This is a genomic window from Pseudoxanthomonas japonensis, assembly GCF_043632995.1.
Classification (GTDB): domain Bacteria; phylum Pseudomonadota; class Gammaproteobacteria; order Xanthomonadales; family Xanthomonadaceae; genus Pseudoxanthomonas_A; species Pseudoxanthomonas_A japonensis.
Genome location: NZ_CP171632.1, coordinates 495,172 through 725,857, shown reverse-complemented (window position 1 = coordinate 725,857; position 230,686 = coordinate 495,172). Strand labels below are relative to the sequence as shown.

The window sequence follows — 230,686 nt, the reverse complement described above, 5'->3', positions numbered from 1 at the left end:
GCCGAGCCACCGGAACCGCCCGATCCGCCGGTGGCCCTGACCATCGCGCAGATCCAGGGTAGCGGGCTGCTGTCGCCGTATAACGGCAAGCGCGTGGTGACCGAAGGCATCGTCACCGCGATCAAGTTCAACAACGGCTTCTTCCTGCAGGCCGCCAACGATGACGGCGACCCGGCCACGTCCGACGCCGTGTTCGTGTTCACCAGCAGCGCACCGCCGGCCACCGCCGCCGTCGGCACCCGCGTGCGCGTGACCGGCACGGTCGAGGAATACACGCCCTCGTCCAACCCGCACCAGTTGGCGATCACCGAGATCGTCACCCCGACGGTCGAGGTGCTGGACACCGGCGTCGCCCTGCCTGCCGCGATCGAACTGACCGCCGCCGAGCTGGGCCCCGACGCCCTGCCCGGCACGCTGGAACGCTTCGAAGGCATGCGCGTCAGCGTGGCGCAGTCGGTGGTCATCGCGCCATCCGGTGGCAGCCTCAGCGAAGCCAATGCCACCGCCAGCAGCGACGGCGTGTTCCACGTCGCCCTGCCCGGCGTCGCGCGTCCGTTCCGCGAGCCCGGCATCGCCGTGATGGATGCCATCACCCTGCCCGCCGGCAAGAACCCGCCGCGCTTCGACACCAACCAGGAACGCCTGATGGTGCGCAGCCGTGGCCAGGTGGGCGCGGTGCCGCTGTCGGTCGACACCGGTGCCGAGGTCGCAGGCCTGATCGGCGTGCTCGACTACTTCGCCGGCACCTGGGCCGTGCTGCCCGACGTCGGTACGCCGCCGACCGTGACCGGCGGCCGCCTGCCGGAAGCCGTCAACGACGCCAGCTACGACGAAGTCACCATCGGCAGCTTCAACCTGCTGCGCCTGTTCGACGAGGTTAACGACAGCAACGGCGCCGTGACGCTGACGCCGGCCGCGCTGGACAAGCGCCTGTCCAAGGCGGCGCTGGCGATCTGCGACTACCTCAAGGCCCCGGACATCGTGGGTGCGGTGGAAGTGGAGAACCTGCGCGTGCTGCAGCTGCTGTCCGAGCGCATCGACGCCACCTGCGCCGCGCGTCCGGGCTATGTCCCGTACCTGCAGCCGGGCAACGACGTGGGCGGCATCAACGTCGGCTTCCTGGTGAGCGCTCGCCAGATCGCCGGCGGCACGGCCCGCGTCGAAGTGCTGGATGTCGCGCAGTTCGGCAAGGAAACCACCATCGCCAATCCGAACGGCACCACCAGCCTGCTCAACGACCGTCCGCCGCTGCGCCTGCGCGCCCGCGTGCACCAGGATGCGACGTCGAGCTATCCGCTGACGGTCATCGTCAACCACCTGCGTTCGCTCAACGACATCAACGACACCCTGCCCGGCAGCAGCGGCTGGGCCACCGGCGGCGAGCGCGTGCGGGTCAAGCGCGGCGCGCAGGCGGTCTACCTGGCGCAGCTGGTGCAGGAGATGCAGCAGGCGAACCCGGACGAGAAGATCGTGCTGGTCGGCGACTTCAACGCGTTCGAGTTCAACGACGGCTACGTCGACGTGCTCGGCATCATCAAGGGCGAAGCGGCACCGGAAGACCAGGTGCTGACGTACATGGCCAGCCCGCTGACCACGCCGCTGGTGGACGGTTCGCAGCTGATCGCCGACCCGGCGCAGCGCTACTCGTATTCGTTCGAGGGCAATGCGCAGACGCTGGACCACGTGCTGGTCAACGAGTCGCTGGTGATGGACGCCGCGCTGCGCGTGGACCATGCGCGCATCAACGCGGACTTCGGTACGGACAACTTCGGCGACGCATCGCTGGCGATCCGTTCGTCCGACCACGACCCGGTGCGCCTGACCATCCGCGTGCCCTCGTTCGCCCGCGCCGACCTGTCGGCCACGGTGTCGGCCGACCGCGCCACCGCCAACGTCGGCGAGACCGTGCGTTACACCGCCACGGTGCGCAATGCCGGCCCGGGTGCCGCTTCGCCGGCCGCGTTCGCTTTCGTGTTCTCGGCCGAACTGTCGCCGTCGCTGGCCACGCTGCCCGCGGGCTGGAGCTGCGCCGCCGCGGAAGTCACCGGCGGTACGACCCGCGTCGCCTGCACCGTGCCGTCGCTGGCCGTCGGCAGCGACGCGACGTTCGCCATCGACGCCATCGTCCCGGCCAGTGCCTCCGGTACCGCGCTGGGCCTGGGCGTGTCGGCCAACTCCACCGTGCTCGACCCGGCGAACGGCGACAACGTGGCCTCGGTCTCCGTGGCCATCGCCGCGCTGCCGACCCGCAAGGCCGACCTGTCGGTGAAGCTGGCCGGCGGTGCGCTGCCGCTGCTGCGCAACACCATCGCCACCGTGCTGGTACCGGTCCGCAATGCCGGTCCGGACACCGCCGAGCAGGTCAAGGTGGTGCTGTCCACGAATGTCGAGGCGCGCTACGCCGCGGTCGCCGCACCGAGCGGCTGGTCCTGCACGCGCGTGCAGGACACGATCGACGGGTCGAAGGCCGAGTGCACCCGTCGCGGCGCCATGGCCAAGGGCGTGCAGACGCTGGCCTTCGCGATGGTCGTGCCCGGCAAGCCGAAGCGCGGCACCTCGTTCGAGTTCGAAGCCACGGTGAGCAGCGACACGCCGGACCCGAACGCGGACAACAACCACGACAAGCTCGTCCAGCGCATCCGCTGAACTTTCGCGACATCGTGGGGTCGACAGGGGCGCGGGCAACCGCGCCCCTTGTCGTTCCGGAGGCGCCGTTCGCGCATGATGGGACGCACGACACGTCCAGCCCACCCGAGCGGCAGGCGGACTGACACCGAACGACATCCGGCAACCGCCTGTTTCCGCACCGTTTTCGCCCGGCGACGCACGCCATTCGCCCTCGTCTTGCTGCATTGCACGAAGGCTGCCGGACGCTCCGTCCCTAAAATTACATTTGAAACCAATTCCGCCGGCCGACGAGAACACCGTCCAGATGACCACCGCCGCAAGCTTCACCATCGAATACCTGCAGTACCTCGGGCCCGACGGCACCCTGGTGCGCGACGACCTTCCCGACGCCGGGCGCGACGTCGCCCGCCTGCGCGAGCTGTTCAAGCAGATGCTGTTCGTCCGCACCTTCGATACCAAGGCCATTGCGCTGCAGCGCACCGGCAAGCTGGGCACGTACGCCGCCTGCCTGGGCCATGAGGCCACCCACGTCGGCATCGGCGCCTCGATGCGCGCCGGCGACGTGTATGCCCCCAGCTATCGCGAGTACGGCGCCATGTTCATGCGTGGCGTGAAGCCGCGCGACGTGCTGATGTACTGGGGCGGCGACGAGCGCGGCAGCGACTACGACCGCAGCAGCGACGCCCGCAATGATTTCCCGTTCTGCGTGCCGATCTCCACCCAGTGCCTGCACGCTGCCGGCGCCGCGCTGTCGTTCAAGCTGCGCAAGCAGGACCACATCGCGGTGGCGACCTGCGGCGACGGTGGCTCGTCGAAGACCGACTTCTACGCCGCGCTGAACTCCGCCGGCGCCTACGAACTGCCGCTGGTGCTGGGCGTGATCAACAACGGCTGGGCCATTTCGGTGCCGCGCAGTGCGCAGACCGGTGCGCAGACGCTGGCGCAGAAGGGTCTGGCCGGCGGCTTGCACTGTCTGCAAGTCGATGGCAACGACCTGATCGCCGTGCTGGAAGGTATGCGCCGCGCCAGCGAGCGCGCCCGCAAGGGCCAGGGCGGCACGGTGATCGAATTCGTCACCTACCGACTGTCCGACCACACCACCGCCGACGACGCCCGCCGCTACCGCGACGACGCCGAAGTGAAAGCCGGCTGGGAACGCGAGCCGATGACACGCCTGCGCACCTGGCTGACCGCCCAGGGTGCGTGGAGCGAGGCCGACGAAGCCGCGTGGAAGGAGGAATGCGGCGCGCGCGTGGACGAAGAGGTCAACGCCTACCTCAACACGCCGGTGCAGCCGGTCGAAGCGATGTTCGACTACCTGTACGCCGATCCGCCGCCGGAACTGTTGCAGCAGCGCGCTGCAGCGATCGCCGCGGAGAACCGCCCATGAGCACCGTCATGAAGCCCGAGAACAAGCCTGTGGGAGCGACGTCAGTCGCGAAACCGGACACTGCGGCGACCCCGGCCGCGATCACCCTGATCGAAGCCATCACCCAGGCGCTGGCTTGGGAGATCGCGCACGACGATGCCGTGCTGGTGCTGGGCGAGGACGTCGGCGTGAACGGCGGCGTGTTCCGCGCCACCGCCGGCCTGCAGCAGAAGTTCGGTCCCGAGCGCGTGCTGGACACGCCGCTGGACGAGACCACCATCGCCGGCCTGACCATCGGCCTGGCCGCGCAGGGCATGAAGCCGGTCGCCGAAGCGCAGTTCGACGGCTTCGTCTACCCGATGGTCGACCACATCATCTGCCACGCCGCACGCCTCCGCACGCGTACGCGCGGCCGCCTGCACTGCCCGATGGTGCTGCGCGTGCCGTGGGGCGGCGGTATCCGCGCGCCGGAGCACCACAGCGAAGCCAACGAGGCCATCTTCACCAACGTGCCCGGCCTGCGCGTGGTGATGCCGTCCTCGCCGCAGCGCGCCTACGGTCTGCTGCTGGCGGCGATCCGCGACCCGGATCCGGTCATCTACATGGAACCGAAGCGCATCTACCGCCAGTACAAGGAAGTGGTCGCCGACGACGGCGAAGCGCTGCCGCTGGACGTGTGCTTCGTGCTGCGCGACGGCACCGACGTGACCCTGGTGACCTGGGGCGCGCAGGTGAAGGAAGCGCTGGAAGCCGCCGACAAGCTGGCCGGCGAAGGCATCAGCGCGGAAGTCATCGATGTCGCCACGCTGCGTCCGCTCGACTTCGACACCATCGCCGAATCCGTCGCCAAGACCGGCCGCTGCGTGATCGTGCACGAAGCGCCGCGCACCGCCGGCTTCGGCGCCGAGATCGCCGCGCGCCTGGCCGAGCACTCGATGTACGACCTGCTGGCACCGGTCGAGCGCGTCACCGGCTACGACACGCACATCCCGCTGTTCCGCCTGGAAATGAAGTACCTGCCCAGCGTCGACAAGATCGTCGCCGCGGCGAAGCGGGCGATGGCGGCGGGCTGATGCGGGCCCGCGCCCTCCGCGACTACCGCACGCAGTACACGAACCCCATCCGGTTCGCGCGCGGCGACGTGGTCGCGCTGGGCGCACGCGACACCGAGTGGCCGGCATTCGCCTGGACCACCACCGCCGACGGCAACGCCGGCTGGGCGCCGGTGGACTGGCTGCAGCCGAACGGCGACGGCCACGCCGTGGCCTTGCGCGACTATTCCGCGCAGGAACTGGACGTGCAGGCGAACGACACCGTCACGCTCGAGCACGAACTGGGCGACTGGTGGTGGTGCACGCACGCGGACGGCCGCAGTGGCTGGCTGCCGGCGCGCGACCTGCAACCGATCAACGAAACGACTTCCGAAGAGACATCCGAATGAGCGAGAGCAAGACCTTCCACCTTCCCGACCTGGGCGAAGGCCTCCCGGACGCCACCATCGTCGAGTGGTTCGTCAAGGAAGGCGACGTGATCCGGCTGGACGAACCGCTGGTATCGATGGAGACGGCGAAGGCCGTCGTCGAAGTGCCCTCGCCCGTTTCCGGCAAGGTGGTGAAGCTGGCCGGCGCGGCCGGCGACATCGTCGTGACCGGCAGCATGTTGGCGGTGTTCGAACCCGATGCCAGCCTGCCGCAGCGCGCGGAAGGCCAGGACACCGGCCATCACCACGGACCGCCTAAGCCGGCGGTGGGAGCGACGTCAGTCGCGAATCCGACATCCGATGCTCCCTCGATCGCGACTGACGTCGCTCCCACGGCTGCCGAGGCCGATGCCGGCACCGTCGTCGGCGCGATGCAGTCGTCCAACGCCGTGCATACCGAACAGGCCGTCGCCGTCGGCGGCGTCAAGGCGATGCCGGCCGTGCGCGCGATGGCGAAGAAACTGGGTGTGGACCTGTCGCGCGTCCGCGCGACCGGTGCCGACGGCGCGGTGACGATGCAGGACGTGAAGCAGGCGGCCGCAGACGGTTCTACTCTGCTCCCCGCTCCCACCGGGAGAGGGGTCGGGGGAGAGGGTGCGCAGCATGCGATTGCTCGTGCTCGCACCGAACCCTCATCCGCCCCCGTATCGAGTACGGGGCAGGCTCTTCGGGCACCTTCTCCCGAGGGGAGAAGGGAAGATCAGCGCACCACGCTGTCCGCCAGCGGCAAGCCGATGCGCACGCAGCCGCCGGGCGTGTCCGTCAGCGGCCAGCCGGAACAACTGAAGGGCGTGCGCCGGAACATGGCGCGGGTGATGGCCGAGGCCCACGCCAAGGTCGTGCCGACCACGCTGAGCGACGACGCCGACATCCATGCGTGGACGCCGGGCAACGACATGACCGGCCGCCTCGTCCGCGCCATCGTGCGTGCGTGCAAGACGGTACCGGCGATGAATGCCTGGTTCGACGGCGACAAGCTGACGCGTACGCTGCATCCCCAGGTGGATATCGGCATCGCGGTGGATACCGACGATGGCCTGTTCGTGCCGGCGCTGCGCAATGCCGACCTGCTGGACGCCGGCAGCGTGCGCGAGAGCATCAACCGCCTGCGCGTGCAGGTGGAAGACCGCAGCATCCCGCCGTCGGAACTGACCGGCTACACGATCTCGCTGTCCAACTTCGGCATGTTCGCCGGCCGCTACGCCACGCCCGTCGTGGTGCCGCCATGCGTCGCGATCGTCGCCGCGGGCCGCGCGCGCCACCAGGTCACGCCGGTCATGGGCGGCTTCGAATCGCACAAGGTCATCCCGCTGTCGGTGACGTTCGACCACCGCGCCTGCACGGGCGGCGAGGCCGCGCGTTTCCTCAAGGCCCTGATCGACGACCTCGCCCTGCCGGCATGACCTTCCGCCGGCTCACGCCGATGCTGCGTACGCCGGACCTGCCCGGCACGCTCGCGTTCTACCGCGACGTGCTGGGCTTCGAGCTGGCGTCGGGCGCACCGGAACACGGCTGGCTGGCATTGCGTCGCGACAGCGCCGAGCTGATGCTGTCTGCGCCCAACGACCACGAAGGCGACACCGCGCCGGCGTTCACCGGCTCGCTGTACCTGGAGGTCGCCGACGTCGATGCGCTGTGGGATGCCGTGCGCGACCACGCGCGCGTCTGCTACACGCCGGAGACCTTCGCCTACGGCATGCGCGAATTCGCGATCCACGACAACAACGGCTACCTGTTGCAGTTCGGCACCCCGGTCTGCGACGACGCCTGACCGCGAACGGTGGCAGGATGACGCCGTCGTCCTTCATCCGGAGTCCGCCATGACCCACCGCAGCCGTCTCGCCGGTTTCATCATCGACAGCCAGGTCGACGACCTGCCAGCCGCCTCCGCGTTCTGGAGCGCCGCCCTGGGGTTGAAGGTCACGGACCCCGATGACGGCGGCCTGGGGATCTACGACAAGTTCGAACCCGGCCCCGGCGGCCTGCACATCGAAGTGCAGAAGGTGAAGCACGAGGCCCGCGTGCACCTGGACATCGAGACCGACGACATCGAAGCCGAAGTCGTGCGCCTGGAAGCACTCGGCGCGAAGCGCGTGCAGCACGTGCGCAACCGCTGGTGGGTGATGGAAGCGCCGACAGGACACCGCTTCTGCGTGGTGCCGATGAACGAGGACAGTGGACGTGCGAGGCCGAACCGCTGGCCCTGACCGGCGTCAAGGCGTGGGCACGGCATCCTCTTTCCAGAATGCCAACAGGCGGGTCAAACCGGACGAGGCGGCGGACTCGTCCTCCAGCCACGGAATCTCACGGCGCCATTGCGCCTGGCTGAGCTGCTGCACCAGGGTCTGTGGGGCATGGGCGAACCCCATGTGCCAGCGCTGGAACACGCGCTTGTCCACGCGTCCCTGCTCGAGGATTTCGAGACGATGGTGCTGGCTGGCGCGCGCGATGCGCGCGTAGATCTGTTCGACATCGGCGCGCGTGCCTTCCAGGTACTGGAAGAAGCGCTGGCCGCCGTACAGCAGTGCGCCGGTCACCTCCGCCAGTTCGTTCGCAACGCGCGCATCCAGCAGCAGCTGGTCGAGATCGTCGGCGTCCATCGGACGCGTGGCCTGGCTCTGGTAGACCAGTACATGAAGAGGAGCCACAAGCGTTCCGGTGGTGCGAAAGGACGCGCAGCATAGCGCAGCGAATCACATGAACGGCGTGCGCCAGCGCCGCTATTTCCGTTCAGTCTCGCTGCGTTCGCGCACGGTCTTGAATTCTGAACCGTTCAGCCAACGCGGCCATGCGCGTCCATCCGCGATGTCGCGGCCCAGCGCGTACAGCAGCGCCACATCCTGCGCCTGACCGTCTGCCTCCCACGACGACGTCCACGCATCGCAGGGCTGGTGGTAGCACCTGGCGAAGTACGCATCGCGCAGCGACTTCCCGCGGGCCACGCCGCCGTCGATGCGGTCCAGTCCGGCGCCCACCGTGATCGCCGGCACGCCCGCGCGCGCGAAGGCGAAATGGTCGGCACGGTAGAAGAAGCCCGCTTCGAGGTTCGGATCAGGCGAATAGGTGCGCCCGTGTGCCTCCGCGACGCGCTTCAGGTCGCCCTCGAGCGAGACGCGGCCATTGCCCCATGAGGCGATGTCGCGGTTGGGACCATCGGGACTGAGCATTTCGATGTTCAGCACCGCGGCCGTCTTCTCCAGCGGCGCCAGCGGATTCGCGGCGTAATAGGTCGCGCCCTGCAGCCCCTTTTCCTCGGCGGTCAGCGCCATGAACAGCAGGGTGCGCTGCGGACGGGGACCGGCGGCGAACACGCGCGCCAGTTCGATCACCGCGGCGACGCCGGTCGCATTGTCGACGGCGCCGTGGCGGACCGCATCGCCCGAGGCATCCGGCTCACCGATGCCGAAGGCATCCCAGTGCGCTGAGTAGATGACCGTCTCGTCCGGCCGCTCCGCGCCCGCCAGGCGACCGATGACGTTGCGTGTCACCACCTGGTCCCGCTTTACCGCAAAGGACGCGGAAAGCGTGGCATCGCCGAGTGCGACCGGCGCGAACGCCGATGTCTGCGCACGGCGCTTCTCCACCTCGAAATCCAGCCCCGCGCGCTCGAACAGCGACACCGCCAGGTCGCGCTGCATCCAGCCGCGCAGCAGCGTGTGGTACGTCGCCGCATCGTCACGCGGAATGTCGAACACCGGCGACAAGCCGGACGCCCGCACCGTCGCCCAACCATAGGCGGCCGGGGCGGTTTCGTGGACGATCAGCACACCGGCCGCGCCCTGCCGCGCGAGCTCTTCGTACTTGTAGGTCCAGCGGCCGTAATAGGTCACCGCCCGGCCATCGAACGCGCCGGGCGAGTCCGTTTCGAAATCCGGATCGTTGACCAGCACCACAGCGACCTTGCCCTTCAGGTCCGCGCCCTTGTAGTCGTCCCAGCCGCGCTCGGGCGCCGTGATGCCGTAGCCGACGAACACCAGCGGCGCATCGACGATGCCGACGCGGTCAACAGGGTTCAGGCTCTGCAGGACGAGGTCGTCGCCGTTGGACAGCGCCTGGCTTGCGCCTCCGATCTTCAGCGTCGCGGTGACCGGACCCTCGACCTGCGCGCGTATCAGCGGCACGGCCTGCGTCCATCCACCCTGCTCGCCACCCGGTTGCACACCGGCCTTCTTCAGCTCATCGACCACATACGCGACGGTCTTCTCCTCGCCGGGCGTCGCCGGCGCGCGGCCTTCGAATTCAGCCGAGGCGAGCACGCGCACATGGCGCGACAGGTTGTCGGCGCTGATCCCGCCACCGGGAATGTCGGCGGCGAAGGCGGGCGTCAAGCCAAGCGACAGGAGCAGCAAGTGGAGGGAACGTTTCATGGGTATCGCGGCTTCGTTTGACGGGCGTGGCGAGTCTAAAGGATGGATGTGGGAGCGACGTCAGTCGCGATACAGCATCCGGACGGCTTGATCGCGACTGACGTCGCTCCACAGGTATCGATCCGGTACTGGCGTGCGCTTTCTACGGCCGTCCACGATCCAGCCACACGCCCAGTCCCTGCGCGTTGAGTTCGATGTCCATCTCGAGCAGGCGCAACACCTCCTCGTCCGCAAGCGGCACCTGCAGGCCATGCGCACGTTCGAGGTACAGCGCTGACAGGCCGGCGGCGATGCAGCGATGGCGATCCGCGCGCCCTTCGCAGGCTTCGGCGATCGCCACCATCGCGTCGATCTGTTCGTACAGCGCCTGCGCCAGGCGTGGCACGTCGCCGACGCGGCCATAGTGCGTCAGGTACATGCCCTCGGGTCCGTACGCGACCATCCGCGCGATGCTGGCTTTCAACGCCGCAGGCTCGAACTGCACCGGCGTACTGGTGGGCAGGATGAAGGCACCGGCCGGCCCGTCCAGTTCGCGGTAGGACAGGCCGAATGTGTCGCCGGTGAACCAGCAGCGGCTGCGCGCGTCCCAGATGCAATGGTGGTGGCGCGCATGGCCCGGCGTGTCGACGCACAGCAACGGACGCTCTGCGAGCATCATCGCCTCACCATCGGCGGCGATGCGCACGCGCTCTTTCGGCACCGGCTGGACGGTGCCATAGCTGCGCTGTATTTCCTCTTCGCCGTAGACCGCCGTGGCACCCTCGACCAGCCTGGCCGGATAGATGAGGTGCGGCGCGGCACGCGGATGCGCGATCACCGTGGCGTTGGGCAACTGCTGCAGGAGCAGGCCCGTGCCACCGGCGTGGTCCAGGTGCACATGGGTGACGATGACGAACTCGATGTCGGCAGGCGTCAGCCCCACCGCCCGGACTGCATCCAGCAGGCGCGGGACCGAATGGTTGGTGCCGCAGTCGATGAAGGCGCCGCGGCCCTCCTCGACGACCAGATAGGCGGCGTCGAAGTGGTCGCGATGGAACGCGGTGTCGATGGTGTGGATGCCATGCAGGCTCATCCGCGTACCTGTGTGGAGACGGTTGACCCGATTCTAGTCCCCGTATCGCGGGTGTACGACCCGCCTTTGGTGGAACGCTCCATCCGCGCGCGGCCTCAGCCGCGCGACAGCCACCAGCCGCGCAGCGGCACCGCCAGCGTCAGCACGAACAGGAACGCGCCATACGCCACCAGCGTGGCCAGCACCTGCTTCCAGATCGCGCCGGTGCCGACATCGGCGGCGCCCAGCGCATAGCCCCACTGCATGCCGACGAAGCTCAACACGAATGCCACCGCCAGCACCGCCAGATCGAAGCCTTTCCGGCGCGCAGTGCGCGGCTGGCGCGGGAACAGCCAGTACAGCGAGCCCAGCAGCATGAACCACGGCAGGAACAGGATCACCGCAAGATACGGCATGGCGTCAGGCCTCCGCCGCCCGCAACGCGGCCAGCGCCGCGAGCACGTCGGCGACCGGCACCTGCAGCACGATCTCCGGCGTTTCCATCGCGTCGGCCTGATCGGCCTGCTTCAGCACGCCGATCAGCCTGCCGGCATCCTTGGGCGAGTCGAAGCCGTTGCTCTGCAGCAGCACGTTGCCGTCCGCATCCGCCAGCTTGAAGTAGAACCGGCCATCGGTATCGCGGTACTGCTTGAATGCCGGCAGTGCGACTTTCGATGGCGCGACCTTCGCTTCCACCACCGGCATCTGCGACAGGTCGCGCAGGCCAACCGCATGGCGCAGTTCGGCCAGCAGCGGCGTCGCATAGCGTTCGCGCAGGCGACGCGCGCCATCGCGCAGGATCGCCTCGATGTCGGCGGGCTTCGCCATCAGCGCGTCGTACTTCTCGCGCAGCGGCGCGATTTCCGCATCGATGCGCTCGAACAGCTGCTGCTTCGCATCGCCCCAGCCGATGCCGCCGGCGAACTGCTGCGCGAACGCGCGCGTCTCCTCCGGGCTGGCGAAGGCCTGGTACAGCTGGAACAGCGCCGAGCCTTCCGTGTCTTTCGGCTCGCCCGGACCGCGTGAGTCGGTCAGGATGGAGAACACCAGCTTCTTCAGCTCGTCCCGCGGCACGAACAGCGGAATGGTGTTGTTGTAGCTCTTGCTCATCTTGCGGCCGTCGAGCCCGGGCAGCGTCGCCACGTTGTCGTCGATCAGCGCTTCCGGCAGGGTGAAGTACTCCTTGCCGTAGACGTGGTTGAAGCGCTGGCCAAAATCGCGCGCCATCTCGATGTGCTGGATCTGATCGCGTCCCACCGGCACCTGGTGCGCGTTGAAGATCAGGATGTCCGCGGCCATCAGCACCGGGTACATGAAGAGCCCCGCACTGACGCCCGCATCCGGGTCTTCGCCATCGGCATTGTTCTTGTCCACCGCCGCCTTGTACGCGTGCGCGCGGTTGAGGATGCCCTTGCCCGCCACGCAGGTCAGGAACCAGGTCAGCTCGGTGATCTCCGGCACGTCGCTCTGGCGGTAGAACCACACCTTGTCCGGCTCCAGGCCGCAGGCCAGCCAGGTCGCCGCGATTTCCAGCGTGGAGCGCTGCGTGCGCACCGGGTCCTGCGCCTTGATCAGGCTGTGCAGGTCGGCCAGGAAGTAGAAGCTCTCCGTGTCCGCGGCGCGGCTGGCGGCCACGGCCGGGCGCACGGCGCCGACGTAGTTGCCAAGGTGCGGCGTGCCCGAGGTGGTGATGCCGGTGAGGACGCGGGTGGTCATGTGCAGTGCGTGGGAATGCGGGAAAGCGGCCAGTTTACCGGCTGGGGCCGGCGCATGCCGGCGCCGGGGTGCGACACGACGTCGCAGCCAGCACGCTTGCCCATGGCTTAACCGGTGTGCGCTTCGCCACCACGGCCAACCCCACCGCATGCGGCCGGCCGTTCGCAGCAACGTCCCCACCTGGAGAACGGACATGCTGCACCGAATCCTCGCCTCCCTGGCCACCTTGGCCCTGCTTGCCTCCGCACCGGCCCACGCCGGCCCCCTGGTCGATGTCAGCGTGGTCGACCGCGACACTGGCGAATGGCTGGCACAGCATCCGCACCGGGGCGATCTCTGGGTCGCAGGCACGCCCGGCAACCGCTACAGCGTCCGCCTGACCAACACCACGGGCGAGCGCGTGCTGGTCGTGCTGTCGGTGGACGGGATCAACGCCATCACCGGCCAGACCGCCAACCCCTCGCAGGCCGGCTACGTGCTGGAGCCGTGGCAGACCACCGAAGTCACCGGCTGGCGCAAGTCGATGAGTGACGTGGCGCAGTTCGTCTTCACCGACCTCGGCGACAGCTACGCCGCGCGGACAGGCCGGCCGCGCAATGTTGGCGTGATCGGCATAGCCGCGTTCCGGGAAGCGCCCGCCTATCGCTATCCGCAGTACACGCCACCGACGATCGCGCGCGGATCGATGGAGAAGCGGGCGGAGGCCGAAGCCGCTGCACCAGCGGGTGCCTCCCGCGGCATCGCCGCCAACGACGCCGCCCAGCAGCAGAGCATCGGCACCGGTCATGGCGGTCGCGAGTGGGCGCCCACGTCGCGAACGGGTTTCGACCGCGCGACCCGCCAGCCGGAACAGGTGGGCGAGGTGCGCTACGACGAGTACCGCCGGCTGGTCGCTCTGGGCGTGGTCCCCCGCCGTCTTGGACCGACGCGTCGCGATGAACGCCCGCGCGCGTTCCCCAATGGCTTTGTTGCCGACCCGCCGCGCTACCGCTGAGCTTCGCGCATGAAAGAAGACGGGCCGCATCAGGCGGCCCGTCTCGATTTGCCTGTCAGGGTGAGTACGTGCGTCAGTGCTTGAACGTGCTGTCCGAACGCAGCGTGCGCTGGAACTCCTGGACTTCCGTGTTGGCACGGTCCCGGTCGTACCCGTAACGTTCCTGCAGCTTGCCGGTCAGGTACTCGGCATTGCCTTCCGCGACCTTGAAGTCGTCGTCGGTCAGGTCGCCCCACTTCGCCTGGATCTTGCCCTTCAGCTGTTTCCAGTTACCGGCGATGATGTCCTGATTCATGGTGTTGCCTCGCTTGATTGAGCGGCAGGGGGCGCCGCGGGGACAGCTTCGCAAGGCGCGCGTTTCCACACGATCAACCCTGCGTCAACAGGCCATTAGGAATGGCTGAACCATTCAGGGGCATGACGGTTCGTTCGCGGCCATGAACGCGTAAGAGTGACGCGTGCTTCCATTCATCCGGAGAAGAACAGCGCGTCAGGAGAGCATCGCAATACCTGCATGGGCGCCATGGAAATCGCGCCAAAAAAAACGGGCCGCATGGCGGCCCGTCGTGATCGCAGGAATCGGGGCGTTACTTGCCCGAAGAATCCTCGACCTTCTCGCCCACCTTCTGCACGTCCTTGCCGAACCCCTTGACGGTGTTGCAGCCGGACAGCACGGCGATGGAGAACAGGGACAACAGAATCAACGCAACCATACGCTTCATAAGCGACTCCTGTGGACGGTACTCACGGCCTGGGACGGCAGCGTCCGGGACGGACGACCCATGCTGCCCCACCCGCGCAGTCTGATTCAAGCACACTGGCTGCTGGCTGACCATCCGCAACCCGAAAACAAGGAAGGGCCGGTTTCCCGGCCCTTCCTCGCACATGCCCGACGGCCCAAGGCGACGTGACTCAGCAGCGGCCGTCCTTGCAGTCCTGGGCCTTGTCCTCGACCTTCTCGCCGACCTTCTGGACGTCCTTGCCGGCACCGGCCACGGTGTTGCAGCCGGACAGGACGGCCATCGAGAACATCGCCGTCAGCAGCAGCATCATTGCACGCTTCATGTGTCATCTCCTGGTGGATTGGGGTGCCGCCGCGGGGCGTCCCATGGCTGCGGCGGCGTGTGCGTGCACCTTCGTCGCGACCGCGTATAGGGCACGTGAAGCCCGGACGGCCGTGTTCAGTCGCAGTTTTCCCAGTCCACCGGCACTCAGTCGCGCATCAGCGTCGACTTGCCGAAGAGGCTTTCCACCAGGTCCACCGTCAGCTTGGCCGTGCGGTTGCGGCGGTCCAGCACCGGGTTCAACTCGACGATATCGAGCGACCCCATCAGACGCGTGTCGGCGATCATCTCCATCACCAGCTGCGCTTCGCGGTAGTTGGGGCCGCCCGGCACGGTGGTGCCGACCCCCGGCGCGATGCTGGGATCGAGGAAGTCCACATCGAAACTGACGTGCAGGTGGGTGTCGCCATCGACGCCCTCCAGCGCGGCCTCGATCGTGCGCTTCATGCCCACCTCGTCGATGTAGCGCATGTCGTACACATCGACCTGGTGGTCCTTGATCAGCTTCTTCTCTTCCGGATCGACCGAACGGATACCGATCTGCCGCACCATCGCCGGCGTGATCGCCGGGGCATCGCCGCCGAGCTTCGTCAGCGCCTCGGGGCCGATGCCGCACAGGCAGGCCACCGGCATGCCGTGGATGTTGCCCGACGGCGTGACCTCGCTGGTGTTGAAGTCCGAATGCGCGTCCAGCCACAGCACGCGCAGCTTCTTGCCGGCCTGGCGGCAATGGCGCGCCACGGCGGTGATCGACCCCATCGCCAGGCAGTGGTCGCCGCCCAGCATGATGGGCAGGCGCTGGCGTGCGAGTTCCGCCGCCGTGGCGTCCATCACGGCGCGATTCCAGGCCACCACCTCATCGAGGTGCCGATAACCTTCGACCGGACCCGTCCACGGATTGGCCGGACCCTGCACGTTGCCGGTATCGATCACGTCGATGCCCCGTGCCGCCAGCGCCTCGCCCAGGCCGGCGATGCGCAGCGCATCCGGCCCCATGCGGGCACCACGATGGCCTGCGCCGATGTCGGTGGGCACACCGATCAGGGAGACCGGGGGAAAGGCTCGACTCATGGGTACGTCCTGCGGAAAACAGGCGCACAGTCTAGTAGGTCGGCGATGACGGGCCTGTGGCATCGCAGCACGGACGCGCCGACGACGACAGCGAAGATGGTGCCGCTTATCCGAATCGAACGGATGACCTACCGCTTACAAGGCGGTTGCTCTACCAGCTGAGCTAAAGCGGCGCGGGCTGCGATTCTAGCGCAGCGCGGTGCATTCGAGGGGTTGGGGAGCGCCGCTGGACGCGGCGCGGGCCAGGGCGACGGCATCCACGCCTTCCGCCACGCCCGCATCCAGCCACCACAGGCCGGGACCGGCGCGTCCCACCGGCTGCAGTTCGGCGCCGAAGTCCGCGGCCTCCAGTTGTGCGAGTCGGCGTTCCGCGGCTTCACGGCTGCGATAACGTCCCAAGGCGATCCCGTTCGCCTGGTCGCCCTGCCGCACCACCAGGAAATCGTCGAAACCCGCCGCACCGATGCGCGCCGCGGTGGCCTGCGCCTCTTCAAGCGTGGCGGCCGGCGGAATGACCACCTGGTAGCCACTGGCGCTCGTGCCCGGGATTTCGCGAAGGCGTGCGCGCAACAGTCGTCCTGCGGTCGCCGCCTGCGCTTGCGTGGCCGCCGCTGCGCTGGTGTAGGGCCCCAGACTGAAACAGGCCGCGATGGAAGCCTCCGCAGCAGGCGCGGTCGTCGACGATGCGACCGGAGCCCCTGCCGGCGACAGGGGCTCGTCCACCAATTGCAGGCGGGCCACACCGGAAGGCAGGTCGGCGGGCGGCGCAGGCGGCACCACGGAGCGCGTCAGCCACCAGGCGGCGGCACCGAGGTTCAACACGACCAGCAGGACGATCATGGCGCGGATCAGCATGCCGTGATTCTAGCCGCGCTCACGCGTCCGAACCGAGCTGCGCCCACACGGCCAGTCCCTCGAGGACGAGGGAGGGCGCCAGCGCGGCACCTGGCAACCAGGGCATCAGGCCAGCGGCGCCACCACCATGCAGCAGCAACGCCGGCCGTTCGCCCAGCGTGTCCTCCGCCTGCAGCAGGCTGCGCTCGACGAGTCCCAGCGCGGCGCCGTCGCAGCCGGACGCCAGCGCGTCGAGCGTGTCGGTGGCGAACTCGACGTAGTGGCCACCCGTCGCAGGAAGTTGCCCGGCCGCGGCTTGCAGGGACTCGCGCATCAGCTGGGGCGACGGCGCGATGCGCCCGCCCCGATGCAGGCCCTGCGCATCCAGCAGGTCGACCGTCACCGCCGTGCCCACGCCCACGACCAGCCAGTTCCGCGCCGCGCGGCGACGCGCCGCCAGCAGCGCGAGGAAACGGTCCACCCCCAGGCGCGCGGGCTCGTCGTAGGCGATGCGCACGCCGGCCAGCGCAGGCTGCGTGCGCGGCAGGGAAATGGCGCCGACGCGCGTGGTCAGCCAATCGATCACGGCGGCCGTGCGCGCGGGCGATGCCACGCTGGCGACGACCGCCATCGAAGCCTTCCGCACCAGGGTCGCCGGCAGCACCGCGTCGAGCGACGAGATGAAGCCTTCGTCATACGCGACGGCCTGCACGTGGCCGAGCGTGCCGTCGGCATGCAGTGCCGCGCACTTCACACGCGAGTTCCCCAGGTCGAACACCCACTGCGTCATGTCGCCCTCACGCTGACTTCGCCCGCATGCACCTGCCGCACGCCCTGATCCATCCTCACCCGCAATGCACCGTCGTCGCCGATGCCATCGGCCACGCCCTGTTCGTCGCCCTGCGGACCATGCACGGTGATGGCGCGCCCTGCCAGCACATCCAGTGCGGCATAACGCGCGAGGAACGGCGGAAGGCCGTCGCGATCAAACTGCTCCAGCGCCGGCAGCAGCGCATCCAGCAACTGCGCCGCCAGTGCGTTGCGCGACGGTGCGCCATCGCCCAAACCGGCGAGATCGGTCCATGCCTGGTCGATGGTCATGGCGACGGGCGCCGGCATGCGCACGTTCACACCGATGCCGATCACCGCGCGCACCGGCCCACCGTGCTCGCCGCCGCCTTCCACCAGGATGCCGCCGAGCTTGCGGCCGTGCGCGAGCAGATCGTTGGGCCACTTCACGCCCACCGCGATATAGCCAGCCTGCCGCAGCGCTTCCGCCACTGCCACGCCGACCACCAGGCTGAGGCCGCCCAGGCGCGCGAGACCGCCGGAGAACTGCCGCGACAGCGACAGGTAGAGATTCGATGCGATCGGCGACGCCCATTGACGTCCACGCCGACCACGGCCACCGGTCTGCTGCTCGGCGAGCAGGACCTCGACGCCCCGTTCCGGCGCCTTGCGCCGGAGCAATTCACTGTTGGTGGAATCCAGCGACCACGCCACGTCGAGCGACGACAGCCCATCGATGGTCGCGGACGGCAGTTGCGCGCGGATACGGTCGGCGTCCAGCAGTTCGACCGGTTCGGCGAGTGCATAGCCGCGCCCGGCTTGGGCATCGATGCGCACGCCGCCGTCGCGCAGTGCTTCGATGCGCTTCCACATGGCGGCACGCGTCAGGCCGGCATCGCGCGCCAGCACATCGCCGGACACCGGGCCTTCAATCAAGCGCTGCAGCAGCTCGCGCTCGCCGGTCATGCGCGACGGCGCCAGATACGGACGCGTTCGAATCGCGACTCGGTGCCGTCGCGCAGGCGACGGACATTCACCCGATGGGTGAACAGCACCAGCAGCGCGGCGGCGATGGCGAACACCTGTGCCGCGCGATCGACCTGCATCCACCACGCCAGCGGCACCAAGCACGCGGTGGCGACGATCGACGCCAGGCCTACGTACCCCGTCGCCACCAGCACGCCTACCCATACCGCGAACAACGGCAGCAGCACCATCGGCCACAGCACCGCCATGCCACCCAGCAGCGTGCCGACGCCTTTGCCGCCGCGGAACCCGTGCCAGACCGGCCAGACATGGCCCATCGCCGCGATGAAGATCGCCAGGTATCCCAGCACACGCGGTGCCAACGGGCCATCCGACGGCGCGAAGCGCAGCGCCAACCACGCCGCCAGCGCACCCTTGCCGATATCGATCAGCACCACGCCGAGCGCGAACTTCGCGCCCTGGGTGCGGAAGGCATTGGTACCACCGGCATTGCCGCTGCCCTGCGTGCGGATGTCCACGCCGCGCAGGCGGCCCAGCATCAGGCTGCCCGACACGGAGCCGATCAGGTAGGCGAGCAGCAACAGCAGGCAGGAAGTCAGCATGGCACCATTATGGGCCACGCCCTCATCGGCTTAGGCATCTGGCGCCGGCTGCACCGCCACGATCAGTGCGCCCTGCCCTGCGTGTGCGCCGATGGCCGCGCCCGTTTCCACCAACCGGTCCTCGCTGATGTCCAGGCGCGCACGCAGCGCAGCCAGCACTCGCTCCGCCCCCGCACGCGCGTCGCAGTGCCCGACGATGAGGCGCCAGCGCTTACCTGCCGGAAGCTGGCGCACGACACGCTGCGCGAACGCTTCCGGCGCGCCGGCGCGGGTCAACAGGATGCCCGCAACCACCATGCGGCCGTCGATGCTCATCTTCGCCATCGGGGTCAGCGCGCTCAGGCGCGCGATCGGCGCCGCCCAGCGCGGGATGCGGCCACCGCGTACCGCATGGGAAATGTCGGGCGCGATGGCCCACATACGCGTGAGCGGGCGCAGGCGTTCCAGTTCGGCCACGACCTCGGCATCGTCCCGTCCTTCGGCCGCCAGTTCCGCCGCCCGCCATACCAGCAGGGCCTGGCCGCAGGCGGCGTTGATCGTGTCGAACACGCGCACGCGACGGCCGGGATCGCGCACCGCCGCATGCTCGCCGGACTGCAGCGTGCCCGATAGCGCGCGCGACAGGCCCACGTACAGCACGCGCGCATGGTGAGCGAGCGACAGCTCGAACTGACGGCGGAAATCGCCGGGCGGCGGCTGGCTGGTGCGCGGCAGCTGGCGCGACGACGCCATGCGCCGGTAGAACTCGCCGGTCGACAGGCCGATCTTGTCGAGGTAGTCGCGACCATCCAGGTCCACGCGCGCCGGCACCACGCCGATCGCGTAACGCTCGGCGATGTCGTCCGGCAGGTCGGCGGCGCTGTCGGTGACCACCACCAGCGGCTGCGGTGCGGCCGCCACCGCCTGCTGGCGGATCATGTCGTCGGCCTTCATGCCTTCGACACGCCCCTGCGCTGCGCAGGCATCGAACAACGCCTGCGGCGAACCCGTGTGGGCGTGCACGCGCAGCCGCGACGCACCGCCGGCAATGACGATGGAATCCGCGCCGATCGCTTCCAGCGCAACGCGCAGGCGGTTGCGGTCCAACCCATCGCCGAGCAGCAGGCATTCCGTGCACCACCGGCGGTCAGGATCGATCTCGTGGTCGTGGACGACGGAACCGCCCGCGTCGTTGGCGGCCATCGGTGCACCCGTCCGCATGCGCACGGCCCGCGGACCGCCTTCGACGAACTCGGCGATGCCCTCCAGCAGGTCGACGAACCCCTGCGCGCCAGCGTCCACCACGCCGGCCTTCTGCAGCAGCGCCATCTGCCGCGGTGTATCGGCCAGCGCGCGACGCGCCCGCACCAGTGCGCGGGTGAAGCCACTGCGCGTATCGGACTGCGCGCTGTCCGCTGCCGCATCCAGTTCGTCGGCGAATGCGGTGATGACGCTCAGGATGGTGCCCTCGACCGGCTGGGCCAGCGCCTGCCGCGCACTCTGCGCGCCCTGGCGCACGGCGGCGGCCAGCGAGCGCACGTCCAACTCGGGCAGCGGCCGCACGCGTTCGGCCACGCCGTGGAGGAACTGCGCCAGGATGGCGCCCGAATTGCCCCGCGCCCCGTCGATCGCGTCGTTGCCGACCCGGCTGAGCAGGTCACCGGCGTGCTGGCTGGGCCGGCTCAGCGCACCGTGGAGCACGCTGCCGAGGGTGGAGGCGAGGTTGTTGCCGGTATCCCCGTCAGCCACCGGGAACACGTTGATGCGGTTCAACCCGTCCCGGGCCGCGATGACCCGGCGGGCACCGGCGATCAGCGCCAGGCGCAGGGCGGGAGCGGTCAGCGGGCGGTCTGAGGCGGTCGGCATGGCGGGAGTCTGCCGCAAGCCGGGAACCGGCCCTGCTGCGACGCAGCAGCCCATCCGCGGTTTTCCTCGATCCGTCGCCGCGGACCGCCGTTTCGTCGCACGGAGCGGGCCGATCCGTGCCGGCCGGCGCCAATCCGGCTATAGTCGGCGGCGTCATCTGGCCGCTGTAACCGACCGACAGGAGTCCCTCCGATGCTTCGCGCCAGCCTTGCCCTGCTGCTCCTCGTTGCCTCGGCGGCCGTGTTCGCCCAGAACGGGCGCGGCATCGCCAACGGCACCAACGGGACCTGCCAGGACGTCGCCGACCGCGCGGTCGCCGAACGTCCGGCCGATGCCGTGCCGAATGCATCGGATGCACGCCGCGCGCGCGCCACCGCCGTGCGCAGCAAGTACGGCGCGCCTGCGTCGCTGACCTCGCCGGCCACCACCCGCGGCGGCGGCGACGACGACGACACCCCGCTGCCGCGCAGCCGCGGCTCGAAGTGGCACAGCTTCCTGCCCGGCATGTTCCGCTGACGCGGAGGGCGGCACCCGGTGATCGGACTGTTGCGCCGCCTGCGGCGCCCTTCCCCGTCGATTGAAGACAGCCTCTGGCAACGCGTGCGCAGCGCTACCCCATGGGTATCGGCGCTGGACGACGAGCGCTCGGAGCGCCTGCGCGCACTGACGGCGCGCTTCCTGCACCAGAAGACCATCACGCCGCTGGCCGGGCTGAGCCTGGACGACGCGCAGCGCGCGCAGCTGGCCGCGCTGTGCTGCCTGCCGCTGCTCGAATACGGCGAGGCCGGCCTGCGCGGCTGGTCGCAGCTGATCGTCTATCCCGATGCCTTCCGCGTGCAGCGCACGCACACCGACGCCGCGGGCGTTCTGCACGAATGGGAAGACGACCTGGCCGGCGAAGCCTGGGACCAGGGACCGCTGATCCTGTCGTGGGCCGACGTGCAGGCCGACATCGCAGAGCCCGATGCCGGCTTCTGCGTGGCCGTGCACGAGATGGCGCACAAGCTGGACGTGCTGGATGGCGAACTGGACGGCACGCCACCGTTGCCGGACGCATGGCATAGCCGCTGGGCGCGCGACTTCCAGCGCGCCTACGACGACTTCTGCATGCAGGTCGACCTCGGCCGCGAGACCGCCATCGACCCGTACGCGGCGGAAGCGCCCGAGGAATTCTTCGCCGTCGTCACCGAGTACCACTTCTCCGCGCCGGACGTACTGACCGAGGCCATGCCGGACGTGGCGGCGCATCTGGCGCGCTTCTACGGTCCTTCGCCGATGACCGGCACGGCCGCCTGAATCACAGCCCCGGCGGCAGCCGCACCTCGAAGCGCGCGCCGCCCAGTTCGTCCGATCGCCGTACCTGCAACTCGCCACGATAGTCGCGGATCAGGTCCTGCACGATGGACAGGCCGATGCCGTGCCCCTGCACGCGCTCGTCGCCGCGCACACCGCGCTGCAGGACCTTCGCGACATCGTCTTCGGCGATACCCGGTCCATCGTCGTCCACCGCCATGAACAGGCCCGCACGCCGCTGCGGCGCCGTCGCGCCGACCGTCACCGTCAGCAGCACGCGCGAGCGCGCCCACTTGAAGGCGTTCTCCAGCAGGTTGCCCATCAGTTCCTGCAGGTCGCCGGTCTCGCCGTGGAAACGTGCGCGCGGGTCGATCTCGAATTCGCAGATCACGCCCTTCGTGGCATACACCTTCTCCAGGCCGCGCACGATTTCCTCCGCGTGCGGCTCGATGGGCACGGCCGCGGAGAACAGCTTGTGTCCACTCGAGGCCGCACGCGCCAACTGGTAGGAGACCAGGTTGTTCATCCGCTTGAGCTGGACGTCCAGTTCGTCGCGCAACGCCTGCGGATCGCCACCGCCACTGTCCAGCTGCGTGCGCAGCACCGCGATGGGTGTCTTCAGGCTGTGCGCCAGGTCGGCCAGCGTATTGCGCTGCCGCTCCAGGTTCTCGCGTTCGCTCTCGATGAAGGCGTTGATGCTGTCGGTCAGCGGTTCGAGTTCGCGCGGATGGCTCTCGGTCATCCCCGACAGTTCGCCACGCTGCACACGACTGAGTTCGAAGATGACCCGCCGCAGCGGGCGCAGGCTCCAGCGCAGCACCAGCATCTGCAGCAGCAGCAGGATCACGCCGGCGCCGCCGAGGTAGACCCACAGCGACCCGCGGAACACGCGGATCTGCGCGCTCAACGCCTGCGCATCCTCGAAGATGTAGATGCTGTACGGGATCTCGGGATGCTGGTGCGTCGCCGGCCATGCGTACCCCACGCCGTAACGGTATGCCTCGCTCTCGCTGCCGTCGGCACGACGGATCGGCAGCGGCCCCTCGAACGATTCCTCCAGCGCACCGAGCATCCGCGGCACCGGCAGCTCGGGTCCCAGCGTGGAGTTGGATCCCCACGGCGGCACGCCCTGGAGCACCACCTGCGCGTACATTCCGCTGTCGGGCATGTCGAAGCGGGGATCGGGCGTGTTGTAGGGTGGAATCAGCGTGCCGTTGCGCCCGAACTCCACCTTGTCGGTGTAATACAGCGCGTAGCTCTTCAAGCGCTGGCGCAGGTTGTCCTCGGCGGTATCGACGAACGCGCGGTCCAGCGCATACCCGGCGAGAGCGAGGAAGGCGAGCAGCGCCAGGCTGGCGGCGAGCAGCTGGCGGGCACGCAACGAACGCGGCCGCCACCCGTCGAACCGGTCACGGCCGACGGGGGCGGATGGCGCGGCGCCGGAGGGTGGCGCAGGCATCAAGTGCAGGCGATGCCGGCGCGGGACATCAGCCTTCGCCGCTGCGCGGGATCGCGAAGCGGTAGCCGCGACCGCGTACGGTCTCGATCGGCTTCAGCTCGCCGTCCGGGTCCAGCTTCTTGCGCAGGCGGCCGATGAAGACTTCCAACACGTTGGAGTCGCGGTCGAAATCCTGCTGGTAGATGTGCTCGGTCAGGTCGGCCTTCGAGACCAGCTCGCCGGCATGCATCATCAGGTACTCGAGCACCTTGTACTCGTAGCTCGTCAGATCGACGTTGCTGCCGTTGACGCTCACGGTCTGTGCCGCCAGGTCCAGCGCGACCGGACCGCATTCCAGTGTCGGCTTGCTCCAGCCCGCCGCGCGGCGCAGCAGCGCGTTGACGCGCGCGAGCAGTTCTTCCACATGGAAGGGCTTGACCAGATAGTCGTCGGCGCCCTGCTTCAGGCCCTCGACCTTGTCCTGCCAGCTGCTGCGCGCGGTCAGGATCAGCACCGGGAACTTCTTGCCTTCGTCGCGCAGCGCCTTGATCAACTCCATGCCGGACATCTTCGGCAGGCCGAGGTCGATGATGCCGACATCGAACGGCACTTCGCGGCCCATGTAGAGGCCTTCCTCGCCGTCCTGGGCGGCGTCGACCGCAAAGCCTTCGCGCTTCAGGCGCGCTGCCAGGGTTTCACGCAGGGGGGCTTCGTCTTCGACCAGCAGGATACGCATGGACTCTCCTTGGTATTTCGCGTGGCGCGGAACCGGCCACGGACATGCTCGTGATGAGCGTGGATTCTACGTAAGACTACGGGCGCGAGGGGTTATCGCCGCGTGGAGGCGGCGCGATGTCGCGGCGCGGCCGGACGGGGGAATCGGCATCGCGGCGCGACGGCCCGGCGTCGTCCTGGGTCTGCGTGCGCACGCGACCACGGTCGTCGATGTACTTGACGCGCGTGACATCACGGCCGTCGTACTGCATGCGTTCGACACTCAGGACCTGGTTGCCGGCATCGCTGCGCACGCGGCGCACGGAGTCCGACATCGAGTTGCGGTGACCCCGGTCGTCGTTGCGCGGCATGCCGCGGTCACGCGACGGCGGCGCGTCCCCGCGATCCCGGTCGTCCTGTGCGTGCACCGCAGCAGTACCGGTCAGGGCAACGAGGACCGCCAAGGTGAGGGCGGCTAGGGTCGGGGCACGAAAACGCATAACGGAATCGTAACGGAACTGGGGTCGCGAAACTGAACGAAACCCGAAACCGCCTCAGTGGATGGGAAGCGCAGTCTTGGACCCGGGCGGTGAATCCGTTCTGAATTTATCCACAGGGTCGCTCTGCGCATTCAGCCAGCTGAATGATCAGAAAACCTCGGCAACACAACACCTTAGCGAGCCGCCGCCGGCTTCGATGGCGGTCAGCGCGACGCTGTGCACCGCAAAGCCGGACGCGGCCAGCGCCTCCACGGTGGCCGGCCGCAGCGCGTCGTGGGCGCGACGGCTCATCCACACCTTCCCTGACGCCAACGCGATGGCGTTGCCGGCGAACGCGGCCTGCTCCAGGCCGTTCAGGTTGACCACACCGCCGGGGTAGACCGCCTTCAGGGCAGGCACCAGACCGGGGGTCTGCAGCCCGCCGGCGTGAACCAGGACCGCGCGGCCGGCCAGCACCGCCAGCAGTACATTGGTGTGGTATTCGCCCGGGGCCAGATCGAACATCAGCGTGGCGCGCAGGCCGAACGCCTCGTGCATCCGTGCCGCGCCGGCCTCGTCGCAGCGCTCGGACAGGCCGCAGAAGCCGATGCCGCGCGCGCGGTCGATGACCAGTGCGCCGGTCAGCTCGCACGGGTGCGGCTGGCCGGAGAGATCCACCTCGGCATAACCCAGCGTGTCGCGGAAGAAGCCGCGGATATCCCTTCGCCCCGCTTCGCGCTGGCGTACCTCGTGGCGCATGCGGCCCACGATCAGCCGCGCTTCGCCGTCCACGCGCGCGGTGGCGAACACGTTGTTCGGAAACACCGCATCCGGCGTCGTCTCGTCGCCGGGGAAGCAGATCACCGGTACGTCCTGCGCCAATGCGCGATGCAGCGCATGGTGTTCGCGCAACGCCGCGCCGGTATCGAAGGCGCGGGCGTCCGCCATGTAGCGGTTGTCCTGTGCCGACTGCTCCGCGCGCATGAAGCCATCCGGCGACACCAGGAAGGCCGCGCGTGCGGTCGCCGGCCCGAAGTCCGCTGCCAGCGAACCCGCGAACGCGGTGAACGCGGCGATGTCGCGGGTGATCACGCTCAGGCCGCCGGGCGCAGTTCGCGCGTGGTCGCGGCCAGCGCCTGCTCCACCAGCGACCAGTCGGCCCCGGGACGGTGTGCGCCCTCGCTGAGGATCTGGCGGAAGGCACGCCCGCCCGGCTGCGCATGGAACAGGCCGAGCACATGGCGGGTCAGGTGCTTCAATGCCACGCCCTTCGCCAGTTGCGCCTCGACATACGGGCGCCACGCACGCAACAACTCAGCGCGCGAACGCAGCTCGCCGCCGAACAGCGCCACCTGCATCTCATGCAGCACGTAGGGCTCGTGGTAGGCCGCGCGACCGATCATCACGCCATCGCTGTGCTGCAGGTGCTCGTGCACCTGTGCGGTGGTGGTGATGCCGCCGTTGATCGCCACTGTCAGTGCGGGCCGCTCGCGCTTGAGCCGGTAGGCCCAGTCGTAGCGCAGCGGCGGAATCTCGCGGTTCTCCTTCGGCGACAGGCCCTGCAGCCACGCCTTGCGCGCATGCACGAAGAACGTGTTGCAGCCGGTCGCGGCGACGGTGTCGATGAAGGCGAGGAACAGGTCGTAGTCCTCCTGCTCGTCCACGCCGAGGCGGCACTTCACCGTCACCGGAATGCTGACGGCCTCGATCATCGCCGCCACGCACTCGGACACCAGCGCCGGCTCCTTCATCAGGCAGGCGCCGAAGCGACCGGCCTGCACGCGGTCGGACGGACAACCCACGTTGAGGTTCACCTCGTCGTAGCCCCAGTCCTGCGCGATGCGCGCGGCCTGCGCCAGGTGCGCCGGGTCGCTGCCGCCGAGCTGGACGGCAACGGGATGCTCCACGGTGTCAAAGCCCAGCAGCCGGTGGCGGTCGCCATGGATCACGGCCTGCGCGTGCACCATCTCGGTGTACAGGCGCGCGCTCGGCGCAAACAGGCGGTGGAACACGCGGCAATGCGTGTCCGTCCAGTCCATCATCGGGGCGACAGACAGGCGCAGGGTGTCGTTGGGAATGCGGGGGGACGTCATGGCGTCATTGTAGCGCGCGGCCCCATTCGGCCCCGCCCCGCAAGCGATGCCCGCGCCCTCATAGGTCGGGGTGAACGAAGTGAAGCCCAACCACGTACGCTTCGGGAATCCCGATGTTGGGCATCGCAGGCTCAGCCCAACCTATCTCGCTACGCAGGGAGTCGATAGCGCCGGCAACGGAATGCCGTCACCGACGCGCAAGCGCTACTCCCTATCGATGCCGTTGGCTTCCCAGCCTTCGCTGGTTAACTTGACGCCGTGTGACTGTTGCTTCGTACCCGCTCCATGGATTACTTACTTTACGTGGGGGAATGCCGCCTGAATCTCTTCAGAGCTCGCCCACTCTGCCAGATCGACGACGCGGTAGAGATATTTCACGCTGGCGCTCTGATAGTCACCCAACTTGATCGGGCCTTCCCACTTGACTACCTTCTCTAGCGCCTTGCGCCCGTAGCAAAGCGAACCTCGAGTGGCGCCTTTGTTCGCGGCATGAAGCTCGTTCCGGCCCACTCGCAGGTATCGCTCTCCCTCAGCGGTTAACTCATAGCGAGTGACACGTTCCACGCGTCCGGTTGCGCCGACTCCGAATGCTGTAACGGGCCTCTCGACGACATTAGAAGAGACGAGGCCCTGGGACTTCAACGCTTCCATCTCCCCAGCGGGGCCGGCTCCTCCAAAGGGATTGCCCATTCTCTTTTGCATGTCACTGAGCTCAAACGGCCAAGCTTGGCTGTTTAGACAGAGCTCGCCCCTCTTAGCCAAGTAGGCGTCTATCGCTTTCCCAAAGTTTTCCTTTGTGGGGTCGCTCGCGCTGTTGCAAGCCGTGAGAACACTCAATGAAAGCAGTGTCAGGTATCGAAATTTCACAAGTCCTCCCTGGACAACGTACGAAGTCCGTACGCGACATTCATAACATGCCTGCCGAGTTAGACATCTACTCACAATACCGAAAGCATAGGAATTGCAATGTGCAAATGTTACGCAAGCGCAAATGCTTGAGTCGGCAATGATTTGATCAGATGTCCACCCAATCCATCATGGGGACGACGGACAAGTATTGGGTGTTGTAGAAAATCGAGGCGGGTGGACGTGAGTTGGGCATTGCAGCGTGGTGTTCCCACCCTCCATCCAGTCATCAACAGATGGCCCTGATTGAGATCTAGCCTGACCGCTAGGCCGCCCTCACTCCCGTGCCACAAACCGCAACCCCACCCCCGGCTCCGTCGCGATGTACCTTGGCGCCGTCGCATCATCCTGCAGCTTCTGCCTCAGCTTGCCGACCAGGATGCGCAGGTAGTGCGTGTCGTCCTGGTGGCTCGGGCCCCACAGTTCGCGCAGCAGTTGCGGTTGCGTGACCACGCGTCCCGGGTGTTGCAGCAGCAGCGCGAGCAGGGCGAATTCCTTGCGGCTCAGCGCGACGGGTTCGCCGTCCAGCGTCACCTCGCGGCGGCCCAGGTCCACGTGCAGGTGGCCGTCGTCGAACAGCGGCATGGCCGCGTCGCTGGCGGCGATGCGCGTGCGCAGCAGGCCGCGGATGCGCGCCATCAGTTCCTGCACGCCGAACGGCTTGGTGACGTAGTCGTTGGCGCCGCCATCCAGCGCGGCCACCTTCTCGGTTTCACCGTCGCGCACGGTCAGCATGATCACCGGCACCTGCGACCACTGCCGCAGCTCGCGCAGCACGTCGTGGCCGTCCAGGTCGGGCAGGCCGATGTCCAGCACCACCACGTCGGCGCCGTGCGCGGCCAGTTCCGCCAGCCCGGCGCGGCCGCCGTCCGCCAGCGCGACGACATAGCCCTGCGCGCGCAGGCTGATGTCGAGGAAGCGCCGGATCTGCGGCTCGTCGTCGATCACCAGGATGCGCGCCGGTGGGGCGGACGCGGTGGGCGGTGGCGCGGTGTAGGTCAAGCGGGTGCCTGCGGGGTGGGCGTGAGCAGCGGCAGGGTAATCCGGATCACCGTGCCGCGCCCGTCCGGTCCCGGCAGCGCCTGCACGCTGCCGCCGTGCGCGCCCACCATGCCCTGGCAGATCGCCAGTCCCAGGCCGGTGCCGTGGCGACCACGGTCGCCGCGCTCCACGCTGTAGAACATGTCGAAGATGCGGCTGCGCTCGTCTTCCGGAATGCCCGGCCCGCAGTCGCGCACGTCGATGCGCAGCGCGCCGTCGACGAGCTTCGCCTCGACCTGTACGGGTTCATCGGGCGGCGAGAACTTGCCCGCGTTCTCCAGCACGTTGAACACCGCCTGCTCGATCAGCGCCGGATGCACCCACACCGGCGGCACGTCGGCCGCCACCGTGGTCTGCACGCGCACGTCCGGCTGGTAGCGCTGCAGCCGGGAGACCGCCGAACCGAGCAGTTCATCCACGCCGATCCAGTCGCGGTTGAGCGTCAGCCCGCTGTGGCCCAGGCGCGTCATGTCGAGCAGGTTCTGGATGTAGCGGTCCAGCCGCTCGCCTTCCTGCTGGATGGTGTCCAGCAGGCTGCGGCGGTCGTCCTCGCCCATCGCGTCCCAGTAACTGGCCAGGCTGCTGGCCGAACCGATCATCGACGCCAGCGGCGAGCGCAGGTCATGCGACACCGACGACAGCAGCGCCGAGCGCAGGCGCTCGGTTTCGCCACTGACACGCGCATCTTCCAGTTCGGCGACCAGGCGCGTGCGCACCACGGCCTGCGCGATGTCCTCGGCCATGGCTTCGGCCAGCCGCCGCTGCTCCGGCAGCAGCCGCGCGGACGCGTCGCCGAAGCGCAGTCCGATCACGCCCAGCGTGCCGCGGTCGCCCTGCAGCGGCAGGAACCAGCGCCCCGCGCCGGCCAGCGTGTCGGTATGGTGTCCGGTCGCCTGCCCATGCTGTTGTGCCCAATCGGCGGCGGCACGATCGAGGTCGGCAAGCTCGGCATCGGCGGGTTCCTCGCGCCCCTGCACGCGCAGCCACGCCTCGGCCGACAGCGCACGCGCCAGCGCCTTGCGGCCGGCGGCCAGCACCTGTCCCAGGTCGGCGGCCACGGCCAGTTCGCGACCCAATGCCTGCAACGCGGTCGCCTGCGTGTTGGCCGCACGCAGCGCCACCACCTGCATGCGCAGGCGCGAGGCCAGCCGTCCCGCCACCAGCGCCGCGATCAGGAACAGGAACACCGTGGTCACGCCCTGGCGCGCGCTGATGTTGAAGGTGAAGCGCGGCTCGATGAAGAAGAAGTTGTAGGCCAGGAAGCTCAACAGCGCGGCCACCACCGCGGCGGTCATGCGCGTGCGTGCGGCCACCAGCACCACCGCGACGATGAACACCATCGACACGTCCTCCAGCCCCATCCACCGCTCCGCCAGCCAGGCCACGCCGATCGACAGCAGCGAGGCGACGGCGGCGAAGGCGAGCTCGTGCCGCCGCAGCCAGGGCCCGATGCCTGCATCGCCACGGCGTGCACGCGCACGCGCCTCCGGCGTGCCGATGATGACCAGCTCGTAGTGCGCGCCGCGCTGCAGGATCTGCTGCGTCAGCGTGCGGTTGAACATGCGCGCCACCGGCCGCTCGCGCGTGCGCCCCAGCACCAGCGTCGACGCACCGCTCTGGGTGGCGTGGTCGAGCAGCGCGTCGGCGATGCGCGTGCCACGCAGCACCTCCGTATCGGCGCCCAGCCGCCGCGCCAGTGCGAAGGCCTGGTCGATCTCGCGCTGGCGCGCCTCGTCCACCGCGTCGGCCTGCACGGTCACCACGCTCCACGGCGCATCGCGGCGCTCGGCGATGCGGCGCGCGGCGCGCACCAGGTATTCGGAAGACCCCAACCCATCGACCGCCACCAGCACGCGCCGCCGCAGTGGCAGGCCGGGCAGGCCACGCGCGGCCTGGTCTTCGCGCAGGTCGCTGTCGACGCGGTCGGCGGCGGTCTGCATCGCCAGCTCGCGCAGCGCGATCAGGTTCGACGGCGAGAAGAACGCCTGCAGCGCCTGTGCCGCCTGCTCGGGCAGGTAGACCTTGCCCTGGTGCAGGCGCTCGATCAGCTCGCGCGGCGGCAGGTCGACCAGCACGATGTCGCGCAGGCGGTCGAACACGGCATCCGGCACGGTCTCGCTGACACGCACGCCGGTGATGCGGTGGACGACGTCGTTGAGGCTTTCCAGGTGCTGGATGTTGATGGTCGTGTGGACATCGATGCCGGCATCGAGCAGTTCGATCACGTCCTGCCAGCGCCGTTCGTGCCGGCTGCCCGGCGCGTTGCGATGGGCCAGTTCGTCGACCAGCGCGATCTGCGGGCGGCGCGCCAGCAGTGCGTCCAGGTCCATCTCGTCCAGCCAGCGCCCCTGGTAGGACACCCGGCGGCGCGGCAGGATCTCCAGCCCTTCGGTTTGCGCCGCGGTCTCGCCGCGGCCGTGCGTCTCGACGATGCCGACCACGACATCCCTGCCCTGCCGGCGCAGCTCGCGGGCGCGCGACAACATGGTGTAGGTCTTGCCCACGCCGGGCGCGGCGCCCAGGAAGATGGTCAGCCGCCCGCCCTGCTCGCGTTGCAGGTGGTCGATCAAGGCATCGGCCTGGCGGTCGCGGGGGTCGGTCATGGGGATATTCTGCCTGTTGTCATGTCACGTCGAGCGGGTGGGATGGCCCGCCATGACGGCGCTACCGCTGCGCAACGGGTGGGCGCCAAGACGGGAACGGCGTCGGCGAGGAAAATTGCCTCGACGGCATGGCAAAAAGCCTCGTGCGCGAAGCAACCAGCATCGACGGCGACCCTTTCTGGTTCGGCCGCAAGGCTTTTTGCCTTGTCGTCTCACCTGAACGCCTCGCACGCGCACCTTTCTGGTTTGACGTCGAAGCAAAAAGCCTTGTCATCTCAGCCCCAGCGTCACATTCGCGAGGCTTTTTGCCTTGTCGTCTCACCTGAAAGGTCTGCGCGCGAAGCTTTTTGCCTTGTCGCCTCACCTTTGAGCCTCGCTCGCGAGGAAATCTGCTTCGACAGCGCACCTTTCTGGTTCGGCATCAAGGCGTTCTGCTCCACCATCGGTCGCGGTCGTGCCGTGACACTCGATCCACCACGCGATCTCCGAGTCCGCGGCGCCGTCTGCCCCTCACCCGCCTTCGGTACCCTCGCCCCGCACGCGGGGCGAGGGGAACCGCGCTTCGACACTGCATGTTTGATTCCTTCTCCCCGCCTGCGGGGAGAAGGTGCCCGGAGAGCCTGCCCCGTACTTGAGACGGGTGCGGATGAGGGGGCGAGCGGAGCGAGAGTGCTTTCTGGTCATGAGTCGCTTCCACGTATGGACTGATCGCTTGCCAACACTCGACGCATCACGCACTACCGAATCAACACGGCGCCGTCTGCCCCTCACCCGCCTTCGGCACCCTCTCCGCGCACGCGGTGCGAGGGGAACCGCGCTTCGACACTGCATGTTTGATTCCTTCTCCCCGCCTGCGGGGAGAAGGTGCCCGGAGGGCGGATGAGGGGCGAGCGGAGTGAGAGTGCTTTCTGGTCATGAGTCGCTTCCACGCATGGACTGATCGCTTGCCAACACTCGACGCATCACGCACTACCGAATCAACACGGTGCCGTCGCCCCTCACCCGCCTTCGGCACCCTCTCCCCGCACGCGGGGCGAGGGGACGCCACTCTTGCCATCCAGTGCCAGATTCAGTTCCAGCACGTTGACCCGCGGTTCGCCGAACAGGCCGAACTGCTTGCCTTCCGAGTGTTCCGCGACGAGGCGCTCGATCACCGCCGCATCAACGCCGCGCGCACGCGCCACGCGGGCGATCTGGATGCGGATCGCCTCCGGTGACAAATGCGGATCGATACCGCCGCCGGACTGGGTGACCAGATCGCCCGGCACGTCGGCCGGCGCCACGCCCTCGCGTGCGGCGACAGCAGCGCGTGCCTCATCGATGCGCGCACGCAGGTCGGGATTCGTACGCGCCTGGTTGCTGCCGGCCAGCGCCATCACGTCGTAGCCGGCGGCGGACGGTCGCGATTGGAAGTAGCGATCATCGGCAAACGGCTGCGCGACCAGCGATGAGCCGATCACCCGGCCGTCGCGTTCGATCAGGCTGCCTTTCGCCTGCGCGGGGAACAGCAGGCCGCCGATGCCGGTCGCGGCCAGCGAGTACAGCAGGCCGAAGCCGAGCAGCGTGACCAGCGCGAGCATCAGCGACGCGCGCCAGACATTGGTGGATGAAGTCAAAACAGCATTCATGGGAACTCCTCAGGCGCCGGTGACGGCGGCCAACAACAGGTCGATGAGCTTGATGGCGGCGAACGGCAGCAGCACGCCGCCGACGCCGTAGACCAGCATGTTCCGGCGCAGCAGCGCGGTGGCGCCGGCCGGGCGGAAGCGCACGCCGCGCAACGCCAGCGGGATCAGCAGCGGGATGATGACGGCGTTGAAGATCAGCGCCGCGATCACCGCGTTGGTCGGGCTGGACAGCTGCATCACGTTGAGCGCGGCCATGGAAGGAATCGCCGCGGCGAACAATGCCGGCAGGATGGCGAAGTACTTCGACACGTCGTTGGCCAGCGAGAACGTGGTCAGCGCGCCACGCGTGATCAGCTGCTGCTTGCCGATCTCGACCACGTCCAGCAGCTTGGCCGGGTCGGAATCGAGGTCGACCATGTTGCCGGCCTCCTTCGCCGCCTGCGTGCCGGAGTTCATCGCCAGGCCCACGTCGGCCTGCGCCAGTGCGGGCGCGTCGTTGGTGCCGTCGCCGACCATCGCGACGAGGCGACCACCGGCCTGTTCCTGGCGGATGCGCGCCAGCTTGTCCTCGGGACGCGCCTCGGCGATGTAGTCGTCCACGCCAGCTTCGGCGGCGATGGCGGCGGCCGTCAACGGGTTGTCGCCGGTGATCATCACCGTGCGGATGCCCATCGCTCGCATGTGCGCGAACTTCTCCTTGATGCCGTGCTTGACCACGTCGGACAGTTCGACCACGCCGAGCACATGGCTGCCATCGCTGACGACCAGCGGGGTGGCGCCGTTGCGGGCGACCTGTTCGACGCGCGCCGTGAGCTCGGCCGGCGCGCTGCCACCCAGCGTCCTGACGTGCTGCACGATGGCGTCGGCCGCGCCCTTGCGGATGCCGCGCATGCTACCGCGACTGTCGTCGGGCAGGTCGACGCCGGACATGCGCGTCTGCGCGGTGAAGGCGATGAAGGTCGCGTGCTGCGGTTCCACCAGCACGGCGCCCTGCTCGCGCGCCAGCTTCACGATCGACTTGCCTTCCGGCGTGGGATCGGCCAGCGAGGCGAGCATCGCGGCGTCGCGCAGTTGCTCGCGGTCGATGCCGGCCAGCGGATGGAACAGCGTGGCCTGGCGGTCGCCATGGGTAATCGTGCCGGTCTTGTCGAGCAGCAGCACGTCGACGTCGCCGGCCACTTCCACCGCCTTGCCCGACTTGGCCAGCACGTTGGCGGCCAGCGCGCGGTTCATGCCGGCGATGCCGATGGCCGGCAGCAGGCCGCCGATGGTGGTGGGGATCAGGCAGACCAGCAGTGCGATCAGCAGCAGCGGATCGAGCTTCGCACCGACGAAGCCGGCGATGAAGGGCAGCGTGACGACCACGATCAAGAACGTCAGCGTCATCGTCAGCAGCAGCAGGCCCAGCGCGATCTCGTTCGGCGTCTTCTGCCGGTTGGCGCCTTCGACCAGCGCGATCATCCGGTCGAGGAAGCTGTGGCCGGGCTCGGCGGTGATCTTCACCACGATCTCGTCCGACAGCACCTGGGTGCCGCCGATCACGCCGCTGCGGTCGGTGCCGGCTTCGCGCAGCACCGGCGCGGATTCGCCGGTGACGGCGGATTCGTTGATCGTCGCCAGGCCCTTGACGATCTCGCCATCGGCAGGGACCTGCTCGCCTGCCGACACGATCACGTAGTCGCCGGGCTTGAGTTCGGCAGCGGGGATGCGCCGCTCGCTGCCGCCGAGCGGGGTATCGACGCGGCGCGCGACCAGGTCCTTGCGGGCGCGCCGCAGCGACGCCGCCTGGCCACGGCCACGCGCTTCGGCGACGGCCTCGGCGAAGTTGGCGAACAGCACGGTGACGAACAGCAGCGCGGTCACCGACCAGCCGATGCCCGGCGTGGCGGTGCCGGCAAGGGTCAGGCCGGCGGTCAGCAGCGTGCCCAGCCAGACCACGGCCATTACGGGATTCCTGAAGGCGTGGTGCGGAGCGAGTTTGGTGAAGGACGCGAGCACGGCGGCACGGAAGCCGGCGCTGTCGAGCAGCGCGGCCGGGCGGCGGTGGGAAACAAGCGTGGAATCGGTCATGGCGACAGTCCTCAGGACGCGATCAGCGCGAGGTGGTCGGCGACGGGGCCGAGCACCAGCACGGGCATGAACTGCAGCAGGGTCAGGATGACGACCACCGCGATCAGCGTCAGTGCGAAGGTGGGGGTTTCGATCTGCAGCGTGCCGACGCCGTCGGGTGCGACGCGCTTGCGGGCCAGCGACGCGGCGATGGCGAGCGGGATGATCAGCGCGGGATAGCGGCCGAGCAGCAGCATCAGCGTGGCGCTGAGGTTCCACCAGGTCGTGGCGTCGCCGAGGCCTTCGAAGCCGGAGCCGTTGTTGGCGAACGCCGAGGTGTACTCGTAGAACACCTGGCTGATGCCGTGGAAGCCCGGATTCGAATTGCCGGTAATCGATGGCACGGCCAGGGTGATCGCGGTGAACCCCAACAGCGCCAGCGGTTGCAGCAGCACCAGCACGGCAAGCAGTTTCACCTCGTGTGCTTCGATCTTGCGACCGAACAGTTCCGGGGTGCGACCGGTCATCAGGCCAGCGAGGAACACGCTGAGCAGCAGGTAGACGAGGAACTGCTGCAGACCGCAGCCGACGCCGCCCCAGATGGCGTTGACCAGCATGTTGCCGATCGTCACCAGGCCGGTCAGCGGCGCCAGCGAGTCGTGCATCGCGTTGACCGAGCCGTTCGAGGTCTGCGTGGTCAGTGCGCCCCACAACGCCGACGGCGCGGCGCCGAAGCGGACTTCCTTGCCCTCCATCAGCGCGATGTCGTTCGATGTGGCGGAATAGCGCTCCGACCACACGGCCGCGCCAGTCGAGATCGCCGACATGGTCAGCATGGTGCCGAACACGAGCGCGGTGAACTTCCGGCGCCCGGTGAAGCTGCCGACCATGAAGGCGATGCTGACGGGAATCAGGATGATGGCCAGCGTTTCAAGCACGTTGGAGAATGGCGTGGGGTTTTCCAGCGGCACGCTGCTGTTGGGGCCGTACCAGCCGCCGCCGTTGGTGCCGAGCTGCTTGACGGCGACCATCGGCGCGACCGGGCCCAGCGGGATCTTCTGCTCGGCCATCTCTGTGGTCTTGTCGATCGGCGTGGCGACCGGACCACCGTCGAGGGTGGCGGGCACGCCCTGGCTGGTCAGTGCCAGCGACCACACCAGGCACAGCGGCAGCAGGAAGCGCACAGCGGGACGGATGACGTCGGCCCAGTAGTTGCCGACATCGGCATCACCGTTGGCGGTTGTCGTTGCGGCGTTCTTCTCACGCCCGCCGAACAGGCCGCGCAAGGTGGCGGCGACCAGGGCCAGGCCCATCATCGGCGTGATCACCTGCAGGCCGACGATCGCACTGGCGTGCGCCAGGTACGACAGCTGCGCCTGGCCGGAGTAGTGCTGCTGGTTCGTGTTGGTGAGGAACGACACCATCGTGTGCAACGCCAGGTCCCAGCGCATGTTGGGGATGTCGTTCGGGTTGAGCGGCAGCCAGGCCTGGGCCATCAGGACCACCCACACGATCACGCCCAGCACCAGGTTGCTGAGCAGGAAAGCCTTGGCGTAGCCCTTCCAGCCCATGCCCTGCGCCGGATCGACGCCGAGCAGGCGGTAGACGGGGCGTTCGACCAGGCCGAACAGGCGGTCGCCGCGCATCGGGGCACCACGCATCACCGCAGCCAGGTAGCGGCCCAGTGGCCAGCCAAGCGCGATGGCGAGCGCGAAAACGAACAGGAACTCAGTCATGGAAGTCGTCCATCGGCGCACGTGCGCGCCGCGTGATCAGCAGGAACATCAGGCCGGCGCCGGCGAGCACGCCGGCGAGCGATAACGACAGGTGCAGGAGGTCGGTGAACATGGCGGCGCTCAGAACGAGGCTTGCAGGGCGGCTTCGACGCGCGAACCCGCCAGGCCCGGGAACAGCGCCTTGGCGCTGCTGTCCGTCGAGTGCGCGGTCAAGCGCAGTTCGAACGGTGCCTGGAACGCCCACACGGCGCCCAGTTGCGCATGCGCGTAGCTGTCGTCGTAGGCATCGTCGAGCCAGTAGTAACCGGCGGCGGCTTCCAGGCGGACCTGTTCGCTCAACGGCAGCTTCGCGCCGACCTGTGCGTAGGCACCGGCCTCTTCCGTGGCCAGCGCATCGTTGGAGTAACCCAGCTGCGCCCAGTAGTTCTGCTTCCAGGTCAGCGTGCCGATGGCCTCGGTCCAGTTGAGGTCGACGGTGGTGGACGGATAGCGGTAATGGGTCAGGTTGACGTCGAGCGCCCAGTCTTCGGCGAGGTTGCCGCTCCAGCCGACGGTGAAATCCAGCTCGCTGCTGGCCTTGGTCTCGGGCGCGAACTCGACGTTCGAACCCCAGATGGTTCCGTACAGGCCGTTCTCGGCCGCGGCCCTGAAGCCGGCCTGCACGGCCGGATCACCCTGCGTCTGCGTGGTGCCACGCCAGACGTAGTCGGTGGTGAGGGCACCGGACCCGTTGAAAGTGGCAGCGCTGGCCGACGAGGCTGCGGCCAGCAGCAGGCCGGCAGCCAGGGAGAAAACGATGAACGCAGGCCTGTGCCTGCGCGAAACGGAGGAGATGAAAGACATGAATGCGATCCGAGGCGGAGGAGTTCCGCCGACCGCGAAAGTCTGGTCCCGGGTCGCGTAAAGCCGCTATGCGCTGCGGCAGGCGCGCCATAAATTCGGCGTAAAACGCGCGGCCGGGTTCAACCCGAGGCGCGCGTCTTCCCGCTGCGGCCGAGCACATGGTCCGCGTCCTGGTCGAAGGTCGGCGCGGCGAACGGGGCCGGGCCCGGCGTGCGGCCGAAGGCGATCGGGCGCGTCACGCCGCGGTAGCTGCCGACGACGGGATGGGCGATCTCCGCCACCATGTCCTCCGCCAGCACCTGCGGATGTTCGAACATGTCCTCGACGCGACGTGCGGCCGCGCACGGGACTTCGTCACCGAAGTGCGCTTCCCATTCCGCCGCGGTGCGCGCCTGCAGCGCGTCGTGCAGCTGCGGGACGATCTCGGCCGCATGCGCGGCGCGCTTGCGCACGGTGTCGTAGCGCGGATCGTCGGCCAGCGCGTCCAGCCCGGTCAGCCGGCACAGCGCCTTCCAGAAGCGCGCGGTATTGGCGGAAAGATACAGATGGCCGTCGCGCGCCGGATGGATGCCGGTGACGCCACCGGAGCGCATGTCGCGGCCGATGTCGAGCGCCTCGCCTTCGGCCCAGATCATCCGCGCCGACTGCATGGTCAGCGCGCTGCGCAGCAGCGACACGCCGACGAACTGGCCCAGCCCGCTGCGCTCGCGTTCGTACAGCGCCGACGACACGCCGCCGGCGAGCAGCGCGGCGGCGTAGTAGTCCACCACCGAGCCGTAGATGATTTCAGGCGCGCCACCGCGCTTGCCCTGCAGCGTGCACATGCCGGTCATGGTCTGCAGCACCTGGTCGTAGCCGGCCTTGTCCTTCATCGGGCCGCTCTCGCCGTAGCCGGTCACCGCGCAGTAGATCAGGCGCGGGTTGATCACCGACAGGCGGTCGAAATCGATGCCAAGCCGCTTCGGCACGCTGGGACGGAAGTTGTGCACCATCACGTCGGCCTCGCGCACCAGGCGCAGCAGTGCCGCATGGTCGGCCGCCTGCTTCAGGTCCAGCACGATGCCCTGCTTGCTGCGGTTCACGCCGAGGAAGGCGCGGCTTTCCTGCTCCAGCGTGGACGGGTACTGGCGCAGGTTGTCGCCGTCGGGCGGCTCGACCTTGACCACGTCGGCGCCCTGGTCGGCCAGCAGCGTGCAGCCGTAGGGGCCGGCGATGTAGGCGCTCAGGTCGAGCACCTTGACGCCGCTGAGCGGCCCGGCCGGGCCATGGCGCCGGGGGGCGCGGAAGGGAGAGGCAGTGTCCATGGGGAAAGGCTCCTTCAACCGTCGCCTGCAGGCCGGCGGCCAGTCTGGTGCAGGCGGTGCAGCGGATACAGTCGGCCGCCGTAGTTTCTGCGGCCACAAATTCTTGCGAGCGCGCCAGTGATCATGATGCCGGCGGCAGCGACAGCCAGGTCAGGCGCCAGGCGCCGTCCACGCGACCGCCGGTGCGGTAGTAGGGCCAGAACAGCAGCGGCGGCCGGTAGCCGAGCTGCAGGGTGATACCCGGCCCTTCGCCGTCGTCGGCCACCGGCAACACCTGCAGCCAGTCGTCCTGCGGCCCGTCCGGCAGGCGGATCGTCTCTTCGGTCTTGAAGCCGTCGACCAGGTCGGTGGCGTAGACCAGCGGCCCGCGTGTCATGCCGACGTAGTGCAGGTCCAGCACCTGCTGGTGCACGGCGGAGCCGTCGGGCGCACGCGATTCCTGCACGTTGCGCAGTACCTGCCGGTGCAGCGTGGGGCGCAGCGGGAACAGCAGCTGCACCTGATCGCCGGCGCGCCAGTGGCGGCGGATCGCCGCGAACGTGCCCGGCACCAGCGGCACGCGCACCGCTTCGCCGTTGACGGCGACGGTGGCGCCCTCGGCCCAGGACGGGATGCGCAGGCGCAACTCGAAGGTCGCTTCGCGCTCTGGCTGCACTTCCAGCGAGATGTCGCCTTCGAACGGGTAGCCGGTGTGCTGGCGCAGTACCAGCGTGCCGGCCGCCGGATGCGCCAGGCGCACCTCGCCCGGCCCGTACAGCTGCACGCGGGCGACATCGCCCTGCACCGCATACGCGAGCGGCGGCAGTTCCTCCAGCGCCATCGCGCCGCTGGACTTGCAGCAGCGCCAGTAGGTGGTGTGCACGCGACGGCCGTTCGGGAACGAGTAGTAGCACCAGTCCTCGCCGTCGGGCGCGAATGCACCGAGCAGGTCGTTGTAGGCGGTGCGCTCGATCTCTTCGGCATAACGCGCTTCGCCGGTCAGGCGGAGCAGCTCGCGGTTGAACTGGATCCACGACAGCAGCGAACAGGTTTCGACATAGGCCAGCGGACTGAACGTGCCGCGCGCGTTGAACACCTCGCGCGAGCGGTGCGCCACCCCGCCCCAGGGACCGCCGCCGAGCGTCAGGTGGTACTGGTGGATGTTCTCCCACATCGCCTCGACGGCCCGGCGCAGCGCGGCGTCGCCGGTCGCGCGGCACAGCTTGACCACGCCGACCAGATTCCACAGCAGCTGGTAGGCCTTGCCGGTGGCGATCTCCGAGGCATCGGCACCGTCCTCGATGGCCGGCAGCAGGCGCAGCGCCGGATGCGCATTGGCCTGGGCGAATACCTGCTGCGCCAGAGCGAGGAAGCGCGGCTCGCCGGCTTCCTCGTACAACTCGAGTGAGGCATCCATCAGCACGGTGGCCGACATCCCGTGGTGGTTGCCGAGCGTGGTGATGTCGATGCCGTCCTGCAGCGTGCGCGCGCACAGGTCGGCGATGCGGGCGGCGGCCTGCGTGTAGCGCGCATCGTCGAGCGCGCGTGCCGTCTCGACGAAACCGAGGATCAGGTAGGCATGCACCCACATGTCCCAGGTGCGCAGCGCCGGTGCGCCGTCCCAGCTGGGCGGCTTGGGTGGCTGCGGCTGGGTGAAGCGGCGTTCGGGCGCATAGGTGCCGAGGTAGCCGTCGTCTTCCTGCACGGAGAGCAGGTAGTCGGCGACCTCGCGCAGGTGCGCACCGAGTACCGCATCGCCGCTGCGGGCATAGGCGCGGGCGGCGGCGGACAGCCACTTGCCGGCATGCTCGCCATACCAGTCGCCCTCGGTGTTCTGCGCGCGGTGCGCGGGCGAGAACAGCGCGATGGCCGGGCTCTCGGCGCCGGTGATGAAGTGCGACAGGCGGCCGCGGCGATTCGCGTCCAGCGCGTCGCCGAGCAGGCCTCCCAGGGTGACCTTCATGTCGCTCACGCCGCGTCCACCACGCAACGGAAGCCGATGCGGCCGGACCGGTCCTTGCCCGGCGCCATCAGCAGCAGCTTGCCGTGCTGGTCCAGGCGCTTGGCCTGCGGGAAGTACCAGTGCGAGGTGCGCGGCTCGTAATCGCTGCCACCGCGCACGATGGCGGCGCGGGTGTGTTCATCGTGGAATTCGTCCGTCCACTGCCAGACATGGCCGACCAGGTCCATCACGCCGAACGGACTGGCGCCGGCGGGATATGCGCCGACCTCGGCCGGCGGCGGCAGCACGCGGCCGCGGAACACCGGCGGCGCCGCCTCGTCGCGCCAGGCATCACCCCATGGGTACAGGCGTCCGTCGGTACCCTGCGCGGCGTACTGCCATTCCCACCCGTGCGGCAGGCGCTTGCCCGCCCACGCGGCATAGGCGCGCGCGTCCTCGATCGACACCCAGGTCACCGGACGGCTTTCCCAGCCTGGTTGCGGCGCGCCATCGCGCCAGTCGCGCAGGAAGTGCTGCGCATCCTGCGGGGCGTAGCTGGTGGCGTCGATGAAATCCTTGAACTGCGCGTTCGTCACCAGATGGCGATCGATGTGGAACGACGCGACCTGCATGCGGCGGCGATGATGGCGACGTGCGGTGGGTTCCCACGGGAACTGCACGTCCACGCCTTCCCACACCTGCCCTTCGATCTCGATGCCCTGCACCGCGAACAGGAATTCGCCAGCCGGAATCGTCACCATGCCAGCCGGCGCGGCGGCCTGCGGCGCGGTCGGCGCGATCGGTTGCAGCGTCTGCGGCAGCGCCGTCCATGTGGCGGACAGCGAGGCCAGCGGTGTCGCGGCTTCCTTCGCCATCAGCGCCAGGAAGTCCTCCAGCCCGGCTTCCTGCGCGCCGTCGCGCAGCGCCAGCAACGCACCGAAGCCGCGGCCTTCCAGCGTGGTCTCCAGGATCGCCTGGCCGTCGATGATGCGCGGCTGCAGCGGCGTGCCGTTCCACAGGTCGAGATAGCGCGTGCCATCGACGTGCGGTACGGCGAGCTGCTCACCTTCGATCGGGTATTCGTGACGGTTGACCAGCGTCCACAGCGTGCGGTCGTCAGCCGGGAAGCGGCTGGCGAAGATGCCCGCCTGCAGCGTGCGCTCGTACGGGCGCCAATCCAGGCTGACCGGCAGCGACGGAAAGCGGCGGTAGATCGCGGCGATGCGGCGCAGCGAGGCGGCGTCGCGCGCGGTCAGCTGGTTCCACAGGCCCCACACGTTCTCCCACGCGTTGTAGCCCACGCCGTTGAAGAAGATGTACTGCAGGTCGTGGTTGCGGTCGCGGCCCCAGCGGTTCTCGTAGTTGATCATGTGGCGCGGTTCCAGCCACTTGAACTTGGCCACCGGCGGCACGACCTCGTTCGGCGCCTTCTTGCCCCAGCTCTGCACGTTCCAGATCAGGTGCTCTTCGGCGCTGATCGTGGATTCCGGCTGCACCACCACCGGATGGCCGAGCGCATCGCAGGCGTCGAAGAACGCGCGCGGCACGCCGTTGTAGGTGTCGCCGTTGATGCCGTCGGCGCCGACCGCGACGACGATCTTCGCGATGGCCTGCCAGTCGGGCTCGCCCTCGTCGCGGGTGCCGTTGTCCCACGGCATGGTGGTGAGGAACACGCGCACGCCGCGGCGATGGAAATCGTCGACCGCGCCGCGCAGCGCGTCCAGCCCGCCCGGCAGGCTGCGGGCGAAGTCGAACTGGTTGCGGTCGTCCACGCCGATATTGGGATAGACGCACCATAGCAGCACGCTGTCGAGGCCACCGTAGCGCGCCTCCAGGTCGTCCAGATAGCGGTCGACCGTGTAGCGGCCGGCGACGGGATCGTAGAGATAACGATCCTCCACCATCACCTGCGCATGCACGAAGTTGCGCTGCGCCCACTGCAGCTCCGGACGACGGTAGTTGGCGTCGTCGTAGCCGATGCGGGTGAGATGCTCGCGGCGCCAGTCCTTCAGCTCCGCCACCCAGTCGTCGGCCGAGGCGTTGGCGTCGATCTTCCACTGGCCGATGTCGGCGAACGGCCAGCCCGGCGCCTTGCCCGGCGTGGGCAGGTAGCGCTGGGTGGTGACGTGGGAGAACTTGTACTCGGTCTTCACCGGCGCGCGGTCGTCGTCGTGCGCGGGACCGGGACCGGGACCGGGAACAGCATCGGGGGACGTGGGGATGGTCATGGGGGATATCGGATCAGGAACCGGAGAGGCCGCGGTACGCGGCGAGCGCCGCGCGGCGCGGTGTTTCGTCGGCCTGCCCGGCGAGCCAGGCATCGACCTCAGCACGCGTCGGCACGCTGGTCTGCGCACCCAGGCGCGTGCAGGCCAGCGCCGACGCGGCACTGGCGAAGCGTAGCGCGTCCGCCAGCGGGGCATGCTGCGCCAGCCGCGCGGCCAGCGCGCCGCAGAAGGTGTCGCCGGCCGCCGTGGTGTCGACGGCGTCCACCGGAAAGGCCGGCTGCAGGAACAGTTCGCCGCCACGCCGTGCGATGCAGCCGCGTGCACCCAGCGTGACCACCACGCAGGGCACCGGCAGGCGCGCGAGCTGTTCGGCCAGCGTACCGGGGCCGGCCAGCGTGGCGAGTTCGCCTTCGTTGACGACCAGCAGGTCGACGTCGTCCAGCAGGCCGGCCGGCAATGCTGTCGCGGGGGCGGCATTGAGCATGACGCGGACACCGGCCGCGCGCGCGACGTGCGCGAAGCTGGCGACCGTGTCCAGCGGGGTTTCCAGTTGCAGCAGCAGGTGGCTGACGCCGCGCAGCGACGGCAGGTGGTGCGGCCGCAGCGCGGCGTTGGCGCCGGGGGCGACGGTGATGGCGTTCTCGGCGTCATCGGACAGGCAGATGAAGGCCGTACCGCTGGCGACGTCCGCTGCGCGGATGACATGCCGCTCGACGCCGGCCTCGGCCAGCGCCTTGTCGAGCACGGCGGCATACGGGTCGTCGCCCAGCGCGAGCAGCATGCGTGTATAGGCGCCGCCCGCCCGCGCGCAGGCGACCGCCTGGTTGGCGCCCTTGCCGCCGGGAAACGTGGCGAAGTCGCGCCCCAGCACGGTTTCGCCGGGCGCAGGGACGTGCGACGCCCGCACGACGAAATCGAGGTTGGCCGAACCGGCCACCAGCACCGTGCCGGCCGCCTTCATGGCAATACCTCCGCATACACCTGGCGATAGAACGGTCCGGCCAGCTTGGGCAGCGCGGGTGCGCCGTCCACGGGCAGGTGCTGCGACATCAGCACGATGACGAGGTGACGTGCGGGATCGATGGTGAAGTAGGTCGACGCCGCGCCGGACCAGCCGAACTGTCCGACCGAACCGGGACGAGAGCTCTTCGCCGGATCGGTGACGACGTAGCCGCCCAGCCCGAAGCCTTCGCCCGGTTCCGGTGCGGGCACGGCAGGATCGAATGCCGCGAGCTGGTCGGTCATCATCAGGGCGACGGTGTCCTTCTTCAGAAGACGCGTGCCGTCCAGGTCGCCGCCATTGGCCAGCATGCGAGCGAAGCGCAGGTAATCGTCGGCGGTGGAGTACAGGCCGCCGGCACCGCTGGTGTAGGCGCGCAGTGCGATGCCGGGCGTACGCGCCGACGGTGTATCGGCCAGGACGCGACGACCGTCCGCATCGCGCGAGGTCAGCGCGATCACGCGGCCACGCTGCGTGGCCGGCACCTCGAAGCCGGTGTCGCGCATGCCGATCGGCGAGAAGACGCGGGTCTGCAGGAAGTAGTCGAACGATTGGCCACTGGCGACTTCGATGACGCGCGCCAGCACTTCGGTATTGACGCCGTCGTAGCGGAAGCGCGTACCGGGTTCGTCGGCCAGCGGCGCACGGGCGACGCGGTCGGCATAACCGGCGAGATCGGAGGCGTCTTCCGGTGCCTGCCGTTGCAGCAAGGCGGAAGCGACACGGATGTCGTCGCCACCGGTGGCGAAGCCGGCGGTATGCGTGAGCAGGTGCAGGATCGTCAACGGGCGCGTCACGGTTGCGAGCTGCGGGTCATCGACGTCGCCGCCGGTCACCCGTCGCAGCGACGCGAAGGCCGGCAGGTAGTACGCGACCGGATCGTCCAGCCGCAGCCTGCTCTCTTCCACCAGCATCAGCGCCGCCACGGAGGTGATCGGCTTGGTCATGGAGTAGATGCGGAAGATGGCGTCTTCGCGCAGCGGTCGGCGGCCCTGCAGGTCTGCATGACCCGACACACCGCGATAGACCACGGCATCGTGGTCGGCGACCACGGCAACCGCACCGAGATAGGCGTCATTACCGGTAGCATTCTGAAGCGATGCATCCAGCGCCGCACGCGGTAGCGAGTGGCCGGCCGTCGCACACGCGGCAAGCGAGAGCATCAGGACCATCCAGAACCCGCGCCGCCCTGGAGAGGGGACGGCGCGGGTGGACGCAGCGTGGGTGGAGAACGGCATCCGCACAGGGTGGATCAGAACGTGTACTCGTAGGTGACGGAGTACATGCGGCCACGGCCGGCGAAGTAGTTCTTGTAGAAGTCCACCTGCGACCAGCTGAGGATGTACTGCTTGTTGGTCAGGTTTTCGATGCCCAGGGTGACGCGACCGAAGTCCTCGAAGCGGTAGTTCGCGCTCAGGTCGAACAGGGTGTACCCGTGGGTGTGCTCTTCGAACTCGTAGAACTGGCCATCGAAGGCACGGGTATCGGAACCATAGAGATCACGATCCAGCAGCTTCGTCGCGTTCAGCGTAACGTCGCCCTGATCGTTGAACCGCCAGTTCAGCGACGCGCCGATCTTGTCGGGGTTGATGTCCGAAACACCGATCGGCTTGGTGAGTCCACCTGCCGGATAGCGGCCACGCAGATCGGAATTCCAGAACGCCGTCTTGCCGCGGATGCGCGAGTACAGGCCGGTCATCTTCCACTGGTCGTTGAAGCGCCATTCGCCGTTCAACTCGACGCCCTTGATCTCGGTGGGCGCACGGTTGAGCACAAAGTCGTTGGTCGCCGGATCCACCGCCAGCGAGGTACCGAACGGCGACCGCGAGTTGTAGTACGAACCGCCGAACGAACCGCGGTCGCCGCGCCAGCTGAAGCCCACCTCGCGATTGTCGACCACGATAGCCTGCAGATCACGGATGCGATCCACCGACTGACCGGGCACGTTGATGTTGCGCAGCGGGATGCCGATGTTCGGCAGGCTGAAACCTTCGCCGTAAGAGCCGAACACCGACCAGCCGCCGCCGATGCGCCAGACCGCGCCGATGTTCTTCAGATTCTCGGTGTACTCCACGCCGCCACCCTGCACGAACACGCTGTTGCGATAGGCGGTGGTGGTGTAGCTGTCGACGTGCAGCTCACCGTCTTCACGACGGAAGCCGCCGCTCACGGTGACCGGACCCAGGTCGTAGCTGAGCTGGACGTAAGGCGCGACGCTGGTGTATTCCATCGGCGGCACCCACAGCCGGTTGGTCAGCGCCAGCCGCTGCTCGGTCTCGTCGTAGACGTAGTCCACGCCGGCACGCAGTTCCAGCCCGTCGACGCCGAACAGGCTTGAACGCGACCACGACGGCCGGAAGCCCCACTTCTTACTGTAGATCTCCGACTGGTCGAAGATGCGCTCCGCCCCGACCGGCAGCGGCCATACCAGCTGGCGATCGTCGCCGTTTTCCGGCAGGTAGCGCATCGCCTGCTCCGCCCAATAGGCGTTGAGCACCAGGTTGCCGCCGAAGAAATCACCGTGCGTGTACAACCCGTTCAACTGCTGGAAGTCGTTGAACTCGGCCTTGCTGCCGAAGATATGGCCGCGCTCGGACGTGTTGGTCACCGGGTTGGCGCAGGTGCCGGGGCGGCAGCCCTCGACCTGAATATAGTCGCCGTTGCCCTCGATCTTGAAGTTGCTGTAGCTCAGCTGGACGCGCTGCACGCCATCCTCGCCGAAATTGATACCGCCCTTCACGAACAGGTTGCGCGCCACGGAGTCGGAGACCGAGCCACTCGTGTTCATGCCGACGCGGCGGCCGTCCGCGTCGTAGGACATGCCGCGATCGATCCTGGACAGCGCCACCACCAGATCCTGGTTGTCGCTCTTGAACCCGTAGTTCAGTCCCAGCTTCCAGCCTGCGCTGTCGTCCTTGAACTGGGTGGAGTAGCGGCTGATGAAGCGGAACTCGCTGCCTTCCTTCGTCGGCACCGTGGAGATGTAGTTGATGATGCCGCCGGCGGCACCGATGCCCTCGGAAGCCGACGGACCATTGATGACTTCTATCCGGTCTACAACGCCCATATCGGTGAAGGTCGCATTGCGGCCGCCTTCGCGCAGCGGCGAGCCCTGCGGCACGCCATCGAACAGACGCAACGCGATGCGGCCACGCAGGGTTTCGCCCGTATTGCTCATCGCCTGCGAGGATTCGGCATAGCCGGGCACGGTACGCGCCAGTACCGCCGTCGCGTCCTCGGTTATCGCGAGCGTGTGCCGCAGTTCTTCCTTCGAAACCAGGGTGATGGCGCCGGGAATCTTGTCGATCGACTTGGGTGCCCGGACGCCGGTGACGATCACCTGATCCAGGTCGACAGCATCCTTCGCGCGCTCCTGTTCGGAGGCCGCATCCTGCGGCAACGGGGTGTTCTGTTGGGCTTGGACGCTGGCGCTGACGGCGGCGGCCAGCAGGAAAACGCCGAACGCGGCGGGTACCTGTTTCATGGTCTGTTCTCGGAATGCTTCGGTGGACGGCGAGCGCGCGTGCGCGTCGGCGCGTGGCTGGTAGGTGTACGAGAAAGGCCGCGATGGCGGCCGGCGTGCCCAGCGTTCCTCCCAGACGCTCGAACCCGACGATGGTCAAAGCGTAGGTCGACGTCCGTCACGGAAGAATCGTCCGCGGATATGTTCACAGGCTAGTTTTTGTAGCGTGCACTGCAACATGGCGACGCTCAGGCGTGGCCGGTGGCGGCACGGCTCTCCTGCAGCAGCACGGTGACCAGGCGGATGCGTACCGACGAACGCGACCACACCATGCCGATCCGCCGCGGTTCGCTGGGCAGCGGCAGCGGGATGCGCACCAGGTCCAGGCCTTCCGGCCACGGCCGCGCCCAGTCCGGCACCAGCGACACGCCGAGCCCGCGGTCCACCATCACCGCGATGGCATTGAGGCCGTTCAGTTCGAACCGCTCGCGCGGCACGATGCCAGCGGCCCGCAGGTAGTCGTCCGCCACGCGCCCGCCCCACTGGTTGCGGTCGTAGCGGATCAGCGGCTCGGTGCGCAACAGCTCGTGCGGATCGCGGCCCGCCATTCTCGCCGGCGCGATCATCACCAGCGGTTCCTCGCGCAGCAGCTGCCAGTCGCAGGTCTTGGGCAGGTTGTACGGCGCCTGCAGCACCAGCGCGGCGTCGAGTTCCCCGGCTTCCACCGCGCGGTAGAGCTCGGCCGAATACCCGGGCCGGATGAACACGTTGATCTGCGGAAACTTGTCGACCATGCGCGCCAGGATGTCCGGCAGCATGCCGGCCAGCGCGGTCGGACAGGCGCCGAGGCGGAGTTCGCCCGAGACCTCGCTGTCGTTGGCGATGCTGCGCATGTCGGCGACGTCGCGCAGCAGGTCGCGTGCGCGCTGCAGGATGCGCGATCCTTCTTCGGTCAGGCTGACGGTGCGGCCCGCGCGCGCGATCAGCGGCGCACCGAGCTCGCGCTCCAGCGTGCGGATCTGCTGCGCCACCGCGGCCGGCGTGATGTTGAGCACGCGTGCGGCCGCGGCCATCGAGCCGCGGTCGGCCACCACCACGAAGGTATTCAGGAACTGGGTGTCCACGCGCCTCCCCCTTTCCGCGTCAGGCTACACGAGCCCGCACGCGGCAGCGACGGGACCTATGGCGCATGCGCGATCACTCGGCACCCGTCACCGCGTCCTGGCGGTGGATGGTCAGGCCGCGCAACGAGCGCGCGGGCGGCGGGAACAGCCAACTCGCCGCGTAGCCGACGACGATGCAGATCAGGATGGAGATGGCCAAGTAGAAGTACGGGTGCACCAGGTCCATCGACCAGATCAGCAGGGTCAGCACGATGCTGGCGCCGATGCCGATGGCCACGCCCTGCGAATTCGCCCGGCGGGTGAACATGCCCAGCGTGTAGGCACCGGCGAATCCGCCACCCAGCAGACCCGCCAGTTCGATGGAGACGTCGAACAGGGAGTGGATGTCGTAGCGCGACAGGAGCAGCGCGATGCCGATGCCCACCAGCCCGACGACGACGCCCATCACTTCGGCGAAGAACACGCTCTTCTTCGGCGTGGGGTTCTTCGCCAGCTTCTCGTAGAAGTCGACCGACACCAGGGTCGACACGCTGTTGATGATGCTGGACAGGGTGGACATCGCCGCCGCGAAGATGCCGGCGATGATCAGGCCGGTGACGCCCATCGGCAGTTCGGCCGCGATGAACAGCGGGAACGTGGCGTCGATGGGCAGCAGCGGGTTCATGCGCTCGGGGTGCGACTGGTAGTACACGTACAGCGCAGTGCCGATGGCGTAGAAGAAGAAACCGCCGGGGATCATGATCGCAGCGAAGGTCCAGATGGAGCGACCCGCCTCCTTGTCGGACTTGGTCGACAGGACGCGCTGCATCAGCACCTGGTCCTTGGGAAACGTCAGGACGACGTCGAATACCACCAGGAAGATGAAGCCCCACACCGTCGCCTTGGTCAGATCGAAGCTGAAGTCGAACAGCTGCGTCTTGTTCTCCGCCATGGCGACGTCGAGGAACTCCGGCACGCCGCCGTTGAGGTGGTAGACGATGAAGCCGATGGCGAAGATCGCACCGCCGAACATCACGAAGACCTGCACGAAGTCGGTCCAGATGACTGCCTTCATGCCGCCGAGCGTGGTGTAGAGGATGGTGAACACGCCCATGATCAGGATGCTCCACACCACGTCCAGGCCGGTGATGGTGGCGATGGCGAGCGCGGGCAGGAACAGGATCACGCTCATGCGGCTGCCGATCTGCATGGCGATGCACAGCGCGCTGGCGAGCATGCGGATGACCGGATGGAAGCGCGTTTCCAGGTACGAGAACACCGACATCAGGTCCAGCCGGCGCAGCAGCGGCACGATCCAGATGGCGACGAAGACGAGCCCCAGCACCGCGATCAGGTTGTTGGTCAGGTATTGCCAGTTGGTCTCGAACGCCTTGGCCGGAATGGCGATGAAGCTGATCGAACTGGTGTTGGTCGCATACAGACTGACGCCTGCGGCCCAGAACGGAATGCTGCGCCCACCGACGAAGAAGTCGGCCGTCGAGGCGCGCTTCTCCTGCAGGTAGAAGTACAGACCGATGCCGACCATCGCGGCCAGGTAGACCACGATCACCAGCCAGTCGAGCCATTTCAGCAGATACGTGCGTGCGGTCAGCTCGACCGTGCCGAGCGAAGCCTCTTGCGCGTTCCAGCCGGCGAATCCGGTGCCCCAGGCGGTCAAGGTCGTCGGCACGCCCTGTTCGGGACCGGGCAGGTCGGCCCATGCGCGCGTGATGGTATGGAACGTCGCCAGGCGTGATGCGCCGTCTGCGGACTGCAGCACGTAGAGCACGTGGGCCTGGCCCGTCGCGCGTACCGCTTCAGGCGCGAGCACGTTGCCCGGCACTGCGTCCAGGTGCTGCCAGCCGGCATCCGCGGACCAGCGCCAGAGCGCATCACGCGACGGCGCCGGCGTGGTGACGATCAGTTCGCCGCGTTGCGCAACCAGCGTGCCCGCCGCGGCGCCGCCCGGCCAGGGCGCCATCGGTTCCCAGGCGGACGTGGCCTGCGCCACGGCGCGACGCAGGAGGTGCGGTTGCCCGGCCGCATCGAGGCCCGCCACGTAGAGCGTGCCAGCGTGTTCGGCGAGACGGACGCCATGCAGGGTGACCGGCAACGCCGGCAGCGCGCGCAGCGAAAGGCGTTCGCCGGCCAGGTCGGCGGCTTCCAGCACCTGCGCACCACCGTCCGTCGCGATCGGAAGTCGGTACAGGCGATCGATGGACGCGTTCTGCCAGCCGTCGCGCGCCGTTGCGCCCTCGGGCAACACCACGGTCTGCCAGCGCTTCGCGGTCGGCGACCAGGCCAGGACCGCCGTGTCCGAGAACGCCAGCAGCCGCCCGTTCGCCGTACGCAGCGCCGTCACGGACAACGGCGGCGCCGGCAAGGTCGCCTGCTGCAGGCCCGCCAGGCTCTCCGCCCGCGCCGATGCCGGCAACAGGACGAACAGCAGGGCCAGCAGCGATACGCAGCGGAGAAGCGACGACCATCCAGAAAACACCGGCACCCTGGGCCGTGTACGGGACGTCATGCCTGCTCCTGCCCCGCCACGGCGATCACCGCGCGGGCACGCGCCAGGAACGGGGCATCCACCATGCGGCCACCGACGGCGTAAACGCCGTCGCGGGCGGCGTCGACCACCTGTCGCGCCGCATCGATCTCTTCCCGCGTCGGCGCGAAGGCCGCGTTCGCCCACGCCACCTGGCGCGGATGCACGCAACTCTTGCCGACGAAGCCCAGTGTGCGGGCGGACGCGGCTTCGGAAAGGAAGCCCGCCTCGTCGTCCAGACCCGGGAACGCCCCATCGCAAGCGAACACGCCGGCCTCCGCGGCCGCCATGCGCAACGCGTACTGCGCGGCATGCACGTTGCGAAGATCGGCGCGCCGGATGCCGTGCGGCTCGAACAGGTCGCCAAGTCCCAGTTGCAGACCGCGCACGCGCCGGTGTGCGCCGGCGATCGACAGCGCGTTGCGCAGCGCACGCGGGGTTTCGATGTTGATCAGCAGGCCGGCGCCACCGCGCACGCCGAGGCGGGCCTCGATGGCTTCGATCTCGGCCACGGCCTGTTTCAGCTGTTCGGCCGACTCGATCTTGGGCAGGTTGACCAGGTCGACATCGAGCGGAAGCACGGCGCGGAGGTCGTCTTCCCATGCCGCGGAATGCCAGGCGTTGGTGCGCACGATCGCCTGCTTGCCGGCCTTGCGGTGCGGGGCATCGCGCAGGAAGCCCGCCACCTGTGTGCGCGCCTCCGGCTTCGCGGCGTCGGCGACCGCATCCTCCAGATCGAAGGACACCGCATCGGCCTCGCCCGCCATCGCCTTGGCGAACAGTGCGGGGCGGTCTCCGGGCACGAACAGCTTGCTACGCATGGACGGCGCTCATCATGGGGCGCAGTCTGCGGGATTCGCGTGCACGGCAAAGCCCCGGCCGGCATCTTCAAACGATAGTTTTTGCTGCGTTCCGGCATGCCGCAACGCAACAACCGCCTGTTTCCCGATGCGTGCTCAGCGCTTCACGTCCAGGCTTTTCTCGCCCAGGAATGCCTGCACGTCCGCCGCGCCGACCAGGTTGAAATCGCCCGGCAAGGAATGCTTGAGGCAGGCCGCAGCGACGCCGAAGTGGAGCGCGTCCGCGCTCTCCATGCCGACGAGGCCGCCATGCAGCACGCCCGCCGCGAACGCATCGCCGGTGCCGATGCGGTCGACGATCGGCGAGACCTCGTAAGCCGGCGTGGTGTGCACCGAGCCGTCACGGAGCGCGGTGATGCCCGACAGCGCGTGATGGTCGACGCTGCGCTGCACCCGCACCGTGGCCGCCATCTGCTGCAGATGCGGGAAGGCCGTGAACGCCGCTGCCGCGCCGGCAGCGAAGCGCTCCTGCGGCGTCGCCTGCGGGAAGTCCAGGCCAAGCACGACCTGCAGGTCGCGGTGGCTGGCGAACAGGAGGTCGGCTTCGGACATCAGTCCCCGCAGGATCGCCGGCGCGTCGCCTCCCCAGGCTTCCCACAGCTTCGGCCGGAAGTTGCCGTCGAAGGACACCTTGACCCCCGCCGCCCGCGCCGCCTTCACCGCCAGCAGCACGCCATCCGCCGCCTGCTGGCCGAGCGCCGGCGTCACCCCGGAGACATGCAGCCAGTCGGCGCCGGCGAGCAGGGCCGGCCAGTCGTGCGTGCCACCCCCGGCGCGTGCGAACGCGGAGTCCGCACGGTCGTAGAGCACTTCGCTGGGTCGCTGGATGGCACCCGGCGTCAGGAAGTAGAGGCCCATGCGCCCCGGCGCCTGCTGCACCGCGCGCGTATCGACGCGATGCCGGCGCAGTTCGCCCATGGCGGCTTCGCCCAATGCGTTGTCCGCGACCAGTCCCACCATGCGCGCGTCATGGCCGAAGCGCGCCAGCGAAACGGCGACGTTGGCTTCCGCACCACCGACATGCACGTCGAGCAGCGGCGATTGCAACAGCATCTGGCGACCGGGCGCGCCGAGGCGCAGCAGCAGCTCACCGAAACAGACGATCTTTCCCATCTCCCCTCTCCTCCCGTGGCATGGATGCAGCGCGCCCCGCGCGTCGTTCCGGCTTGTCCATGGGACAAAGACTAACCGGCTCGACTGACAGTTGTTGTTGCAGCGCACACTCTGTTAGCGTTGTTTTTGACCAGCGGTGTCATTTTACCAGCTGGCAGGATTCGGAAGGGAATAAACAGCAGTTTTTGCCAACAAAACAGTCGCGGTACGCGGCCATGGTCCCTTGAGGAGGGGAGAACATGCCAGTTAGTCATCAGAACCGGAAGACACCGGTTACCTTGCTTGCCGTCTCGATCGGCCTGGCGCTGCAGATGGGGGCAGCGGCGCATGCCCAGGAGGCGACACCAGCCGGGGAAGGGGCCGCGCAGGAAGCCGTGGACACCACCCTCGACACGATCAGCGTGACGGGCTACCGCGCCAGCCTGGAGAAGGCACTGGATATCAAGCGCGGCGAAGCCGGCGTGGTGGACGCCATCGTCGCCGAAGACATCGCCGACTTTCCGGACATGAACCTGGCGGAGTCGCTGCAACGCATCCCCGGCGTGTCGATCACCCGGGACGGCGGCGAAGGCCGCAACATTTCCGTCCGCGGCCTGGGTCCGCAGTTCACGCGCGTGCGCATCAACGGCATCGAGGCGCTGGCGACCGGCGGCGGCACCGATACCGCTGGCGGCGTCAACCGCGGCCGCGGTTTCGACTTCAACACCTTCGCATCGGAACTCTTCAGCCAACTGGTGGTACGCAAGACCTCGTCGGCGGACGTCGAGGAAGGCTCGCTGGGTGCGACGGTCGACCTGCGCACCGCGCGTCCGTTCGACTATGACGGCTTCACCATGGTGGTCGGTGGCCAGGCCAGCTACAACGACCTGCTGAAGGAAACCGATCCGCGCGGCACGTTCCTGATCAGCAACACCTTCGCGGACAACACCATCGGCGCCCTGCTGTCGGTCGCCTACACCGACCGCAAGGTGATCGAGGAAGGCTCGGACTCCGTCCGCTGGTGGACGGCGCAGAGCGGCACCAACTTCTTCAACCCCAGCTCGCCCTATACCGCGGCGCTCAGCCCCAACGTCTTCCATCCGCGCATTCCGCGCTACAACGTCTACCTGCACGACCAGGAGCGCGTCGGCGTCACCGGGTCGCTGCAGTTCAAGCCGAACGACGCTACCGAGCTCAGCTTCGACGCCCTGTATGCCCGCTTCGACGCCAACCGCTACCAGGACAACATCAACGCCGTGTCGTTCAGCCGCACCAACGCGGCAGGCAAGCAGAACACGATCGTCCGCGACGGCGAGATCGACGCCAACGGCAACCTGGTGTACGGCCTGTTCGACAACGTCGATATCCGCTCCGAGGGCCGCTACGACGAGCAGACCACCGAGTTCAAACAGTGGGGCGCCGAACTGAGGCACCGCTTCAGCGACTCGCTGTCGATGCACGCCCTGCTGGGCGGCGTGAAGTCGACCTACGAGAATCCCATCCAGACCACCGTCATCATGGACAAATTCGATGTCGACGGTTACTCGTGGGATTACCGCGGCAACAGCCGCCTGCCGGTCTTCAACTACGGCAACATGGACCCGCTGGACCCGAACGGCTGGACGCTGGCGGAAATCCGCCTGCGCCCGCAATCGACCACCAACGAGTACGATGCGCAGCAGGTCGACCTGACCTGGATCGCGTCCTCCTACTTCACGCTGAAGGGTGGCGTCCATCACAAGGACTACACCTTCGAATCCAGGGAGTGGCGCCGCAGCAGTGAAACCGTCGTTCCCGCGATGACCAGCGCCACCCTGGCCGGCCTGCTACGCCAGTTCGGCACCTACGGCATCGGCGCAGGCGGCGTGAACCGCTGGCTGGTACCGGATGTCAACGCTTTCCAGCAAGCGCTGGGTATCCATGACGGTACCGGGATATACCAGGTCTACGACAACCTGTCCTCGCTGGCAGCCAACAACCGCACCGTGAACGAAAAGAGCCTGGGCTACTACGTACAGGGCGATTTCAACTTCGACATCGGCCCGGTTCCTGTACGCGGCAACGTCGGTGTCCGCCGCGTGGATACCAAGCTCACGAGCGACGGCTGGTCCTTCCGCGGTGCAGTACCGGTGGCGACGCAGGTGGTCCATGAGTACGCCGACACCCTGCCGTCGTTCAACCTGGCAGCTGAGATTACACCCGACTTCGTGGTCCGCCTGTCTGGCGCTGAAGTCATGACGCGCCCGAATCTCGGCTTCCTTAACCCGGGCGCCACCGTCAGTGCATCGGGCGGCGCCTTCACGGTCACCACGGGCAATCCGAAACTCGAGCCCTTCCGCGCCAAGACGCTGGACTTGAACCTCGAATGGTATTTCACCAACGAGGCGCTGCTGTCGCTGGGCGTGTTCTACAAGGACATCGACAGCTACATCCAGAATTCGCGCGAGACCCGTCCGTACAGCACGTCGGGTCTGCCCAACGAACTGTTGAACGGCACGATCGCCACGCCGGAGGACATCTTCACCTTCAATCAGCCGCTCAATACGCCAGGTGGCGAGCTGCAGGGCTACGAACTCAGCTACCAGCAGCCCTTCACGTTCCTGCCGGGCTTCTGGAAGGACTTCGGCGTGCAGCTGAACTACACCTATGTCGACTCCGACATCCAGTATCTCAGCGCCGCCGGCGTACCGACGGTGAAGGGGCCGATGGTGGGCCTGTCGAAGAACGCCTGGAACGCGACGCTGTACTACGACAACAGCAAGTTCGCCGCCCGCGTGTCGGCGGCTTACCGCGACGAGTTCGTCAATACCATCCCGGGTCGCGAGGGCAGCGACGTGGAGGCGACATCCGAGTTCACCACGGTCGACGCTTCCCTGTCGTATAACGTTACCGACAAGCTGACGATCTCGCTGGAAGGCCTGAACCTGACCGACGAGTGGACCGACATGTGGATGGATACGGCCGGCGACCGCTCGATCGCCTACACGCATACCGGTCGCCAGTACATGCTGGGTTTCCGTTACAAGTTCTGATCGTTTGACGTTGAGCACCTCCCTGCGAGGTGCGCCCGAAGCCCGGCCGCCTCTCCCGGCCGGGCTTTTTTGTGTCCGCTGAGCGTCGCCACGCCGCAATGCGTCATTACGGATGCGGCGTATCCAGCGCGCTGGATGCCCTTCCGCGACGACCGACTGCAACGCGTACCAGGACAGAACCGCCACGACGGGGAAGGCAGGCGCCGGGCACGATGTTTCGATGTCCCGATGTCGTGCGAGTGGGACAGGCATCCCACGCAGACGCTCGAAGGACTGAACTCGGCGGATGAACTCAACGAGCCGTGCGTGGACTCTGCAGACGGCGACCGGGCGATGTATCACCGCACCGTTCGCCAATGCTGCCTGGGCATGCGGCCCAACTTCCGACCGCCGTGCTGCGTGATGGGCCGGGGACCGGTCGGTCGAACCACGTGCACGTGTTCCGATGGAGGTTCCCGCGGCAGCGGGCACACGGTGCATCCGCCGCGCACGATCGCGACCAACGAAAAGGCCCGCCTGATGGCGGGCCTTTTGCGACAAGCGTTCCGCGCGAACGTGCGCTTCGGTGATCCCTCAGCGCAACGGCTCTCCGCGGGGATAGCTGCCGGAAGCCGGCTCCATCGTATCGAGGTTCCAGTCGGTCTCGACAAACGGCTTGCGTGCTTCCTTGTACTGCGGATAGCCGCCGACCTGCTCCTGGCTGTCGATGATCTCGCCGCGGCCTTCGATGACGTCGGCGACGATGCGGCGGTCGATCAGGTCGCGGTTCCAGGGCGTGGCACCCACGGTTTCGATTACCGCATCCTGCACCTTGGCCGACGGCAGCAGCGTTACGCCGAACGGCAGTGCCGGTGCTGTCCTGACGCGATTGAGCGTCACCGGCGCGGTGGTGTAGCTGCCGGTCTCCTGGATGCTCCTGGCGCCCGTGCGGTCGACGATCAGGTTGTCCTGCGCGTACAGGTCGAGATCGCCCGAGCCGCCGATCATCATGAAGGCCAGCGGCTCGGTCGACCTGCCTGCGCGCATCACGTTGCCGCGCACCACCATCTCGCCCTTCGAGTACGGGTGGCCCAGCCATTCCTCCGCGATCAGGTTGTAGTGGATCGCACGCTGCCCCGGGTTGTAGATCAGGTTGTTGATCACCTGCCCGCGCGCGCCACCCTTGAACAGCGGGCTGCGCTCGTAGTTGTGCGCATAGAGATTGCCGACGATCAGGACCTCGTTGACGTGGTCGTGGATCAGCGAGCCCTTGGAATGCTCGCCCTTGGGATGGGTGGAATGGGCCAATCCTTCGCTGACGATGTTGTTGCTGTAGGTGATCCGGCGCGAGGCATTGGCCATCCACTCGGCTTCGGTCTCGCCATGGAAGCGGGTGCTGGACGCGCTGAGGTTCTCGTCCGTCGCCCAGGTGAGCGAGCAGTGGTCGACGATGACGTCGTGCGCGCCGCGCACCGTCGTGATGGCGTCGATGTCGCCGGAACGCTTCGGCATGCCGCCGTCGCCCGGCCGGATGCGGATATGCCGGATCACCACGTCATGCGTGGCGATGATCAGGCCGCCCTTGATGATCGTGACGCCGGGATGCGGGGCGGTCTGCCCGGCGATGGTCAGGAACGGCTCGGTGATACGCAGCTCCTTCATGCCCAGGTCGATCACACCGCCCACTTCGAATACGACGATGCGGGGACTCGTGCCGGACACGGCTTCCTTGAAGGAACCCGGGCCATCGGCCGCCAGGCTGGTGACGCGGACGATCTTGCCTCCCCGGCCGCCAGGCGTGTGCGCGGCGGCGCCCTGCGCACCGGGAAACGCCAGCGGACGCGTATCGGCGGCCAGTACCGTGGCCGTGGTGAGCGCGATCAGCAGGGCGGCGGTCGCACGGGCGATCCAACGGACCCGCGTCGACGCGGATGAACGGACATGAAGCATTGGCTCCTCCCAGGAGTAGTCGACGCATCGTGGCATCGGGATGGATTTTGCGGCAGTGCACATTGTCAATGACACCGGTTTACCATATACAGGCCATCCACCTGCACTGTCACTCGGCAGTGCAACAAATCGCAGCGGGAGAACCCACTTGAGCAACGACCGCAAAGCCGACGCCGACGCGCCCACGCTGGCCGCCATCGCGGACGGTTTCGTAGGCGCGCGCCGCCAAGGCCGCGCTTTGCCGGGGTTCCCCGGCGACATTCCCGACGACCTCGTCACCGCTTATCGCGTGCAGGACATGGCCATCGCTCGATGGCCGGACCGGGTGGTGGGCTGGAAGGTCGGTTTCATTGCGCCCGAGCGGCGCGATGTGTCCGGCGATGAGCGGCTGCTCGGCCCGATCTTCGCGCGGCAGCTGCAGATGGCCACCGGTAGCCAGTCCGTCTTCGAAGTCTTCGGCGGTGGCTTTGGCGCCGTGGAGGCCGAGTACGTCCTGCGCGTCGACGAGGACGTCCCGGGCGACAAGACGGAGTGGACGCCGGAAGAGGCGGCCGCCGTGCCGTCGACGCTGTTCGTGGGCATGGAGGTGGCCAGCAGTCCGTTGGCCACGATCAACCAGCTGGGCCCGCGGGTGGTCGTGTCGGACTTCGGCAACAACAACGGGTTGGTGATGGGAGCGGAGATCCCGGCATGGACCGAACGCAGCGATGCCTCGCTCACGTGCACGACCTGGATCGACGGACGCCAGGTCGGCCAGGGCGGCGCGACGACGCTGCCCGGCGGACTGCGCGCGGCATTCGCATTCGCGCTGGCGCGCTCGGCACGCCGCGGCAGGCCGCTCAAGGCCGGCGACCTGATCGCCACCGGCAATGCGACCGGCATCCACGACATCCTGCCCGGCCAGCAGGCACGCATCGATTTCGACGGACATGGCAGCATCGAATGCCTGGCCACCGCGGCGACGCCGAAGGACGAGGGAGATTGGCGCGCATGATGAACCGTCGTCGTTTCCTCGGCACCGGCCTGGGCGCCGCGGCCATGCTGCCGCTGTTGGGTAGCCGTGTGCTGGCCGACGAAGGCCGGCACGTGCTCACCGCGACCGACGTGCACGTGAAGGATTACCCGACCGTCGAAGCCGTGAAGTGGATCGGCGACACGCTGATGCGCGAGACCGGTGGCCGGGTGACGCTGCGCCAGTACCACTCCGGCCAGTTGGGACGCGAGTCCGAAGCCATCGACATGGCGCGCTTCGGCGCCATCGACATGACCCGCGTGTATGCCGGCGCACTGAACAATGCGTTTCCGCTGACCCAGGCGCTGTGCCTGCCCTACGTTTTCGACTCCGTTCCCCACATGCGTCGCGCGATGGACGAAGGCGTGGGCAAGGCGGTGCTGGAAGGCTTCGCGCGGCGCGGCCTGGTCGGGCTTGCCATCTACGATTCCGGCGCACGCTGCTTCTACAACACCAAGCACGCGATCCGGGTGCCGGCGGACCTGCACGGCCTGAAGATCCGCGTACCGGTCTCCGACATCTTCATCCGCATGCTGCGCCTGTTCGGCGCCAATCCCACGCCGCTGTCGCTGGGCGAAGTGTTCTCCGGACTGGAGACGCGCATGATCGACGGTGCCGAGAACAATATCCGCAGCTTCCATTCCAGCCGGCACTTCGAAGCGGCTCACTACTGGTCGCAGACCAACCATTCGTATGCGCCGGATGTGCTGCTGGTGTCGCAGCGCACGCTGGACGGCCTGCAGGCACGAGACCGCGAACTGCTGATCGAAACCGCGAGGCAATCGGTCGGTGTGATGCGCACGCTGTGGGACGCCTCTGAAGCCAAGGCACGGGAAGCCGTGTTCGCTGCGGGGGTGAAACACAACGAGGCGGATCTCGCCGCATTCGCGCACGCCTCGCAGCCGCTGCTGTCCGAGTACCGCAAAGACCCCGCGATCGACGCGCTGTATCGCCGCATCCGCGACCTGGCCTGAGAACCGACGATGTCCGAAGAAACCACACCGTCCCCCGCCACGCCGCTGCAACGCGGCATGGACCTGTTGTCCAACGCCGCCATCGGGATCGCCGTCGTCGCGCTGCTGGGCCTGGTGGCCGTGCAGGGCTGGCAGGTGATCGCCCGCTACGTGATCAACGACTCGCCGAGCTGGACCGAGCCGGTGACCGTGCTGCTGCTGACCACCGCCATGAGCCTGGGCGCGGCGTCCGGCGTGCACACCCACCGGCACTTCGGCTTCTTCCTGCTGGCCGACGCCGCGGGTCCGCGCCTGAAGAGACTGCTGCATGCCCTGTCACCCCTGGTGATCGCCGCCATCGGCGCGGTGATGGCCTATTGGGGCGCGGTGCTGTTGCTGGACGGCCTGGACATCCGCATCGCCGGCGCGCCCATGCCGCAGAGCATCGGCTACCTGCCGCTGTCGATCGGCGGCGTGCTGATGGTGGTGTTCGCCGTGTACCGACTGCTCCTGGTGCTGCGCGCGCCGCTGACCGACGAGGCCCGCTGACCCATGGCGATCACCCTGCTCTTCTCCCTCTTCGCGATCCTGCTGCTGGTCGGCGTGCCCGTCGCGTATGCGCTGGCCGCCGCGTCGCTGGCGACCCTGCTCTACCTCGATCTGCCCAGCATCGTGCTGGTCCAGCAGATCTCGTCGGGTACCGGCTCGGCGTCGCTGATCGCCATCCCGCTCTTCATCTTCGCCGGCGAGATCATGCTGCGCGGCGGCATCTCCGAGCGACTGATCAGCCTGGCGGCCTCGCTGGTAGGCCGGCTGCGTGGCGGCCTGGGCCAGGTCAGCATCCTGTCGTCGCTGTTTTTCGGCGGCGTGTCGGGCTCTGCCATCGCCGACGTCTCGGCCGTGGGCGGCACGATGATCCCGCAGATGGTCAAGCGGGGCTACGACCGCGATTTCGCCGTCAACGTCAGCATCACCGCGGCGCTGGTGGCGTTGCTGGTGCCGCCTTCCCACAACCTGATCCTGTTCTCGGCAGCGGCCGGCGGTGGCCTGTCCATCGCCGACCTGTTCGCCGCCGGCATCACGCCCGCGTTGTTGATGACGGCCGTCCTGATGGCCACGGGCTGGGCAGTGGCGCGCAAGCGCGGTTATGGCACCGAGCCTTTCCCGGGCATGCGTGCGGTGATGCTGCGGCTGGTGGCCGCGCTGCCGGGGCTGGGCCTGGTCGGCCTGATCTTCTTCGGCATCCGGGCCGGCATCTTTACCGCCGTCGAGAGCGCCGCGATCGCCGTGGTGTACGCGCTGCTGGTGACCAGCGTGCTCTACCGGCAATTGTCACTGAAGGAATTTTTCGCCACGGTGACGCACGCGGCACGCACGACGGGCGTGATCCTGTTCGTGATCGCCACTGCCGCGGTGTTCGGCTGGCTGCTGGCCTATCTGCAGGTGCCGGCGGCGGCGGTCGATGCGTTGCAGTCCATCGCGCACAGCAAATACACGGTGCTGCTGCTGATCGTGCTGGTGCTGCTGTTGCTGGGTACCTTCATGGACCTGGCGCCGATGATCCTGATCTGCACGCCGATCTTCCTGCCGGTGGCGCGCGCCTACGGCATCGACCCGATCCACTTCGGCCTGGTGCTGGTACTGACCGGCGGCCTGGGACTGGTGACGCCGCCGGTGGGCTCGGTGCTGTTCATCGGCACGGCGATCGGCAAGATCACCATCGCGCAGAGCATGCGCACGATCTGGCCGTTCTGGCTGGCAGGCCTGGCGGTGTTGCTGGTGGTGACGCTGTTCCCCGAGTTGTCGCTGTGGCTGCCGAAGGCGCTGAAGGGATGAGGGGCGCCATAATCGCCGCTACCGCACGCTGGACGCACCCCAGCCGCTAGAATCCCCCGACAGACGAACGGACCCGCCCTGCCCCATGCCCGCGCGCAAGAAGCCCGAATCCCCCGCTGCCCTGCCCACCGGTGGCAAGGCGGCGACCATCAACGACATCGCACGGCTGTCCGGCGTTTCCAAGAAGACCGTCTCGCGCATCATCAACCACTCGCCGCTGGTCCGGAAGGGCACCCGCGAGAAGGTCGAGGCGTTGATGCGCGAGGTCGGTTACTCGCCCGACCCGATGGCGCGCGGCCTGGCGTTCCGCCGCTCGTTCCTGATCGGCATGGTCTACGACAATCCGACCGCCCAGTACATCGTGAACATGCAGTACGGCGCGCTGGACGCGCTGCGCGATTCGGGCTTCGAACTGGTCGTGCATCCGTGCGACAGCCGCAGCCCCGGCTATATCGACGGCGTGCGTCGCTTCGTGCAGCAGCAGAAACTGCATGGCGTGATGCTGGTGCCGCGCGCCTCGGAAGACCAGGCGCTGGCCGACATGCTCGCCGAGATCGGCTGCCGCTACACCCGCATCGCCTCGGTGTCGATGGACACGCCCGCGCGCATGGTCGTCACGCACGACCGCGACGGCGCCGCCGAAGCGGCGGAATACCTGCTCTCGCTGGGCCATACCGATATCGCGCTGATCACCGGTCCCGCGGCATACAGATCGTCGATCGAACGTACCGATGGTTTCGTGCAGGCGCTCGCCAAGCGCGGGCTGGAGCTGCCGAAGTCGCGCATCATCGAAGCCGGCTACACCTTCGAGTCCGGCGTGGTCGCTGCCGAAAAGCTGCTGTCCGGCAAGCACCGGCCCACCGCCATCTTCACCGGCAACGACGAAATGGCCGCGGGCGTCTACAAGGTCGCCATGCGCGCCGGCATCAGCATTCCGCGCCAGTTGTCGGTGGTCGGTTTCGACGACAGCCCGCTCGCCTCACGCCTGTGGCCCTCGCTGACCTCGGTCCGCCGCAATACCCGCGATACCGGCCGCACCGCCGCCGCGATGCTGATCCAGCCGGAAGGCACGCCGATGCTGGCCGCCGCCAGCATCCGTCCGCATCTGGTCATCCGCGACTCCTCGCAGCCCCCCGAGTAAGCCCGCTCCGTCGTGCTGCATGACCGCACCGCTGCCGCACCGCAAAATGACACCGGTTACCAAAGCCTTTAGACTCCCTTCCCACGACCTTCCCCGATGCCCTGTCCAAGGGCGTCCGCACCAAACGGAGCCACGCCCATGTTCTGCAAGACCTACCACGCCACCCACCCGGACATGATGGACGGCGCCAGCAACGACCAACTGCGTGACCGCTACCTGATCGGCAACCTGTTCGTCGCGGAGACGGTGCAGCTGAACTACTCGCACAACGAGCGCTTCGTGATCGGCGGTGCCGCACCGGTGTCGAAGAAGATCGACCTGCCGCGCCAGACAGAGCCTGCGTCGGCCGCCGGCAAGCCGTTCCTGGAGCGTCGCGAACTGGGCGTGATCAACGTCGGCGGCGGCGCGGGCAAGGTCACCGTCGACGGCACGACCTACGCGCTGGGTCCGAAGGATGGCCTGTACGTGGCGATGGGCAGCGCCGACGTGGCGTTCGAGTCCGACGACGCCGGCAACCCCGCCAAGTTCTACCTGACGTCGACGCCGGCGCATGCGCGCTTCGAGACCAAGCAGCTATCGATCAAGGACGCCGTGGCCTTGGAGCGCGGCGCGCTGGAAACCAGCAACGAGCGCACGATCTACCAGTTCATCGTGCCGGCCACCTGCCAGTCCTCGCAGTTGCTGCTGGGCCTGACCGTGCTGAAGACCGGCAGCGTGTGGAACACCATGCCGCCCCACCTGCACGACCGTCGCAGCGAGGTCTACTTCTACTTCGACCTGGCCGAGAACGACCGCGTCTACCACTTCATGGGCGAACCGGAAGCGCAGCGCCACATCGTCGTTCAGAACGACGAAGCCGTGGTCTCGCCGCCGTGGTCGATCCACATGGGCTCGGGCACCAGCAACTACGCCTTCATCTGGGCGATGGGCGGCGAGAACCTGGACTACACCGACATGCACGTGCTGGACATCTGCCAGCTGAAGTAATCCCGGTCATGTAGAGCCGGGCTTGCTCGGCTTCGCGTGTCGCCGGAACACGCAACCAAGAGCGGCGGAGCAAGCTCCGCTCTACCCGAAGCCGATGTACCCAGCGCAGCGGAGCGAGCTCCGCTCTACCAGCAGCGCACCACACCGAGGGAATCCACGATGGCAAGCAATCCGTTCAGTCTTGAAGGCAAGATCGCGCTGGTCACCGGCGCCAACACCGGCCTGGGCCAGGGCATCGCCGTGGCACTGGCCGAAGCGGGTGCCGATATCGCGGCGGCCGGCATCGTGGAAGCCGCCGAGACCGGCGAAAAAGTGCGTGCGCTTGGTCGCCGATTCCTCAACCTGGAAGCGAACCTGATCAGCATCGATCCGGTCGAGCGGTTGGTGAAGGAAACCGTCGACGGCCTGGGCGGACTGGACATCCTGGTCAACAACGCCGGTCTGATCCGCCGCGCCGATGCGGTGGACTTCAGCGAGAAGGACTGGGACGACGTGATGAACGTCAACATCAAATCCGCGTTCTTCATGTCGCAGGCGGCTGGCCGCCACTTCATCGCGCAGGGCAGCGGCAAGATCATCAACATCGCGTCGATGCTGTCGTTCCAGGGCGGCATCCGCGTGCCGTCGTACACCGCGTCCAAGAGCGGCATCGCCGGCATCACCCGCCTGCTGGCCAACGAGTGGGGCGCCAAGGGCATCAACATCAACGCCATCGCACCCGGCTACATGGCCACCGACAACACCGCGCAACTGCGTGCGGACGAAGACCGCAACAAGGCGATCCTGGACCGCATCCCGGCCGGGCGCTGGGGCGAGCCGTCGGACCTGGGTGGCACGGCCGTGTTCCTGTCCTCGCGCGCGTCCGACTACGTCAACGGCGCCGTCATTCCGGTCGACGGTGGGTGGCTGGCGCGCTGACGCAACGGAATCCGCATGGGGTGTTGTGGGAGCGACGTCAGTCGCGAAACAGGCATCCCGGTACGTCATCGCGAATGACATCGCTCCCACACACGCCATGGAGAAGATCGCCGATGTTGCGCCTGTTCGCCCTCGTCGCTCTTCTCGGCTGTTGCCTGCCGGCAATCGCCGCACCCCCGCGCCAGGTCTTCATCGCGGGTGATTCCACCGCCAGCCACTACGGCCCGGAACGTGCGCCGCGCGAGGGCTGGGGCCAGCAGCTGCAGGGCTTCCTCGACGAGGATGCCTATGTCGTCCGCAACCATGCGCAGAGCGGGCGGAGCTCTCGAAGCTTCGTCGTCGAGGGCTGGTTCGACGGCATGGCGAAGGCGATGCGCCGCGGCGACGTGCTGCTGATCCAGTTCGGGCACAACGACGAGAAGATCGAAGACCCCACCCGGTACAACGAGCCGCAACGCGCGTTTCCCGAGTGGCTGCTGCGCTATGTATCGCTGGCGCGCGACAAGGGCGCCACGCCGATCCTGGTGACGCCGGTGGCGCGCCGCAAATTCGACCGCGGTCAGCTGCTCGATACGCACGGCCTGTACGCGCAGGCGGTGCGCGACCTTGCGCAGCGCGAGCAGGTGGGGCTGATCGACCTGACCGCCCTGAGCATGGACTGGCTGCGCGCCGCCGGCGACGAGGCGAGCAAGGCGTACTTCATGCATGTCCCGGCACAGGACCAGCAGGACGACACCCATTTCCAGCAACGCGGCGCGGTGATGGCCGCGTGCCTGGTCGTCGCGGGCTGGAAGCGGATCGATCCCTCGCTCGCCGCGCATGTGACGCGCGATACCGACTGCGGCGCGCCGGACACCGCGCTTGCCGATCGCAAGGCACAGGCGAACCCATCGCTCATCGTGCACGAACGGGACATCGCCATCGACCAACCCGGCCCGCATGGCGGCGCAGGCGCTACCACGGCCTACCCGTTCTTCAGGGATGCGCCGGCCCTGGGCTTCGAATTCCGCAAACGGGTGCTGCACAAGGGCGCCGGTATCGGCCTGCACCAGCATCACAAGGACGAGATCTATTACGTCCTCAGTGGCCGCGGCATCTACGAACTGGACGGCAAGGCGCAGGAGGTGCGAGCTGGCGATGCGATGCTGACCCGCCCCGGCAGTACGCACGCGATCCGGCAGGACGGCGACGACGACCTGGTGCTGCTGATCATGTACGGGAAGAAGCAGGAGTGAGTGGACAGGAGTGAGGAGTGAGTGAGAGCAGGCTTCCGCTCACTCCTCACTCCTGTCCGCTCACTTCTCGGCCACCGGCGCCGGACGACCCCAGCGCCGGTAGGTCGCCTCGAGCGCGCTGCGCAGTCGACGGTACTGCGCACTGCCCGGCTCCGCCTGCAGGCGGCCCGCCACGGCCTTCCAGCCACCCTCATGGTCGCGCGACCACTCGCGCACGACGGCGCGACAGGGTTGGCCCACGATCTGCGCCAGCGCGCAGGCCATGAAGATGTCGCCGGCCGTCCAGTCGGGTTGCTGCTGCATCGCTTCCACGTAGGCACGCGGCACGGCGTAGTAGCGCCCCATCTCGTCCGCGAACGCCGCGGGGTAGCGACTCGCGTACTCGTTGATGTCGGCGAGATGCCGGTCGATCGCGGCATCGCCGCTGGCGGGGACGTAGGCATCCGCATCCTGCGCGGACGCAGGCCAGGCCATGGCCAGCCAGCAGCACAGGATCAGGGAAGTAAGGGGCGCGCGCTTCACGGGTGCATTGTGCCCCACCGGCGCCGCGCGGGTGCGGTCAGGGGGCCGGCATCGCTTCGATGGCCGCCAGCGCATCCGCCACCTGTCCCGCGTTCTCCACCACGCGCAGCCGTGGCGCATCGGCATCGACCCCATGCTCGGTCTCCAGCGCCCAGGTGACGTGGTACGGCATGTGGATGCCCCAGCCACCCAGCGCCAGCACCGGTTCGATGTCCGATCGCAGCGAATTGCCGACCATCGCGAACTCCGGAGGCGCGACATCCAGCTCGCGCAATACGCGCGCGTAGGTGGCCTCGTCCTTCTCGGACACCACCTCGATGCGGTGGAACAGTTCGGTCAGGCCCGATTGCGCGATCTTGGCCTCCTGGTGGAACAGGTCGCCCTTGGTGATCAGCAGGATTTCATGGTCGGCGGCGATCCGTTCGACGGCATCGCGGATGCCGGGCAACAGGTCGACCGGATGCTGCAGCGTGGCGCGCCCGATCTCGATCACGCGATGCAGGTCGCGGGCGCTGATGCGCTCGCCGGTTACCTGGATGGCGGTCTCCAGCATCGACAGCGTCATGCCCTTCACGCCGTAGCCGAAGATCTTCAGGTTGCGGCGCTCGACCTCCAGCAGGTGCTGGTGCGTGCGCGCATCGGCTAGATCGACGTAGGCGCCGACGATCTGCTCGAAGTCCGCTTCCGCCTGGCGGTAGTAGTCCTCGCTCTTCCACAGCGTATCGTCGCCGTCGAAACCGACCCATCGGATGCGTGCCATGGAATACCCGCCCTTCACTCCGTACGAAGGCCGCGAAGGATAGCAGCCGCCCGTCCGCGCAAAAGAAAGCGGCCGCCCCGGCAGGGACGGCCGCCTGTGGATGACCACGGCAGGCGTTGCCCGCGATCAGCCACCGGAGCTCGGCGGCGATGCGCTGCCTTCAGCCGGCGGCGGCGTGGTCTCCGGCGCGTTCGGGTTGGCCGGCGGCGGCAGGGTCGGATCGGTAGGCGGCACGGCCGGGTCCGTGGGAACCGGGGGCGGCGGCGTCATGTTGTCGGTCGGCGGGGTGGTTTCCATCGGCTCGGGCGGACTGGGCGGCGGCGTGTCTTCAGGTTTCGGTCCGCAGGCCGTCATCAGACCCGCGCTCAGCAGCGCCAGACCAAGGCCCATCGTCAGTCGGTGAGTGGAAGGTTTCATTGGGTTCCTCCATGCGTTCGTGCGTGGGAAGCGCGATGGCGTCAGGGCGTACCCTGCGCGTGCACCGCGTACTCTTCGGGGGTCAGACGACCATCGGCGTCCTTGTCGAGCGTGCCGAACACCTGCGCGAGCGGCGGATCGACGGCCGCCTCGTCCTTGCTGATCACGCCGTCCGCGTTCTGATCGAGTTCGTCGAACGGGCGCGGCGCGGTGGTCGGTTTCGTCGTTGTCGTGGCAGGCGTTCCGGCTCGCCGGGCAGCGTCTTCGGCCTGGCTCTGCGCGCCGGCCAACGGCGTCAGGGCAAGCAGCATCGCGGCGACCGCCACGCCCAGCAGCGGTAGCTCCTTCGTTACCGTCTTGGTCTTCATGCGTCCCTCCTGTGACCGCGTACTCCAGGAATGCAAAGGGCGGCGCTGGTGGCCGCCCTTTGCCCGGACGACGCCGGCGCCTCGTCGCGCACGGCGTCGCCCTCGTGACGGCGCTTGCTTACTTCTGCTGGTCGCCGTAGTTCTTGCTCACGAACGCCTTGTACTCGTCGGGCGTCAGCGAACCGTCGGCGTTGGCATCGGCCTGGTCGAACACCTGGCTCAGGCCCGGGTTGGCCGCGGCTTCTTCCTTGCTGATGTTGCCGTCAGCGTTGGTGTCGACATCGGCCCAGCCCTGCTTGGCCTGGGTCGCGCCCGCGTCGCTGCTCTGCGTCGGCGTGGTGGCCGAACCCGTGGCCTGCTCGGCGCTCTGCTCGGTCTGCTGCTGGGCCTGCGCCGCGTCTTCGGTCTTCTCCTGCGCAAACGCCAGCGGCATGGCCAGCGCGGCGCTCAGGGCGACCAGGGCGATCAGCGGCTTGCGGTTGTTATTCGTCATGTCAGTGCTCCGTTCTGTAGGGAGTGCGTCCGATTGCGCACGGCCCCACCTTGCCCCCGGGCATCTGAACGAAATTTGCTTCGCGACATGAACGTGCACGCATGCTTAACCCCGCTGTCGAAGGGATCGACTAGACCGGTGTTAGGCGCTCGTGAGCGCCGCGTCAGCGCCTCGTCGAATGCGTGACGGCGCCCCGGGTTTCCCGTTACGCATCCGTTTTTCCGGTGCCGTCCGGCGCAGGATCGGCCGCGGTTTTTTTGCTGAACCATTGCCAACCCAGCACGACACCGCTCAGCGCACCGGCGATTTCCAGCACCACGCGCGAGCCGAGACCATCGGGATCGTGGATGCCCTGCAGCGCGATGCGCGCGTACAGCGGTGACTCGAGCCGCGCGATGCCCAGGTAGAACATGTTCCACGCGTCCACACCGGCACCGATGACCACGGCGGTGACGCAGGCCCAGCCGATCGCATGCCCAGTTGACCAGCGCATCTTCCCGCTCAGCCAATGCCAGAACAGGAAGCACAGCAGACCGACGAGCAGCGCGATCACTCCCGCTTCCAGCGCGCCCAGCAGGCCGTAGTGGAGCGGCAGGTTCATCGCGGGATGCCCCACAGGCAGAAGGGGATGCAGGGAATGGCGTGGCGGGGCATACGGAATTCCGGGTCATCGGGCCACGCCCGTCGCTGCCGAAGGGTAACCGATGCCGTCCATGGTTCCGGCCGCAGGACTGGCAAGATGACGTACTCCTCCCATCGGACATCGACATGACACGTGTACTGCTGGCCGGTGCCACCGGCCTCGTCGGCGAGGCGGCGCTGCAGCGTGCGCTCGCATCGCCGCGCGTGCAGCAGGTGGTCGCACCGACGCGACGGCCGCTGGCGCCGCATCCCAGGCTGCTCAATCCGGTCGTGGACTTCGATGCCCTGCCTGCCGATGCCGACTGGTGGCGGGTGGACGCCGTGGCGTGCGCGCTGGGCACCACGATCCGCGATGCCGGTTCGCAGGACGCCTTCCGCCGCGTGGACCACGACTATCCGCTGGCGATCGCGCGCCACGCGCACGCACATGGCGCGGCCACGTTCGTCCTGGTATCCGCGATGGGCGCGGATGCGGGTTCGCGCGTGTTCTATTCGCGCACCAAGGGCGACGTGGAGGACGCGCTGGCCGGGATCGGCTTCGCGTCGTTGACCCTGCTGCGTCCCGGCCTTCTGGGTGGAGAACGCCGTCAGCATCGCGGTGGCGAGCGCATCGCGCTACGCGTGCTCGGAGCGCTGGACGGCGTGCTGCCGCAGCGCTATCGCATCGTTCCCGCCGATCGTGTCGCCGACGCCTTGCTGCAAGCGGCACTGGATGCCAGGCCGGGGCGGCACGTCATTCCCTCCGAGCGCCTGCTGCGCTGACGGCGCCGGTCAGGCGCCCTCGTCGTCGGCCAGCACCTGCACGCCATCGGCGACGATGCGGTACTCCACGTCCGGCACGGCGGCGCCGGACGTCTCCCGTGCAGTGTGCCGCTGCGCCTCCGCGGACAGTTCCACGCGCGACAGCACGCCATGCACCTGCGCGGGACCTCGCACGTCCTTGGGCACGTAGAAGTCATGGTCGCCCAGCAGCACGCGGGCGCCCTGCCCTTCGTCCTCGAGCATCACCCAGCAGCCCTTCTTCTGGCAGACATCGACGACGCGACCGCCGAACACCCTGGCCTGTCCGACATGCGCAGCAGGGTCCGCCAACGCCGTGGCCAATGGCACCGCCATGCCGCCTTGCGGCAGGTCCGCGCCGAACTTCTCCCATTGCGGTGAGGCGGATGCCGAGGCGGCGCCCGCGAAGAACAGCATTCCCGTGATGGCCCAACGACGCATGCCTGCATCCTCTTCCGGAGTCGCCGCGATCATACGTTGCGCGCGCTACTGGAGCAGCCCGTGCGGCAGCACCTGCAAGCGGTGGACGCCTGCGATGGACAGCACGGCGGCGACAGCCCGTTCCAGCAGCGCGTCATCCGTATCTTCGATCACCAGCAGGACCTCTCCGGCCTCGATCTCGCGCCGGTAGTCCCGACGGACTTCGCTGGGCACGGCCGATCCGGCCAGCGAGGCCGCCCACATGCCGACGCAGCCACCGATCACCACGCAGACGGCCACACCGGCCCAATGGATGCCGACGGCCGGTACCAGCATGGCGAGAAGTCCCAACACCAGGCCCAGTCCGGCACCGCCGACCAGGCCGCGCACGGCGGCGGGCTTGAAATCGGTCGGCGCGGCTTCCTTTTCGTCGTCAGACACCTGCTCGAGTTCGATCTCCGACCGCCCGACGAGCGCGGCATGGTCGGGATCGATGCCGGCACCGATGGCCTGGCGCATCGCCACCTCGGCAACGGCAACGGAGGGAGCGCTGAATACGCGACGATGCTTCATGGCGGTCTCCTGCCCGGCGCGGAATGACCGGGCCACCGCGACACGCTAGGCGCGCTGCCGCGCACAGGGGGTGAAGAACCGCGGCGCAACCCAATGCGCCCGCAATCCCGCCGCTACAGCGCGGGACGCTCGGGCGCCGCTTTCTTTCCCAGCGCGCGCAGGTAGAGCTCGTACAGCGCGGTGACCTTGGAGACGTATTCCTGCGTTTCCGCGTAGGGCGGCACGCCACCGTAACGCGACACCGTGCCGATGCCGGCGTTGTAGGCCGCCGCGACCAGGGCCAGATCGCCCTTGTACCGCTTCATCAGCCCGCTCAAATGGCGCGCGCCGGCGTTGATCGATTCGGTGGAGGAGAACGGATCGGCCACCCCGTACTCCTTGGCCACGTCCGGCATCAGCTGCATCACGCCCATCGCGCCCTTGGGCGACACCGCCCTGGCGTCGAAGTCGCTTTCGGCATGCGCCACGGCGCGCAGCCAGGCGTCGTCGACCCCGGTCCGGCGCGCCGCCGCCTTGAACTCCGAGGGATACCGGTCCAGGCGCGGCTTGCCGACACGGCCCAGGCCCGGATGCGCGGGCTCGCCCGGGGGGGTCTGCACGGTGAACTTCAGGTATGGAATCGATCCGGGCAGGTTGCGGGTGGAATAGACCTTCTGCCCCTCCTGCTCGCGCTCGTACAGGATGCCGCTGAAGACACCCATCGAACCCCACAGGTTGGGCGTGCTGACGGCGTTGTCGTCGATTTCCTTGGCCACGCACTTCGAACCCGGCTCGGGCGCCGTGGCCAGGCTGACCGTCCCGCCCTGCACGCAACGGTACACGGTGCGCGCAGCCGCCTCGGTGCTGGCAAGGGCCAGCACCGTCAGCAGCAGGCCGGCGGCGGCGCGTGGGAGGAGCATGGGCGGCGGATTCTAGGCCCGGACCGTGAAGTTCAACCTGAACCACGCGGCCGCCGCCGACGGTCGGCCAGTGCGCCGAAGGTCCTGCTGCGCCGCAGCAGCCAACCGCGTAAAATGCCGGCCCTCAATCACCGTACCCCCTCGGAGCATTCAATGGGCCTGGATCTGGTCAGCGCCGGCAAGAACCCGCCGGACGAAATCAACGTCATCATCGAGATCCCCAAGGACGCCGAGCCGGTGAAGTACGAGGTGGACAAGGCCAGCGGCGCGATCTTCGTCGACCGCATCCTCTCCACCCCCATGCGCTACCCCTGCAACTACGGCTATGTCCCGCACACCCTGTGCGGCGACGGCGACCCGGCCGACGTGCTGGTCGTGCTGCCGCTGCCGCTGATCCCCGGCTCGGTGATCCGCTGCCGCCCGGTCGGCGTGCTGCGCATGAGCGACGAGGCCGGCAGCGACGAGAAGCTGCTCGCCGTGCCGGTGGACAAGGTGTTCGCCGGCTACAGCCACATCAGCGACATCGACCAGGTCAGCCCGCACTGGCTGGAGCGCATCGGCCACTTCTTCGAGCACTACAAGGACCTGGAGAAGGGCAAGTGGGTCAAGCTCGACGGCTGGGGCAATGCCGCCGAAGCCAAGGCCGTGCTGGTCGACGCCATCGCCCGCCAGGCCGCGCAGCCGGACGACGAGAAGCACAAGTTCTGAGCCCCGGCGCGGCAACGCGCTCGTGGACGGGAAGGCCGCCCTGGGCGGCCTTCTTTTTGCCTGGCCGGCAAGCGGCAGGCCTCAAAAAACCGCGGCCCCTTTCGGGGCCGCGGCGTGGAACGACAGCGTGTGATCCGGGGATCAGAAGCGCTGGGTGTACTTCACGTACAGGAAGCGATCGAAATCGAAACCGCCGTAGTAGGCGAAGTCGCTGTGGCGGTACGACGAGTTCGAGAACATCAGCGGACCCTTGTGATCGAACACGTTGTTGGCGCCCACGGCGATCGTGGCATTCCACGGCGCCTGGTAGCTGACCTGCAGGTCGTGGAACGTGTTGGAACCCACCTTGCGGATCGCGTCCGGCTCGCCGTTGGCGATGTGGTCCGGCTCGGTGCAGGGACGGTTCGTGACGCAGCTTTCCTTCATGCCCGAGTAGTAGCGGGCCGTCCAGTTGACCGCGAACGCACCCAGCGACCAGTCCACGCCCAGGTTCGAGCGCAGGCGGAAGATGCCGGAGTTGCCCACGTTGCCGACGATGATCTTCTCACCGGCCGAGTTCTCGGCTTCTTCGTCGTACACGCTGGTGTAGGACGAAGTCCAGTCGAACGCGATCTTGCCGAACGACTGTTCCGGCAGCGCGTACTTCACGCCCAGGTCGAAGCCTTCGGTTTCCATCGCGCCCAGGTTGGCCAGGCCGTAGAACAGGTTGGTGATGTGGCCGTCGTCCGCACGCACGATGCCTTCGCAGCGCGCGCTGTTGCCCAGCACGTAGCAGTCGCGCAGGATGCGGTCGACGCTGTCCGAGATGATCATGTTGGTCAGCTCGTAGCGGTACCAGTCCAGCGAGATGTCCAGACCCTGGACCCAGCGCGGCGACCACACCAGGCCCATGGTCTTGCTCTTGGACGTTTCCGGCACCAGCGCCGGGTTGGAGCCCGTGATGAACTGGTCCGGCGTGGCGCACGGATAGGTGGTGCAGGGCACCAGGCCCTGGCCCAGCTGCACGTAGCCCAGCGGAACGCCGGCGGCCGTACAGGCCGCATTGCCATTGACGCTGTTCACCGCACCGGTACCGCAGGGATCGGTGTAGTTCTCGAAACTCGTGCCGATGCCGCCGTACAGGTTGTCGATCGTCGGGGCGCGGAAGCCCTCGGCGTAGGTGCCGCGGACCAGCAGTTCGTCGATCGGACGCCAGGTGAAGCCGAACTTGCTGTTGATCGTGTCGCCGAAGTTGCTGTAGTCGGAGTAGCGGCTGGCCATGTTGATGGTCAGCTCCTTCGCGAACGCCACGTCGGCCAGCAGCGGGATGTTCAGCTCGAGGTAGACCTCATCGACCGAGTAGTCGCCTTCGGTCGTCGTGGCACCCAGACCGGTGCTCTGGCCCGACTGCGCGAACGCGTCCGGCACGAAGCGGCCCTGCTCCTTGCGGTGCTCGACGCCCACCGCGATGCCCAGGTCGCCGGCCGGCAGTTCGAACAGCGAGCCGGACAGGTTGGCGGTGTAGCTGGTGGTGCGGGTCAGGCCGGTGTCGGTGAACCACGGGAACAGGAACTTCTGCAGGTCCGGATCAGCCAGCGAACCCTGGCCTGCGACGCCGTAGGGCAGCAGCGGATTCCACGGGCGGCAGTCGCTCAGCGCGATCGGATCGGCCGCGCTGCCGCACTGGGCGACGCCGTCGGCGTTGATGAACGACGGGCCCAGCGCCTGCTCGGAGGCGATCAGGCTCATGTCGCCATGCGCACGCTTGGTCGACTGGTTGCGGTTGATCAGCGCGCCGACGTCCCAGTCCCAGGTCTTGCCGGCGAGTTCGAAGAAGCCCGAGAAGCCACCGGCGAAGCGATAGGTTTCCAGCTCGCTGTCGGTGGTGCGCGGCACTTCCCACAGGCGACGGCGGAAGGTGGTGTCGCCCGGCATCGGGTTGAACGCGCTGTCGGCCGACAGCGGGGTGCCGAACGCGGCCGACTGGTACGGATAGCCGGCGATCTGCTGCTGGGTGGAGCGGTGGTTGTACAGCACGTCCGCGTTGAACGTGATGTTGTCGGTCACGTCGTAGTTCGCGTTGACGAACACCGAACGGCGCTCGATGCCCGTGGACAGGAACATCTGCTGGTTGGCGTTGGCGTTGTAGTCCGCGGTGTGCTCGACGTAGTCGGCGCGGTTGGCCGGGTTGCCGCCGGCACGCAGCGTGTACCACACGGCCGACGCGGCCGGCGAGCACGGATCGCAGAAGGAGCCGTTCTGGCTGATCGGGCTCCAGCCCGAACCCGGGTAATCCGGACCGGCGTTGCCGTCCTTGGAGAACCAGCGGTCGGCGGCGGAGATCGGATCTTCCTTCGAATATTCGACCGACAGCGTGACGCCGCCACGGTCGCTGGCCGAGCCGACGGTGAACGAGTACTGCTTGACGTCGCCGTCGCCTTCACCGGTCTGGCCGATGTAGGCCGAGGCCTCGGCGCCTTCGAAGCGCTTGCGGGTGATCACGTTGACCACGCCGGCGATCGCGTCGGAGCCGTAAATGGCGGAGGCGCCGTCCTTCAGCACTTCGATGCGGTCGATGGCCGACATCGGGATCTGGCTGAGATCCTGGTAGCCGCCGGTGGTGGCGCCAAGGCGGCGGCCGTTGACCAGCACCAGCGTGCGGGTGGCACCGAGGTTGCGGATGTCGACGTAGTAACCGCCCACGTTCTCGCCCGAGGCCAGCGCTTCCGAACGCGCGATCGCCGGGGAGCCGGCGGACGTCAGGTTCTGCAGCACGTCGGCGACCGAGGTGAAGCCCTGCTTCTCGATGTCTTCACGCCCGATCGTGATGATCGGCTGCTGCGTTTCCATGTCGGCGCCGCGGATGCGCGAGCCGGTCACTTCAAGGCGATCCAGGGTCGTCGTGCTGGACGCTTCGGTCGTGGCTTCCTGCGCACTGGCGAACGCCGGGATCAATGCGATGGCGATACCGGCCGGCAGCATGCCGACCCGCATCGCACGACGCGAATTGCGGTGGTTCATTCAATCTCTCCTCAGAGGAACGTGTAGCGTTATGGGCGTGTTAAAACGCCTTGCAAACTTACGTTCCAGTCTTCAACACCGCTTTGCGGCCGACGCCCGATGACTTTGCCGAGTCTGTCCTCGACGTCATGGTCGTGGAGCGGTAACGGCTGGCCGACGTACCGAAGCGGGCGCGGAAGGCACGCGCGAAACTGCAGCAGTTGTCGAAGCCCGACGCGGCCGCGACTTCGCCCACCATCATCGAGGTGCTGCGCAGCAGGTCGGCCGCATGTTCGAGCCGCATGCGCGCGGCGGCGGCCTGCGGACTCTCGTCGTACAGGCTGTAGAACGTGCGCGAGAAGTACCAGCTCGAGAAGCTGGTCAGTTCCGCCAGTTCGCTGATGCGGACCACGCGATCGCAATTGCCTTCCAGATAGAGGCGCGCACGCTGGAGACGACCGAACACCTGGCGCTTGCGGGTCCGAGAACGACCCGGGCAGCGCTGGATGTAGCCATCGAGTTCCTGCTGGATGGCAGCGAAGTGCAGCAGCAACGGCCGCAGGGCATAGGCATCGGCGCCTTCGGCGCCGCGTTCGGAGGCCGCGCGCCACAGCCGCAGCATCGTCAGCGCGTCGCGACGGCCCAGGCGCCCGCGCCCCGCGTACAGCGGACCATCGGCGAACCGCGCCATCGCCTTCATGCCCTCGCTGTTCAGCACGATGCCGATGCACAGGCCGTAGCGATCGCTCTGCACGAGCGGCTTGGAGTCACGCTCCAGCGCGATCCACTGGCCGCGGCGCAAACGGAAGCGCCCTTCCTTGGCCTCGACCCAGGACGCGCCCCTCAGCTGCACCCAGATCGTGAACAGGTCGCCGCCCGCCTGGGCGCCGCCCAGCCGTGAAACGGCGATACACCCGCTCGAGGATGCCCCTTCAGCCGCATCCAGCCGGACCAGCTGGCCCCGGTCGCCCCACCATGTTTGCTCCATCGGTCGTTCCACTTTGCATGACGTGTGGAAGCGATGTGCCGTGTCGGCGTGCGCGCCGGCAGGAAGTTTGTCGGAAATGTCGACGAAATCTCGCCGAACGCGGATCCGACAAAGTTACGAAGGAAACTTCTTCTTTCGCCTCAGTGGGTTACCAGTAACCGCCGCCCGAGGATGGCGGCGCGGGATCCAGCGACAGGAAGCCGATGTCGGAGCCGTCGACGACCGCCATTGAGACATAGGTCACGCGATCGCGCGCATGTGCGCTGAATCCGTTGATGGTGGCCAGGTGGGTCGGCTCCAGGCATCGCGCCGGCGGGTGGGAGCGGCCGACCCCGATATGGCGCAGGCTCACGTAGCAGCCGGGCAGCTGTTCCAGGTAGTCGATCTGGCCATCCCCGGTCACCGTCCAGGTCCGGTAGCGCTGGCTGGCTGGCCGGCTGCCATCGACCTGACGGATGCTGTCCGCGGACAGCGCCATATCGGACTGCCACAAACCGTCGCGCGCGAGCCGGGTGAACAGCACGCGGCCCTGGGCCAGGTCCGGCAGCGCGAACGACACCCCATCGATGCTGGCCAGGCGTCGCCACGGGGTGCTCCGCCGGTCGAACAGCACCAGTTGTTGGCCATCACCGCGTCCGGCCACCACCAGCAGATGCGCGGGGTCCGGCAGGTAGGCGGCAAACAGCAGGTCCTCCCGCGGTACGGGAACCGGCAGGGGCACCAGCTGACCACTCGAAGGCTCCAACTCGTGCAACCCGTAGAAGCCGCGTGCGTTCGTACCGATCACCAGCAACCGCTTGCTGTCCGGAGACCAGGCCGGCAGGTGGCGGGATTCGGGGCGAATACCTTCCAGCGGCCGCAGCGACGCGGGCCGCTCCATGTCGGCCCACCACAGCGAGAACTCGCCGGAGCGGTCGGACGTGAACGCGATCTGCCGCCCATCCGGCGCCACCGAGGGCAGCGAATCGCGGCCCGTCGACGGAAACAGCCGCTGCAACGGCCGCGCATCGCCGCCGGCCGAGGCCTCGCCGATGCGATAGAGCCCGAACTGCGGCTTGCGCTGCACGAAGGCCAGCACACCGGCCTGGGCCGCGATCGCAGGCGCCTGCGCGTCCTCGATGCCGAGGTCGGTGATGGATCGGCTGGCCAGCTCGAGGCGATACAGGCGGGTGTGGCTGTCCACGCGCCGGCCGAACACGATCGCTTGGCTGTCCGGGGTCCAATCCCATCCGCGCAATTCGGCACGCTGATGGGTGAGACGCTCCGCCGTACCGCCTCCGGAGGGAATACGCCACAGATCGCCCAGGGGCGTATTGCGGACGAAGGCGATCCACTTGCCGTCCGGCGAGAACCGCGGCGCCGTGTCGACGTCTCCGGCGGTGGCGCCGTAATCGATCGCGTGCCAGCGACCGGTCGCCAGATCCAGCAGGCGCAACCCGGGCTCACCGTCGCCGCTCATCGGACTGCTGAACACCAGGCCATTGCCGTCGGGCGTCCAGTCGAACGTAGGCCGGTTGTTCGGATCGCAGGTACCGAGCACCCGAGGCTCGCCGCCGCTCGCCTGCACCGCCATGATCCGGCAGTCCTCGCCGGGCGAGCGGCGCAGGAACGCGATCTCGCGCCCGTTGGGCGACCACTCGGGATTTGTGTCCCACGCGCCGTCGGGCGGCGACGTCAGCGTGCGCGGCTGTGCGGGCTCCGTGGTCTGCACGAGGATGGCGGTCCCCGTCAGCTCCTCGGTCATGCTGGAGAGATAAGCCACCTGCGAGCCGTCGGGCGACAACGTCGGCGACAGTTCGAACCCCGGTGCGGAGGTGATCAGGCGGTACGGCCTGGGGGCAGGCAACAAGCCCGTCACTTCGTCCTGCACGGTAAGCCGCGGTCGTTGCGCCCCCCACCACCACAGCGCCGCCACCGCGCACACGAGTGCAATAACCCCGAGACCGATGCCCCAGGCCCAGCGGCGGACCATCACCGCATGACGCGCGGGAAGCGCAACGCCATCGGCAACGACCTCTGGAGCGCCCTGCGCCTTCTCCGTGCCTTCAACGGCCGTCTCGACGGGCAGCGCGCCCGTCACCGCCGGAGCCGCATCGACGCGAACATGCTCTGCGTCTCCATGCGGCAGCCATTCGACGTCCACCAGCAGGCGATAGCCGCTCTTGGCGATGGTCTCGATGTAGCGCGGCCCGTCGGCGCGTTCGCCGAACGCCTTGCGCAACTGCGTGACCGCCTGGGTGACCACGTCGTTGGTGGGCATCGTGTCGGGCCACACGGCCGCCAGCAGCGCCTCGCGGGTCACCACGCGCCCCGCATGCTCCACGAGCACCCGCAGCACGCCCATCGACTTGGGCGTGATACGTGCCGGCCTGCGCGCTTCCGGCGCGTGTATTTCACGCAGCGGGATATCGACGAGGCATTCCCCCACCTTCAGGCGATCGCCTGCAGGGAGGGTGGAGGAGTCGGGGGGAATCATCGGGGCGAATGCTGCGCGGTCTTCCGGGGTCCGTCATGTGCCTTAATGCCTGCCACGCACAGGGCCAAGCGATCCGGCAGATTCGGCAAAGTTCAAAGGCAGCACGGGGAAAGCGCACCGTCGCGGTGCATTTTACAGTGGCCGGCATGCTCCCCCTGAACGGGAGCAGCACAGGCAAACTCTCTCTCGCCGACGTCCTACTACATGAGCTCCAGCATTCGCGCCGAAAGGCGCGAATTTTTTTATGTGCTGGCGACGTTCAGTCCGCCTTGCGCGCGGGCGCCTTGAGGATGGTCAACCCGATCAGCCGCGACACTACCACGGCGATGTACATCACGCCGGCGAACTGCTCCAGCATCACCAGCGCGCGGGCCTGCGGCAGGATCGGCACCACGTCGCTCAGGCCGACGCCCGACAGCAGGCTGAAGCTCAGGAACAGTAGTTCCATCCAGCTGCGCGGCGATTGCGGATCGACGGCCGCCGTGAAGCTGCCGGGATACCACTGCTGGCAGACCGAGAACGAGAACGCGAAGGCCCACGCCAGCAGCGTGAACGTGGCGCCGGCGGCGAACAGTTCGTCGCTGGTCACCGAGTGGTCCTGCAGCATGTAGGCGATCAGGCTGCCGGCCGTGTAGAAGTACAGGCCGCTTTCCAGCAGATGCGCGTAGATCCAGAGCATCGGCACGTCGAAGACCGCCGCGGACACCGACAGCAGTACCGACGGCACCGCCAGCGACCAGGCGATCCAGTTCACCGCGGCGCTGCGGTTGACCACCCACAGGGCCAACGCCAGCACCAGGATGCCGAATGCGCCGAACAACGCGCGCCCCGCCTGCGTGTCTTCCATCACCGGATACAGCAGGATGCCGGCCAGTTGCACGACCAGCAAAAAGGCGCACGGGTGGCGCCGCGCCGTCACCATCCAGCGCAACCGCGTCCAGGTGTTCATGCGGCGGAATTCACCTGGGGTGATGGACCAGGGCGTAGTAGACCACGTAGATCCACGACAGCAGGCCATGGATCACCGCCCACAGCAGCGACTTGTTCGCACTCCACGAGATGGTGATGGCGAGCGCTGTGCCGAAGCCGATCCCGGCCCTGGCGATGACGGGACCGTTGCCCTTCATGGCGTCGCCGCCGGCGTTCCGCTGCCCGCGCGATACGGATAGCGCAGGAAGATCTCCGCCACCGCGGCGTCGATCTTCGCGCCGCGCTCCTCCGGCTTGGTGCGCCCCACGCGGCCGACCGCCACGCCCGTCCAGACCAGGCGGTTCTGCTTGGCATCCACCAGGTCCACGTTCAGCGTGCCCTCGGTGTACTTGTACACGTCGGTGCGGTCTCGCCAGTAGGGCACCGACACGTAACGGCGGGCGCGGTAGCTGTAGTAATAGTCGTAGTCGACTTCCGGCGTGCTGACCACGTCGGTCTTTTCCTGCATGTAGGCATTCAGGTTCACCCACAGGTCGGGCGAGGTCTCGTCGTACACGTAGCCACGGGACTCCATCTGCCTGCGTGCGGCGTCCTTCGTACGGCCGCTGGTCAGCGTGGCGTAGCCCTGTCCTTCGATCGCCAGTGGCGAATAGAAAGCGAAGCTGCGGTACTGGCCGAAGTTGGCGGACGGGTCCACGTCGCTGGTGACGCGCGGGCCGGTGGCGCAGGACGCAAGGAGAAGGACGGCGGCGGCCATCATCCAGCGGCCGGCATTGCGGGCGAAACGGGCCATGATCGTGCTCCTGTCGGGGACGCCGCCATCATGGCGGACGCCCTGTGAACTCTACGGCAGCAGGCCCGGAACGGATGCGACCGCCGCTGCCCGGTCAGCCCTGACGATACACCTGCGCGCCCTGCGCCAGGAACTCCGCCGACTTCTCGGCCATGCCGGCCTCCAGCGCCGCCTGTTCCTCCACGCCGTGCTCGGCCGCGTAGTCGCGCACGTCCTGGGTGATCTTCATCGAACAGAAGTGCGGACCGCACATCGAGCAGAAGTGCGCCAGCTTGTGCGCGTCCTTCGGCAGCGTCTCGTCGTGGAATTCCTTCGCCTTCTCCGGATCCAGGCCCAGGTGGAACTGGTCTTCCCAGCGGAACTCGAAGCGTGCCTTGCTCAGTGCGTTGTCGCGCACCTGGGCGCCGGGATGACCCTTGGCCAGATCGGCGGCATGCGCGGCGATCTTGTACGCCATGATGCCGTCGCGCACGTCCTGGCGGTTCGGCAGGCCCAGGTGCTCCTTTGGCGTCACGTAGCAGAGCATCGCGGTGCCGTACCAGCCGATCATCGCCGCACCGATCGCGCTGGTGATGTGGTCGTAGCCGGGCGCGATGTCGGTGGTCAGCGGGCCGAGCGTGTAGAACGGCGCCTCGCCGCACTCGCGCAGCTGCTTGTCCATGTTCTCCTTGATCAGCTGCATCGGCACGTGGCCCGGGCCTTCGATCATGCACTGCACGTCGTGCTTCCACGCGATCCTGGTCAGCTCGCCCAGCGCTTCCAGCTCGCCGAACTGCGCGGCGTCGTTGGCGTCGGCGATGCAGCCGGGGCGCAGGCCGTCGCCCAGCGAGAAGGCCACGTCGTAGGCCTTCATGATTTCGCAGATATCCTCGAAGTGCGTGTAGAGGAAGTTCTCCTTGTGGTGCGCCAGGCACCACTTGGCCATGATCGAGCCGCCGCGCGAGACGATGCCGGTCACGCGCTTCGCGGTCAGCGGCACGTGCCGCAACAGCACGCCGGCGTGGATGGTGAAGTAGTCCACGCCCTGTTCGGCCTGTTCGATCAGCGTGTCGCGGAAGATCTCCCAGGTCAGCGCCTCGGCGCGACCGTCGACCTTCTCCAGCGCCTGGTAGATCGGCACGGTGCCGATCGGCACCGGCGAGTTGCGGATGATCCACTCGCGCGTCTCGTGGATGTGCTTGCCGGTGGACAGGTCCATCACGGTGTCACCACCCCAGCGGATCGACCACACCAGCTTCTCGACTTCCTCGGCGATACCCGACGACACCGCGCTGTTGCCGATGTTGGCGTTGATCTTGGTCAGGAAGTTGCGACCGATGATCATCGGCTCGCTTTCGGGGTGATTGATGTTGTTCGGCAGGATGGCGCGACCGCGGGCGATCTCGTCGCGCACGAACTCCGGGGTGATGATCTTCTGGATGCTCGCGCCGAAGCTCTCGCCCGGATGCTGCGCCAGCAGGTGCGCTTCCCGCACCGCGTCCAGCCGCTGGTTCTCGCGGATGGCGACGTATTCCATCTCCGGCGTGACGATCCCGCGGCGGGCGTAATGCATCTGGCTGACGTTGGCGCCGGCCTTGGCGCGGCGCGGCAGCACGCGGCCGGGGAAGCGCACCGCATCGAGCTTCGGATCATGTTCGCGCTTGCGGCCGAAGTCCGAACTCAGGCCGTCGAGCTGCTCGGTATCGCCGCGCTCCTCGATCCACTTCGTACGCAGCGCGGCCAGGCCGGACGCCAGATCGATGCGCGCATCGGGATCGGTGTAGGGACCGGACGTGTCGTACACGGTGACGGCTGGATTGTCCTCACCACCGAAGATGGTCGGCGTCTGCGTCAGCGCGATCTCGCGCATCGGCACCTGCAGGTCCGGACGCGACCCCTGCACGAAGATCTTGCGCGAGCCCGGGATCGGCCGCGTGACGGATTCGGAAAGTTGCCCGGTCTGCTGCAACAGGTCGGCGGCGGGCTTGGGAATGGCATTCATCGGCATCGTCCTTTTTGAATCCCCGCACATGGATGTGCGGGCTCTTGCGAGGGATTCGCATAACGGGACGAAGCGGCGGCGCGGCGGCGGACGGATTGCGGACCCTTGGCGGGCGGAACGGCAACACGGCGCATCCTGCGAAGCTTCCCTACGCCGGTCTCAACCGGATCAGGTTCGAAGGGTCTGTCTCAATCGCCGGCCAGACCGGCGATACCCCCGCTTCGGGGCGAATTAGACCACAAACGCCGGGGGCGGGGAGGTCACTCCAGCGTGTAGCCCACGCGGAAACCGCCCCAATGCCGTTCACCGACGAACACCGGCACCGACAGGTCGAACATGATCTGGCCGGTATCGCGCCGGTAGACCTGCAGCCGGTACGGATCGGTATGGGCACCCACGCTGCGGCCCACGCGGTCGGCGAAGATACGCTTGGTGCGGTTGCCGACCAGGTCCTGCGCGCGGTCGCCGGTCAACGGCTGGGTGAAGCGCAGGTTGTGCGTTGGCACGTAGCCGTCGGGATTGGCGCAGATCGCGAACACGATCCACGGATGCCGGGCGGCCACCGGCTCCTGCAGCGGCGGCAGCAGCTCGTCGCAGAGCGCGTCGAACGCCGTGGTGAACTTGGCCGGCTCGATGCCGGGGATGGGTGCGTAGTCGCGCGAAAAGAGCGCGTCTTCATCGATGCGTCCATGATCCAGCGCCAGCGCCAGCGCTTCACCGATCCGCACGGCGGCGTCCTGCGCGAGATCGCGGACGCGCGCGTGGCGACGATGCCCGAGGGGATCGGCCGGCAGGCGGAACAGGCCGACGCAGTCCCGCAACGTATCGGTGCCCTGCGCCAGCGCGGTACCGCGCGCGGCGACCTGGTCCGCGTGCTCCAGGTTGCTGCGACTGAGGGCGGCCACCCGGTCGACGGCGGCATCGATCGCGATGACTTCCTGATCCTGTGCGGAGACGCGCTCGACCACGGATTCCATCGCCTGGCTGGCGCGCGCCAGCAGGTCGCCGATGCCGACCAGCACCTCGCCGGTCGCTTCGGCCGAGGCCGCGCTCTCGGTCAGCGCACGACCGCTTTCGTCCAGGATCACCCGCACATCGCGCGCCGCCGTGGCTGCCTGTTCGGCCAGCCGGCGGATTTCGGTGGCGACCACGGCGAAGCCACGACCCGCCGGTCCCGCGCGCGCCGCTTCGATGCTGGCATTGATCGACAGGATGTTGGTCTGGAATGCGACGGCGTCGATGACCTCAATGACATCGCCGGCGCGCGCGGAGCGGCGCTCGACTTCGCGCATCGCGTCACCGAGCTGGCGTGCGGCGGCGACGCCCTGGCGTGCGCTGGCGTCGGCGCTGGCGGCGACGGCAATGACCGCCTGCAACTCTTCGCCTGCACCCTTCAGTCCCTGCAGCAGGCGGCGGGTGATGTCGAGCACCGTGTCGAGCGCCGTCACCTGGGCCTGCGATTGCGTCAGCAGTTCGTCGTTGTCGCCGACCAGGTGCGGCACTTCGGACGCCACTTGCACCGACAGCGCCACGGCCTGTCGGATCGCCTCGGCCAGGTTGCCGAAGCCGGCGGCGATCTGCCGCGACAGCGGATGCGCGGCCTGCGCGTCGGGCAAGGCCAGATCGAGGTCGCAGCCGCCCAGCAGCGCACCGATGCGCTCCAGCAGTGCACGTTCGGCCGTGGCATCGGCCAGGCGTTGCGCGAGATCGCGCAGCGGCGGGATCACGGCGGGCGGAATCTCGCCCTGCGCCAGGCGTGCGGCATCGCGCAGCAACGCGGCGGTTTCCGGATGCGGCAACGACAGCAACCAGCCTTCGCCATCGCGGTCGGCCTGGTAGCGGATGCGGCGGGCGGGATCGTTGCCTGGCGCGCACCAGCTGCCCTCTTCGTCGTCGAGCACGGCAGCCGGCAAGCCCCACAGGGACTCGCAGGGTTGGCCGAGCACCGCGTCGGGCGACACGGCCAGCAGATCCCAGGCCGCGCGGTTGGCGGCCACCACACGGGCGGCCGCGTCCAGGCGCACCAGACCCACGGGCGCGTCCGGCAGAACGCCTTCGCTGGCCACGCTGTCGGCGTGCCTGTCTTCGATCGCTGTCATGTTCCCCTCCTCCGTCTATTGGTAGCGGCCGGAGGAAAAGTGAATTGAGGGGCCTGTTCAGGCAGGAACGACGCTCAGTCCGTGGGTAACGCCGCCTCGGATAGACGTGCGACGTCGGCAGGAACGAAGACCGTCGCGTCGCCGAACTCAGGCCAACCCACGCGCAGGGCCGCCATCACGGCCGGATCTTCCCGATGCGCATCGAGCAACCAGGCCGCCATGGCCTGGCAAGGCACGTCGGCCGTCGCGCGGCACAGCAACGGCCCCGGTGGGATCGGATCGGAGCGCCACAGTTCGCGTATGCCGTCGGGGCGCGACGCGTCGTAGACATCGCCCGCCAACGCCGCCACATCGGCACGCCCCTCGACGACGGCCTGCAAGGCGGCCGCGTGCGAACCCGCATAGGTCACTGACGCGAATGCCTTCGCCGGATCCAGTGCCTGGCTGCGCAGATACTGCGCCGGCACGAAGCCGCCGGATGCGGAGTCGCGGCCGACCAGCGCCAGCCGCAGGCTGCCGGCTTTTGCCTTCACCTCGGCGAGCGATGCGTCGCCGCGGGCCACCAGCACCGCACGGTAGCGATCCGCCTGCAACGACGGCACCTGCGGTACCGGCAGCGTGGTGACCCGCGCGATCTCGCGCCGTGCCTGCAGGTAACCATGGAGGTTGGGTACCGCGACATCGACCTGGCCGTCACGCATCGCCTGCACCAGCGCCGTCGGCGATGGGAACAGCTTCACCTGCACCGGATGACAGCCGCGCTTTGCCAGGTAGTCGGCGAGCGGCTGGATCGCGGCGAGGCGGTCGCGCTCGGGATACGCGTAGGTGGCGACCACCCACGGCGTGCGCGGCTCTTCCTTCGCGGAGACGGGAAGGACGACGACGGCGAACAGCAGAACCAGAGCGGTGCGAAAGCGCATCCGCCTATCAGACGCCATCCAGCAGCGCCTTGTCACGCACCGCACCCTTGTCGGCGCTGGTGGCCAGCAACGCATAGGCCTTCAGCGCCGTGCTGACCTTGCGGGGACGCGGATGCGCCGGCTTCCAGCCCTTCGCGTCCTGCGCGGCGCGGCGCGACGCCAGTTCCCCGTCGGACACCAGCAGCGCAATCGAGCGCAGCGGGATATCGATACGAATGCGGTCGCCATCCTGCACCAGGCCGATCGCACCGCCCGCCGCCGCTTCCGGCGAGGCGTGGCCGATGGACAGGCCCGACGTACCGCCGGAGAAGCGCCCGTCGGTCAGCAGCGCGCACTGCTTGCCGAGGCCTTTCGATTTCAGGTAACTGGTCGGGTACAGCATTTCCTGCATGCCCGGCCCGCCCTTCGGGCCTTCGTAGCGGATCACGACCACGTCGCCCGCCTTGACCTCATCGCCGAGGATGCCGGCCACGGCCGCATCCTGGCTTTCGAACACGCGCGCCGTGCCCTCGAAGACATGGATCGATTCGTCGACACCGGCCGTCTTCACCACGCAACCGTCGACGGCGATGTTGCCGTACAGCACCGCAAGACCGCCTTCCTGTGAGAACGCATGCTCGACGCTGCGGATGCAGCCTTCGGCACGGTCGGTATCCAGCGACGGCCAGCGCGTGGCCTGGCTGAAGGCGACCTGGGTCGGGATGCCGGCCGGGCCCGCCTTGTAGAACGTGTGCACGGCCTCGTCCTCGACGGTGGCGACGTCCCACTTCGCGATCGCGTCGCCCAGCGTCTTCGCGTGCACGGTCGCGACATCGGTATGCAGCAGGCCGCCGCGTGCCAGTTCGCCGAGGATCGCCATGATGCCGCCGGCGCGGTGCACGTCCTCGATGTGGTACTTCTGCGTGTTCGGCGCCACCTTGCACAGCTGCGGCACGCGCCGCGACAGGCGGTCGATGTCGCGCATGTCGAACGGCACCTCGCCTTCCTGTGCGGCGGCGAGCAGGTGCAGGATGGTGTTGGTGGACCCTCCCATCGCGATGTCCAGCGTCATCGCGTTCTCGAACGCCTCGAACGTGGCGATGCCGCGCGGCAATGCGGTCGTGTCTTCGCCGCCATACCAGCGATGGCAAAGCTCCACTGCGGTGACGCCGGCGCGCTTGAACAGCTGCTCGCGGTCGGCGTGCGTGGCCACGACGGTGCCGTTGCCCGGCAACGACAGGCCCAGCGCCTCGGTCAGGCAGTTCATCGAGTTGGCGGTGAACATGCCGCTGCACGAGCCGCAGGTCGGACAGGCGCTGCGCTCGACGGCCGCGACCTCTTCGTCGGACACGTTCGGGTCGGCCGCCATCACCATCGCATCGACGAGGTCGAGCTTGTGGTCGGCCAGGCGCGTCTTGCCGGCTTCCATCGGGCCGCCCGAGACGAACACCGTGGGGATGTTCAACCGCAACGCGGCCATCAGCATGCCCGGCGTGATCTTGTCGCAGTTGGAGATGCACACCAGCGCATCGGCGCAATGCGCGTTGACCATGTACTCGACCGAGTCCGCGATGATCTCGCGCGACGGCAGCGAATACAGCATGCCGTCGTGGCCCATCGCGATGCCGTCGTCGACGGCGATGGTGTCGAACTCCTTCGCCACGCCGCCGACGCGCTCGATCTCTCGCGCGACCAGCTGACCGAGATCCTTGAGGTGCACGTGCCCGGGCACGAACTGGGTGAAGGAGTTGGCGACGGCGACGATGGGCTTGTGGAAGTCCGCGTCCTTCATGCCGGTGGCGCGCCACAGCGCGCGGGCGCCGGCCATGTTGCGGCCGTGGGTGGAGGTCCTGGAGCGGTATTCGGGCATGAAAACAGGCGTGCTGCGACTGCGTGGGGAGGCTGGATTCTGCGGCGTTTTCTCTGTTTCAGTTGCAACCATCTCGACTGAAATCATCCGATCGTCGAAAAGATTCCGAAACCGCTTGACACGATTTGAAGCGGCATGTTTCTCTTGCCGCATGTTGCAGCGCCACACGCCCACGATGACCGACCCGACCGCACCCGTTGCGGCGTCGCTCCTTGTACTCGTCCTTATTACCTCGCCCACAACTGCGGGACGGACCGGCGTGTAAGCAGCAAGCAACGCCAGATTCGCGAAACCCCGCACTGAGAAGTGCGGGGTTTTTTGTTTAAGAGCCTTCGATTCCACCTCAACCCTCAGGAAATCCGCGCCATGACCACCGCCAACGCCCTCCCGCATCCCACGATCGCCGTCATCGGTTACGGCAGCCAGGGCCGCGCGCATGCGCTGAACCTGCGCGACTCCGGTTTCGACGTCGTCGTCGGCCTGCGCCCGGGCGGTCCGACCGAGGTGAAGGCCAAGGCCGACGGTTTCGTGGTCAAGGCGCCGGCCGACGCGGTGAAGGACGCCGACCTGGTCGCCGTGCTGACGCCGGACATGGTGCAGAAGAAGCTCTATGCCGACGTGCTGGCGCCGAACATGAAGCAGGGGGCGGTGCTGCTGTTCGCGCACGGCCTCAATGTCCACTTCGGCATGATCGAGCCGCGCGCCGACCTGGACGTGGTGCTGGTCGCACCGAAAGGCCCGGGCGCGCTGGTCCGCCGCGAGTACGAGATCGGCCGCGGCGTGCCCTGCATCTACGCCGTGCACCAGGACAAGAGCGGCAACGCCGAACAGTTCGCGCTGGCCTACGCCGGTGGCCTGGGCGGCGCGCGCGCCAACATCATCAAGACCACCTTCAAGGAAGAGACCGAGACCGACCTGTTCGGCGAGCAGGCCGTGCTGTGCGGCGGCGCCTCGTCGCTGGTGCAGGCCGGCTTCGAGACGCTGGTGGAAGCCGGCTACCAGCCGGAGATCGCGTACTACGAAGTGCTGCACGAGCTGAAGCTGATCGTCGACCTGTTCTACGAAGGCGGCATCACCCGCATGCTGGAATTCATCTCCGAGACCGCGCAGTACGGCGACTTCGTCAGCGGCCCGCGCGTCATCGACGCCTCGGTCAAGGCGCGCATGAAGGACGTGCTGACCGACATCCAGAACGGCACCTTCACGCGCAACTGGCAGGCCGAGTACGACGCCGGTCTGCCGAACTACAGGAAGTTCCAGCAGGCCGACAAGGACCACCCGATCGAGAAGGTCGGCAAGGAACTGCGCGCGAAGATGGTGTGGCTGCAGGCCAACGCCGCCCAACCCGATACAGACGAGCAGGCCGCCGCATGAACGCCGCCGCGGCCACTGCCCCACGCAATGGCGCCCGCTGGCTGGCCCACGCCCTGGAGATCGAGGGCGTGGACACGCTGTTCGGCTACCCCGGCGGCACCATCATGCCGTTCTACGACGCGCTGGTGGATTCCAACCTGAAGCACATCCTGGTGCGCCATGAACAGGGCGCGGCGCTGGCCGCGAACGGCTATGCCCGCGCCAGCGGCAAGGTCGGCGTGTGCGTGGCCACCTCCGGCCCGGGCGCGTCGAACCTGGTGACCGGCATCGCCGATGCGATGCTGGACTCGGTGCCGATGGTCTGCCTGACCGGCCAGGTCGCCACCTCGCTGATGGGCACCGACGCGTTCCAGGAACTGGACGTGTTCGGCCTGACCCTGCCGATCGTGAAGCACAGCTTCGTCGCCCGGCGCGTGGATGACCTGCCGACCATGGTGCGCGAGGCGTTCCGCATCGCGCGCGAGGGCCGTCCCGGGCCGGTGCTGATCGACCTGCCGAAGGACGTGCAGATGTCAGATGCCTCGCACCTGCCCGACCACGTGCCCGCCAGCGTCGATCCGGTGCCCGCGCCGGAAGATGCGAAACTGGCCGAGGCACTGGCCGCGATCGCCGGCGCCGAGAAGCCGGTGATCTACGGCGGTGGCGGCATCGGCATCGCCGATGCGGCGGACGCGTTCCGCCAGTTCGTCGAAGCCACGAAGATCCCCACCGTCCTGACCCTGCGCGGCCTGGGTGCGCTGCCCGCCCATCATCCGCACTACCTGGGCATGCTGGGCATGCACGGGACGCGTGCGGCCAACATGGCGGTGCAGGAATCCGACCTGCTGATCGTGGTGGGTGCGCGCTTCGACGACCGCGCCACCGGCAAGCTGGCCGAGTTCGCGCCGTTCGCGCGCGTGCTGCACATCGATGCCGATGCGTACGAGATCGGCAAGCTGCGCACCGCCGACATCGCGGTGCCGGGCGATATCGGCGCCAGCCTGCGCGCGCTGGGCGCGGCGCGCAGCACCTGCGACGAGTGGCGCAAGCGCTGCGTGGGCAACCGCGAGCGTTTCGGCTTCCGTTACGACGCGCCCGGTACCGACATCTACGCGCCCGGCCTGCTGAAGCGGCTGAGCGAAGTGGCACCGGCCGACGCGATCATCGCGTGCGACGTGGGCCAGCACCAGATGTGGGTGGCGCAACACTGCAAGTTCACCCACCCGCGCAACCACCTGACCAGCGGCGCACTGGGCACGATGGGCTTCGGCCTGCCGGCCGCGATGGGCGCGCAGTTCGCCTGTCCCGACCGCACCGTCATCCTGGTCAACGGCGATGGCGGTTTCATGATGAACGTGCAGGAGCTGGCGACCATCGCCCGCTGCAAGCTGCCGGTGAAGATCGTGCTGATCGACAACAGCGCGCTGGGCATGGTGCGGCAGTGGCAGGAACTGTTCTTCGCCGAGCGCTACAGCGAGATCGACCTGTCCGACAACCCGGACTTCGCCGCGCTGGCGCGCGTGTTCGGCATTCCCGCGCACCACATCAGCCTGCGCGATGAGGTCGAAGGCGCGTTGGCCGACCTGCTGGCGACGCCGGGCCCTGCCCTGCTGCACGTCACCATCGACATCAAGGCGAACGTCTGGCCGCTGGTGCCGCCGAACCATGCCAACAGCTCGATGCTGGATGCCAATCCCGCGAAACCATCCGCCGAGCCGGCCGTCGCGGCCGACGGCCCGGAGAAGAAGAATGCGTTACCGGCTTGAACTCAAGCTCAAACCTGCCGAGGGCGCCTTGCTGCGCGTGCTGGGCATGATCGAGCGCCGTGGCTTTCCGCCCCACGCGGTGCATGCGACCCACGACAGCGAAGGCTATTGGGCGCTGGCGCTGGTGATCGACAGCACCCGTGCGCCGGAAACCCTGCGCCAGCAGTTGCTGAAGATCTACGACGTCGAGGAGCTGTCCTTCAGCGCCGTGCAGGAACTGAGCCGGGACCGTCGCCCGCAGGACCGCGCTGCATGAAGACCGCACCCGCCGACGCGGACGTTGCGGTACGGAGGCGTCTTCTTCGACATCAGCCGTTCGCGTGCCGCGATGCCTGATGCCGGCCGCGCCCCTGCCAGCACCGAGCCCGACGTAGGCGACGTCGTCGTCACCGTGGCCGACGTGCTGGCGGCGCAGGCGCGGCTGCGCCGGTACCTGCCGCCGACGCCGCTGCACCACGCCGAGCGCTTCGGCGTGATGCTGAAGCTGGAAAACCTGCAGCGCACCGGCTCGTACAAGGTGCGTGGCGCCCTGAACGCCCTGCTGGCCGCGCGCGAGCGCGGCGACCATCGCCCGGTGATCGCCGCCTCCGCCGGCAACCACGCGCAGGGCCTGGCGTGGGCGGCCTACCGGCTGGGCGTGCAGGCCATTACGGTGATGCCGCACGGCGCCCCGGCCACCAAGATCGCCGGCGTCGCCCACTGGGGCGCCACCGTGCGCCAGCATGGCAACAGCTACGACGAAGCGTTCGCCTTCGCGAAGGAACTGGCCGAGCAGAACGGCTACCGCTTCCTGTCCGCGTTCGACGACCCGGACGTGATCGCCGGCCAGGGCACGGTCGGCATCGAGATCGCACCGCATGCGCCGGATGTGGTCATCGTCCCGATCGGCGGCGGTGGCCTGGCGTCCGGCGTGGCGCTGGCGCTGAAGTCGCAGGGCGTGCGCGTCGTCGGCGCGCAGGTCGAAGGCGTGGATTCGATGATCCGGGCGATGAAGGGCGACGTCTCGCCCATCGATCCGGTCGCGTCGCTCGCCGATGGCGTGCGGGTCAAGGTGCCCGGCTTCATCACCCGCCGCCTGTGCACGCAGTTGCTCGACGATGTCGTCACCGTGCGCGAAGCCGAACTGCGCGAGACCCTGGTGCGGCTGGCGCTGGAAGAGAACCTGATCGCCGAAGGCGCGGGCGCGCTGGCGCTGGCCGCCGGCCGTCGCGTCGCCGGCAAGCGCAAGTGCGCCGTGGTCTCGGGCGGCAACATCGATGCGATGGTGCTCGCCCAGCTGTTGTCCGACGTGCGCCCACGCGCACCGCGCAAGCCGCGCCGCCGCAACATGGACGGCGAACCTTCGCTTGCCACCGGCCGCGCGCCCGGTCGCGCGGCCTCCCCGAAATCCCCCATCAAGAACGGCGCGCGCCGCATCGCGGTCGCCGCCCTGGAAACAGAAGTACACGAGGAACCCATCTGGTGAACACGACCATTCCCACCCCCGCGCAGATCCGAATTTTCGACACCACCCTGCGCGACGGCGAGCAGTCCCCCGGCTGCAGCATGACGCCGCAGCAGAAGGTGGTGATGGCCCGCGGCCTGGCCGACCTGGGCGTGGACATCATCGAAACCGGCTTTCCCGCCAGTTCGCAGTCCGACCGCGAGGCGCATGCGCTGATCGCGCGCGACCTGCGCGAGACCACGCTGGCCGTGCTGTCGCGCTGCCTGCCCGGCGACATCGAGACCTCGCTGCGTACGCTGTCGGCCTCCACCAAGCCGCGCCTGCACCTGTTCCTGTCCACCAGCCCGCTGCACCGCGAGCACAAGCTGCGCATGAGCCGCGAGCAGGTCCTGCAGTCCATCGACACCCACGTGCGACTGGCACGCGGCCATGTCGACGAGATCGAGTTCTCGGCCGAGGACGCGACCCGCACCGAAGAGGACTTCCTGCACGAGGCCATCGCCACCGCCATCGCCGCCGGCGCCACCACCATCAACCTGCCGGACACCGTGGGCTTCACCACGCCGGAGGAGATCCGCGGCATGTTCGAGCGCGCGATCGCCAACGTCGCCGGCGCCGACAAGGTGGTCTTCAGCGCGCACTGCCACAACGACCTGGGCCTGGCCGTGGCCAATTCGCTGGCCGCCATCGAGGGCGGCGCCCGCCAGGTCGAGGGCTCGATCAACGGCATCGGCGAACGCGCCGGCAACTGCGCCATCGAAGAACTCGTGATGGCGCTGAAGGTGCGCAATGCGTTCTACAATCTGGACACGCGCATCGACACCCGCCGCATCGTGCCCACCTCGCAGCTGCTGTCGCGGCTGGTCGGCATGCCGGTCCAGCGCAACAAGGCCATCGTTGGCGCCAACGCCTTCGCGCACGAGTCCGGCATCCACCAGCACGGCATGCTGCGCCACCGCGGCACCTACGAGATCATGCAACCACAGGATGTCGGCTGGCCGTCGTCGCAGATGGTGCTGGGCCGCCACAGCGGGCGCGCCGCCGTCGAGCAGCGCCTGCGTGCGCTGGGTTACTGGCTGGAAGAGGATGAACTGAAGCTGGTGTTCGAGCAGTTCAAGGCCCTGTGCGAGAAGCAGCGCGTGGTCGGCGATGCCGACCTGCAGGCGCTGATGCAGGATGCGGCAGTGAGCGACGGCTATCGCCTGTCCTCGATGACGATCAGCGATGTCGGCAGCCGCGCGAACGCACTGGTCGAGCTGTCGGACCCGGACGGCAACCGCATTTCCGAAACCGCCCAGGGCAATGGTCCTGTGGATGCGCTGTTCAGTGCGCTCGCCGCGGCCACCGGCGTGCAGCTGCAGCTGGAGAGCTACCAGGTGCACAGCGTCGGCATCGGCGCCGACGCGCGCGGCGAAGCCAGCCTGTCGGTCCGCTGCGACGGCGAGGAATACGAGGGCACCGGTACCAGCAAGGACATCATCGAGGCCAGCGCGCTCGCCTGGCTGGACGTGGCCAACCGGCTGCTGCGCCAGCGCCGTGTCGAGCAGCAGGAAGCGGCGGCGGCCTGACATCGTGACCCGTCATTCCGGCGGAAGCCGGAATCCATTGCGCTTCTGCTTTGCCTGTTCGTCGAGGCCGGGAAGAGCAACGGCAACATGGATCCCGGCTTTCGCCGGGATGACGAAGAGAGACCGGATGGACCGACTGATCGAACTACCATGAAACGTATCGCTGGAAACCCCGCATGACCGCACCCCGCACCCTGTTCGACAAACTGTGGGATGCCCACGTCGTCGTCCCCGAGACCGACGCGGCGCCCGCCGTGCTGTACATCGACCTGCACCTGATCCATGAGGTCACCTCGCCGCAGGCCTTCTCCGAGCTGGCGTCGCGCGGCCTGTCGCCACGCCGGCCGGACCGCACCAAAGCGACGATGGACCACTCCACGCCGACCCTCCCTGCGGGTCCCGACGGCAAGCTGCCGTACTACACACAGGCCGCCGAAACACAGGTCGAGACGCTGGCGCGCAACTGCGCCGAGTACGGCATCGAACTGTTCGACATGGCGTCGCCGAACCGCGGCATCGTCCACGTCATCGCGCCGGAACAGGGCTTCACCCTGCCCGGCATGACCATCGTCTGCGGCGACAGCCACACCAGCACGCACGGCGCGTTCGGTTCGCTGGCGTTCGGCATCGGCACCAGCGAAGTCGGCCACGTGCTGGCCACGCAATGCCTGCTCCAACGCAAGCCGAAGACCATGGCGATCACCGTCGACGGCGTGCTGGCGCCGGGCGTGGGCGCGAAGGACATCGTGCTGCACGTGATCGGCGTGATCGGCGTCAATGGCGGCACCGGCCATGTGATCGAGTTCCGCGGCAGTGCCATCGAGGCGCTGGACATGGAGCAGCGCATGACCCTGTGCAACATGTCGATCGAAGCCGGCGCGCGCGCCGGCATGGTCGCGCCCGACCGGACCACGTTCGATTGGGTCGCACGCACGCCGCGCGGACCGAAGGGCGCGGCGTTCGACGACGCCGTCGCGTACTGGACAACGCTGCGCAGCGATGAAGGTGCGACCTTCGACGCCGAGGTGCGCATCGACGCCGCCGACATCCGCCCGACCCTGACCTGGGGCACGCATCCCGGCACCGCGATCGCGGTGGACGCGCTGATTCCAGCACCCGCCGATGCCGCCGACCAGAAGGGCCTGGACTACATGCACCTGCGCGCCGGCCACGCGCTGGAGGGCACGCCGGTCGACGTGGTCTTCGTCGGTTCGTGCACCAACGGCCGCCTGCGCGACATGCGCGAGGTCGCACAGGTGTTGCGTGGCCGCAAGGTCGCCGCTGGCGTGCGCATGCTGGTCGTGCCCGGCTCGGAGATCGTCAAGCGCGAGGCCGAGGCAGAAGGCATCGATGCCGTCGTGCGTGAAGCCGGCGCCGAATGGCGCGAGCCGGGATGCTCCATGTGCATCGCGATGAACGGCGACCTGGTCGCGCCGGGGCAGCTGGCCGTCAGCACCAGCAACCGCAATTTCGAAGGCCGCCAGGGACCCGGCGCACGCACGCTGCTGGCGTCGCCATTGACGGCGGCGTGGGCCGCCGTGAATGGCCGCGTCAGCGATCCGCGCGACCTGTTCGACGCACACAAGGCGGTGGCGTGATGGCCGGCTTCAACGAGGTGCGCTCGCAGAGCGTGGTGCTGGCGCAGACCAACATCGACACCGACCAGATCATCCCCGCGCGCTTCCTGTCGACGACCGAACGCGCCGGCCTGGGCAAGCACGCCTTCAACGACTGGCGCTGGCAGGCCGACGGCTCGCCGAACCCGGCGTTCCCGTTCAACCAGCCGGAGAATGCGGACCGCAGGATCCTGCTCGCTGGTCGCAACTTCGGCTGCGGTTCCTCGCGCGAGCACGCGCCCTGGGCACTGACCGACCTGGGCTTGCGCGCGATCGTGAGCAGCGAGATCGCCGACATCTTCCGCAACAACAGCCTGAAGAACGGACTGGTGCCGGTGGTGCTGCCGGAAGCGACCGTGCAGGCGCTGATGCAGCGGCCGGACGACGAACTGGTCGTCGACGTCGCGGCGAAGGAGCTTCGCACGCCCGACGGTTCCGCCTTCTCCTTCCCGCTGGACGCCTTCGCGCAGACCTGCCTGCTGCAGGGCGTCGACGAACTGGGCTACCTGCTGGCCCGTCACACCGACATCGAACGCTACGAGGCCACCCGCCATGCACGCTGACATCGCCCTCCTGCCCGGGGACGGCATCGGTCCCGAAGTCACCGCCGCCGCCGTCACCGTGCTCCGCGCACTGGCGCGACGCCACGGCCACAGCTTCGACTTCCACGAATACGACATCGGCGGCATCGCCATCGACAGGCACGGCGAGCCGCTGCCGCAGGCCACGCTGCAGGGGTGCCAGCAGGCCAACGCCGTGCTGCTCGGCGCCGTGGGTGGTCCGAAATGGTCGGATCCCAATGCAAAGGTGCGTCCGGAGCAGGGCCTGCTGGCACTGCGCAAGGGCCTGGGCCTGTTCGCCAACCTGCGCCCGGTGCGTCCGCATCCGGCCGCGCTGAACGCCTCGCCGATCAAGCCGCACCTGCTGACCGGCGTGGACATCGTGGTGGTGCGCGAACTGACCGGCGGCATCTACTTCGGCGAGAAGACGCGCGATGCGCGCGGCGCCAGCGACCTGTGCAGCTACAGCGTCACCGAGATCGAGCGCGTGGTGCGCAGCGCGTTCAAGCTGGCGCGCCAGCGCCGCAGCCAGCTGGTGTCGGTGGACAAGGCCAACGTGCTGGAAACCTCGCGCCTGTGGCGCGACGTGGCCACGCGCATCGGCCGCGAGGAATTCCCCGACGTCGTGCTGGAGCACCAGCTGGTCGATTCGATGGCGATGCACCTGCTGGCCAAGCCGCGCGAGTACGACGTCATCGTCACCGAGAACATGTTCGGCGACATCCTGACCGACGAAGCCTCGATGCTGGCCGGATCGCTGGGCCTGCTGCCCTCGGCGTCGCTGGGCGACGGCAAGGTCGGCCTGTACGAACCGATCCACGGCTCCGCGCCGGACATCGCCGGCAAGGGCGTCGCCAATCCCTACGCCACCATCCTGAGCTGCGCGCTGCTGCTGCGCCATTCGCTGGGTCTGCACGAGGAGGCCGACTGCATCGAACGCGCGGTCGACGGCGCGCTCAACGCACAGGTATTCACCAACGATCTGGCGACCGGCGGACGCGGCGTGTCCACGCAGGTGGCGACGCAGGCCGTGCTGGAGCAGATGCAGGCGCGTTGCTACGTGGCGGAGTTGCGGGACTGAGGCACGTGACCTGATCGCGGCATCCCCTGCGTTGTCCATAGGGCAGGGGATGCACGCACAGGAGCGGCACGATGCCCACGACACAGATCGAGAAGTACCACGTCATCTATTCGGCCAACACGTTCCGCCGCCGCATCGGCCTGATGGCCGGCGGCGCCTACATCGGCCAGCTGGTGTTCCATGCCAACGGCGCGGCCCTGCCCGCCGACGGCCTCAACGGCACGCAGCCGCAGTTGAACTACCACCTGGACGACTTCCAGAACTGCATCGACCTGCTGCGCAACGAGAAGCCGGTCTACCTGCTCTACAACGGCAGCGGCGGCGGTTTCGAGAACGCGCTGACGACCGATCCGGAAACCGTGGGCGAAGGCGAAGCCGGCGGACTCCGCTTCGTCGGACGCTGACCGCGTTACCACGCGGATGCGTCAGCTGGAGACCAGGCGGTTCCGCCCCTGCTGCTTGGCCTTGTACAGGCGCTCGTCCGCCACGCGCAGCAGGTCGCGCAGGTCCTGGCCGGCCTCCAGCTCCGCCACGCCGATGCTGACCGTGCAGCGCAGGGTATCGCCATCCGGCGTCTCGATGCCCGCACGGGCGATCCCCTCGCGCAGTGCCTCCAGGCGCGCGCGCGACGCCGACCTGGGCAACTGCTGGCACACCAGGAACTCCTCGCCGCCGTAGCGCGAGATCAGCACGCCCTCCACGCCGCCCGCCAGGTGTTCCGCCAGCGCGGCGATCTGCGACAGCACGTCGTCGCCGAAGGCGTGGCCGTATCGGTCGTTGACGGCCTTGAAATGGTCGATGTCGATCAGCGCGACGGACAACGGACGCCCTTCGCGACGGCTGACCTCCAGGGCTTCAGCGAGGAAGGCATCGCCGGCGCGCCGGTTAGCGAGCCGGGTCAGCGGATCGTGACGCGCCTGGTGGGCCAGTTGCTCCAGCAGCCGCGCGTTCGCCTCTCCCGCCTGCTCCAGCTGCGCGTTCTTGTCGCTCAGTTCCGACGTGCGCGCGTCCACCAGCGCTTCCAGCCGTCGCTGGCGATGACGTTGGCGACGCAACGCGAACAACAGCACGGCCCACCCCACCAGGCCCAGCAGCACGGCGTACAGGGCCAGCGCCCACGCCCGCAACCACCACGGCGAGGCCTTCTCGAACTCGACCGTCCGCGTCACCAGGTTTTCCGGCTTGCTCCAGTCCGCCGGCGCGTTCATCACCTGCACCTCGAAGCGCAGCTTGCCCGGCGGCAGGTTGGTGTAGACCGCATCGTGGGCGATGCCATTGTCGGTCTCGATCCAGCCACGATCGAATCCGACCATGCGGTAGCGGTAGCGCAGGCGCTCGGGCGCACGCTGGTTGAGGCCGGTGAAGCGGATCACCACGCGCCTCGTGTCCGCCGGCAGCACGTGGCGATCCTGCGGCGGCAGGAAACGCCCGTCCGCCTCGACCGACTCCACCACCAGCGTGATGCCCTGCGCGCGCTGTCGACGGGCATCGTCCGGATCGATCACGCCGATGCCGTTGGCCGTGGCGAACCACAGCTTGCCATCGCGCATCGGCCATCCCGCCGGCGAGGTGGCGCCGTTGGCCTGGCTGCTCGGCAGGCCATCGGCATGGGTGAAGGCCTCCACCGGCAAGCGGGCGAGGTGCCCGTTCTCCACCGCCGTCAGCGCCGCACGCGAGATCCGGAACACGCCGCGGTTGCTCGAGACCCAGAAGTCGCCGTTGTCGTCCTCCAGCAGCCGGAACAGCCGGTTGTTCGGCAGGCCCTGCCGGTGGTCGAACTGGACGAAGCGGCCGTCGTGCCAGTGCAGCAGGCCGCGGTCGGTGGCGATCCACAGGCTGCCGTCGGGGTCGGCCAGGAAATCGAACGCGGCCACCGCGGGAAACCCGGACATCGGCGACCACGCACGCAGCGTTCCGTCGCGACGCATCATTCCCATGCCGTTGCTGGTGCCGATCCAGAGCTCGCCCTGCGCGGTTTCGTGCAGCACATAGACGTTGCCGCTGGGCAATCCGTCCGCGGTCGTGTACGTCCGCAGGATGCGGCCGTCCCGGTACACGCTGACGCCTTCGTTGCTGCCGATCCACAACGAACCGTCCGACCGCTCCAGCAGCGCGCGGACGTGGTTCGACGGCAACCCCCCGGCCTCGTCGATGCGCCGCGGGCGTGCCTGCGGGCCTTCGCCAGCCGCGGGCAACCGGATGACGCCCTGGTCGTAGGTGCCGATCCAGAGACTGCCGTCGCGCGCGTTGGCCAGCGACAGCACAGAGGGATCGCCCTTGCCGTCGAACGCGAGCGGTATCGCGCGGGCCTGGCCACCCTGCCATGCGTCCACCCCCATCGGATGGCCGATCCACACGCCCTGTCCCGGCCGCTCGATGATGGCGCGGACATAGATGTCGCGCAGGCCGCTGCTGCGCGCCAGTCCGAACACCGGCCCGTCGGAGATGCGGTACAGGCCATTGGTGGTGCCCACCCACAGCAGCCCGTCGCGATCCTCGAACAGCGCCGGCGCCAGTCGCCCCATCAGGCCGTTGCGTTCGCCCAGCGTTTCGTACCGCCCCTGTGCGTAGCGTCGCAGGCCGTCGAGCGTGGAGATCCACAGGCTTCCGTGGCGGTCCTCCAGCATGGCTTCGACGCGCTCACCGGTGATCTGCATGGCGCGGCCCTGGTCGAGCCGCCAGGCGCCCGCGCCGCCACCGATCAGGATGCCGCCCCAGCGCGATGGCTGGATCGCCAGCACGGAGGTCTCGGGCAGTCCCGTCTCGCGACCCCACTCGCTGGCGCGGTCGTCGCGGATGCGGAACAAGCCATGCCGGTTGCCGACCAGCGCCTGTCCATCCGCCAGCGGCAGGACCGCCAGCACGCGCTCGTTCGCCAACCTCGGGTGCGTGCCGCCGATGTCACGCAGCCGTCCATCGCCGGCCATCCGGTAGAGGCTGTGGTCGGTCCCGATCCACAAGGCACCGTCCGGACCGAAACGCAGCACCGACACATCCGCCAGCGTGCCCGCCTCGCCCGGCAGTCGCTGCCAGCGCCCCTGGTGGAAGTGCAGCAGGCCCGGCCCCACGCGCCCCAGGCTGATCACCATGCCGCCCTTCGGGTCCCGCGCGATGGCACGCACGCCCTCGATTTCCAGCCCCTCGACCGTGCCAGCATCGAAAGCCGTGAAGCGGCGACCGTCGAAACGCGCCGCGCCTTCCCATGTGCCGATCCAGACATAGCCCTCGGCGTCCTGGCCGATCGTATGCACCAGGTTGTGCGGCAGCCCGTCCTCCATCGTCCACCGCGCGATGGTGTACTCGTCCACCTTGCGCGCAGGGTCCAGCGCCCACGCGGGCGCGCCGACGAGCAGGACCAGCAGACACAGGCCGTTGAGGAACAGGCGCCGCATGGCGGGCATGGCGTCCGGAGGGCTTCGACCCTCCCAGTATCGGCTGCGGCAGGGGGGTTCTTGAACCCCCCGCCGCACGGCGAACTATGACGCGGTGCGCTCTTCGGGCCTGACCTTGAACCATGCCGCGTACAGCGCCGGCAGGAAGAACAGCGTCAGCACGGTGGCGACCGTCAGCCCCCCCATGATGGCCACCGCCATCGGCCCGAAGAAGGCGCTGCGCGACAGCGGGATCATCGCCAGCACCGCCGCCAGCGCGGTCAGCACGATGGGACGGAAGCGACGCACGGTCGCGTCGATGATCGCGTGCCAGCGGTCGTGGCCCGCGCGGATGTCCTGGTCGATCTGGTCCACCAGGATCACCGAATTGCGCATGATCATGCCCGCCAGCGCGATGGTGCCGAGCATGGCGACGAAGCCGAACGGCACGCGGAACACCAGCAGCGCGAGCGTCACGCCGATCAGGCCGAGCGGCGCGGTCAGCAGCACCAGCGCCATCCGCGAGAAGCTGCGCAGCTGCAGCATCAGCAGGGTGGTCACCGCGAGCAGGAACAGCGGCATGCCGGCGGCGATCGACTTCTGCCCGCGCGCCGAGTCCTCGACCGTGCCCCCGGTTTCCAGCAGGTAGCCCTGTGGCAGCGTGTCGCGGATGCCGTCCAGCGTCGGCGAGATCTGCGCGACCACGGTCGGCGCGGTCACGGCGTCGGTGTTCAGGTCGGCGCGCACCGTCACCGTCGGCAGACGGTCGCGATGCCAGATGATGCCGTCCTCGAAGGCGTACTCCAGATTGGCGATCTGCGACAGCGGCACGCTGCCGCCATTGCTGGTCGGCACCGCCAGGCTGCCCAGCAGGTCCAGCCGCGTGCGCTCCTCTTCCGGCCCGCGCAGCAAGATCTCCACCAGTTCGTTGCCTTCGCGGTAGGTGCTGACGCTCAGGCCCGACAACGAGCCCGAGAGGAAGTGCGACACCTGCGAGGTGCTGACGCCGAGCGCGCGAGCGCGGTCCTGGTCGATCTGCAGCCGCACGATCTTGCTCGGTTCGCTCCAGTCCAGGTTGACGTTGGTGACGTGCGGATTGGCGCGCACCTTCTCCGCCATCTGCCGCGCAATGGCCTGCACGCGGTCGATGTGTTCGCCCGAGACGCGGAACTGGATCGGATAACCGACCGGCGGACCGTTCTCCAGCCGCGTCACGCGGAACTGCAGTTCGGGGAACTGCGGCGCCACCTCGTCGATCAGCCAGCGGCGAGTGGATTCGCGCGAGGCGGTGTCGGCGGTCAGCACCACGAACTGAGAGAAGTTCGCCTGCGGCAACTGCTGGTCGAGCGGCAGGTAGAACCGCGGCGAACCGGTCCCGATGTAGGCCACGTAGTTGAGGATGCCCTCGCGCCCGGCCAGCAGCTTCTCCAGCTTGCGCGCCTGCGCATCGGTGGATTTCAGCGAACTGCCCTCCGCCAGTTCCAGGTCCACCATCAGTTCGGGACGCACGGAATCCGGGAAGAACTGCTGCGGCACGAAACGGAACAGCGCGATGGACGCGACGAACGCCGCCACGGTCACGCCGATCACCAGCCAGCGGTGACGCAGGCAGACCGCCAGCCAGGCACGGAAGCGCGCATAGAACGGCGTGTGGTACGGATTGTGGTCGTGCGCATCGTGCGCCTTCGGTGCCAGGACGCCGGCGAACTGCGGCCAGCGATCCGCCAGTCCCACGCGGAACGCCTGCCAGCGCGCGGCCAGCGATCCCGGCTTCGGCGGCTGCGGGTTGCCGAGGTCGGGCAGCATCTTGTCGCCCAGGTACGGAATGAACAGCACCGCGGCGATCCACGACACCACCAGCGCGATGGTCACCACCTGGAACAGCGAACGCGTGTATTCGCCGGTGCTGGACGCGGCGGTCGCGATCGGCAGGAAGCCGGCCGCCGTCACCAGCGTGCCGGTGAGCATCGGGAACGCCGTCGACTCGTAGGCGAAGCTCGCCGCCTTCAACCGGTCGAAGCCCTGCTCCATCTTGATGGCCATCATTTCGACCGCGATGATCGCGTCGTCCACCAGCAGGCCCAGCGCCAGCACCAGCGCGCCCAGCGAGATCTTGTGCAGGCCGATGCCGAAGTAGTGCATCACCGCGAACGTCATCGCCAGCACCAGCGGGATCGACACCGCGACCACCAGCCCGGTGCGCATGCCCAGCGAGAAGAAGCTCACCAGCAGCACGATGATGACGGCCTCGGCCAGCACGCGGACGAATTCGCCCACCGACGCATCGACCGCCGCCGGCTGGTCGGACACCTTGCGCAATTCCATGCCCAGCGGCAGCGTCTTCTGCAGCCGGTGGAACTCGGCCTCCAGCGTCGAACCCAGCTTCAGGATGTCGCCGCCGTCCTTCATCGCCACCGCGATGCCGATGCCGGGCTGGCCCATGAAGCGCATCCGCGGCGCGGCGGGATCGGCGAAGCCGCGCTTGATCTCGGCGATGTCGCCCAGCTTGACGGTACGGCCGCCGGCGCGGATCGGGAACTCGCGGATCTCGTCGACCGAACCGAATTCGCCGCTCACGCGCAGTTGCACGCGATCGCTCGGGGTCTCGAAGAAGCCGGCCGGCGTCACCGCGTTCTGCTCCTCCAGCGCCTGCTGCACCGCGCCCAGCGGGATGCCCAGCGTGGCCAGCTTGGTATTGGACAGCTCGATCCAGATCTTCTCGTCCTGCAGGCCGACCAGTTCGACCTTGCCGACGTCGTCCACGCGCTGCAGTTCCAGCTGGATGCGGTCGGCGTAGTCCTTCATGACCGCGTAGTCGAACCCCTCGCCGGTCAGCGCATAGATATTCCCGAAGGTGTCGCCGAACTCGTCGTTGAAGAACGGGCCGATCACACCGCTCGGCAGCGTGGCGCGGATGTCGCCGACCTTCTTGCGGACCTGGTACCAGAGCTGCGGCATGTCGCGCGACTTCAAACTGTCGCGCGCAGCGAAGATCACCTGCGATTCGCCCGGCCGCGAATACGAGCGGATGTACTCGTAGTTGCCGGTGGTCATCAGCGCCTTTTCGATGCGCTCGGTGACCTGCTGCGAGACCTCTTCGGCGGTCGCGCCCGGCCACACCGTGCGCACCACCATCGCCTTGAAGGTGAACGGCGGATCCTCGGACTGGCCCAGGTGCTTGTAGGACCACGCGCCGATGATGCCCAGCAGGATCATCAGGAACAGCACGAGGCTGCGGTTGGTCAGCGCCCACTCGGAAAGGTTGAAGCGGCGCATGCGGTTACTCCGAGCGCGAGGCGACGTTGGCGGTACCACCGGCCGCGCTCGGCTTCAGCGGACGGTTGCTGCGGTCCACCGGCGCGACGACCTGCCCGTCGCGCAACAGATGGCCACCGGCCGCCACCACCCAGTCGCCGGCCTTCACGCCGCTCTGCACGGGGACCGACGCTTCGCCATAGGGACCGAGCTGCACGGCCTGCGCGCGCACCTTGCCGCTCGCGGGATCGACCACCCACACCGTCGTCTTGCCATCGTCGCCACGCTGGATGGCCGACAGCGGAAGCTTCAGCGATGCCTTGCTGCCGTTCTCCTGCACATAGACGCGGGCACTCTGGCCCAGCTCGACCTGCTGCTGCGCCTCGCCCACCAGGCTGACGCGCGCAGCGTAGGTGCGCGTCTGCGCATCCGCCGCCGGTGCGATCTCGCGGATGGTGCCGGGCAGTCGCTGGCCGGGCGCATTCCACAACTCGATCACCACCGGCTGGCCGACGCTGAACTGGCGGATGCGGTTCTCCGGCAGGCCGATCGCGACCTCGCGACCTCCATCGGCGGCCAGCGTGAAGACGGTCTGCCCCGCGGCGACCACCTGGCCCGCTTCGGCCTGCCGGCTGGCGATGACGCCGTCGCGCGGTGCGCGCAGCTGCGAATAGCCTTCCTGGTTGCGCATCACGTCCATCTGCGCGCGTGCGGCGCGCGCCTGTCCTTCGGCCGCCTTGTAGGCTGCGACCTGCCCGTCGTACGCGGACTGGCTGATCAGCTTGTCGCCGACCAGCTTCGCGTAGCGGTCGCGGTCGCCGCGCGCGCGGACCAGATCGGCTTCGGCGGCAGCCAGCTGCGCCTGCGCGGCCTGTGCCTGCAAGGCGAAGTCGCCAGCGTCGAGCAACGCCAGCACTTCGCCCTTCTGCACGCGTGCGCCGGCATCCACGTTGCGACGGACCAGGTTGCCGCCGACGCGGAACGACAGCGGGCTTTCTTCGCGGGCGCGCACCTCGCCGGCATAGGCCGACAGCGCCGCGTCGGCACCACCGCCGGGCTGCACCACCAGGGCCGGCCGCGGCGTTTCCGCGGGCTGCTCCGCGCTGCAGGCGGCCAGGCCGACCAGCACCATTCCGAACACTCCGTTCCAGCGCGTCTGGCGCATTGACCGCTCCGTTTCGATTTCAATTAGTAGACTTGGCGGTATAGTATAAATATCGAACCGAGTAGTCTAGTATTGCGTCATGGTCAGCCCACGCTCTTCCGCCAGCCGCTCCAAAGCCCCCTCCAAGCCCGCCGCCAGCGGTCCCGGCCGCCCCAAGGACCTGGGCAAGCGCGCCGCCATCCTCGACGCCGCCAAGCACCTGTTCGCGCGCGAGGGGTTCAACGGCGTCAGCATGGACCAGATCGCCGCCGAAGCCGGCGTGTCGAAGCTGACGGTGTACAGCCACTTCGGCGACAAGGACGCCCTGTTCGCCGCGGCCGTGCAGGCCAAGTGCGAGGAAATGCTGCCGGACACGCTGTTCGAGCTCGAACTGACCGGCGGCCTGCGCGACCAGCTGAAGGCGATCGCGCAGGCGTTCTTCGCGCTGGTCACCAGCGAAGAGGCCATCAGCACGCACCGCATGATGATGGTCCCCGGCAACATCGACGACAAACTCAAGCAGACCTTCTGGGAAGCCGGCCCGCAGCGCACGCACGACGCCTTCGCGGCGATGCTGCAGGCGCTGGTAAGCAAGGGCGAGCTGGACATCCCCGACGTGGCGACGGCGTCCGCGCAGTTCTTCACCCTGATCAAGGGCGAGGTGCACGCGCGCATGACCTGCGGCCTGTGCAGCCGGCCCGGTCCGGTCGATGCCCGCCAGCACGTCGATGCCACGGTGGACATGTTCCTGAGGGCGTATGGCCGCCGCTGAAACTGAAGCGCAGCCCCGGGCGACGGAGGTTGCGGTGACTTCCGGCACTGCGCCGGCTGGCGCAGGTACCCCGATCCTTGCCCAGCGCGGACGGGGCCAGCCCGGTAAAATGCCCGGCCCAGCCCTCCGCGTCGGATGACCACCCCCATGACGATCAACTACACCCAGGCCCGCGAAAACATGGTCGAGCAGCAGGTACGTCCCTGGGACGTGCTGGATGCGCGCGTGCTGGAAACGCTGGCCACGCTGCCGCGCGAGGCCTTCGTCGCCGAATCGCACCGCGCGCTGGCGTACGCGGACCTGGAGCTGCCGCTGGGCCATGGCCAGTCGATGGCCAAGCCCGTCATCGAAGGCCGCACCCTGCAGGCGCTGAAGCCGCAGGCGGACGAGGACGTGCTGGAGATCGGTACCGGCAGCGGCTACCTGACCGCCTGCCTGGCACACCTGGCGCGTGAAGTGGTCAGTCTGGAGATCCACCCCGAACTCGCCGACGCCGCGCGCGCGCGCCTCGATGCGGCCGGCCTGGGCAGCAACGTGCGCATCGACGCCGTGGACGCACTCTCGTGGGAAACAGACCGTCGCTTCGACGTGATCTGCGTGACCGGCGCCGTCGCTACCCTGCCGCCGCGCTTCCTGCAGTGGCTGCGCCCGGGTGGCCGCCTGTTCGTCGTGCAGGGCGTGTCGCCGGTGATGGAAGCCGTACTGCACGTGGCCGATGTCAACGGCACCCGCATCGAATCGTTGTTCGAAACCGACCTCCCCTATCTGGTCGGCGCCGCACCGGCGCCCCAGTTCGTCTTCTGAAGAAATACAAAAAGGAATCCGCATGAGCCGTCGCCCCCTCGTACTCGCGCTCGCCCTGGCCCTGCCGTTCGCGGCCAACGCCACCGACCTGATGCAGACCTATGAGCTGGCGCGCACCGGCGACCCAACCCTGTCGATCGCGGAATCGACCCGCCTGATCGACAAGGAAGGCGCCGTGCAGGCGCGTGCGGCCCTGCTGCCGCAGATCAGCGGCAGCGCAGGCTACGAACTGACCCACAGCAGCCGTCCGGGCGATCCGACCGGCGACGGCAAGAGCCGCACCTACGGCGCCTCGGTCAGCCAGACGATCTTCGACTGGAGCCGCATCGCCAACCTGCGGGGCCAGCGCGCCATCAGCCAGGCGGCCGACTACGATCTGGCCTCGGCGAACAACCTGCTGATTACGCGTACCTCCGCCGCGTACTTCAACGTGCTGATCGGCATCGAGTCACTGGCTGCCGCTGAGACCAACGAGGCCGCATCGAAGAAGCAGTTCGATTACGCGCAGAAGCGCCTGGACGTGGGCCTGGCCCCGATCACCGATGTGCACGAAGCACGCGCCCAGTACGACAGTGCGCGCGCCAACACCATCCTGGCCCGCAACGCGTTGGACGACAGCTATCGCGCCCTCGCCGAGATCACCGGCCAGCCGATCAGCGGCCTGAAGGGCCTGCCGGACGACTTCCGTCCGGAACTGCCGCCGGAACAGAACGCGCAGTCGTGGGTCGACCGTGCGCTGGAGCAGAATCCAGACCTGAAGTCCGCCGAGTACGTGCTGGAGTCGGCGCAGCATGGCGTGTCGAGCGCGCGTGCCGGCCACTACCCCACGCTGAATTTCCGCGGCGGCTATTCGAACGGCACCGACTGGGACAGCGTGCCCGGCACGCTCTCGCGTGATGGCGAGGGCTACAACTGGGGCGTGACGCTGACCGTGCCGATCTTCTCCGGCGGCGCCACCCAGTCCGGCGTGCGCCAGGCACTGGCCCAGCGCGACCGTGCCGCCGATGGCCTCGAGCAGACCCGTCGTGCGCTGGTGCGCAACACCAGCAACGCCTACCAGGCGCTGGTCGCAGGTGTGACCGAAGTGGAAGCCCGTCGCTTGGCGGTGGTCTCCGCGCAGAGCGCGCTGGATGCCTCGCAGGTCGGCCTGGAAGTCGGTACCCGCACCGTGCTGGACGTGCTGCAGAACCAGCGCACGCTGTTCCAGGCGCAGGTCGAGTACGCACAGGCGCGCTACAACTTCCTGCAGAACCGCCTGCTGCTGGAACAGGCCGCCGGCACGCTGGACGGCGCCGACGTGCAGGACGTCAACCGCCTGCTGACCGCCGACGCCGAGTCGCGCCTCTCGTCGCAGCCCGTTTCGCAGTAACCCCTCGCGTTCTTCGCGATCCGACGGCGGGCTTAGGCCCGCCGTTGTCGTTTGGGGTGCCAAGCTGTCGTGGGAGCGACGTCAGTCGCGAAGCAAGCGCCGCATGCCGCCCAAGAGCTCGCGACTCACGTCGCTCCCACGGCCAACTCTCCCACTTCCGGTTCAGATCGCGCCACGTGCACGCAGCGCCGCGATCTCCGCATCGTCGTAGCCCGCCTCGCGCAACACCTCGTCGGTATGCTGTCCGAGCAGCGGCGGCGCATGCCGCAGATCGACCGGTGTCGCCGACAGCTTCAGTGGGCTCGCGACCAGTGGCACTGCACCGGCATGCGGGTGTTCGACGTGCGCGACCATGCCGCGTGCCAGCACCTGCGGATCGGCGAACACATCGGCGATGTCGTTGACCGGCCCGCAGGGAATGCCTGCTGCTTCCAGCGACGCCAGCCACCTTTGCCGGTCATGCGAACGGAAGGCCGACTGCAACATCGGCACCAGCACATCGCGATGGCGCACGCGTCCCGCATTCGTCGCGAAACGCACGTCGCCGGCCAGCGTTGGGTCGCCCAGCAGTTCGCACAGCCGCGCGAACTGCCGATCATTGCCGACCGCCACGATGAGGTGGCCGTCGGCCACGGCGAAGACCTGGTACGGCACGATGTTGGCGTGCGCATTGCCCTGCCGCGGCGGCACGTCACCGCCGACCAGGTAGTGGCTGCCCAGATTGGCCAGCATCGCGACCTGCGCATCGAGCAGGGCCATGTCGATCACCTGTCCTTCGCCGGTCGCATCGCGGTGACGCAGCGCCGCGAGAATGGCCACCGTCGCGTACATTCCAGTGAACAAGTCCGCCACCGCGACACCGACCTTCTGCGGCTCGCCATCGGCGGCACCGGTGACGCTCATCAGGCCACCGAGTCCCTGGATGGCGAAGTCGTAGCCGGCGCGCTGCGCGTAAGGACCCTGCTGGCCGAAGCCGGTGATCGAGCAGTACACCAGTCGTGGATTGGACGCACGTAGTACCTCGGCATCCAGGCCGTGGCGCGCCATGTCGCCGACCTTGAAGTTCTCCACCAGCACGTCACTGTGCAGCGCAAGCCGGCGGATGACGGCCTGTCCCTCTTCGGTGGCGATGTCGACGGTCAGCGAACGCTTGTTGCGGTTCGCGCACAGGTAGTACGCAGACTCCGTGGTCTCGTTTCCTTCTGCATCCCGCAGGAACGGCGGCCCCCAGCCGCGGGTGTCGTCGCCGCTGCCGGGACGTTCCACCTTGATGACCTCGGCACCCAGGTCGGCCAGCGTCTGCGTGCACCATGGTCCGGCAAGCACGCGCGTCAGGTCCAGCACGCGCACGCCGGCCAGCGCGTGCGGCGTGGCCGCGCTCATGCCACCGGTGCCGGCAGGTGCGGCGCGATCATCACCAGCGTACGCGCCAGCGCGCCGCGTCCGTGTTCGACCAGCGCCCGGCCCCGCTCCGCCATGCCGCGGCGGCGGGCGTCGTCGGCGAGCAGGGCGTCGATCGCCTCCGCCACGCCCTGGGCATCGGGCACGATCACCAACGCGTCGGCCTCCTTGAGGCGGCGCGAAATCTCGCTGAAGTTGTGCAGGTGCGGCCCGGTGACCGCCGGCGTTCCCACTGCCGCGGGCTCCAGCATGTTGTGGCCGCCGATGGCCTGCAGGCTGCCACCGATGAAGGCGACGTCCGCGCACGCGTAGAACGCCATCAGTTCGCCCAGCGTGTCCAGCACGAAGACATCGTCGCCGGCGGACGGCCAGCGGTCCTCGCGCCGCGTGCCGACCTTCCAGCCGGCCTCGCTCGCCGCCTCCGCCACGCGTGGAAAGCGTTCCGGATGTCGCGGCGCCCACAGCAGCAGCAGGTCCGGCCAGCGCTGGCGCAGCCGCGCGTGGATGGCGAGGACGGGGGCCTCTTCGTCCTCGTGCGTGCTGGCGGCGATCCAGACCGGCCGGCCGCTCGACAGATGCTGCCGGAAGCCGGCGACCACCTCGCCCACGTTGGCCGGCACGGGAATGTCGAACTTGAGGTTGCCGACATCGCGCACCTGTCCGGGCAACGCGCCCAGCTGCACGAAGCGCGCGGCGTCGTCGCCGGATTGCGCCGCCACCTTGCGCACCGTGCGCAGCGTGCGCGCGATCAGTGGCCGCAACACGCTGTAGCCACGCAGCGAACGCGCGGACAGCCGCGCGTTGAGGATGTACAGCGGCACCTTGCGATCGTGGCAACCGAACAGCAGGCTGGGCCAGAGTTCGGTTTCCATGATCAGCGCCAGGCGCGGCGGAAAATGCCGCAGGAAGCGCGACACGGCACCGGGCAGGTCGTAGGGGGAATACACGTGCAGCACGCGCCCGCCCCACAGCGTCTGCACGCGCTGCGATCCGGTCGGCGTGATGGTGGTGATGAGCAGGCGCAGGCCACGATGCCGCTTCAGCAGCGCGTCGACCACCGGCGCGGCGGCGTTGACCTCGCCCACCGACACCGCATGCAGCCACACGTCGACCGCCCCGCCCGGAGCATCGTAGTTGCCATAGCGCTCGTTCCAGCGCTGGAAATACTCCGGATAGCGGAAGCCGCGCCAGATCAGGTGGTAGAGGGTGACCGGCGTCAGCACGTACAGCACCGCCGAGTACAGGGCGCGCAGCAGGCGTTCGGCGGTACGGTTCGACATGGGCGACAAGGATACCCGGGCGCGCCGCTACAATGGGTCATGGCCGAATCCGAGAAGCGATCCTCCGACGCCGGCGAGCGTCCTCCGATGGGCCCACGGCAGTGGCCGTCCTGGCTGGGCATCGGACTGGCATGGCTGGCCGCCCGCGTGCCGTGGGTCCTGCAGCGCCCGATCGGCCGCGCCGTCGGTGCGCTGCTGTACCTCGTGCTGCGCGATCGCCGGCATGTGGCCCGGCGCAATATCGCGCTGTGCTTTCCCGAGCTGGATGCGCAACGGCAGGAAGCGCTGGCGCGCGCCAGCTTCGGCGAGCTCGGCATCGGCCTGTTCGAATTCGCGCGCGCGTGGTGGGGCAGCGTCGACCCGATGCGGAAGGGCCTGCAGGTCGAAGGGCTCGAACACCTGGCCGCGGCGCGCGCAGGCGGACGTGGCGTGATCGTGGTGTCGGGCCACTTCACCACGCTGGAGATCTCGGCGCGCCTGATGTGCGACTACGCACCGCTGGCCGGCATGTACCGCCCGCACAACCAGGGCGCGATGGAGTGGGCGGTCAAGCGCGGACGGCTCCGCTACGCCACCGCGATGTTCACGCGTGAGGAACTGCGTCCCGCGCTGAAACACCTCAAGCAGGGCGGCCTGCTGTGGTTCGCGCCCGACCAGGACACGCGCCGCGGCGACAGCGTGTTCGTCCCGTTCTTCGGCCACCCCGCCTACAGCCTGACCTCGACGCACCAGTTGGCGCGGCTGTCCGGTGCGGCGGTGATCGCCTTCGCGCACGTGCGCCGCGAAGACGGCGGGTACACGCTGACACTGTCGCCCGCGTTCGAGGACTTCCCCTCGACCGATGCCACCGCCGACACCGCGCGCGTGATCGCGGCGATCGAGGCGATGGTGCGGCAGGCGCCCACCCAGTACCTGTGGATCCACCGGCGCTTCAAACGCCAGCCAGACGGCCGTGGCGAACTCTACCGGTAGAGCTCCGGCTCGCCCGGCGGGCGTGTCTTGAATCGCCGGTGCACCCACAGATACTGCTCGGGATGCTGGCGGACGACGGTTTCCAACTCCGCCATGTAACGCGCCGCATCCTGCGCCGGATCGCCGCTCGGCCATCCGCTCCACGTCGGCTCCACGCGTAGCTGGTAGCGTCCGTCGGCATCGCGATGGAACCAGAACGGCAGCACCACCGCGTTGCCGCGGCGCGCCAGGTCGGGCGTGGCGGTCAGGGTGGCCGCCGGCACGCCGAAGAACGGCACGAAGGCGTTCTGGTAGTTGAAATCCTGGTCGGCCGAGTACGCCACGATGCCGCCGCGCGACAGCGTGCGCAGCAGGCCGCGGACATCCTTCTTGGCGATGACGTCGGCGAACACGCGCCGGCGTGCGCTATCCATCCATCGCTCGATGCAGGGGTCGTTGTTGCGCCGCGCGACGATGCTCACGCGTTCGCCCAGCGCCTCGCCCAGCAGACGGGCGCACAGCTCCGAATGCGGGATGTGCCCGCCGAACAGCAGGATGCCGCGCCCTTGCGCCTGCGCGGCACGGACGTGCTCGAGCCCCTGCACGTCGGCAAGCCCGCGCAGGACGCGCGCAGGCGCGTACCAGCCGCGGATCAGTTCGAACACGCCGGTCACCGTCGCACGCACGGTGTCGCGCAGCAGGCGCATGCGGGCGCGTTCGTCCAGTGCGGGAAAACACAGCGCAAGGTTGGCCGCCGCGTGGCGCCGGCGCTTGGCGAGCAGCGGCCACAGCAACCACGTCGCCACGCTGCCGAGGCTCAGCAACCAGGGTTGCGGCAGTCGCGCGATACCAGCCGCCAGCAGATTGGCGGGCGCCACGAACCAGCAACGCACGCCACGCGCGCGCTCACTCGTCATCGCGCGCCAGCAGGCTGCCCGCATACAGCGCCGCCAGCATCAGCGTGAGCCCGCCCCAGAAGGTGGAATAGAACGCGAGGTGCGTGTTCAACGGAAACACCGTCACCGCCAGCGCCAGCATCGCCGGGCGGGCGCGCTCCTTCGCCTGCGGCGTGGCGTAGCGCCATGCGCGTATCGCCAGCGCCGCGCCGGCCAGCCACAGCAGCAGGCCGATGATGCCGGTCTCGCTGAGTATTTCGAGAACGATCTGGTGGGCGTGGAATGCCGGGCCCTGGCCCCAGGCGGGGCGCCCTTCAGCGTTCGCATCGCACTCCGGGAAGGCTTCACGGAAACCGCGCGCGCCGACACCATTGATCGGATGGCGCGCGATCATGCAGCCCGCCGCGGACCAGATCTGCCCGCGGCCCGACAGCGCCGTATCCACGCCAGACTCGTCGGCGGTCAGCGCTTGCGTGGTCAACAGCATGCGCTCACGCACCTGCGGCGATACCAGCGTCAGCCCTGCCAGCAACACCGCACCGAACGCGAACACACCCAGCACGCGCTTCCAGCCGAGCAGCTTCCAGCCAGACAGAACCAGTACCAGCGCATAGGTGATCCAGGCGGCGCGCGCGCCCGCCAGCAGCACGACGACGCCGATGGCGGCGGACGCCAGCAACCAGCCCGCCACCTGCATGCGGCGCGCCGCAGCGAACAGCAGGAACGGCGACAGGCTGGCCATCACCACGCCGAGCTTGCGGTTGCACGGACCAAGAAAGCCGCTGAGCCGGTCGATCCCCGCCATCTGCTCGGGCGTGCACATCGGCCGTCCACTGATCAGCTGCTTCAGCTGGTCCAGCCCCCAGAACAGCGGACTGGTGCCGAACACCACCTGCGCCAGCGCATCCAGCGTCCAGATCGCCACGATGACCGCAAGCCCCTTGAACGTCGTGCGTCTGGCGTGCGCATTCGCCACCGCCGCCGCCACCAGCCACAGGAACGGCAGGTAGCGCAGGTCCACCGCCGCCTCGCGCAGCGCGCGCGGCATGTCGACGGCATCGATCGCCGAGATCGCCTGCGGCAACCAGTACGCCGCGAACAACGCACTCGTGAGCGCCCATGCACCACCGCTCAACAGCCGCGTGCCGCCGCGGAAGCGGCCGAGCAGCAGGCGGACGATGGCCGCCAGCGCACCCAGCACCATGACGCCTTCGGCGTAACCCGGTGCCGGCCACAACGCGACGAACGTCAGCACCCATGCGGGTGCCCAGCGCCAGCCGTGCGTGTCGCGTGGACGCGGCGTATCAGGAATCGATGGCGAGTCGGCGGTCATCGGCAAGATCGTGGTAGAGGGCGAGCGTGGCGTCCTGCATCGCTCGCAGGGTGTAGGCCGCCATCGTAGCCAATGGCGGCGGTGGATGGGCGAGGACGTCCTGCACCGTGTCGAGCAGCACGCCTTCGTCGAACGCCGGCACGGCGCCGCGCGGCTGCAGTCCGGCCAGCAGTTCGCCGACGCCACCGTGCGCCCAGCCCACGACCGGACGTCCCACCGAGAACGCCTCGATCACCGTGCGACCGAAGGCTTCGGGCTTGCGCGACAGCTGCAGCACCAGGTCGCTGGCGGCATAGGCACGGGCGATTTCCGTCGTCGGCGGCGTGATGGCGAGCGCATCGGCGAACCGGCCGAGCTGCGCTTCCGTTTCCAGCTCGACCACGTACTGCTCGCGACCGCGTTCCCGGGCGCCGGGCATCCACAGGCGGGCATCCACGCCGCGGTCGCGCAGGTTGCCCAACAACGCGAGCGCCTCACGGTGCCCCTTCAGGCGCGTGCCACGTCCCGGCAACACCAACAGCGGACCATCGCCCGCCAGCGCGGGATGCTGCGCTGCTGCCCATGCACGCGCCTCGGCATCGGGGTGCGCGGCGCGCGGGAACTGCGCCGGATCGATGCCGCGGGGGATCACCACCAGCTTGCCGGGATCCGTTCGTGGATAGTGCTGAAGCAGGTAACGGCGCACCGTGTCGGACACGCAGATCACGCGTTCGCCATAGGTCATCACCGCACTGTAGCGGCCCGGCGAATTCAACCCGTGCATGGTGGTGACGAAGCGCGGCCGCGATGCCGACGGCATGCTGCGCACCGCCCATAGACCGATCCAGGCCGGCAGGCGTGAACGCGCGTGCACGATATCGGCGCCGACATCGGCGAACAACTGCCGCAATGCGCCGGCATGGCGCAACGTCAGCAACGACTTGCGGCCGATGTCGAGGGTGACGTGCTCGACGCCGATGGCGCGCAGCGCGGACTCCAGCCGGCCACCCGCGGACACGACCACGGCACGATGGCCGGCGCGCACCAGCGCGTCGGCGATCTCGAGGGTGGAGCGTTCGACACCGCCGGACTCCAGCGCCGGCAGCAGCTGGACGACGGTCAGGCGGCGCATGGGCGATGGGCCGCGCGCGGGGCCCGCATCAGCCGGTCAGTCGGCCAGGACGAAGTGCGAACCGCAGTACGGGCACTGCACTTCCCCGCCTGCCGCGTCCTCGATGGCCAGGTACACGCGCGGGTGCGAGTTCCACAACGCCATCGACGGCAGCGGGCAGCTCAGCGGCAGGTCGGCGCGCGACACGGTGTAGCGCTTCTCGGCGTTGGCGGGCGCGGTGGCGGTCTGGCTCATGGCGTGCAGGCGGTCGTGGAACGAGGCGGCCAGTCTACCAGCCGGCGCCACGGCCGCCCATGGAACCGCCTCCGAAAAGGAAAACGCCGCCCGGCGTGGGCGGGGCGGCGAGTCCTTGCTGGCGGCACCCGGCGGGGGAGGAGCGCCGGATCGCAGCGGGTTTACTTCTTCGCGTCGGCCGTGGCTTCGGTGGTGATCTTCAGCGCGACCTCGTCGCTGACCATCGGGGCATACGCGCCCACGTCGAAATCGCTGCGCTTGACGGTGGCCGTGGCGTCGAAGCCGATCGCCGGCACCTTCTTCATCGGGTGCTCGCCCGCCTTGTTCAGCGTCACGTCCAGCACCACCGGCTTGGTGATGCCCTTGATGGTGAGGTCGCCGGTGACCCTCAGCTTGCCTTCGCCCGCAGCTTCGACATTGGTGCTCTTGAAGGTGGCGGACGGATACTTGGCGGCATCGAACCACTTGTCGCTGGTCAGGTGGTCGTAGAACTGGTCGGCCAGCGCGCTCAGGCCGGTCAGCGGCAGCGTGACCTGCACGCTGGACTTGGACACGTCGGCGGCGTCGTACACCAGCGTGCCGTCGGCCTGGCCGAAGTTGGCGCTGGGGTTGGAGAAGCCGAAATGGTTCCAGCTGGCCAGCACGTTGGTGTGGCTGGGATCGATCTTGTAGGTCACCGGCGCCGCGAAGGCGGAACCGGCGAACGCGAACAGGGCGGCAACGAGCAGGGTCTTGCGCATGGGGATGTCTCCGGGTGGTGGGGTGTCAGAGGATGCGCGCGGCTTCGTCGAAGCCCAGGCGCGGGGAACGCGGGAAGATGCTGGCCGGGTCGCCATGGCCCAGGTTGACCAGGATGTCCGACTTGATGGCGGTGCCGGCGAAGAACGCCTCGTCCACCTTGTCCGCATCGAAGCCGGTCATCGGGCCGGCATCCAGGCCCAGCGCGCGCGCGGCGATGATCAGGTAGGCCGCCTGCAGGCTCATGTTGCGCAGCGAGGGCTTGCTGCGGTTCTCGCGCGGACCGTCGAACCACGCCTTGGCGTCGGTGTGCGGGAAGAGGAACGGCAGCTTCTCGTGGAAGTCCTCGTCGCGGCCGATGATGACGGTGACCGGGGCCTCCATCGTCTTCTTGTAGTTGCCTTCGGACAGCGCCGGACCCAGCTTGGCCTTGGCCTCGGCGGACTTCACGAACACGAAGCGCGCCGGCGTGGTGTTGGCCTGGGTGGGACCGAACTTCAGCAGGTCGTACAGCTGGCGCAGGGTGTCGTCGCTGACCTCGCCGGTGAAGGCGTTGTAGGTGCGGGCGGTGCGGAACAGCTGGTCGAGCGAGGCGGCATCGAGGGCGTGGGACATGGGTTACCTGTCGCAAGGAAGGGAAGCGCGTCGCGGCGGCACGGGCCGGCGCATCGGACAGGCAGTGTAGAGTGTCCTGACCATGGCAATATCCAATCGACCCGGAACGGATTGTTTTAACCGGTGGAACAAACACGCCCCCTCCAGGCCGATTCCCGCGGTCTCTGCACACTGACCGATGGCCACGCCGGCAACGTACGCCAGGCGCAGTCGTTGGCGCGTGCACTCGGTGGGCGCGCGTGGGACGTGACGCTGGAACCGCGTGCACCCTGGCGCTGGATCGCGCCCCACGCGCTACCCGCGGCGGAACACGCATTCGGTACGGCCTTCCACGCCTCATGGATGCATGCGCCCGCAGTTGCGATCGGCTGTGGTCGCCAGGCCGCGCTGGCGACGCGGCTGCTGCGCAGACGCGGCAGCCGCGTCGTGCAGATCCTCGACCCGCGCATCGATCCTTCGCACTGGGATCTGGTCATCGCACCGGAACACGATGGGCTCACTGGTCCAAACGTGCTGTCCCTGCTCGGCAGCCTGAACCCGGTCGACGATGCCTGGCTAGCCGATGCACGCGCCGCGTTTCCCACACTCGCCGCCCTACCCTCGCCACGGACGGCCGTGCTGCTCGGCGGCGACAGCGCGCACTACCGGTTCGATGCCGCTGCGTTCGCACGGCTCGCGATCCTGATCGATGACATGGCGGCGGATGGCAGCCTGCTGGTCACCACCTCACGACGCACGCCACCCGCCGTGATCGACGCCGTGCGCCGGCGCTGGGCACACCGGCCGCATACGCTCCTGTGGTGCGATCCGTCCGACGGCCCGAATCCGTATGCCGGCCTGCTCGCCTGGGCCGACCGCATCGTCTGCACACCGGAGTCGGTCAACATGCTGTCGGAAGCCTGCGGCACGCGTGTACCGGTGCAGGTATTCGAACCCGGTCGCGTCGGCGGACGTCCTCGCCGCTTCCTCGACGCCTTGCGCCAGCGCGGACGCATCCACGATCTCGCCGACGGATCGACGACGTTCGAGGGCGAGCCGCTGCGCGAGACCGCCCGCATCGCCGCCGAGGTGCGCACCCGACTGGGCCTCCTGCTCCCGTAGCTACGTTTCGGATGCTGCTGCCCCCTGACCCTGTGTAGGAGCGGGCCATGCCCGCGATGCGTCTGATTCGACATCAAGGCAAGCGCATCGCGGGCATGGCCCGCTCCTACAGCGGATCGAAGGCGAGTCCGTGTGCCGTCGTCGTCCGCATCACCACGGCGCGTGCCGTCGCCAGTCCTGCGTTCTCGACGACCAGCCTTGGACGTCTATCCAGCGTGCAGGCCAACCCCTCGGCGACGAAGGTCGCGTGCACCGCTTCCAGCGCATCGGCTTCTTGCGAAGACAGTGCGCCCGCGGTCGCCAGCGACCCGATGAGCCCCGGTGTATCGCGTGGCAGCAGCAAGGCGGGCTGCACCGTGGCATCGCGCAGCACGAGGTACTGGAGCAGGAACTCCAGGTCGACCAGGCCACCGGCACCCTGCTTCAGGTCGAAGCGGGCGGCGTCACTGCGGTCCAGCTCGCTGCGCATGCGCGCACGCATCCTGATCACCTCGCCACGCAGGACGTCGTCGTCGCGCGAGCGCGCCAGCGTCGTGGTGCGGACGTCCTCGAACGCCTGCAACAGCATGGCATCGCCGGCGACGCCACGCGCGCGTACCAGCGCCTGATGTTCCCAGGTCCAGGCACGCTCGCGCTGGTACTCGGTGAAGCTCGTCAGCGACGACACCAGCAGCCCCTTCGCCCCGTCAGGGCGCAGGCGCACGTCGACATCGTAGAGCCGGCCCGCCGCCGTCACCGCGCCGAGCAGCGCGACGATCTTCTGCGCCAGGCGGGCATACCAGCGACCCGCTTCCATCGGGCGGGCGCCATCGGATTCCGTGTCGGCCGGCGCATCGAACAGGAATACCAGGTCGAGATCCGAACCGAAGCCGAGTTCTTCGCCCCCCAGGCTGCCATAGCCGACCACCGCGAACCGGCCGTCCGCGACGATCCCGTGCGACGCGGCGACATCGCGCGTGGCGACCTGCACGACGACACGGACGACTTCGTCCGCCAGCCACGCCAGCTGGCGCACGCTGTCGCGCGCCGACTGGCGGCCATCCAGCGCGGCCAACGCGACGCGGAAGCTCAGCGCCAGGCGCCGCTCGTTCAATACGCGCAGGCAGGTTTCCGGATCGTCCTCGACCAGTGCGGCCTCGCACTCGGTCCGCAGTTCGTCGCGATCCGGCATCGGTCCGGAGACGCGCGTGTCGAGCAGCTCGTCCAGCAGCAACGGGTACTGCGCCAGGCGCTCGGACAGCAGCGCACTGCGTGCCAGCACGTCCACCAGCCGACCGAGCGCACTGGGCTGTTCGTCGAGCAGCGCCAGATAGCTGGCGCGACGCAGGATGGCCTGCAGCAGCGACAGCACGCGCCGCAGCGCGGCATCCGGCTGGGACGAGCGCGCACAGGCGTCGAGCAACGCCGGCACCACGCGATCCAGTCGCGCGCGCGCGCTGTCGGACAACGCACGCACGCCGCTGAACTGCGCGAACTCGCGCAGCGCGCCATCGGCACTGCCCGCATCCGCGAAACCGGAGGCCGCCAGCGTGTCCGCCTCGCCACCGTCGGGCAGCGCACGCCAGTAAAGCGCCAGGGCATCCGGCGCCGCATCGCGCTGCCGGGGCGCCAGCAGTTCGGCGAATTCGGCGGCCACGCGTGCGCGTTGCACGTCCAGGGCGGCGCGCAGGCCGTCCCAGTCCGGATAGTCGAGTCCACGCGCAATGCGATGGCGGTCCAGGGGATCTTCCGGCAGCGCATGCGTCTGCGCGTCGCGCAGCATCTGCAGGCGGTTCTCCAGCCGGCGCAGGAAACGATAGGCCTGCATCAGCGCATCGCCTTCCTCCACCGAGACCTGGCGCGCGGCGACGAGCGCCGGCAACGCGATGCGCAGGCGGCGTTCGCGCAGGGCCGGTTCGCGACCGCCGCGGATCAACTGCAATGCCTGCGCCAGGAATTCGATTTCGCGGATGCCGCCCGGCCCGCGCTTGATGTCGTCCGCCAGCTCGCGGCGCGCGACTTCGGCGGCGATCGCCGCCTTCATCTCGCGCAGGCCATCGAGCGCGGTGTAGTCCAGGTAGCGGCGGTAGACGAACGGGCGCAGCGATTCCAGCCAGCGCTCGCCGGCCTCGATATCGCCCGCCACCGCGCGCGCCTTCAGCCACGCATAGCGCTCCCAGTCGCGGCCCTCGCGCTGGAAGTACTGGTCCATGCCGGCGAAGGACAGCGCGACGCGCCCGGCATTGCCGAACGGACGCAGGCGCAGGTCGACGCGGTGGCAGAAGCCATCGACGGTCGGCTCGTCCAGCAGCTTCGCCAGCCGCTGGCCCAGCCGCATGAAGTAATCCTCGGCGGCCAGCGATCGCGCCCCGTCGGACTCGCCGCCCTGCGGATACGCGTAGACCAGGTCGATGTCGGACGAGAAGTTCAGCTCACCGCCACCTAGCTTGCCCAGGCCGAACACGACCAGCCGCTGCGCGCTGCCATCGGGCGCACGCACCACGCCATGGCGCTGCGCGAATTCCGCTTCGAGGGCTTCGAGTGCGGTCTGCAGGCAGATTTCCGCCAGCCGCGTGGTGCCGGCCAGCGTGTCGTCGACGGTGTCCAGGCCGTGCACATCGCGCCAGACCAGGCGCGTCGATTCCGCCGCGCGGTAGCGGCGCAACAGCTCCGGCCAGTGCGTGGTGTTGTCCGGCACCAACGCGGGCACCGGCCATGGCGCCGCGCCATCGTCGTGCAGCAATGCCGCCAGCAGGTCGGGCTGACGGCGCAGCGTTTCGAGCGCAAAGTCGCTGGTCGCGATGACACGCGATACGCGATCGATGTGATGCGTGTCGACCAGGAGGGCATCGACATCCGTCGATACGGCGCGCAATCGCACCAAGCCGCGTTCGATCAGGGCACTGCGTTCGGCATCGAGGGACGGGGTCGCATCATTCATGGCGACCGATTGTGGCATGGGGTGGCGCGACACATGCGATCAAAAATCGATGTGGGAGCGACGTGAGTCGCGATACGACCACGTGCGAAGGCAGCCATGCGTGATGCGCCCTGGAATACGCCAGGCCTGGATGACCTACGGCGGCAAGATTCCCTGGAAAGCCATCGCGACTGACGTCGCTCCCACAATTACATAACCAGTCCGCGCTAGGCGGCTTCGGAAAGATCCGGCAACGAGGTCTCGTGTTGCAGCGCGAGGCCAAACTGTTCCGCCATGTGCTTCAGCAGCACCGGCTTCACCTGGCCCATGCTGCCCGGGCCGCCGAGATCGGCCAGCGAGACGACCTGCAGGCCCTGGTAGCCGCAGGGATTGATGCGGTGGAACGGCTCCAGGTCCATCGCGATATTGAACGCGAGGCCATGGAACGTATAGCCGCGACGCACGCGGATGCCGAGCGCGCCGATCTTGGCGCCAGCCACGTACACGCCGGGCGCGCCGTCCTTGCGTTCGGCGTGGATGTTCCAGTCGGCGAGCGTGTCGATCATCGCCTGCTCGATCTTGCAGACATACTCGCGCACGCCGACCTTGAGGCGCTTCAGGTCGAACAGCGGATACGCGACGATCTGGCCGGGACCGTGGTAGGTCACCTGTCCGCCACGATCGACGTTGATCACCGGAATATCGCCCGCCGCGAGCACATGCTCGGGCTTGCCGGCCTGGCCGAGGGTGAACACGGGATCGTGCTCGACCAGCCACAGTTCGTCGGCGGTCGCCTCGGTGCGCGCATCGGTAAAGCGTTGCATCGCGCGCCAGACCGGCTCGTACGGCTGGCGGCCGAGCTCGCGGACGATGCAGGTCGCCGTCACAGCGTCCACTTCACTTCGGGATGGTCGCGCAACGCCTCATGGGCAGCGTCGTACTGGGCGCGGTCGTTGGCCTGGAAGCGGATGCGAACGGAGACGTACTTGCCGTTGGCCGAATGCTTCCAGCTGATGTCTTCGTGGACGACTTCCACGCCCTTCGATTCCAGCAGGCGCGGCAATTCGGTCTCCAGGCCGGTGCCCGCCGTGCCCATCGCGCTGAGCTCGAAGGTGCCGGGGAACTGGAAGCCGTGTTCGGGGTTGTCGGATTTGATTTCCATGCCCGGATTATTGGGACGCCGGCGGCGAAAGCCAAGCCGCACGCCCCCGGAACGACGAAGGGCCGCTTGCGCGGCCCTCCGTCACTGCAGCGCGGCGGTTCAGCGCGCCAGCTGCACCAGGCTGGACGAGACCCAGCCCTTGTTGCCGAGTTCGTCCTCGACTTCCCACATCACCCCGTCCTTGTTGCCGGTGGGGTACAGCATCATGCCCGGATCCAGATCGCGCACGGCCTTGCCGGTGCCCTTGGGATTGGCGAACAACCGGCCCGGCTTGGTCATCTCGACCGCCTGGTGGGCATTGGAAGCCGACGCATTGCCGGACAGGCCGCCCAGTTCGCTGACCAGGTTGGTGTAGGCCTGCAGGTAGGCCAGCGTGATGACCTGGCCGATCTCGGTGTTGGCGTAGCCGCTGGCACCGCCGCCGCCCCAGTGGCTGCCGGTGAACAGGCTGCCGCCCGCGCCCCAGCCGATGTCGGTCTTCTTGGCGCTGCCTTCGGCCATGGCGACCTGTTCGGACGAACGCACGTCGGTGACCGTCAGCACCACGTCGGCGGTCTTCTTCTTGAAGTCCAGTCCGCCGACCACACGACCGACGTTGCCGCCCATCAGCCCGCCCAGCAGGCCGCTGATGGCATTGCCGCCGGCGTTGCTGTTCTGCGAAATCAGGTCCGGCACCAGCACGTAGTCGGCCGCACGGATCTGTCCCTTGCCGATGTTCGAGCGATTGCGCAGTTCGCCACTGGCCGCGAGGTCACGCTCGGCCATCGCCGCACCCATGCCGACGCCACGATCCACCAGCGTGAAGCAGCGCGACTTGTTGACGAACACCTTGATCAGCTTCGACGGCGCCGGCAGCTGCTGGCCGCTCCACCAGTTCACGCCGTCCTCGGGCTCGATCACCGAGATGCTGCCCAGCGGCTTGGTGCAGGTCGGGATCTCCGCGGTCTGCTGCTTGCGCTGGTCCTGCGCACTCTGGCGCTGCGCCCAGGCGGGCGCTGTCGCAGCGGCCGCCATCAGCAGGCAGGCCGTCATCGTCATCTTCTTGCAGGTTCCCCTGTTCACGCGTGCTTCTCCTTGAGAATGATGGTGCCCGCACCCCGCGGACCTTCCGTTGCGGGCGTGGCCTGCCTTCGCGTGCCGGGTCGCCCGAACGCGATGATAGGCGAAGAATGCGGTTTCGCTGGATGAAAACGAAAAGAGTGACACCCAAAGGCCATCGGACGTGGCGCAGGGGGCGATGCGGCGATAATGCCGGCCCCATCCGCGAGGCCCGCCGTGCCCTACCTGCTCTCCAGCGTCGTCTGCAGCGTGCTGGTCTCGGTGCTGCTGAAGCTCATGCAGCGGCGCGGCATCGACACCGCGCAGGGCATCGCCTGGAACTACCTGGCGGCCTCGCTGCTGTGCTTCGCCCTGCTGGACCCGCCGCTGGCGTCGCTCGCCGCGCCGCACGCACCCTGGCCTGCCCTCGCCCTGCTGGCGGTGCTGCTGCCCGGCATCTTCCTGGCGTTGTCGGCCTCGGTACGCGCGGCCGGTATCGTGCGCACCGACATCGCCCAGCGCATGTCGCTGGTGCTGTCGCTGCTGGCCGCCTTCCTCTGGTTCGGCGAACGGGCCGATGCGCTGCGCCTGACCGGTCTCGCACTGGGTCTGCTGGCGATCGTGCTGCTCGTGCTGCGCCCGCGCGCCGCGTCCGCGGAAGCCGAAGGCGGCTGGACCGGCTGGGCGTTGCCGCTGCTGGTGCTGGTCGGCTATGCCAGTGTCGACGTGCTGCTGAAGCACATCGCCGCGGCCGGCACGCCGTTCGCCGCGTCGCTGCAGGTCGCCTTCATCGCCGCGTTCGTGGTGATGCAGGGCGTGCAACGGGTACGCAGCGCGCGTGGCGGTCCCGCCCTTGCGCTGCCGGCACTTGGGTATGGCCTGCTGCTCGGCGCACTGAACTTCGGCAACATCCTGTTCTACGTGAAGGCGCATCGTGCGCTGCCGGACAATCCGGCCGTGGTGTTCTCCACGATGAACATCGGCGTGGTCGTGCTGGGCACGCTGGCCGGCACGCTGCTGTTCCGTGAGCGGCTGAGTCGCATCAACCTGCTCGCCATCCCGCTGGCGATCATTGCCATCGCGCTGATCGCCAGTGGCCTGTAGGCGGAAAAGAAAAGGCCGGCATGCGCCGGCCTTTCTTCAGCGGGTGATGCGTCGGATCACTCCGACTCCCACCACATCCAGAACGCATCCCACAGGCGTTTGAAGAAGCCGGCTTCTTCGATCGGCGTGATCGCCACCAGCGGCGATTCCGCGACGACCTTGCCGTCGAGCGTGACCTTCACCGTGCCGATGGCCTGCCCGGCGGTGATGGGGGCGACCAGCGTCTTCGGCACGTCCATCGTCGGTTTCAGCTGCTCGTAGCGACCACGCGGCACGCTGACCAGCATCGGCTGCGCGACGCCCAGTTGCACTTCCTTGGCCTGGCCCTTCCACACGCGCTGCGTGGCGATGGCCTTGCCCGGCTCGTACAGGCGGTGCGTTTCGTAGAAGCGGAAGCCCCAGTTGAGCAGCGCCAGGCTGTCATCGGCACGCTGCTTCTCGGAGGTCGAGCCCATCACCACCGCGACCAGGCGCTGGTCGCCGCGCTTGGCCGAGCTCATCAGGCAGTAGCCTGCACCCGAGTGGTGGCCGGTCTTGATGCCGTCGACGCTGGCATCGCGCCACAGCAGCAGGTTGCGGTTCGGCTGGGTGATGGTGCCGACCGTGAATTCCTTGATCTTGTTGAAGGCGTACTGCTCGGGATAGTCGCGGATGAAGGCGCGGCCCAGCAGCGCCAGGTCGTACGCCGTCGAGTAGTGCTCCGGCGCGGACAGGCCGTGCGCGTTGACGAAGTGCGAGCCCTTCATGCCGATCTGCGCGGCGTAGTTGTTCATCAGCGAGGCGAAGGCTTCCTGGCTGCCGGCGGCGTGTTCGGCCAGCGCGATCGCGGCATCGTTGCCCGACTGCACGGCCATGCCCTTTTCCATGTCCAGCAGCGGCGCGGTCTTGTTGACGGCGAATCCACTGTAACTGCCGTCGGTACCGGCGCCACCTTCGCGCCAGGCGCGCTCGCTCATCATCACCTGGTCGTCGGGCTTGATCTTGCCGTTCTTCTGCTCGGCCGCCAGCACATACGAGGTCATGACCTTGGTGATGCTGGCCGGCTCGACGCGCTCGTTGTAGTTCTCGCCTGCCAGGACCTGGCCGGTGATGTAGTCGACCAGCACCCAGGCCGTGCCCACGGGCTTGGGCGGCGGCGGGATTTCCACGGCGGCGGCAGCCGGAGCGGCGGGTGCCGGGGTCGGCGCGGGGGTCTGGGCGATGGCCAGGCCCATGGCGGTGGTCGCGAGCGCGGCGAGGGCGAAACGGAACTTCATCGGCGGAAAACTCCTGGCAAGGCCGTGGGCCTGACGATTCAAGGCGAATATTGTAGGGAGACCAGCCGCGACGTGGGTTGGAAAGACGTAAAAAAGCCCCGGATGGAGGCAGGCCTTATTCGCGGACGATCTGCGGGCGTCCGAATCCCAGGCTCGCGATCCTGCCCGCCAGCGCTTCGGCCGAGGCGGCATCCGCCGCGCCCACGCGCAGCCGCCACAGCGGACGGTCCGCCCCCGGCACATCGCTGAGCCGCGCATCGGCGATGCCGGCGGCGGTCAGGCGCGCCAGCGCGCGGTCGGCGTTGTCGCGGCTGGAGAAGCTGGCGACCTGCAGTTGCACGGCAGCCGGCAATGCAGCGACCGGCGCTGCACCCGTGGGCACTGCAGGGGTCGGCATGGCGGTGCTGGCGACCACGGCAGGCGCAGTGGGCGCGCCCGGCTTGCCGGACGCCACGCGCACGCCGTTGGCCTTCATCCACGCCTCGAAACCGGCCGCACTCGGGGTATCGCCCGCTTTCGCCGGCACGTGGTAACGCGCCGCGTCTTTCGGCAACTGCCCGACCAACTGGTCCATCGCCGACGACGAAGGCACAGGGGCAGGCGCGGTGGCCAGCGTGCTGCCATCCGGCGTCAGCGCACGCACTTCCACGCGCCCGGTACCGCGCTGGGTGATGCCCAGCTTGACCGCGGCGGCGTAGCTCAGGTCGATCACGCGGCCCTCATGGAAGGGTCCGCGGTCGTTCACCCGCACCACCACCGATTGCCCGTTGTCCAGGTTGGTCACGCGCGCGAAGCTCGGCAGCGGCAGCGACTTGTGCGCGGCGCTGTACGCGTACATGTCGTACACCTCCTGGTTGGAGGTGCGGCGGCCATGGAACTTGTTGCCGTAGTACGACGCGGTGCCCTGTTCGACGTACCCGTCCACCTTGTCCAGCACGCGGTACTGCTTGCCCAGCACGCTGTAAGGCGACTTGTTGCCGATCGGCGAACGCGCTTCGGCGGTCACCGCGGGTTCGCGGATGCAGTCCAGGTCGGGCACGTGATCCGGTGTGGTATCCGACACGCCCGGCTTGTAAAGACCTCCGGCGGTGTAGTCGCCGCGCGTGGACAGGTCTTCCTGCGCCGGCGCGTAACGCGAGCAGTCCTTGCCGGCGATGCCGGGCGAAGGCTTCGCCGTCGACGGGCGGGTGATGCCGCCGGTCGATGGCGACGGGGACTTCTTCGGTGCCGTGCTGCACGCGGCCAGGGCTACCGCCAGCAGCGGCAGGGCCAGCCACTTCATGCCGGCGGGATCTCGCGGCCGGCGATCGCCTGCGACAACTGGTACACCGCCATCGCGTACATCTTGGAGTTGTTGTAGCGGGTGATCGCGTAGTAATTCTGGAAGCCCAGCCAGTACTGCTTGCCGTCGGCGCCATCCAGTTGGACCAGCGTCGCCGTGGCGTCCGGCGCCACCGGTTCGATCGGGCGATAGCCCTTCTCGGCCAGCTGCGCCAGCGTGTAATCGGGCGTCCACGTATCCGGATTGAACTCGGCGAACCCGTCCTGCAACTGCGCGCGCGCGACCACCTCACCGCCCGGCACCCAGCCACCGCGTTCACCGCCCTTCTTGCGGAAGTAGTTGGCGATCGAGGCGAAGATGTCCGGATACGTGGTGAACAGGTCGCGGCGACCGTCGCCGTTGCCGTCCACCGCGAATTCGCGGTAGCTGGACGGCATGAACTGGCCCAGTCCCATCGCGCCGGCATAGCTGCCGGTCAGCGACGCGATGTCGAGCTTCTCCTCGCGGCCCAGCGCGAACAGCTGCGCCAGTTCATCACGGAAAAACTGCTCGCGGCGATGCTCGTACGCGGCACGCGCCGGATCGCCGGTACGCGGATAACGGAACGCCAGCGTATACAGCGCATCCAGCACCTTGTGGCGGCCGGTGAAGCCGCCGTAGTTGGTTTCCACGCCGATGATCGAGACGATCACCTCGGCGGGCACGCCGTACTGCTGCTCGACGCGGGTCAGTTCGTCGCGATGCGCGGCGATGAATTTGCGCCCGCCGTCGATGCGCGCCTGCGTAAGGAAACCGACGCGGTACTCGCTCCACGGCTTCACCCGCTCGGCGGGACGCGACATGGCCGCGACCACGCTGTCGAGGAACTGCGCCTTGGCCAGCGTGGCTTCGATCTCGGCCGGGGCGATGCCGTACTTCGCCGCCGTGTCCTTGACGAACTGCGCACGCGCGGTGGGGAAATCGACCGGCTTCAGCGCTTCCGGCGGCACCTCGGCGACACGCTCGACCGAGGTTTCGGCCGGGGTTGTGGAAGCGGAAGCGGGAGGCGTCGCCGACGCGGCCGGCGGCGGGGGTTGCGGCGTGGCGCAGGACGCAAGGCCCAGCACCAGCAGACAGGAAAGTGCGTTTCGCATCATCGGCGCGAGGGTAGCACGCAGGGTGCGGAAAATCGTGAACAGCCCGTGGTGCAGGAGCGAGTGGAGAGGAGTGAGAAGTTAGGAACAGCAGAGCCCGCTTCTACTCACTTCTCACTCCTCTCCACTCGCTCCTCAATACCCGTGCACGGGCCGGTGCGCGCGCACCGCCATCACCAGCCCCAGCCCCGCGAGCAGCGAGACCGCCGACGTGCCGCCGTAGCTCAGCAGCGGCATCGGCACACCGACCACCGGCAGCAGGCCCGAGACCATGCCGCCGTTGACGATGACGTAGACGAACAGCGCCATCCCCAGCGTGCCGGCGAGCAGGCGTGAATAGGTGTCGCGCGCATCCATCGCGATCCACAGGCAGCGACCGACGACGAACAGGTACAGCGACAATGCCACCGCCACGCCGGCCCAGCCGAACTCCTCCGACAGCACGGAGAAGATGAAGTCGGTGGTGTGTTCGGGCAGGTAGTCGAGATGCGACTGCGAGCCCTGCCCCCAGCCCTTGCCGGTCCAGCCGCCACCGCCGATGGCGATCTTCGACTGCAGGATGTTCCAGCCCGCCCCGAGCGGATCGTTCTCCGGGTCGCGGAACGTCAGGATGCGGTTCTGCTGGTATTCGCGCAGGAACGAGAACCACGAGATCGGCGCGAACATCACCAGGCCCACCGCCGTGCCACCGAACACGCCCGCCGTGATGAACCACCACCACGACAGCCCGGCCAGGTACAGGCCGAACACGCCGCTGGCCGCGACCAGCATGGCGGTACCGAAATCGGGCTGCAGCAGGATCAGTCCGGTCGGCAGGCCGATCAGCAGCGCCGAGACGATCGTCGTGCGCCAGCCCGGCGGCAGCGGTTCGCGGTGCAGGTACCACGCCAGCATCATCGGCAGCGCGATCTTCAGCAGCTCCGACGGCTGCAGGTAGAAGAACTTCAGGTCGATCCAGTGCGCGCCGTGCTTGCCGGTGCCGATGAACAGCACCAGCACCAGCGGCAGCAGCGCGACCGCGAACACGCCCGGCGTCCACGCGCGCAAGCGCACCGGCGTCACGCGGGAGAGCGCCCACATCGCCACCAGCCCCACGCCGAAACGCACGCCCTGCGCCAGCACCAGCCGCGAGCCCAGGGCCTCGCCGCCGGCGCTGTACAGCACCGCCAGGCCGATGGCCATCAACGCCAGCAAGGCGCCGAGCAGCAGCCAGTCCACCGTGCGCAGCAGATGCCGCAGCAGGTCGAAACCCCAGCGCAGGAGATCGGTCATGCCGAAGCCCTCGAAGCGGAGGCGGTTTCGAACCCCTCTCCCCCCGGCGACCGAAGGAAGTCCCCGTGGGAGAGAGGGGTTGGGGTGAGGGTCGGGGCAAGCGCAACGGTGAACTTCCCATGCGAATCTGGTGCGAGCGCGGCAACGTCACCGCGAACATTGCGCATACGGTCTTCACCGACCCTCACCCCAACCCCTCTCCCGGGGGGAGAGGGGCTTTGAACGGGCACTCCGCCAGAGGGAGCGGGGCTCGGCATCTGACTCGGCGTCGGACTCGTCGGCTGCACGGGTGCCATCGTCGGCGATGCCGGCGGTGTCGCTGGCGTCGTGCCGACGGGCACGCCTTCCTCGCCCTCCTTCTCCGGCATCTTCCCCAGCAGATACGCATCGAAGATCTTGCGTGCCATCGGGCCGGCCGTGCTGCCGCCGTAACCGCCGCCTTCCACGGCGATGGCGATGGCGATCGTCGGGTTGTCGGCCGGCGCGAAGCCGACGAACAGCGAGCGGTGGCGCAGGTGCATCGGCAGGCTGCGCGGGTCGACCGCGGCGGTGCCGCGACGGCTGATCACCTGCGCGGTGCCGGTCTTGCCGGCCATCAGATAGGGCGCACCCAGCGCCGTTCGCCAGCCCGTGCCGCCGGGCTGCATGGTGTCCTGCATGCCCAGCCGCACCACCTCCACGTTCGCGGGATTCGGACTGATCGCGATGGGCGCCGGCTGTGGCAGCGGCTCCCACGGCCGGTCGAAGCCGTGCCGCACCTCGCTGACCAGATGCGGGCGCCGCATCTGCCCGTTGGCGATGCCGGCGGTGGCGCGCACCAGTTGCAACGGCGTGACTTTCCAGTCGCCCTGGCCGATGGCGACGTTGACAGTGTCGCCCGGATACCAGCGCTCCTTGCGCGATTTCAGCTTGGCCGCCGGCGACGGCAGGATGCCGCCGATCTCGCCACGCAGGTCCACACCGGTCGGTTGCCCGAACCCGTAGTGCTCCATGTAGTCGTCGAACTGCGCGATGCCCAGGTCCAGCGCCAGACGGTAGTAATACGTATTGACCGACTGCGAGATCGACTTGCGCAGGTTGGTCACGCCGTGGCCGCGCCGGCTGGCGTCGCCCCAGCCGCGGCTGGTGCCCGGCAGGTAGAACATGCCGGTGGAAACCACCGTGTCCTCCGGCTTGCGCTTGCCGCTGTCCAGGCCGGCCAGCGCGATCAGCGGCTTCAGCGTGGAACCCGGCGCCACGCCACCCAGCACCAGGCGGTTGAACTGCGGGCGCGACGGATTGTCGTTGAGCTGTTTGAAGTCCTTGCTGGAAATGCCGTTGACGAACAGGTTGGGGTCGTAGCTCGGCAGGCTGACCATCGCCAGGATTTCGCCGGTGCGCGGATCGACCGCGATCGCCGAGCCTTCCAGTTCGCCGAACGAATCGACGATGGCCTGCTGCAGCTTGGCATCCACGCTCAGCCGCAGGTCGGTACCCGCCTGCGCCGGCACGCGACCGACCACGCGCAGCGCGCGGCCTTCCACGTTGGTTTCGACCTTCTCGTAGCCGATCTTTCCGCGTAGTTGTTCGTCGTAATAGCGCTCCAGGCCGGTCTTGCCGATGTGGGTCAGGGCCGAATTGATCTCGCCCAGGGTTTCCAGGTCCTTCTCGTCGACGCGACCGACGTAGCCGACGATGTGCGCGAACAGCTCGCCGTACGGATAGCGCCGCGTGAGGTACGGCACCAGCTCCACGCCGGGATAGCGCCAGCGGTCCACCGCGAAGCGCGCCATCTCCTCCTCGGTCACGCGCAGCTTCAGCGTGATCGGGCGGAAGCCGCGCGTCGCCTTGCGCGTGGCCTCGAAGCGTTCGATGTCCTCGGGCGACAGCGCGATGATCTTCGCCAGGTCGGCGACCAGCTTCGCCGGCTCCTTGACCTTGTCCGGCGTCACGTCGAGGCGGAACGCCGGCACGTTCTCCGCCAGCAGCAGCCCGTTGCGGTCGTAGATGGTGCCGCGCCCGGGCACGACCGGCCGCGGGCGGATGCGGTTCGCTTCCGAGCGCGTGGCGTACTCGTCGTGATCGACCACCTGCAGCTTGAAATACCACGCACCCAGGCCGAGCAGGCACAGCGCCACCACGATGAAACCGGTCACCGCACGGCGACGGAACTGGTCGGCTTCGGCGTGCGGATTCTTGCCGCGCCGGCGGGCCCCGAGCATCGCTCAGCCCCGCCTGCGGCGACCCAGCCGCAGCGCGTCCATCAGCACGAACAGCGGCGGCCAGAACAGCATGCCCAGCAGCGGCGCCCACCAGTACTGCCAGGGCAGCGTGGGCTCGCCCAGCGCGAGGTGCACGACCGTGGTGACGATGCGGTCGTTCAACAACAGGCCACCGATCGCCAGTGCCTGCTGCGACATCGGAAAAAAGCGCAGCCGGGCGCGGAAGCGCTGCAGGATGAAGGCCATGATCAGCAGGCGCAGCGCCTGTTCGCCGAGCAGCGTGCCGAACATCAGGTCGGCGACCAGGCCGACGATGACGGCAAAGCCCAGACCGGCACTGTCCGGCGCCTCGATCACCCAGTACGCCACCACCAGCGCCAGCCAGTACGGGCGCAGCGGCTGCAGCGTGTCGGGCAGCGGCAGCAGGCCCAGCAGCAGCGCGACGATGATGCTCAGGGGCATCAGCCAGCCGGTACGGGCGCGGCTCATCGCTGCGGCTCCTGCGTGGTCGGGCGGGGCGAAGGCGGAGTATCGCGGTTGAGTCTTTCGCCGGCTGCGGGCGCGCGGCCGTTGAGCCCCTCTCCCGCCGGGAGAGGGGTTGGGGAGAGGGTCGGCACGTTCGCAGGGCGCGGGACTTGCGAAGAAGTGGGCGCGGGCGCGGATGCATTCTGCGCAGCCGCCCCGGTGCTGCCTTCGTCGGCCCTCACCCCAACCCCTCTCCCGGCGGGAGAGGGGCTTTGGGTCGCGGACGCGGCCGGTCCCGTTTCCGCCGTCCCGGCTGCGCCTGCCGCTGGTGCAGCCGCCTCAGGCAAAAACCGCGACGGATCCGCCGGCGGCATCGGCTGCGGTGGCGCGGACTTCAGCAGCAGCACGTCGCGGCCGCGGTCCAGGCGGGCGGCCGGGGTGACGTCGCCGACCAGGAAGGCGTGGCTGTCGTCCGGGCGCAGGGCAGAGATCCTGCCGACCGGGAACCCGGCCGGGAAGCGCCCGCCAAGGCCCGAGGTCACCAGCACGTCGCCCACTTCCACGCCGCTGTTGAGCGGCACGTCGGCCAGTTCCAGCAGGTCGCTGCGGCCTCGGCCGTAGACGATCAGGCGCACGCCGTTGCGCGCGACCACGACCGGCACGGCGTGGTCCGGATCGGTCAGCAGCAGCACGGTGGCGTGGGCGGGCGTGGTCTCGATGATCTGGCCCATCAGGCCGCCGGCATCGATAACCGACTGGCCGACCAGCGCACCGGCGCGGCTGCCGGCATCCAGTACCAGCCGCTGGCGACCGGGCGCCAGGTCGATGTCCAGGATCGGCGCCAGCTGCACGTCCAGCCCGCGCGAGGTCTTCACGCCGAGCAGCGCGCGCAGCTGGGCGTTGTCGGCCGCCGCGGTCTGCAGGCGGGCCAGCCGGGCGTTGGCGACCAGCATGTCGTTGCGCAGCCGCTGGTTCTCTTCGATCAGGCCGGTGCGGGTCGCCGCGTCGTCCTGCACGCGGGTCGTCACGCGACCGGGCAGGCCTGCCATCCACCACAGCGGCTGGGTCACCACATTGGCCTGCGCGCGCACCTGCGACAGCCAGCCGCCACGGTGATCGAGGATCACCAGCGCGATGGTCAGCGCCAGATAGCCGAGCAGGCGCAGCGTGCTGGCGACTTCACCGCGGGTGGCGACAGGGGGACCGGCGTAGGAAGGCATCAGGGCCGGGAATTGAGAATGGAGACTGGGGAATGGCGGAACGCACGTGGAGGGCATTCCGGATCGTGCGCCTGCGATACGGAGCGTGAAAGCGGTTGTGGGAGGGACGAATCAGACGCACGGAAAGGCGAAACGCCGATTCCCCACTCCCGATTCCCCATTCCCTGCCTCATTCCGGCGCGAAGAACTCGTTGCCGTGCATGTCGACCAGTTCAAGCGCCCGGCCGCCGCCGCGGGCCACGCAGGTCAGCGGATCGTCCGCCACCTGCACGTGCAGGCCGGTTTCCTCGCTGATCAGGCGGTCCAGGTCGCGCAGCAGGGCGCCGCCACCGGTCAGCACGATGCCGCGCTCGGCGACGTCGGCGCACAGTTCCGGCGGGGTCTGCTCCAGCGCCAGCTTGACCGCGCTGACGATGCCGGACAGCGGCTCGTGCAGGGCCTCCAGCACTTCGTTGGAGTTGATCTTGATCATCTTCGGCACGCCCTCGGCGAGGTTGCGGCCGGAGATCTCCATCTCCTGCACCTCGGCCTGCGGGTAGGCGCAGCCGATCTCCAGCTTGATGCGCTCGGCGGTGGCCTCGCCGATCAGCATGCCGTGGTTGCGGCGCACGTAGTTGGTGATGAACTCGTCGAAGCGGTCGCCGCCGATGCGGACCGACTGCGAGTAGACGATGCCGTTCAGCGAGATCACCGCCACCTCGGTGGTGCCGCCGCCGATGTCGATGACCATCGAGCCGCGCGCCTCGGTCACCGGCATGCCGGCGCCGATCGCGGCCGCCATCGGCTCCTCGATCAGGTAGACGTCGCGGGCACCGGCTTCTTCGGCCGATTCCTTGATCGCGCGGCGCTCCACCTGGGTGCTGCCGGCCGGCACGCAGACCAGCACGCGCGGGCTGGGACGCAGGAAGCGCGACTTGTGCACCTTCTTGATGAAGTACTTCAGCATCGCCTCGGTATAGGTGAAGTCGGCGATCACGCCGTCCTTCATCGGGCGGATGGTGGTGATGTGGCCCGGGGTGCGGCCCAGCATCTGCTTGGCCTCCGCGCCGACCGCCGCGACCGAGCGCGAGCCGCCGATGGCGCGATCCTGGCGCACCGCCACGACCGACGGCTCGTTCAGCACGATGCCCTGCCCGCGCACGTAGATCAGGGTATTGGCCGTGCCCAGGTCGATGGACAGGTCGTTGGAGAACATGCCGCGGAGCTTCTTGAACATCGGGGGACGGGTTCCTGCTGGGGGCTGGAAAATCGCGCGGGGCTGGCGATTTTTTGGGCAAAAACGAAGTCGGCTAGCCTAACAATCAGACCGACCAGCGGCAAGGAAAAATCTCGTGAATCCACGGGGAAAAACGCGGTTCGCTAGGCGCCCGCTCCACGCCGGGCGTCGCCGCGTCGCGGCACGGCGGCACCGGTCAAGACTGGCCGCAGACCGGCCCACCCGGTAACCTTCGCAGCGGCGCGCCGGGAATGGGGCGCACGTCCCGCTTTCCTGCGGCCCCGCGGCCGCTCCCGCCTCCAGCCGAGTCTGACGATGTCCGCACTGATCTGTGGTTCCCTTGCCTACGACACCATCATGGTGTTCCCGGACCAGTTCAAGAACCACATCCTGCCGGACAAGGTGCACATCCTGAACGTGTCGTTCCTGGTGCCGCGCATGCGCCGCGAGTTCGGTGGTTGCGCCGGCAACATCGCCTACAACCTCAAGCTGCTGGGCGGCGACCCGGTGCCGATGGCGACGGTGGGCCAGGACTTCGGCCCGTACCGCGAGCATTTCGTCGAGCAGGGCATCACGCTGGACCAGGTGAAGGTGATCGACGAGCTGTTCACCCCGCAGGCCTTCATCACCACCGACCACGACAACAACCAGATCACCGCGTTCCACCCGGGCGCGATGATGCGCAGCTACGAGAACCACGTGAAGGACGTGGCCGGCGTGACGTTCGGCATCGTCAGCCCGGACGGCCGCGAGGGCATGATCCAGAACGCCGCCGAGTTCGCCGAGGCCGGCATTCCCTTCATCTTCGATCCCGGCCAGGCCATGCCGCTGTTCAACGGCGAGGAGCTGCGCCATTTCATCGAACTGGCCGACTACGTGACCGTCAACGACTACGAGTCCAACCTGCTGCAGGAGCGCACCGGCTGGAGCGAGGCCGACATCGTCAAGCGGGTGAAGGCCTACATCACCACCCGCGGCCCGCACGGCTCGCAGATCCATACGCCCGAGAAGACCTACGACATCCCGCCGGCGCACGAGCGCCGCGTGACCGACCCGACCGGCTGCGGCGACGCGTTCCGCGCCGGCCTGATCTTCGGCATCGAGAAGGGCTACGACTGGCTGACCATCGGCCGCATGGGCAACCTGATGGGCGCCCTGAAGGTCGAGCACCCGGGCACGCAGAACCAGCGCTTCGACTTCGACGAGTTCAACGAACAGTTCAAGCAGCAGTTCGGCTACGCGCTGTAAGGAAAACGCCGGCCGGCGGCGGCACGAAGCCGGCGCGCACGCGCCATGGGTCGTCACCGTCCCACCTGTTTGTGCAGTAAGGTAAGGCCGGGGAACGGCCGGACCGGCTGCGCTCCGCGCAGTCGGCAACGGGCAGGGGCAGCATGGTCGCGCAGCATCGGCAACCTCCTCCGCAGGACGTCAGCATTCCTGCTTCGTCCGCCGCTGCCTTCCGCCAGCTCGCGATGCGGGCGTCCGGCGTCGCCGCCCTGGTCTTCCTCGCCAGCGGGCTCGGCATCCTGACCCGGCCAGACCACCAGCTGGCGACGTTCTGGCCGACCAATGCGCTGCTGCTGGGCCTGTTCGCCCGGCGCCCTGCCCTGGCATCGCCGGCCGGCTGGGCCGCCGCCGCTCTGGGCTACGTGGCAGCGGACCTGCTGACCGGCACCTCGCTCCCCACGACCTTGCGCCTGACGCTCGCCAACCTGGCCGGCGTGGCGGCGGGGTTCCTGCTGTTCCGCCACGTCCGCCAGGAAGACCGCCACCTGCAGCATCCCCTGTCGATGCTGGGAGTACTGGCGGTGTCGGCGGTGGCCGCGCTCGGCGCCAGCGTGGTGGGCGCGCTGACCTCGCACACGCTGGTCCGCATGGACATGCTGAAGGCCAGCGGCTTCTGGTTCTCGGCCGAACTGGTCAGCTACGTGGCGATCCTGCCGGTCGTGCTGCTGGCGCCCTCACCGACCGGCGCGGCCGCGCGCCTGGCGGAGACATGGACACGCCTGCGACGCCGGCCAGCCCGGCTGCTGCCATTGGCGGCGCTGGCGCTGGCGGTAGCGCTGGGCATGGTGATAGGCGGTCCCGGCGCCATCGCCTTCCCGGTACCGGCGCTGCTGTGGTGCGCGCTGGCCTACCGGCTGTTCACCACCGCGCTGGTCACCCTGCTGCTGTGCATGTGGACGCTGATCGCCATCGCGCATGGCGTGATCGACCTGCAGGTGCAGGCCGAAGGCCCGTTGCCGGTGATCTCGCTGCGCATGGGCATGGCGCTGCTGGCCGTGGCGCCGCTGACCGTGGCCAGCGTCAATGCGGCGCGCAACCGCCTGCTGGCCACGCTCAACCACGCCGCCGACCACGACGCGCTGACCGGTGCGCTGAACCGCAGCGCTTTCCTGCGACGCGGTCGCACGATGGCCGACCAGGCGCAGGCGAGCGGTACGCCCTTCGTCGCGATGATGCTGGACATCGACCACTTCAAGTCGGTCAACGACCGCCATGGCCACGCCGCGGGCGATGCGGTGCTGACGGCGTTCGCCACGCGCATGCGCGAGCACCTGCGCGACGACGGCCTGTTCGGGCGGTTCGGCGGCGAGGAGTTCGCGGCACTGCTGCCGGGCCTGGGGACGGGCGACGCACACCAGGTCGCCGAGCGCCTGCGCGCAGCGGCCAGCGAACCGATCGGCCTGGACGACGGCCGCGTGCTCGACATCACCGTGAGCGTGGGCTTGGCGTCGCCGTCGGCGGCGATGCCGCGGGATACGCTGGAACAGCTGCTCAGCCGCGCCGACGCCGCGCTGTACCGGGCCAAGGCGATGGGCCGGAACCGGGTAGTCGCCTGACGCATTCCGCCGCCTCGACGCCACGCTTTCGCTCCGGACGGCTCAGGCGTGCGCGTCTTCGCCGAGCGTGGCCAGGATCGCCGCACAGTCCGCCAGCCGCCACGTGGCGTCCACCGGCAGCTCCTCCTCGCGGACATTCACCAGCACGGTATGCGTGCCCGCGGCGCGGCCACACTCGATATCGAAGCGGTAGTCGCCGACCATCACCATCTGCGCCGGCGACACGTTCCAGCGGTTCGCGAAGTACAGCAGGCCATCGGGCGCCGGCTTGGGCGTGGCGTCGTCGCGGCCGATGATGTCGGCGTCGTCGAACGCGTCGCCCAGCCCGATCGCCGCCAGCGTGACGCCGGCCAGCGTCCGCGCGTTGCGGGTGAGGATGCCCAGGCGGCAGCCGCGCGCGTGCAGCGCGCGCACCAGCGCGACGGCGCCCGCCGCTGCCGTCGCCGCTTCGGCCAGCGACTGTTCGTGCCGCATCAGCCAGTCGTGCCTGGCGCGCGCCTCGTCCGGGGGCAGCATGGCCAGGTGGGCCAGGATGTCGGCGTCAGACGGGATGCCCAGCTCACGGCGTATCAGCGCGAAGTCGTGCACCGCTTCCGTCAGCGTGCCGTCCAGGTCGAACACCCAGTGGCGCAGGCTCGCCAGCGCCGGCACGGCGGCCGGCATCGGCGTCAATCCCATCCCGGCATCTGGCTGCCGTCCAGGCCGCCGGTCTCGAACACGGCCTTGCGCGGGCTGCCGTCCTTCACCAGGAACTCGACCTCCAGTTCCTTCGTCTTGCGCACGAGACGCCACAGGGCCTTGTCGTCGTCGATGAACATCGCGGTGGCCTCGTCGGTATCCGGCCGGTGGGACGCCATGCGCTTCGGTGCGGCACCGTCCGCGACCACGGTCACCTGGCACCGGCGGTAACAGGCCTTGGCGAAATCGCCGGCCTGCAGGACCAGGTAACTGCTGCGTTTCCACTCCGGATGGTCGCGGAACACCAGCTGCACCGGCTTGGCGCCGCTGCCGTCCACGTCCACCGGCTCCTTGCTGTAGATCATCGCCGAGCGCTGCGTGCCCTTGCCGGCCGGCACCTGCGCGTAGGCCCACAGCGCCTCCATGCGGCGCTGGTCGCGCACGCCCTCGGCCTTCTTCTTCACCTCGTCGAGCGACGGCCCGATGCGTGCGGCTGCCGTGCTCTGGGGGTACTGGTCGAGCAGCGCGATGCCGTGGATGCGCGCCATGTCCCAGTCGCCGGAGGCCGCGGCGCTGTCGTACTTCTTCGCCAGCTCATCGGCCTGCTGTTCCGTGGCGGCCGCCTGGGCCGCGGCAGCGGCGGCGCGTTCGGCCTCGCGGTCGCCGCAGGCGGACAGCGCCACGCCGCACGCCAGCGCCAGTCCCAGGAAATAGGTCGCGTTCTTCATCGTCATCGGGGGTTTCCTTGCTGGATCAGCCGGGCGACCGCGGCCGCCACGTCATCGGGTTTTTCCATGATGGACATGTGCCCGCAACCGTCCAGTGAAACCTGGAGCGCCTGCGGGATCTTCTCCGCGTACAGCGCCATCGCGCTGGGATCGATCACGCGGTCCTGCCGGCACCACAGCAGCAGCGTCGGCTGGCGGATCGAGGCGGCCATCTCGCCGGGCAGGAAACGTTCGTTGCTGCGACCGATGCGGTCCAGCACCTGCTGCTCGAACGGTGCCTGCGCGATGCGCCAGTCGATGACGGCCTTCGACGCGGGCCAGGGAATCGCGGGCTGCGCGGCACGGTCGTGGAAGACGGTATCGAGGTAGCGCTGCAGCGAGGCCGCGTCGTACACCGCGAACGGATTGCGCCCGGCCAGCACTTCCAAGCCGAAGGCGTTGTCGGCGAACCGCACACCCGCCGCGTCGATCAGCGCGACGCGCGCGACCAGGTCGGGTTGCTCCGCCGCCGTGATGGCCACGATGCCGCCACCCATCGAATGCCCCACCAGCACGATGGGGCTGCCGTCGCGGCGGATCGCACGCAGGAACGCCCCCAGCCGCGCCGCCTGCGCCTTGAAGCCGTAGTCGGCGCCGTCGATGCGCTGGCTTTCGCCCCAGCCGGGCAGGTCCGGGATCACCAGCCGGTAACGGTCGCGCAGGCGCGTCGCCAGCGGGTACCAGTTCTCCTTGCCGCCGGTGAAGCCATGCACCAGTACCACGGTCGGCGCGGCGGGATCGTCGGCCTCGCGCGTGTCGTAGACCCAGCGATGGTCGCCCACCACCACCTGCCGCGCCGACAGGTCGATCCACCAGCCCTGCAGCGCCAGCCCGTTGCGCAGCGGCGCCATCGGATCGCGCCAGATCCACACGGCCACCGCGCAAACAAGAACGGCCGCCACCAGGGCGACCGTCCGTGTGCGGGTCAGGCGCAACGCCATGCCTTACTGGCCTGCCGACGCCTTCGCCAGCAGCGCCTCGACCGACCCGGTCGTGATCGGGTGGTAGCCCGGCCTGGCGCGCGCGAAGCTTTCCTTCGCCAGCGCGAGGCCTTCCGGCGTCTTCACCAGCTCTTCGTAGATCGGCATGATCAGCTTGCGGCGACCGACGCGCTCGATGAACCTGGCGATCTCCGGGCGCGCCTCCACGTAACCGCTGCGGATGGTCAGCGGATACCAGCGCATCGCGATCTCGCCGTTGGCCGTGCCGGTGAAGTGGTAGGCGTCATCCAGCTGCTTGAGCTGTTCGACCGTCAGCGTCTCGCCCATGCCTTCGAGGAAATGCACCCACTGCTGGGTCACCCAGGCGTCGGTCAACTGCTTGTTCGGCAGCTGGCCGCTGCCCTGCCAGGCGATGCGCGCGGTGTCGGTATTGGAGAACCCGCGCGACTGCACCTGCGGCGCGGTGGCCGGAATGCCCGTGCCGTACACCCAGGCCTGGATCTCCGCGTCGGAGACCAGGTTGGGATGCTTGTCGAACAGATTCTTCTTTGCGTAGTCCAAGAACTGCTCGGTGGTGATGCTCTGGAACGCGAAGTGGTCGAAGTAGCCGCGCAGGAAGGCGTCGAACTCCTGGCGGCCGAAACGCTCTTCCAGGAACTGCAGGAACCACGCGCCCTTGTCGTACGACACCGCGCTGAGCGCGTCGTCGGCGTCCAGCTGCGTGCCCGGCTTGACCGCCAGCGACTGCGTCGCTTCGGGCATCGTGCCGATCTCCTTCTTCAGCGCATTGCGGGCGATGGCGTACTCCATGCTCGCGGTTTCCTTGCCGTACAGCGCCTCGACGATGCGGTTCTCGACGTAGCTGGTGAAGCCCTCGTTCAACCAGCCGTGCTTGGCGCTGGAGAACGTCACCAGGTTGCCCGACCAGCTGTGCGCCAGCTCGTGCGCGATCAGCGAGACCAGCGTCTTGTCGCCGACGATGACGGTCGGCGTGATGAAGCTCAGGCGCGGGTTCTCCATGCCGCCGTACGGGAACGACGGCGGCAGCACCAGCATGTCGTAGCGGTCCCAGCGGTAGGGGCCGTACAGCTGCTCGGTGGCGGCGATCATCTTCTCGGTGTCTTCGAACTCCTTCGTGGCCTTGTCGACCATCGCCGGCTCGGCCCACACGCCGCTGCGCGCGGAGATCGGCTTGAACACCAGGTCGCCGGCGGCGATCGCCATCAGGTACGACGGGATCTTCTGCGGCATCTTGAACGTGTAGTCGCCGTCGCGCACGGCGGCCGGATCGTTGTCGGCGCTCATCAGCACCATGACGTCCGGGCGCGAGGTCACGTGCGCGCTGTAGGTGTAACGCACCTGCGGCGTGTCCTGCAGCGGCACCCAGCTGCGCGCGTGGATCTGCTGCGACTGGCTGAACATGAAGGGCAGCTGCTTGCCTTCGGTCATCTCCGGCGTCAGCCACTGCAGGCCCGAGGCCTCGGGCGAGCTGGTGTAGGTGACGCGGACCTTGGTGTTGCGGGCCGGTGTCTCGATGGTCAGCTTGCTGCCCAGCACCGGATCCTTGGCGGCCAGCGCGTACTGCAGCGGCGCCCAAGCATTGCCGGCCTCGCCTTCGACCTTCTCGATCGTCAGGTCGCGCGTGTCCAGCACCAGCTGGGTGGCGGCCTTGTCCTTCCAGTCCAGCGTGTAGGTGGCGGTACCGCCGATGGTCTTCGCGTCGAAGTCGACGGCGATGTCCAGCGCCAGATCGTCGATGGCGACCTTGCGCGGTTCGGCGTAGGAATGCTCGTCACGATCGACGGGCGTCTCGACGGCGGGCTTGGGCGTGGCGGCCACGGGAGCGGGTTCGGGTTCCTTGGAACAACCGGCCGCCAGCACGGCGGCGCAGGACAACAGCAAAGCCAGAGAACGCATCAGGGGACTTCCAGTGATACGGGGGAAGTGCCCAGTTTACCGCGCCGGGCGGGGGCTGCCTTGCCCATGCCCCCGGCGGCCGTTCCGTGACCTCTTTGTAGGAGCGCCCCATGGGCGCGATGCTTTTCCATCACCGCGTGCAACAGCATCGCGGGCATGGCCCGCTCCTACATGGGTCTTGGCGCCCTGTTCAGACCTTGTAACCGGTGTGGATGGCCACGATGCCGGCGGACAGGTTCTTGTAGCTGGTCCGGGCGAATCCGGCCGCGTCCATCATGCCCTGCAGCTCGGCCTGCGGCGGGTGCTTGCGGATGCTTTCGGCCAGGTACTGGTAGCTGCCGGCGTCCTGCGCGAACAGCTGGCCCAGCTTCGGCAACACCTTGAACGAGTGGAAGTCGTACACCGGCTTGAACCAGTCGACCGTGACCTCGGAGAACTCCAGCACGCGCGCCTGTCCGCCGACCTTCAGCACGCGGTGCATGTCGCGCAGCGCGGCTTCCTTGTCGGTGACGTTGCGCAGGCCGAAGGCAATGGTGACCAGGTCGAAGCTGGCGTCCGGGAACGGCAGCTTCTCGGCGTTGCACTGCACGTACTCCAGGCCCTGCACCACGCCGCGGTCGGTCATGCGGTCGCGGCCGACCGACAGCATGCCGGCGTTGATGTCGCCCAGCACGATCTGGCCGGTATCGCCCACCCGATCCTTCAACAGCGCGGCGATGTCGCCGGTGCCGCCGGCCAGGTCCAGCACGCGGTCGCCGCGCTTCACCTGGCAGGTGCCGACGAAGTAGCGCTTCCAGACCCGATGGATGCCCAGGCTCATCAGGTCGTTCATCAGGTCGTACTTGCCGGCCACCGAGGTGAAGACCTCGCCGACCAGCTTCTGCTTGTCCTTGGCGGCGACGTCGCGGAAGCCGAAATGGGTGGTGCCGCGTTCGTAGGGGGATTCGCTCATGGCCGGATTATCGCATTACCCACCGGCCGGGGTCCGCTCAGCGCTCGAACGGCGCACAGGCTGGCGATGCCTGCCATCGCCGCGCCGGCAGGCCGCAGACAGGCGCCCTGCGCGGTGGGCCGCCGGGTAGCGCACCGGCGTCCGTCCGCCCCGTGTGCAGCGGGTGCGCGGACGACGTGGGCAGGCTGCGTTCCAGCATGGGGGCAGGCGTGCTCATCACGCGCGGGCGGGGTCCGATCCGCACCCGGAAGCCCGTGGGCGTCGAAGCGACGACCGACACCCAGTGCCGGCCATCCGGCGTGTTCCAGTGCTCGCCCACCTTCAGCATGGAGCCTTCGTTTCCCGACAGGTCGGCCGGCGGCGTGTCGGTGTCCACGCTGTAGGCGGCGCCGTTCCCGGCCACCCGGTGGATGATCACCGCATCGCCCGCCAATGCGGACTCGTAGGTGCCACTGCGACGGCGGGCCTCCAGCGTGTAGGACACGGTGCGGTAGGGATCGGGCTGCGCTTCGCCGCCCAGCACCACCAGTTGCACCTGGTCGGATCCCGCCACACTGCCCGCGTCGAGCACGATCTCGTGGACCGCCTCGTTGTCGAACGGCACGAGCCGCTTGCGCGCCGGCGGCAGCCAGCCCAGGCGGTCGCGCTGGTGCATGCTCAGGTGCTTGGGCAGCAGCCCCAGCACGGGATCGGTGGTGGCGTGGCGCCAGGCGTCGCTCATCAGGTCCCACGGGTTGTCGTGGGTATCGGCGTCGCCGTCCGAATTGTCCGAATGCGGCAATCCGTAACCGTGCCCCATCTCGTGCGCCAGGCTGGCGACATTGTCCGAGGCCCACGGCGGACTCCACGTCGCACGCGTGCAGGCATCCACGCCCTCCAGCAGGCCACAGGCACCGCCTCCCCACGCACGGCCGTCGAGTTCGCCGTTGAACACCAGGTTGATGCCCTGCACGCTGCGGAAATCGACGTCCGCCTCCGCCTGGGCGACGCAGTCGTTGAACAGCCGCGACAGGTCCGCGCGCGGCTTCCCGGCGATGCTCGGGACGTAGTCCGCCCTCGCCGCCGGCAGCGTGTACCAGCCATACGCCGCACTGCCGGCCAGATGGATCGCGCCGTAGGAGACCTCGGACCAGTAATGGCCCAGCTGGCCCGGCGCATCGCCGTACTGCGCCTGGAAGAACGCGCGCGACTTGGGCTCCACCGCGATGTCGGCGAACTTGCACATCAGCGTCACCCAGCGGGTGCCGCCCGTCACGGGGGCCGCCATCGCGATGCGGCCCCCCGCCTCGCGCACGGTCGCGCGCTGCGGCAGGCGTCCCACCGGCACGATGGCCTCGATGACCGGGTCGGAGGAGACGCTCTTGCGCGGCACGTACGACACCGCCACGCGCCGGTTCGACAGTGCGGCAAGATCGCCCGCGGCACGCAGGGCCTCGACCTCGTCCAGCCGGTAGCGCAGGCCCGGGCCGAGATCCAGCCACGCCTCAAACACGGGCGGCGTCGCCGGATGGCCGGGCGGTGCGGCGCGCGCATCGCCCCAGCGAAGCTGCAGTGTGCCCTGCACAATGTCGCCCTCCAGGGCGTGCGCCGGCGCACAGCAAACGCCCACCAGCGCCACGACGCCTGCCAGCGCCCGACGGGTGGTCATTCCTGCAGTTCGTCGCATCCATCCCACGGCGGCCTCCATGTCGTGACATCACGTTCACGACTAAGGCTTTATCGCGATCCGGCGCCGAAGGCGGAAACCGGGAGCGGGATCGATGTCGTCCCGTGTCCGGTTCCACGCAGCAGCGCACGTTCCGGACGCCACCTACCACCGCTGACGGCCTCCAGGCGGTCAGCGGACCAGCAGCGCGCACACCATCGGCAGCCTGAGCACGCGCGGCACGGCTTCACAGCCGCGCGATCGCCGCACCGGAGGCGGTGCGCTGCGCGCGACGACCGGCGGCGGTGGCGCCCCGACCGCCACGCCCGCGCGCTGCGCCGTGCCGCCCTGCAGCAGGGCGGGCGTCGGCGCACTCATCGCGCGCGTGCGAGGACCGACCCGCACCACGAAGCCGCGTGCCGTTTCCGACACCACCTGGACCCAGTGGCGCTCGTCAGGCGTGCTCCACTGTTCGCCCACCTTCAGCATGGAGCCTTCATTGCCGGAGAAATCCGCCGCGGGCGTGTCCGTGTCGACACTGCGGGCGATGCCGTAGTCCTCGATCCGATGGATGATCACCGCATCGCCCGCCAGCGCGGACTCGTAGACCCCTTGCCTGCGGCGCGCCTCCAGCGTGTAGACCACCGTCCTGTACGGATCGGGTTGCGTGGGCATCGCCAGCACCAGCATCTGCGTGCCGCCGGCGTCGCCCGGGCCGGCCGCGTCGAGCACGATCTCGTGCGTGTCGCGGTTGTCCGCGGCGACGGTGCGCTTCTGGCCGGGCGCCAACCATCCAAGGCGATCCCGCTGGTACATGTTCAGGTACTTGGGCAGCAGCCCGTAGGTGGCGTCGGCGGCGGCCCTGCGCCAGGCGTCGCTCATCAGGTCCCAGGGATTGTCGTAGGTGTCGGCATCGCCGTCGGAATTGTCCGAATGCGGCAGGCCGTAGCCGTGTCCCATCTCGTGCGCAAGCGGCGCCAGGTTGTTGAACGACCACGGTGGATTCCATGTCGCACGCGTGCATGCGTAGGCACCGTCCAGCGTGGAGCAGGCACCGCCACCCCATGCGCTGCCATCCAGCTCGGCGTTGAACATCAGGTTGACGCCCTGCACGCCACTGAAGTCGACCGCGGCGTCGGCCAGCGCGGTGCAATCGGCGAACAGCAGCGACAGGTCCGCGCGCGGCCGGCCGTTGACGGTCGCGACATAGGCGGACCGCGGCTTCGGCAACGTGTACCAGCCATGCGCGCTGCTGCCATCCAGGTCGATGGCCCCCTGCGAGACTTCGGACCAGTAGTGGCCCAACTGTCCCGGCGCGTTGCCGTACTGAGACTGGAAATACGCGCGCGGCTTCTGCTCGGCGGCCATGTCGGCGAACTTGCACATCAGCGTGACCCAGCGCGTGCTGCCCACCATCGGCGCCGCGGCCATCACGCGTCCGTCCTGCCCCGCCGCCAATGCGCGCTGCGGCACGCGATCCGCGGGGACGATGGCGCTGATCACCGGTTCGGCCGGGGCTGCCGACATCACCTTGCCCGCGGACGCGGTGTTCGCCCGCATGCCGTAGGACACCGCGACGCGCCGGTTCGCCAGCGCGTACAGGTCGCCGGCCGCACGCTTGGCCTGCGCCGCGTCCAGCCGATGGCGGCGGCCGGGGCCGGCATCCAGCCACGCTTCGAACTGCGCGGGCGGTGAAGCGCCACCTTTTGTCGCATGCGGCGCATCGCCCCACCGCAGCTGGAGCACGCCCTGCACGATCTCGTCCGCACGCGCCTCCACCGCCGCCAGGCAAGCGAACAGGCAAGCCGCCAGCGCGACCGCGCGTCGCGCGGCCTTCTTGTCCAAGCCCATGATGTGCTCCGAGTGCGCGCAGTGCCGCGCGACTACTCGGGACATCGCCAAGACGCGCCGAATGCGGCAAGCGGATCGGCATTTCCGGCGACGACATTCCGTTTCTGGAATGGAGGTCGATCTTCGCCTGCGCTGCCTTGCGCATTCCTTCGCGACGAATACGAATGCAGTCGTGTCCGCACAAGCACCGCGTTGTCACTCGTGAATGCGATTACATCGACACTCCACGCACGCCCACATCAATGCATCGCGGCCGCCACGGTCACCGTTCGAGCCATACGCACACCGGCGCCAGCCTCAGCAACGAAGGCAGGGCGTCGCAACCGCGACGGCGCACGGACTGCGGACGGGCGGCGGGTGTGGGCGCCGAGGGACGCGGCGTGGCGGGCGACGACGAAGCCACCTGCGTCGGACGCTCGAGCACCGGTGCCGGCGAACTCATCGACCGCTGCCGGGGACCGACGCGCACCACGAATCCCTGTGCGGTGGCGGACACCACTTCCACCCAGTGCAGTTCGTCCGGCGTGTTCCAGCGCCCCCCGACCTTCAGCATCGAGCCTTCGTTGCTCGAGAAATTCGCCGCCGGCGTATCGCGATCGACGCTGTACGCGATGCCGTAGTCCTCGAGCCTGTGGATGATCACCGCGTCGCCGGCCAGGTTCGCTTCGTACGTGCCGGTGCGCCGGCGCGCTTCCAGCGTGTAGATCACGGTCTTGTACGGATCGGGCTGCGCCGGCAGGGCGAGCACCACCAGCTGCGTGTTGGCCGTTTTCAGCACGCTGCCCGCATCGAGCACGAACTCCTGCGTCTCGCGGTTGTCCGCCGCCACGACGCGCTTGCGCGACGCCGGCAGCCAGCCTAGGCGCTCGCGCTGGTACATGTTCGGATGCTTCGGCAGCAGGCCGTAGGTGGCATCGGTGGTCGCGTTGCGCCACGCGTCGCTCATCACGTCCCACGGATTGTCGTAGGTATCGCTGTCGCCGTCGGAGTTGTTGGAGTGCGGCAGTCCGTAGCCATGGCCCATCTCGTGCGCCAGTGGCGCCAGATTGGCGAACGACCAGGGCGGGCTCCAGGTCACGCGCGTGCAGGTGTAGGTGCCGTCCAGCGTGGTGCAGGCACCGCCGCCCCACGCATTGCCGTCGAGTTCGCCGTTGAACATCAGGTTGACGCCCTGGATGCCCGCGAAATCGACGTCGGCGTCGGCGGCCGCCGCGCAATCGGCGAACAGCTCCGACAGCTGCGCCTTCTGCTTGCCGTTGACATCCGCCAGATAGGCCGCGCGCGGCTTCGGCAGCGTGTACCAGCCGTGCGCGGAACTGCCCGCCAGGTTGATCTGCCCGTAGGAGACCTCGGACCAGTAGTGGCCCAGCTGCCCCGGCGCGTTGCCGTACTGGTCCTGGAAGAAACTGCGCGGCTTCTGCTCGGTCGCGATGTCGGCGAACTTGCACATCAGCGTGACCCAGCGCGTGGCGCCGAGCACCGGCGCGGACGCCATCACGCGTCCGTCCGCTCCCCTCGCGAGTGCGCGTTGCGGCAGCCGGTCCGTCGGCACGATGGCGCTGATCACCGGCAATGCGCCCGATGCGGCCATGACCTTCGACGACGCAGCCACGGTCGCGCGCGTGTCGTACGACACCGCAATGCGGCGGTTGGCGAGGGCATACAGGTCGCCTGCCGCGCGCTGCGCCTGCGCCACGTCCAGCGCCACGCGACGACCGGGCCCCATGTCGAGCCAGGCGTCCAGATGCGGCTGCGCCTGCATGCGCCCGGGCTGCGCGCGCGGAGGATCCGCCCACTGCAGCTGCAATGTTCCCTGCACCACCGTTTCCGCCTTCGCATGAAGGACTGGAAGGATGCATGCCCATACCGACATTCCAACGACGAAGAGCGCCCGAACGCTCCTGCGTCGCGTGTCGGCTGATCCGTGTCTGACCACGCGCGACCCCGTTTGCAACCGGCGGGTCGAGATGACGCCGCCATGGCCGGGGTGTCGGCAGGACGCGGACGCTCTTGAGGGCCTTCAGGCGCGAATCGCACCGGATGTTCCGAACTGCGATGCAGGTCAGGAATCGACAGCGAACATCATCGTTTTACGCCCCGACAACGCGCACTTGCACGATGTCGGGGCACGTAGGGACATCCCCTACATTCAGCGCTCGCGGATCGCGCAGGCGATGGCAGGCGAACGCATGCCACCAGCGACGCAGCGCGTGACCGCCGGCGTACGTTCGCGCGTGCCGCCAGAGGCTGGTTGCGCAGCCGGCAATGCGAGGGAAGACGGCGCCACCGCGTCCGGTTTCAGGCGTGGCGGCAAGGGTGTGCTCATCACGCGCGCCGGCCCGACCGTCAGCACGAACCCGGTCGCCGTCTGCGCCTTGACGGTCACCAGGTGCGAGGCTTCGGGCGTCATCCAGCGCTCGCCCACCTTGAACATCGATCCTTCGTTGTTCGAACGGTTCGCGGGCGGCACGTCGGCATCGATGCTGTAGGCGGTCCCGGACCGTTCGACCTTGTGGATGATCACCGCATTGCCGGCCAGGTTGCCTTCGTACGTACCCTCGCGCTTCCGTGCCTCCAGCGTGTACACCACGGTGGCGTAGGGATCGGCCTGCGGCGACATCGAGAGCACCAGCATCTGCACGTTCGTCGAGCCCGCCAGGTGCGCGTAGTCCAGCGTGATGTCGCGCGTCGTCCTGTCGGCGAGCGCCACGATCTGCTGCCGCGGCGCATCCACCCAGCTCAGGCGGTGGCGCTGGAAGATGTTGATGTGCTTCGGACGCGTGCCGTAGGTGGTGTCGCCGACCGCGTTCGACCAGCTGTCGCTCATCACGTCCCACGGGTTGTCGTAGGTATCGTCGTCGCCATCGGAATTGTCCGAGTGCGGCAGGCCGTAACCGTGTCCCATCTCGTGCGCGAGCGGGGCGAGGTTGCCGAACGACCACGGCGGGTTCCACGTAACGCGCTTGCACAGGCGCGCGCCGCGCACCGTGGCGCAGCTCTGTCCACCCCAGGCATAGCCGTCCAGGTTGCCGTTGAACATCATGTTGATGCCCACCGGCGCGGTCAGGTCGACGGTGTCCGGCGCGGCCGACGCGCAGTCGGCGAACAGCTTGTTGAGGTCCGCCTTGTCCTTGCCATCCACGGTCGTGACATACGTGGAGCGCGGACTGGGCAGCGTGTACCAGCCATGCGCGGTGCTGCCGGTCAGGTTGATCTTGTTGTACGACACTTCGCGCCAGTAATGACCGAGCTGGCCGACGCCTTCGCCGTACTGGGACTGGAAGAACGCCAGGTCCTTCTGCTCGTCCGCGAGGTCGCTGAACTTGCACATCAGCGTCACCCAGCGTGTGGTGCCGCTGATCGGTGCAGCCGCCATCACGCGGGCATTGGCGGCATGCGCGGGTGCGGATTGCGTCACGCGATCGACAGGCACGATGGCCTCGATAGCCGGCATGGATGACATGACGCGTCCCGCGGGCGCGAAGGCCACGGCAACGCGGCGATTGGCCAGCACGTACAGATCGCCCGCCGCCAGCTTCGCCTGCGCGGGATCGAGGCGGATACGGGTGCCGTCGTCCTTCAGCAGCGAGGCGTTGAACTGCGGCGCACGCCGTGGCTGTCCCTTCGCAACCGGTGGCGGATCGCCCCATTCCAGATGCAGCAACCCTTGTTCAATGGCCTGCGCGCGCGCGTCCGTCGCCGACGACATCGCACACATCACCAGTACCGCCACCGCCCACGCGCGGCACGGCGGCGCCTTGGCATCCTTCCCCATGATCTCCGACTCCCCAGGTTCCGGTGCGCCTTCCGCACCGCGTCCTGCGTTCTAACCGCTCGCCGGCGCATGCGCCGTGAGTGGTATCACATTCTCCACGTGTGGGATGCTGCATGCCTGACACCAACGGCCTTCCACCGCATGAGCACGTCCATCGACTACCGCGCCCTCCTCCAGACCGCCATCGCCGAAGCCCGGCAGGGACTCGCGGAGGGCGGCATCCCCATCGGCGCCGCGCTCTACCACCAGGACGGGCGCCTGCTCGGCTGCGGCCACAACCGCCGCGTGCAGGAAGGCGACCCCTCCGTGCACGGCGAGACCGACGCCTTCCGCAAGGCCGGCCGCCAGCGCCGCTACCGCGACACGATCATGGTCACCACGCTGGCGCCCTGCTGGTACTGCAGCGGGCTGGTGCGCCAGTTCAACATCGGCACCGTGGTGGTCGGCGAATCGGTGACGTTCCAGGGCGGCATCGACTGGCTGCGCGAATCCGGCGTCGAGGTCATCGACCTGCACGACCAGGAATGCATCGACCTGCTCGGCGGCTACATCCGCGCCAATCCCGAGGTGTGGAACGAGGATATCGGCGAGGACTAGCCCGCTGCCCGCGCCTGCGCCCTCCCCGCCCGCCCCTGAAAGGACTCCCATGACCCGTCTTTCCATGCTGCTCGGTGCGCTGCTCGCTGTCGTACTCGTCCTTGCGCCAGGCAGCGCCCGCGCCCAGGACGGTGCCGCCGAGGTCAAGGTATTGCTGGTCTTCCCGCAGACGCCCACGCCATCCAAGGTGTACTTCGCGACCGATGGCGAGTTCACCCGCGGGCTGCTGATTCCCTTCGCGGCGATCGCCAACAGCGCCAACCTGCGCAGACGCAGCGATACGCTGGGTGCGCAGCTCGATGCCACGCTGGCAGGATACGACCGGTACGCTGTCCTCGGCGACGCTCTGCGCAGGAGTTTCGGCCAGCGCTCGCCGATGTTCACGGTCGAAGCCACGACCGACGCCGCCCGCTTCCTGCCCGGCGAGAAACTGGGGACGGCGGCCGCGCAGGCGGGCTTCCGGTACGTCATCACCATCGAAGAAGTTTTCAGCGGTTTGTCGATGCTCAACCTGATGGCGACCCGGAGCGACGACGTCGCGCCGATGGCGACCATCCGCTACCGCGTGTACGAGACCGGCGGGCGCAAGCAGGTGCTGAAGGGCGTCGCCGCACAGAACGGGATGACCAAGCGGCATATCGACCAGGCTCCCGGCGACCGTGCGCTGTTCGTCGATGCGTATCCGCAGATGGCCCAGGGCATCGCCACGCAGCTCGTGGGCAACCTGTTTCGCACCGACACGCTGCACGCGATGGCGGCCTCGATCGGGCGCGGCGGCGAAGTGCCCAAGGTGTCCACGGTCCTCAAGCAGAACGAGGATCGCTTCGCCTATGCGTTCAAGCCGGCCGACGGCTGGAAGCACACGAAGATGAACACCCGCTACGCCCACGTCCTCGAGCCGCGGACCGATCTGCGTTACAGGATGGGCATGCGGTTCGAAGTCGACCTGCTTGTGCCGGAGTTCGGGCAGCCCGTGGACAACCTGGACGACTATCTCCCCCCGATGCTGGAGCGCCTGGGCGACGCCGGCGTGGACGTGGCCACGTTCGCTCCCTTCGATGGCATCGAAGCGCCCGGCTACCGGGTGTACTCGCACGCGGTCGGCGACAAGGGTGGCCGCAATCTGCTGATGATGCGGATGCTCGACACGGACATGCTGGAGCTGGTCACCGTCGTGGTGACCGAAGACTTCGACGCACTGTATCCGCAGCATCGCGCCGTCATTGAGCAGAACCTCTCCACCACCCGGCTCAAGGTGGCGGGCGCCCGCTGAGGCCCAGCGGGCGGCAGGTCAGGCCTTGCGCACGAACTCCGACTTGAGCTTCATCGCGCCGATGCCGTCGATCTTGCAGTCGATATCATGGTCGCCATCGACCAGGCGGATGTTCTTGACCTTGGTGCCGACCTTCACCACCAGCGACGAGCCCTTGACCTTCAGGTCCTTGATGACGGTGACGGTGTCGCCATCCTGCAGCAGGTTGCCGTTGGCATCCTTGATGACGCGCTCATCGTCGCCGGTAGCTTGCGAATCGGCCGACCACTCGTGTCCGCACTCCGGACAGACCAGCTGGGCGCCGTCCTCGTAGGTGTAGGCGGAGGCGCATTGCGGGCAGGGAGGCAGCGTACTCATACGGGTGAAAGCGTCTTGCGGAACGAGGTGCGATTGTAACCGACGCCCCGCCGCGACCCGGAAACGAAGAACCCGCCTTGCGGCGGGTTCGTGGCGTCACAGGATGTAACGGCTCAGGTCCGGATCCTGCACCAGTTCGCCCAGGTGCGCATCGACGTAGGCGCGGTCGATGGTGATGCTCTGGCCGTCGCGATCCGGCGCTTCATAGCTCAGCGTGTCCAGCAGGCGTTCCAGCACGGTATGCAGGCGGCGGGCACCGATGTTCTCCTGGCGCTCGTTGACCAGCGCGGCGATCTCGGCGAGGCGATCCACCGCATCGTCGGTGAAGCGCAGCGACACGCCTTCCGTCTTCATCAGTTCGACATACTGCTTCGTCAGCGCGGCCTTCGGTTCGGTGAGGATGCGGATGAAGTCCTCCTTGCTCAGCGCCGACAGTTCCACACGGATCGGGAAGCGACCCTGCAGCTCCGGGATCAGGTCGCTGGGCTTGGCCAGGTGGAACGCGCCCGAGGCGATGAACAGGATGTGGTCGGTCTTCACCGTGCCGTACTTGGTCGACACGTTGCTGCCCTCGACCAGCGGCAACAGGTCGCGCTGCACGCCCTCGCGGCTGACGTCGGCACCGCTCATGGTGCCGCTGCGCTTGGCGACCTTGTCGATCTCGTCGATGAAGACGATGCCGTGCTGTTCGCAGGCTTCGATGGCCGCGGCGCGGATGTCGTCCTCGTTGACCAGCTTGGCGGCTTCCTCCTCGATCAATTGCGGGCGGGCGGCCTTGATGGTCACGGTGCGCTTGTGCGTCTTCTGCCCGCCGAGGTTGGAGAACATCTGCCGCAGCTGCTGGCCCATTTCCTCCATGCCGGGTGGCGTCATGATGTCGACGCCGACGTTGGCGGCCAGTTCCAGTTCGATCTCGCGGTCGTCCAGGTCGCCGTTGCGCAGCTGGCGACGCAGCTTCTGGCGGGTCTCCGATTCCTTCGACGAGGGTTCGGCACCGATGTCGACCGTGGTGGTGTTCGCGCCGAAGCCGAAGCCGTTGCCGCCTGCGGCATCGCGTCGCGGCAGCAGCGCATCGAGGATGCGGTCCTCGGCGCGCTCCTCGGCCTGCGTGCGCATGCGCGCCTTGGCCTGTTCGCGGTACATCTTCACCGCGGTGTCGGCCAGGTCACGGACGATCTGCTCGACGTCCTTGCCCACGTAGCCGACCTCGGTGAAGCGCGTGGCTTCCACCTTCACGAACGGCGCGTTGGCCAGCGTCGCCAGCCGGCGCGCGATTTCGGTCTTGCCGACGCCGGTGGGGCCGATCAGCAGGATGTTCTTGGGCATCACTTCATTGCGCAGCCCGGCATCGAGCTGCATGCGGCGCCAGCGGTTGCGCAGCGCGATGGCGACCGCGCGCTTGGCGGCGTGCTGGCCGACGATATGGCGGTCGAGTTCCTGCACGATCTCGCGCGGCGTCATGGTGGACGAGGTGTTTTCGGTCATGGCGTGATGTTCTGTAGGAGGGCTTCAGCCCCGACCCTGACGGCCGGAGCGGGATGGCGGTCGGAGCCTCAGAGCTCTTCGACCACCACGTTGCGATTGGTGTAGATGCAGATGTCGCCGGCGATGTTCAGCGACTCGACCGCGATGGACTTTGCGTCCAGCTCGGTATGCGCGAGCAGCGCGCGCGCCGCGGATAGGGCGTAGGAACCACCGGAACCGATGGCGATGATGCCGTCCTCCGGCTCGATGACATCCCCCGTACCGCTGATGATCAGCGAGGTTTCCTTGTCGGCGACCGCGAGCAGTGCTTCGAGCTTGCCCAAGCGGCGTTCGGTGCGCCAATCCTTCGCAAGTTCGACCGCAGCACGCGTCAGCTGGCCGTGCTTCTCGAGCTTGGCTTCGAACAGTTCGAACAGCGTGAAGGCATCGGCCGCGGCGCCGGCAAAACCTGCCAGCACCTGGCCGTCGCGACCGAGCCGGCGCACCTTGCGCGCGTTGCCCTTCATCACCGTGTGGCCCAACGTCACCTGGCCGTCGCCGGCAACGGCGACATGGCCGTTGCGGCGCACGGACAGGATGGTGGTGGCGTGGAAAACGTTGGGATTCTGGCTGGGGTCCATGGAGGCCTCCGGGGTGTTCCCCCAGAGGTGGGGACGCCGGTGCCCGGTTCAAGCATGACCTTTGGGAGAACGCTCCGAACACCGACCGTAGGCTGGGATGCAGCGCAGTGGAATCCCAGCAACCCCGCGATATCGAGCGCCACACGCTGGGATTGCGCGTTGCTTCATCCCAGCCTACGGCTTCCCTATTTCTTTCGCTTCGCTCTGGGATGCGCGGCGTCGTAGACCTTGGCCAGGTGCTGGAAATCCAGGTGCGTGTAGATCTGCGTGGTGGCGATGTCGGCATGGCCGAGCAGTTCCTGCACGCCGCGCAGGTCGCCGGACGACTCCAGGATATGGCTGGCGAAACTGTGCCGCAGCATGTGCGGATGCACGTGCTTGAACAGGCCCTGCCGTTGCGCGAGCTGCTTGATGCGGATCTGCACGGCGCGCTGCGAGATGGGACCCTCGCCACGGCCGGGGAACACGAACGCGTCGTTGCCGGCGGGTTTTTCCTGTCGCCATTCCGCCAATGCGTTGCGCGCGTGCGAACCGACCGGCACCTTGCGTTCCTTGTTGCCCTTGCCGAGCACGGTGACCATGCCGCCGGTCATGTCGAGGTCGCGCCAGCGCAACGCGCACAGCTCGCTCAGGCGCAGGCCGGAGGAATAGAACAGTTCCAGCAACGCGCGATCACGCTTGCCCAGCGGCGCATCGACCGGCACCTCGACCAGCCTGACGGCCTCGTCCGCATCCAGCACCTGCGGCAACTTGCGCGGTGCCTTGGGCGCGCGAAGCGCGGCGGCAGGACTGGCAGCGACGCGGCCGTGCCTCAGCAGCCACTGGTAATAGCTGCGGCACGCGGACAGGCGCCGTTGCAGGCTCTTCGGCGACAGGCCGCGCCGATGTTCGCTGGCGACGAAGCTGCGCAGCTGTTCCGCCTGCATGTCGGCAAGATCGGCGATGCCCTGTGCCTGCGTCCATTCGGTCAGCGCGGCGAGGTCACGGCGATAGGCATCCAGCGTGTGCGCGGAGACGCGGCGTTCGACCTCAAGATGGGCAAGGAAGTCGGCGACTGCGTACATTCCGGTGATCCGTCATTCCGGCGAAAGCCGGAATCCATGTTGCCGTTGCGTTTGTCTTGATCGGCCCATCGGAAAGACAAGAGCGAAATGGATTCCGGCTTTCGCCGGAATGACGGCCGGAAGCGTCGGCCCGCGCTCAACCATCGAACCGCTTCAGCGCCGTCACCAGCGTATCGCCCATCATGCGCAGGAACAGCGTGCCCATGCCGGGGTAGAAGCGGTTGCCGTCGCGGCTGCCGACGGCGACCAGACCGATGCCCGGCAGCGGCAGCAAGGCCGACGACGCCACGTCCTCGGCACGCGCCCCGTACAGCAGCACGTGCTTCTCCGGCTGCAGGCGGCCGCAGATCGGCTCGCCGTCGCGCAGGCAGTCGCGAAACGGCGCCATGTGCGGGTTGTCCGCCGGGATGACCTGCAACCACTCGCTTTCCTCCAGCCCGGCCACCGGCTGCAGCAGCACGATGCTGACGCGGTCGCCATTGAAGTCCTCGGCCAGCGAGGCGGCCATCGCACGCACGGTGTCGGCGGCAGTGCCCTGCTTCATCAGCGTCAGCGCCAGCTGGTGCGTGCGGACGGCCAGGCGTTCGTTCTCCTGCGCATTGGCGAACAGGTCGGTGAGGCGGCGCGACAGTTCGCGGTTCTTGTCGCGCAGCACTTCCAGCTGGTAGCTGGCCAGCGACGCCGTGGGGCCATCATCGCGCGGCACCACCAGGCTCAGGGCCAGGTCCGGGAACTGCTTCAGGAAGGTCGGGTGCCGTCGCAGCCACGCCGCGACGTCGTGGGCGCCCAGTTTTTCCAGTGTCTCGCTCATGCTTTCCATTCCCCTTCGAATACGAATGCCGCCGGCCCCGACATGATGACCGGCGCGTCGTCGGACGGCCAGCGGATCCGCAACTCGCCCCCCGGCAGCGCGATGGCCACGTCGCGATCGACCCGGCCGCGGCGGATCAGCACCGCCGCCGCGGCGCAGGCGCCGCTGCCGCAGGCCAGCGTCTCGCCCACGCCGCGCTCGTACACGCGCAGGCGGACGCGGTCGCGCGCGACGACCTCGGCGAAGCCGACGTTGACGGATTCCGGGAAATGCCGCGAGCGCTGCAGCAGCGGGCCGTAGTGCCGTACCGGCGCGGCGTCGACCGAAGGCACTTCGATGACGGCGTGCGGATTGCCCATCGACACCGCACCGAAACGCAGCCGCAGACCTTCGTCCACGTCCGCATCGTATTCGGCACGCACCTGCTCGAAGCCATGCATCGGAATGCGGGCGGGCACGAACTCCGGCACGCCCATGGCGATGGCATAGCGGTCGGCGCCGATCCGTTCGACCGCGTGCGTAGCGAGTGGACTGTCGACATCGAACGTATCGTCGCTCGCTGCGCCATCCCGCACCAGCCAGGCCGCCACGCAGCGCGCACCGTTGCCACACTGCTGCGAGGGCGAGCCGTCGGAATTCCAGATGCGGTAGGCCGCGGTCGAACCGGCGCTGCGCGGCCGCTCGATGGTCAGGATCTGGTCGCAGCCGACACCGCGGTGACGATCGGCCAGCGCGGCGGCGAGCGCGGCATCCGGCGGCGGCAGGCCATCGCGCAGATCGAGCACGACGAAGTCGTTGCCGGCGCCGTGCATCTTGGTGAACCGCATCGCCGTGGACCGCGCGTGCGGAAACTCAGCCATTCCCGCCGGTGGCGGGCACCGTCGCGGGATCGACCGGCGGCTCGGCGGGAACGCTGTCGGTCGCGGGCGGTGCCGGCTCCGCCGGCGTCACCGGCGCCTCTTCGACCGGCTTCTCCGGCATGAACAGCGGGCCCTTGGCACCGCAGGCGGACAGGACCGCCATGACGGCGGCAGCGAGGACAAGACGGACGTTCCGGTTCATGCCGCGAGTATAGCCACAGCGGGATGAATGCGATGGCCGTTCACCCCGCGCGCGGCGGTTCGGGACGTCGCCACAACCAGGCGGCGACCACGGCCATGCAGGCGATCGGCAGCGCCACCATCCACCAGCGGTGCGAAGCGGTCCACAGCATCAGCGCGACCAGGATCGCCGCGCTGGCAAGCATCGTCCACGTCGCGGCCCACTTGGCCCGTCGCGAGACGGCACGATGCAGATGCCAGTCATGGATCATCGGCCCGAAGCGCGGATGGGTGACCAGGTACCGATGCAGCCGCTCGGAGCCCCGCGACGCGGCATAGGCGGCGACCAGGATGAAGACCGTGGTCGGCAGGCCGGGGACGAACACGCCCACGATGCCCATGCCGAGGCTGGCGTACGCCAGCAGCCACCACGCCCAGCGGAAGCGCACCGGGTGCGCGTCGGGCAGGTCACGCGGCGGCGGCGGCGGCGGCTCGTGCACGTCGACCTTGTACCCCAAATCGGCGACGGACGGCGCGAATACCATCCGCGCCGATCTTGCGACCGCACCCCACCCTGCCATGACCCTCACCCGCCCGCGCCGACTCTTCCGGGTTATCGGCGGTGACCTGCATCTACTGAAGCCCCCGGGTCCGCGATCCGGAAACGGAAAGAGCCGGGTTTCCCCGGCTCTCCCTGTTCACGCACGACGCGGTTACTTCGACGCCACGCCCAACTGGTCCAGCATGAAGGCGTACATTTCCGCACGCTCGCGGTACTGGCGGAAACGGCCCGACTTGCCGCCGTGGCCCGCTTCCATGTTGGTGCGGAACACGATGGTGTTCTTGCTCGTGTTCAGGTCGCGCAGGCGGGCGACGTACTTGGCCGGCTCCCAGTACTGCACCTGCGAATCCCACAGCCCGGTGCCGACGAACATCGCCGGGTAGGCCTTGGCCTGCAGATTGTCGTAGGGCGAGTACTTCAGGATGTAGTCGTAGTAGCCCTTCTCTTCCGGGTTGCCCCACTCGTCGTACTCGTTGGTGGTCAGCGGGATGCTGGGGTCGAGCATGGTGGTGACCACGTCGACGAACGGCACCAGGGTCAGGATGACCTTGTACTTCTCCGGCGCCATGTTCGACACCGCACCCATCAACAGGCCACCGGCGCTGCCGCCCATCGCGGCGACGCGATCCTTGGCCGCATAACCTTCCTTCACCAGGTAATCGGTGACGTCAATGAAGTCGGTGAAGGTGTTGATCTTGTTGTACAGCTTGCCGTCGTCGTACCAGGTACGGCCCATTTCCTGGCCGCCGCGGATGTGCGCCAGCGCATACACCACGCCGCGGTCCAGCAGGCTGATGTTGGTGATGCTGAAGTTCGGGTCCATCGACGAGCCGTAGCTGCCATAGGCGTACTGCAGCATCGGCGCCTTGCCGTCGCGGGCGACGTCCTTGCGGTACACCAGCGTCACCGGGATCTTCGTCTTGCCGTCGCGGGCCGGCGCCCACACGCGCTCGGTCACGTACTTCGAGGCGTCGTAGCCCGGCACCGGCTGCTGCTTCAACTGGCGGCGCTCGCCGGTCTTGGTGTTGATCTCGTAGGTCGTGGCCGGCGTGGTCATCGACGTGTAGCTGTAGCGGACCCAGTCGGTGCCGGTCTCGGGATTCGCGGACAGGCCCATCGAGTACGCAGGCTCGTCGGCCTTGATGTCCTCGCTGCTGCCGTCGGCCTTGATCACGCGCAGGCTCTCCAGCGCGTTGGCGCGCTCGGACACCACGCTGAAGCCGTCGAACAGCTCGATGCCCTCGACGAACACGTCGTCGCGGTGCGCGATCCAGTCCTTCCAGTCCTTGCGCGAAGTCGAACCGGTCGGCGCGGTGACGACCTTGAAATTGGTGGCGCCGTCGGCATTGGTGCGGATCACCCAGCGGCCGCCCAGATGATCGGCCTGGTACTCGACGTCGCGCTCGCGCGGCGCCAGCACGGTGAACACACCCGGGCTGGCGGCCGGCGTGCAGCGCATCTCCGAGGACACGGTGCTTTCCACGCCGATGCAGATGAATTCATCGTCGCGGGTGCGGCCGATGCCCATGTAGAAGCTGTCGTCTTCCTCTTCGTAGACCAGCTTGTCGTCGCTGGCCGGGGTACCCAGCACGTGCGACTTCACCCGCTTGCTGAGCAGGGTTTCCGGATCCTTGTCCACGTAGAACAGCGTGCTGCCGTCGTTGGACCAGACCAGGTTCGGTTCGGCATTGGTCACGGTATCCGGCAGGATCTCGCCGGTGTCCAGGTTCTTGAAGCGGATCGTGTACTGGCGGCGGCCGTTGGTGTCGTCGGCATAGGCGAGCAGGCGGTTGTCCTGGCTGACCTCGTAGTCGCCGACACTGTAGAAGAGCTTGTCACCCGCCAGCGCATTGACGTCCAGCAGCACCTGCTCGCCGGCGAAGTCGCCGGCCGCGTTCGCCGCCTGGATCGACACTGCGTCCACGCCCGGGCCATCCTTGCGACGCGCATGCACCGGGTAGTCCTTGCCGGTCACGAAGCGCGCGTAGTACCACCAGCCGCGCTCGCGGTAGGGCACGCTGGCATCGTCCTGCTTGATGCGCGCGACGACTTCGTTGTAGAGCTTGTCCTCCAGCGGCTTCAGCGGTGCCATCACCGTGTCGGTGTACTTATTCTCGGCCTCGAGATAGGCGAGCATCTCCTTGTTCTCGCGCTTGTCGTCGCGCAGCCAGTAGTACTCGTCATTGCGCTCGGCGCCATGCGGCGCCTTGACGACGTGCGGCTTCTTGGCCACGTCGGGCGGGGTGGCGGTGGCGGCGAAAGCGGAGGTGATCGGCGTGCTCATCAGGACGGTCGCGGCAAGCAGGAGGGAAGTCGTCTTCATGGATGGGGTCCGGGAATGCGGGATGCAATGCGTCGGGATAGGCCCCCTCCCCCGCATGCGGGGAAGGGTTGGGGTGGGGGCGAGCGACTCCGTTTGACGTCGGCGCTGCTCCCATCCGCCCTTCGGGCACCTTCCCCCGCATGCGGGGGAAGGGAGCCAACACTTACTTCGACAGCTGCTGCCAGAGGAACGTATAGGCCAGCGCGCTCATGTGCGCGGCCTGGGCGTTGTTCGCCGCACCGCCGTGGCCGCCCTCGATGTTCTCGTAGTAGCGCACGTCCTTGCCGGCATCCAGCATCATCGCCGCCATCTTGCGGGCATGGCCTGGGTGCACGCGGTCGTCGCGCGTCGAGGTCATGAACAGCGTCGGCGGATAGTCCTTCTTGGCATCGAACAGGTGGTACGGCGAGAAGGTCTTGATGAATTCCCAGTCGGCCGTGTCGGGGTTGCCGTACTCGGCCATCCACGACGCACCGGCCAGCAGGTGGCTGTAGCGCTTCATGTCGAGCAGCGGCACCTGCACCACCACGGCGCCGAAAAGCTCCGGATACTGCGTCAGCATGTTGCCGGTCAGCAGGCCACCGTTGCTGCCGCCCTGGATGCCCAGGTGCTTGGGCGAGGTGATCTTGCGGGCGATCAGGTCCTGCGCGACCGCCGCGAAGTCTTCATAGGCCTTGTGGCGATTGGCCTTCAGCGCCGCCTGGTGCCAGCGCGGGCCGTATTCGCCGCCGCCGCGGATGTTGGCGACCGCGTAGACGCCGCCCTTCTCCAGCCAGCCCTTGCCGACGCCACCGGAATAGCCCGGCGTCATCGAGATCTCGAAGCCACCGTAGCCGTACAGCAGGGTCGGCGTTTTGCCGTCGTACTTCAGGCCTTCCGGGCGCACCAGGAAGTACGGGATCTTGGTGCCGTCCTTCGAGGTGGCGAAGTGCTGCTCGATCTTCTTGCCGGCCGCGTCGAAGAACGCCGGCATCGACTTCAGCTGTTCCGGCTGCTGGCCCAGCTCGACCAGCGACAGCGTGGTCGGGGTGAGATAGTCGGTGACCGTCATCCACACCGCGTCGCTATCGTCGCTGTCGACCGCGCTGACGCTGACCGTGCCGAAGCTGGGGGCGCCGACGAACGCGCTGCGCTTCCAGCCGGTGGCCGACGGCGTCAGCACGCTGAGCTTGTTCTTGACATCGTCCAGCACATTCAGCACGACGTGGCTCTTGGTCACGGACATGCCAGCGAGCGAAGTGGTCTGGGTCGGCTCGAACAGCACGTCGAACGTGCGCTTGCCGGCCATGAAGTCGTCGAACTTCGCGGCGAGCAGCGAGCCCGCGGCGTAGGTCTTGCCGCCGACGGTCCACGGTTCGCGCAGCTCCAGCGTCAGCCACTCGCGGAACGCGCCCTTGTTGGCCGAGTTCGGCGCATCGATCTTGGTAAGCGTGCCGTCCTTGCCGCGCAGGTACATCTCGTCGTTGTAGAAGGCCAGCGTGCGGCTGACGAAATCGCGCTGGAAGCCCGGCGTGTCGTCGTGGTACGCCGCGATGTACATGTCGTCCGGCTTGCCTTCGTAGACCACCTTGGCGCTGTCCAGCGGCGTGCCGCGCTTCCATTCCTTGACGATGCGCGGGTAACCGGAGCTGGTCATGCTGCCGGCGCCGAAGTCGGTGTAGACGTAGACGGTATCGGCGTCCTTCCAGCCCAGGCCGCCCTTGGCCTCGGGACGGTAGAAGCCGTCGGCCAGGAATTTCTTGTTGACCAGGTCGAACTCGCGGGTCTCATCCGCGTCCGCGCCGCCGCGCGACAGCGCGATCAGGCAGCGGGTGTAGTCGGGCTTGCGGCAGTCGGCGCCGTGCCAGACCCAGTTCTTGCCTTCGGCCTTGTTCAGCGCGTCCAGGTCCAGGACGGTTTCCCACTGCGGCTGCGGCTTGCGGTACTCGGCGAGCGTGGTGCGGCGCCACAGGCCACGCTCGTGCTGCTTGTCCTTCCAGAAGTTGTAGTAGTGGTCGCCGATCTTCTGCACGCCGGGGATCTTGGCGTCGGAGTCGAGGATGGCGCGGATGTCCGCTTCCAACTGCTTGAAGGCAGGCGTCGACGCGATCTCGGCCTCGGCCTTGGCGTTGACGCCCTTCACCCAGTCGAGTTGCTTCTGGCCCTCGACGTCCTCCAGCCAGGCATACGGGTCGTCGGACACGTCAGCGCCCCTGGCGTGAGCGGGTACCGACAGCGCGCCGGCAACGGCGAAGCCTGCCGCCAGGCAGGCATGGGCGAGTTTTGACATCGGACGGGGCTCCGGAGGTGCAGTTCATGAACATGTCACGCTAGCACAAGGCCCGGAGGCCACCCCCTGCCGAAGGTCAGGCCGCCCTCGGGAGGCGCCGCGCCTGCGGTCCACGGCGCCGCCGTTCGATACGCGTTGCGGCGGCCCGGCCGGGCACCCTGAACCGGTGCAGCGCCCACCAGGCCGCCGCCGGCATGCCGACCAGCCAGAGCGGCAGCCATCCCAGCGTGTCGGTGCTGGCGCGCGCCAGGGGCACCAGCAGCACCAGCGCCAGGCCGGTCAGCACGGCGCGCCGGAGCAGGCGATCCAGGGCGGCATCGGGCCGGTCGGATGACGGCGCGGCGGACGAAGCGGGCGAAAGGAAGAACATGGCGGCGCACTCCTGTGAGGTGATGTCGACTGGACGTCACAGTGGCGCACGCGCATCTCACCGATTGCGACATCAGCGGTTAACATCTCCATCGCATCCTGATGGCTAGCGTGTCCGTATGACGGGGAGAAAGGAGTTCCACATGCCCATGGCCGTGTTTCCCCGTGCGACCCGCTACGCACTGCTCGCCTGCCTGCTGGTGCTGGCGGCCGGCTGCGGCCATCGCGGCGACGTCCGCGAAGAGCCTGCTGGCGTCGACCTGCCACGCTTCATGGGCACCTGGCGCGTCATCGCCCACATCCCCTATTTCGCCGAGCGCGGCCATGTGGCGGCGCGTTACGAGTACGCGCTGCGCGACCGCGACAAGGTGGGCGTGACCTACCACTACCGCGAGGGCTTCGCCGCACCGGAGCAGTCTCGCGATGCGCGCGCCTCGGTCAAGGAGGGCAGCGGCAACCGGGAGTGGACGCTGTGGTTCGTTGGCGTGGTGCCGGCGAAGTGGCGCATCGTCGAGGTGGCGCCCGACTACTCGTGGGCCCTGGCCGACTACCCGGGGCGCGACATGGGCTGGATCCTGGCCCGTGATCCGGTGATGGCCGATGCGCAGTACCAGGACCTGGTCAGGCGCGCCCGCGACCATGGCATCAACGCCCGGCAGCTGGTCCGCGTGCCGCAGGTGCCGGAACAGGTGGGCAAGCCGGGGTTCGGGGAACCGAAGGGGTCGTGATGAAATCCGCGCTCCGCTGCTTTCGTTGCGGGCACGCTGCGCGGTTCTGCCTCGTGCTCGCCTTGATAGCGGCATCGACGGCGCACGCCTCCGAGGTATCCGTCCCGGCGTTTGGTGGACATCTGCTGGGCACGGATCGCGGTGAATGGATCGGCGAACTTGCCTTCGTCGACCCGGATGGCACGCGCCAGGTCCTGCTGCGCGACAACGTCTTCGGTATTTCCAGCAACGGCACCGACGCCTTCGTTATCGTTGGCCTGGCGCACGGGAGCGAAAATCGGGGCGCCGTGCACCGACTAGCCCGGGCAACCGACGGTACGTTGGAGTTCCGCGAAGTGATCCCGCTGGTCGGCTCACCCTCACAGGTCAGGACGTATTCGGACGGCAGTGCGGATTTCCTGGTGTTCGAGGGCTGGCTGGGTGAGCACCGGCATTTCCGCTGCTACCGCCTGGCGAACGCCGTGGTCGAGTTCGCGAACACCTGCGCGCCACCCCGATAGAGGCCTACTTCTTCTCGTAGTTCGACAGCGCCAGTTCCAGCAGCGCCTTCGCCTGCTCGCGCAGTACCGCGGGCTCCACGATCTCGGCGTCGGCGCCGTAATGCAGGATGTCCATCAGCAGCTCGCGCGAGACGCTGTAGGGAATCTTCAGCTCGTAGCGGCCATCGGGCAGGTGGCGACCCTGCTGCTTGGAGTGCCATTGCTCGTCGGCGACCCAGCGCGCGGCCTTGGCACTGAACAGGATGGTCGCCCAGCCCTTGGGTTCGCCCGAGAAGATGCCGTAGCTCGAGGCCAGGTGCTGGTTCAGTTCTTCGTTGGGCAGGTCGCGCGCGGGTTCATCGCCCAGCCGCGCATTGCCGATGCGGTCGACGGCGAAGCTGCGCAATGCGTTGCGCTCGTGGTCCCACGCATCCAGGTACCAGTTGTCGCGGTAGTGGGTGATGCGCTGCGGCGACACGGTGCGTCTGGTGCGCTCGTCGGTGGAGCGTGCGCGGTACTCGAACTGCAGTTGCTTGCGCTCCAGCACGGCGGAGGCGACGGTGCGGAAGCTGGCTTCGTCCAGCTTGCGCCCGCGGTGCGGGATGACGCGCACGCGGTCGACGGGCCAGTGGTCGACGCCGGCATGGTCGGCCAGCAAGCCTTCGATGCGCTTCTGCAGCGGCGCCAGCGCGCCCGACAGCACGCCGCCACCGGTGCGCACCAGCAACTGCTGCGCGGCGAGCAGCGCATACAGCTCTTCCGAACTCAGCCACAGGCCCGGCAGTTCGAAGCGGTCGCTTTCGGCGGCGTGGTAGCGGAAGCCCGCCTCGCCATCGCCCTCGATCGGCGCCATCAGCGCGTCGCGCAGGTAGGCCAGGTCGCGATAGACGGTGGCACGCGAACAACCCAGCTCCTCCTGCAGGCGCTTCACGGTGACCGGATAGCGCGCCGCTTTCAGGATGCGGTGCAGGGCGGTGATGCGTTCGATCTTGTCCATGGGCGGCACGGCAGGGGGCGTGCGCGGATTATCACCGACGGGTGGCCGTTTTCATCGCCTGCCCGCCGTTGGATCGGAGACAGGGGACAGGCGCCGATGGCGCCTTGGGCCCGTGCGGTGCCTGGTGCCGCGGCGTGTCCTCGCCGACGTGGCGCCCCCAACGCACGGACCCAAGGCACCCTGGCCGCTTGAGATACCTGCACGCTCGCGGGCGATGCGCCACGCCACGCGGCGATGGCCCGATGGCATAACTCCGGATTCATTTCCGGCGCGACAGACTCCGCGTACAGGATGCGGAGATGACAGGATGTCAGTGGAAGGCCGGAGCCGCGCCATCGCGGCCATGATCGTGGTGGTGATCCATGGGATGGTGACCTGGGTGTTGTTGCGCACCCCCCATCCGAGCGCCGATGAGCGCGCGGGTCCACCCGCCATGCGGGTGCGCTGGATCGAGCGCCCGCGACCTGCTCCGTTTCGTCCGCCGCCCGCGACACCTCCCTCGTCCTCGGCAGATTCCCGGGTGCCGGACTTGCGTCGCCGCGTCCCGTCACCACAACGAGCCTCACGACCGACCTCGGCGACAGCAACATCGACGCCCTCCCCCACTCCCGACTATCTCGCCCAGGGCGCGGCATGGGCCATGGAAACGGCGCCGGCGCTGGATTTCCAGCCCGCGCTGACCGCCAGTCGCATACCGCCGCTTCCCGGCGGCGCCAACGGCGGTCGATTCCGGATGCGTGAGCCGACCTCGCCCAAACAGACGCTGGAAAAGACGATCGGATGGCTCTTTGGCGGTCCCGACTACACCACGGACCCCTGCCCGCAGATCCACGACAACGTCTACGGCCTGCTGCCGGACACCAGCGACGAAGGACGACGACGCCTGGCCTGGGAACTGCGGGAATACCGCGAACGCTGCCGTCCGTGACGGCGATCCTGATCCGGACCCGCTCCCGTGGCAGAATGCATGTCGCAAACCTGAATCGGAACAAGCACTTGGGTTGTCGCGCCGATGGCGCCTCCCTACCATGTAACCGGTTTCAGTCGCCCCCCCTCCCCCGAGATTCGCCATGCCCGCCCGGATGTCCCCTTCCCTGCTCGCCCTTGCCCTCGTGACGGGCGGCGCGATCGAGGCGCACGCCACCGACATCCTGCTGCCACGCAACGACAAGACCGCCGCATCGGAGACCGGCAAGGGATTGAGCAAGCAGGACGCCATCGTGGTGCCGGTCGTCGCGATGGCAGTGCGCCCGATTCCGGAAGAGGCACCGCCGCCGCCACCGGCCACCCCGCCCGCCCCGGCGCTGACCGGCGGTGGCGAACTGGGCTTTGCGGCTGCCAGTGGCAACAGCAACAACGAAAGCTTCAACGGGCGGCTGGACCTCACCTACAACGACGGCAGCGCCTGGCGCCACAGCGCCAGCCTGTTCGGCCTGCATTCGCGCTCGGAGTACACGCGCACGCAGGAGGACGGCAGCGTCGTCCGCGACCGTCGCACCACCGCCAACCGCTACACGGTGACCGCCAACAGCGCGTACAAGATGGACGACCGCGGCACACTCAACACGTCGGTGCGCCATGAGGAAGACGACTTCGGCACCTACAGCCGGCAGCAGTCGGTCAGCCTGAGCTACGGCAACCGCGTGATCGAAAACGAACGCGCGCACCTCGACCTGCAGGTCGGGCCGGGTTACCGGCGTGCCTACGACACCGTGGACGGCCGCACCGAAGCCAGCTTCATCGGCCGTGGCCTCATCGACATGCGCTACGCCCTCAGCGAGAACACCGAGATCGTCAACAAGCTGCTGGTGGAGTCGGGCGAGTACAACACGTTCGCGCAGAACGATCTGGGCGTGTCGGTGACGATGAACTCTCACCTGGCGTTGAAGGCCGGCTGGCAGGCCCGCCACAACAGCGACGTCGCGCCCGACATCAAGAAGACCGACACGCTGACCACGATGAACGTGGTCTACCGCTTCAAGTAAGCATCTTCAGGCGAGGAACGCTCCCGCACCCTGCTCCAGCAGCTGCGCGGCAACCCTGCGCCCCAGCGCGTCCGGATCGGTGGCCGGTCCGCGCGCTTCGGTACGGAGCACCTGGCCATCGGCGGCCGATCCCACCAGTCCCGACAGCACGAGATCGCCGCCATCGCGCTGCGCGAATGCGGCGACGGGGACATGGCAGCTGCCATGCAGCGCGCGGTTCATCGCCCGCTCCGCTTCCACGCAGATGCGGGTGGCGGCATCGTCCAGTACCGCGAACAACGCGTGCGTATCAGGGTCTTCGGCGCGGCACTCCACCGCAACCGCACCCTGCGCAGGCGCCGGCAGCCAGTCCGGCGCATCCAGCCGGGCACGGATGCGCGAGGCGAAACCGAGCCGCTGCAGGCCGGCGCAGGCCAGGACGATGGCGTCGTACTCGCCCGCATCCAGCTTGGCCAGGCGCGTGTTGACGTTGCCGCGCAGGTCGCGCAGTTCCAGGTCCGGGCGCAGCGCGCGCAGCTGCGCCTGACGGCGTAGCGACGACGTACCCACCCGTGCGCCCTGCGGCAGCGCGGCGACATCGGCGTACAGATTCGAGACGAACGCATCGGCAGGATCGGCGCGGGTCAGGATGGCCGGCAGGGCGAACGGGCCCTCCAGTTCCATCGGCACGTCCTTGAGCGAATGCACCGCGCAATCGGCTTCGCCGCGCAGCATCGCCAATTCAAGTTCCTTGAGGAACAGGCCCTTGCCGCCGATCGCGGCCAGCGACCGGTCGAGCACTTCGTCGCCACGCGTGCTCATCGGCACCAGCTCGACGACCAGACCGGGGTGCGCGGCGCGCAGGCGATCGGCGACGTGTTCGCTCTGCCAGAGGGCGAGCGGGCTCTTGCGGGTGGCGATGCGCAGCGTGGTCATGCGGGCATTATCCCGCATGGGGCGGTGTCCGCGGCGATCAGAGCGCCTTGACCGTCTCGCGCAGGCCGGCCACGCAACGGCGGCTGACCTCCAGAGGCGTCTTGCCGTGGCGCAGGATGGCCTGCACGTGGCCATCGCCCACGCGCTTGATCTCGACCAACTCGTGCCGCGCCACCAGGCAATTGCGATGGATGCGCACGAAGCGGCTGCCGAACTCCTCCTCCAGCGACTTCAGCGACTCCTCGATCAGATCCTCGCCGCGGGCGTGGTGCACCACCACGTACTTCTCCTCGGCCTGCAGGTAATGCACCTCGTCCACCGGGATCAACCGCAGGCTGCCGCGCAGGCGCGCACACAGGTGCGTGCGCGGCTGGTCGCTCGATGCCGCCGGCGGATGGTTCTCGCGCCCGGCAATGAAGGTACGCGCGCGCTCCAGCGCCGCGGCCAGCCGTTCCGGACGGATCGGCTTCATCAGGTAGTCGATGGCCGCCGCCTCGAACGCGGACAGCGCGTGTTCGTCGTAGGCCGTGCAGAACACCACCGCCGGACGCGGATCGAAGGCCGCCAGGTGGCGGGCCGCTTCCAGTCCGTCTACGCCGGGCATGGCGATGTCGAGTAGCACCATGTCGGGGCGATGCTGCGAGCACGCCTGCAGCGCATCGAGGCCATTTTCGGCTTCGGCCACCACGTCGATGCCGGGATGCTCGGCGAGCAGCGCGCGCAACCGCTCGCGGGCCAGGGATTCGTCGTCGGCGATGACCACTTTCACGGCAAAGGCGTCCTCGGTGAACGTTGGCGTGATCCCCCGAGTCCTAGGTTACCCATGGCGACGCCCTGCGTCATCCACCGGGGGGCGCGTGGGGATTACAACGCAAAACGCCGCGCCATCCAGTCACCCAGGTCACGGATTTCCTCCGCGCACACCTGGTGCGCCATCGGATAGCGGTGCCACTGGACGTCGAAGCCCAACTCGCCCAGTACACGCGCGCTCTGGTCGGCATGGACGAGCGGAATCACCGGATCGCCCGTGCCGTGCGCCATGAAGACAGGCTGCGCGGTCGCCGCCTGGGCAAGATGGGCCTTGGCCTGGGCAGCGCCCGGCAGGTAGGTCGACAGTGCGATGAGCCCTGCCAGCGGTACCTGCCTGCGCAGACCGGCCGCCAAGGTGATGGCGCCCCCTTGCGAGAAGCCGGCCAGCAACAGCCGGTCCGGCGCGATGCCGCGCGCCTGTTCGCGTGCGATCAACGCCTCCACCTGCACGATGGATTCCTCGATGCCGGCGCTGTCGGCGCGGGTGGGGAAATCCATGCCCACGATGTCGTACCACGCACGCATGCGCACGCCATTGTTGATCGTCACCGCGCGCACCGGCGCGTGCGGGAACACGAAGCGCAGTGCCGGCCAGTCCGGCCGCACCAGTTCGGGCACCAGTGGCGCGAAGTCATGGCCGTCGGCGCCCAGTCCGTGCAGCCACAGCACGGACCACTGCGGCGCGGGGCCGGTTTCCTGTTCGACGGTTTCGAGCACGGCGGAAGCGGAAGAAGTGGTCATGCCACCATTCTCGCCGCAGACGCGCGCCGGCACCACTCAGCCACCGGCATCTCCGGCGGACAGGCGGAACCGCACCGCCGATCGCACCGTGTCGGTGCGCACCTGTCGGGGCGGACCCTGGACATTGCGCGCACGCGCGGAGCCATCGGCGGATTGCGCCGCTACAGCGATCCGGCGCGCCGGGGGCTGGAAGCGTTTGCACGTCCCGCCGTCGCCCGCGTCACGGAAAACTTCAGGTAGAGTGCTGCGATCACGGGCAATACCTCGACGTATTGCCCTGTCTCGGGAACGGCTCGGCAGGGAATGCCGTGACGAACCCGGTCCATCAGGCGGCAACCGTTCTTTTGGGGAAGAACCGACCGTGAGGCCTACTGCCATCGCCATGCCTTCGTACGTCGCCGATGGCGAACCCGACGTGTCATGGGTCATCGACCACAGCGACAACGCCATCGTCGTCTGCGACGAGGCCGCGCGCGTCACCTGGATCAACCAGGGATTCACGCGCATGTTCGGCTACACGCCGGAAGACGCCCTCGGGCGCCGGCCCAGCGATTTCCTCGCCGGCCCGCACACCGACCCCGAAACGGTCGAATGGGTGCGCGGGCAACTGCACACCCAGCAGGGTTACCGCACCGAGTTGCTGGTGTACGCCAAGAACGGCGTGCCGCTGTGGATCTCGGCGGTGGTGAATCCGGTGTTCGACCCCGAGCGCAACGTCCGCTACCTGCTCGGCGTCTACACCGACATCACCCACAGCAAGCTGCACGAGGAAATGCACCGCAAGGTGCTTTCCGCGATCGTCCGCGAGCAACCGCTGCAGGAGGTGCTGACGCTGATCTGCCGTGAAGTCGAGAAGGTCATGCCCGAGGCCGTGGCCTCGGTGATCGGCGTCGACGACTACGGCCGCCTGCGTCCGCTGGCATCGCCCAGCCTGCCCGACCAGATCGCCACCCTGATCGACGGCGAGCTGGCCGGGCCGATGGTCGGCGCCTGCGGCTCGGCCGCCTGGAGCGGGCAGCCGGTCGAATGCCGGGACATCGAGCGCGATCCGCGCTGGCAGTCCCACAACGCGCCGTTCCTCGCGCTCGGCATCCGCGCCTGCTGGTCCAGCCCGGTCAAGGGCAACGACGGCCGCGTGCTCGGCACGTTCGCGCTGTACTACTGGGAGAATCGCGCGCCGGACGAATTCCACCTGCGCGTGGCCGACGTCTGCCTGCACCTGTGCGCGCTGGCGATGGAGCGCGAGCGCGAACGCGCCCGCATGCACCAGCTGTCGTTCTTCGACACGCTCACCGGCCTGCCCAACCGTGCGCTGTTCAACAGCAAGGTCGAACAGATGCTGCTGGGCGCTGCCCGCCGCGACAGCCACGTGGCACTGCTGTTCGTCGACATCGACCGCTTCAAGATCGTCAACGACACCCAGGGCCACACGGCGGGCGACGCGCTGCTGCGCGAACTGGCGAAGCGCCTGGGCAGCGAACTGCGCGACGGCGACGTGGTGGCGCGGCTGGCCGGCGACGAATTCGTGCTCGCGGTCCCCGACCGCACGGCGGAGGAGGCGGCCAACCTCGCCGACCGGCTGATGGCCCGCCTGTCGGAGCCGCTCAGTGCCGGCCGGATGATGCTGACCCCGCAGGCCAGCGTGGGCGTGGCGATGTTCCCCACCGATGGCTGGGACGTCGATTCGCTGGTGCGGCATGCGGACATCGCCATGTACCGCGCCAAGTCCGAGGGTGGTGGCCGCATCGTGTTCTACAGCCTGGAGATGAACCAGGCGATGCAGGAGCGTCTGGCGCTGGAGAATGCATTGCGCGAGGCCGTGCGCAGCGGCCAGCTGCGGCTGCACTACCAGCCGCAGGTCGCGCTGGACGACGATGCGAGCCTGCACGGGGTCGAGGCGCTGCTGCGCTGGCGGCACCCGGAGATCGGCGAGATTTCGCCGGCGACGTTCGTGCCGATGGCCGAGGAATGCGGCCTGATCGACGAGCTGGGCCGCTGGACGCTGGAGGAAGCCTGCACGCAGATGGCCGACTGGCGCCGCCGCGGCGTGCCGGTGCCGCGCGTGTCGGTCAACCTGTCGGCGATCAACTTCGAACAGCAGGACCTGCCCACCTTCATCGGCAACGTACTGGGCAAGTGCGGTCTGTCGCCCGACGAACTGATGGTCGAGGTGACCGAAAGCGTCATGCTGGCGCAGAAGCCGGAAGTGCTCGCCAATATCGACGCGATCCACCGGATGGGCGTCAGCCTGTCGATCGACGATTTCGGCACCGGCTATTCCAGTCTCAGCCACCTGCACCGCCTGCCGATCAGCGAGCTGAAGCTGGACATGAGCTTCGTCCGCGATCTCGAACACAGCGAATCCGCGCGTGCGCTGACCACGTCCATCCTGCGCATCGGCGAAAGCCTGTCGCTGAAGGTAGTCGCCGAGGGCGTGGAGAATGCGGCGCAGCGTGCGGTACTGGCCTCGCTCAACTGCGACCTGCTGCAGGGTTACTACGTTTCGCGCCCGCTGTCGCCGCACTCGCTGGAGCGCTGGGTCAGCCTGCAACCGCCGACGGAGTGACCGGCGGACGCTCTGCGTCGTCCAGCAGGAAAGCGAGCGCCTCGCCGCAGGGCGCCGCCACCCGGAACTGCAGGACATCGTCCGCGCGTGTGCGCCCCAAACCGACCGCCGCCACGGGCAGGCCAAGCCGTATCGCGGCGTGCACGAAGCGCAGGCCCGAGTAGACCATCAGCGACGACCCGACCACGAGCATCGCGTCGGCCCGGCCCAGATGCGCCATCGCACGATCGACCCGCGCACGCGGCACGTTCTCACCGAAGAACACCACGTCCGGCTTCAGCAGGCCCTCGCAGCGCTCGCATGCAGGCACTTGGAACAGGGAAAAATCTCTCCCTTCCAGATCCGCGTCACCATCCGGCGCAGCACCCGCCTCCAGACTGGCCCAGCCGGGGTTGGCCTGTTGCAGGCGGAGCTGCAGGCGTGCGCGCGAGGTCGTCGCGCCGCATGCGAGGCACACCACGCCATCCAGGCGGCCGTGGAGATCGATCACCGACGTGCTGCCCGCGGCCTGGTGCAGGCCGTCGACATTCTGCGTCAGCAGCAATTCACAACGACCCTGTTGCTCGAGTGCCGCCAGCGCGCGGTGCGCCGCATTCGGTCGTGCCGCCGCAACGCGGGGCCAGCCGAGCAGGCTGCGTGCCCAGTAGCGCTGGCGCGTCGCCACCTCACCGACGAAGGCCTGGTATGTCACCGGCGGCGTGCGCTTCCACGCCCCCTGCTCATCCCGGTAGTCCGGAATGCCGGATGCCGTGCTGCACCCCGCGCCGGTCAGCACGAACAGGTGGCGGTGCGCCGCAACGAAGTCCTCGAGTCTCGCGTCGTCCATGCCGGCAGCATAGGCCATGCCGGCATCGGCGGGATCAGGGCTTCGGAGCGGGGCAGTAGCTGCGCAGGTAATCCATGTGTGCCGGCATCTGCCGCGCCGTGTCCAGCACGTTGCGGCGGATGTCATCGAGGAAGCGCTGAAGGTCAGCCGGTGACATCACGTCCGCCGTCGGGTGGTAGCGCTTCGGCACGATGCCCTGCCCCATCATCACCTGGATCCACGAGTTCTCGCCGAACAGTTCGCCCGGCACGTGGAAGACGGTGCCGGTCTCGCGGAACAGGTCGATGCGATGGCGCAGCGTGGACGGGATCTCCATCTCCGCGATCTCGCGCCAGTACGGCGAGTCGCGCCGGTCGCTGACCTTGTAGTGCATCACCACGAAGTCGCGCACATGCTGCAGCTCCTCGTCCAGACGCGCGTTGTACTCATCGATCGCCGGCTGGGTGATCGTGTGCGGGAACGTCTGCAGCAGGCGCACGATGCCGCGCTGGATCAGGTGGATGGTGGTCGACTCCAGCGGCTCGATGAAACTGCCGGCCAGGCCGAGCGCCACGCAGTTCTTCGCCCAGCACTGCTGGCGCTGGCCGGGCTTGAAGCGGATCGGCCACGGCTGCTTGATGACCTCGCCCTCGACGCTGCCGAGGAACTCCTCGCGCGCTTCGTCGTCGCTCATGTGACGGCTCGAATACACGATGCCGTTGCCGACACGGTGCTGCAGCGGAATGCGCCATTGCCAGCCGGCCGTGCCGGCGATCGCGCGCGTGTACGGCACGGCATCGCGGACGGCCGTGGTCTGCGTCGCCAGCGCGCTGTCGTTGAACAGCCACTGCGACCAGTCGGTATAGCCGACGCCCAATGCCTTGCCGATCAGCAGCGCACGGAAGCCGGTGCAGTCGATGAACAGGTCGCCTTCGATCGTCTCGCCGCGTTCCAGCTTGATCGAGGAAATGCAGCCCTCGGCATCGGTGGCCACATCGACGATCTTGCCTTCCACGCGCTTGCAGCCATGGCGCGCGCTGAAATCGCGCAGGAAGCGGGCGTACAGGGCCGCATCCATGTGGTACGCGTAGTTCACGTGGTAGCGCGGCAGGTGCGAGAAGCGGTCCTGCAGCGCCGCCTGCAGTTCGATGCAGTAGTCGCTGTACTCGCTGGCCACGCCCTCGGCGCGCCCGCGCAGCCAGAAGTGCTGGAAGCCCGCCGACCAGTGGTCCTTGCCGCTGATGCCGAACGAGTGGATGTAGCGGTGATCGACGTCCTTCCAGTTCTCGAACGAGATGCCCAGCTTCACCGTACCCTGCACGGCCGCCATGAAATCCTGCTCCTTGATGTCGAGCAGGCGATGGAAGACCACCAGCGTCGGGATGGTCGCCTCGCCCACTCCGACGGTGCCGATCTCTTCGGACTCGACCAGGGTGATGTCGAGCACCTTGCCCAGCGTCTTCGACAGCGCGGCGGCCGCCATCCAGCCTGCGGTGCCGCCACCGGCGATGACGACGCGCTTGACGGGACGGGGCGTGGCGATGGCTTCTTGGCTTTGCATGCGGCGGACTCTATCGGTTCAGGCGCTGCACCAGCAGCGCACGCAGGTGGCGGACACGGTCTTCGTCGAGCGACGCCAACACGCGCCGTGCGGATTCGGGGATGTGGGCGGCGTCGACAGCTTCGTCGTAGCCGAACACGTAGTGGTCGAACACGTCCTTCCAGATGGCGCGCTCGTGCGGCGGCAGGTCGCGCAGGCTGGTGATGGCCAGCATCAGCGCGTTCATCGGCGTGTCCATCCACGCCGGCGTGCGGCGCCACCAGTAGTTAACCAGCACATTGAAGGGGTCCAGGCCCTCCATGTGATGCCACCACATGGACGGAATGAACACGGCATCGCCGGGCTCGAGCACCGCCGTATGCGCATGCCGCATCGCTTCGGCGAAACGGGGAAAGCGCTGCAGGTCCGGCGCGGCGAAATCGACCAGACTCACCGCCTGACCCGCCGGCGTGTGATCGAGCGGTCCGATGTAGAGGTTTTCCAACTGGTCCGGCGGGAACAGCGTGACCCGTCGCTGGCCTGCCACCACGCAGGCCAGGTTGTCAGGCACGTCCTGGTGTGCGGCGATCCGGCTGCGGTTGCCGATCCAGATGCTGGCCAGTGGATCGCGCTGGCCGAGATGCATCGGATTCTCGGCACGGAACCCGGGCAGGAACGTGTCCAGCGTGGTGGATGCCACGTAGATCGACGGCGGCGCGGCGGCGTCGAGATACTTGCGCAGCGTATCCAGCGCGACCGCCAGCGGCACCTCTTCGCGCCGGAAGTTGAAGCCGCTCAGGTCCGCATTGTAGAAGACACGCCCGCCGGCCTCGGGAGGGGCCACCGTGGCGACGACCGGCATGCGGCCGTGGTCGAAACGCTTGAGATACGCGATCGCTTCCTGTGCGGATGCGCGCGCCGCCCGTACCGCAGGCCAGGCCGACGCCAGGCCGCGCAGTACCAATGGCGTACTACCGGACAGCAGCGATTCCGGTACGGCGGCGGGATCGCACCCGGCTACCTCTTCGATGGCGTCAGGCAGCGGCAGCACGGCGTCGGTTGATCCGCTCGATCAGGTCGCGGAACCGGGAGAGCGAGGCCAGCACCATGTAGATGGGCAGCAGGTGACCCTCGCGCGCCAGTTGCTCAAGTACCGCGCCCGGCAACGCCTGCAAGCGCGCCTCGTCGATGGTGTGGAAGCCGGCCAAACGGTTGTGCGAACCGTCGTCCAGCTTCACGTCCAGCACGAACGACTCCAGCAGCTCGTGCTGTACCAGCGTATCGATGAAGGTGGGCGTGGCGACGACGCCGTCATGCAGCGCCAGCAGCACGGACTTGACCCGTTCCAGATGATCGGTGGCGACGCCGTGTTCTTGGAAGAGCATCTCGCCGCCGTCGGCCGTGACGCGCGGGTGCTGCAGGTCGACGTGCAGCAGACGCTCCTCTCCGGAGACGCCGACAAGGAAAGGTTGCCGCCGGATGGACAGCGGAACATAGGTCGCGTCCCAGCGCGTCCCTTCTAGGAACAGGTTCTCGCCCTCCTCCAGGCCCAGCAACGCCAGCGGCACGAAGCGACCGTCGCCATCACGCGCGAACACGATCGGATAGTGCGCCTGCACGTCGCGGAATTCGGCGGGAAACGTCAATGCACGCATGACCGCGTCGCCTAGTGCCGCGCCGTGTCCGGCGTGGACGCGCAACATGCGGTGTTCGACGTTGTTCAACAGCACATGCTGGCTCATGGGCTCTCGCAGGCCATCTTTGGTGGGAAGCGCAGTTCCCGGGCATCGTGCCCGAACCCATGGCGCAAAGAAAGACGGAGCCGCCGGACACGCCGACGACTCCGCCCTGGATCACGCCGCTGCGGTCAGAACTTGTACCGCAGGCCGAACATGTAGCGTGGACCGGTCTGGGTGGCAAACCGCACCATGTTCTCGTGACGGGCGTGGGTGCGCTGCGTCTCGTCGGTGAGGTTGATGCCCTCCAGGCTGAGGGTCAGGTTCGGCGTCACCTGGTAGCTGACGTTCATGTCGAGCTGACCGTAGGCTTCAACGTAGTTCGGGTTGTTGCCCTGCCCGCCCACGCCGTTGAAGAACTCGTCGCGCCAGTTGTAGGCCGCGCGCACCTGCCACGGCCCCTTGTCGTAGAACGCCACCAGGTTGGCCGAATCGCTGAGGCCCGCCAGCGGGTACTGGTCGCCCAGGTCCGTATTGTCAAACGTCAGGCCCGAATCGACCTTGGTGTAGTTCGCCGCCAGGCCGAACCCGCTCTCGCCGAACACGTGCTGCACGTTGATCTCGAAGCCATCAAGCGTGTCCGAACGCTGGTTGGCCGGCACGGTGATGTTGAAGCCGGCGATCGGATCACCCGGCTGGCCGGTGATCGTACCTGCCGCGACGTTCACGCCCGGATCGTTGGCGTGGTTGGTGAAGATGTAGGTCCGGATGCAGTCGCCGTCCGTCGGCAGACAGCCTGCCGCCAGCGCGTTGTTCCAGTACGCACCGCCCACCGGCGTATGGAGTGCGAACGGCTCTTCGCGCACCACCGTGTCGCTGATGAAGTTCTTGATGTCCTTGCGGAAGTAGCCGACCGAGAAGTAGCTGCCCGACCCGTAGTACCACTCGAACGAGAGGTCGAAGTTGTCCGACAGCAGCGGTTCCAGCGACGGATCGCCGCGGCTGCCGTCGCCGCCGCTGATGCGGACCACGTTGGCCAGCTGCTGGCCGCCGCGGATGGCGCCCCAGCCCGGACGACCGATGGTCTGGCTGTAGCTGCCACGCAGCACCATGCTGTCGCTGAGGTCCAGCTTCAAGTCCAGGTTCGGCAGCAGGTAGTCGTACTTGCCTTCGCGCCGGCCGAACGACTGCCCGTCCGCGTAATTGACGTAGAGCTCGTTGGCCGCGACCCAGCTGATGGTCTCGCCGACGCGTTCCAGCGCGGTGGAAACCACTTCCGTTTCCTCGTAGCGGACGCCGAGTGCCACGTGCAGCGGCATGGACCAGTCGAACATCGTGGTCCACTGCACGTACGCGCTCTTGGACTTCTCCGTCGTGCGGATGTCGTCGGTGAACTGCGTCGGCATCTGGTAGCAGGTGGCGCAGCCGGACTCGTTGATCGCCGCCTGGCGCAGGCGCTCGAAGTCGAACACCAGGAAGGTGTCGGTCCAGTTCGGGTTGTTGTGGTTGCCGAAGGCATCGAAGTACCGCGACATGTGGTCGGTGTACCAGATGCTGTCGTCGTAGTCGGCCGGCGTACCCACGCCGCCCCACGTATCGCGCTGCATGACCGACGACGCCGAGCGGTTCTGCACCTCCATCGCGGATACGCCGAAGTCCAGACCCGAGTACTCGCCGAACTCGAAGCGGCCCTTGGCCTGCATCTGCTCGACTTCGGACTTGTTGTAGCTGTTCTGGAACACCGAGCCGGTGACCAGTGCCTGCGACGCCAGTACCTCGGTCTGGCCCGGCGGCAGCACGACGTTGACGATCGGGATCTCGCCAGAGTAGTCGACGGTGGTGGTACCGCGCACGTAGGCGGCCACGCCCAGCACGCCGGCAGAACCGAGCGGACTGTCGGGCTTCGATTCGGACTGCGAGTTGTGGTAGTCGAACTCGAGGTTCAGGTTGTCGCTGACCTCCCACTCCACGTTGAAGCCGAGCGAATCGCCCTGCGTCCTGGTGGCCAGCTGCATGCCACCCATCGACAGGTCGGCGCCGGTCATGTCCTCGGAGTAGATGATCGGCGCTGCAACCGGACCGTCGGTCCACGAACTGTCGCCCGGGCCGTAGTTGAACCACACCGACAACTCGCTGCGCTGCTGCTGCACCTTGTTCTCGATGTAGTTGTAGTCCAACGTCGTGGTCACGCGGTCGGTGGGCGCCCACTGCAGGGTCACTTGGCCGTTGGTGCGCTGGCGCTGCACGCCGTTGACGCTGTAGCCCGTGTTCTGCGGACGCGCATAGACGTCGTCCAGGCCCGGACGATTCTGGATACGGTCGTAGTAGGTCTCGCCCGGGAGCGGCAGTCGTTGCCAGCTGTTTGTATTGTCGCCGTAGAACGTCAGCCAGCCATCGGCCACCGAGGCCTGGTTGAAGCCCGAATCGCGCTCCTGGTAGCTGCCGCTGAGCGTGATGCCGAAGCGGCCGTCGGCATAGGTCTGGCTGAAGATGCCGGACATCTCGCCGGTGAAATCGCTGCCCTGCAGGGTATCGGGCAGGTTGCGGTTGGAACTGTCGTTGACCGCCTTCAGGCCGAAGCTCGCCACCGGCTCGGCGTCCAGCGGGCGCGCTGTGCGCACGTCGATGGTCGCACCGATGCCGCCGGTCGGATTATCGGCTCGGCCGGTCTTGAAAACGCGCACTTCCGAGATCGACTCACTGGCCAGGTTGGCGAAGTCGAACGAACGCGACGTGGAGTTGCCTGCACCGCCGCTGCCGAGGTTGGACGCCGGCATCTGGCGGCCATTGAGCAGCACGAGGTTGTAGTCCGGGCCCATGCCACGCACGGTGACCTTGGAACCTTCGCCGCTGGACGTGCGATCGATCGACACGCCGCTGATGCGCTGCAGCGACTCGGCCAGGTTGGTGTCGGGGAATTTGCCGATGTCCTCGGCGACGATGCCGTCGACGACGCCCTGCGCATCGCGCTTGAGGTTCATCGACGACTCGAGACTGGCGCGAATGCCCTTGACAACGACCGTGTCGAGTTCGGTGGGATCCACCTGATCGGTCGCGACGGGCGCGGTGCCTTGCGGCTCCGCCTGCTGGGCCCACGCAGGGCCGGCCAGCGCGAACAACAATGCGGATGTCAGCACCCGCTTCTTCGGAACGGATTGCACTTGCTTCATGGACTTTCCCCTCTCCGGAAATTCACGAATGGCGTTGGAATACGTGCTCGAGGACCCCTTCGCCTCTCGCATTGGGCCGCATTGGACGCGCGATTGACAGCGTTGTCAACTTTCTGTGATTCGGGTGCCTGTCGTCGAAAAACCCCTTGTTTTCAGCTGTGGAAACGATGCTGCGGCGCAACTGAAACCGTTTTCTCGACTGTCGATGGAATACGACATCACGAGAAATTCTTCGGCCGACTACACGTAAGGTTTTCTATTGGTATGGCATCCGCCACGACGGAGATCGCGTCCGCGGACGACGGCGTACGCGCGAATCAGCGACCCTTGGGAGCCTGGGTGGATTCGCGGAACAGCACTTCGTGCTCCACGTGCACCATGCTGCCGGCATCAGCGGTCCGGATGCGTGCGAGCAACTGCAAGGTTGCGAGCTTCCCCATTTCCGACGTGGGCTGGCGCACGGTCGTGAGCGCCGGATAGATGTGGCGCGCGATCGGCGTATCGTCGAACCCGCACACCGAGATATCGCGCGGCACCGCGAGCCCGCGCTCGCACGCTGCACGGATCACACCCGCCGCCATGTCGTCGTTGGCCGCGAAAATCGCGGTCGGCGGCTGTTTGAGATCGAGTAGCGCGTCGCCGGCCGCGATGCCGGATTCGAACGAGAAGGCGCCCTGCACCACCAGGTCGGCGTCGTACTCCAGCCCCGCCTTCTTCAGCGCATCGCGGTAGCCCTTGTAACGCCACTGGCAGGCACCGTGCGCGGGCGGGCCCTTGATGTGCGCGATGCGGCGATGGCCCTGCGCCACCAGCCCCGCCATAAGCTCCAGCACGGCCGCGGTCTCGTCCATCATCACGCCGATCCGGCCCTCCGGATGCTTGGGCGCGATCGAGGCATACGGCACCTCGTGCTGCTCGAGGAACTCGAGCACCGCCGGATCGTCCGTCAGCGGCGGGATCAGCACCACGCCATCCGGCGCGAAGTGCTCGAACACCACCTTGAGGTCTTCGGCCTTGCGCTGCTTCGGCGACCCCACTGGAGCGAGAACCAGGTTGTAGTGGTGATCGCGGCAGGCGTCGAGCATGCCGCTCTGGATTTCCATCAGGTAGTTGCGCGACGGATTGTTGTAGACCAGCGCGACGACGTACGAGCGCTGCCCGGCGAGGCTGCGTGCGGACAGGTTGGGCCGGTACTGCAGTTTCTCGACCGCCGCCATCACGCGCTGGCGCATCTCATCGCGCACGTTGGGCTCGTTGTTGAGCACGCGCGACACGGTCTTCATCGAAACGCCGGCGGCGGCGGCGACATCCTCGATCCGACTACGCATAAGACGGTTCCCGCTCCACTTCGTCCATCCCTTCCGGCAACGAGGCCGGATTCTGACAGCGCCCAGCGCAACTGGGTATCGTCGCCGCCATGACCGGCATCGGCGACGCATCCTCCATGCTGCACGGCAACACGTTCCGTGTCGCACCGCACGCAACGACAGGCCGCGCGACGCACCGGCGCGCATGCCCCTCGCGTCCGGTTGACAGCGAGATGTAGCAACTGTATGACAGCGCTGTCAACTACTGTGTCTGGACATCGCCCGCGTGTATCGCGGGACGCCTTGCCGCGCCCACGAGGAGCCTTCCCATGCGCCATACCCCCCTGTTCGCCGCCGCCATGCTGGCCCTGTCGATGAGCGCAGCGCCCTCCGCGGACGCCGCCGACGCATCGGCGACGGTCACCATCTACACCACCGCGCAGGACAGCATCCAGCGGCTGGCGCGCACCGGCACCGCCACGCTGAAGCCGGGCCACACGCTGACCGAGGTGGAGAACTCGATCTTCGTCGACCCGTCGAAGCAGCACCAGGCCCTGCTCGGCATCGGTGGCGCGATCACCGACTCCAGCGCGGAGGTCTACGCCACGCTGTCGCCGGAGAAGCGCGCCGAATTCATGCGTGCCTACTACGACAAGCAGGACGGCATCGGTTACTCGATTTTGCGCACCACGATCCACAGTTCCGACTTCAGTTCGGCCAGCTATACCTACATCGAGGAAGGCGACAAGGACCTCGCCACCTTCTCCATCGAACACGACCGCACCGCGCGCATCCCGATGATCAAGCAGGCCATCGCCGCCGCCGGTGGTGCGTTGCCGCTGTACGCCAGTCCGTGGAGCGCGCCGGCCTTCATGAAGACCAACCAGCACATGCTGAAGGGCGGCGCGCTGCTGCCCGAGTACCGCGATGCGTGGGCGAACTACTACGTGAAGTTCATCCAGGCCTACGAGAAGGAAGGCATTCCGATCTGGGGCATCACGGTGCAGAACGAGCCGATGGCCACGCAGACCTGGGAATCGATGCTGTACACGGCCGAAGAGGAGCGCGACTTCCTCAAGCTGCACCTCGGCCCGACCATGCATGCCGCCGGCTACGCCGACAAGAAGATCATCGTGTGGGACCACAACCGCGACATGATGCTGTACCGCGCGCAGGTGATCCTGGGCGATCCGGAAGCGGCGAAGTACGCGTGGGGCCTGGGCTTCCACTGGTACGAGACCTGGGCCGGCTTCGATCCGATGTTCCGCAACGTCGCCGCAGTGACGGAAGCCTTCCCCGACAAGCCGGTGCTGCTGACCGAGGCGGCGGTGGAGAAGTTCGATCCCGCGCGCTACCAGCACTGGCCGAACGCCGAACGCTACGGCACGTCGATGATCAACGACTTCAACAACGGCGCCGTCGGCTGGACCGACTGGAACATGCTGCTCGACGAGAAGGGTGGCCCGAACCACGTCGGCAACTACTGCTTCGCACCGCTGCATGCCGACACGCGCACGGGCGAGCTGATCTACACGCCCAGCTATTACTACATCGGCCACTTCTCGAAGTTCATCCGGCCCGAGGCACGCCGCGTCAGCACCGCGAGCAGCCGCAGCACGCTGCTGGCCACCGCCTTCGTCAATCCCGACGGACGCCTCGCGACGGTGGTGATGAACCCGACCGACAAGGAGATCGCCTACAACTTCTATGTCGGCCAGGCCTCGGCGGTGGTGAAAATTCCTGCTCGCGCCATCCAGACACTGGTGCAATAGGCATGCGCGGCGCACGGCGTTTCGCCCTGCTGCTGCTGGCGACCGTCGCCGGCACGGTGCAGGCGGCCGAACCGTTCCCGTGGCCGGAAGGCCGCAAAGCGGCCGTCAGCCTCGCCTACGACGACGCCGCGCCGTCGCAGCTCGACAATGCGATACCCGCGCTCGACCGCCATGGCCTGAAGGGCAGCTTCTACCTGACGCTGGCCTCCGACACGCTGCGCACGCGCCAGCGGGAATGGGTCGCCGCCGCGCGCAACGGCCACGAACTCGGCAACCACAGCCTGTTCCACCAGTGCTCGGCCTCGCTTCCCGACCGCGACTGGGTCGAGGCACATCGCAACCTCGACAGCCTCACCGTCGCGCAGATGGCCGACCAGATTCGGCTGGCAAACACGATGCTCATGGCGCTGGACGGCCGCACCGCGCGCACCATGACCGTGCCCTGCGGCGACACGCAGGCGAGCGACGGCAACTATGTCGACGCCGTCGCCCCGGAGTTCGTGGCGATCAAGTTGGGGGCCGGCGGCGTGGTCGCCAACATGGCCACGCTCGATCCCGCCGCCGTACCGGTCGATGTGCCGGTGGACGTCACCGGCGAACAGCTGATCGCACGCGTGGAAGAGGCCGCACGCCGCGGCACCATGGCCAACTTCACCTTCCACGGCATCGGCGGCGACCACCTGGCGGTGTCCAACGAGGCGCATGAACAGTTGCTGCGCCATCTCGCCGCGCATCCGGATATCTACTGGGTGGCGCCCTTCATCGACATCATGCAGTACGTCGCGTCCCGCCGTCCTGCGAAAGACGTTCCGCCACGCTGAAGGAAACGCGCTTCAGCCGTCCGCCCACAGCCAGCGCAGGCCGACCGTGAACGTGCGGTCCGCGCCGGGCTCGTAGAAGCGCCCGTTGCCTTCGTTGACGATGACCGAGCCGATGTGGAAGCGGTCCAGCGCGTTGTCGATGCGCGCGAACCCTTGCAGGCGTCCGCTGCCCGCCGACCAGTCGCGCGCGACTTCCAGATTGAGCAGGCCGTAGCCGGGCGCGCGTTCGCTGCCGGTGTCGTTCACGGTGACATCGCCGACGCCGAGCAGCTGCGCCGCCGCGTTCCAGTGCGTGCCCTGCCAGCGCAGCCGCAGCGACGCCTGCTGCCGTGCGACACCGGGAATGCGCGTGCCGGCCGCCACCTGCACGACGGGCGACGTACAACCGCTCGCGGTACAGATCGGAAAGCTGTCGCGGAACGTCGCATCCAGCCAGGTGTAGGTGGCCTGCAGGTGCCAAGCCTCCGACAACGGCAGGTCGGCCTGCATCTCCACGCCCTGCCGGCGGGCGGCGCCGACATTGCGGAAGCTGCTGCGGCCGCCGACATTGCGCGCGACCGCCAGTTCGTCGTCGGTATCGGCACGGAACAGCGCAGCTTCGACGCGCGCGCCGTGCCCGCCGCGCCACTTCATGCCCAGCTCGGCATTGCGCGTAGTCGCCGGTCGCAGGTCGAAGGCCAGCCCGGCACCGCCGTCGGCGCGGTAGCCGACCTCGTTGAAGGTCGGCGTTTCGAAGCCGCGGCCGACCGACGCGTACACGCGCCACCCGTCCGCCGGCGCGAACACCACGCCGGCCACCGGCGTCGTGCGCTCGTAGACCACGCGGCCGCTGTCGTCGGGATTGCCGGTCGCGATGTAGTCATCGTCCGAGCGGAATCCGACCCGGCTGTGGCGCGCGCCCATCAGCAGCGACCAGCGCGGCGCGACGCGCCACCACGCCTGCGCGTACTGGTCCACGTTCCACACCTGGTTGCGCTCGTCGCGGCGCAGCGCGCCACGCACACCCAGCGTCGTGCCGACGAAGTTCTCGTAGCCGCGGCGATGCTGGCGCTGGCGGTCCGCATTGGTGCCCGCACTCAGTTCGAACGGTCGCCCGGCGAGATCGCCGGTCCACGACCAGCGCAGGTCGGCGCCGCCGTAGTCGTTGTCGAGATCGATCACGCCCCCGGAGTTCAGCCGGTTGGCCTGCGCCGCGATCGGCAGCGCCAGGTACTGCTCCACCTCGCGCCGTCCGCCATAAGCCAGCGCACGCAGGCGATGACCTTCCGCGAACGGCCATTCGTAGACCGCGCCCAGCTGGTCCTGGCGGACCGACTTGCGCGTGTCGTACTGGGTCGCGACCGGCGATGCCTGGCTGGGATCGTCCCACGCCTGCGCACGCGTCAGGCCCAGGGGATCCTTGGCATCGGGCGCATTGAAATGGTTGAGCAGCAGGTCCAGCGTGCCGGCACCGGGACGGAACCGCAGCTTGGCGTTCAGCGACTCGCGCCGCGCCGCGCTGTGGTCGCGGTAGCCCTGCGTATCCAGCACGGATGCCGCCACGCTGTAGCCCAGCACCTCGCCGACGCCACGCAGGCGCGCACCGATCACGCTGCTGTCGTGGCTGGCCACGCTGGCCTGCACGCGTGCCTCGTGTCCCTCATCGGGGATATCGCTCCACACCTGGATCACGCCGCCGGACGAGTTGCCGTGCAGCGCCGAGAACGGACCGCGCAGCACCTCGACGCGGTCCGCCGCGAGCATGGTGACGTGCGAGACCTGTCCCTGCCCGTCCGGCATCGTCGCCGGCACGCCATCGGCGTACAGCCGCAGGCCGCGCACGCCGAAGGTCGAGCGCGCACCGAAGCCACGGATCGACAGCTGCGTGTCCTGCGCAAGGTTCTGCCGTTCGCGTGCCAGTACCCCGGGAATCCCGTCCAGCACTTCCGACAAGGCCGCCTGCGGACGCGCGCCGCCCTCGCCGAGTGCGACCACGCTGGTCGATGCCGGCGCGTCGAAGCCGTCCACCGTCTCCAGCCGCGTCGCGGTGACGACCACGCGATCCAGCGTTTCCATCGGCGCCGCCGGCTCGCCCACGGGCGCGGCGATCGCACCTGGCGCCAGCAACGCAGCGCCGAGCAGCGGAGTTACCCGCGACCTCATGCGCATGCCCGGATCATCCGAACACCAGCTTGCCTTGCATCATCATCCAGTGGCCCGGCACCGAGCAGAAGAACGTGTAGTCGCCGCCCTTGCGCAGCGCCGGCGTTGAGAAGGTGAAGGTGGTCGACTGTCCGCCGCCCACCACCTTGCTGGCCGCCAGCACGCGCGCGTCGCCCTTCGGTACATGGTCGCTGCTGGCGGGAAGCTTGCCGGCCGCGGTGGCGAGCGCTTCGAGATTGGCGGTGGTCGTCAGCACCCAGTTGTGGCCCATCACCTCGGCGGGAAGGGCGCCAGTATGCCGCAGCGTCAGTTTCACCTGCGTGCAGTCGGCGGCGATGCGGATCTCCTGCTTGTCGAACTGCATCGCATCGTTGCTGCCGATGGCGACGTTGCAGGTCCTGGCTGCGGCGTGCAGCGGCAGCAGGGCGAGCACGGCAACGACGAGACAGGGAAGTACGGATTTCGGTGACATGGGGGATCAATTCCTGGAACGTGGTAAGCGCACTGCGCGACCCCGTCTTCGGGGTCGCGCAGCGATGAAGCGCGGATGCGCGGATCAGTCGCCCAGGGCGAACACCCACACCGAGCCGCCTTCCGGCACCGCCTTCTCCCATCCCGCCAGGCCGTGCATCTTGCCCTGGATCCATTGCGCGTCCACGCCCCAGCCGGACACCACGGCGATGTACTGCTTGCCGTCGACGGTAAAGGTGCTGGGCGGCGCGATGATGCCGGACGGCGTGGGGAACTCCCACAGCAGCTTGCCCGTCTTGGCGTCATACGCACGGAACATGCGGTCGTTGGTGCCACCGGCAAACAGCACGCCGCCGGCCGTGGTCATGATCGAGCCCCAGTTCCACGAGTGCGGGTACTTCTCGCGCCACACTTCCTTGCCGCCGTCCACGCTCCACGCCTGGATGCCGCCGATGTGGTCGAAGTCCTTCTTCACCGACAGGTCGAGGCGATTGATGTCCACGCCCGCCGACCACTGGCCCGGGATGCGCGGCTGGATCATGCCGGTCAGCGTCAGGCAGTGGTTGTCGTTGTACGGGATGTACAGCATGCCGGTCTTCGGGTTGTACGCCTCGTACGGCCAGTCCTTGCCGCCCCACAGGCTGGGGCAGTAGGTGCGCGTCTTGCCCGTGGCCGGCTTGGCCTCTTCGTTGTAGGTCGGACGGCCGGTCTTCGGATCGATGCTGGTGAACACCGTGTTGTGCACGTACGGCTCGGACTTGTTGTAGGTGATCCGGCCCTTGTCGTCGCGGTCCAGCCAGTACAGGCGGCCATTGCGCTGCGCGCTGATCAGGCCCGACACCTTCTTGCCGTTGCGGTTGAACTCCACCAGCGTCGGCGCGTTCATGCCGGCCCAGTCCCACGAATCGTTCCAGTGGTACTGGAAGTGGCTGACGATGTCGCCGCTCTCCGGATCCAGCGCGAGCACCGAGGCGAGATACAGGTTGTCGCCGGGCCGCTGGTCACCCAGCCACGGTGCACCGTTGCCGACGCCCCAGTAGATGACGTTGTTGGTGGCGTCGTAGTTGCCCGGCATCCACATGGTGCCGCCACCGTTCTTCCACGCGTCCTTCCACTCGCCGTCCTGCGGCCACGTCTCGAAGCCCTTCTCGCCCGGCCCCGGCACGCTGTAGCGCGTCCAGGCCAGCTTGCCGGTTTCGGCATCGAAGGCCTTGAGGAAACCGCGCACGCCGAACTCGCCACCGGACGGCCCGATCAGCACCTTGCCCTTGACCACCAGCGGCGCAGACGTGATGTAGGCGCTGTCCTGTTCCCAGTCGCAGACCTGCGCCTCCCACACCAGCGTGCCGGTCTTGGCGTCCAGCGCGCTGAGCATGCAGTCGATGCTGCCGACGTACACCTTGTCGCCGTACAGCGACACGCCGCGGTTGGTGCGGTGGAGCGCGCCCAGGCCTTCCGGCACTTCGCGCACGAACTTCCAGCGGACCTTGCCGGTGCGCGTGTCGTAGGCGATCACCTGGTTGTGCGGCGTGGCGACGAACATGTAGTCGCCGTTGACGATGGCGGGCGCCTCATGGCCGGAGTTCACGCCGGTGGCGGCGGACCACACCGGCCGCAGCTTGGCGACGTTGGCCGTGGTGACCTGGTCGAGTTCGCTGTAGCTCCAGCCGGCGTAGTTGCCCTTGGTCAGCAGCCAGTTCGCCGGCTCCTGCTTGGCCAGGCGCGCGTCGGTGACGGGTTGGTAATCGGCCGCGGCGAGCGGGGCCGAAGCGAGGGACGCGACAAGCGCGGCCGTGATCAGTTTCAGGTGCATGGGTCTCCTCCCGGGTGAAGCGTTGGTGTGTGGTGCAAAAGGAACGTGGATGTGGAATTGCGTGCGGGTCAGGTGGTCGGCGGGCCGAGCGGTCCGTCGAACTTGCCGCTGACCACCAGCGCGCCGTCCTTGATCGTCACCGGCAGCATCGCGAGCCGGCGCGTGGCCGGTCCGGTGGTGACAGCGCCGCGGTTGGCCGCGTCGAACACCGAGCCATGGCAGTTGCAGACGATCTGCGTCTGGCTCGGGTGCAGCGTGGTGATGGGACAGCCGTAGTGCGTGCACAGCGACGAGAACACGACGATGCCGTCGGCGGCGTTGCGGGCGCTGGTCGGCTTCAGGTCGGCAGGTTTCAGCCGTACCACCGTCAGCAGGTTGGCTTTCGAGATCAGCACCTTGCCGGTGGCCGGATCCATCGGATACGCGAGTACCGGTGGCTTGCCGGCTTCGATGTCGGCGGGCTTCACTTCCTTGCCCGCCTTCGGTCCGATCATGAAGGCCAGCTTGTCGCCCGGCTCGGGCTTCGGGCTGCGCGTGGCGGCCGGTGTGGCCGCCTGCGCCTGCGCACCACCACTGACCGCGGCCAACGGCGCCAGTGCGGCCAGCGCAAGTGCGCCGGTCATCATGCTGCGTCGTCCGCTGTCGTCGGGATGTCCGGCGCATGCGCACGCGCACCCGCCCTGTTCTTTCGCTTCGCTCATCGTGGCTGTTCTCTTCTTCAGGGCGTCTGCAGGTAGACCACGTGGGTCTCGGTGAACTCGAGCAGGCCGTGCTTGCCGTCGGCGCCGCCGATGCCGGACTTGCGCCGGCCCGCATGGAAGCCCTGCATGGCTTCGAAATGCTCGCGGTTGATGTACGTCTCGCCGAAGCGCAGCTCGCGCGCGGCCTTCATCGCCGCGTTGATGTCGCGGGTGAAGATCGACGACGTCAGCCCGTATTCGGAGTCGTTGGACAGCGCGATGGCCTCGTCGAGGCTGTCGACCACCTGGATCGGCAGCACCGGGCCGAACGTCTCCTCGCGCATGATCGCCATGTCGGCGCGCGCATCGACGATCAGCGTCGGCTCGTAGTGGAAGCCCTTGCCCAGGTCGGCCGGCTTGCCGCCGGTGACGATGGTCGCGCCGTCGCGCTTGGCCTGCTCCACCGCCGCCGACACCTTGTCCAGGCCGGCCTGGTTCACCAGCGGGCCCATCTGCAGGTCGTCGTGTTCGGACGGATCGCCGTACTTCGTATCGCGGAACAGCTTCACCAGCCGCTCGACCAGCGCTTCGTGCGCGCCGCGCTCGACATAGACGCGCTCGGCGCAGTTGCAGACCTGTCCGGTGTTGATGACGCGCGAGTCATAGATCGCCTTCGCCGCCAGGTCGAGATCGGCATCGGCCAGCACGATGGCCGGCGCCTTGCCGCCGAGTTCCAGGTTCACGCGCGTCAGGTTGCGTCCGGCCGTCTGCATGATGCGGCTGCCGGTGGCCACGCTGCCGGTGAAGGTGATCAGGTCGACCTGCGGGTGCTCGACCAGCGCCTGGCCGGTGCTGCGGCCGAGGCCGCCGACCAGGTTGAACACACCCTTCGGCAGGTCGGTCTCGGCGACGAGTTTCGCGAACTCGTACGCATTGATCGGCGTTTCCTCGCTCGGCTTGATCACGATGGTGTTGCCGGTGATCAGCGCGGGCGCCAGCTTGCGGGCGATCAGGAAGAACGGAAAGTTCCACGGCAGGATGCCGGCGACCACGCCGATCGGCTTGCGGAACAGGAAGATGTTCTCGTTGGCGCGGTCGCTGGTGAGGATCTCGCCTTCCAGGCGGCGCGCCCACTCGGCCATGTAGTCGATGTAGTCGGCGGTGAAGTCGACTTCGACCTGCGCCAGCTGCTGGATCTTGCCCTGCTCGCGGACGATCACGCCGGCAAGGTCCTTGCGGTGCTCGCGCAGCTTGGCGGAGATCTTGCGCAGGTAGCCGGCACGTTCGATCGGCGCCAGCTTCTCCCACGCCGGCTGCGCGCGCCGTGCGGCGGACACGGCGGCGTCGACGGTCGCGGCATCGCTGTCGGGAATGCGCGCGAGCAGCGCACCGTCGGCGGGATTGGTGACGTCGACGGTCGCGCCGCCGCCGGCGACGAACGCGCCATCGATGTAGTTCTGGTAGGTCTGTGTCATGGGGTTTCCTTTGCTTGCGTTGTCCTTGCGGGCGCGCCGTCCATGGGGAACGGCGCGCCACCGGCGGCGATCACCACACGTAGGCGTACTTCAGGTTGAAACTGTCGTTGACGCTGTGGTTCTTGCCGTCGAGCGAGGTCGAGTAGCGCAACGTGATCGACTGGTTGTCGAACGTGTGCACCATCAGGCCGGCGCCGCCATCGATCGCCCAGCCGGTCGGCAGGCCGTCGTTGGCTTCGGTGTGTTCGGCGTCGAGCGCCAGGAACGGCTCCAACCGCTGCGACGCGCGGTAGGCGAAGCGGTTGTTGGTGTGCAGCGACAGGCCGGGCTGGATGCCGTTGTCGCGGCGGCTCTGCCAGACGAAACCGGCATCGCCGGTCCAGCCGAACTTGTCGCCCATCCGCCAGTCCCAGAAGAAGCTCGACAGGTTCTTCCAGTTGGTGTCGCTGACGCGCTCGGTGCCGGTGGGGATCTGCACGAACGACTGGAAGCCGAGCGTGGCCTTCTCGCTGGGCTTGTACCAGATGGCGAAGCCGGTCAGCGGATCGCCGATGCCGCTGATGTGGCGGTCGCCTTCCGGGGCGCGCCGGTTGCGGATGGCGACCTCGGGCACGATCACTTCCCAGGCCACGCCGATCTTCTTGTTCGATTCCGGCGTCCAGAAGCGCACGTACTTGGACAGGCCGGTCAGCGCCTTGCTGCCCGAACCATCGACGCGGTCGCCGTCGGCATCGAACACGCGCGCGTTGTCCTGGTACGTGGCGTACTGCACGAACACGTTGAACGGCTCGAAGCCGACCGGCAGTTCGTACTCGCGCGGACCGATCACGTCGAACGTGGTCTGCGCGCTGGCCGCGCCCGCGACCGCCAGCAGCGGCAACAGGGCCAGCGGCAACAGGCGCGGCAGCGACGGTATCGTCTCTCTCTTCATGGTGGTACTTCCCTCCCGAGTGAATGGACCGGCCGGTTCGCGGAGCTTTGTCCGTGCGGCGGCGGTGGTTCCGGGACCGCTGCGCACGCGCATCAGGTCCACGCAGGAGGTAGCGCAAGCCGCGTGCCACGTTGCAGTGCAACGGAGCCACGGACATGCCTTCTTTTCGAATCAATGACTTGTCGTCCGCGCCGTCGACGCAGGCCATCGAATCCATGCGGCAGTGCAATGCACCTGCGACACGTGCATGCGACCACCTGTCGCAGCGCCTGCGACAGGTGTCGCACCCCACGCGCATGCGAGGCGGCAGCGACGACGCAAACGAAGACGGCCCGTCGCAGGGACGGGGACGCAAACGAAGACGGCCCGTCGCAGGGACGGGGACGCAAACGAAGACGGCCCGTCGCAGGGACGGGCCGTCGGGTCGCATGGTCACGCCATGCGCACTGCGGGAGGACAGTGCTAGTCGGTCTGCGTCGGCGACACGATGTCCAGCCGCTTCATCCGGCGGTAGACCGTTGCACGACACGCGCCCAGGTCGCGCGCGGCCTCGCTGATGTTCCAGCGGTTGCGGCGCAGGACCTCCAGCAGCTCGCCGCGTTCATCGGTGCCGGCCACAGGCTCGCGCGGGAACGGGATGACTGTCGCCGTCTCAGGTACGGCGGCGCCATCGGCCTCGAAGACCTCCTGGGGCAGATGGTCGACACGGACCGTGGCGCCATCGGCGATCGACAGCGCGTAGCACAGCGCATTGCGCAGTTCGCGGATGTTGCCGGGCCAGTCGTGGCGCAGCAGCACCGCCACGGCGCGCGGATCGATCTCGGCCCGCACGCCCATCGCCTGCGCTTCCATGTCCAGGATGCGTTCGATGAGGAATGCCTTGTCGCCACGTTCGCGCAGCGCCGGCAAGGCCAGCGTGGCGCCGCACAGACGGTAGTACAAGTCCTCGCGGAACGTGCCGGCGACGATCTGCCGGCGCAGGTCGCGGTGGGAGGCGGCGACCACGTTCAGGTCCACCCGCACCGGTTCGTCCGCGCCCAGCGGCAGCACCTCGCGTTCCGCCAGCACGCGCAGCAGGCGCGTCTGCAGCGGCAGCGGCATGTCGCCGATCTCGTCGAGGAACAGCGTGCCGCCGTCGGAACGCTGGATCAGTCCCTTCATGCCCTTGCTGCGCGCGCCGGTGAACGTGCCCGGCGCATAGCCGAACAGCTCGCTCTCGATCAGCGATTCCGGGATGGCCGCGCAGTTGACCGCCACGAACGGACGCTCCGCGCGGCGGCTGGCGTCGTGCAGCGCGCGCGCCAGCACTTCCTTGCCGGTACCGGTTTCGCCCTGCAGGAAGATGCTGACCGGCTTGTCGACCAGGCGCGCTGCGCGTTCCAGCAGCTGGTCCATGCGCGGATCGCCACCGGACAGCCGCGACAACACGCTGTCCTGCACGGGATTGCGTGCTTCGCCGGCGTCCGGCACCTGCAGGCGCGGCGCGGTCTTCGGCGCGATCATCGAGGCGTGGTAACCCTGCCCGTCCCACGTGGTCACCACGCCGCGCGAATCGTGCGAGGTGCCCTTGGTCAATCGCCAGATGTCATCGATGCGCGTGCCGAACACGCCGGTCAGGTGATTGCCGACCAGCTGCGCGCGCGCGGCGTCGCGCGTGTGCAGCGAGTCCAGCAGGCGCAGCTGCTGGCGCGCACCGCTATTGGCACCGACGATGCGGCCGTCGCGATCCACCGCCAGCATCAGCTCGCCGCAGACATCGACCAGCGGTCCGACGGTGCCGAGGCGCAGGATCCAGTGCGCGCGGAACTGGCGGATGAAGTTGGCGTCCTCGATCATCCGCGCGTGCAGCACGGTCAGGTGGCGCCCCAGGTGCAGGCTCTCGCGCCGGTCCGGCGACGACAGCGCGGAGACGTCCAGCGCGCCCATGAAGGCGCCATCGGGATCGTACAGCGGCGTGCTGGTGCAGCTCAGCCCGATGTGGCCGATGTAGAAGTGGTCCTCGCGGTCGCAGATCACCGTCGACTGCTCGGCGATGCAGGTGCCGATGCCGTTGGTGCCGGCGTGGATCTCGTTCCAGTTGGCGCCCAGCGCCAGGCCGGCACGGCGCAGCGGTGCGTCCCAGGTGTCGTTGCCGATGAAGTCCAGGGTGACGCCTTCCGCGTCGGTCAGCAGCAGCACGTAGCCGAGGTCGGACACATGCTTGTAGAGCTGCTCCATGCCGGCGCGCGCCACGTGCAGGTGCTCCTCCAGCTGCTGCCGGCACTCGCGCAGGCGCGAGTTGGTTTCGATGCGCACGTCCGGGCGCATCGCCGGATCGAGGGCATGCTCGGTGGCGCAACGGCGCCACGAACGGTGGATCAGATCGGTATTGGCGTTGCTTCCGGTGCTGGGCGATCCCGAATGGATCACCCGCAACACCGTTTCGACGTGTTGTTCGACAGTTGCCATGCCACCCCTCCCAAGGCCGGCCGAAAACGCTCCCGCTTGCGTGCCGTTCGTGTGTATGGACTGCGGATGCTCCCGGTCCGCGGTCGGTGTGATCGTGTTCCCCTACTCCTCCTGCGTGTCGTGGGTCCGGTGTGTAACGGTGGTGCGCGATGTCCGCCATCGCTCGCGCAGCGAGCGCGGCGCGGGCGTCAGTGGCGTACGTGATCGGGTCCAGCCGCCCTGGTGCGCGGGCGTGAGGCCGCGCAGCCGGGAAGCGATCCAGGTGAACAGGCGATAGCGCATCCCGTTGGAATACAGCAGTCGCCACGCCTTCCAGGCGAGGACCTCCGGGATGCTACGCACTGCACCCTGCCCCTTCAACGCTTTGTGCTGCTGCAGTGCGGGACGATGGTGGCGTCCGGCTTCGCGCAGGTGCATCAGCAGTTCGGGGATGGGAATGCCGACTGGGCAGACATCGCCGCACGCACCGCACAGGCTGGAGGCGGTCGGCAGATCGCGCGTCGACTCCAGCCCCAGCAGGTGCGGCGAGATGATCGCGCCGATCGGTCCCGGGTAGGTCGTGCCGTACGACAGTCCGCCGATACGTGCGTAGACGGGACAGTGGTTCATGCAGGCGCCGCAGCGGATGCATTGCAGCGTCGCGCGGAAGCGTTCTTCGGCGAAGGCCTGGCTTCGGCCGTTGTCCAGCAGCACCAGGTGCACTTCGCGCGGCCCGTCCTTCTCGCCCTCGCGGCGCGGACCGCTGATGACGTTGAGGTAGGTCGTCACGGCCTGGCCGGTGGCCGAGCGTGTCAGCAGGGTGAACAGCGGCGGCACGTGTTCCAGCTTCTCGATGACCTTCTCGATGCCGGTGATCGCGATGTGCACGTCCGGCACCGTGGTCGACAGCCGACCGTTGCCCTCGTTCTCCACCAGCACCAGCGAGCCGGTCTCGGCGACCATGAAGTTGACGCCCGACACGCCGATCTTCGCCTGGCGGAACTTGTCGCGCAGTGCCACGCGGCCGATCGCGATCAGTTCGTCCACATCCTCGGTGTAACCGGCGCCGGGGATGTGCTCGGCGAAGATCTTCGCCACGTCTTCCTTGGTCTTGTGGATCGCCGGCATGATGATGTGGCTGGGCCGGTCGTTGTCGAGCTGCAGGATGTACTCGCCCATGTCGGTCTCGACGCAGGCGATGCCGTGTTCCTGCATGCGGTGGTTCAGCTCGATCTCCTCGCTGACCATCGACTTGCCCTTGACCATCATGGTCGCGTCGTGGCGCGCGGCGATCTCCTGGAAGATGCGGTTCGCATCGGCCGCATCCTCGGCCCAGTGCACCTGCACCCCGCGTGCCTGCAGCGCCTGCTCCAGCTGCTCCAGCAGGTCCGGCAGCCGCGACAGCGCGCGCTTGCGCAGGTGTTCGCCGAGCGAGCGAAGGCGTTCGAATGCGTCGTGCTCGGGGAACTGCGCGGCACGCTTGTCGGCCAGGTAGTCCATCGCGCCGCGGAAGCCGCGACGCAGCACCGGATCGGCCAGCACCAGGCGCGCGTTGTCCTTGAACGCGACCGGATCGGCGGCGGGGCGCACCGCGCTCATGCGGTGGCCTCGGCGCGCAGCAGCAGGATGACCAGTTCGCGCGGACCGTGCGCGCCGTACACCAGCAGGCGCTGGATATCGGCGGTCTTGGACGGCCCGGTGACCAGCAGCGCATTGGTGGGCAGGCCCGCCGCCCATTGCCGGTGCCGCATGGCCGCGTACAGCGTCGGCTGCAGGTCCTCTTCGCGCAGCACGGCGATGTGCAGCGGCGGCAGCAGGGACAGCGTGCGCGGCTCGCGCGTGTCGGGCCACAGGATCAGGCTGCCGGTTTCGGCGATGCCGCCCAGCGTGGTGGTGATGCCAGCATCGACGGTGTCGAACAGCACCGGCTTCAGCGTTTCGATGGGCGCGTCGTACCAGTCCAGCGTCACCGCCTGCGTGGCGGCGTGCAGGCCGCCGACCAGCGCGGTGTCGCGGCCCGCCATCAGCCGGCGCACACCCTTGTCGGCAAGCACCGCGGCGAGCGCGATCGGCCACGTGGCGGCGTTGGTCTCGATCACTTCGGCACGCCAGCCGCGCGCCTGCGCGATGAAACGCTCGCGCATCGCGGCCGACGACGGCATGCCGGCATCGGTGTAATACGCGGCGACATCGGGCACCGGCAGTTCGACCGGCGCGGCCGCGCGCAACCGCGACAGGATCGCGGAACGCGCGCGCGTGGATGCGGCAGGCAGGCTCATGCGCCGGCATCCGGTGCGGGCAGGCCCCAGCGTTCGCGCAGGAAGCTGGCGATATGCCGGCCCTGCAGCGGCGCCTCGCGACGCGCCAGCGTGCCGTTGAGGTTGAGCAGGCAGCCGCAGTCGCCGCTGACGAAAGCATCGCAGCCGCTGTCGGCCAGTGCATCCGCCTTGTCGCCGGCCATCGCGGCAGAGATGTCGGGCTGCTTCACCGCGAAGGTGCCGCCGAAGCCGCAGCATTCGGATTCGTAGGCCTGGATCTTCAGTTCGACACCGGGCAGCGCCTCAAGCAACCGCCGCCCGCTGGCCAGTGCGCCGGTCTCGCGTCGCGCACTGCAGGAGGTGTGCAGGCAGACGGAGACCGGATCGTTCGTGGCGGCGACGGGCAGCTGCAGGTCGGTCGCGGCGAGGAAGTCGGAGAACTCCACCACCCGCGCGCCGATGTCGCGCACACGCGCCAGCAGCACGGGATCGTCCGCGAACAGCCGTGGCCAGTGGTGCCGCATCATCCCCGCGCAGGAGCCCGACGGCACCACGATCGGCCAGCGCTGCGGGAACAGGTCCAGTTGCGCGCGCGCGACCTTGCGCGACTCCTCGGGAAAGCCGCTGGTGTAGGCCGGCTGTCCGCAACAGGTCTGCGCCTCGGGCAGGTGGACGCGGCAGCCGATCCGTTCCAGCACGGCGATCGCGTCCAGGCCGGCGTCGGGCATGAACAGGTCCACCACGCAGGTGGCGAACACGTACACGTCCCGAAGGGGGGAGGAGCCGGCAGGATCTGGCGAGCGCATGGCGGGCGGGTCCGTCTTGTCCGGACCGGAGTCTGTGCCGGCGTCCGGCGGCCGGTATATTGGTCCGACCAATCCGAGCGCAGGCCGTCATGTCCACCCAGGTCGCCCAGGTCACCCGCCACCTCGAACAGGCCATTGCCGACGGCCGTTACGTCGCCGGCCGGCGGCTGCCCGCCGAACGCACCCTCGCCGACCAGTTGCAGGTCTCGCGTGCGACCGCCCGCGAGGCGATCGGCCTGCTGGTTGCGCGCGGCGTGCTGGAGCGCCGGCAGGGCGACGGCACCTATGTGGTCGCCGCCTCCGAGCGCCGGATGGCGGAGATCTGGCAGGACATGGCGCGCAACCATCCGATGCTGCAGGCGGATCTGGTGGAGTTCCGCGCGATGCTGGAAAGCCGCACCGCGGAACTGGCGGCGCTGCGGCATGACGACGGGGACCGCGAGCGGCTGCGGTCGGCGCATGCTGCAGTGGATGCGGCCTACAACGGCAGCGACCGGCAGGCGCAGATCCGCAGCGACGTGGCCTTCCACCGCGCCATCGCCGACGCGACGCACAATCCGGTGTTCTCCTACCTCATCGCCTCGCTGCTGGCGCTGCTGCACGACCACGTGCAGGTCAGCCTCGCCGGCCTCTCTCCGCAGTCGCCGGTCTCGCAGCAGCTGCGCCGGCAGCACGACGCCCTGCTCGCCGCCATCCTGCAACGCGACCCCGACCGCGCCCGCGCGGTCGCCGGTGGCCACATGGACTACGTCGCGGTGCAGCTCAATGCGCTGCCGCGTGTGTCGTGACCGGTAGACGCGTCTGCCTAGCTTCGCGCGGCACGGCTCGGCCGAGGCATCCTGCCAGGAAGACCCGTGAACGTTTCCGTACCTAGATAGCGCGGAAGCTGACCCGCCTGGCCAGTTCCTCCGCACTTTCCTTGCGCTCGCTGTAGTGGTCCATCAGGTATGGCGAGACATCACGGGTCAGCAGCGTGAACTTGATCAGCTCTTCCATGACGTCCACGACGCGGTCATAGAACGCGGACGGCTTCATGCGCCCCTCTTCGTCGAATTCGTTGAACGCCTTCGCCACGGAGGATTGGTTGGGGATCGTGATCATCCGCATCCAGCGCCCAAGTACACGAAGCTGATTCACCGCGTTGAAGGACTGCGAGCCGCCCGAAACCTGCATGACGGCCAGCGTCTTGCCCTGGGTCGGACGAACCGAACCCTGCGACAAGGGAATCCAATCGATCTGCGCCTTCATGATGCCGCTCATGGCGCCGTGCCGCTCCGGCGAACTCCAGACCATGCCCTCCGACCACTGCACCAGTTGCCGCAATTCCTGCACCTTGGGATGCGTGTCGGGCTCTGCATCCGGAAGAGGAAGACCTGTCGGATCGAAGAGCCGGGTTTCGGCCCCCATCGCCTGCAGTAGTCGGGCCGCCTCCAGCGCGAGCAACTTGCTGTATGACCTCTTCCTCAGCGATCCGTAGAGCAGAAGGATCCGCGGGGCATGCGTAGCGAGTGCGGCCGGGGATAGACGGTCGACCTCCGGCACATGGAACAGCTCGGCCGATACATTGGGCAGATCACCGAGATTGGACATGAGGTATTCCAAGTAGCTTGTGGATCGTGGCGCCCAGGGCTGCCCCGATGAGCTGCGCCACAACAAAGACGGGCACGTCGCCAGGCGAAATGCCGGCGAAGCTGTCACTGAACATGCGGCCAAACGCTGCTGCAGGATTCGCGAATGAGGTCGACGAAGTGAACCAATAGGCCGCACCGATGTACGCAGCTACCATCACGGCTACCCGGGACGCGGGTGCCCTGAGCACCACCAGCAGCAATCCTGCCGTTGCAACGATCTCGCCCAACCATTGGCCCTCGCCGGTCCGCGCCTTCGTGGAGAACTCCAGGATCGGAAGATCGAACATGGCGTTCGCCAACAAAGCACCGCACACCGCGCCCGCGAGCTGGAACACGATGTATGCCGGCAACAGGGCCTTGGGCAGTTCACCCCGCGCCGCCATGACGACGCTGACCGCGGGATTCATGTGCGCGCCACTGATCGAACCGAACACCTCAATCAGGATATAGAGGCCGCCGACCGTTGCCAGCGTGTTGGCCAGCAAGGCAACGGCACCGTTTCCGCCAGCGAGGCGCTCGGCCATGATCCCAGAGCCCACCACCGTCACCAGCAGCAGGCCCGTGGCCAAGAACTCACCAAGGAGACGCTGGCGGATCATTCAGCGCCGACGCGTCCGATCTCACCCAGCTTTGCTTGCGCTGCCAGACGGTCGAGACTTTGCAGCGGCAGGGACAGCAGTAGCTCGATACGACGGCGCAGTGTGGCGAACGCTGCGGTATAGGCTCGACGCCGATCTTCTTCATTGCCCGTGGCAGCTACCGGGTCGGGTACACCCCAGTGCGCGAGTGCAGGCTGGCCCAGCCATACCGGGCACGCCTCTCCCGCAGCGTTGTCGCAGACCGTGATGACGATATCCATCTCGGGGGCGCCCTCCACGGCGAACTCGTCCCAGTTCTTGCTGCGCACCTGGCTGGCGTCATAGCCGATCGCCTCGGCAAGCTCCCGCGCCATCGGCTGGACCTGGCCGCTGGGATGACTCCCGGCGCTATAGGCCTTGAACCGGCCGTGGCCCAGCACGTTGAGGATCGCCTCGGCCATGATGCTGCGCGCGGAGTTGCCGGTGCACAGGAACAGTACGTTGTAGGTCTTGTCGGTCATGTCGTATCTCTGGAATGCGGATCAACGGAGCTTCTTCTTGACTGCCGGCGCGCAGGACTTGCCGCCGCAGCAGTTCTCCGTCAGGAAGCCGATCAGACCGTTCATGCGGTCGTAGTCGGCACGTATCCGGATGACCCGTCCTTCTCGTTCATCGGTGACCAGCCCTGCCGCACGTAATTGGTTCAGGTGCGCGGTTAGGGTCGCAGGCGGCAAGTCGAGTTGATCGCGTAACTCGCCGACGGCCATGCCGCCTGGACCCGCCTGTACAAGGGCGCGGTAGGCAGCGAGCCGGTGGTCGTGCGCGAGCGCACGAAGCGCTTGAACGGTCTGGGGCGTATCCATACTTCTATATTTCCGGAATATTAGAAGTATTGCAACCCATTGTTGCAACTAGATGTCCGCTTCGGGTCGGGAGCGGACATCGGGAATCTGCTGCTAATTGAAAGAAGTGGACTAGCCTAGCCTTCGAGCCACACGAAAGAGCGATGGATCTGAGCACCCGCCCATGCGCCATCCGCAACGGCCAGAGAAACCGAGTGAGGAACGCGAGCAGCGTCACCACAGGCGAAGACGCCCGCGATATTGGTTTCTTTGGTCTCGCTGGTCTGGATCTGTGTACCCATGGGAGTTTCAGCAAGAGCGCAACCCACGTCCTCCGCTATTGAAGTCGACGGAGCGTTCTTTGGCGCAGTAAACAACCCCGCGAAGGCGAGACGCCTGCCGTCTGTCAGCATTACATCTGCATGTCCCTCGATCCTATCGATGCGGGTTGCTTCCACGATCACGCCGCGCGTCGAGAGATCCTGTAGCGTGGGCTCATCCAGTTCCACCATGCTATTGGTGAGGAAGGTCACCGATCCCCACTCAGGCAGCAGCTGCGCTTGGTGGATGGACATGGGGTTGGCCGCGATCACGCCGATCTGTCCCTGATCTAGCTCATACCCATGACAGTAGGGGCAATGAAAGACACTGGTTCCCCACCGCTCAGCCAAGCCCTTGATGTCCGGCAGCGTGTCAGAGACGCCCGTCGCCAGAAGCAGGCGGCGAGCACCGTAGATCTCGCCCGTAGACGTCTCGACGGTGAAAGCATCGCGCGATCCAGACGCCTTCACCACAAGATCGTCCACCCATGACAGCGTTGGATAGGCCTCTAACTGTGTGCGCGCCGTGCTGGCAATGACGGCAGGATCTGCGCCGTCCTGGGATAGGAACCCGTGCGAGTGCAAGGCGGCCCTGTTACGCCGCTTGCCTGCATCAAGGACCAGCACGCTGCGTCGCGCGCGCACGAGCTGGAGGGCAGCCGCCATGCCCGCATAGCTGCCGCCTACCACGATGACATCGTAGTTCTTCATAGGATTTCCTTCTCAAGGTGTGCCTTGTGCCGGCGTGCGAAGTCAGCCGCCAGATCGGCCAGCGATACTGAAGCGAAGCGCTCCAGGAGCAGCGCCTCGGCTTCGTCGAAGGCGTCATTCAGAGCGGCGTTGACGGCCTGCTCAACCAGACAGGCAGGGTTCTCGTGGCGGTTTCCCATGGCGAACAACGCCGGCTCGCCCAGCGCCTCATGCAGTTGGCGCAGGCTGACCCTGGATAGGTCGGCTTTGATGTGCCAACCACCCGCGTGCCCTCGTGCGGAAGCGACCAGCCCTGCATTGCGAAGCAACCCCATCGTTCGACGTACGACGACCGGGTTGGTGCTCAGGCACAGCGCCAGTTCCTCGGAGGTCATCGGATCGGTGCGCTCCGCCATGTGCAGCAAGGCGTGGAGGACGGCAGAAAGTCGACTGTCTCTTTTCATGTAACAAATAATGTTACATGAGGTGCGGCCGGTCAACTCCGCCTTACAAGTCGAGATGGCGAGCCGCGGGATCTTGCCTTCTCTTGTGAATGTAATGTTATTACATTATGGTAAATGGCTGCCCCGCAGTGAGCCCTACCAGCCTTGAACGCGCCTAATCCTGTCGTCGACATCCAGTCCTTGACCGTGTCCTTTCCCGGTAAGGCCGTCCTATCCTGCCTCGACCTAAAGGTGGAAAAAGGCAGCATCTATGCGCTTCTCGGCGGCAATGGCACGGGCAAGTCGACCACGCTATCGGTGCTTCTGGGCTTCTTGAAGCCAACATCCGGCGAGGTCCGTGTGGGTGGGTTCACCCCATGGCGGACGCCGGACCAGGCGCGCGCGCAGCTGGCCTACCTGCCAAAGAACGTCGCGCTCTACGAACACCTCACCGCCATCGAGAACGTCGACTATCTGCTTTCGCTTGCCGGTCGCCGGCACGATGTGACCGCCATCGGGGATGCCCTACGTGCAGCGGGACTGCAGGAGTCGGCCTGGCGGCAGCGCTTGGGCGGGTTCTCCAAGGGCATGCGCCAGAAGGTGGCAATCGCCACGGCGCTGATGCGCGAAGTGCCGCTGCTGTTGCTCGATGAGCCCACCTCCGGTCTCGATCCGGGCGCGAGCGCGGACTTCCATGGCCTTCTGGAATCGGTGAGGGCGCGAGGCGCCTCGGTCCTGATGGTCACCCATGACCTGATGGGCGCGGTCGACGTCGCCGACCGGATCGGTGTGCTCGAGCATGGCCGGATCGTGCACGAAGCCAATCGCGCGGACTTCGACCTGAAGGCGCTGCATGCCCACTTCGCCGGACGAGCCCACGCCGCATGAGTGTGGTCGTTCCTGTAATGCGCAACGAACTGCGCGCGATGGTCCGCAACCGCACGGCGCTGGCCGGCATTGCGCTGCTGGCGATGCTTGCGATTGTGGCGACCGTGGTGTCCCTGCACCACATGAACAGCGCGGCCGAGTACCGCAGCCGCCAACAGGCCGCAGCGCAAGCCGCCTTCGAGGCTCAGCCGGACCGCCATCCCCATCGCGTGGTCCACTACGGCCACTTCGTGTACCGGCCGCCTTCGGCACTGGCCGCCTTCGACGCCGGCGTTGACCCGTTCACCGGCAGCAGCATGTTCCTGGAAGGGCATCGCCAGAACACGGCCAACTTCGGCGATGTCATGCAGGGCTCCATCCTGACGCGCTTCGGCCAGCTCACGCCGGCGTTCCTGTTGCAGGTGCTCGCGCCGCTGGTGCTGGTGTTCCTCGGTCACGGCGTGCTGTCGCAGGAGCGCGAGCGCGGGACCTTGCGGCAACTGATGCTGCAGGGTGCGTCTTCCCGAAGCATCGTCGGTGGCAAGCTCCTGGCGCTGCTCGTCGTGGCCGGCGTGTTCATGCTGCCTGCGTTTGTGGGCCTGGCGACCATGGCCGCTGCGCCTGCAGCATCCACGGCGGTCGCTTCCGCCGTCATGCTGGGGTACGTGCTGTACCTCGGCCTGTGGTCGGTCCTCATCGCCTTCGTGTCGGCCGCCATGAAGCGCCGCCGCGACGCCCTGCTTGCGCTGGTGGCGCTGTGGGCGCTATCCACATTGTTGATCCCGCGCATCGCACCTGACGTCGCCTACGCGGCGCAGCCGCTGCCGGACCGGCTGCAGACCGAGGTGGGTATCTCGCGGGACCTGCGGGCCATGGGGGACAGCCATGATCCCAACGATCCGTACTTCAACAGATTCCGCCAGAGCGTCCTCGATCGCTACGGCGTCGCGCGCGTCGAGGACCTGCCGGTCAACTACAAAGGGCTCCTGGCCGTCGAAGGCGAACGCCTGACGTCCCGCCTCTTCGACGAGTATGCCGCGCGCAGCGCCGGCATCCAGCATGACCAGAACCGGTTGGTCTCCTGGTTCTCCGTCCTCAGTCCGTCCATCGCCCTGCGCCAGGTCTCGATGGCCGCTGCCGCCACAGATCTATCGGCGCATCTGCGTTTCCTGGAACAGGCCGAGGCTCACCGTTATCGCATGGTGCAGCAGCTCAACCAGTTGCAAGCCGATGGCGTCTCCTACGCGGACGACACCGCACGCGACGCCGGGGCCGACCAGCGCAAGCGCGTCAACCACAGTCACTGGCTGGAGATTCCGCGCTTTGCCTTCACGCCTCAACCACCCAATGCACTGCTGAGAGCGATGTTGCCGGGGATATTGGTTCTGCTGGCCTGGCTGACGGTGGCCTTGTTTGCGCTGGGCTGGCGCGCACGTCGGCTGGAGGTGACCCGATGAACCTCTGGCGTTACGAATGGCGTCTTTTACTGCGTTCACGCATCCCGGTTATCGGTCTGCTGGTGCTGACGGCGCTTAACGTCGCCAGTCTCGTGTCGGGCGTGCAACGTATCGACAGCCAGCGCGAGGCGATCGCCCGTATCGCAGCGCTGCAAGCGGCTGATCTCGCTGCCGTCGCTGCGGCTCACGGCGACTCGACGGACGCAGGCCAGGCCGCCTACTACTCCTTCCATCCCACCTGGAACCCACCGTCGGCGCTGTCCTTCGCGGCCGTCGGCATGCGCGACGTAGCGCCCTTCATACTGCGCGTGCGGGCGCTGGGGCTGGAGGCGCAGATCCATGACGGGGACATCTTCAACCCCGAGCTCGCCTTGGCCGGGCGCTTCGACTTCGCGTTCCTGCTGACCTTCCTGTTTCCGGTCTTCGTGATCGTGCTCTTTCACGACCTGCGTTCCAACGAGACGGAGTCCGGCCGCGAGCGGATGCTGCGCAGCCTGCCCATGGGCCTTGGCCGCTTGTACCTGCGTAGGGCCATAGTCCGCGCGTTGGCGTTGCTGGCATGCGTAGGGGTGCCGTTCACGGTGGTCGCGCTCCAGCAAGGCGTAACCCTGTCGAAGATCGCCGGCGTACTGGGGCTGGCCACGGCTTACCTGGTGTTCTGGGCCGGGGTGTCCTTGCTGGTGGCCCGGCGCGGGTGGAGTTCGGCGACCAATGCCGCGGCCCTTGCGGCGTCCTGGGTCGCGATCGCGCTCGTGCTACCTGCCCTGGCGCACGTGGCGATCGAACGCGCCATTCCGGTGGACCAGGGGGCCGAGATTGCGCGCGCCCAGCGTGAGGCGGTCAACCGGGCATGGGACATCCCGCGCGAAGACACCATGCAGCGCTTCTATGCGCGCTATCCGGAATGGAGCGACTCAGCCCCCTTGGGGACCGCGTTCCACTACAAGTGGTACCTCGCGTTCCACCAGAACGGCGACGACGATGTCGCGCAGATGGCCGCCGACTACCGCGCAGGGATCGAGCAGCGCTCAACCACGGCTTCCAGCCTGGGCTGGCTGTTGCCGCCGGTGGGCATGCAGGCGGCATTGACGCGCCTGGCGGATACCGACATGCGGGCGCATCTCGCCTACCAGGACCGGATCCGCGCCTATCACGCGGACCTTCGCGCCTATTACTACCGATTCCTCTTTCGCGATGAGCCGTTCCGGCAGGCGGACTACCCGCGTGCGCCCGCGTTCGAGCCCCACTAGGCCCCATCGCTGCTTCCCACCCTCATCCCACTCCCGGTACCGCCCTGCGGGACCTGCCAGGCCTCTGTCTCCATGAAATTCCACATCCTGAGTATTTCCCTCCTATCTGCATTGGCGGCCAACTCGGCTCACGCGCAATCCACAGGCGCCACTACGTCCATGGGAACGGTGGAAGTCCGCTCCAGCCGAGGCCAGCTCACCGCGAACGAAGTGCTGACGTCGGTCGACGTCATCGGCGCCGAAGATATCGAGGACAAGAACGTCTCCCAGAGCTGGGAACTACTGGGCCTGATGCCCGGCATGCAGCTGACAGAGACGCGCCAGGGCGCGGAGTCCGGCAAGGTCAGCTTCCGTGCGTTCAATGGCGAGGGCTATCTCAATGCCATCAAGACGCTGATCGACGGCGTGCCGAGCAACGTCAACAGCGGAAACCAGCGCTTCATCGACATGCTGTTCCCGCTGGAGATCGACTACATCGAGGTCGTGCGCGGCACCAACGATCCACGCTACGGGCTGCACAACATCGGCGGCAACATCAACTTCGGCACGCGTCAGGGCGGCGAGTACACCGACGCGCGGCTGAGCTATGGCAGTTTCGATACCCGCGGCGTGCAGGTCGCCGTGGGCCGCGAGCGCGGTGGCTTCTCGCAGAACTACTTCGTCGGCGCGCTGGCCTCGGACGGCTACCGCGAACACGACAGTTCGGAGAAGTACTCCATCGGCGGGAAATGGTTCTACGGCAGTCTGGACGACGGCATGCGGATCGGACTGACCGCCCGCGCCTACCACCATGAGGCCGACGAGCCCGGCTTCATGACGGCCGAGGAACTGCGTGCCGACCGCCGCAACTCGGATCTGCGCAACCGCAACGACGGCGACGACCGCGACATGCGGCAGGCCGCCCTGCACATGGACCTTGGTCTGGGCGAAGGCCTGGTCCTGGGCAGCAAGCTCTACTACAACCGTTACGAAGATGATCGCCGCGTGACCTTCAGCGATCTACCCACCGGCAATGCGCCGCGGCAGCGCCGTCTCTGGGTCGAGAAACAGGCCGGCCTGCTCGCCACGCTGACCTGGACTGCCAACGACATGCTGACGCTGGAAGGCGGCATCAACTACGAGCAGCAGGACAATCACTACCGGCGCGAGCGCTTCAACTATGCCGAGCCGACCGACTTCGATGGCGTTCCGGCGCGCATCCAGAACGACGATACCCACACGTTCGACAACTGGGGCGCCTACGTCCAGGCGATCTACCAGCCCTTCGATGCGCTGAAGATCGTGCCGGCGTACCGCGTGGACAGGTTCGATGGCACCACGCACCTGCTGGGGGGCGTCCGTGCCCCGCTGCAGGACTACGGCACCATCGGGCAGCCCAAGCTCAGCGTGGTGTATGCGCTGACGCCCTGCACGAACGTCTATGCCAACTGGGGCCGCACCTTCCAGGTACTCACGGGCGCGACGGCGCCGGCCTATCTGACGCCGGGACAGGCGGCCGTGCGGCCTTCCACCAACACCGGCGTCGAAGCAGGCATCAAGTTCAGTCCGTTCGACGGTGTCCAGGCGCGTGTCGCGCTCTGGCAGCAGGATGCGGAGAACGAGGTCTCCAACATGCCCGCGACCGGCACCACCGTGGTGCTGGGCAAGACCCGTCGCCAAGGCGTCGACATGCAGGTCGATGCACGTGTGGGGGAGCGCTGGACGGTCTGGGCCTCGCACGCCTACCAGGAAGCGAAGATCGAACGGGACGGTCGCGCAGCCGGCCTTTCCCTCCAAGGGCGCGAGGTGGCCGCCACGCCCCGCTACATCAGCAATCTGGGTATCGACTTCCGTGCTACCGATGCATTGACCTTCGGACTGCAGGCTCGTGCGCAAGGCGACTACTACTTGGAGGAGCAGAACGTGGCCGGCAAGTTCGGCGGCTTCGCCGTGCTCGGCCTGAGCGCGAAGTACCAGATCAATCCGCGACTGAGCCTCGACATGCAGGTCAAGAATGCGACCGGACGCGAGTACGTCTACGCCTGGTACGACAGCTTCTTCTGGGAACAGGCGCAACCGATGTTCTCGCCCTCGTCGGGTCGGACAGTGTTCGTTGGCGTCACGCTGAAACTCTGACCTCACCCGCAGGAGAGCGGGTCGACGTTGTCCTACCGCGGAGAGGGTGCAGCGTCGTAGCGCAAACCGAGATAGCGCTGCGCAACAGAAGCGCCTGCGACATCCGATGCTCGAACTGCAAGGCAAAAGCGAGACGCCGGCTCGTCTTTGCGGCTAAACGTCCGACACATTGGGCTGTATAGAGGAACAAGGATCACGATATGGCTACACGATTCATATTGGTTGCCGGGCTCGCCTGTGCGAGCTTCCCTGCGCGGGCGAGCGACGCTGTCTTATTGGACAAAGTGACCGTTCTTGGCGAGGCAACAAGTCGGCTGGATCAAACGATGACGGCTGGCTCGAAGCTTGGACTGACCATCAGGGAAACGCCTGCCAGCGTGGAGGTGATCGATGCAGCCACCATCGAGAAACGGGGAGACAGCACCATTCTCAGAGCCGTCACCAAGGCGGCGGGCATCGTAGGTGGTTCATCGGGGCATGGAACGACTGGCAACTACTCGGTCCGAGGGTTCTCGGGTTATCCGGGCGTCGATTTCCTGCAGGATGGGGTAAAGCTCAACGGGACCATTTTCTCGAAACGAACGCTGGACGTGTCCAACTTGGATCGGATCGAGATCATAAGAGGCGCATCATCCGTACTGAATGGAGGAGGCAGCATTGGCGCGACGGTCAACCTGGTCACGAAGAAGCCGACATTCAGTGAGGAGAGCACGGAACTTGGTCTCAGAGTGGGAAGCCATGACAGTTACAGGCTCCACTTCGGGCGCTCGGGTATTGCCATCGACGATGCGCTTGCCTATCGAATCGACGGGGTGACCAGACGCATCGGAACCGACTACTACGGAGAAAAGAGAAAGCTGGACTCCCTGAGCGCATCCATCGTCTACACCGTCGGTGACGGGCTTCTGGCATCGTTGTCTTTGGAAAAATCAACGGATGACGGAACGCATGACTATCAGGGAACGCCGCTGATCAACGGAGTGTTGAACAGAAGCGTCAGGAGGATCAACTACAACAATCTTGAAGATGGGATTGATTCCGGGGAGAGCTTTTGGCTGCGAAGCGGTCTTGAGTGGCGCCTGGCCGGGAACCTGGAATTGAAGAATCAGCTCTACTACCAGACGGCCAGTTCAGACATCAGAAGGCTGTACCTGGCGGTGCAGAGTCCGGCCGACCCGAGCATGATCAATCGAAAGGGGGTACGACTCCAGCCAGGACCAGACGCTTATCGGCAACAGGCTTGACTTCATTGGCTCTGGCAACCTGCTGGGGCTGGAGAACAGGTTCGTTGTCGGCGTCGATGCAAGCAGGCTGGAGTTGCACCGGCAACAATCGACATATGCGGGACTGATCATCCCGACGCCCATCTACAACCCGGCCAAGCTCTACTACAACGATTTCTTTACCTCGACCACTGACGACTACAAGAAGCCCGATGTCGATATTGAGATGAATCAGGTCAGTGCTTATGTCGAGAATCAGCTGAGTCTGACGGACGACCTCAAGCTGGTAGCCGGCCTGCGGCATGATGCTTACGACATAGATTATGACTTCAAGCAAGGCCTAAGCAGCCCGATCAATCAGCTCATCAACAGGAAGCACGACAAGCTCTCTTACAGGGCGGGCCTGGTGTTCGACGCGACAAAGGCATCGACCTTCTACGCATCCTACGCATCATCGTTCGAACCGGGCGATGCCAGCGCCAGCTTTCTTACGGTGAACGCCGCACAGACAAAGCTTGACCTGACGCAAGCGGAGCAGCAGGAGCTGGGTTGGCGGATGTCCATCCTCGATGGGGCGGCAGAATTCACGGCCAGCGCGTACCGCATCTCGAAGAAGAACATGCTGGTGAGCAACCCGACGCCGGGAGCAGGACTGCTGAGCGTGGGCAAGCAGACTGCGAAGGGTTTTGAAGTTTCGTTGTGGCTACGCCCGGTCGACGAGTGGCAGATTGATGCGAACTTTTCCTACGTCGATTCAAAGTACGATGATTTTGTCCACAACGGCGTTGACTACTCTGGAGTAACGCCAAGCTCCATTCCCGACTACGTGGCCAATCTGGGCGTCAGCTATGCGCCGAACCGAAGCCTGAGTCTCGGGGCCTGGTTCAGGCATGTCGCGTCCATTCACACGGACAACATCGGGTTCTCCAACTCGGTGGCGCTGCCCGCCTACACCACAGTTGATCTGACGCTCGCCTACGCGTATGGCAGAAACACCACGTTCTCAATTCTTCTCAGAAACGTTACCGATGAGTTGTATGCCACGACCGCACGTCGGGATAGCCAGGTATTCCTCGGCGAGGGTAGAAGCCTTGAGCTCGGGGTAAACTTCAGGTTCTGATAGTGGTTCCTTCTCAGACGCTGCAGCATTCTGGATCCCACGACCCCCTGAGGGCTGAAACTACGTGCCGAACCGCATCGAAAGCGGCCGTGTGAGGACCGCTTTCGGTGACGCTCTAAGCTTCTGTCTGCTCTGCCAGCAACAGGGCATCATCCACCTCAACGCCCAAGTAGCGAACGGTGCTCTCAATCTTGCTGTGCCCAAGCAGTAGCTGGACGGCGCGCAGATTCTTGGTACGTTGGTAGATCAGCGATGCCTTGGTACGACGCATGGAGTGCGTTCCGTAGTTGACGGGATCCAGGTTGATACTGATCACCCAAGCCTTCACCATGCGAGCGTACTGGCGCGTAGAGAGGTGAGAGGAGCCTCGTTGCCTGCCGGGAAAGAGATGGTCGTCGAGCCCGAGCTTCTGACTATTGATCCACGCGGCCAGGGCATCTCTAGTCTGCGGCGTGATCTCGAACTGGACAGGGCGCTTTGTCTTGCGCTGGACGACGCACCCTCTGGAACCGATGTGCATGCCGTGTGTAACGTCTCGGACCCGCAGCCCAACCAGATCGCAAGCGCGCAGCTTGCTGTCTATTGCAAGATCAAAGAGAGCCAGCTGCCGGGTATCGCCCTTGAGCTGCAGCCTGACTCGAATCGACCAGATCTCCCTGAGCTTTAGTGGCGCTTTCTGTCCAACCAGCTTGCCTAGGTTCCAAGCAGGACGTGCCGCTGAGCGGCCTGAACTTCGCTTCATAGCTTTCTCCAATCCCGAGACGGTAGGTTCGAACCAAGGCATCCGGCCGGGAGTGGTTGCATTATTGCAAGTGACTCCTATTCGCATATAGCATAGTGCAGTCGGACGTCAGCCTGCCGCCGCGTCCCTGGTGACCTGCCCAAGGTCTCGCTCTGGGGAATCTCCCGTGTTGCACCCCCTGTCCCACGTTGCCGGCCAGCGCGTGTCCGTGCTGGCTGCGTGCCTGTTTGTCGCCGTCCAGGCCCACGCCCAAACCCAACCTGTTGCCACCCCCGGTCCCGAACCGACCACGCTCGACGAGATCGTCGTGCGCGGCGAGAAGACCGAACGCTCGCTGCAGGACACCACTGCCAGCGTCGCGGTGTCGACCTCGGTGAGGATGGAGCAGGAAACCCTGCTCAGCCTGTTCGACATCCTCAACCGCACCGCCAATGTGTCGCAGATGTACGGCGACCGCGGCTTCACCATCCGCGGCATCGCCAACGAGGCCGGCGCGCCCAACCCGCTGGCGACGATCTACGTCGACGGCGCGCCGCTGCCGAGCCAGGTGAGCGATGCCGGCCCGACCGACCTGTGGGACATCGCGCAGGTGGAAGTGCTGCGCGGCCCGCAATCGACCATCCAGGGCGAGAACGCCTTGGCCGGCGCCATCGTGCTGCGCACCGAAGACCCGACGATGGACTGGTCCGGGCGCGCCCGGGTGCTGCTGTCCGACCCGTCCGACCGCCGCATCGGCTTCGCCGGCGGCGGTCCGCTGGTCGCCGACGAGCTGGCGTTCCGGGTGGCGGTGGAAGACCGCTCGTTCGACGGTTTCGTCTACAACCCGACGCGCGGCGTGGGCGAAGACGAGCGCGAGTCGACGATGGCGCGCGCCAAGCTGCTGTGGACGCCGAAGGGCATCGACGGGCTGACCGCGCGCCTGACCTACACGCGCGACGACCGCCAGGGGCCGTACATGTACGCCTACTCGCGCAACGACGTGCCCAACCACTACGACGACCGCATCAACCTGTCGGACTACCCGGGCGCTACCGACACGCTGGCGCAGATCGCCACGCTGGAAGTCGACTACCTGCTGTCCGACCGCTGGTCGCTGTCGGCGGTGACGGCCTGGTCGGATACCGACATGCAGCGCCAGTTCGACACGGACCTGACCGAGCGCGCCGAGGCCTATGGCGACACGGACGAACAGTACGGCACGTTCTCGCAGGAGTTCCGCGCGCACTACCGCGGCGAGCGCCTGCGCGGCCTGGTCGGCCTGTACGCCTCGCAGCGCGAGACGGACAACATCAGCATCAACCGCACCAACGTGGACACGCCGGCCTCCACCATCGCTGCCGTGCTGCAGGGCGCCGGGCTGGATGCATTTACCGCGAACTACGTGGCCGGCCTGTACGCACAGGCCGTGCCGGTGATTCCGGTCGACTACGCCAGCGACGGCCAGTCGCGTTCACGCAACGTCGCGCTGTTCACCGATTTCGAAGTCGACCTGACGACACGCCTGGCCCTGCTGGGCGGCTTCCGCTACGACCGCGAGGAATACCGCTTCGGCGCCGTCGCGACGGCGGACTTTGCCGGCACGCTGCCCGACCCCGCCGCGTTCGGCCCGCAACTGGCGCCGGCCATCGCCGGCATCAACCAGGCCGTGCTCGGCATGGTGCAGCAGGCCAACAGCCAGACGCCCGAATCCACCCGCGACTTCGACGCGTTCCTGCCCAAGCTGGGCGTGCGCTATGCATGGACGGACGATGTGTCCACGGCGTTCGTCGTGCAGCGCGGCTACCGCTCCGGCGGTTCGGCGTTCAACATCGCGCGCGGGCAGAACTATGCGTACGACCCGGAGTTCACCTGGAACGCCGAGCTGTCGCTGCGCTCGCAGTGGCTGGACGACCGGCTGACGCTCAACGCCAACCTGTACTACATCGACTGGGAAGACAAGCAGGTCACCGCGATGTTCGGCATCAACGACTACGACTACCACACGGTCAACGCCGGCAAGGCGCACCTGTACGGATTCGAAGTCGAAGCCAGCCATCGCGTCGGCCCCGCGTTCGACTGGTACGCCTCGCTCGGCTACTCGCGCACGCGCTACGACGAATTCAAGACCATCCTGGACGCGCAGATCAACGACTACACCGGCTCCGAGTTCGCCTATGCGCCGCGCTGGACGTTCGCGGTCGGCGCGAACCTGCGCTTCGGCGACCACTGGCTGGCCAACGTCAACGCCAACTACCGCAGCGACGTGACGCCGGACATCGGCAGCGACGCGCGCCGGCTGTCGTCGCGCACGCTGGTCAACGGCCGCTTCGGCTACGAGAACATGGACTGGAGCGCCTATGTGTTCGCCAGCAACCTGTTCGACCGCGGCTATACCCAGTACGCCTGGTCGGACGACAGCCCGAACATCATCGCCGGTGCGCCGCGCGTGGTCGGCATCGGGTTCGATTACCGCTGGTAAGCCCCGGCACTCGCACGGAGTTTCGATGAAGAGCGTCCTCTACCTGCTGCCTGCGCTGGCCGCTTCGCTGGCGTTCTACCTGGCCTGCGCGCACCAGCGCTTCGCGCCGCGCGCGATCGCGAAGAAGCGCCCGCTGCGCGTAGTCGCCTGGTTGCTCACGCTGGCGGCGGTCGTGCTGGCGGTGGTGCAGCTTGGCGTGTGGGCCGGCGTGTTCGCCGCGCTCACTGCCGTGATGACCGCGCTGGTGGCGCTGCCGTATGCGGATGCGTGGTGGCATGCGCGGCAGGAGCAACGCCATGTGGGGTAAGTCGCTGGCTGCGGCCCTGCTGGGCCTGCCGTTGACGGTGGGCATCGTCGGCCTGGTGGCGCTGCACTGGCCGGGCGAGCTGACGCGGGTGACGTTGCCCTGGCTGCTGATGTCGTTCCCGATCTGGGTGGCGGTGATGTCGGGCGCGTTCCTGTTCAAGTCCGGCCTGCGCGCCTGGCTGTGGATGGGCGGCGCGACGCTGCTGTGCTTCGGCCTGATCCACCTGTCGAAGATGCTGGGCTGGGCCACGGAGCTTCCGGCATGAAGACCGCCACGCTGCGTATCTATCTGTCGGTGCACACCTGGGTCGGGCTGGTGGCGGGCATGGGCCTGTTCATCGCGTTCTATGCCGGCTCCATCATCGTGTTCGTGCACGAGTTGCAGGGCTGGGAACGTCCCGCCGAAACGGCGCCCGCTCGGGATGTCGGGTTCGCGCAGGCGCAGGCGCTGGTGGACCGCGTGCTGGCGAAGCATCCGGAGGCGGACCATGCCTTCTTCCTCACGCTGCCCGGCGAACACGGCCCGCGCCCGCAGCTGTACTGGTACGACGAGAAGACCGCCGAGCAGCACAAGTTCACCCTGGAAGGCGAGGGCCTGCAGCAGGCGCCGGCACGCGCCGGCTTCGTCGAGTTCATCTACGACCTGCACTTCACCGCGGGGCTGCCGCGCACGTTCGGCATGTACCTGTTCGGCGTGTTCTGCATCCTCTACGGCCTGGCGCTGGTCAGTGGCGTGGTGATCTACGCCCCCGGCTTCCTGAAGGACCTGTTCGCGCTGCGGTTGGGACGGAACATCAAGCGCATGTGGCAGGACGCGCACAACGTCATCGGCATGCTGTCGCTGCCGTTCCATGTGATCTTCGCGTGGAGTGGTGCGGTGCTGACCATCGGCTTCCTCATGCTGGCACCGTTCCAGTTCCTGGTCTACGAGAACAAGCTGCTCGGCATCCTGGAGAGCGACTTCGATGTGGCGCCGCACGTGGAGCCCGCTCACGTCGCAGAACCGATGCTGCCGGTGGCCGATCTGGTACGGCGCGCCGAGTTGGCGCTGCCGGGCATCGCCATCGAGAGCCTCAACTACCACGAGGCCGGCAACACCAATGCACAGGTCACGCTGTACGGGGAATTGCCGCAGCGGCGACTGAATTCCATGGGCGGCGTGGCGCTCAATGCCACCACTGGCGAACTGATCAAGGCGCTGCCGCCGAAGGACTATCCACCGGGCATGGCGTTTCTGCGTGGTCTGCAGCACCTGCACTACGGCAACTTCGGCGACATGGCGGTGAAGTGGCTGTACTTCGTGCTGGGCATGGCGGGCGCGTTCCTGTTCTACAGCGGCAACCTGCTGTGGATCGAGGCGCGCCGCAAACGCCGCGAGGCGGCGCAGCCGCGCCGCACGCGAGTGATGGCCGGGCTGACGCTCGGTGTCTGCCTGGGCTGCGTGGCCGGCGTGTCGGCGGTGTTCGTGGCGGCGGCGCTGCAGCCGTCGTGGGCGGCCTCGTCGGTGTACTACGCCGTCTTCTTCGCCAGCCTGGCGTGGGCGCTGTTGCGGCGCCCTGCGCACGCCGCAAACGAGTTGCTGTGGGCGTGCATCGTGCTGACCGCCGCCATCCCGGTGGCCGGCGCGGTGGCGTCGAGCGAGCACCTGGTCGCCGCGTTCGCGAACGGTCACTGGCACCGCTTCTTCATCGATGCGACCGCGCTGCTGATGGCGGTGGCGTTCTGGCGGATGGCCGCCGCCACCAGGCATCGCGCGCGGACAGGCGATCCGCATAGCATCTGGGCTGACCCCCGGCGGGACTGATTCGCTGGGTCCGGCAATGTCGGCTTCCGACCCAAAGCGGACATCAGCGGGAGCGCTTGCTCTGCAACCTGCTGGGCCCGGCCGCGCACCGGCTTGTTAGCCGAACTATGCCGTCCTAAGATCTCGCCGCATCAAGGGGATAGCCCACCATACGGTACGCTGTGGATAAGTCGTGTAACCGGCCCCAGGGATCGGCGGCTATTAGGTAGTTTGGGTGCATGGAAAGTAACGTCGATACCCTAGTCAATGATCTTGTACTGCGGTCTGGCGCCATGGCGGCAGGCGCGGCTATGCATGCGAAAGATGCGCTTCACCCTGAAATAGATACGTTCGTCCGCCAATCCCTGGGGGCTGGCGCCGAGTTAATGAGATCTTGCGCCAGCCTTGCCAACGGTGCGAACGAACTTGCCGTTAGTGTTCTAGCGCGCTCCATAATTGAGTCTTCGCTGAAAACGCACTGGGCCACACTTTCGCCAGAGAACGCTAAGCATCTCCTAGCGCTATCTACTGAGCAGATGAAGGCTATCTTCGCCGTCAATGCAAAGGCGGGAATTGCGAAGATTGTTGATAAGGAAGGTAATGACTTTACTGCGGAGTTCCTGTCCAGCGGCGGTGCAGCACGCGGACAGAAGCCGATCTCTATAGAAGTCATGGCTCGTCAAGCTGGATTAATCGACTTATACAACGTCTTCTACCGATTTCAATCTATGCACACTCACGGCAACACTGTTTCTGTTGCCAGCACACAAACCAGCGCCTTGGCTTTGAACTGCGTAGGTGCATTTTCTGTTCTGCTCGGGCATCTTGGCGTGCGTTGGCTGGTACATCGCAGCCGACCCGACAATGACGAAATCCGTTCTCTTCTCGGGCTAAATGATAGCGTGCACCCATAACAATTCATGCAAGCCGAATCCGCTTCGCGGTTCGGCTCAATTCAGGCGTTGGCCATGACCACCATCACTGCCGCAGCTTTGAAAGCCGCAATCCGGCGATACGATGCCGGTCATCGTCCCTTTCGGTACACTCAGCCAAGGGCGTGGTATCTCATCACGCCGCGTGGTAGTGCGTATCCGCTCAAGTATATCTTCGCGTTGGCAATTGGCGTAAAGCCGAGCAAGTTCAACACCTCCGACGCCATCCGTGAAGTCCCAAAACATGGCTACGAGATCCGAAGGGAGCAAAAGTCCGCAGAGACCGACTTCAATCGTAGGGTCTTAGCCTCACTGCAAGACCCAAAGGCTCGTGCTGCACGCTTAGCCCGAGCTCCAAAGCTTCCAAAGCGAGCACTTCGGGAAGTAATCGTGTTTGATCGCAACCCGGACGTCGTAGCGGAAGTTCTCTATAAGGCAAAAGGACGGTGTGAAGTCTGCAAGCGCCCAGCTCCTTTTGCGAAGCGACTCGACGGCACGCCATATCTGGAGGTTCATCACAAAGTGCAGCTCGCGCATGGTGGCGAGGATACGGTTGCGAACGCACTTGCGTTGTGTCCCAACTGCCATCGTCGCGCCCATCACGGCTAACTATTCATTCGGGCCGAAGTTGCTTCGCAGCACGGCTTACTTCAAGCGTTAGGTGCTCATTGGCCGGTTTCGGAGATTTCGGCGATTTGCTAGCGGCAGTCGCACTTCTTGTAGCCGTCGTGTCTGCGGTTTACGCCCGTATCTCTGCGAAAGCTGCGCAAGCGTCGAACAAGATTGGGTTACACCAACCCCACAAGGAAATCTACGACGGCCTGCTTGCCTTCAGAGCGCTCTTCGTGAGAATGGATGTACATCCAACTGAAGAAGAGATCGATACTTTTTACATAGAATAGGTGGCCCCTCCGCCATCTACCTTCCACCCGACGTGGCGCAGCGAATCTATCAACTCCACAAGCGCGCTTGGCGCCTCTACACCATGATCGAGGTCGCAGAAGGTGGCGATGAGCCCCAAATGTCCAAGTGGGATTACATCAACCCTGTTCAGGAGCTTGGAAGGACAGAGCTCGAGGAGGTCATAAGGGCAGTGACGGACCACATTCATGTCGGTCGCACCTAAGACACTACTAAAGCCGAACCCGCTTCTCAGCGCGGCCCAACTCAGATGGTAGGTTCCCCATGAAAGATCCTTATGACTCTCTTGTACCGATATTTCGTGCGGAGAGAGTTCCCCCACGAGTTCATCAGCATGGCACAGGGGTCTACTTCAAGCTGAACGGTGATGTATACCTTTTAACCGCAGCGCATGTCATCGACCGGTCAGAGCCCGGACAACTTCTGGTTCCCGGTCCGGATGGCCTTGTTCCAATAACGGGCAGTATGTATGCCTCATTCATTGGAGATGAGGATCGAGAAGAGGACAGCGCAGACTTCGCTCTGTTCAAGCTAGGCGCGGGATGTAAGAAGGCTTTGAATCATCACTTCAGCCCGTTTCCGCAGACTAGAACAGAACTGCTTACAACAAGCTTGGAGTTGGGATGCTGCTCAGTTTCCGGGTACCCGGTAAGCAAGGGTACAAACAGAGGCGGAGAACTCTCTTCCGAAATCTATAGCTTTCGTGGCGTGGCTGCGGGAGCCGAAACCTACGACAAGCTCGACTTAGATCCTTCCGCCAATATTGTTTTGCACTATGACCGGTCTCGCGCCGTTTATCCGGGCACTCTTCAGCCTTTCCCAGGGCCGGCACTAAATGGCGTTAGCGGTGGTGCCATTTTTAGCTGGCCGAAAGAACATGCACTAAGCGACGATTGGTCGATTCCTTCTCTCGTCGGAATATTCCATACGTACTACAAAGATAAAGGGCTCGCCGTCGGCTCATTGCTGATGCCATACATCGCAACAATCGGGCTTATGCAAATGAAGGAGGGAAAAGCCTAACAGCTAGTTCAAGCAAACGCCGCTTCGCTGCGCGACTTAACGAAGGCGTTGGTCGATGTACGCTCCTGGCCGATAACGGACATCCGCGAGATGGGACTGGCACAGCAGATAAGGGATCACCGCGAACCCAGTCAACGTGTGCCCACACCAGAATGAGACCAATGAAGTCCTCAAGCAGCCGCCGCTACCGTCCGAAGGTCTATGCGGCCGTTGAGATCAATGTAAAGAGATAGCCATCAGAATCCAGCATCGCGCGTAGCTTCTGCCCCGCTGTAATCCGATTGAAGTCATATCCTGCCCACAGGCCGTAACTGGTGCGAATCGCGTAACCGACATTGTTCTGCGTCCTGCGGCTGACGCCAACGTCTGGCGAGTCGCAAGCCGTAGCCCATATCGACCTCAGTGCGAGCGGGCCAATTGACTGGCCAAGGCCAAGACGAAGAACGAAGACCTGCCTTCTCTCGTTCTGAGCCTTCGTTCGATAGACACGTAGCGGCATGAGTCCTGATCGCTCCTATGAAAACTAATGGAACATTCCAGGCCACAGAGAATGGTGTGTAGATGCATGCCACTGCTCTGCGCGGGAAAGGGCCTCTGGTTTCGTCAGGTCGGCCTTGGCGAAGAAGAACCAGCAGACGTCCCCGCCATGATTTCTCTGCTCGTGAACGAGGCGAAATGAATTCAATCGGGAATCCATCTCCGGATCGAGGCGCCCTTCAATGCACTCAACGCTCTGCAACGAAATAACCAACGAGATGCTATCCATGACTGCGATGTTGTGTGCCCGAGGTCACGAGCGCCAAGCCGCGTCGCGTGCTCGGTCCTATACGACGAGGCGCAGGCGTTCTCCGAGACCAGAAGAACGCTTCCTCTTCGGTAGACTGGTCGCGTGGCCGCGCGATGCGTTGAGCAAAATTAGACTGGGCTACTACGAAAGAGGGTTCGATCACGTCATCAAGGGCGGGCCATCCCTCATTCTCGGCACACTGCAACGCGCAATCCCTCAACGCATGAGTGATGTTCTGGAAAGGGGATTCGGTCGATACGACACGATGTCGTTTGATAGTCATGGCAGCTCCGGCACATTGTGCGAACCGGCACACTGCGGGCGCGAAAGCAAACCAAGCATCGGAATTCCGCGTTGCATGACGCTACCACGTTTCTTGCGCGGCAGCACTTTTATATTCCTGGCAGCGTCACACCAGACTAACAACCAAAGGCGCAGGGTGCGGGGGTTGCGGTGCAATACCGTATCGGCTGCTCAGCCGCGCTCCACCCCTCCTACTCTCCGCATTGAGCTCGCGCCTGGCATCTCGCCCAGCCACGGCTTTGGCCGTCCGCTTGACCCTGATACGGGTCTACTTCGTAGGAAATTCCAATGGAAATGCAACAGAAAGAAGGCCTCGCCCAGCAGAACCTCTTGGGTACGCTGAAGACCAACAAATCCTTCTCGACCTTCATCAATGCCGTCGACAAGGCAGACCTTACGGCCTCACTCGCAGGTGATGAACAGTACACGCTCTTCGCCCCCACCGACGAAGCGTTCTCTGGCCTGCCGGCAGGCGCGCTTGACCGGTTGCTCGAGCCTGCCAACAAGGATGAGTTGGCTTCGGTGATCAACTATCACCTGGTCAGTGGGCGCAAGACGACGACCGATGTCGGGAAATGGAAGTCGGCGCGCACGGTGCACAGCCAGACTGCACCGATCAAGGTCGCTGAAGGCAAGCTCAGCATCGGTGCCGCGCGCGTCACGCTTCCGGACATCCTTGCCAAGAATGGCGTGATCCACGGTATCGACAAGGTCAACCTTCCGGAATCCAAACCCAACTGAGGTGCGGATGCAGAGGACTGCTCGCGACGGGAAGAAATTCCCGCCGCATCGCTACCCTCGGAGGCTGAACGGTCTATGGGCCCACCCATCAAACCCCACGTATCAGCCTCAATCGGCGTCGGCACGGACCGAGCCAAGGCCGCTGCTGCCCTAATGAACAAGATCGCCTATCAGCTGAGACCCGCAAGCAAGACGACCATGGCGCCCTGTGCACGATGCTGCAGGCCAAGTCCAGGCGGCCAGCCTTGTGCAAAGTGTCTGACAGACGAGTTGGGCACCCTCATCAACAACTTTGGTGCGGCGTCGCGCTGGCTCGAATCGACCAAACAAGCAAGCCAGGACGAAGGTACGGTACTCCGCTATGCGGGACTCGCAGAAGCGAACTGATTGCCTCGAGTCCTTGTGCAGAGTCCTGTACGGTTTCCAGTCATTCGGAAATGTTTCTGCGTTATACAGGGCAGTGGGCTCTGCTGCGACGTCGCTGCCACTCATCGGAGCATCTCCTGATCCCCGGAATGCCGGGTAGCACGAGGCTGCGCTAACCGATGAGACTTTATGCAGAATCACGCCGGTGTACTGCTCCCGATTTGGGAGCACTCCCGGTGGGCGACAGTCATCGTACTAACCGGAGGTGATGGCGATGCGAACAGTTTCCGAGCTCAGTACTATTCTAAGTGAGAGCATGGCAAGGCTTCGCGACGGCCAAGTGGGGTGTGACGCTCGCGGGTTCGTTCGAACGTTGCGTACCCAACTGCTGCTTGAAGCGCCCGAAGGTGCGCGACTTGCCATCTTCGCGCGCCTCGCTGCAATGGAAATAGTGCTGAACCAGAGAGAGGCAGCATTGCCAAATTCTGCAACGAGCGTCATTGGGTAAAGCTGATCATGATGTCGCACGATCATCCGTTCGCGGACAGATGGCTTCGGGGTGAAGCCACATGCGCGTCTTCGTGAACCCTGCGCTTCCAACCCAAGGCGGAAATGGAAGTCCTGTCTACATAGGCTGGCAGCCAGCCGGATCCGCGTCGGTGTTGATGGCGGCTACTGGTAGCCCGCATGCATGTGTCTTGAGCATGAAATCCAGGCGTCCCTGTACGTACTGCATATCTTCATCAGCAGCCTGATCGAGAATCTCTTTCGCGAGCGCATTGAACTGAGGCCAGAACTGGGCTTCATGTCGGAGATGCTGCAGCCAGGGCGGCATCATGGCCGCCAGTCGATCCAGTTCCGCATCGAGCTGCGCACGAGGTTTCATATCGGAGCGCGGGACCAGCTCGCTTCCACCCGATGCACGTTGCCGTCGTCCACGAGCGCGAAACGCAATCCTGCCTGTTCCACGCCATCCAGTTGCAGCGTGGTAGCGCCGGCATCCTGTTGCCTGACGGAGATGACGTAGAGGCTGGATCCGAAGCGGTAGCGCAGTTCGTATTCCGTCCATTCGCGTGGCAGGCAGGGATGCAGTACCAGCTCGCCCCCGATGCGCTGCAAGCCCAGCAACGACTCGGTCAGCAGGCGATACATCCAGCCGGCGGAGCCGGTATACCAGGTCCAGCCGCCACGGCCGACGTGCGGTGCCACGCCATAGACATCGGCCGCGAGCACGTACGGCTCCACCTTGTAGAGCGCGGTGGCACCCGGATCCTGCGCGTGATTGATCGGGTTTATCATGCGTGCCAGCTCCCACGCCCGTTCCGTGTCGCCTTGATGCGCGAACGCGATCGCGGCCCACACCGCGGCATGCGTGTACTGGCCTCCGTTCTCGCGCACACCAGGAACGTAGCCGCGGATGTAGCCGGGATCTTTTGGGGTCTTGTCGAAGGGAGGGTCGAGCAACTGGATCAGCCCCGCCTCCCGCTTCACGAGATGGCGATCCAGTGACGCCATCGCCTGCCGAGCGCGCACCGGATCCGCGGCCCCGGACAACACCGACCAGCTCTGCGAGATGGAGTCGATTCGGCATTCATCGCTCTGGCTGGAACCCAGCGGCGTGCCGTCATCGAACCAGGCGCGCCGATACCATTGGCCATCCCAGGCATGGTCTTCCAGATTCCCCCGTAAGCGCTCGGCGTGCTCCGTGCATTCCTCGGCGAATGCCTCGTCGCCACGCATGCGCGCCACCCCGATGAAGCGCTGCAGCGTGTCGTAGAGGAAGAAGCCGAGCCACACGCTTTCGCCCCGGCCGGCCTCGCCCACGCGGTTCATGCCGTCGTTCCAGTCGCCGGTGCCGATCAGCGGCAGACCCCGTTCGCCGAGCAGGCTACAACCGCGGCGCAAGGCCAGTACGCAATGCTGGTAGAACGATTGCCGCAGATGCGAGGTCGCTGGCATGTCGTAGTAGGACTCTTCGTCGGCGTTGACCGGTCGGCCGTCGACGAAGCCGACCTGCTCGTCCAGCACGCTGGCGTCACCGGTCACCTGCACGTAGCGCGATGCCGCGAGTGGCAGCCACAGGTAGTCATCCGAGCAGCGCGTGCGTACCCCGCGCCCCTGGGGCGGATGCCACCAATGCAGCACGTCGCCTTGCGGGAACTGGTGGGCCGCGCACAGCAACAGGTGCGCACGGGTCAACGCCGGATCGGCGTGCAGCGTGGCCATGGTGTCCTGCAACTGGTCACGGAAGCCGAATGCCCCACCGGACTGGTAATAGCCGCTGCGCGCCACGTAGCGGCAAGCAAGGGTCTGGTACATCAGCCAGCCGTTCACCAACACATCGACGGCGGGCTCCGGTGTGCTGACCTGCACGGACGTCAGTAGCCCACGCCAGTGGATACGTACGATGTCCAGCGCATCGTGTGCCCGCTGCGTGCCTTGAACACGGCGGGCCAGATACAGGGCATCCTCGTAATCTTTGCCCATGCCAAGCCGGAACACCGTTTCGGACGCCTCGCCATCGAGCAGCGACATCGGCACCTGGATGGCGGCGCACGGATCGAGCCCGACGCCCAGGCGGCCGGACAATCCCTCGCGCTGGAGCGCCGCGGGATCGGCCATGCTGCCGTTACGGCCTAGGAACTCAGTGCGGTCGCTCGTGAAGCTGCAGCCGCTGGCATCGGTATCGAAGAACGCGACGCGGCCGCCGAACTCGGTGTTGTAGGGGTTGCGTGCCGTCAGTACGCCACTGGCCGAATCCTGCGCGGTGATTATGTGCATCTGCGATTTGACGCGCAGGTCACCCAACACCCACTCGACGTAACCGGTGGCAGAGAGACGGCGTGCGCGTCCGGACAGATTGCGAAGCTTCAGTACCGAGTACTTGACCGCATCCTCAACAGCCACATATACCCACAACTCGCTGGCGATACCGTCCTCGATGTGCTCGTACACGCTATAGCCGAAGCCATGACGCGTCCGGTACGCCCCGCGGCCACGACGCGGCAATGGCAGCGGCGACCACACATGACCCGTGTCCTCATCGCGTAGGTAGAACGCCTCGCCACCACTGTCGGCAACGGGGTCGTTGTGCCAGGGCGTGAGGCGGAACTCATGCGCATTCTCGAACCACGTGTATCCCGCCATGCTCTCGCTGACCACCGTGCCAAACCGGTCGTTGGCCAGTACGTTGGACCACGGCGCCGGTGTCGCCCCCCCTTCTCGGGTGATGATCACGTACTCACGGCCATCGGCGGCGAATGCGCCGGTGCCGTTGTCGTGAACGAAGGTGCTGGCCACGGCCTCGAACGGCCAGGGGTCGTTCTCTTCGTCTATGTCCGCCGACGGTGGCAGCCCGGTCGATGCCTCCAGTGCGGGAAGCTCGACATGATCCTCCTGGGGACCTTCGGTCAACAGGGGCGGCATGATCCGTCCGGCAGGCTCGCGACGACCGATCTGTGCAGCCAGCGAACCCTGCTGATCGCTGATGATGACGCGCGCTACGGACTGCAGCAGGATGCGGTCTTCCTGCGACATCTGCTGACCCGGCCGCACGAAGATGCCGCCCGGACGGTCCAGCACGTTCGCCTCGGGATCGGCGGAGATCATGCCCAGGATCAGGTCCTGCAGCTGCTGCCGGTAGCCGGCCTGGCTCTCGTTCCAGATCACCAGGTCCGCACGCAGTCCTTTGAGGCGCCAATAGGCGTGCGCCTGCACCATCTGCCGCACCAGTTCGATGTTGTCGGCATCCGAGATCTGCAGCAGCGCGATGGGTAGGTCGCCCGAGATGGCGTGACCCCAGAGCCCGGACTGGCCACGCTGGTTCTGCAGCAGGATGTCGGCGTCTGCGCGCAGCAGCGGGTGGGCATAGACGATCAGCCCGGCCAACCTTTCGTAGAGCTGTGCATCGGCCTGCGATGCATTGATCTGGCGGCGGACGACCTGGCTGTGCGTCCAAGCCAAGTCGAAGACGCGGTCGGCGAGCCGGCGATCGCGGTACTTGTCGATCAGTCCGGCGCAGGCTTCGCGGTCCACGCCTACGCCATGGACCATGTCGATCATCGCCGTCTGGCCGGGCGCCAGCTCGATACGGCAACGGATGGCCGCGATCGGGTCCAGTACGGAGCCTTCGCTGTCGGACAGCGCGTCCTGCTCCGCCAATGCCGCCGGCGTGCGCGGCGTGTTGCCCCGACCGAGGAAGCGCGCGCGATCGGTTTCGTACGAGATCGCACCGATATCCGCGTCATGCACCGCCACCAGGTGGAACATCCAAGGCGGTATCTCGTCGTGCGCGCGCGGTCGGCGCGTGCACAACAGCGCCTGTTTCTCGCGCAGGATCTCCGACTGCACGAACAGATTGCTGAACGCCGGATGCAGTTCGTCCGCGATGGCCGGCGCCAGCACCACCTCGGTATAGGTGGTGATCTCGATGGTGCGTGTCCGCCGGCTCCGGTTGCTCAGGCGCAGGCGGCGCAGTTCGATGTCGTCTTCGGCGGAGATGGCGATCTCCAGGTGGCTCTCGTAGCCGCGTTTGCGGCCCCGGAACTCGACCTTGGCATCGGAAAAGATCGCCTCGTACTGCTCCACGGGCGCGCATGCCGGCTGCAGCGACGTGGACCAGAATTCTCCGCTCTCCACATCCCGCAGGTAGCAGAAGTTGCCCCAGTGGTCGCGCGTGCCGTCTTCGCGCCAGCGCGTGACCGCCATGTCGCGGTGGCGGCTGTATCCGCCGCCGGCGCTGGTGACCAGGCCGTGGTAGCGCCCGTTGGAGAGCAGTTGCACCGCCGGGCGCGACATGCTCGGGTTGCGGAAGATGCGCAACTGGGTCTCGGCTTCGGTAGGCGCGGCGCGTGTGCCCAGCGTCTCGGCCTCGTGCGGATGGAACACGCCGGTATGCGGGATGCGCTCCTGAAGCAGCAGCAGGGTCGCCTGGAATTCGGCATCGGCCACGAAGCGCCGCTGCATGGGCTGCTGTCGCAGCAGATGGAGGAGCGAGAGAAACCCCATGCCCTGGTGATGCGCCATGAAGGAGCGCACCACCACGTAATCCTGGCCGGGTGGAACGCGCGCAGGCGTGTAGTCGATCGCCTCGTACAACCCGAAGTGCCCACCGAAGCCGAGGGCGGCCAGTCGCTGCAGGTTCTGGCAGGCCGCTTCCGGCGCCACCATCAGCGCCATCATTGTGGCGTAAGGCGCGATGACGAGATCCTGGCCCAGCCCGCGCTTCAGGCCCAGTCCCGGTACGCCGAAGGCGCGGTACTGGTAGTTCATGCGCGCGTCGACGGTGTTGTAGCCCGATTCGGAGATGCCCCATGGCACGTCATGGCGCTCACCATGCTGGATCTGGGCTTCCACCGCATGCCGGGAGGTCTGGTCCAGCAGCGTGTCCGGATAGTTGGGCATGACCAGCTGCGGCATCAGGTACTCGAACATCGAGCCGCTCCACGACAGCAGCGTCGCGTCGCCGTTGACCTCGGTCAGCAGGCGACCCAGCGCGAACCAGCTCTCCTGCGGCAACTGTCCCTGCGCGATCGCCACGAAGCTGCACAGGCGAGCCTCCGAGGCCAACAGGTCGTAGAGCCCGTTGTCCAGGCGGTGCTCGTCCACGTTGTAGCCGATCACCAGCAGGTGGCGCGCGCGGTCGTAGAGGAACTCGTACTCCATCAGCGAGAACTGGCCGGCGATGTGCGCCAGGCGCTCGAGTTGATGGATCCGTTCGCGCGCGCGCCGGGTCGCAAGCGCACCGGCAGGACCGTCCTGCAGCTCGCGCAGGGTGGGCAGGCGATCGCCGGCCCATGCGTCGGCATCGGGTAGCAGGAACTGCAGCTCCGCATGCGCCGACCGGCAGCCTTCGACGAGGGAGGTCGGCCAATGATGCGGGTGGATCCGGTCGGGATCGATGGCCGGCCAAGCCGCGACGATGCCCTCCGCATGCACCACCAGGCGCGCCAGCATGCGTTCGGCATCGGTGACGGTCGATGGCGGTTCCCGTTGGGCCTGCATCAGCACGGTGCGGAATTCGATCACCGCCAACGACAACGCGTCGTCAGCGGACGGCGTGTCCGCGACGGCGTCTTCCAGCACGGCCAGGGTGTCGGCCAGTCCGTTGAACGTGGCGGGCACCAGGACGGGGGCATCCGCCATGGCCAGCAGGCCCTGTCGCAAGGTCAGCAGATGTCCGGCGAGGTTGCCGCTGTCGACCGTGGAAATGTAGGCCGGCGGCAGCGGCTGCAAGGTTTCGGTGTCGTACCAGTTGTAGAAGTGCCCGCGATGGCGGGGCAGCATCTCCAGCGTGTCGAACGCGAGGCGGGTGCGCTCCATCACGCCGCCCGCCTGCAGGTAGCCGAAATCGTAGGCCGCCAAGTTGGCCAGGAGCGACAAGCCGATGTTGGTCGGCGAGGTGCGTCTCGCCACCACCAGCGCCGGATGCTCCTGCACGTTGTCGGGTGGCAGCCAGTGATCCTCTGCGCGCACGTACGTTTCGAAGAAGGCCCATGTCCGGCGCGAGAGCTTGCCCAGGAATGCCAACTGCGGCGCGGACAGCTTGTTGGTCCGTCGGGCCGGGGGGCGGCCAAGCCACGCCATCAGCACCGGCGACAGCAGCCAGAGCAGCAGCAAGGGCGTGGCCACCCACAGTGCGGCCGGCTGCTTCATCACCAGAAGTGCGGCGATGGCGGCCGAGATCAGCGGTGCGGGCGCCATGCTGTAGAGCTCCGCGCTCACGCCGCTGCCGAGACTGCGTTCGACTTCGCTGGACGGGTTCCACTGCAGCAGGTGCCGTCGTGTGACCACGAGGCGCCAGAGCGTACGCACGATCGCGCCCAGGCTGAAAAAAGCCTCGTACGGCAGGCAAGCCACATTGACGACCGCACGCCAGAATTGCCTCAGACAGGATTTCCCAACCTGCACCAGATGGGTTTCCAGCGGCATGTCCACCGGCAGGGCGACCACATCCCGCAGCGCCGGAAGCAGCACGGGCAGGGCCCACAGGCTCAGCAGCCACGCGGTCCAGGCGAGCGGCTCCGGCGAAAACAACCAGCCCAGCACCAGCAGGGCGAAGGTGGCCGTCGGCACCAGGCTGCGACGCAGGTTGTCGAGCAGCTTGCCGCGCGAGAGCCAGGACAATGGATTGCGCTCGAGCCCGCCACCGCGGCGCGGCACCCACGGCAACAACCACGGCAACAGCTGCCAGTCGCCGCGGATCCACCGGTAGCGCCGCTTCACGTCAGCCGCGTAGCGCGACGGATAGTCTTCGAACAGGCGCACGTCGCTGACCAGGCCGGCACGTGTGTAGCACCCCTCCAGCAGGTCGTGGCTGAGGATACGGTTGTCGGGAAAGCGGTCGGCGAGCGCATGCTCGAACGCATCCACATCGTAGATGCCCTTGCCGACGAAGGATCCTTCGCCGAACAGGTCCTGGTAGACGTCCGACACCGTGCGTGTGTACGGATCGATGCCAGGCTCGCTGCCGAACATGCGCGCATAGCGCGAACTCGGCCGCCCGCTGAGACTGGTGCCTACGCTGGGCTGGAGGATGCCGTAGCCGCGGACCACGCGCCGCCGCCGCGGGTCGAATACGGCCTGGTTGAGCGGGTGCGCCAGCGTGCCGGCGAACTCGCGCGCGGCGTCGCGCGGCAATTTGGTGTCCGTGTCCAGCGTGATCACGTAGCGCACCTGCGCCAGCACGCCGATGTTGCCGGTCACCTGCAGGAAGTCTTCGCCCGGCCCGCCACGCAGCAGCCGGTTCAATGCCGCCAGCTTGCCGCGTTTGCGTTCGTAGCCCATCCAGCGCCGTTCGCGCGGATTCCACAACCGCGGGCGATGGAAGAGGAAGAACAGGTCGCCGCCGCCTTCGTCGGCCCGTTCCGGCGCGTAACGGCGATTGAGCTGCTCGACCCGGTGGACGGCATGGGCCAGCAGCGCGGCATCGCCCGGCAGTGATGCGCCGTCCGCATCCAGGAAATCGGTGAGCAGGGCGAAGTGCAGGTGGCGGTCGCGGTTGGCCAGGAAGCGTACTTCCAGTGCTTCGACCAGACTGTCCACCCCCTCCACGCTGCCGAGCATGCTGGGGACTACCACCAGCGTGCGTGCCGTGGCCGGGATGCCCTTGGAGAAATCCATCCGGGGCAGGGGGCGGGGCGGCACCAGCAGGGTTGCCATCCAATTCACGAGCGCTATGCCCAGTTCGCTGAAGGCGAGGAGCGCGAGCGTTGCCAGCAGCCACGTCGGCACCGCATGCGCTGCTGACCCCGCCGTCAGCAGGCCGTGGGTGAACAGGCCGATGATGGTGGCGATCGGGAGCAGATAGACCGCCAGCGGAATCCGGCGCGGGCGCAAGCGGACCCGCCGCGCACCTGGCAATGAGGCCGTCACCGCCGCTTGCGTCTGGCTGACGCCATCGTCCACCAGATAGAAGCCGACGTGTGCCCGGTGATGGCCCGGCGCTGTCGTAGCGGCGGCCTGCGCCAACTGCAGCGCGATCTCCGCCACCGCGTCCTCACCGACATTCGCGAGCCGGGCGATCTTTTCCACCACGTGCCGGTAGCTGTCGCGGGTACTGAAATCCATCAGCGCGTACGTACGCGCCGGGTCCGCCCGGAGCGTGTGCTCGACCACGCTCATGTCTTCGACGAATTCCCGCCAGTCCATGTTGGCCAGGAAGCGCAGGCTGCCGATGCTGTTGCTGATCGATACCTGGTCCGCGGCCTGCTGCTGGCTCTCCAGATGCACCAGTTCCTCGATACGCAGGCCGCCGTCTGCCGCCCATTGCTCCAGCCAGGTGATCGGCATGGAGAACACGCCGCCACGTCCCTGCAGTCCCCGCGTCAGCTCGGAAACGAATGCGCCGCTCAGCGGTGGATCCGAACGCGCCATGTCGGCGACGACCAGAACCACGTCCTTGGGATTCTCCGCTGCCGTCCGGTTGAGTCGGGCAGCCCACTCGCTGGCCAGGCGGTGATCGTCGCCGTCGCGCATTACGCGCACGGCCATGCGACGCAGATTGTCGATCAGCGCCAGTCGCAGCATGATCGGGATCGCCCACAGCTCGCCCAGCTTCAGCGGCGTGATGGACTGGTAGGAAGCGAAGAAGCGGCGCAGCGTTTCCGCGTCGATGCGGCCATCGCCGTGCGCGATGGCTTCCAGCGACAGGTCGTACACGCGTGGCAGGCCGCTGGACGGACCCTGGCTCAGCGAGGGGAGTTGCCGGCTGTAGCCTGTCGGAAGATGCCGCCGCGCAGTGACGATCTGTTCTTCCACCAGATAATAGTTGTCCAGCAACCATTCGCCGGCCGGCGTGATACGCATGTCGTCCTGCACCATCCGCGTCAGCAGCGCGCAGACATCGTCCAGAAGGCCCTCGTTCTCGGTCAGTCTATTCAGCAGGCGCTCCGGCCCTGCATGCGCGCGCAACCGGTGCGCGCGCGCCAGCGCATGGCCATGCAGTTCCATCTGCTCGACGTTGAAGAGCTGCGCCCGCAATGGCGATTCCGCGCGCAGCGGCTTCTGGGTCGCGGCGCGGCGCCAGCGCCACAGGCGCCGGCGCAGGCGTAACCAACGGCTGAAGACTCTCCAGACCTGGGGCATCGGAAATCCTGTGGGGCGGCTGACCGACGTGGATCCCATCCTTGCACGCATATCAGCAGGTGGATGTGAAGGGCGCGGCCAAGCCAGTCCTTCAACTGAGCGCGGCTGGCGCAAGCGCTGCATACGACGGTTCGTTGAGCCTGCACGCATCCGCGGTGCGCACGGAACGAAGGTCTAGACGGGAATCGGTGTCAGCGTGAACAGGTAGCCGCGCGCATCCAGCATCGCGCGCAGGCGCTCCTCGGCGGCAACCGGGTTGAACGTGCGCCGCACCCATAGGCCGTAGCATGGTCGGCGACCATCCGTTCCGCCCAGCTGCACGCGGCGGCTCACGTGTATATCCATGGACTCGCACGCGGTCGCCCAGAGCAAGCGCAGATCGTCCGGCCCTATGGACTGACGGGTACCCAGCTGCAGGAGGAAGACCTGCGTGTGTTCGCGCCTCATGCGCTTTCCTGGCCGGCATTCATTCGCGTGCGCCGGCCGGGTACTTGAAGCCAGGCCAGTCGGGATGCCGCGACGTTTCATACCACTGTTGCGCACGCGCCATGGCTTCCGGCCTGGAAAGATCGGCCTTGGCGAAGAAAAACCAGCGTACGTTGCTGCCCGAGCCCTGCTCTTCGTGGACAAGACGATACGCATTGACACGCGTATCCCGCTCGGGATCGAGCCGTCTGCCGATGAATTCGACACCGAGGGACGAGATGATCAGTGAGATGCTGCTCATGACGCGGCCTCCGCAGCGGCTCGCGGAATGCCACCATTATCTTTGGTGTAGCACTGCGATTCGCTTCTTCTGCCCCAGAACTGCCACGCTCTTCTGGCGTGCTGGCGGCACGGAGCCACTACACGCTGTAGGACGCCGTGGCACGCCATGGCGCGCGGCGGCGGTTCTGCATCGGCTGGAATCGGCCATCCTTCATTCTCCGCGCACTCGACGGCGTGATCGTTCAAGAGTCGGGCGAGGCGCTGGAAGGCGTGGACACCCAGGACGACGCGATGCGGTTTGTTGCTCATGGCGGCTCTCGATCTTGTGCGAGCCGGCACACTGCGGGCGCGGAAGTTAGCCAGTCTCGGAATTCCGCGTGTCACCAAGCTAGCACGTCGGGATAGCGAGCCGCGTTTTTTCTTGAGCCTATAGCGTCACGCGGCGGTAACGTTGGGAAGCGCACGGTGCAGACGTTGCGGCGCAATGCCGTGCCCGCTGCCAAGCCAGCCTTGCTGTCTCCCACTCTCCGCATTGAGCTGGGCTTGGCGCCACGCCGGGTCAAGGCCGACACGGTCGGCCTGTTGGCGAAAGCTCGATTCGCATGGGATTCCACGGAGATATTTTCTTCGTGAAGAACGCAAATCTTCCGTCACGCAGAGTTCTCACTGTTCGGCGTACCTAGAAGACCCGCCCAGCCAGAGGATTCACATAGCCATGGCATCTTCCCCGAAAGTCAGATCCGATCAGGTTCACGAACTTCTGTTACAAGCACTTGAGACCGAACGAGGCGGCATTCTGATCTACACCGCTGCCGTCAACGCTGCGATCAACGAGGATCTCAAGAAGGAATGGAGCGGGTATCTGGACGAGATCCGTACCCATTAAGAAGTTCTCACCCGTGTTTTCAAGCAGCTGGAGATCGACACCGAACAGCAGTCCCCGGGACGAAAAGTGGTCGCGCACGTGGGGGCGGCACTCGTCAAGGTGATTGAGATGGCAGTCAAGACCGGGACGCCAGAAGCAGCGCAACTCGTGGCTGCCGAGTGCGTGGTTCTTGCCGAAACCAAAGATCACCAGAACTGGGAGCTGATCGGGAAGGTAGTCGAGCAAGGAGGAATGCTGGCCAAAGTGCTTGGACCGGCCTATAAGGCGGTGGAGAACGATGAGGATCATCATCTCTACCACACGATGGGCTGGTGCCGGGAGCTATGGATCCAGTCCTTGGGTATGCCCCCTGTCCTGCCTCCACCTGAGGAGGTCAGGAAGGTCGAAACGGCTATCGGAGCCTCGCGCGCAGAGCAACGCCGGGACGAAATGCTTGGCCATCATAAGCATTGAGTGCTTGGACTTGCTGCGACGCTCATGGGCATCGGGACGAAAGCCAGACGCATGCACGCGTATCCACGCGTGCATGCGGACCTCAGGAATCAGTACTCCGATTTCCAGCTTCCTGCAGCAGCGTTGCGAGTCCGCTGAAGTCGATAGGAAGTTCCCGCAACTAGTCGCTTGATCTCATCGCCCAGTCGCCTGTAGTCATCCGTCGAGGCGAAGAATGAAATCTTCTGGCCCACGATGGTCACTTCAGCCAAGTTCATCTGGCCCAGAAGTTGTTCGACCTCCTCTCGGAAGAGACGGATCCAACTTTCTGAAGGCTCGATATCCAGGCTGATGACAATTGCCTCATCCACCTTGCTGTTCACCTTGTTCTCCAAGGCCGGCACGTCGATATCGACAATCCGGGGGAAGCGGCCGTCCATTGACGCATCTCGATTGAGAATTGGTTGATCTTACTCCTTTACCCGTAGGCTGCCCTTGCCAAGTTCCTGTCCTTTGATGGTCGGCGCCCACGACAGATCCAGGGCGTTGCTTTGGTGCGTAACGCCAGAGCTGCCAAGGATATGAGACGATCCTTGCTACGTCGGGGGCGAGATCTTGACCGACGGCGCCCTCCCGACGAGCTTATTCTCCCACCTGGTCGAACATGCGCCTGCAAGCGGGATGCGAATTGGTTGTCGAATCCATCGAGGACTGCGCGGTGGTCGCGATGCTGCGCCCGCGCAGCGGTGAAGCGCAGTGGCTGATCAGTGAAGCCTATTCGTTCGAGCCGCACGTCCGGCCGACGGAGTTCGTCGACGTGTTCGGCAACCTCTGCCAGCGCTTTGTTGTGCGGCGCGGACGCATGAAAATCCGCGCCGAGCTCGAGGTCGAGACCGAGCGCGACATCGCCATCGCGCCGTGGGTCGCGCCGGCATC

The 230,686-nt window shown here is 67.4% G+C and carries 196 protein-coding genes, 1 tRNA gene, 1 pseudogene and 1 riboswitch (2 of these 199 running past the window's edge); of the genes and pseudogenes, 66 read left to right on the top strand and 132 right to left on the bottom strand.

Translation table 11 applies throughout. The features are described 5' to 3' along the window. The 7 genes from ACGHX3_RS03160 to ACGHX3_RS03130 all read left to right on the top strand — a co-directional run. A protein-coding gene (locus tag ACGHX3_RS03160) for a lamin tail domain-containing protein (RefSeq protein WP_394696377.1) crosses the window boundary here: on the top strand, positions 1-2,646 show its 3' portion. Its footprint begins 600 nt before the window's first position; 2,646 of the gene's 3,246 nt are visible here — the last part of the coding sequence; its start codon lies off the left edge, out of view; the stop codon is at positions 2,644-2,646. Between the two features lie 286 nt (positions 2,647-2,932). Further along, complete coding sequence (pdhA, locus tag ACGHX3_RS03155) at positions 2,933-4,018, top strand: pyruvate dehydrogenase (acetyl-transferring) E1 component subunit alpha (protein WP_394696376.1); 1,086 nt, start codon at positions 2,933-2,935, stop codon at positions 4,016-4,018. A gap of 8 nt (positions 4,019-4,026) precedes the next feature. Beyond that, positions 4,027-5,070: an alpha-ketoacid dehydrogenase subunit beta gene (locus ACGHX3_RS03150; RefSeq protein WP_394697225.1), complete on the top strand. Its 1,044-nt coding sequence runs from the start codon at positions 4,027-4,029 to the stop codon at positions 5,068-5,070. Next, positions 5,070-5,438 (top strand): SH3 domain-containing protein, encoded by a 369-nt coding sequence (locus ACGHX3_RS03145; RefSeq protein ID WP_394696375.1) that lies wholly within the window; start codon positions 5,070-5,072, stop codon positions 5,436-5,438. The genes ACGHX3_RS03150 and ACGHX3_RS03145 overlap by 1 nt, the downstream gene beginning before the upstream one ends. Then, positions 5,435-6,880, top strand: coding sequence for a dihydrolipoamide acetyltransferase family protein (locus tag ACGHX3_RS03140; RefSeq protein WP_394696374.1), 1,446 nt, complete (start codon positions 5,435-5,437; stop codon positions 6,878-6,880). The genes ACGHX3_RS03145 and ACGHX3_RS03140 overlap by 4 nt, the downstream gene beginning before the upstream one ends. Next, positions 6,877-7,248 carry a bleomycin resistance protein gene (locus ACGHX3_RS03135; protein ID WP_394696373.1) on the top strand — a complete coding sequence of 124 codons (372 nt, stop codon included), beginning with the start codon at positions 6,877-6,879 and terminating at the stop codon, positions 7,246-7,248. The genes ACGHX3_RS03140 and ACGHX3_RS03135 overlap by 4 nt, the downstream gene beginning before the upstream one ends. Before the next feature lie 49 nt (positions 7,249-7,297). Then, on the top strand, positions 7,298-7,684 hold the full coding sequence (locus ACGHX3_RS03130) for a VOC family protein (RefSeq protein WP_162337043.1): 387 nt from the start codon (positions 7,298-7,300) through the stop codon (positions 7,682-7,684). Positions 7,685-7,690: 6 nt separating this feature from the next. Here ACGHX3_RS03130 and ACGHX3_RS03125 read toward each other — a convergent pair whose 3' ends face one another. From ACGHX3_RS03125 to ACGHX3_RS03105, 5 genes are all read right to left on the bottom strand, one after another. Then, complete coding sequence (locus tag ACGHX3_RS03125) at positions 7,691-8,125, bottom strand: BLUF domain-containing protein (RefSeq protein ID WP_162337044.1); 435 nt, start codon at positions 8,123-8,125, stop codon at positions 7,691-7,693. A 72-nt stretch (positions 8,126-8,197) separates the two neighbouring features. Then, the gene (locus ACGHX3_RS03120) at positions 8,198-9,844 is read right to left on the bottom strand and encodes a M28 family metallopeptidase (protein ID WP_394696372.1); all 1,647 of its coding nucleotides are present in this window, start codon (positions 9,842-9,844) and stop codon (positions 8,198-8,200) included. A gap of 142 nt (positions 9,845-9,986) precedes the next feature. After that, positions 9,987-10,916, bottom strand: coding sequence for an MBL fold metallo-hydrolase (locus ACGHX3_RS03115; protein ID WP_394696371.1), 930 nt, complete (start codon positions 10,914-10,916; stop codon positions 9,987-9,989). Positions 10,917-11,011: 95 nt separating this feature from the next. Next, a complete protein-coding gene (locus ACGHX3_RS03110; RefSeq protein WP_394696370.1) occupies positions 11,012-11,311 on the bottom strand; it encodes a hypothetical protein in 300 nt (99 codons plus the stop codon). Between the two features lie 4 nt (positions 11,312-11,315). Further along, positions 11,316-12,611 carry a tryptophan--tRNA ligase gene (locus ACGHX3_RS03105; protein ID WP_394696369.1) on the bottom strand — a complete coding sequence of 432 codons (1,296 nt, stop codon included), beginning with the start codon at positions 12,609-12,611 and terminating at the stop codon, positions 11,316-11,318. A 193-nt stretch (positions 12,612-12,804) separates the two neighbouring features. Between ACGHX3_RS03105 and ACGHX3_RS03100 the strand changes: the two genes are divergently transcribed. Next, positions 12,805-13,605 carry a hypothetical protein gene (locus tag ACGHX3_RS03100; RefSeq protein WP_394696368.1) on the top strand — a complete coding sequence of 267 codons (801 nt, stop codon included), beginning with the start codon at positions 12,805-12,807 and terminating at the stop codon, positions 13,603-13,605. A gap of 73 nt (positions 13,606-13,678) precedes the next feature. Here ACGHX3_RS03100 and ACGHX3_RS03095 read toward each other — a convergent pair whose 3' ends face one another. The 10 genes from ACGHX3_RS03095 to ACGHX3_RS03050 all read right to left on the bottom strand — a co-directional run bounded on the left by ACGHX3_RS03095 (position 13,679) and on the right by ACGHX3_RS03050 (position 20,797). Next, a complete protein-coding gene (locus ACGHX3_RS03095; protein WP_162337050.1) occupies positions 13,679-13,900 on the bottom strand; it encodes a CsbD family protein in 222 nt (73 codons plus the stop codon). A gap of 292 nt (positions 13,901-14,192) precedes the next feature. Next, on the bottom strand, positions 14,193-14,327 hold the full coding sequence (locus ACGHX3_RS03090) for an entericidin A/B family lipoprotein (protein ID WP_394696367.1): 135 nt from the start codon (positions 14,325-14,327) through the stop codon (positions 14,193-14,195). Positions 14,328-14,517: 190 nt separating this feature from the next. Continuing rightward, complete coding sequence (locus tag ACGHX3_RS03085) at positions 14,518-14,670, bottom strand: entericidin A/B family lipoprotein (RefSeq protein ID WP_213604738.1); 153 nt, start codon at positions 14,668-14,670, stop codon at positions 14,518-14,520. A gap of 146 nt (positions 14,671-14,816) precedes the next feature. Then, entirely contained in the window at positions 14,817-15,740 is a 924-nt protein-coding gene (gene rocF, locus ACGHX3_RS03080) for an arginase (protein ID WP_162337053.1), read from the bottom strand. A 97-nt stretch (positions 15,741-15,837) separates the two neighbouring features. After that, positions 15,838-15,913: transfer RNA gene (locus tag ACGHX3_RS03075), tRNA-Thr, on the bottom strand. A 13-nt stretch (positions 15,914-15,926) separates the two neighbouring features. Continuing rightward, positions 15,927-16,595: an SPOR domain-containing protein gene (locus ACGHX3_RS03070; protein WP_394696366.1), complete on the bottom strand. Its 669-nt coding sequence runs from the start codon at positions 16,593-16,595 to the stop codon at positions 15,927-15,929. A 19-nt stretch (positions 16,596-16,614) separates the two neighbouring features. Continuing rightward, positions 16,615-17,364, bottom strand: a complete 750-nt coding sequence (locus ACGHX3_RS03065) for a type III pantothenate kinase (protein ID WP_394696365.1) — start codon at positions 17,362-17,364, stop codon at positions 16,615-16,617. After that, a complete protein-coding gene (birA, locus tag ACGHX3_RS03060) occupies positions 17,361-18,329 on the bottom strand; it encodes a bifunctional biotin--[acetyl-CoA-carboxylase] ligase/biotin operon repressor BirA (protein ID WP_394696364.1) in 969 nt (322 codons plus the stop codon). The genes ACGHX3_RS03065 and birA overlap by 4 nt, the downstream gene beginning before the upstream one ends. Next, positions 18,326-18,952 (bottom strand): glycerol-3-phosphate 1-O-acyltransferase PlsY, encoded by a 627-nt coding sequence (plsY, locus tag ACGHX3_RS03055; protein WP_394696363.1) that lies wholly within the window; start codon positions 18,950-18,952, stop codon positions 18,326-18,328. Before plsY ends, birA begins: the two co-directional genes overlap by 4 nt. A gap of 30 nt (positions 18,953-18,982) precedes the next feature. Next, complete coding sequence (locus ACGHX3_RS03050) at positions 18,983-20,797, bottom strand: DegV family protein (RefSeq protein ID WP_394696362.1); 1,815 nt, start codon at positions 20,795-20,797, stop codon at positions 18,983-18,985. Positions 20,798-20,989: 192 nt separating this feature from the next. Here ACGHX3_RS03050 and ACGHX3_RS03045 point away from each other — a divergent pair, with 192 nt between their 5' ends. Both ACGHX3_RS03045 and ACGHX3_RS03040 read left to right on the top strand, forming a co-directional pair. Next, on the top strand, positions 20,990-21,313 hold the full coding sequence (locus ACGHX3_RS03045; RefSeq protein WP_394696361.1) for a hypothetical protein: 324 nt from the start codon (positions 20,990-20,992) through the stop codon (positions 21,311-21,313). An 18-nt stretch (positions 21,314-21,331) separates the two neighbouring features. Beyond that, positions 21,332-22,093, top strand: a complete 762-nt coding sequence (locus ACGHX3_RS03040; RefSeq protein ID WP_394696360.1) for a zinc-dependent peptidase — start codon at positions 21,332-21,334, stop codon at positions 22,091-22,093. Position 22,094: 1 nt separating this feature from the next. Here ACGHX3_RS03040 and ACGHX3_RS03035 read toward each other — a convergent pair whose 3' ends face one another. From ACGHX3_RS03035 to ACGHX3_RS03000, 8 genes are all read right to left on the bottom strand, one after another. Continuing rightward, positions 22,095-23,549: a sensor histidine kinase gene (locus ACGHX3_RS03035; RefSeq protein ID WP_394696359.1), complete on the bottom strand. Its 1,455-nt coding sequence runs from the start codon at positions 23,547-23,549 to the stop codon at positions 22,095-22,097. A 28-nt stretch (positions 23,550-23,577) separates the two neighbouring features. After that, the gene (locus tag ACGHX3_RS03030) at positions 23,578-24,264 is read right to left on the bottom strand and encodes a response regulator transcription factor (RefSeq protein WP_055937106.1); all 687 of its coding nucleotides are present in this window, start codon (positions 24,262-24,264) and stop codon (positions 23,578-23,580) included. A 76-nt stretch (positions 24,265-24,340) separates the two neighbouring features. Further along, on the bottom strand, positions 24,341-24,742 hold the full coding sequence (locus tag ACGHX3_RS03025) for a hypothetical protein (protein WP_162337060.1): 402 nt from the start codon (positions 24,740-24,742) through the stop codon (positions 24,341-24,343). A gap of 147 nt (positions 24,743-24,889) precedes the next feature. After that, the gene (locus tag ACGHX3_RS03020) at positions 24,890-25,813 is read right to left on the bottom strand and encodes an arginine deiminase-related protein (RefSeq protein WP_394696358.1); all 924 of its coding nucleotides are present in this window, start codon (positions 25,811-25,813) and stop codon (positions 24,890-24,892) included. A gap of 2 nt (positions 25,814-25,815) precedes the next feature. After that, positions 25,816-26,814 (bottom strand): tRNA dihydrouridine(20/20a) synthase DusA, encoded by a 999-nt coding sequence (dusA, locus tag ACGHX3_RS03015; protein ID WP_394696357.1) that lies wholly within the window; start codon positions 26,812-26,814, stop codon positions 25,816-25,818. Positions 26,815-27,108: 294 nt separating this feature from the next. Continuing rightward, on the bottom strand, positions 27,109-27,681 hold the full coding sequence (locus ACGHX3_RS03010; RefSeq protein WP_394696356.1) for a hypothetical protein: 573 nt from the start codon (positions 27,679-27,681) through the stop codon (positions 27,109-27,111). A gap of 315 nt (positions 27,682-27,996) precedes the next feature. Beyond that, positions 27,997-28,722 carry a response regulator gene (locus ACGHX3_RS03005; RefSeq protein ID WP_394696355.1) on the bottom strand — a complete coding sequence of 242 codons (726 nt, stop codon included), beginning with the start codon at positions 28,720-28,722 and terminating at the stop codon, positions 27,997-27,999. After that, on the bottom strand, positions 28,719-31,364 hold the full coding sequence (locus ACGHX3_RS03000; RefSeq protein ID WP_394696354.1) for an ATP-binding protein: 2,646 nt from the start codon (positions 31,362-31,364) through the stop codon (positions 28,719-28,721). Before ACGHX3_RS03000 ends, ACGHX3_RS03005 begins: the two co-directional genes overlap by 4 nt. Before the next feature lie 128 nt (positions 31,365-31,492). Between ACGHX3_RS03000 and ACGHX3_RS02995 the strand changes: the two genes are divergently transcribed. Continuing rightward, positions 31,493-31,690, top strand: coding sequence for a hypothetical protein (locus ACGHX3_RS02995; protein ID WP_394696353.1), 198 nt, complete (start codon positions 31,493-31,495; stop codon positions 31,688-31,690). 672 nt (positions 31,691-32,362) lie between these two features. On the opposite strand, the gene kdpC is transcribed toward ACGHX3_RS02995, so the two are convergent. The 14 genes from kdpC to ACGHX3_RS02925 form a co-directional block, all read right to left on the bottom strand. Continuing rightward, a complete protein-coding gene (gene kdpC, locus ACGHX3_RS02990) occupies positions 32,363-32,992 on the bottom strand; it encodes a potassium-transporting ATPase subunit KdpC (protein ID WP_162337083.1) in 630 nt (209 codons plus the stop codon). Between the two features lie 9 nt (positions 32,993-33,001). After that, on the bottom strand, positions 33,002-35,062 hold the full coding sequence (gene kdpB / locus ACGHX3_RS02985; protein WP_394696352.1) for a potassium-transporting ATPase subunit KdpB: 2,061 nt from the start codon (positions 35,060-35,062) through the stop codon (positions 33,002-33,004). A gap of 11 nt (positions 35,063-35,073) precedes the next feature. Then, entirely contained in the window at positions 35,074-36,777 is a 1,704-nt protein-coding gene (gene kdpA, locus ACGHX3_RS02980) for a potassium-transporting ATPase subunit KdpA (protein ID WP_394696351.1), read from the bottom strand. A 120-nt stretch (positions 36,778-36,897) separates the two neighbouring features. Next, positions 36,898-37,620, bottom strand: a complete 723-nt coding sequence (locus ACGHX3_RS02975; RefSeq protein WP_394696350.1) for a TorF family putative porin — start codon at positions 37,618-37,620, stop codon at positions 36,898-36,900. A 119-nt stretch (positions 37,621-37,739) separates the two neighbouring features. Next, complete coding sequence (locus ACGHX3_RS02970; protein WP_394696349.1) at positions 37,740-38,924, bottom strand: CaiB/BaiF CoA transferase family protein; 1,185 nt, start codon at positions 38,922-38,924, stop codon at positions 37,740-37,742. Between the two features lie 121 nt (positions 38,925-39,045). Further along, positions 39,046-40,866, bottom strand: a complete 1,821-nt coding sequence (locus ACGHX3_RS02965; protein ID WP_394697224.1) for a glycoside hydrolase family 127 protein — start codon at positions 40,864-40,866, stop codon at positions 39,046-39,048. A gap of 5 nt (positions 40,867-40,871) precedes the next feature. Next, entirely contained in the window at positions 40,872-43,073 is a 2,202-nt protein-coding gene (locus ACGHX3_RS02960; protein WP_394696348.1) for an SUMF1/EgtB/PvdO family nonheme iron enzyme, read from the bottom strand. Between the two features lie 13 nt (positions 43,074-43,086). Further along, positions 43,087-44,034: a ribokinase gene (locus ACGHX3_RS02955; protein WP_162337089.1), complete on the bottom strand. Its 948-nt coding sequence runs from the start codon at positions 44,032-44,034 to the stop codon at positions 43,087-43,089. Beyond that, a complete protein-coding gene (locus ACGHX3_RS02950; protein WP_394696347.1) occupies positions 44,031-45,236 on the bottom strand; it encodes a serine hydrolase domain-containing protein in 1,206 nt (401 codons plus the stop codon). The genes ACGHX3_RS02955 and ACGHX3_RS02950 overlap by 4 nt, the downstream gene beginning before the upstream one ends. An 89-nt stretch (positions 45,237-45,325) precedes the next feature. Next, on the bottom strand, positions 45,326-47,557 hold the full coding sequence (locus ACGHX3_RS02945; RefSeq protein ID WP_394696346.1) for a TonB-dependent receptor: 2,232 nt from the start codon (positions 47,555-47,557) through the stop codon (positions 45,326-45,328). 227 nt (positions 47,558-47,784) lie between these two features. Then, on the bottom strand, positions 47,785-48,660 hold the full coding sequence (locus tag ACGHX3_RS02940) for a LysR substrate-binding domain-containing protein (protein ID WP_394696345.1): 876 nt from the start codon (positions 48,658-48,660) through the stop codon (positions 47,785-47,787). A 73-nt stretch (positions 48,661-48,733) separates the two neighbouring features. Beyond that, entirely contained in the window at positions 48,734-51,166 is a 2,433-nt protein-coding gene (locus ACGHX3_RS02935; RefSeq protein ID WP_394696344.1) for a sodium/solute symporter, read from the bottom strand. After that, positions 51,163-52,005, bottom strand: a complete 843-nt coding sequence (locus ACGHX3_RS02930; RefSeq protein WP_394696343.1) for an HpcH/HpaI aldolase/citrate lyase family protein — start codon at positions 52,003-52,005, stop codon at positions 51,163-51,165. Before ACGHX3_RS02930 ends, ACGHX3_RS02935 begins: the two co-directional genes overlap by 4 nt. A gap of 135 nt (positions 52,006-52,140) precedes the next feature. After that, positions 52,141-53,157: a sugar kinase gene (locus ACGHX3_RS02925; protein WP_394696342.1), complete on the bottom strand. Its 1,017-nt coding sequence runs from the start codon at positions 53,155-53,157 to the stop codon at positions 52,141-52,143. Between the two features lie 239 nt (positions 53,158-53,396). On the opposite strand from ACGHX3_RS02925, the gene ACGHX3_RS02920 reads away from it, so the two are divergent. Continuing rightward, on the top strand, positions 53,397-56,168 hold the full coding sequence (locus tag ACGHX3_RS02920) for a TonB-dependent receptor (RefSeq protein WP_394696341.1): 2,772 nt from the start codon (positions 53,397-53,399) through the stop codon (positions 56,166-56,168). A gap of 573 nt (positions 56,169-56,741) precedes the next feature. Here ACGHX3_RS02920 and ACGHX3_RS02915 read toward each other — a convergent pair. Beyond that, on the bottom strand, positions 56,742-58,097 hold the full coding sequence (locus ACGHX3_RS02915; protein WP_394696340.1) for a polysaccharide lyase family 1 protein: 1,356 nt from the start codon (positions 58,095-58,097) through the stop codon (positions 56,742-56,744). A gap of 148 nt (positions 58,098-58,245) precedes the next feature. On the opposite strand from ACGHX3_RS02915, the gene ACGHX3_RS02910 reads away from it, so the two are divergent. The 8 genes from ACGHX3_RS02910 (at position 58,246) to ACGHX3_RS02875 (ending at position 66,179) form a co-directional block, all read left to right on the top strand. Continuing rightward, positions 58,246-59,091 (top strand): 2-keto-4-pentenoate hydratase, encoded by an 846-nt coding sequence (locus ACGHX3_RS02910; RefSeq protein ID WP_394696339.1) that lies wholly within the window; start codon positions 58,246-58,248, stop codon positions 59,089-59,091. Continuing rightward, positions 59,088-60,083 (top strand): TRAP transporter substrate-binding protein, encoded by a 996-nt coding sequence (locus ACGHX3_RS02905; protein WP_394696338.1) that lies wholly within the window; start codon positions 59,088-59,090, stop codon positions 60,081-60,083. The genes ACGHX3_RS02910 and ACGHX3_RS02905 overlap by 4 nt, the downstream gene beginning before the upstream one ends. Before the next feature lie 9 nt (positions 60,084-60,092). Next, entirely contained in the window at positions 60,093-60,611 is a 519-nt protein-coding gene (locus tag ACGHX3_RS02900) for a TRAP transporter small permease (RefSeq protein WP_162337099.1), read from the top strand. 3 nt (positions 60,612-60,614) lie between these two features. Next, positions 60,615-61,898 (top strand): TRAP transporter large permease, encoded by a 1,284-nt coding sequence (locus ACGHX3_RS02895; RefSeq protein WP_162337100.1) that lies wholly within the window; start codon positions 60,615-60,617, stop codon positions 61,896-61,898. Positions 61,899-61,983: 85 nt separating this feature from the next. Then, positions 61,984-63,039 carry a LacI family DNA-binding transcriptional regulator gene (locus ACGHX3_RS02890; protein WP_394696337.1) on the top strand — a complete coding sequence of 352 codons (1,056 nt, stop codon included), beginning with the start codon at positions 61,984-61,986 and terminating at the stop codon, positions 63,037-63,039. 138 nt (positions 63,040-63,177) lie between these two features. Then, positions 63,178-64,026 carry a 5-dehydro-4-deoxy-D-glucuronate isomerase gene (gene kduI, locus ACGHX3_RS02885; protein WP_313929516.1) on the top strand — a complete coding sequence of 283 codons (849 nt, stop codon included), beginning with the start codon at positions 63,178-63,180 and terminating at the stop codon, positions 64,024-64,026. A gap of 159 nt (positions 64,027-64,185) precedes the next feature. Beyond that, positions 64,186-64,944 (top strand): 2-dehydro-3-deoxy-D-gluconate 5-dehydrogenase KduD, encoded by a 759-nt coding sequence (gene kduD / locus ACGHX3_RS02880; protein WP_162337103.1) that lies wholly within the window; start codon positions 64,186-64,188, stop codon positions 64,942-64,944. Between the two features lie 113 nt (positions 64,945-65,057). Next, on the top strand, positions 65,058-66,179 hold the full coding sequence (locus tag ACGHX3_RS02875) for a cupin domain-containing protein (RefSeq protein ID WP_394696336.1): 1,122 nt from the start codon (positions 65,058-65,060) through the stop codon (positions 66,177-66,179). 60 nt (positions 66,180-66,239) lie between these two features. Here the strand turns inward: ACGHX3_RS02875 and ACGHX3_RS02870 are convergent, their stop codons facing one another. The 6 genes from ACGHX3_RS02870 to ACGHX3_RS02845 all read right to left on the bottom strand — a co-directional run bounded on the left by ACGHX3_RS02870 (position 66,240) and on the right by ACGHX3_RS02845 (position 69,340). Next, positions 66,240-66,701, bottom strand: a complete 462-nt coding sequence (locus ACGHX3_RS02870) for a hypothetical protein (RefSeq protein WP_394696335.1) — start codon at positions 66,699-66,701, stop codon at positions 66,240-66,242. Positions 66,702-66,738: 37 nt separating this feature from the next. Continuing rightward, positions 66,739-67,461: an HAD family hydrolase gene (locus tag ACGHX3_RS02865; RefSeq protein ID WP_394696334.1), complete on the bottom strand. Its 723-nt coding sequence runs from the start codon at positions 67,459-67,461 to the stop codon at positions 66,739-66,741. Positions 67,462-67,587: 126 nt separating this feature from the next. Beyond that, a complete protein-coding gene (locus ACGHX3_RS02860; RefSeq protein ID WP_213603187.1) occupies positions 67,588-67,878 on the bottom strand; it encodes a hypothetical protein in 291 nt (96 codons plus the stop codon). Between the two features lie 41 nt (positions 67,879-67,919). Beyond that, entirely contained in the window at positions 67,920-68,246 is a 327-nt protein-coding gene (locus ACGHX3_RS02855; protein ID WP_162337213.1) for an EF-hand domain-containing protein, read from the bottom strand. 118 nt (positions 68,247-68,364) lie between these two features. Beyond that, a complete protein-coding gene (locus ACGHX3_RS02850; RefSeq protein ID WP_162337107.1) occupies positions 68,365-68,739 on the bottom strand; it encodes an EF-hand domain-containing protein in 375 nt (124 codons plus the stop codon). Positions 68,740-68,944: 205 nt separating this feature from the next. Beyond that, entirely contained in the window at positions 68,945-69,340 is a 396-nt protein-coding gene (locus tag ACGHX3_RS02845; protein WP_162337108.1) for a hypothetical protein, read from the bottom strand. A gap of 167 nt (positions 69,341-69,507) precedes the next feature. Here ACGHX3_RS02845 and ACGHX3_RS02840 point away from each other — a divergent pair, with 167 nt between their 5' ends. Continuing rightward, positions 69,508-70,143 (top strand): NAD-dependent dehydratase, encoded by a 636-nt coding sequence (locus ACGHX3_RS02840; RefSeq protein WP_213603191.1) that lies wholly within the window; start codon positions 69,508-69,510, stop codon positions 70,141-70,143. Positions 70,144-70,152: 9 nt separating this feature from the next. On the opposite strand, the gene ACGHX3_RS02835 is transcribed toward ACGHX3_RS02840, so the two are convergent. From ACGHX3_RS02835 to ACGHX3_RS02825, 3 genes are all read right to left on the bottom strand, one after another. After that, on the bottom strand, positions 70,153-70,602 hold the full coding sequence (locus tag ACGHX3_RS02835; protein ID WP_394696333.1) for a DUF4920 domain-containing protein: 450 nt from the start codon (positions 70,600-70,602) through the stop codon (positions 70,153-70,155). Between the two features lie 45 nt (positions 70,603-70,647). After that, entirely contained in the window at positions 70,648-71,154 is a 507-nt protein-coding gene (locus ACGHX3_RS02830) for a hypothetical protein (RefSeq protein ID WP_394696332.1), read from the bottom strand. 113 nt (positions 71,155-71,267) lie between these two features. Next, positions 71,268-72,053, bottom strand: a complete 786-nt coding sequence (locus tag ACGHX3_RS02825) for a lytic transglycosylase domain-containing protein (protein ID WP_394696331.1) — start codon at positions 72,051-72,053, stop codon at positions 71,268-71,270. 153 nt (positions 72,054-72,206) lie between these two features. Here ACGHX3_RS02825 and ppa point away from each other — a divergent pair, with 153 nt between their 5' ends. After that, positions 72,207-72,761, top strand: coding sequence for an inorganic diphosphatase (ppa, locus tag ACGHX3_RS02820; RefSeq protein ID WP_162337113.1), 555 nt, complete (start codon positions 72,207-72,209; stop codon positions 72,759-72,761). Between the two features lie 141 nt (positions 72,762-72,902). Here the strand turns inward: ppa and ACGHX3_RS02815 are convergent, their stop codons facing one another. From ACGHX3_RS02815 to ilvD, 10 genes are all read right to left on the bottom strand, one after another. Next, positions 72,903-75,761: a TonB-dependent receptor gene (locus ACGHX3_RS02815; RefSeq protein WP_394696330.1), complete on the bottom strand. Its 2,859-nt coding sequence runs from the start codon at positions 75,759-75,761 to the stop codon at positions 72,903-72,905. A 58-nt stretch (positions 75,762-75,819) separates the two neighbouring features. Beyond that, positions 75,820-76,728: a helix-turn-helix domain-containing protein gene (locus ACGHX3_RS02810; protein WP_394696329.1), complete on the bottom strand. Its 909-nt coding sequence runs from the start codon at positions 76,726-76,728 to the stop codon at positions 75,820-75,822. 148 nt (positions 76,729-76,876) lie between these two features. After that, positions 76,877-79,204, bottom strand: coding sequence for a winged helix-turn-helix domain-containing protein (locus ACGHX3_RS02805; RefSeq protein ID WP_394696328.1), 2,328 nt, complete (start codon positions 79,202-79,204; stop codon positions 76,877-76,879). Positions 79,205-79,463: 259 nt separating this feature from the next. Further along, positions 79,464-80,153, bottom strand: coding sequence for an ion channel (locus ACGHX3_RS02800; RefSeq protein WP_313929502.1), 690 nt, complete (start codon positions 80,151-80,153; stop codon positions 79,464-79,466). Positions 80,154-80,163: 10 nt separating this feature from the next. After that, complete coding sequence (locus ACGHX3_RS02795) at positions 80,164-80,331, bottom strand: hypothetical protein (RefSeq protein WP_202924137.1); 168 nt, start codon at positions 80,329-80,331, stop codon at positions 80,164-80,166. Further along, the gene (locus tag ACGHX3_RS02790) at positions 80,328-80,927 is read right to left on the bottom strand and encodes a DUF4136 domain-containing protein (protein ID WP_394696327.1); all 600 of its coding nucleotides are present in this window, start codon (positions 80,925-80,927) and stop codon (positions 80,328-80,330) included. Before ACGHX3_RS02790 ends, ACGHX3_RS02795 begins: the two co-directional genes overlap by 4 nt. A gap of 94 nt (positions 80,928-81,021) precedes the next feature. Then, a complete protein-coding gene (gene thiC, locus ACGHX3_RS02785) occupies positions 81,022-82,908 on the bottom strand; it encodes a phosphomethylpyrimidine synthase ThiC (protein WP_394696326.1) in 1,887 nt (628 codons plus the stop codon). Between the two features lie 127 nt (positions 82,909-83,035). Then, a riboswitch (TPP riboswitch) is annotated at positions 83,036-83,136 on the bottom strand. 32 nt (positions 83,137-83,168) lie between these two features. Beyond that, positions 83,169-85,007, bottom strand: coding sequence for a methyl-accepting chemotaxis protein (locus ACGHX3_RS02780; RefSeq protein WP_394696325.1), 1,839 nt, complete (start codon positions 85,005-85,007; stop codon positions 83,169-83,171). Between the two features lie 74 nt (positions 85,008-85,081). Beyond that, positions 85,082-85,927, bottom strand: a complete 846-nt coding sequence (locus ACGHX3_RS02775; RefSeq protein ID WP_394696324.1) for a phosphate/phosphite/phosphonate ABC transporter substrate-binding protein — start codon at positions 85,925-85,927, stop codon at positions 85,082-85,084. 7 nt (positions 85,928-85,934) lie between these two features. Continuing rightward, complete coding sequence (ilvD, locus tag ACGHX3_RS02770; protein ID WP_394696323.1) at positions 85,935-87,776, bottom strand: dihydroxy-acid dehydratase; 1,842 nt, start codon at positions 87,774-87,776, stop codon at positions 85,935-85,937. Between the two features lie 366 nt (positions 87,777-88,142). On the opposite strand from ilvD, the gene ilvC reads away from it, so the two are divergent. The 9 genes from ilvC to ACGHX3_RS02725 all read left to right on the top strand — a co-directional run bounded on the left by ilvC (position 88,143) and on the right by ACGHX3_RS02725 (position 97,568). Next, positions 88,143-89,150 (top strand): ketol-acid reductoisomerase, encoded by a 1,008-nt coding sequence (ilvC, locus tag ACGHX3_RS02765; RefSeq protein WP_162337121.1) that lies wholly within the window; start codon positions 88,143-88,145, stop codon positions 89,148-89,150. Next, entirely contained in the window at positions 89,147-90,895 is a 1,749-nt protein-coding gene (gene ilvG / locus ACGHX3_RS02760; RefSeq protein ID WP_394696322.1) for an acetolactate synthase 2 catalytic subunit, read from the top strand. The genes ilvC and ilvG overlap by 4 nt, the downstream gene beginning before the upstream one ends. Then, the gene (locus ACGHX3_RS02755; protein WP_213603225.1) at positions 90,879-91,151 is read left to right on the top strand and encodes an ACT domain-containing protein; all 273 of its coding nucleotides are present in this window, start codon (positions 90,879-90,881) and stop codon (positions 91,149-91,151) included. The genes ilvG and ACGHX3_RS02755 overlap by 17 nt, the downstream gene beginning before the upstream one ends. Before the next feature lie 72 nt (positions 91,152-91,223). Then, positions 91,224-92,360 carry a threonine dehydratase gene (locus ACGHX3_RS02750; RefSeq protein WP_394697223.1) on the top strand — a complete coding sequence of 379 codons (1,137 nt, stop codon included), beginning with the start codon at positions 91,224-91,226 and terminating at the stop codon, positions 92,358-92,360. After that, a complete protein-coding gene (locus ACGHX3_RS02745) occupies positions 92,357-93,907 on the top strand; it encodes a 2-isopropylmalate synthase (RefSeq protein ID WP_394696321.1) in 1,551 nt (516 codons plus the stop codon). Before ACGHX3_RS02750 ends, ACGHX3_RS02745 begins: the two co-directional genes overlap by 4 nt. Before the next feature lie 176 nt (positions 93,908-94,083). Then, positions 94,084-95,505: a 3-isopropylmalate dehydratase large subunit gene (leuC, locus tag ACGHX3_RS02740; RefSeq protein ID WP_394696320.1), complete on the top strand. Its 1,422-nt coding sequence runs from the start codon at positions 94,084-94,086 to the stop codon at positions 95,503-95,505. Further along, complete coding sequence (gene leuD, locus ACGHX3_RS02735) at positions 95,505-96,086, top strand: 3-isopropylmalate dehydratase small subunit (protein WP_394696319.1); 582 nt, start codon at positions 95,505-95,507, stop codon at positions 96,084-96,086. Before leuC ends, leuD begins: the two co-directional genes overlap by 1 nt. After that, complete coding sequence (gene leuB, locus ACGHX3_RS02730) at positions 96,076-97,164, top strand: 3-isopropylmalate dehydrogenase (protein ID WP_313929490.1); 1,089 nt, start codon at positions 96,076-96,078, stop codon at positions 97,162-97,164. The genes leuD and leuB overlap by 11 nt, the downstream gene beginning before the upstream one ends. Before the next feature lie 71 nt (positions 97,165-97,235). After that, positions 97,236-97,568: a hypothetical protein gene (locus ACGHX3_RS02725; RefSeq protein WP_162337128.1), complete on the top strand. Its 333-nt coding sequence runs from the start codon at positions 97,236-97,238 to the stop codon at positions 97,566-97,568. A gap of 21 nt (positions 97,569-97,589) precedes the next feature. Here ACGHX3_RS02725 and ACGHX3_RS02720 read toward each other — a convergent pair whose 3' ends face one another. The 3 genes from ACGHX3_RS02720 to ACGHX3_RS02710 all read right to left on the bottom strand — a co-directional run bounded on the left by ACGHX3_RS02720 (position 97,590) and on the right by ACGHX3_RS02710 (position 104,955). Beyond that, a complete protein-coding gene (locus ACGHX3_RS02720) occupies positions 97,590-100,565 on the bottom strand; it encodes a two-component regulator propeller domain-containing protein (protein WP_394696318.1) in 2,976 nt (991 codons plus the stop codon). Positions 100,566-100,640: 75 nt separating this feature from the next. Then, positions 100,641-103,811: an efflux RND transporter permease subunit gene (locus ACGHX3_RS02715; protein ID WP_394696317.1), complete on the bottom strand. Its 3,171-nt coding sequence runs from the start codon at positions 103,809-103,811 to the stop codon at positions 100,641-100,643. A 4-nt stretch (positions 103,812-103,815) separates the two neighbouring features. Then, entirely contained in the window at positions 103,816-104,955 is a 1,140-nt protein-coding gene (locus tag ACGHX3_RS02710) for an efflux RND transporter periplasmic adaptor subunit (RefSeq protein ID WP_213603242.1), read from the bottom strand. A 79-nt stretch (positions 104,956-105,034) separates the two neighbouring features. On the opposite strand from ACGHX3_RS02710, the gene ACGHX3_RS02705 reads away from it, so the two are divergent. The 3 genes from ACGHX3_RS02705 to ACGHX3_RS02695 all read left to right on the top strand — a co-directional run bounded on the left by ACGHX3_RS02705 (position 105,035) and on the right by ACGHX3_RS02695 (position 107,879). Then, positions 105,035-105,706 carry a TetR/AcrR family transcriptional regulator gene (locus ACGHX3_RS02705; protein ID WP_162337132.1) on the top strand — a complete coding sequence of 224 codons (672 nt, stop codon included), beginning with the start codon at positions 105,035-105,037 and terminating at the stop codon, positions 105,704-105,706. Between the two features lie 147 nt (positions 105,707-105,853). Next, positions 105,854-106,510, top strand: coding sequence for a protein-L-isoaspartate O-methyltransferase (locus tag ACGHX3_RS02700; protein WP_213603246.1), 657 nt, complete (start codon positions 105,854-105,856; stop codon positions 106,508-106,510). A gap of 22 nt (positions 106,511-106,532) precedes the next feature. Beyond that, positions 106,533-107,879, top strand: a complete 1,347-nt coding sequence (locus ACGHX3_RS02695; protein ID WP_394696316.1) for a TolC family outer membrane protein — start codon at positions 106,533-106,535, stop codon at positions 107,877-107,879. A 162-nt stretch (positions 107,880-108,041) separates the two neighbouring features. Here the strand turns inward: ACGHX3_RS02695 and ACGHX3_RS02690 are convergent, their stop codons facing one another. Together ACGHX3_RS02690 and waaA are read right to left on the bottom strand one after the other, a co-directional pair. Further along, on the bottom strand, positions 108,042-109,262 hold the full coding sequence (locus ACGHX3_RS02690; protein WP_394696315.1) for a CaiB/BaiF CoA transferase family protein: 1,221 nt from the start codon (positions 109,260-109,262) through the stop codon (positions 108,042-108,044). Further along, entirely contained in the window at positions 109,259-110,560 is a 1,302-nt protein-coding gene (waaA, locus tag ACGHX3_RS02685; protein WP_394696314.1) for a lipid IV(A) 3-deoxy-D-manno-octulosonic acid transferase, read from the bottom strand. Before waaA ends, ACGHX3_RS02690 begins: the two co-directional genes overlap by 4 nt. Positions 110,561-110,599: 39 nt before the next feature. Here waaA and lpxL point away from each other — a divergent pair, with 39 nt between their 5' ends. After that, positions 110,600-111,532 (top strand): LpxL/LpxP family Kdo(2)-lipid IV(A) lauroyl/palmitoleoyl acyltransferase, encoded by a 933-nt coding sequence (lpxL, locus tag ACGHX3_RS02680; RefSeq protein ID WP_394696313.1) that lies wholly within the window; start codon positions 110,600-110,602, stop codon positions 111,530-111,532. Here the strand turns inward: lpxL and ACGHX3_RS02675 are convergent. From ACGHX3_RS02675 to ACGHX3_RS02650, 6 genes are all read right to left on the bottom strand, one after another. After that, on the bottom strand, positions 111,523-112,428 hold the full coding sequence (locus tag ACGHX3_RS02675) for a lysophospholipid acyltransferase family protein (protein ID WP_394696312.1): 906 nt from the start codon (positions 112,426-112,428) through the stop codon (positions 111,523-111,525). The genes lpxL and ACGHX3_RS02675 overlap by 10 nt on opposite strands. Then, positions 112,418-113,740 carry an O-antigen ligase family protein gene (locus ACGHX3_RS02670; RefSeq protein WP_394696311.1) on the bottom strand — a complete coding sequence of 441 codons (1,323 nt, stop codon included), beginning with the start codon at positions 113,738-113,740 and terminating at the stop codon, positions 112,418-112,420. The genes ACGHX3_RS02675 and ACGHX3_RS02670 overlap by 11 nt, the downstream gene beginning before the upstream one ends. Continuing rightward, a complete protein-coding gene (locus tag ACGHX3_RS02665; RefSeq protein WP_394696310.1) occupies positions 113,712-114,851 on the bottom strand; it encodes a glycosyltransferase in 1,140 nt (379 codons plus the stop codon). The genes ACGHX3_RS02670 and ACGHX3_RS02665 overlap by 29 nt, the downstream gene beginning before the upstream one ends. A gap of 36 nt (positions 114,852-114,887) precedes the next feature. Then, complete coding sequence (locus tag ACGHX3_RS02660) at positions 114,888-115,085, bottom strand: zinc-finger domain-containing protein (protein WP_062357310.1); 198 nt, start codon at positions 115,083-115,085, stop codon at positions 114,888-114,890. A gap of 161 nt (positions 115,086-115,246) precedes the next feature. Beyond that, a complete protein-coding gene (locus tag ACGHX3_RS02655; protein ID WP_394696309.1) occupies positions 115,247-115,825 on the bottom strand; it encodes a YceI family protein in 579 nt (192 codons plus the stop codon). Between the two features lie 25 nt (positions 115,826-115,850). Beyond that, positions 115,851-116,438: a malonic semialdehyde reductase gene (locus ACGHX3_RS02650; RefSeq protein ID WP_162337142.1), complete on the bottom strand. Its 588-nt coding sequence runs from the start codon at positions 116,436-116,438 to the stop codon at positions 115,851-115,853. Between the two features lie 123 nt (positions 116,439-116,561). Here ACGHX3_RS02650 and ACGHX3_RS02645 point away from each other — a divergent pair, with 123 nt between their 5' ends. Continuing rightward, entirely contained in the window at positions 116,562-117,539 is a 978-nt protein-coding gene (locus tag ACGHX3_RS02645) for a mitochondrial fission ELM1 family protein (RefSeq protein ID WP_394696308.1), read from the top strand. A 106-nt stretch (positions 117,540-117,645) separates the two neighbouring features. On the opposite strand, the gene glnE is transcribed toward ACGHX3_RS02645, so the two are convergent. The 4 genes from glnE to ACGHX3_RS02625 all read right to left on the bottom strand — a co-directional run bounded on the left by glnE (position 117,646) and on the right by ACGHX3_RS02625 (position 122,614). Next, entirely contained in the window at positions 117,646-120,459 is a 2,814-nt protein-coding gene (gene glnE / locus ACGHX3_RS02640; RefSeq protein ID WP_394696307.1) for a bifunctional [glutamate--ammonia ligase]-adenylyl-L-tyrosine phosphorylase/[glutamate--ammonia-ligase] adenylyltransferase, read from the bottom strand. A gap of 206 nt (positions 120,460-120,665) precedes the next feature. Then, positions 120,666-121,334 (bottom strand): lipoyl(octanoyl) transferase LipB, encoded by a 669-nt coding sequence (gene lipB / locus ACGHX3_RS02635; RefSeq protein WP_394696306.1) that lies wholly within the window; start codon positions 121,332-121,334, stop codon positions 120,666-120,668. Next, the gene (locus ACGHX3_RS02630; RefSeq protein ID WP_192310976.1) at positions 121,322-121,600 is read right to left on the bottom strand and encodes a DUF493 family protein; all 279 of its coding nucleotides are present in this window, start codon (positions 121,598-121,600) and stop codon (positions 121,322-121,324) included. Before ACGHX3_RS02630 ends, lipB begins: the two co-directional genes overlap by 13 nt. A 99-nt stretch (positions 121,601-121,699) precedes the next feature. After that, positions 121,700-122,614 carry a CsgG/HfaB family protein gene (locus ACGHX3_RS02625; RefSeq protein ID WP_394697222.1) on the bottom strand — a complete coding sequence of 305 codons (915 nt, stop codon included), beginning with the start codon at positions 122,612-122,614 and terminating at the stop codon, positions 121,700-121,702. Positions 122,615-122,875: 261 nt separating this feature from the next. Here ACGHX3_RS02625 and ACGHX3_RS02620 point away from each other — a divergent pair, with 261 nt between their 5' ends. Beyond that, entirely contained in the window at positions 122,876-123,742 is an 867-nt protein-coding gene (locus ACGHX3_RS02620) for an EamA family transporter (protein WP_394696305.1), read from the top strand. 56 nt (positions 123,743-123,798) lie between these two features. Here the strand turns inward: ACGHX3_RS02620 and ACGHX3_RS02615 are convergent, their stop codons facing one another. From ACGHX3_RS02615 to ACGHX3_RS02580, 8 genes and pseudogenes are all read right to left on the bottom strand, one after another. Further along, complete coding sequence (locus ACGHX3_RS02615; RefSeq protein ID WP_313929474.1) at positions 123,799-124,998, bottom strand: D-alanyl-D-alanine carboxypeptidase family protein; 1,200 nt, start codon at positions 124,996-124,998, stop codon at positions 123,799-123,801. Between the two features lie 115 nt (positions 124,999-125,113). Continuing rightward, on the bottom strand, positions 125,114-126,280 hold the full coding sequence (locus ACGHX3_RS02610; RefSeq protein WP_394696304.1) for a septal ring lytic transglycosylase RlpA family protein: 1,167 nt from the start codon (positions 126,278-126,280) through the stop codon (positions 125,114-125,116). Further along, positions 126,277-127,416, bottom strand: coding sequence for a lytic murein transglycosylase B (gene mltB, locus ACGHX3_RS02605; protein WP_394696303.1), 1,140 nt, complete (start codon positions 127,414-127,416; stop codon positions 126,277-126,279). Before mltB ends, ACGHX3_RS02610 begins: the two co-directional genes overlap by 4 nt. Before the next feature lie 132 nt (positions 127,417-127,548). Next, positions 127,549-128,685, bottom strand: a complete 1,137-nt coding sequence (gene rodA, locus ACGHX3_RS02600; protein WP_394696302.1) for a rod shape-determining protein RodA — start codon at positions 128,683-128,685, stop codon at positions 127,549-127,551. A 362-nt stretch (positions 128,686-129,047) separates the two neighbouring features. Further along, positions 129,048-130,886, bottom strand: a pseudogene (gene mrdA / locus ACGHX3_RS02595) (penicillin-binding protein 2); the annotation flags it as partial. Positions 130,887-130,889: 3 nt separating this feature from the next. Next, on the bottom strand, positions 130,890-131,375 hold the full coding sequence (mreD, locus tag ACGHX3_RS02590; protein WP_162337152.1) for a rod shape-determining protein MreD: 486 nt from the start codon (positions 131,373-131,375) through the stop codon (positions 130,890-130,892). Next, the gene (gene mreC, locus ACGHX3_RS02585) at positions 131,372-132,571 is read right to left on the bottom strand and encodes a rod shape-determining protein MreC (protein ID WP_394696301.1); all 1,200 of its coding nucleotides are present in this window, start codon (positions 132,569-132,571) and stop codon (positions 131,372-131,374) included. Before mreC ends, mreD begins: the two co-directional genes overlap by 4 nt. A 169-nt stretch (positions 132,572-132,740) precedes the next feature. Continuing rightward, the gene (locus tag ACGHX3_RS02580; protein WP_055937350.1) at positions 132,741-133,787 is read right to left on the bottom strand and encodes a rod shape-determining protein; all 1,047 of its coding nucleotides are present in this window, start codon (positions 133,785-133,787) and stop codon (positions 132,741-132,743) included. A 315-nt stretch (positions 133,788-134,102) separates the two neighbouring features. Between ACGHX3_RS02580 and ACGHX3_RS02575 the strand changes: the two genes are divergently transcribed. Both ACGHX3_RS02575 and ACGHX3_RS02570 read left to right on the top strand, forming a co-directional pair. After that, entirely contained in the window at positions 134,103-135,035 is a 933-nt protein-coding gene (locus tag ACGHX3_RS02575) for a carbohydrate kinase family protein (protein ID WP_162337154.1), read from the top strand. Positions 135,036-135,178: 143 nt separating this feature from the next. After that, positions 135,179-136,630 carry a diguanylate cyclase gene (locus ACGHX3_RS02570; protein WP_394696300.1) on the top strand — a complete coding sequence of 484 codons (1,452 nt, stop codon included), beginning with the start codon at positions 135,179-135,181 and terminating at the stop codon, positions 136,628-136,630. 42 nt (positions 136,631-136,672) lie between these two features. Here ACGHX3_RS02570 and ACGHX3_RS02565 read toward each other — a convergent pair whose 3' ends face one another. From ACGHX3_RS02565 to ACGHX3_RS02525, 9 genes are all read right to left on the bottom strand, one after another. Next, positions 136,673-137,308, bottom strand: a complete 636-nt coding sequence (locus ACGHX3_RS02565; RefSeq protein WP_394696299.1) for an HAD family hydrolase — start codon at positions 137,306-137,308, stop codon at positions 136,673-136,675. Further along, the gene (locus tag ACGHX3_RS02560; RefSeq protein WP_394697221.1) at positions 137,299-138,036 is read right to left on the bottom strand and encodes a hypothetical protein; all 738 of its coding nucleotides are present in this window, start codon (positions 138,034-138,036) and stop codon (positions 137,299-137,301) included. Before ACGHX3_RS02560 ends, ACGHX3_RS02565 begins: the two co-directional genes overlap by 10 nt. Positions 138,037-138,038: 2 nt before the next feature. After that, complete coding sequence (locus ACGHX3_RS02555; RefSeq protein WP_394696298.1) at positions 138,039-139,016, bottom strand: alpha/beta fold hydrolase; 978 nt, start codon at positions 139,014-139,016, stop codon at positions 138,039-138,041. Between the two features lie 3 nt (positions 139,017-139,019). Next, positions 139,020-140,933, bottom strand: a complete 1,914-nt coding sequence (locus ACGHX3_RS02550; protein ID WP_394696297.1) for a M1 family metallopeptidase — start codon at positions 140,931-140,933, stop codon at positions 139,020-139,022. Positions 140,934-141,123: 190 nt separating this feature from the next. Next, positions 141,124-141,885 (bottom strand): bifunctional demethylmenaquinone methyltransferase/2-methoxy-6-polyprenyl-1,4-benzoquinol methylase UbiE, encoded by a 762-nt coding sequence (gene ubiE / locus ACGHX3_RS02545; protein ID WP_313929464.1) that lies wholly within the window; start codon positions 141,883-141,885, stop codon positions 141,124-141,126. A gap of 37 nt (positions 141,886-141,922) precedes the next feature. After that, complete coding sequence (locus tag ACGHX3_RS02540; RefSeq protein ID WP_394696296.1) at positions 141,923-143,533, bottom strand: hypothetical protein; 1,611 nt, start codon at positions 143,531-143,533, stop codon at positions 141,923-141,925. A 189-nt stretch (positions 143,534-143,722) separates the two neighbouring features. Next, complete coding sequence (locus tag ACGHX3_RS02535; protein WP_394696295.1) at positions 143,723-145,381, bottom strand: hypothetical protein; 1,659 nt, start codon at positions 145,379-145,381, stop codon at positions 143,723-143,725. A gap of 262 nt (positions 145,382-145,643) precedes the next feature. After that, the gene (locus ACGHX3_RS02530; RefSeq protein WP_394696294.1) at positions 145,644-147,200 is read right to left on the bottom strand and encodes a hypothetical protein; all 1,557 of its coding nucleotides are present in this window, start codon (positions 147,198-147,200) and stop codon (positions 145,644-145,646) included. A gap of 330 nt (positions 147,201-147,530) precedes the next feature. Then, complete coding sequence (locus ACGHX3_RS02525) at positions 147,531-149,156, bottom strand: hypothetical protein (protein ID WP_394696293.1); 1,626 nt, start codon at positions 149,154-149,156, stop codon at positions 147,531-147,533. A gap of 141 nt (positions 149,157-149,297) precedes the next feature. On the opposite strand from ACGHX3_RS02525, the gene ACGHX3_RS02520 reads away from it, so the two are divergent. Next, positions 149,298-149,753 (top strand): nucleoside deaminase, encoded by a 456-nt coding sequence (locus ACGHX3_RS02520; protein WP_394696292.1) that lies wholly within the window; start codon positions 149,298-149,300, stop codon positions 149,751-149,753. 49 nt (positions 149,754-149,802) lie between these two features. Next, a complete protein-coding gene (locus ACGHX3_RS02515; protein ID WP_313929458.1) occupies positions 149,803-151,026 on the top strand; it encodes a hypothetical protein in 1,224 nt (407 codons plus the stop codon). 18 nt (positions 151,027-151,044) lie between these two features. On the opposite strand, the gene ACGHX3_RS02510 is transcribed toward ACGHX3_RS02515, so the two are convergent. The 11 genes from ACGHX3_RS02510 to ACGHX3_RS02460 all read right to left on the bottom strand — a co-directional run bounded on the left by ACGHX3_RS02510 (position 151,045) and on the right by ACGHX3_RS02460 (position 161,927). Further along, positions 151,045-151,383 carry a zinc ribbon domain-containing protein YjdM gene (locus ACGHX3_RS02510; RefSeq protein WP_394696291.1) on the bottom strand — a complete coding sequence of 113 codons (339 nt, stop codon included), beginning with the start codon at positions 151,381-151,383 and terminating at the stop codon, positions 151,045-151,047. A gap of 96 nt (positions 151,384-151,479) precedes the next feature. Then, positions 151,480-152,868, bottom strand: coding sequence for an ATP-dependent protease ATPase subunit HslU (hslU, locus tag ACGHX3_RS02505; protein WP_394696290.1), 1,389 nt, complete (start codon positions 152,866-152,868; stop codon positions 151,480-151,482). 68 nt (positions 152,869-152,936) lie between these two features. Continuing rightward, complete coding sequence (gene hslV, locus ACGHX3_RS02500; protein WP_056879246.1) at positions 152,937-153,488, bottom strand: ATP-dependent protease subunit HslV; 552 nt, start codon at positions 153,486-153,488, stop codon at positions 152,937-152,939. A gap of 185 nt (positions 153,489-153,673) precedes the next feature. Further along, positions 153,674-154,552 (bottom strand): tyrosine recombinase XerC, encoded by an 879-nt coding sequence (gene xerC / locus ACGHX3_RS02495; RefSeq protein WP_394696289.1) that lies wholly within the window; start codon positions 154,550-154,552, stop codon positions 153,674-153,676. A gap of 136 nt (positions 154,553-154,688) precedes the next feature. After that, positions 154,689-155,363: a DUF484 family protein gene (locus ACGHX3_RS02490; protein WP_162337170.1), complete on the bottom strand. Its 675-nt coding sequence runs from the start codon at positions 155,361-155,363 to the stop codon at positions 154,689-154,691. Continuing rightward, positions 155,360-156,223 (bottom strand): diaminopimelate epimerase, encoded by an 864-nt coding sequence (dapF, locus tag ACGHX3_RS02485; RefSeq protein WP_394696288.1) that lies wholly within the window; start codon positions 156,221-156,223, stop codon positions 155,360-155,362. Before dapF ends, ACGHX3_RS02490 begins: the two co-directional genes overlap by 4 nt. After that, a complete protein-coding gene (locus tag ACGHX3_RS02480) occupies positions 156,216-156,425 on the bottom strand; it encodes a lipoprotein (protein ID WP_394696287.1) in 210 nt (69 codons plus the stop codon). The genes dapF and ACGHX3_RS02480 overlap by 8 nt, the downstream gene beginning before the upstream one ends. A gap of 40 nt (positions 156,426-156,465) precedes the next feature. After that, the gene (locus ACGHX3_RS02475; RefSeq protein ID WP_238391190.1) at positions 156,466-156,804 is read right to left on the bottom strand and encodes a YbaN family protein; all 339 of its coding nucleotides are present in this window, start codon (positions 156,802-156,804) and stop codon (positions 156,466-156,468) included. A 312-nt stretch (positions 156,805-157,116) separates the two neighbouring features. Continuing rightward, positions 157,117-159,288, bottom strand: a complete 2,172-nt coding sequence (locus tag ACGHX3_RS02470; protein WP_394696286.1) for a S9 family peptidase — start codon at positions 159,286-159,288, stop codon at positions 157,117-157,119. A 163-nt stretch (positions 159,289-159,451) separates the two neighbouring features. Beyond that, a complete protein-coding gene (locus tag ACGHX3_RS02465; protein ID WP_394696285.1) occupies positions 159,452-161,557 on the bottom strand; it encodes a prolyl oligopeptidase family protein in 2,106 nt (701 codons plus the stop codon). Positions 161,558-161,633: 76 nt separating this feature from the next. Then, on the bottom strand, positions 161,634-161,927 hold the full coding sequence (locus ACGHX3_RS02460) for a hypothetical protein (RefSeq protein WP_313927695.1): 294 nt from the start codon (positions 161,925-161,927) through the stop codon (positions 161,634-161,636). A 142-nt stretch (positions 161,928-162,069) separates the two neighbouring features. On the opposite strand from ACGHX3_RS02460, the gene ACGHX3_RS02455 reads away from it, so the two are divergent. Together ACGHX3_RS02455 and ACGHX3_RS02450 are read left to right on the top strand one after the other, a co-directional pair. Continuing rightward, positions 162,070-162,654 (top strand): lipocalin family protein, encoded by a 585-nt coding sequence (locus tag ACGHX3_RS02455; RefSeq protein WP_394696284.1) that lies wholly within the window; start codon positions 162,070-162,072, stop codon positions 162,652-162,654. Further along, on the top strand, positions 162,651-163,154 hold the full coding sequence (locus ACGHX3_RS02450) for a hypothetical protein (RefSeq protein ID WP_394696283.1): 504 nt from the start codon (positions 162,651-162,653) through the stop codon (positions 163,152-163,154). Before ACGHX3_RS02455 ends, ACGHX3_RS02450 begins: the two co-directional genes overlap by 4 nt. A 4-nt stretch (positions 163,155-163,158) precedes the next feature. Here ACGHX3_RS02450 and ACGHX3_RS02445 read toward each other — a convergent pair whose 3' ends face one another. Continuing rightward, positions 163,159-164,130 (bottom strand): helix-turn-helix transcriptional regulator, encoded by a 972-nt coding sequence (locus ACGHX3_RS02445; protein WP_394696282.1) that lies wholly within the window; start codon positions 164,128-164,130, stop codon positions 163,159-163,161. Between the two features lie 640 nt (positions 164,131-164,770). Here ACGHX3_RS02445 and ACGHX3_RS02440 point away from each other — a divergent pair. Together ACGHX3_RS02440 and ACGHX3_RS02435 are read left to right on the top strand one after the other, a co-directional pair. Then, positions 164,771-165,058: a hypothetical protein gene (locus tag ACGHX3_RS02440; protein ID WP_313927697.1), complete on the top strand. Its 288-nt coding sequence runs from the start codon at positions 164,771-164,773 to the stop codon at positions 165,056-165,058. A 310-nt stretch (positions 165,059-165,368) separates the two neighbouring features. Beyond that, positions 165,369-166,115, top strand: coding sequence for a YdiY family protein (locus tag ACGHX3_RS02435; RefSeq protein WP_162337219.1), 747 nt, complete (start codon positions 165,369-165,371; stop codon positions 166,113-166,115). A 6-nt stretch (positions 166,116-166,121) separates the two neighbouring features. On the opposite strand, the gene hemC is transcribed toward ACGHX3_RS02435, so the two are convergent. From hemC to ACGHX3_RS02420, 3 genes are all read right to left on the bottom strand, one after another. Further along, positions 166,122-167,030, bottom strand: a complete 909-nt coding sequence (gene hemC, locus ACGHX3_RS02430; RefSeq protein ID WP_394696281.1) for a hydroxymethylbilane synthase — start codon at positions 167,028-167,030, stop codon at positions 166,122-166,124. Between the two features lie 37 nt (positions 167,031-167,067). Further along, the gene (locus ACGHX3_RS02425; RefSeq protein ID WP_394696280.1) at positions 167,068-167,799 is read right to left on the bottom strand and encodes a LytR/AlgR family response regulator transcription factor; all 732 of its coding nucleotides are present in this window, start codon (positions 167,797-167,799) and stop codon (positions 167,068-167,070) included. A gap of 95 nt (positions 167,800-167,894) precedes the next feature. After that, positions 167,895-168,581 carry an alpha/beta hydrolase gene (locus ACGHX3_RS02420; RefSeq protein WP_394696279.1) on the bottom strand — a complete coding sequence of 229 codons (687 nt, stop codon included), beginning with the start codon at positions 168,579-168,581 and terminating at the stop codon, positions 167,895-167,897. Positions 168,582-168,942: 361 nt separating this feature from the next. Here ACGHX3_RS02420 and ACGHX3_RS02415 point away from each other — a divergent pair, with 361 nt between their 5' ends. Continuing rightward, positions 168,943-171,147: an EAL domain-containing protein gene (locus ACGHX3_RS02415; protein ID WP_394696278.1), complete on the top strand. Its 2,205-nt coding sequence runs from the start codon at positions 168,943-168,945 to the stop codon at positions 171,145-171,147. Here ACGHX3_RS02415 and ACGHX3_RS02410 read toward each other — a convergent pair. The 6 genes from ACGHX3_RS02410 to ACGHX3_RS02385 all read right to left on the bottom strand — a co-directional run bounded on the left by ACGHX3_RS02410 (position 171,122) and on the right by ACGHX3_RS02385 (position 179,666). Next, positions 171,122-171,991, bottom strand: a complete 870-nt coding sequence (locus ACGHX3_RS02410) for an NAD-dependent protein deacetylase (RefSeq protein ID WP_394696277.1) — start codon at positions 171,989-171,991, stop codon at positions 171,122-171,124. The genes ACGHX3_RS02415 and ACGHX3_RS02410 overlap by 26 nt on opposite strands. Positions 171,992-172,007: 16 nt before the next feature. Continuing rightward, the gene (locus tag ACGHX3_RS02405) at positions 172,008-173,513 is read right to left on the bottom strand and encodes a tryptophan halogenase family protein (protein ID WP_394696276.1); all 1,506 of its coding nucleotides are present in this window, start codon (positions 173,511-173,513) and stop codon (positions 172,008-172,010) included. Between the two features lie 10 nt (positions 173,514-173,523). Further along, entirely contained in the window at positions 173,524-174,543 is a 1,020-nt protein-coding gene (locus tag ACGHX3_RS02400; protein ID WP_394696275.1) for a cupin-like domain-containing protein, read from the bottom strand. Next, positions 174,527-175,234 carry a SapC family protein gene (locus tag ACGHX3_RS02395; protein WP_394696274.1) on the bottom strand — a complete coding sequence of 236 codons (708 nt, stop codon included), beginning with the start codon at positions 175,232-175,234 and terminating at the stop codon, positions 174,527-174,529. The genes ACGHX3_RS02400 and ACGHX3_RS02395 overlap by 17 nt, the downstream gene beginning before the upstream one ends. A gap of 125 nt (positions 175,235-175,359) precedes the next feature. Next, positions 175,360-178,338, bottom strand: coding sequence for a TonB-dependent receptor (locus tag ACGHX3_RS02390; protein ID WP_394696273.1), 2,979 nt, complete (start codon positions 178,336-178,338; stop codon positions 175,360-175,362). Between the two features lie 317 nt (positions 178,339-178,655). Beyond that, positions 178,656-179,666, bottom strand: a complete 1,011-nt coding sequence (locus tag ACGHX3_RS02385) for a LacI family DNA-binding transcriptional regulator (RefSeq protein ID WP_162337189.1) — start codon at positions 179,664-179,666, stop codon at positions 178,656-178,658. A 308-nt stretch (positions 179,667-179,974) separates the two neighbouring features. Between ACGHX3_RS02385 and ACGHX3_RS02380 the strand changes: the two genes are divergently transcribed. Next, entirely contained in the window at positions 179,975-181,417 is a 1,443-nt protein-coding gene (locus ACGHX3_RS02380) for a glycoside hydrolase family 30 beta sandwich domain-containing protein (protein WP_394696272.1), read from the top strand. Positions 181,418-181,419: 2 nt separating this feature from the next. Then, on the top strand, positions 181,420-182,238 hold the full coding sequence (locus tag ACGHX3_RS02375; protein WP_394696271.1) for a polysaccharide deacetylase family protein: 819 nt from the start codon (positions 181,420-181,422) through the stop codon (positions 182,236-182,238). A gap of 12 nt (positions 182,239-182,250) precedes the next feature. On the opposite strand, the gene ACGHX3_RS02370 is transcribed toward ACGHX3_RS02375, so the two are convergent. The 10 genes from ACGHX3_RS02370 to ACGHX3_RS02325 form a co-directional block, all read right to left on the bottom strand. Beyond that, positions 182,251-184,380 carry a TonB-dependent receptor family protein gene (locus ACGHX3_RS02370; RefSeq protein WP_394696270.1) on the bottom strand — a complete coding sequence of 710 codons (2,130 nt, stop codon included), beginning with the start codon at positions 184,378-184,380 and terminating at the stop codon, positions 182,251-182,253. Between the two features lie 13 nt (positions 184,381-184,393). Then, a complete protein-coding gene (gene azu / locus ACGHX3_RS02365) occupies positions 184,394-184,852 on the bottom strand; it encodes an azurin (protein ID WP_394696269.1) in 459 nt (152 codons plus the stop codon). A gap of 84 nt (positions 184,853-184,936) precedes the next feature. Beyond that, on the bottom strand, positions 184,937-186,664 hold the full coding sequence (locus ACGHX3_RS02360; protein WP_394696268.1) for a PQQ-dependent dehydrogenase, methanol/ethanol family: 1,728 nt from the start codon (positions 186,662-186,664) through the stop codon (positions 184,937-184,939). Between the two features lie 68 nt (positions 186,665-186,732). Next, positions 186,733-187,365 carry a ubiquinol-cytochrome c reductase iron-sulfur subunit gene (locus ACGHX3_RS02355; protein WP_394696267.1) on the bottom strand — a complete coding sequence of 211 codons (633 nt, stop codon included), beginning with the start codon at positions 187,363-187,365 and terminating at the stop codon, positions 186,733-186,735. 17 nt (positions 187,366-187,382) lie between these two features. Further along, complete coding sequence (gene aldA, locus ACGHX3_RS02350; RefSeq protein ID WP_394696266.1) at positions 187,383-188,819, bottom strand: aldehyde dehydrogenase; 1,437 nt, start codon at positions 188,817-188,819, stop codon at positions 187,383-187,385. A 70-nt stretch (positions 188,820-188,889) separates the two neighbouring features. Next, complete coding sequence (locus ACGHX3_RS02345) at positions 188,890-189,750, bottom strand: transporter (RefSeq protein ID WP_394696265.1); 861 nt, start codon at positions 189,748-189,750, stop codon at positions 188,890-188,892. A gap of 462 nt (positions 189,751-190,212) precedes the next feature. Beyond that, positions 190,213-192,198, bottom strand: a complete 1,986-nt coding sequence (locus ACGHX3_RS02340; RefSeq protein ID WP_394696264.1) for a sigma-54-dependent Fis family transcriptional regulator — start codon at positions 192,196-192,198, stop codon at positions 190,213-190,215. A 102-nt stretch (positions 192,199-192,300) separates the two neighbouring features. Then, complete coding sequence (locus ACGHX3_RS02335) at positions 192,301-193,776, bottom strand: LutB/LldF family L-lactate oxidation iron-sulfur protein (RefSeq protein WP_394696263.1); 1,476 nt, start codon at positions 193,774-193,776, stop codon at positions 192,301-192,303. Further along, positions 193,773-194,456 (bottom strand): lactate utilization protein C, encoded by a 684-nt coding sequence (locus ACGHX3_RS02330; RefSeq protein WP_394696262.1) that lies wholly within the window; start codon positions 194,454-194,456, stop codon positions 193,773-193,775. Before ACGHX3_RS02330 ends, ACGHX3_RS02335 begins: the two co-directional genes overlap by 4 nt. Continuing rightward, positions 194,453-195,241, bottom strand: a complete 789-nt coding sequence (locus ACGHX3_RS02325) for a (Fe-S)-binding protein (RefSeq protein ID WP_394696261.1) — start codon at positions 195,239-195,241, stop codon at positions 194,453-194,455. The genes ACGHX3_RS02330 and ACGHX3_RS02325 overlap by 4 nt, the downstream gene beginning before the upstream one ends. 89 nt (positions 195,242-195,330) lie before the next feature. Between ACGHX3_RS02325 and ACGHX3_RS02320 the strand changes: the two genes are divergently transcribed. Next, positions 195,331-196,029, top strand: a complete 699-nt coding sequence (locus ACGHX3_RS02320) for a FadR/GntR family transcriptional regulator (RefSeq protein ID WP_394696260.1) — start codon at positions 195,331-195,333, stop codon at positions 196,027-196,029. Positions 196,030-196,111: 82 nt separating this feature from the next. Here ACGHX3_RS02320 and arsH read toward each other — a convergent pair whose 3' ends face one another. The 6 genes from arsH to ACGHX3_RS02290 all read right to left on the bottom strand — a co-directional run bounded on the left by arsH (position 196,112) and on the right by ACGHX3_RS02290 (position 199,766). Then, positions 196,112-196,831 carry an arsenical resistance protein ArsH gene (gene arsH, locus ACGHX3_RS02315; protein ID WP_394696259.1) on the bottom strand — a complete coding sequence of 240 codons (720 nt, stop codon included), beginning with the start codon at positions 196,829-196,831 and terminating at the stop codon, positions 196,112-196,114. After that, positions 196,815-197,471: an aquaporin gene (locus tag ACGHX3_RS02310; RefSeq protein ID WP_394696258.1), complete on the bottom strand. Its 657-nt coding sequence runs from the start codon at positions 197,469-197,471 to the stop codon at positions 196,815-196,817. Before ACGHX3_RS02310 ends, arsH begins: the two co-directional genes overlap by 17 nt. Then, a complete protein-coding gene (locus ACGHX3_RS02305) occupies positions 197,468-197,971 on the bottom strand; it encodes an arsenate reductase ArsC (protein ID WP_213603383.1) in 504 nt (167 codons plus the stop codon). The genes ACGHX3_RS02310 and ACGHX3_RS02305 overlap by 4 nt, the downstream gene beginning before the upstream one ends. Positions 197,972-197,992: 21 nt before the next feature. Then, on the bottom strand, positions 197,993-198,313 hold the full coding sequence (locus tag ACGHX3_RS02300) for an ArsR/SmtB family transcription factor (protein WP_394696257.1): 321 nt from the start codon (positions 198,311-198,313) through the stop codon (positions 197,993-197,995). Positions 198,314-198,429: 116 nt separating this feature from the next. Then, entirely contained in the window at positions 198,430-199,323 is an 894-nt protein-coding gene (locus ACGHX3_RS02295; RefSeq protein WP_394696256.1) for an NAD(P)/FAD-dependent oxidoreductase, read from the bottom strand. Then, a complete protein-coding gene (locus ACGHX3_RS02290; protein ID WP_394696255.1) occupies positions 199,320-199,766 on the bottom strand; it encodes an RrF2 family transcriptional regulator in 447 nt (148 codons plus the stop codon). The genes ACGHX3_RS02295 and ACGHX3_RS02290 overlap by 4 nt, the downstream gene beginning before the upstream one ends. Positions 199,767-199,952: 186 nt before the next feature. Between ACGHX3_RS02290 and ACGHX3_RS02285 the strand changes: the two genes are divergently transcribed. From ACGHX3_RS02285 to ACGHX3_RS02260, 6 genes are all read left to right on the top strand, one after another. Then, positions 199,953-200,633, top strand: a complete 681-nt coding sequence (locus tag ACGHX3_RS02285; protein WP_394697220.1) for an ABC transporter ATP-binding protein — start codon at positions 199,953-199,955, stop codon at positions 200,631-200,633. Beyond that, the gene (locus ACGHX3_RS02280; RefSeq protein ID WP_394696254.1) at positions 200,630-202,069 is read left to right on the top strand and encodes an ABC transporter permease; all 1,440 of its coding nucleotides are present in this window, start codon (positions 200,630-200,632) and stop codon (positions 202,067-202,069) included. Before ACGHX3_RS02285 ends, ACGHX3_RS02280 begins: the two co-directional genes overlap by 4 nt. Continuing rightward, a complete protein-coding gene (locus tag ACGHX3_RS02275; RefSeq protein WP_394696253.1) occupies positions 202,066-203,319 on the top strand; it encodes an ABC transporter permease in 1,254 nt (417 codons plus the stop codon). Before ACGHX3_RS02280 ends, ACGHX3_RS02275 begins: the two co-directional genes overlap by 4 nt. Positions 203,320-203,391: 72 nt before the next feature. Beyond that, positions 203,392-205,434, top strand: a complete 2,043-nt coding sequence (locus tag ACGHX3_RS02270) for a TonB-dependent receptor (protein ID WP_394696252.1) — start codon at positions 203,392-203,394, stop codon at positions 205,432-205,434. Positions 205,435-205,634: 200 nt separating this feature from the next. Next, a complete protein-coding gene (locus ACGHX3_RS02265; protein WP_394696251.1) occupies positions 205,635-206,678 on the top strand; it encodes a TonB-dependent siderophore receptor in 1,044 nt (347 codons plus the stop codon). After that, positions 206,623-207,777, top strand: a complete 1,155-nt coding sequence (locus ACGHX3_RS02260; RefSeq protein WP_394697219.1) for a TonB-dependent receptor — start codon at positions 206,623-206,625, stop codon at positions 207,775-207,777. Before ACGHX3_RS02265 ends, ACGHX3_RS02260 begins: the two co-directional genes overlap by 56 nt. Positions 207,778-207,892: 115 nt before the next feature. Here ACGHX3_RS02260 and ACGHX3_RS02255 read toward each other — a convergent pair whose 3' ends face one another. Next, entirely contained in the window at positions 207,893-208,519 is a 627-nt protein-coding gene (locus tag ACGHX3_RS02255; RefSeq protein WP_394696250.1) for a tyrosine-type recombinase/integrase, read from the bottom strand. A 166-nt stretch (positions 208,520-208,685) separates the two neighbouring features. On the opposite strand from ACGHX3_RS02255, the gene ACGHX3_RS02250 reads away from it, so the two are divergent. From ACGHX3_RS02250 to ACGHX3_RS02215, 8 genes are all read left to right on the top strand, one after another. Further along, on the top strand, positions 208,686-210,977 hold the full coding sequence (locus ACGHX3_RS02250) for a TonB-dependent receptor (protein WP_394696249.1): 2,292 nt from the start codon (positions 208,686-208,688) through the stop codon (positions 210,975-210,977). A gap of 25 nt (positions 210,978-211,002) precedes the next feature. Then, entirely contained in the window at positions 211,003-211,284 is a 282-nt protein-coding gene (locus ACGHX3_RS02245; RefSeq protein ID WP_394696248.1) for a hypothetical protein, read from the top strand. Next, positions 211,274-211,549: a hypothetical protein gene (locus tag ACGHX3_RS02240; protein WP_394696247.1), complete on the top strand. Its 276-nt coding sequence runs from the start codon at positions 211,274-211,276 to the stop codon at positions 211,547-211,549. Before ACGHX3_RS02245 ends, ACGHX3_RS02240 begins: the two co-directional genes overlap by 11 nt. Then, a complete protein-coding gene (locus tag ACGHX3_RS02235; protein WP_394696246.1) occupies positions 211,546-213,087 on the top strand; it encodes a PepSY-associated TM helix domain-containing protein in 1,542 nt (513 codons plus the stop codon). The genes ACGHX3_RS02240 and ACGHX3_RS02235 overlap by 4 nt, the downstream gene beginning before the upstream one ends. A gap of 218 nt (positions 213,088-213,305) precedes the next feature. Next, positions 213,306-213,980 (top strand): DUF5677 domain-containing protein, encoded by a 675-nt coding sequence (locus tag ACGHX3_RS02230; RefSeq protein WP_394696245.1) that lies wholly within the window; start codon positions 213,306-213,308, stop codon positions 213,978-213,980. A gap of 54 nt (positions 213,981-214,034) precedes the next feature. Continuing rightward, entirely contained in the window at positions 214,035-214,607 is a 573-nt protein-coding gene (locus ACGHX3_RS02225; protein ID WP_394696244.1) for an HNH endonuclease, read from the top strand. Between the two features lie 576 nt (positions 214,608-215,183). Further along, a complete protein-coding gene (locus ACGHX3_RS02220) occupies positions 215,184-215,942 on the top strand; it encodes a hypothetical protein (RefSeq protein ID WP_394696243.1) in 759 nt (252 codons plus the stop codon). 1,378 nt (positions 215,943-217,320) lie between these two features. After that, positions 217,321-217,773, top strand: coding sequence for a fasciclin domain-containing protein (locus ACGHX3_RS02215; protein WP_394696242.1), 453 nt, complete (start codon positions 217,321-217,323; stop codon positions 217,771-217,773). A gap of 991 nt (positions 217,774-218,764) precedes the next feature. Here the strand turns inward: ACGHX3_RS02215 and ACGHX3_RS02210 are convergent. From ACGHX3_RS02210 to ACGHX3_RS02195, 4 genes are all read right to left on the bottom strand, one after another. Continuing rightward, positions 218,765-219,025, bottom strand: a complete 261-nt coding sequence (locus ACGHX3_RS02210; protein WP_394696241.1) for a hypothetical protein — start codon at positions 219,023-219,025, stop codon at positions 218,765-218,767. Next, on the bottom strand, positions 219,022-227,724 hold the full coding sequence (locus ACGHX3_RS02205; protein WP_394696240.1) for a GH36-type glycosyl hydrolase domain-containing protein: 8,703 nt from the start codon (positions 227,722-227,724) through the stop codon (positions 219,022-219,024). Before ACGHX3_RS02205 ends, ACGHX3_RS02210 begins: the two co-directional genes overlap by 4 nt. 174 nt (positions 227,725-227,898) lie before the next feature. Further along, positions 227,899-228,171, bottom strand: a complete 273-nt coding sequence (locus tag ACGHX3_RS02200) for a hypothetical protein (RefSeq protein WP_238391268.1) — start codon at positions 228,169-228,171, stop codon at positions 227,899-227,901. A 19-nt stretch (positions 228,172-228,190) separates the two neighbouring features. After that, positions 228,191-228,451 carry a hypothetical protein gene (locus ACGHX3_RS02195; protein ID WP_162338157.1) on the bottom strand — a complete coding sequence of 87 codons (261 nt, stop codon included), beginning with the start codon at positions 228,449-228,451 and terminating at the stop codon, positions 228,191-228,193. Positions 228,452-229,147: 696 nt separating this feature from the next. On the opposite strand from ACGHX3_RS02195, the gene ACGHX3_RS02190 reads away from it, so the two are divergent. Both ACGHX3_RS02190 and ACGHX3_RS02185 read left to right on the top strand, forming a co-directional pair. Then, complete coding sequence (locus ACGHX3_RS02190; RefSeq protein WP_394696239.1) at positions 229,148-229,318, top strand: hypothetical protein; 171 nt, start codon at positions 229,148-229,150, stop codon at positions 229,316-229,318. 108 nt (positions 229,319-229,426) lie between these two features. Further along, positions 229,427-229,771, top strand: coding sequence for a hypothetical protein (locus ACGHX3_RS02185; RefSeq protein ID WP_202924178.1), 345 nt, complete (start codon positions 229,427-229,429; stop codon positions 229,769-229,771). Positions 229,772-229,860: 89 nt separating this feature from the next. Here ACGHX3_RS02185 and ACGHX3_RS02180 read toward each other — a convergent pair whose 3' ends face one another. After that, positions 229,861-230,190: a hypothetical protein gene (locus ACGHX3_RS02180; RefSeq protein ID WP_162338158.1), complete on the bottom strand. Its 330-nt coding sequence runs from the start codon at positions 230,188-230,190 to the stop codon at positions 229,861-229,863. Between the two features lie 224 nt (positions 230,191-230,414). On the opposite strand from ACGHX3_RS02180, the gene ACGHX3_RS02175 reads away from it, so the two are divergent. Beyond that, a protein-coding gene (locus ACGHX3_RS02175; RefSeq protein WP_162338159.1) for a transglutaminase family protein crosses the window boundary here: on the top strand, positions 230,415-230,686 show its 5' portion. The gene runs 547 nt beyond the window's last position; only the first 272 of its 819 coding nucleotides appear in the window; its start codon is at positions 230,415-230,417; its stop codon lies beyond the right edge, outside the window.

Coding starts and splice junctions, on each gene's coding strand:
- pdhA (WP_394696376.1), top strand. CDS start 2,933: ATGACCACCGCCGCAAGCTTCACCATCGAATACCTGCAGTACCTCGGG.
- ACGHX3_RS03150 (WP_394697225.1), top strand. CDS start 4,027: ATGAAGCCCGAGAACAAGCCTGTGGGAGCGACGTCAGTCGCGAAACCG.
- ACGHX3_RS03145 (WP_394696375.1), top strand. CDS start 5,070: ATGCGGGCCCGCGCCCTCCGCGACTACCGCACGCAGTACACGAACCCC.
- ACGHX3_RS03140 (WP_394696374.1), top strand. CDS start 5,435: ATGAGCGAGAGCAAGACCTTCCACCTTCCCGACCTGGGCGAAGGCCTC.
- ACGHX3_RS03135 (WP_394696373.1), top strand. CDS start 6,877: ATGACCTTCCGCCGGCTCACGCCGATGCTGCGTACGCCGGACCTGCCC.
- ACGHX3_RS03130 (WP_162337043.1), top strand. CDS start 7,298: ATGACCCACCGCAGCCGTCTCGCCGGTTTCATCATCGACAGCCAGGTC.
- ACGHX3_RS03120 (WP_394696372.1), bottom strand. CDS start 9,844: ATGAAACGTTCCCTCCACTTGCTGCTCCTGTCGCTTGGCTTGACGCCC.
- ACGHX3_RS03115 (WP_394696371.1), bottom strand. CDS start 10,916: ATGAGCCTGCATGGCATCCACACCATCGACACCGCGTTCCATCGCGAC.
- ACGHX3_RS03110 (WP_394696370.1), bottom strand. CDS start 11,311: ATGCCGTATCTTGCGGTGATCCTGTTCCTGCCGTGGTTCATGCTGCTG.
- ACGHX3_RS03105 (WP_394696369.1), bottom strand. CDS start 12,611: ATGACCACCCGCGTCCTCACCGGCATCACCACCTCGGGCACGCCGCAC.
- ACGHX3_RS03100 (WP_394696368.1), top strand. CDS start 12,805: ATGCTGCACCGAATCCTCGCCTCCCTGGCCACCTTGGCCCTGCTTGCC.
- ACGHX3_RS03095 (WP_162337050.1), bottom strand. CDS start 13,900: ATGAATCAGGACATCATCGCCGGTAACTGGAAACAGCTGAAGGGCAAG.
- ACGHX3_RS03090 (WP_394696367.1), bottom strand. CDS start 14,327: ATGAAGCGTATGGTTGCGTTGATTCTGTTGTCCCTGTTCTCCATCGCC.
- ACGHX3_RS03085 (WP_213604738.1), bottom strand. CDS start 14,670: ATGAAGCGTGCAATGATGCTGCTGCTGACGGCGATGTTCTCGATGGCC.
- rocF (WP_162337053.1), bottom strand. CDS start 15,740: ATGAGTCGAGCCTTTCCCCCGGTCTCCCTGATCGGTGTGCCCACCGAC.
- ACGHX3_RS03070 (WP_394696366.1), bottom strand. CDS start 16,595: ATGCTGATCCGCGCCATGATCGTCCTGCTGGTCGTGTTGAACCTCGGT.
- ACGHX3_RS03065 (WP_394696365.1), bottom strand. CDS start 17,364: ATGACGCAGTGGGTGTTCGACCTGGGGAACTCGCGTGTGAAGTGCGCG.
- birA (WP_394696364.1), bottom strand. CDS start 18,329: ATGACCGGCGAGCGCGAGCTGCTGCAGCGCTTGATTGAAGGCCCGGTG.
- plsY (WP_394696363.1), bottom strand. CDS start 18,952: ATGCTGACTTCCTGCCTGCTGTTGCTGCTCGCCTACCTGATCGGCTCC.
- ACGHX3_RS03050 (WP_394696362.1), bottom strand. CDS start 20,797: ATGCCGACCGCCTCAGACCGCCCGCTGACCGCTCCCGCCCTGCGCCTG.
- ACGHX3_RS03045 (WP_394696361.1), top strand. CDS start 20,990: ATGCTTCGCGCCAGCCTTGCCCTGCTGCTCCTCGTTGCCTCGGCGGCC.
- ACGHX3_RS03035 (WP_394696359.1), bottom strand. CDS start 23,549: ATGCCTGCGCCACCCTCCGGCGCCGCGCCATCCGCCCCCGTCGGCCGT.
- ACGHX3_RS03030 (WP_055937106.1), bottom strand. CDS start 24,264: ATGCGTATCCTGCTGGTCGAAGACGAAGCCCCCCTGCGTGAAACCCTG.
- ACGHX3_RS03025 (WP_162337060.1), bottom strand. CDS start 24,742: ATGCGTTTTCGTGCCCCGACCCTAGCCGCCCTCACCTTGGCGGTCCTC.
- dusA (WP_394696357.1), bottom strand. CDS start 26,814: ATGACGTCCCCCCGCATTCCCAACGACACCCTGCGCCTGTCTGTCGCC.
- ACGHX3_RS03000 (WP_394696354.1), bottom strand. CDS start 31,364: ATGACCGACCCCCGCGACCGCCAGGCCGATGCCTTGATCGACCACCTG.
- ACGHX3_RS02995 (WP_394696353.1), top strand. CDS start 31,493: ATGGCAAAAAGCCTCGTGCGCGAAGCAACCAGCATCGACGGCGACCCT.
- kdpC (WP_162337083.1), bottom strand. CDS start 32,992: ATGAATGCTGTTTTGACTTCATCCACCAATGTCTGGCGCGCGTCGCTG.
- kdpB (WP_394696352.1), bottom strand. CDS start 35,062: ATGACCGATTCCACGCTTGTTTCCCACCGCCGCCCGGCCGCGCTGCTC.
- kdpA (WP_394696351.1), bottom strand. CDS start 36,777: ATGACTGAGTTCCTGTTCGTTTTCGCGCTCGCCATCGCGCTTGGCTGG.
- ACGHX3_RS02975 (WP_394696350.1), bottom strand. CDS start 37,620: ATGTCTTTCATCTCCTCCGTTTCGCGCAGGCACAGGCCTGCGTTCATC.
- ACGHX3_RS02970 (WP_394696349.1), bottom strand. CDS start 38,924: ATGGACACTGCCTCTCCCTTCCGCGCCCCCCGGCGCCATGGCCCGGCC.
- ACGHX3_RS02965 (WP_394697224.1), bottom strand. CDS start 40,866: ATGAAGGTCACCCTGGGAGGCCTGCTCGGCGACGCGCTGGACGCGAAT.
- ACGHX3_RS02960 (WP_394696348.1), bottom strand. CDS start 43,073: ATGACCATCCCCACGTCCCCCGATGCTGTTCCCGGTCCCGGTCCCGGT.
- ACGHX3_RS02955 (WP_162337089.1), bottom strand. CDS start 44,034: ATGAAGGCGGCCGGCACGGTGCTGGTGGCCGGTTCGGCCAACCTCGAT.
- ACGHX3_RS02950 (WP_394696347.1), bottom strand. CDS start 45,236: ATGCTCTCGCTTGCCGCGTGTGCGACGGCCGGCCACTCGCTACCGCGT.
- ACGHX3_RS02945 (WP_394696346.1), bottom strand. CDS start 47,557: ATGAAACAGGTACCCGCCGCGTTCGGCGTTTTCCTGCTGGCCGCCGCC.
- ACGHX3_RS02935 (WP_394696344.1), bottom strand. CDS start 51,166: ATGACGTCCCGTACACGGCCCAGGGTGCCGGTGTTTTCTGGATGGTCG.
- ACGHX3_RS02930 (WP_394696343.1), bottom strand. CDS start 52,005: ATGCGTAGCAAGCTGTTCGTGCCCGGAGACCGCCCCGCACTGTTCGCC.
- ACGHX3_RS02925 (WP_394696342.1), bottom strand. CDS start 53,157: ATGGGAAAGATCGTCTGTTTCGGTGAGCTGCTGCTGCGCCTCGGCGCG.
- ACGHX3_RS02920 (WP_394696341.1), top strand. CDS start 53,397: ATGCCAGTTAGTCATCAGAACCGGAAGACACCGGTTACCTTGCTTGCC.
- ACGHX3_RS02915 (WP_394696340.1), bottom strand. CDS start 58,097: ATGCTTCATGTCCGTTCATCCGCGTCGACGCGGGTCCGTTGGATCGCC.
- ACGHX3_RS02905 (WP_394696338.1), top strand. CDS start 59,088: ATGATGAACCGTCGTCGTTTCCTCGGCACCGGCCTGGGCGCCGCGGCC.
- ACGHX3_RS02900 (WP_162337099.1), top strand. CDS start 60,093: ATGTCCGAAGAAACCACACCGTCCCCCGCCACGCCGCTGCAACGCGGC.
- ACGHX3_RS02895 (WP_162337100.1), top strand. CDS start 60,615: ATGGCGATCACCCTGCTCTTCTCCCTCTTCGCGATCCTGCTGCTGGTC.
- ACGHX3_RS02890 (WP_394696337.1), top strand. CDS start 61,984: ATGCCCGCGCGCAAGAAGCCCGAATCCCCCGCTGCCCTGCCCACCGGT.
- kduI (WP_313929516.1), top strand. CDS start 63,178: ATGTTCTGCAAGACCTACCACGCCACCCACCCGGACATGATGGACGGC.
- kduD (WP_162337103.1), top strand. CDS start 64,186: ATGGCAAGCAATCCGTTCAGTCTTGAAGGCAAGATCGCGCTGGTCACC.
- ACGHX3_RS02875 (WP_394696336.1), top strand. CDS start 65,058: ATGTTGCGCCTGTTCGCCCTCGTCGCTCTTCTCGGCTGTTGCCTGCCG.
- ACGHX3_RS02865 (WP_394696334.1), bottom strand. CDS start 67,461: ATGGCACGCATCCGATGGGTCGGTTTCGACGGCGACGATACGCTGTGG.
- ACGHX3_RS02860 (WP_213603187.1), bottom strand. CDS start 67,878: ATGAAACCTTCCACTCACCGACTGACGATGGGCCTTGGTCTGGCGCTG.
- ACGHX3_RS02855 (WP_162337213.1), bottom strand. CDS start 68,246: ATGAAGACCAAGACGGTAACGAAGGAGCTACCGCTGCTGGGCGTGGCG.
- ACGHX3_RS02850 (WP_162337107.1), bottom strand. CDS start 68,739: ATGACGAATAACAACCGCAAGCCGCTGATCGCCCTGGTCGCCCTGAGC.
- ACGHX3_RS02845 (WP_162337108.1), bottom strand. CDS start 69,340: ATGAACCTGCCGCTCCACTACGGCCTGCTGGGCGCGCTGGAAGCGGGA.
- ACGHX3_RS02840 (WP_213603191.1), top strand. CDS start 69,508: ATGACACGTGTACTGCTGGCCGGTGCCACCGGCCTCGTCGGCGAGGCG.
- ACGHX3_RS02835 (WP_394696333.1), bottom strand. CDS start 70,602: ATGCGTCGTTGGGCCATCACGGGAATGCTGTTCTTCGCGGGCGCCGCC.
- ACGHX3_RS02830 (WP_394696332.1), bottom strand. CDS start 71,154: ATGAAGCATCGTCGCGTATTCAGCGCTCCCTCCGTTGCCGTTGCCGAG.
- ACGHX3_RS02825 (WP_394696331.1), bottom strand. CDS start 72,053: ATGCTCCTCCCACGCGCCGCCGCCGGCCTGCTGCTGACGGTGCTGGCC.
- ppa (WP_162337113.1), top strand. CDS start 72,207: ATGGGCCTGGATCTGGTCAGCGCCGGCAAGAACCCGCCGGACGAAATC.
- ACGHX3_RS02815 (WP_394696330.1), bottom strand. CDS start 75,761: ATGAACCACCGCAATTCGCGTCGTGCGATGCGGGTCGGCATGCTGCCG.
- ACGHX3_RS02810 (WP_394696329.1), bottom strand. CDS start 76,728: ATGGAGCAAACATGGTGGGGCGACCGGGGCCAGCTGGTCCGGCTGGAT.
- ACGHX3_RS02805 (WP_394696328.1), bottom strand. CDS start 79,204: ATGATTCCCCCCGACTCCTCCACCCTCCCTGCAGGCGATCGCCTGAAG.
- ACGHX3_RS02800 (WP_313929502.1), bottom strand. CDS start 80,153: ATGAACACCTGGACGCGGTTGCGCTGGATGGTGACGGCGCGGCGCCAC.
- ACGHX3_RS02795 (WP_202924137.1), bottom strand. CDS start 80,331: ATGAAGGGCAACGGTCCCGTCATCGCCAGGGCCGGGATCGGCTTCGGC.
- ACGHX3_RS02790 (WP_394696327.1), bottom strand. CDS start 80,927: ATGGCCCGTTTCGCCCGCAATGCCGGCCGCTGGATGATGGCCGCCGCC.
- thiC (WP_394696326.1), bottom strand. CDS start 82,908: ATGAATGCCATTCCCAAGCCCGCCGCCGACCTGTTGCAGCAGACCGGG.
- ACGHX3_RS02780 (WP_394696325.1), bottom strand. CDS start 85,007: ATGACAGCGATCGAAGACAGGCACGCCGACAGCGTGGCCAGCGAAGGC.
- ACGHX3_RS02775 (WP_394696324.1), bottom strand. CDS start 85,927: ATGCGCTTTCGCACCGCTCTGGTTCTGCTGTTCGCCGTCGTCGTCCTT.
- ilvD (WP_394696323.1), bottom strand. CDS start 87,776: ATGCCCGAATACCGCTCCAGGACCTCCACCCACGGCCGCAACATGGCC.
- ilvC (WP_162337121.1), top strand. CDS start 88,143: ATGACCACCGCCAACGCCCTCCCGCATCCCACGATCGCCGTCATCGGT.
- ilvG (WP_394696322.1), top strand. CDS start 89,147: ATGAACGCCGCCGCGGCCACTGCCCCACGCAATGGCGCCCGCTGGCTG.
- ACGHX3_RS02755 (WP_213603225.1), top strand. CDS start 90,879: ATGCGTTACCGGCTTGAACTCAAGCTCAAACCTGCCGAGGGCGCCTTG.
- ACGHX3_RS02750 (WP_394697223.1), top strand. CDS start 91,224: ATGCCTGATGCCGGCCGCGCCCCTGCCAGCACCGAGCCCGACGTAGGC.
- leuC (WP_394696320.1), top strand. CDS start 94,084: ATGACCGCACCCCGCACCCTGTTCGACAAACTGTGGGATGCCCACGTC.
- leuD (WP_394696319.1), top strand. CDS start 95,505: ATGGCCGGCTTCAACGAGGTGCGCTCGCAGAGCGTGGTGCTGGCGCAG.
- leuB (WP_313929490.1), top strand. CDS start 96,076: ATGCACGCTGACATCGCCCTCCTGCCCGGGGACGGCATCGGTCCCGAA.
- ACGHX3_RS02725 (WP_162337128.1), top strand. CDS start 97,236: ATGCCCACGACACAGATCGAGAAGTACCACGTCATCTATTCGGCCAAC.
- ACGHX3_RS02720 (WP_394696318.1), bottom strand. CDS start 100,565: ATGCCCGCCATGCGGCGCCTGTTCCTCAACGGCCTGTGTCTGCTGGTC.
- ACGHX3_RS02715 (WP_394696317.1), bottom strand. CDS start 103,811: ATGCGCCGCTTCAACCTTTCCGAGTGGGCGCTGACCAACCGCAGCCTC.
- ACGHX3_RS02710 (WP_213603242.1), bottom strand. CDS start 104,955: ATGCGCCAGACGCGCTGGAACGGAGTGTTCGGAATGGTGCTGGTCGGC.
- ACGHX3_RS02705 (WP_162337132.1), top strand. CDS start 105,035: ATGGTCAGCCCACGCTCTTCCGCCAGCCGCTCCAAAGCCCCCTCCAAG.
- ACGHX3_RS02700 (WP_213603246.1), top strand. CDS start 105,854: ATGACGATCAACTACACCCAGGCCCGCGAAAACATGGTCGAGCAGCAG.
- ACGHX3_RS02695 (WP_394696316.1), top strand. CDS start 106,533: ATGAGCCGTCGCCCCCTCGTACTCGCGCTCGCCCTGGCCCTGCCGTTC.
- ACGHX3_RS02690 (WP_394696315.1), bottom strand. CDS start 109,262: ATGAGCGCGGCCACGCCGCACGCGCTGGCCGGCGTGCGCGTGCTGGAC.
- waaA (WP_394696314.1), bottom strand. CDS start 110,560: ATGTCGAACCGTACCGCCGAACGCCTGCTGCGCGCCCTGTACTCGGCG.
- lpxL (WP_394696313.1), top strand. CDS start 110,600: ATGGCCGAATCCGAGAAGCGATCCTCCGACGCCGGCGAGCGTCCTCCG.
- ACGHX3_RS02675 (WP_394696312.1), bottom strand. CDS start 112,428: ATGACGAGTGAGCGCGCGCGTGGCGTGCGTTGCTGGTTCGTGGCGCCC.
- ACGHX3_RS02670 (WP_394696311.1), bottom strand. CDS start 113,740: ATGACCGCCGACTCGCCATCGATTCCTGATACGCCGCGTCCACGCGAC.
- ACGHX3_RS02665 (WP_394696310.1), bottom strand. CDS start 114,851: ATGCGCCGCCTGACCGTCGTCCAGCTGCTGCCGGCGCTGGAGTCCGGC.
- ACGHX3_RS02660 (WP_062357310.1), bottom strand. CDS start 115,085: ATGAGCCAGACCGCCACCGCGCCCGCCAACGCCGAGAAGCGCTACACC.
- ACGHX3_RS02655 (WP_394696309.1), bottom strand. CDS start 115,825: ATGCGCAAGACCCTGCTCGTTGCCGCCCTGTTCGCGTTCGCCGGTTCC.
- ACGHX3_RS02650 (WP_162337142.1), bottom strand. CDS start 116,438: ATGTCCCACGCCCTCGATGCCGCCTCGCTCGACCAGCTGTTCCGCACC.
- glnE (WP_394696307.1), bottom strand. CDS start 120,459: ATGAATGATGCGACCCCGTCCCTCGATGCCGAACGCAGTGCCCTGATC.
- ACGHX3_RS02630 (WP_192310976.1), bottom strand. CDS start 121,600: ATGGAAATCAAATCCGACAACCCCGAACACGGCTTCCAGTTCCCCGGC.
- ACGHX3_RS02625 (WP_394697222.1), bottom strand. CDS start 122,614: ATGGCGGCCGCTGCGACAGCGCCCGCCTGGGCGCAGCGCCAGAGTGCG.
- ACGHX3_RS02615 (WP_313929474.1), bottom strand. CDS start 124,998: ATGAAGTTCCGTTTCGCCCTCGCCGCGCTCGCGACCACCGCCATGGGC.
- ACGHX3_RS02610 (WP_394696304.1), bottom strand. CDS start 126,280: ATGAAGTGGCTGGCCCTGCCGCTGCTGGCGGTAGCCCTGGCCGCGTGC.
- mltB (WP_394696303.1), bottom strand. CDS start 127,416: ATGATGCGAAACGCACTTTCCTGTCTGCTGGTGCTGGGCCTTGCGTCC.
- rodA (WP_394696302.1), bottom strand. CDS start 128,685: ATGACCGATCTCCTGCGCTGGGGTTTCGACCTGCTGCGGCATCTGCTG.
- mreD (WP_162337152.1), bottom strand. CDS start 131,375: ATGAGCCGCGCCCGTACCGGCTGGCTGATGCCCCTGAGCATCATCGTC.
- mreC (WP_394696301.1), bottom strand. CDS start 132,571: ATGCCTTCCTACGCCGGTCCCCCTGTCGCCACCCGCGGTGAAGTCGCC.
- ACGHX3_RS02580 (WP_055937350.1), bottom strand. CDS start 133,787: ATGTTCAAGAAGCTCCGCGGCATGTTCTCCAACGACCTGTCCATCGAC.
- ACGHX3_RS02575 (WP_162337154.1), top strand. CDS start 134,103: ATGTCCGCACTGATCTGTGGTTCCCTTGCCTACGACACCATCATGGTG.
- ACGHX3_RS02570 (WP_394696300.1), top strand. CDS start 135,179: ATGGTCGCGCAGCATCGGCAACCTCCTCCGCAGGACGTCAGCATTCCT.
- ACGHX3_RS02565 (WP_394696299.1), bottom strand. CDS start 137,308: ATGGGATTGACGCCGATGCCGGCCGCCGTGCCGGCGCTGGCGAGCCTG.
- ACGHX3_RS02560 (WP_394697221.1), bottom strand. CDS start 138,036: ATGAAGAACGCGACCTATTTCCTGGGACTGGCGCTGGCGTGCGGCGTG.
- ACGHX3_RS02555 (WP_394696298.1), bottom strand. CDS start 139,016: ATGGCGTTGCGCCTGACCCGCACACGGACGGTCGCCCTGGTGGCGGCC.
- ACGHX3_RS02550 (WP_394696297.1), bottom strand. CDS start 140,933: ATGCGTTCTCTGGCTTTGCTGTTGTCCTGCGCCGCCGTGCTGGCGGCC.
- ubiE (WP_313929464.1), bottom strand. CDS start 141,885: ATGAGCGAATCCCCCTACGAACGCGGCACCACCCATTTCGGCTTCCGC.
- ACGHX3_RS02540 (WP_394696296.1), bottom strand. CDS start 143,533: ATGACCACCCGTCGGGCGCTGGCAGGCGTCGTGGCGCTGGTGGGCGTT.
- ACGHX3_RS02535 (WP_394696295.1), bottom strand. CDS start 145,381: ATGGGCTTGGACAAGAAGGCCGCGCGACGCGCGGTCGCGCTGGCGGCT.
- ACGHX3_RS02525 (WP_394696293.1), bottom strand. CDS start 149,156: ATGGGGAAGGATGCCAAGGCGCCGCCGTGCCGCGCGTGGGCGGTGGCG.
- ACGHX3_RS02520 (WP_394696292.1), top strand. CDS start 149,298: ATGAGCACGTCCATCGACTACCGCGCCCTCCTCCAGACCGCCATCGCC.
- ACGHX3_RS02515 (WP_313929458.1), top strand. CDS start 149,803: ATGACCCGTCTTTCCATGCTGCTCGGTGCGCTGCTCGCTGTCGTACTC.
- ACGHX3_RS02510 (WP_394696291.1), bottom strand. CDS start 151,383: ATGAGTACGCTGCCTCCCTGCCCGCAATGCGCCTCCGCCTACACCTAC.
- hslU (WP_394696290.1), bottom strand. CDS start 152,868: ATGACCGAAAACACCTCGTCCACCATGACGCCGCGCGAGATCGTGCAG.
- hslV (WP_056879246.1), bottom strand. CDS start 153,488: ATGGACCCCAGCCAGAATCCCAACGTTTTCCACGCCACCACCATCCTG.
- xerC (WP_394696289.1), bottom strand. CDS start 154,552: ATGTACGCAGTCGCCGACTTCCTTGCCCATCTTGAGGTCGAACGCCGC.
- ACGHX3_RS02490 (WP_162337170.1), bottom strand. CDS start 155,363: ATGAGCGAGACACTGGAAAAACTGGGCGCCCACGACGTCGCGGCGTGG.
- dapF (WP_394696288.1), bottom strand. CDS start 156,223: ATGGCTGAGTTTCCGCACGCGCGGTCCACGGCGATGCGGTTCACCAAG.
- ACGHX3_RS02480 (WP_394696287.1), bottom strand. CDS start 156,425: ATGAACCGGAACGTCCGTCTTGTCCTCGCTGCCGCCGTCATGGCGGTC.
- ACGHX3_RS02475 (WP_238391190.1), bottom strand. CDS start 156,804: ATGGGCATCGTGGGCGTGTTCGTCCCCGGCCTGCCGACCACGGTCTTC.
- ACGHX3_RS02470 (WP_394696286.1), bottom strand. CDS start 159,288: ATGAAGACGACTTCCCTCCTGCTTGCCGCGACCGTCCTGATGAGCACG.
- ACGHX3_RS02465 (WP_394696285.1), bottom strand. CDS start 161,557: ATGTCAAAACTCGCCCATGCCTGCCTGGCGGCAGGCTTCGCCGTTGCC.
- ACGHX3_RS02460 (WP_313927695.1), bottom strand. CDS start 161,927: ATGTTCTTCCTTTCGCCCGCTTCGTCCGCCGCGCCGTCATCCGACCGG.
- ACGHX3_RS02455 (WP_394696284.1), top strand. CDS start 162,070: ATGCCCATGGCCGTGTTTCCCCGTGCGACCCGCTACGCACTGCTCGCC.
- ACGHX3_RS02445 (WP_394696282.1), bottom strand. CDS start 164,130: ATGGACAAGATCGAACGCATCACCGCCCTGCACCGCATCCTGAAAGCG.
- ACGHX3_RS02440 (WP_313927697.1), top strand. CDS start 164,771: ATGGAAACGGCGCCGGCGCTGGATTTCCAGCCCGCGCTGACCGCCAGT.
- ACGHX3_RS02435 (WP_162337219.1), top strand. CDS start 165,369: ATGGCAGTGCGCCCGATTCCGGAAGAGGCACCGCCGCCGCCACCGGCC.
- hemC (WP_394696281.1), bottom strand. CDS start 167,030: ATGACCACGCTGCGCATCGCCACCCGCAAGAGCCCGCTCGCCCTCTGG.
- ACGHX3_RS02420 (WP_394696279.1), bottom strand. CDS start 168,581: ATGACCACTTCTTCCGCTTCCGCCGTGCTCGAAACCGTCGAACAGGAA.
- ACGHX3_RS02410 (WP_394696277.1), bottom strand. CDS start 171,991: ATGGCCTATGCTGCCGGCATGGACGACGCGAGACTCGAGGACTTCGTT.
- ACGHX3_RS02405 (WP_394696276.1), bottom strand. CDS start 173,513: ATGCAAAGCCAAGAAGCCATCGCCACGCCCCGTCCCGTCAAGCGCGTC.
- ACGHX3_RS02395 (WP_394696274.1), bottom strand. CDS start 175,234: ATGAGCCAGCATGTGCTGTTGAACAACGTCGAACACCGCATGTTGCGC.
- ACGHX3_RS02390 (WP_394696273.1), bottom strand. CDS start 178,338: ATGAAGCAAGTGCAATCCGTTCCGAAGAAGCGGGTGCTGACATCCGCA.
- ACGHX3_RS02385 (WP_162337189.1), bottom strand. CDS start 179,666: ATGCGTAGTCGGATCGAGGATGTCGCCGCCGCCGCCGGCGTTTCGATG.
- ACGHX3_RS02380 (WP_394696272.1), top strand. CDS start 179,975: ATGCGCCATACCCCCCTGTTCGCCGCCGCCATGCTGGCCCTGTCGATG.
- ACGHX3_RS02375 (WP_394696271.1), top strand. CDS start 181,420: ATGCGCGGCGCACGGCGTTTCGCCCTGCTGCTGCTGGCGACCGTCGCC.
- ACGHX3_RS02370 (WP_394696270.1), bottom strand. CDS start 184,380: ATGAGGTCGCGGGTAACTCCGCTGCTCGGCGCTGCGTTGCTGGCGCCA.
- azu (WP_394696269.1), bottom strand. CDS start 184,852: ATGTCACCGAAATCCGTACTTCCCTGTCTCGTCGTTGCCGTGCTCGCC.
- ACGHX3_RS02360 (WP_394696268.1), bottom strand. CDS start 186,664: ATGCACCTGAAACTGATCACGGCCGCGCTTGTCGCGTCCCTCGCTTCG.
- ACGHX3_RS02355 (WP_394696267.1), bottom strand. CDS start 187,365: ATGAGCGAAGCGAAAGAACAGGGCGGGTGCGCGTGCGCATGCGCCGGA.
- aldA (WP_394696266.1), bottom strand. CDS start 188,819: ATGACACAGACCTACCAGAACTACATCGATGGCGCGTTCGTCGCCGGC.
- ACGHX3_RS02345 (WP_394696265.1), bottom strand. CDS start 189,750: ATGAAGAGAGAGACGATACCGTCGCTGCCGCGCCTGTTGCCGCTGGCC.
- ACGHX3_RS02340 (WP_394696264.1), bottom strand. CDS start 192,198: ATGGCAACTGTCGAACAACACGTCGAAACGGTGTTGCGGGTGATCCAT.
- ACGHX3_RS02335 (WP_394696263.1), bottom strand. CDS start 193,776: ATGAGCGCGGTGCGCCCCGCCGCCGATCCGGTCGCGTTCAAGGACAAC.
- ACGHX3_RS02330 (WP_394696262.1), bottom strand. CDS start 194,456: ATGAGCCTGCCTGCCGCATCCACGCGCGCGCGTTCCGCGATCCTGTCG.
- ACGHX3_RS02325 (WP_394696261.1), bottom strand. CDS start 195,241: ATGCGCTCGCCAGATCCTGCCGGCTCCTCCCCCCTTCGGGACGTGTAC.
- ACGHX3_RS02320 (WP_394696260.1), top strand. CDS start 195,331: ATGTCCACCCAGGTCGCCCAGGTCACCCGCCACCTCGAACAGGCCATT.
- arsH (WP_394696259.1), bottom strand. CDS start 196,831: ATGTCCAATCTCGGTGATCTGCCCAATGTATCGGCCGAGCTGTTCCAT.
- ACGHX3_RS02310 (WP_394696258.1), bottom strand. CDS start 197,471: ATGATCCGCCAGCGTCTCCTTGGTGAGTTCTTGGCCACGGGCCTGCTG.
- ACGHX3_RS02305 (WP_213603383.1), bottom strand. CDS start 197,971: ATGACCGACAAGACCTACAACGTACTGTTCCTGTGCACCGGCAACTCC.
- ACGHX3_RS02300 (WP_394696257.1), bottom strand. CDS start 198,313: ATGGATACGCCCCAGACCGTTCAAGCGCTTCGTGCGCTCGCGCACGAC.
- ACGHX3_RS02295 (WP_394696256.1), bottom strand. CDS start 199,323: ATGAAGAACTACGATGTCATCGTGGTAGGCGGCAGCTATGCGGGCATG.
- ACGHX3_RS02290 (WP_394696255.1), bottom strand. CDS start 199,766: ATGAAAAGAGACAGTCGACTTTCTGCCGTCCTCCACGCCTTGCTGCAC.
- ACGHX3_RS02280 (WP_394696254.1), top strand. CDS start 200,630: ATGAGTGTGGTCGTTCCTGTAATGCGCAACGAACTGCGCGCGATGGTC.
- ACGHX3_RS02275 (WP_394696253.1), top strand. CDS start 202,066: ATGAACCTCTGGCGTTACGAATGGCGTCTTTTACTGCGTTCACGCATC.
- ACGHX3_RS02270 (WP_394696252.1), top strand. CDS start 203,392: ATGAAATTCCACATCCTGAGTATTTCCCTCCTATCTGCATTGGCGGCC.
- ACGHX3_RS02265 (WP_394696251.1), top strand. CDS start 205,635: ATGGCTACACGATTCATATTGGTTGCCGGGCTCGCCTGTGCGAGCTTC.
- ACGHX3_RS02255 (WP_394696250.1), bottom strand. CDS start 208,519: ATGAAGCGAAGTTCAGGCCGCTCAGCGGCACGTCCTGCTTGGAACCTA.
- ACGHX3_RS02245 (WP_394696248.1), top strand. CDS start 211,003: ATGAAGAGCGTCCTCTACCTGCTGCCTGCGCTGGCCGCTTCGCTGGCG.
- ACGHX3_RS02240 (WP_394696247.1), top strand. CDS start 211,274: ATGTGGGGTAAGTCGCTGGCTGCGGCCCTGCTGGGCCTGCCGTTGACG.
- ACGHX3_RS02235 (WP_394696246.1), top strand. CDS start 211,546: ATGAAGACCGCCACGCTGCGTATCTATCTGTCGGTGCACACCTGGGTC.
- ACGHX3_RS02230 (WP_394696245.1), top strand. CDS start 213,306: ATGGAAAGTAACGTCGATACCCTAGTCAATGATCTTGTACTGCGGTCT.
- ACGHX3_RS02225 (WP_394696244.1), top strand. CDS start 214,035: ATGACCACCATCACTGCCGCAGCTTTGAAAGCCGCAATCCGGCGATAC.
- ACGHX3_RS02220 (WP_394696243.1), top strand. CDS start 215,184: ATGAAAGATCCTTATGACTCTCTTGTACCGATATTTCGTGCGGAGAGA.
- ACGHX3_RS02215 (WP_394696242.1), top strand. CDS start 217,321: ATGGAAATGCAACAGAAAGAAGGCCTCGCCCAGCAGAACCTCTTGGGT.
- ACGHX3_RS02210 (WP_394696241.1), bottom strand. CDS start 219,025: ATGAAACCTCGTGCGCAGCTCGATGCGGAACTGGATCGACTGGCGGCC.
- ACGHX3_RS02205 (WP_394696240.1), bottom strand. CDS start 227,724: ATGCCCCAGGTCTGGAGAGTCTTCAGCCGTTGGTTACGCCTGCGCCGG.
- ACGHX3_RS02200 (WP_238391268.1), bottom strand. CDS start 228,171: ATGAGGCGCGAACACACGCAGGTCTTCCTCCTGCAGCTGGGTACCCGT.
- ACGHX3_RS02195 (WP_162338157.1), bottom strand. CDS start 228,451: ATGAGCAGCATCTCACTGATCATCTCGTCCCTCGGTGTCGAATTCATC.
- ACGHX3_RS02190 (WP_394696239.1), top strand. CDS start 229,148: ATGGCATCTTCCCCGAAAGTCAGATCCGATCAGGTTCACGAACTTCTG.
- ACGHX3_RS02185 (WP_202924178.1), top strand. CDS start 229,427: ATGGCAGTCAAGACCGGGACGCCAGAAGCAGCGCAACTCGTGGCTGCC.
- ACGHX3_RS02180 (WP_162338158.1), bottom strand. CDS start 230,190: ATGGACGGCCGCTTCCCCCGGATTGTCGATATCGACGTGCCGGCCTTG.